Origin of the sequence: Maridesulfovibrio sp. (assembly GCF_963677005.1) — a bacterium.
GTDB lineage: Bacteria > Desulfobacterota > Desulfovibrionia > Desulfovibrionales > Desulfovibrionaceae > Maridesulfovibrio.
In genome coordinates this window covers 1-230,686 of the sequence record NZ_OY781616.1, presented here as the reverse complement: position 1 = coordinate 230,686, position 230,686 = coordinate 1, and the positions used below count along the sequence as shown (strand labels likewise).

Annotated in this window: 197 protein-coding genes, 9 tRNA genes and 2 pseudogenes (1 of these 208 cut by a window edge); 94 read left to right on the top strand and 114 right to left on the bottom strand. The window is 51.0% G+C overall.

The features are described 5' to 3' along the window. The 11 genes from rplA to ACKU4E_RS00990 all read right to left on the bottom strand — a co-directional run. Positions 1–5: the beginning of a 50S ribosomal protein L1 gene (rplA, locus tag ACKU4E_RS01040; RefSeq protein WP_320169234.1), read on the bottom strand. The gene continues 700 nt to the left of window position 1, outside the view; only the first 5 of its 705 coding nucleotides appear in the window; the start codon lies at positions 3–5; the stop codon falls past the left edge of the window. 16 nt (positions 6–21) lie between these two features. Beyond that, complete coding sequence (rplK, locus tag ACKU4E_RS01035; RefSeq protein ID WP_320169233.1) at positions 22–447, bottom strand: 50S ribosomal protein L11; 426 nt, start codon at positions 445–447, stop codon at positions 22–24. 74 nt (positions 448–521) lie between these two features. After that, positions 522–1,082: a transcription termination/antitermination protein NusG gene (gene nusG, locus ACKU4E_RS01030; RefSeq protein ID WP_320169232.1), complete on the bottom strand. Its 561-nt coding sequence runs from the start codon at positions 1,080–1,082 to the stop codon at positions 522–524. A gap of 24 nt (positions 1,083–1,106) precedes the next feature. Continuing rightward, a complete protein-coding gene (secE, locus tag ACKU4E_RS01025) occupies positions 1,107–1,361 on the bottom strand; it encodes a preprotein translocase subunit SecE (protein ID WP_320169231.1) in 255 nt (84 codons plus the stop codon). Between the two features lie 20 nt (positions 1,362–1,381). After that, positions 1,382–1,458: transfer RNA gene (locus ACKU4E_RS01020), tRNA-Trp, on the bottom strand. Positions 1,459–1,473: 15 nt separating this feature from the next. After that, complete coding sequence (gene rpmG / locus ACKU4E_RS01015) at positions 1,474–1,623, bottom strand: 50S ribosomal protein L33 (protein WP_320169230.1); 150 nt, start codon at positions 1,621–1,623, stop codon at positions 1,474–1,476. 3 nt (positions 1,624–1,626) lie between these two features. Further along, the gene (tuf, locus tag ACKU4E_RS01010; protein ID WP_320169229.1) at positions 1,627–2,820 is read right to left on the bottom strand and encodes an elongation factor Tu; all 1,194 of its coding nucleotides are present in this window, start codon (positions 2,818–2,820) and stop codon (positions 1,627–1,629) included. Positions 2,821–2,892: 72 nt separating this feature from the next. After that, positions 2,893–2,968: transfer RNA gene (locus ACKU4E_RS01005), tRNA-Thr, on the bottom strand. Between the two features lie 39 nt (positions 2,969–3,007). Beyond that, positions 3,008–3,083: transfer RNA gene (locus ACKU4E_RS01000), tRNA-Gly, on the bottom strand. 60 nt (positions 3,084–3,143) lie between these two features. Beyond that, positions 3,144–3,228: transfer RNA gene (locus ACKU4E_RS00995), tRNA-Tyr, on the bottom strand. A 26-nt stretch (positions 3,229–3,254) separates the two neighbouring features. Next, positions 3,255–3,330, bottom strand: a tRNA-Thr gene (locus tag ACKU4E_RS00990). Between the two features lie 308 nt (positions 3,331–3,638). Here ACKU4E_RS00990 and ACKU4E_RS00985 point away from each other — a divergent pair. The 3 genes from ACKU4E_RS00985 to ACKU4E_RS00975 all read left to right on the top strand — a co-directional run bounded on the left by ACKU4E_RS00985 (position 3,639) and on the right by ACKU4E_RS00975 (position 7,453). Next, complete coding sequence (locus tag ACKU4E_RS00985) at positions 3,639–4,610, top strand: tRNA-dihydrouridine synthase family protein (RefSeq protein WP_320169228.1); 972 nt, start codon at positions 3,639–3,641, stop codon at positions 4,608–4,610. A 102-nt stretch (positions 4,611–4,712) separates the two neighbouring features. Continuing rightward, positions 4,713–5,663 carry a chemotaxis protein gene (locus ACKU4E_RS00980; protein WP_320169227.1) on the top strand — a complete coding sequence of 317 codons (951 nt, stop codon included), beginning with the start codon at positions 4,713–4,715 and terminating at the stop codon, positions 5,661–5,663. Positions 5,664–5,680: 17 nt separating this feature from the next. Next, positions 5,681–7,453, top strand: coding sequence for a chloride channel protein (locus tag ACKU4E_RS00975; RefSeq protein ID WP_320169226.1), 1,773 nt, complete (start codon positions 5,681–5,683; stop codon positions 7,451–7,453). Positions 7,454–7,664: 211 nt separating this feature from the next. On the opposite strand, the gene ACKU4E_RS00970 is transcribed toward ACKU4E_RS00975, so the two are convergent. From ACKU4E_RS00970 to ACKU4E_RS00955, 4 genes are all read right to left on the bottom strand, one after another. Next, a complete protein-coding gene (locus ACKU4E_RS00970) occupies positions 7,665–8,888 on the bottom strand; it encodes an EAL domain-containing protein (RefSeq protein WP_320169225.1) in 1,224 nt (407 codons plus the stop codon). Between the two features lie 153 nt (positions 8,889–9,041). Beyond that, positions 9,042–10,049, bottom strand: a complete 1,008-nt coding sequence (hypE, locus tag ACKU4E_RS00965; protein WP_320169224.1) for a hydrogenase expression/formation protein HypE — start codon at positions 10,047–10,049, stop codon at positions 9,042–9,044. A gap of 2 nt (positions 10,050–10,051) precedes the next feature. Then, on the bottom strand, positions 10,052–11,146 hold the full coding sequence (hypD, locus tag ACKU4E_RS00960; RefSeq protein WP_320169223.1) for a hydrogenase formation protein HypD: 1,095 nt from the start codon (positions 11,144–11,146) through the stop codon (positions 10,052–10,054). A 412-nt stretch (positions 11,147–11,558) separates the two neighbouring features. Further along, positions 11,559–11,924 carry a response regulator gene (locus tag ACKU4E_RS00955; RefSeq protein WP_320169222.1) on the bottom strand — a complete coding sequence of 122 codons (366 nt, stop codon included), beginning with the start codon at positions 11,922–11,924 and terminating at the stop codon, positions 11,559–11,561. Positions 11,925–12,099: 175 nt separating this feature from the next. Here ACKU4E_RS00955 and ACKU4E_RS00950 point away from each other — a divergent pair, with 175 nt between their 5' ends. Further along, a complete protein-coding gene (locus ACKU4E_RS00950) occupies positions 12,100–13,050 on the top strand; it encodes a chemotaxis protein (protein WP_320169221.1) in 951 nt (316 codons plus the stop codon). 62 nt (positions 13,051–13,112) lie between these two features. Further along, positions 13,113–13,439, top strand: a complete 327-nt coding sequence (locus ACKU4E_RS00945) for a hypothetical protein (protein WP_320169220.1) — start codon at positions 13,113–13,115, stop codon at positions 13,437–13,439. Positions 13,440–13,607: 168 nt separating this feature from the next. On the opposite strand, the gene ACKU4E_RS00940 is transcribed toward ACKU4E_RS00945, so the two are convergent. The 5 genes from ACKU4E_RS00940 to ACKU4E_RS00920 form a co-directional block, all read right to left on the bottom strand. Then, positions 13,608–13,817, bottom strand: a complete 210-nt coding sequence (locus tag ACKU4E_RS00940; protein ID WP_320169219.1) for a cold shock domain-containing protein — start codon at positions 13,815–13,817, stop codon at positions 13,608–13,610. Positions 13,818–13,852: 35 nt separating this feature from the next. Beyond that, entirely contained in the window at positions 13,853–14,071 is a 219-nt protein-coding gene (gene infA, locus ACKU4E_RS00935) for a translation initiation factor IF-1 (RefSeq protein ID WP_320169218.1), read from the bottom strand. A gap of 209 nt (positions 14,072–14,280) precedes the next feature. Continuing rightward, on the bottom strand, positions 14,281–15,879 hold the full coding sequence (gene hflX / locus ACKU4E_RS00930) for a GTPase HflX (RefSeq protein WP_407944121.1): 1,599 nt from the start codon (positions 15,877–15,879) through the stop codon (positions 14,281–14,283). A gap of 178 nt (positions 15,880–16,057) precedes the next feature. Next, a complete protein-coding gene (locus ACKU4E_RS00925; protein WP_320169216.1) occupies positions 16,058–16,657 on the bottom strand; it encodes an IMP cyclohydrolase in 600 nt (199 codons plus the stop codon). Positions 16,658–16,833: 176 nt separating this feature from the next. After that, on the bottom strand, positions 16,834–17,388 hold the full coding sequence (locus tag ACKU4E_RS00920) for a tetratricopeptide repeat protein (protein WP_320169215.1): 555 nt from the start codon (positions 17,386–17,388) through the stop codon (positions 16,834–16,836). Between the two features lie 315 nt (positions 17,389–17,703). Here ACKU4E_RS00920 and flgB point away from each other — a divergent pair, with 315 nt between their 5' ends. From flgB to ACKU4E_RS00880, 8 genes are all read left to right on the top strand, one after another. Continuing rightward, a complete protein-coding gene (flgB, locus tag ACKU4E_RS00915; protein WP_320169214.1) occupies positions 17,704–18,114 on the top strand; it encodes a flagellar basal body rod protein FlgB in 411 nt (136 codons plus the stop codon). Beyond that, a complete protein-coding gene (gene flgC / locus ACKU4E_RS00910) occupies positions 18,114–18,554 on the top strand; it encodes a flagellar basal body rod protein FlgC (RefSeq protein WP_320169213.1) in 441 nt (146 codons plus the stop codon). The genes flgB and flgC overlap by 1 nt, the downstream gene beginning before the upstream one ends. Positions 18,555–18,596: 42 nt before the next feature. After that, on the top strand, positions 18,597–18,923 hold the full coding sequence (gene fliE / locus ACKU4E_RS00905) for a flagellar hook-basal body complex protein FliE (protein WP_320169212.1): 327 nt from the start codon (positions 18,597–18,599) through the stop codon (positions 18,921–18,923). Positions 18,924–19,381: 458 nt separating this feature from the next. Continuing rightward, positions 19,382–20,986 (top strand): flagellar basal-body MS-ring/collar protein FliF, encoded by a 1,605-nt coding sequence (gene fliF / locus ACKU4E_RS00900; protein ID WP_320169211.1) that lies wholly within the window; start codon positions 19,382–19,384, stop codon positions 20,984–20,986. 1 nt (position 20,987) lies between these two features. After that, positions 20,988–21,989 (top strand): flagellar motor switch protein FliG, encoded by a 1,002-nt coding sequence (gene fliG, locus ACKU4E_RS00895; RefSeq protein WP_320169210.1) that lies wholly within the window; start codon positions 20,988–20,990, stop codon positions 21,987–21,989. Next, positions 21,976–22,716 (top strand): FliH/SctL family protein, encoded by a 741-nt coding sequence (locus ACKU4E_RS00890; protein ID WP_320169209.1) that lies wholly within the window; start codon positions 21,976–21,978, stop codon positions 22,714–22,716. The genes fliG and ACKU4E_RS00890 overlap by 14 nt, the downstream gene beginning before the upstream one ends. Before the next feature lie 2 nt (positions 22,717–22,718). After that, the gene (locus tag ACKU4E_RS00885; protein WP_320169208.1) at positions 22,719–24,032 is read left to right on the top strand and encodes a FliI/YscN family ATPase; all 1,314 of its coding nucleotides are present in this window, start codon (positions 22,719–22,721) and stop codon (positions 24,030–24,032) included. Positions 24,033–24,443: 411 nt separating this feature from the next. Next, positions 24,444–25,301 carry a transporter substrate-binding domain-containing protein gene (locus ACKU4E_RS00880; protein WP_320169207.1) on the top strand — a complete coding sequence of 286 codons (858 nt, stop codon included), beginning with the start codon at positions 24,444–24,446 and terminating at the stop codon, positions 25,299–25,301. Between the two features lie 75 nt (positions 25,302–25,376). Here the strand turns inward: ACKU4E_RS00880 and ACKU4E_RS00875 are convergent, their stop codons facing one another. From ACKU4E_RS00875 to ACKU4E_RS00860, 4 genes are all read right to left on the bottom strand, one after another. Next, a complete protein-coding gene (locus ACKU4E_RS00875; RefSeq protein WP_320169206.1) occupies positions 25,377–26,570 on the bottom strand; it encodes a SpoIIE family protein phosphatase in 1,194 nt (397 codons plus the stop codon). A gap of 116 nt (positions 26,571–26,686) precedes the next feature. Beyond that, entirely contained in the window at positions 26,687–26,914 is a 228-nt protein-coding gene (locus ACKU4E_RS00870) for a hypothetical protein (protein WP_320169205.1), read from the bottom strand. 527 nt (positions 26,915–27,441) lie between these two features. Continuing rightward, positions 27,442–28,284: a ThiF family adenylyltransferase gene (locus ACKU4E_RS00865; protein ID WP_320169204.1), complete on the bottom strand. Its 843-nt coding sequence runs from the start codon at positions 28,282–28,284 to the stop codon at positions 27,442–27,444. Positions 28,285–28,287: 3 nt separating this feature from the next. Further along, a complete protein-coding gene (locus tag ACKU4E_RS00860) occupies positions 28,288–28,512 on the bottom strand; it encodes a MoaD/ThiS family protein (protein ID WP_320169203.1) in 225 nt (74 codons plus the stop codon). A gap of 98 nt (positions 28,513–28,610) precedes the next feature. Here ACKU4E_RS00860 and cysQ point away from each other — a divergent pair, with 98 nt between their 5' ends. Together cysQ and ACKU4E_RS00850 are read left to right on the top strand one after the other, a co-directional pair. Next, entirely contained in the window at positions 28,611–29,366 is a 756-nt protein-coding gene (cysQ, locus tag ACKU4E_RS00855; protein WP_320169202.1) for a 3'(2'),5'-bisphosphate nucleotidase CysQ, read from the top strand. 14 nt (positions 29,367–29,380) lie between these two features. Then, the gene (locus ACKU4E_RS00850) at positions 29,381–29,647 is read left to right on the top strand and encodes a hypothetical protein (RefSeq protein WP_320169201.1); all 267 of its coding nucleotides are present in this window, start codon (positions 29,381–29,383) and stop codon (positions 29,645–29,647) included. A gap of 34 nt (positions 29,648–29,681) precedes the next feature. On the opposite strand, the gene hypF is transcribed toward ACKU4E_RS00850, so the two are convergent. The 4 genes from hypF to ACKU4E_RS00830 form a co-directional block, all read right to left on the bottom strand. Further along, positions 29,682–32,018 carry a carbamoyltransferase HypF gene (gene hypF / locus ACKU4E_RS00845; protein ID WP_320169200.1) on the bottom strand — a complete coding sequence of 779 codons (2,337 nt, stop codon included), beginning with the start codon at positions 32,016–32,018 and terminating at the stop codon, positions 29,682–29,684. A 172-nt stretch (positions 32,019–32,190) separates the two neighbouring features. Next, positions 32,191–33,135 (bottom strand): DUF362 domain-containing protein, encoded by a 945-nt coding sequence (locus ACKU4E_RS00840; RefSeq protein ID WP_320169199.1) that lies wholly within the window; start codon positions 33,133–33,135, stop codon positions 32,191–32,193. Then, the gene (locus tag ACKU4E_RS00835) at positions 33,135–34,637 is read right to left on the bottom strand and encodes a hypothetical protein (protein ID WP_320169198.1); all 1,503 of its coding nucleotides are present in this window, start codon (positions 34,635–34,637) and stop codon (positions 33,135–33,137) included. The genes ACKU4E_RS00840 and ACKU4E_RS00835 overlap by 1 nt, the downstream gene beginning before the upstream one ends. Then, positions 34,634–36,085, bottom strand: a complete 1,452-nt coding sequence (locus ACKU4E_RS00830) for a TSUP family transporter (RefSeq protein ID WP_320169197.1) — start codon at positions 36,083–36,085, stop codon at positions 34,634–34,636. The genes ACKU4E_RS00835 and ACKU4E_RS00830 overlap by 4 nt, the downstream gene beginning before the upstream one ends. A 225-nt stretch (positions 36,086–36,310) precedes the next feature. Here ACKU4E_RS00830 and ACKU4E_RS00825 point away from each other — a divergent pair, with 225 nt between their 5' ends. After that, complete coding sequence (locus ACKU4E_RS00825) at positions 36,311–37,813, top strand: ATP-binding cassette domain-containing protein (RefSeq protein WP_320169196.1); 1,503 nt, start codon at positions 36,311–36,313, stop codon at positions 37,811–37,813. 150 nt (positions 37,814–37,963) lie between these two features. Here the strand turns inward: ACKU4E_RS00825 and ACKU4E_RS00820 are convergent, their stop codons facing one another. The 8 genes from ACKU4E_RS00820 to ACKU4E_RS00785 all read right to left on the bottom strand — a co-directional run bounded on the left by ACKU4E_RS00820 (position 37,964) and on the right by ACKU4E_RS00785 (position 46,677). Beyond that, complete coding sequence (locus tag ACKU4E_RS00820) at positions 37,964–38,392, bottom strand: response regulator (protein WP_320169195.1); 429 nt, start codon at positions 38,390–38,392, stop codon at positions 37,964–37,966. 40 nt (positions 38,393–38,432) lie between these two features. Beyond that, entirely contained in the window at positions 38,433–39,062 is a 630-nt protein-coding gene (locus ACKU4E_RS00815; protein WP_320169194.1) for a sensor histidine kinase, read from the bottom strand. Between the two features lie 18 nt (positions 39,063–39,080). Then, positions 39,081–39,437, bottom strand: coding sequence for a response regulator (locus ACKU4E_RS00810; protein WP_320169193.1), 357 nt, complete (start codon positions 39,435–39,437; stop codon positions 39,081–39,083). Positions 39,438–39,440: 3 nt separating this feature from the next. Next, a complete protein-coding gene (locus ACKU4E_RS00805; protein ID WP_320169192.1) occupies positions 39,441–41,177 on the bottom strand; it encodes an ATP-binding protein in 1,737 nt (578 codons plus the stop codon). Between the two features lie 25 nt (positions 41,178–41,202). Beyond that, the gene (locus ACKU4E_RS00800; RefSeq protein WP_320169191.1) at positions 41,203–42,417 is read right to left on the bottom strand and encodes a response regulator; all 1,215 of its coding nucleotides are present in this window, start codon (positions 42,415–42,417) and stop codon (positions 41,203–41,205) included. Between the two features lie 12 nt (positions 42,418–42,429). After that, positions 42,430–44,565, bottom strand: a complete 2,136-nt coding sequence (locus ACKU4E_RS00795; protein WP_320169190.1) for a SulP family inorganic anion transporter — start codon at positions 44,563–44,565, stop codon at positions 42,430–42,432. 9 nt (positions 44,566–44,574) lie between these two features. Continuing rightward, complete coding sequence (locus ACKU4E_RS00790) at positions 44,575–45,168, bottom strand: TetR/AcrR family transcriptional regulator (protein ID WP_320169189.1); 594 nt, start codon at positions 45,166–45,168, stop codon at positions 44,575–44,577. A gap of 369 nt (positions 45,169–45,537) precedes the next feature. Further along, positions 45,538–46,677, bottom strand: coding sequence for an aminotransferase class V-fold PLP-dependent enzyme (locus ACKU4E_RS00785; RefSeq protein ID WP_320169188.1), 1,140 nt, complete (start codon positions 46,675–46,677; stop codon positions 45,538–45,540). 460 nt (positions 46,678–47,137) lie between these two features. On the opposite strand from ACKU4E_RS00785, the pseudogene ACKU4E_RS00780 reads away from it, so the two are divergent. The 3 genes and pseudogenes from ACKU4E_RS00780 to mltG all read left to right on the top strand — a co-directional run bounded on the left by ACKU4E_RS00780 (position 47,138) and on the right by mltG (position 52,142). After that, a pseudogene (locus ACKU4E_RS00780) lies at positions 47,138–50,687 on the top strand (FAD-binding and (Fe-S)-binding domain-containing protein). A gap of 1 nt (position 50,688) precedes the next feature. Then, positions 50,689–51,096 carry a Holliday junction resolvase RuvX gene (ruvX, locus tag ACKU4E_RS00775; RefSeq protein WP_320169187.1) on the top strand — a complete coding sequence of 136 codons (408 nt, stop codon included), beginning with the start codon at positions 50,689–50,691 and terminating at the stop codon, positions 51,094–51,096. Further along, the gene (gene mltG, locus ACKU4E_RS00770; protein ID WP_320169186.1) at positions 51,078–52,142 is read left to right on the top strand and encodes an endolytic transglycosylase MltG; all 1,065 of its coding nucleotides are present in this window, start codon (positions 51,078–51,080) and stop codon (positions 52,140–52,142) included. The genes ruvX and mltG overlap by 19 nt, the downstream gene beginning before the upstream one ends. Before the next feature lie 24 nt (positions 52,143–52,166). Here the strand turns inward: mltG and ACKU4E_RS00765 are convergent, their stop codons facing one another. Further along, entirely contained in the window at positions 52,167–52,703 is a 537-nt protein-coding gene (locus ACKU4E_RS00765) for a hypothetical protein (protein WP_320169185.1), read from the bottom strand. A 158-nt stretch (positions 52,704–52,861) separates the two neighbouring features. After that, positions 52,862–53,338 carry a ferritin family protein gene (locus ACKU4E_RS00760; RefSeq protein WP_320169184.1) on the bottom strand — a complete coding sequence of 159 codons (477 nt, stop codon included), beginning with the start codon at positions 53,336–53,338 and terminating at the stop codon, positions 52,862–52,864. Positions 53,339–53,677: 339 nt separating this feature from the next. Between ACKU4E_RS00760 and ACKU4E_RS00755 the strand changes: the two genes are divergently transcribed. From ACKU4E_RS00755 to ACKU4E_RS00720, 8 genes are all read left to right on the top strand, one after another. Then, complete coding sequence (locus ACKU4E_RS00755; protein ID WP_320169183.1) at positions 53,678–55,303, top strand: aminotransferase class I/II-fold pyridoxal phosphate-dependent enzyme; 1,626 nt, start codon at positions 53,678–53,680, stop codon at positions 55,301–55,303. An 11-nt stretch (positions 55,304–55,314) separates the two neighbouring features. Then, on the top strand, positions 55,315–55,629 hold the full coding sequence (locus ACKU4E_RS00750; RefSeq protein ID WP_320169182.1) for a hypothetical protein: 315 nt from the start codon (positions 55,315–55,317) through the stop codon (positions 55,627–55,629). A gap of 138 nt (positions 55,630–55,767) precedes the next feature. Then, positions 55,768–57,834 carry a methyl-accepting chemotaxis protein gene (locus ACKU4E_RS00745; RefSeq protein WP_320169181.1) on the top strand — a complete coding sequence of 689 codons (2,067 nt, stop codon included), beginning with the start codon at positions 55,768–55,770 and terminating at the stop codon, positions 57,832–57,834. 656 nt (positions 57,835–58,490) lie between these two features. Beyond that, positions 58,491–59,672 (top strand): ABC transporter substrate-binding protein, encoded by a 1,182-nt coding sequence (locus ACKU4E_RS00740; RefSeq protein ID WP_320169180.1) that lies wholly within the window; start codon positions 58,491–58,493, stop codon positions 59,670–59,672. Between the two features lie 186 nt (positions 59,673–59,858). Continuing rightward, positions 59,859–60,767, top strand: coding sequence for a branched-chain amino acid ABC transporter permease (locus ACKU4E_RS00735; protein ID WP_320169179.1), 909 nt, complete (start codon positions 59,859–59,861; stop codon positions 60,765–60,767). Positions 60,768–60,782: 15 nt separating this feature from the next. Next, the gene (locus ACKU4E_RS00730) at positions 60,783–61,859 is read left to right on the top strand and encodes a branched-chain amino acid ABC transporter permease (RefSeq protein WP_320169178.1); all 1,077 of its coding nucleotides are present in this window, start codon (positions 60,783–60,785) and stop codon (positions 61,857–61,859) included. 26 nt (positions 61,860–61,885) lie between these two features. Then, positions 61,886–62,653: an ABC transporter ATP-binding protein gene (locus tag ACKU4E_RS00725; protein WP_320169177.1), complete on the top strand. Its 768-nt coding sequence runs from the start codon at positions 61,886–61,888 to the stop codon at positions 62,651–62,653. Continuing rightward, positions 62,650–63,384, top strand: a complete 735-nt coding sequence (locus ACKU4E_RS00720) for an ABC transporter ATP-binding protein (protein WP_320169176.1) — start codon at positions 62,650–62,652, stop codon at positions 63,382–63,384. The genes ACKU4E_RS00725 and ACKU4E_RS00720 overlap by 4 nt, the downstream gene beginning before the upstream one ends. A gap of 449 nt (positions 63,385–63,833) precedes the next feature. On the opposite strand, the gene ACKU4E_RS00715 is transcribed toward ACKU4E_RS00720, so the two are convergent. The 5 genes from ACKU4E_RS00715 to ACKU4E_RS00695 form a co-directional block, all read right to left on the bottom strand. Next, a complete protein-coding gene (locus tag ACKU4E_RS00715; protein WP_320169175.1) occupies positions 63,834–64,646 on the bottom strand; it encodes a 4Fe-4S binding protein in 813 nt (270 codons plus the stop codon). Positions 64,647–64,931: 285 nt separating this feature from the next. Next, a complete protein-coding gene (gene hcp / locus ACKU4E_RS00710) occupies positions 64,932–66,533 on the bottom strand; it encodes a hydroxylamine reductase (RefSeq protein WP_320169174.1) in 1,602 nt (533 codons plus the stop codon). Between the two features lie 111 nt (positions 66,534–66,644). Then, on the bottom strand, positions 66,645–66,836 hold the full coding sequence (locus tag ACKU4E_RS00705) for a ferredoxin (RefSeq protein ID WP_320169173.1): 192 nt from the start codon (positions 66,834–66,836) through the stop codon (positions 66,645–66,647). Positions 66,837–67,000: 164 nt separating this feature from the next. Continuing rightward, positions 67,001–68,305, bottom strand: coding sequence for a 4Fe-4S binding protein (locus tag ACKU4E_RS00700; protein WP_320169172.1), 1,305 nt, complete (start codon positions 68,303–68,305; stop codon positions 67,001–67,003). Positions 68,306–68,452: 147 nt separating this feature from the next. After that, the gene (locus tag ACKU4E_RS00695) at positions 68,453–69,076 is read right to left on the bottom strand and encodes a 4Fe-4S binding protein (protein ID WP_320169171.1); all 624 of its coding nucleotides are present in this window, start codon (positions 69,074–69,076) and stop codon (positions 68,453–68,455) included. Between the two features lie 113 nt (positions 69,077–69,189). Between ACKU4E_RS00695 and ACKU4E_RS00690 the strand changes: the two genes are divergently transcribed. Continuing rightward, positions 69,190–69,870 carry a Crp/Fnr family transcriptional regulator gene (locus ACKU4E_RS00690; RefSeq protein ID WP_320169170.1) on the top strand — a complete coding sequence of 227 codons (681 nt, stop codon included), beginning with the start codon at positions 69,190–69,192 and terminating at the stop codon, positions 69,868–69,870. Here the strand turns inward: ACKU4E_RS00690 and ACKU4E_RS00685 are convergent. Continuing rightward, complete coding sequence (locus ACKU4E_RS00685; RefSeq protein WP_320169169.1) at positions 69,865–70,455, bottom strand: methyltransferase domain-containing protein; 591 nt, start codon at positions 70,453–70,455, stop codon at positions 69,865–69,867. The two genes, ACKU4E_RS00690 and ACKU4E_RS00685, sit on opposite strands and share 6 nt — an antisense overlap. A gap of 101 nt (positions 70,456–70,556) precedes the next feature. Here ACKU4E_RS00685 and ACKU4E_RS00680 point away from each other — a divergent pair, with 101 nt between their 5' ends. Beyond that, a complete protein-coding gene (locus tag ACKU4E_RS00680; protein ID WP_320169168.1) occupies positions 70,557–71,447 on the top strand; it encodes an SPOR domain-containing protein in 891 nt (296 codons plus the stop codon). A 71-nt stretch (positions 71,448–71,518) separates the two neighbouring features. Here the strand turns inward: ACKU4E_RS00680 and ACKU4E_RS00675 are convergent, their stop codons facing one another. The 5 genes from ACKU4E_RS00675 to ACKU4E_RS00655 all read right to left on the bottom strand — a co-directional run bounded on the left by ACKU4E_RS00675 (position 71,519) and on the right by ACKU4E_RS00655 (position 78,557). Then, positions 71,519–72,502: a chemotaxis protein gene (locus ACKU4E_RS00675; protein ID WP_320169167.1), complete on the bottom strand. Its 984-nt coding sequence runs from the start codon at positions 72,500–72,502 to the stop codon at positions 71,519–71,521. Positions 72,503–72,638: 136 nt separating this feature from the next. Then, complete coding sequence (locus ACKU4E_RS00670; RefSeq protein ID WP_320169166.1) at positions 72,639–74,036, bottom strand: tetratricopeptide repeat protein; 1,398 nt, start codon at positions 74,034–74,036, stop codon at positions 72,639–72,641. Next, complete coding sequence (locus ACKU4E_RS00665) at positions 74,033–75,328, bottom strand: HlyD family type I secretion periplasmic adaptor subunit (protein WP_320169165.1); 1,296 nt, start codon at positions 75,326–75,328, stop codon at positions 74,033–74,035. Before ACKU4E_RS00665 ends, ACKU4E_RS00670 begins: the two co-directional genes overlap by 4 nt. Beyond that, on the bottom strand, positions 75,325–77,025 hold the full coding sequence (locus ACKU4E_RS00660) for an ATP-binding cassette domain-containing protein (RefSeq protein WP_320169164.1): 1,701 nt from the start codon (positions 77,023–77,025) through the stop codon (positions 75,325–75,327). The genes ACKU4E_RS00665 and ACKU4E_RS00660 overlap by 4 nt, the downstream gene beginning before the upstream one ends. 248 nt (positions 77,026–77,273) lie before the next feature. Then, positions 77,274–78,557: a TolC family protein gene (locus ACKU4E_RS00655; RefSeq protein WP_320169163.1), complete on the bottom strand. Its 1,284-nt coding sequence runs from the start codon at positions 78,555–78,557 to the stop codon at positions 77,274–77,276. A gap of 245 nt (positions 78,558–78,802) precedes the next feature. On the opposite strand from ACKU4E_RS00655, the gene ACKU4E_RS00650 reads away from it, so the two are divergent. From ACKU4E_RS00650 to ACKU4E_RS00640, 3 genes are all read left to right on the top strand, one after another. Continuing rightward, the gene (locus ACKU4E_RS00650) at positions 78,803–81,163 is read left to right on the top strand and encodes an adenylate/guanylate cyclase domain-containing protein (RefSeq protein ID WP_320169162.1); all 2,361 of its coding nucleotides are present in this window, start codon (positions 78,803–78,805) and stop codon (positions 81,161–81,163) included. Between the two features lie 105 nt (positions 81,164–81,268). Further along, positions 81,269–82,510: an ATP-binding protein gene (locus ACKU4E_RS00645; protein ID WP_320169161.1), complete on the top strand. Its 1,242-nt coding sequence runs from the start codon at positions 81,269–81,271 to the stop codon at positions 82,508–82,510. After that, on the top strand, positions 82,503–82,919 hold the full coding sequence (locus ACKU4E_RS00640) for a hypothetical protein (protein ID WP_320169160.1): 417 nt from the start codon (positions 82,503–82,505) through the stop codon (positions 82,917–82,919). The genes ACKU4E_RS00645 and ACKU4E_RS00640 overlap by 8 nt, the downstream gene beginning before the upstream one ends. Positions 82,920–83,127: 208 nt before the next feature. On the opposite strand, the gene ACKU4E_RS00635 is transcribed toward ACKU4E_RS00640, so the two are convergent. Then, positions 83,128–85,422: a cysteine synthase gene (locus ACKU4E_RS00635; RefSeq protein WP_320169159.1), complete on the bottom strand. Its 2,295-nt coding sequence runs from the start codon at positions 85,420–85,422 to the stop codon at positions 83,128–83,130. Positions 85,423–85,605: 183 nt separating this feature from the next. Between ACKU4E_RS00635 and ACKU4E_RS00630 the strand changes: the two genes are divergently transcribed. Further along, positions 85,606–87,369, top strand: coding sequence for a 6-hydroxymethylpterin diphosphokinase MptE-like protein (locus tag ACKU4E_RS00630; RefSeq protein ID WP_320169158.1), 1,764 nt, complete (start codon positions 85,606–85,608; stop codon positions 87,367–87,369). Between the two features lie 346 nt (positions 87,370–87,715). Here the strand turns inward: ACKU4E_RS00630 and ACKU4E_RS00625 are convergent, their stop codons facing one another. Beyond that, positions 87,716–89,365 carry an NAD+ synthase gene (locus ACKU4E_RS00625; protein WP_320169157.1) on the bottom strand — a complete coding sequence of 550 codons (1,650 nt, stop codon included), beginning with the start codon at positions 89,363–89,365 and terminating at the stop codon, positions 87,716–87,718. 256 nt (positions 89,366–89,621) lie between these two features. Between ACKU4E_RS00625 and ACKU4E_RS00620 the strand changes: the two genes are divergently transcribed. Continuing rightward, positions 89,622–92,396 (top strand): response regulator, encoded by a 2,775-nt coding sequence (locus tag ACKU4E_RS00620; RefSeq protein WP_320169156.1) that lies wholly within the window; start codon positions 89,622–89,624, stop codon positions 92,394–92,396. 117 nt (positions 92,397–92,513) lie between these two features. Next, entirely contained in the window at positions 92,514–92,855 is a 342-nt protein-coding gene (locus ACKU4E_RS00615; protein ID WP_320169155.1) for a hypothetical protein, read from the top strand. 25 nt (positions 92,856–92,880) lie between these two features. Here ACKU4E_RS00615 and ACKU4E_RS00610 read toward each other — a convergent pair whose 3' ends face one another. The 4 genes from ACKU4E_RS00610 to ACKU4E_RS00595 form a co-directional block, all read right to left on the bottom strand. Then, on the bottom strand, positions 92,881–94,101 hold the full coding sequence (locus ACKU4E_RS00610) for a response regulator (protein ID WP_320169154.1): 1,221 nt from the start codon (positions 94,099–94,101) through the stop codon (positions 92,881–92,883). Positions 94,102–94,267: 166 nt separating this feature from the next. Then, the gene (locus ACKU4E_RS00605; protein ID WP_320169153.1) at positions 94,268–95,905 is read right to left on the bottom strand and encodes a glycosyltransferase family 39 protein; all 1,638 of its coding nucleotides are present in this window, start codon (positions 95,903–95,905) and stop codon (positions 94,268–94,270) included. A 4-nt stretch (positions 95,906–95,909) separates the two neighbouring features. Then, positions 95,910–96,536: a phosphatase PAP2 family protein gene (locus tag ACKU4E_RS00600; RefSeq protein WP_320169152.1), complete on the bottom strand. Its 627-nt coding sequence runs from the start codon at positions 96,534–96,536 to the stop codon at positions 95,910–95,912. 3 nt (positions 96,537–96,539) lie between these two features. Then, positions 96,540–96,767, bottom strand: coding sequence for a hypothetical protein (locus tag ACKU4E_RS00595; protein ID WP_320169151.1), 228 nt, complete (start codon positions 96,765–96,767; stop codon positions 96,540–96,542). A gap of 197 nt (positions 96,768–96,964) precedes the next feature. Between ACKU4E_RS00595 and ACKU4E_RS00590 the strand changes: the two genes are divergently transcribed. The 8 genes from ACKU4E_RS00590 (at position 96,965) to rho (ending at position 104,236) form a co-directional block, all read left to right on the top strand. Beyond that, positions 96,965–98,413, top strand: coding sequence for a DegQ family serine endoprotease (locus ACKU4E_RS00590; protein WP_320169150.1), 1,449 nt, complete (start codon positions 96,965–96,967; stop codon positions 98,411–98,413). A 128-nt stretch (positions 98,414–98,541) separates the two neighbouring features. After that, positions 98,542–99,420: a 4-(cytidine 5'-diphospho)-2-C-methyl-D-erythritol kinase gene (ispE, locus tag ACKU4E_RS00585; protein WP_320169149.1), complete on the top strand. Its 879-nt coding sequence runs from the start codon at positions 98,542–98,544 to the stop codon at positions 99,418–99,420. A 30-nt stretch (positions 99,421–99,450) separates the two neighbouring features. Continuing rightward, positions 99,451–99,526: transfer RNA gene (locus ACKU4E_RS00580), tRNA-Gln, on the top strand. A gap of 42 nt (positions 99,527–99,568) precedes the next feature. After that, entirely contained in the window at positions 99,569–100,510 is a 942-nt protein-coding gene (locus tag ACKU4E_RS00575; protein ID WP_320169148.1) for a ribose-phosphate pyrophosphokinase, read from the top strand. 67 nt (positions 100,511–100,577) lie between these two features. Further along, on the top strand, positions 100,578–101,165 hold the full coding sequence (locus tag ACKU4E_RS00570; RefSeq protein ID WP_320169147.1) for a 50S ribosomal protein L25: 588 nt from the start codon (positions 100,578–100,580) through the stop codon (positions 101,163–101,165). A gap of 109 nt (positions 101,166–101,274) precedes the next feature. Beyond that, positions 101,275–101,892, top strand: a complete 618-nt coding sequence (pth, locus tag ACKU4E_RS00565) for an aminoacyl-tRNA hydrolase (protein WP_320169146.1) — start codon at positions 101,275–101,277, stop codon at positions 101,890–101,892. 218 nt (positions 101,893–102,110) lie between these two features. Then, a complete protein-coding gene (locus tag ACKU4E_RS00560; RefSeq protein ID WP_320169145.1) occupies positions 102,111–102,626 on the top strand; it encodes a CarD family transcriptional regulator in 516 nt (171 codons plus the stop codon). Positions 102,627–102,961: 335 nt separating this feature from the next. Next, on the top strand, positions 102,962–104,236 hold the full coding sequence (gene rho, locus ACKU4E_RS00555) for a transcription termination factor Rho (RefSeq protein ID WP_320169144.1): 1,275 nt from the start codon (positions 102,962–102,964) through the stop codon (positions 104,234–104,236). Positions 104,237–104,489: 253 nt separating this feature from the next. Here rho and ACKU4E_RS00550 read toward each other — a convergent pair whose 3' ends face one another. After that, complete coding sequence (locus ACKU4E_RS00550; RefSeq protein ID WP_320169143.1) at positions 104,490–105,452, bottom strand: alpha/beta hydrolase; 963 nt, start codon at positions 105,450–105,452, stop codon at positions 104,490–104,492. A gap of 202 nt (positions 105,453–105,654) precedes the next feature. On the opposite strand from ACKU4E_RS00550, the gene ACKU4E_RS00545 reads away from it, so the two are divergent. The 7 genes from ACKU4E_RS00545 (at position 105,655) to ACKU4E_RS00515 (ending at position 115,151) form a co-directional block, all read left to right on the top strand. Beyond that, a complete protein-coding gene (locus tag ACKU4E_RS00545) occupies positions 105,655–107,112 on the top strand; it encodes a M48 family metalloprotease (RefSeq protein ID WP_320169142.1) in 1,458 nt (485 codons plus the stop codon). Positions 107,113–107,374: 262 nt separating this feature from the next. Continuing rightward, entirely contained in the window at positions 107,375–108,361 is a 987-nt protein-coding gene (locus ACKU4E_RS00540) for a bifunctional riboflavin kinase/FAD synthetase (RefSeq protein ID WP_320169141.1), read from the top strand. After that, entirely contained in the window at positions 108,358–110,172 is a 1,815-nt protein-coding gene (locus tag ACKU4E_RS00535) for a chloride channel protein (RefSeq protein ID WP_320169140.1), read from the top strand. Before ACKU4E_RS00540 ends, ACKU4E_RS00535 begins: the two co-directional genes overlap by 4 nt. Positions 110,173–110,426: 254 nt before the next feature. Continuing rightward, positions 110,427–110,966: an ATP-dependent protease subunit HslV gene (gene hslV / locus ACKU4E_RS00530; protein ID WP_320169139.1), complete on the top strand. Its 540-nt coding sequence runs from the start codon at positions 110,427–110,429 to the stop codon at positions 110,964–110,966. Positions 110,967–110,984: 18 nt separating this feature from the next. Then, complete coding sequence (gene hslU, locus ACKU4E_RS00525; protein WP_320169138.1) at positions 110,985–112,355, top strand: ATP-dependent protease ATPase subunit HslU; 1,371 nt, start codon at positions 110,985–110,987, stop codon at positions 112,353–112,355. Between the two features lie 185 nt (positions 112,356–112,540). Next, entirely contained in the window at positions 112,541–113,266 is a 726-nt protein-coding gene (locus ACKU4E_RS00520) for a tetratricopeptide repeat protein (protein ID WP_320169137.1), read from the top strand. 292 nt (positions 113,267–113,558) lie between these two features. Then, positions 113,559–115,151, top strand: coding sequence for a flagellar hook-basal body complex protein (locus tag ACKU4E_RS00515; protein ID WP_320169136.1), 1,593 nt, complete (start codon positions 113,559–113,561; stop codon positions 115,149–115,151). 176 nt (positions 115,152–115,327) lie between these two features. Here the strand turns inward: ACKU4E_RS00515 and ACKU4E_RS00510 are convergent, their stop codons facing one another. The 3 genes from ACKU4E_RS00510 to ACKU4E_RS00500 are packed head-to-tail and all read right to left on the bottom strand — an operon-like array spanning position 115,328 to position 117,090. Then, on the bottom strand, positions 115,328–115,477 hold the full coding sequence (locus tag ACKU4E_RS00510; protein WP_320169135.1) for a hypothetical protein: 150 nt from the start codon (positions 115,475–115,477) through the stop codon (positions 115,328–115,330). 33 nt (positions 115,478–115,510) lie between these two features. Continuing rightward, positions 115,511–116,704 (bottom strand): SO_0444 family Cu/Zn efflux transporter, encoded by a 1,194-nt coding sequence (locus ACKU4E_RS00505; protein WP_320169134.1) that lies wholly within the window; start codon positions 116,702–116,704, stop codon positions 115,511–115,513. A 2-nt stretch (positions 116,705–116,706) separates the two neighbouring features. Next, the gene (locus ACKU4E_RS00500) at positions 116,707–117,090 is read right to left on the bottom strand and encodes a metalloregulator ArsR/SmtB family transcription factor (RefSeq protein ID WP_320169133.1); all 384 of its coding nucleotides are present in this window, start codon (positions 117,088–117,090) and stop codon (positions 116,707–116,709) included. A 205-nt stretch (positions 117,091–117,295) separates the two neighbouring features. Here ACKU4E_RS00500 and ACKU4E_RS00495 point away from each other — a divergent pair, with 205 nt between their 5' ends. Next, on the top strand, positions 117,296–117,601 hold the full coding sequence (locus ACKU4E_RS00495; RefSeq protein ID WP_320169132.1) for an Hpt domain-containing protein: 306 nt from the start codon (positions 117,296–117,298) through the stop codon (positions 117,599–117,601). A gap of 52 nt (positions 117,602–117,653) precedes the next feature. Here ACKU4E_RS00495 and ACKU4E_RS00490 read toward each other — a convergent pair whose 3' ends face one another. From ACKU4E_RS00490 to ACKU4E_RS00470, 5 genes are all read right to left on the bottom strand, one after another. Further along, on the bottom strand, positions 117,654–118,319 hold the full coding sequence (locus tag ACKU4E_RS00490; protein WP_320169131.1) for a putative molybdenum carrier protein: 666 nt from the start codon (positions 118,317–118,319) through the stop codon (positions 117,654–117,656). A 14-nt stretch (positions 118,320–118,333) separates the two neighbouring features. Further along, positions 118,334–120,838 carry an ATP-binding protein gene (locus ACKU4E_RS00485; RefSeq protein WP_320169130.1) on the bottom strand — a complete coding sequence of 835 codons (2,505 nt, stop codon included), beginning with the start codon at positions 120,836–120,838 and terminating at the stop codon, positions 118,334–118,336. Further along, positions 120,835–122,079 (bottom strand): ABC transporter substrate-binding protein, encoded by a 1,245-nt coding sequence (locus tag ACKU4E_RS00480; protein WP_320169129.1) that lies wholly within the window; start codon positions 122,077–122,079, stop codon positions 120,835–120,837. The genes ACKU4E_RS00485 and ACKU4E_RS00480 overlap by 4 nt, the downstream gene beginning before the upstream one ends. Before the next feature lie 99 nt (positions 122,080–122,178). Beyond that, positions 122,179–123,837 carry an HD domain-containing phosphohydrolase gene (locus ACKU4E_RS00475; protein WP_320169128.1) on the bottom strand — a complete coding sequence of 553 codons (1,659 nt, stop codon included), beginning with the start codon at positions 123,835–123,837 and terminating at the stop codon, positions 122,179–122,181. Positions 123,838–123,956: 119 nt separating this feature from the next. After that, positions 123,957–124,343, bottom strand: a complete 387-nt coding sequence (locus ACKU4E_RS00470) for a response regulator (RefSeq protein WP_320169127.1) — start codon at positions 124,341–124,343, stop codon at positions 123,957–123,959. Between the two features lie 232 nt (positions 124,344–124,575). On the opposite strand from ACKU4E_RS00470, the gene ACKU4E_RS00465 reads away from it, so the two are divergent. The 4 genes from ACKU4E_RS00465 to ACKU4E_RS00450 are packed head-to-tail and all read left to right on the top strand — an operon-like array spanning position 124,576 to position 129,631. Next, entirely contained in the window at positions 124,576–125,637 is a 1,062-nt protein-coding gene (locus ACKU4E_RS00465) for a hypothetical protein (protein ID WP_320169126.1), read from the top strand. 9 nt (positions 125,638–125,646) lie between these two features. Then, on the top strand, positions 125,647–126,852 hold the full coding sequence (locus ACKU4E_RS00460; protein WP_320169125.1) for an ABC transporter substrate-binding protein: 1,206 nt from the start codon (positions 125,647–125,649) through the stop codon (positions 126,850–126,852). Further along, positions 126,849–128,885: an ATP-binding protein gene (locus ACKU4E_RS00455; RefSeq protein ID WP_320169124.1), complete on the top strand. Its 2,037-nt coding sequence runs from the start codon at positions 126,849–126,851 to the stop codon at positions 128,883–128,885. The genes ACKU4E_RS00460 and ACKU4E_RS00455 overlap by 4 nt, the downstream gene beginning before the upstream one ends. 23 nt (positions 128,886–128,908) lie before the next feature. Further along, complete coding sequence (locus ACKU4E_RS00450; RefSeq protein ID WP_320169123.1) at positions 128,909–129,631, top strand: response regulator; 723 nt, start codon at positions 128,909–128,911, stop codon at positions 129,629–129,631. Between the two features lie 56 nt (positions 129,632–129,687). On the opposite strand, the gene ACKU4E_RS00445 is transcribed toward ACKU4E_RS00450, so the two are convergent. Genes ACKU4E_RS00445 through ACKU4E_RS00435 form a run of 3 tightly spaced genes read right to left on the bottom strand, consistent with a single transcriptional unit; the run spans position 129,688 to position 131,831 of the window. Continuing rightward, positions 129,688–130,707, bottom strand: coding sequence for a glycosyltransferase family 2 protein (locus tag ACKU4E_RS00445; RefSeq protein WP_320169122.1), 1,020 nt, complete (start codon positions 130,705–130,707; stop codon positions 129,688–129,690). After that, positions 130,704–131,627, bottom strand: a complete 924-nt coding sequence (locus ACKU4E_RS00440; protein ID WP_320169121.1) for an ATP-binding protein — start codon at positions 131,625–131,627, stop codon at positions 130,704–130,706. Before ACKU4E_RS00440 ends, ACKU4E_RS00445 begins: the two co-directional genes overlap by 4 nt. Before the next feature lie 6 nt (positions 131,628–131,633). Further along, positions 131,634–131,831 (bottom strand): hypothetical protein, encoded by a 198-nt coding sequence (locus tag ACKU4E_RS00435; protein WP_320169120.1) that lies wholly within the window; start codon positions 131,829–131,831, stop codon positions 131,634–131,636. A gap of 402 nt (positions 131,832–132,233) precedes the next feature. Between ACKU4E_RS00435 and ACKU4E_RS00430 the strand changes: the two genes are divergently transcribed. From ACKU4E_RS00430 to trpS, 4 genes are all read left to right on the top strand, one after another. Beyond that, on the top strand, positions 132,234–132,593 hold the full coding sequence (locus tag ACKU4E_RS00430; RefSeq protein WP_320169119.1) for a response regulator: 360 nt from the start codon (positions 132,234–132,236) through the stop codon (positions 132,591–132,593). 151 nt (positions 132,594–132,744) lie between these two features. Then, positions 132,745–132,821: transfer RNA gene (locus tag ACKU4E_RS00425), tRNA-Trp, on the top strand. Positions 132,822–132,855: 34 nt separating this feature from the next. Continuing rightward, complete coding sequence (locus ACKU4E_RS00420; RefSeq protein ID WP_320169118.1) at positions 132,856–133,494, top strand: site-2 protease family protein; 639 nt, start codon at positions 132,856–132,858, stop codon at positions 133,492–133,494. Positions 133,495–133,516: 22 nt separating this feature from the next. Next, the gene (gene trpS, locus ACKU4E_RS00415) at positions 133,517–134,512 is read left to right on the top strand and encodes a tryptophan--tRNA ligase (RefSeq protein ID WP_320169117.1); all 996 of its coding nucleotides are present in this window, start codon (positions 133,517–133,519) and stop codon (positions 134,510–134,512) included. 210 nt (positions 134,513–134,722) lie between these two features. On the opposite strand, the gene ACKU4E_RS00410 is transcribed toward trpS, so the two are convergent. The 3 genes from ACKU4E_RS00410 to ACKU4E_RS00400 are packed head-to-tail and all read right to left on the bottom strand — an operon-like array spanning position 134,723 to position 137,293. Beyond that, positions 134,723–135,487: an aminotransferase class IV gene (locus ACKU4E_RS00410; protein WP_320169116.1), complete on the bottom strand. Its 765-nt coding sequence runs from the start codon at positions 135,485–135,487 to the stop codon at positions 134,723–134,725. Further along, on the bottom strand, positions 135,484–136,767 hold the full coding sequence (locus ACKU4E_RS00405; protein WP_320169115.1) for an anthranilate synthase component I family protein: 1,284 nt from the start codon (positions 136,765–136,767) through the stop codon (positions 135,484–135,486). The genes ACKU4E_RS00410 and ACKU4E_RS00405 overlap by 4 nt, the downstream gene beginning before the upstream one ends. Continuing rightward, on the bottom strand, positions 136,733–137,293 hold the full coding sequence (locus ACKU4E_RS00400; protein ID WP_320169114.1) for an aminodeoxychorismate/anthranilate synthase component II: 561 nt from the start codon (positions 137,291–137,293) through the stop codon (positions 136,733–136,735). Before ACKU4E_RS00400 ends, ACKU4E_RS00405 begins: the two co-directional genes overlap by 35 nt. Positions 137,294–137,588: 295 nt before the next feature. Between ACKU4E_RS00400 and ACKU4E_RS00395 the strand changes: the two genes are divergently transcribed. Further along, entirely contained in the window at positions 137,589–138,749 is a 1,161-nt protein-coding gene (locus ACKU4E_RS00395) for a pyridoxal phosphate-dependent aminotransferase (protein ID WP_320169113.1), read from the top strand. 398 nt (positions 138,750–139,147) lie between these two features. On the opposite strand, the gene ACKU4E_RS00390 is transcribed toward ACKU4E_RS00395, so the two are convergent. Then, positions 139,148–142,264: an efflux RND transporter permease subunit gene (locus ACKU4E_RS00390; protein ID WP_320169112.1), complete on the bottom strand. Its 3,117-nt coding sequence runs from the start codon at positions 142,262–142,264 to the stop codon at positions 139,148–139,150. Between the two features lie 21 nt (positions 142,265–142,285). After that, positions 142,286–143,344: an efflux RND transporter periplasmic adaptor subunit gene (locus ACKU4E_RS00385; RefSeq protein ID WP_320169111.1), complete on the bottom strand. Its 1,059-nt coding sequence runs from the start codon at positions 143,342–143,344 to the stop codon at positions 142,286–142,288. Between the two features lie 147 nt (positions 143,345–143,491). Here ACKU4E_RS00385 and ACKU4E_RS00380 point away from each other — a divergent pair, with 147 nt between their 5' ends. Further along, the gene (locus tag ACKU4E_RS00380; protein ID WP_320169110.1) at positions 143,492–143,971 is read left to right on the top strand and encodes a hypothetical protein; all 480 of its coding nucleotides are present in this window, start codon (positions 143,492–143,494) and stop codon (positions 143,969–143,971) included. Positions 143,972–144,120: 149 nt separating this feature from the next. On the opposite strand, the gene icd is transcribed toward ACKU4E_RS00380, so the two are convergent. Continuing rightward, on the bottom strand, positions 144,121–145,263 hold the full coding sequence (gene icd, locus ACKU4E_RS00375) for an NADP-dependent isocitrate dehydrogenase (protein ID WP_320169109.1): 1,143 nt from the start codon (positions 145,261–145,263) through the stop codon (positions 144,121–144,123). Between the two features lie 606 nt (positions 145,264–145,869). Next, the gene (locus ACKU4E_RS00370) at positions 145,870–146,754 is read right to left on the bottom strand and encodes a flagellin (protein WP_320169108.1); all 885 of its coding nucleotides are present in this window, start codon (positions 146,752–146,754) and stop codon (positions 145,870–145,872) included. A gap of 823 nt (positions 146,755–147,577) precedes the next feature. Here ACKU4E_RS00370 and ACKU4E_RS00365 point away from each other — a divergent pair. Then, on the top strand, positions 147,578–150,145 hold the full coding sequence (locus tag ACKU4E_RS00365) for a PAS domain S-box protein (protein ID WP_320169107.1): 2,568 nt from the start codon (positions 147,578–147,580) through the stop codon (positions 150,143–150,145). A 25-nt stretch (positions 150,146–150,170) separates the two neighbouring features. Here ACKU4E_RS00365 and ACKU4E_RS00360 read toward each other — a convergent pair whose 3' ends face one another. Then, a complete protein-coding gene (locus ACKU4E_RS00360; protein ID WP_320169106.1) occupies positions 150,171–151,295 on the bottom strand; it encodes a glycoside hydrolase family 3 protein in 1,125 nt (374 codons plus the stop codon). A 164-nt stretch (positions 151,296–151,459) separates the two neighbouring features. Between ACKU4E_RS00360 and ACKU4E_RS00355 the strand changes: the two genes are divergently transcribed. The 6 genes from ACKU4E_RS00355 (at position 151,460) to ACKU4E_RS00330 (ending at position 159,248) form a co-directional block, all read left to right on the top strand. Then, a complete protein-coding gene (locus ACKU4E_RS00355) occupies positions 151,460–152,077 on the top strand; it encodes a D-sedoheptulose 7-phosphate isomerase (protein ID WP_320169105.1) in 618 nt (205 codons plus the stop codon). A gap of 32 nt (positions 152,078–152,109) precedes the next feature. After that, a complete protein-coding gene (locus ACKU4E_RS00350; RefSeq protein ID WP_320169104.1) occupies positions 152,110–152,517 on the top strand; it encodes a response regulator in 408 nt (135 codons plus the stop codon). Between the two features lie 8 nt (positions 152,518–152,525). Further along, complete coding sequence (locus ACKU4E_RS00345) at positions 152,526–153,149, top strand: LysE family translocator (protein ID WP_320169103.1); 624 nt, start codon at positions 152,526–152,528, stop codon at positions 153,147–153,149. Between the two features lie 569 nt (positions 153,150–153,718). Next, entirely contained in the window at positions 153,719–154,099 is a 381-nt protein-coding gene (locus ACKU4E_RS00340; protein ID WP_320169102.1) for a hypothetical protein, read from the top strand. Positions 154,100–154,226: 127 nt separating this feature from the next. Then, on the top strand, positions 154,227–156,635 hold the full coding sequence (locus ACKU4E_RS00335) for a Cache 3/Cache 2 fusion domain-containing protein (protein WP_320169101.1): 2,409 nt from the start codon (positions 154,227–154,229) through the stop codon (positions 156,633–156,635). 348 nt (positions 156,636–156,983) lie between these two features. Next, positions 156,984–159,248, top strand: a complete 2,265-nt coding sequence (locus ACKU4E_RS00330) for a cache domain-containing protein (protein WP_320169100.1) — start codon at positions 156,984–156,986, stop codon at positions 159,246–159,248. A gap of 141 nt (positions 159,249–159,389) precedes the next feature. Here ACKU4E_RS00330 and aroC read toward each other — a convergent pair whose 3' ends face one another. Next, the gene (aroC, locus tag ACKU4E_RS00325) at positions 159,390–160,442 is read right to left on the bottom strand and encodes a chorismate synthase (protein WP_320169099.1); all 1,053 of its coding nucleotides are present in this window, start codon (positions 160,440–160,442) and stop codon (positions 159,390–159,392) included. Continuing rightward, a complete protein-coding gene (gene aroL, locus ACKU4E_RS00320; RefSeq protein WP_320169098.1) occupies positions 160,443–160,970 on the bottom strand; it encodes a shikimate kinase AroL in 528 nt (175 codons plus the stop codon). A 293-nt stretch (positions 160,971–161,263) separates the two neighbouring features. Here aroL and ACKU4E_RS00315 point away from each other — a divergent pair, with 293 nt between their 5' ends. Both ACKU4E_RS00315 and ACKU4E_RS00310 read left to right on the top strand, forming a co-directional pair. Next, positions 161,264–163,780: a mechanosensitive ion channel domain-containing protein gene (locus tag ACKU4E_RS00315; protein ID WP_320169097.1), complete on the top strand. Its 2,517-nt coding sequence runs from the start codon at positions 161,264–161,266 to the stop codon at positions 163,778–163,780. A 59-nt stretch (positions 163,781–163,839) separates the two neighbouring features. Continuing rightward, entirely contained in the window at positions 163,840–164,340 is a 501-nt protein-coding gene (locus ACKU4E_RS00310; RefSeq protein WP_320169096.1) for a hypothetical protein, read from the top strand. 178 nt (positions 164,341–164,518) lie between these two features. Here ACKU4E_RS00310 and ACKU4E_RS00305 read toward each other — a convergent pair whose 3' ends face one another. Genes ACKU4E_RS00305 through ACKU4E_RS00295 form a run of 3 tightly spaced genes read right to left on the bottom strand, consistent with a single transcriptional unit; the run spans position 164,519 to position 168,153 of the window. Next, on the bottom strand, positions 164,519–165,124 hold the full coding sequence (locus tag ACKU4E_RS00305; protein WP_320169095.1) for a hypothetical protein: 606 nt from the start codon (positions 165,122–165,124) through the stop codon (positions 164,519–164,521). A gap of 33 nt (positions 165,125–165,157) precedes the next feature. Beyond that, complete coding sequence (locus ACKU4E_RS00300) at positions 165,158–165,655, bottom strand: cyclic nucleotide-binding domain-containing protein (RefSeq protein ID WP_320169094.1); 498 nt, start codon at positions 165,653–165,655, stop codon at positions 165,158–165,160. 2 nt (positions 165,656–165,657) lie between these two features. Continuing rightward, entirely contained in the window at positions 165,658–168,153 is a 2,496-nt protein-coding gene (locus ACKU4E_RS00295) for an ABC transporter ATP-binding protein/permease (protein WP_320169093.1), read from the bottom strand. 284 nt (positions 168,154–168,437) lie between these two features. Here ACKU4E_RS00295 and ACKU4E_RS00290 point away from each other — a divergent pair, with 284 nt between their 5' ends. The 4 genes from ACKU4E_RS00290 to ACKU4E_RS00275 all read left to right on the top strand — a co-directional run bounded on the left by ACKU4E_RS00290 (position 168,438) and on the right by ACKU4E_RS00275 (position 171,342). Beyond that, the gene (locus ACKU4E_RS00290; protein ID WP_320169092.1) at positions 168,438–168,878 is read left to right on the top strand and encodes an ATP-binding protein; all 441 of its coding nucleotides are present in this window, start codon (positions 168,438–168,440) and stop codon (positions 168,876–168,878) included. A gap of 115 nt (positions 168,879–168,993) precedes the next feature. Continuing rightward, on the top strand, positions 168,994–169,332 hold the full coding sequence (locus ACKU4E_RS00285) for an STAS domain-containing protein (protein ID WP_320169091.1): 339 nt from the start codon (positions 168,994–168,996) through the stop codon (positions 169,330–169,332). A 121-nt stretch (positions 169,333–169,453) separates the two neighbouring features. After that, the gene (locus ACKU4E_RS00280) at positions 169,454–170,785 is read left to right on the top strand and encodes an APC family permease (protein ID WP_320169090.1); all 1,332 of its coding nucleotides are present in this window, start codon (positions 169,454–169,456) and stop codon (positions 170,783–170,785) included. 137 nt (positions 170,786–170,922) lie between these two features. After that, positions 170,923–171,342, top strand: a complete 420-nt coding sequence (locus tag ACKU4E_RS00275) for a hypothetical protein (RefSeq protein ID WP_320169089.1) — start codon at positions 170,923–170,925, stop codon at positions 171,340–171,342. Positions 171,343–171,429: 87 nt separating this feature from the next. Here ACKU4E_RS00275 and ACKU4E_RS00270 read toward each other — a convergent pair whose 3' ends face one another. Further along, on the bottom strand, positions 171,430–173,589 hold the full coding sequence (locus ACKU4E_RS00270; protein WP_320169088.1) for a PAS domain S-box protein: 2,160 nt from the start codon (positions 173,587–173,589) through the stop codon (positions 171,430–171,432). 128 nt (positions 173,590–173,717) lie between these two features. Then, complete coding sequence (locus ACKU4E_RS00265) at positions 173,718–174,755, bottom strand: DUF1786 domain-containing protein (protein WP_320169087.1); 1,038 nt, start codon at positions 174,753–174,755, stop codon at positions 173,718–173,720. 131 nt (positions 174,756–174,886) lie between these two features. Between ACKU4E_RS00265 and ACKU4E_RS00260 the strand changes: the two genes are divergently transcribed. Further along, positions 174,887–175,702 carry an alpha/beta fold hydrolase gene (locus ACKU4E_RS00260; protein ID WP_320169086.1) on the top strand — a complete coding sequence of 272 codons (816 nt, stop codon included), beginning with the start codon at positions 174,887–174,889 and terminating at the stop codon, positions 175,700–175,702. A gap of 291 nt (positions 175,703–175,993) precedes the next feature. On the opposite strand, the gene qrcD is transcribed toward ACKU4E_RS00260, so the two are convergent. From qrcD to rfbC, 5 genes are all read right to left on the bottom strand, one after another. Continuing rightward, positions 175,994–177,226: a menaquinone reductase integral membrane subunit QrcD gene (gene qrcD / locus ACKU4E_RS00255; RefSeq protein WP_320169085.1), complete on the bottom strand. Its 1,233-nt coding sequence runs from the start codon at positions 177,224–177,226 to the stop codon at positions 175,994–175,996. A gap of 14 nt (positions 177,227–177,240) precedes the next feature. Beyond that, positions 177,241–177,999 (bottom strand): menaquinone reductase iron-sulfur cluster-binding subunit QrcC, encoded by a 759-nt coding sequence (gene qrcC / locus ACKU4E_RS00250; protein WP_320169084.1) that lies wholly within the window; start codon positions 177,997–177,999, stop codon positions 177,241–177,243. A 17-nt stretch (positions 178,000–178,016) separates the two neighbouring features. Further along, positions 178,017–180,095, bottom strand: coding sequence for a menaquinone reductase molybdopterin-binding-like subunit QrcB (qrcB, locus tag ACKU4E_RS00245; protein WP_320169083.1), 2,079 nt, complete (start codon positions 180,093–180,095; stop codon positions 178,017–178,019). A gap of 13 nt (positions 180,096–180,108) precedes the next feature. After that, entirely contained in the window at positions 180,109–180,660 is a 552-nt protein-coding gene (qrcA, locus tag ACKU4E_RS00240; protein WP_320169082.1) for a menaquinone reductase multiheme cytochrome c subunit QrcA, read from the bottom strand. 191 nt (positions 180,661–180,851) lie between these two features. Beyond that, positions 180,852–181,403 (bottom strand): dTDP-4-dehydrorhamnose 3,5-epimerase, encoded by a 552-nt coding sequence (gene rfbC, locus ACKU4E_RS00235; protein ID WP_320169081.1) that lies wholly within the window; start codon positions 181,401–181,403, stop codon positions 180,852–180,854. A gap of 259 nt (positions 181,404–181,662) precedes the next feature. Between rfbC and ACKU4E_RS00230 the strand changes: the two genes are divergently transcribed. From ACKU4E_RS00230 to ACKU4E_RS00220, 3 genes are all read left to right on the top strand, one after another. Continuing rightward, positions 181,663–182,223, top strand: coding sequence for a CvpA family protein (locus tag ACKU4E_RS00230; protein ID WP_320169080.1), 561 nt, complete (start codon positions 181,663–181,665; stop codon positions 182,221–182,223). Then, positions 182,224–182,988: a nucleoside triphosphate pyrophosphohydrolase gene (mazG, locus tag ACKU4E_RS00225; RefSeq protein WP_320169079.1), complete on the top strand. Its 765-nt coding sequence runs from the start codon at positions 182,224–182,226 to the stop codon at positions 182,986–182,988. 188 nt (positions 182,989–183,176) lie between these two features. Beyond that, positions 183,177–183,386: a hypothetical protein gene (locus ACKU4E_RS00220; RefSeq protein WP_320169078.1), complete on the top strand. Its 210-nt coding sequence runs from the start codon at positions 183,177–183,179 to the stop codon at positions 183,384–183,386. Positions 183,387–183,448: 62 nt separating this feature from the next. On the opposite strand, the gene ACKU4E_RS00215 is transcribed toward ACKU4E_RS00220, so the two are convergent. The 3 genes from ACKU4E_RS00215 to ACKU4E_RS00205 all read right to left on the bottom strand — a co-directional run bounded on the left by ACKU4E_RS00215 (position 183,449) and on the right by ACKU4E_RS00205 (position 185,962). Further along, entirely contained in the window at positions 183,449–184,414 is a 966-nt protein-coding gene (locus ACKU4E_RS00215) for a glycosyltransferase family 9 protein (protein ID WP_320169077.1), read from the bottom strand. A gap of 148 nt (positions 184,415–184,562) precedes the next feature. Then, complete coding sequence (locus ACKU4E_RS00210) at positions 184,563–185,486, bottom strand: stomatin-like protein (protein ID WP_320169076.1); 924 nt, start codon at positions 185,484–185,486, stop codon at positions 184,563–184,565. After that, positions 185,486–185,962: an NfeD family protein gene (locus tag ACKU4E_RS00205; RefSeq protein ID WP_320169075.1), complete on the bottom strand. Its 477-nt coding sequence runs from the start codon at positions 185,960–185,962 to the stop codon at positions 185,486–185,488. Before ACKU4E_RS00205 ends, ACKU4E_RS00210 begins: the two co-directional genes overlap by 1 nt. Before the next feature lie 384 nt (positions 185,963–186,346). Here ACKU4E_RS00205 and ACKU4E_RS00200 point away from each other — a divergent pair, with 384 nt between their 5' ends. The 3 genes from ACKU4E_RS00200 to ACKU4E_RS00190 all read left to right on the top strand — a co-directional run bounded on the left by ACKU4E_RS00200 (position 186,347) and on the right by ACKU4E_RS00190 (position 189,274). After that, a complete protein-coding gene (locus tag ACKU4E_RS00200; RefSeq protein WP_320169074.1) occupies positions 186,347–186,817 on the top strand; it encodes a hypothetical protein in 471 nt (156 codons plus the stop codon). 247 nt (positions 186,818–187,064) lie between these two features. Further along, on the top strand, positions 187,065–187,370 hold the full coding sequence (locus tag ACKU4E_RS00195) for a hypothetical protein (RefSeq protein ID WP_320169073.1): 306 nt from the start codon (positions 187,065–187,067) through the stop codon (positions 187,368–187,370). Between the two features lie 575 nt (positions 187,371–187,945). Beyond that, positions 187,946–189,274, top strand: a complete 1,329-nt coding sequence (locus ACKU4E_RS00190; protein ID WP_320169072.1) for an MFS transporter — start codon at positions 187,946–187,948, stop codon at positions 189,272–189,274. Between the two features lie 111 nt (positions 189,275–189,385). Here the strand turns inward: ACKU4E_RS00190 and ACKU4E_RS00185 are convergent, their stop codons facing one another. Continuing rightward, the gene (locus ACKU4E_RS00185) at positions 189,386–192,238 is read right to left on the bottom strand and encodes a WG repeat-containing protein (protein ID WP_320169071.1); all 2,853 of its coding nucleotides are present in this window, start codon (positions 192,236–192,238) and stop codon (positions 189,386–189,388) included. A 42-nt stretch (positions 192,239–192,280) separates the two neighbouring features. Continuing rightward, complete coding sequence (locus ACKU4E_RS00180; protein WP_320169070.1) at positions 192,281–193,483, bottom strand: hypothetical protein; 1,203 nt, start codon at positions 193,481–193,483, stop codon at positions 192,281–192,283. Positions 193,484–193,908: 425 nt separating this feature from the next. Here ACKU4E_RS00180 and ACKU4E_RS00175 point away from each other — a divergent pair, with 425 nt between their 5' ends. Next, a complete protein-coding gene (locus tag ACKU4E_RS00175) occupies positions 193,909–194,814 on the top strand; it encodes a hypothetical protein (RefSeq protein ID WP_320169069.1) in 906 nt (301 codons plus the stop codon). Between the two features lie 326 nt (positions 194,815–195,140). Here the strand turns inward: ACKU4E_RS00175 and ACKU4E_RS00170 are convergent, their stop codons facing one another. The 10 genes from ACKU4E_RS00170 to ACKU4E_RS00125 all read right to left on the bottom strand — a co-directional run bounded on the left by ACKU4E_RS00170 (position 195,141) and on the right by ACKU4E_RS00125 (position 206,779). Next, entirely contained in the window at positions 195,141–196,427 is a 1,287-nt protein-coding gene (locus ACKU4E_RS00170; protein ID WP_320169068.1) for a phosphatidylserine decarboxylase family protein, read from the bottom strand. Between the two features lie 461 nt (positions 196,428–196,888). Continuing rightward, a tRNA-Ser gene (locus tag ACKU4E_RS00165) sits at positions 196,889–196,980 on the bottom strand. Between the two features lie 144 nt (positions 196,981–197,124). Continuing rightward, on the bottom strand, positions 197,125–197,781 hold the full coding sequence (locus ACKU4E_RS00160; protein WP_320169067.1) for a response regulator transcription factor: 657 nt from the start codon (positions 197,779–197,781) through the stop codon (positions 197,125–197,127). 408 nt (positions 197,782–198,189) lie between these two features. Further along, positions 198,190–198,284: transfer RNA gene (locus ACKU4E_RS00155), tRNA-Ser, on the bottom strand. Positions 198,285–198,384: 100 nt separating this feature from the next. Continuing rightward, a complete protein-coding gene (gene der, locus ACKU4E_RS00150) occupies positions 198,385–199,737 on the bottom strand; it encodes a ribosome biogenesis GTPase Der (RefSeq protein WP_320169066.1) in 1,353 nt (450 codons plus the stop codon). A 169-nt stretch (positions 199,738–199,906) separates the two neighbouring features. Next, entirely contained in the window at positions 199,907–200,947 is a 1,041-nt protein-coding gene (mtnA, locus tag ACKU4E_RS00145) for an S-methyl-5-thioribose-1-phosphate isomerase (protein ID WP_320169065.1), read from the bottom strand. 18 nt (positions 200,948–200,965) lie between these two features. Beyond that, positions 200,966–202,411 (bottom strand): Asp-tRNA(Asn)/Glu-tRNA(Gln) amidotransferase subunit GatB, encoded by a 1,446-nt coding sequence (gatB, locus tag ACKU4E_RS00140; RefSeq protein WP_320169064.1) that lies wholly within the window; start codon positions 202,409–202,411, stop codon positions 200,966–200,968. A gap of 353 nt (positions 202,412–202,764) precedes the next feature. Beyond that, positions 202,765–204,045, bottom strand: coding sequence for an MltA domain-containing protein (locus ACKU4E_RS00135; protein WP_320169063.1), 1,281 nt, complete (start codon positions 204,043–204,045; stop codon positions 202,765–202,767). Positions 204,046–204,175: 130 nt separating this feature from the next. After that, entirely contained in the window at positions 204,176–205,921 is a 1,746-nt protein-coding gene (locus ACKU4E_RS00130) for an ARMT1-like domain-containing protein (RefSeq protein ID WP_320169062.1), read from the bottom strand. A gap of 6 nt (positions 205,922–205,927) precedes the next feature. Next, on the bottom strand, positions 205,928–206,779 hold the full coding sequence (locus ACKU4E_RS00125; RefSeq protein WP_320169061.1) for an NAD(+)/NADH kinase: 852 nt from the start codon (positions 206,777–206,779) through the stop codon (positions 205,928–205,930). Positions 206,780–207,011: 232 nt separating this feature from the next. Between ACKU4E_RS00125 and ACKU4E_RS00120 the strand changes: the two genes are divergently transcribed. Both ACKU4E_RS00120 and flgM read left to right on the top strand, forming a co-directional pair. After that, positions 207,012–207,428, top strand: coding sequence for a DVU0524 family FlgM-associated protein (locus tag ACKU4E_RS00120; protein WP_320169060.1), 417 nt, complete (start codon positions 207,012–207,014; stop codon positions 207,426–207,428). Between the two features lie 85 nt (positions 207,429–207,513). After that, positions 207,514–207,813: a flagellar biosynthesis anti-sigma factor FlgM gene (flgM, locus tag ACKU4E_RS00115; RefSeq protein ID WP_320169059.1), complete on the top strand. Its 300-nt coding sequence runs from the start codon at positions 207,514–207,516 to the stop codon at positions 207,811–207,813. Between the two features lie 92 nt (positions 207,814–207,905). Here flgM and fliW read toward each other — a convergent pair whose 3' ends face one another. The 12 genes from fliW to ACKU4E_RS00055 form a co-directional block, all read right to left on the bottom strand. Next, positions 207,906–208,355: a flagellar assembly protein FliW gene (gene fliW, locus ACKU4E_RS00110; RefSeq protein ID WP_320169058.1), complete on the bottom strand. Its 450-nt coding sequence runs from the start codon at positions 208,353–208,355 to the stop codon at positions 207,906–207,908. Then, a complete protein-coding gene (csrA, locus tag ACKU4E_RS00105) occupies positions 208,331–208,570 on the bottom strand; it encodes a carbon storage regulator CsrA (RefSeq protein WP_320169057.1) in 240 nt (79 codons plus the stop codon). The genes fliW and csrA overlap by 25 nt, the downstream gene beginning before the upstream one ends. 144 nt (positions 208,571–208,714) lie before the next feature. Continuing rightward, a complete protein-coding gene (gene flgL / locus ACKU4E_RS00100) occupies positions 208,715–210,271 on the bottom strand; it encodes a flagellar hook-associated protein FlgL (RefSeq protein ID WP_320169056.1) in 1,557 nt (518 codons plus the stop codon). Between the two features lie 37 nt (positions 210,272–210,308). After that, positions 210,309–212,441, bottom strand: a complete 2,133-nt coding sequence (gene flgK / locus ACKU4E_RS00095; protein ID WP_320169055.1) for a flagellar hook-associated protein FlgK — start codon at positions 212,439–212,441, stop codon at positions 210,309–210,311. Next, a complete protein-coding gene (locus ACKU4E_RS00090) occupies positions 212,441–212,920 on the bottom strand; it encodes a flagellar export chaperone FlgN (protein ID WP_320169054.1) in 480 nt (159 codons plus the stop codon). The genes flgK and ACKU4E_RS00090 overlap by 1 nt, the downstream gene beginning before the upstream one ends. Positions 212,921–212,999: 79 nt before the next feature. Beyond that, positions 213,000–213,737, bottom strand: coding sequence for a rod-binding protein (locus ACKU4E_RS00085; RefSeq protein WP_320169053.1), 738 nt, complete (start codon positions 213,735–213,737; stop codon positions 213,000–213,002). 1 nt (position 213,738) lies between these two features. Continuing rightward, entirely contained in the window at positions 213,739–214,872 is a 1,134-nt protein-coding gene (locus tag ACKU4E_RS00080; protein WP_320169052.1) for a flagellar basal body P-ring protein FlgI, read from the bottom strand. A 209-nt stretch (positions 214,873–215,081) separates the two neighbouring features. Next, positions 215,082–215,780 carry a flagellar basal body L-ring protein FlgH gene (locus ACKU4E_RS00075; protein ID WP_320169051.1) on the bottom strand — a complete coding sequence of 233 codons (699 nt, stop codon included), beginning with the start codon at positions 215,778–215,780 and terminating at the stop codon, positions 215,082–215,084. A gap of 20 nt (positions 215,781–215,800) precedes the next feature. After that, entirely contained in the window at positions 215,801–216,805 is a 1,005-nt protein-coding gene (gene flgA, locus ACKU4E_RS00070; RefSeq protein ID WP_320169050.1) for a flagellar basal body P-ring formation chaperone FlgA, read from the bottom strand. Between the two features lie 194 nt (positions 216,806–216,999). Next, positions 217,000–217,782 (bottom strand): flagellar basal-body rod protein FlgG, encoded by a 783-nt coding sequence (flgG, locus tag ACKU4E_RS00065; protein ID WP_320169049.1) that lies wholly within the window; start codon positions 217,780–217,782, stop codon positions 217,000–217,002. A gap of 19 nt (positions 217,783–217,801) precedes the next feature. Next, positions 217,802–218,566 carry a flagellar basal-body rod protein FlgF gene (gene flgF, locus ACKU4E_RS00060; protein WP_320169048.1) on the bottom strand — a complete coding sequence of 255 codons (765 nt, stop codon included), beginning with the start codon at positions 218,564–218,566 and terminating at the stop codon, positions 217,802–217,804. Between the two features lie 163 nt (positions 218,567–218,729). Then, positions 218,730–219,002, bottom strand: a complete 273-nt coding sequence (locus ACKU4E_RS00055; protein ID WP_320169047.1) for a hypothetical protein — start codon at positions 219,000–219,002, stop codon at positions 218,730–218,732. Between the two features lie 456 nt (positions 219,003–219,458). On the opposite strand from ACKU4E_RS00055, the gene rimP reads away from it, so the two are divergent. From rimP to pnp, 10 genes and pseudogenes are all read left to right on the top strand, one after another. Next, positions 219,459–219,926: a ribosome maturation factor RimP gene (rimP, locus tag ACKU4E_RS00050; protein ID WP_320169046.1), complete on the top strand. Its 468-nt coding sequence runs from the start codon at positions 219,459–219,461 to the stop codon at positions 219,924–219,926. 69 nt (positions 219,927–219,995) lie between these two features. Then, positions 219,996–221,369, top strand: coding sequence for a transcription termination factor NusA (gene nusA, locus ACKU4E_RS00045; RefSeq protein WP_320169045.1), 1,374 nt, complete (start codon positions 219,996–219,998; stop codon positions 221,367–221,369). Positions 221,370–221,381: 12 nt separating this feature from the next. Further along, entirely contained in the window at positions 221,382–221,621 is a 240-nt protein-coding gene (locus tag ACKU4E_RS00040) for a DUF448 domain-containing protein (protein WP_320169044.1), read from the top strand. A 6-nt stretch (positions 221,622–221,627) separates the two neighbouring features. Next, positions 221,628–224,456 (top strand): translation initiation factor IF-2, encoded by a 2,829-nt coding sequence (gene infB / locus ACKU4E_RS00035; RefSeq protein WP_320169043.1) that lies wholly within the window; start codon positions 221,628–221,630, stop codon positions 224,454–224,456. Between the two features lie 51 nt (positions 224,457–224,507). Then, positions 224,508–224,795, top strand: a complete 288-nt coding sequence (locus ACKU4E_RS00030; protein ID WP_320169042.1) for a DUF503 domain-containing protein — start codon at positions 224,508–224,510, stop codon at positions 224,793–224,795. A 295-nt stretch (positions 224,796–225,090) separates the two neighbouring features. Beyond that, the gene (rbfA, locus tag ACKU4E_RS00025) at positions 225,091–225,444 is read left to right on the top strand and encodes a 30S ribosome-binding factor RbfA (RefSeq protein WP_320169041.1); all 354 of its coding nucleotides are present in this window, start codon (positions 225,091–225,093) and stop codon (positions 225,442–225,444) included. Further along, complete coding sequence (locus ACKU4E_RS00020) at positions 225,407–226,372, top strand: bifunctional oligoribonuclease/PAP phosphatase NrnA (protein ID WP_320169040.1); 966 nt, start codon at positions 225,407–225,409, stop codon at positions 226,370–226,372. Before rbfA ends, ACKU4E_RS00020 begins: the two co-directional genes overlap by 38 nt. 85 nt (positions 226,373–226,457) lie before the next feature. Next, positions 226,458–227,393 (top strand): tRNA pseudouridine(55) synthase TruB, encoded by a 936-nt coding sequence (gene truB / locus ACKU4E_RS00015; protein ID WP_320169039.1) that lies wholly within the window; start codon positions 226,458–226,460, stop codon positions 227,391–227,393. Positions 227,394–227,466: 73 nt separating this feature from the next. Further along, positions 227,467–227,736: a 30S ribosomal protein S15 gene (gene rpsO / locus ACKU4E_RS00010; protein WP_320169038.1), complete on the top strand. Its 270-nt coding sequence runs from the start codon at positions 227,467–227,469 to the stop codon at positions 227,734–227,736. A gap of 294 nt (positions 227,737–228,030) precedes the next feature. After that, positions 228,031–230,278, top strand: a pseudogene (gene pnp, locus ACKU4E_RS00005) (polyribonucleotide nucleotidyltransferase). The last annotated feature ends 408 nt before the right edge of the window (positions 230,279–230,686 follow it).

The following is a 230,686-nucleotide window of genomic DNA, read 5'->3' as shown; positions in this document are numbered from 1 at the left end:
GGCATGATCTTTACCCCTTACCTACTCTGTGACATCAATGCCCATGCTGCGGGCCGTTCCCATGATGGATTTCATGGCCGCGTCAGTATCGGCAGCGGTCAGGTCAGGAGCCTTGAGCTCGGCGATTTCCTTCACCTGAGCCATGGTCACTTTACCGACCTTGTTCTTGTTGGGTTCGCCGGAACCTTTCTGCAGCTTTGCAGCCTTGAGCAGAAGAGTGGAAGCCGGCGGAGTCTTGGTAATGAAGGAGAAGGATCTGTCCTGATAAACAGTAATGACCACCGGAATGATCATGCCCTTCTGGTCCTGCGTTTTAGCGTTGAACGCTTTGCAGAACTCCATTATATTTACACCGTGCTGACCGAGAGCCGGACCGACCGGAGGGGACGGATTGGCTGCGCCAGCCGGGATCTGAAGCTTAATTTTGCCTATTTCTTTCTTGGCCATCGCTTTATGTCCTATCTAAAATTCCAGTGATGAAATTCACTGTCGGAAATGAATATGCAGCAGTGCGGTCAGGACTACCCTTTGGTAACCTGAACAAAGTCAAGTTCCACCGGGGTCTGGCGGCCGAAAATGGAGACTGACACCCGAAGCTTGCCTTTGTCGTAGTTGACATCCTCAACAACGCCGTTGAAACCGCTGAACGGTCCGTCTATGACCCGGACTTCATCGCCACGGTCAAAGTTGAACTTCGGTCTCGGCTGTTCCTGACGATCTTCCATCAGGCTCAGGATTTTAGCTGCCTCACTGTCGCGCATAGGAGTCGGGCGGTTCTTGCCACCGATGAATCCGGTAACGCGGGGTATGGACTGGATAAGATGCCATGATTCATCTTCCATGACCATTTTGATCATGACATAACCCGGATAAAATTTCCGGGTGGATGTTCTCTTCTCCCCTTTGACCAGCTCGACTACTTTTTCCGTAGGAACGACTACTTCCTCAATCAGTCCTTTGTCCTGACCGGTTCGCATCATTTCACGGACAGTCTGCTCAACCCGCTGTTCAAACCCGGAATAGGTATGAACAATGTACCAACGGGCCTTCCTTCCCTGAGGTTTTTCAGCGTCTGTGCTCATGGGCTCTTCCTTTAATACGGGTTATTAAGACAGGATGACTTCAACAAGTTTGCTGAGTCCCATGTCAACAACACCCAGAAAAAGCGACATGACTACGACAAGGACCAAGACGGCGGTACAGGTCTGTATGGTCTCTTTCTGAGTAGGCCACACGACCTTCTTAATCTCGACCTTCGACTGTTCCAGGAATTCGGAAAACTCTTTGATTTTTCCGCTTATCCCGCTCGGTTCAGCCTTGGCCTGCTGAGCTCCCGCACCTTTATTTTTTTTCTTGGCCATATTGATTCCCATAAATGAAGTGGCAGGCCAGGAGGGATTCGAACCCCCAGCATCCGGTTTTGGAGACCGGCGTTCTAGCCGTTGGAACTACTGGCCTGCTTTTTATAGAATACTACTTGGTTTCTCTGTGAACAGTATGCTTCTTATCGAAAGGGCAATACTTTTTCAGTTCGATACGACCGGTAGTGTTCTTTTTGTTCTTCATAGTCGAATAGTTACGACGCTTACACTCGGTGCACTGCATCTGAATTTTGACACGCATGTCTTACTCCAGAATTTCAGTAACAACTCCTGCACCAACGGTACGTCCACCTTCGCGGATAGCGAAGCGGAGACCCGGATCCATGGCGATGGGGTTGATCATTTCAACGTTGAAGGTTGCGTTATCGCCGGGCATTACCATTTCAACGCCTTCATCCAGAGTTACAACACCGGTGATATCAGTGGTGCGGAAGTAGAACTGGGGACGATAGCCGGAGAAGAAGGGAGTGTGACGTCCACCTTCATCTTTGGACAGAACGTATACTTCAGCTTTGAACTTGGTGTGCGGTTTGATGGAACCGGGAGCAGCGAGAACCTGTCCGCGCTCAACTTCGTCACGCTTGGTGCCGCGCAGGAGGATACCTACGTTGTCACCAGCCTGACCCTGGTCGAGAAGCTTACGGAACATTTCAACGCCGGTGCAGGTGGTTTTGGCGGTATCGCGGATACCGACGATTTCAACTTCTTCACCGACTTTGATTACGCCGCGTTCTACACGACCGGTAACAACAGTACCGCGACCGGAGATGGAGAATACGTCTTCGATAGGCATAAGGAAAGGTTTGTCGATGTCGCGCTCGGGTTCTTCGATGTAGGAGTCGCAGGCAGCCAGGAGCTCAAGGATGGGCTTTGCTGCTTCTTCGTCTGCGCTTTCGCATTCGAGAGCCTTGAGGGCGGAACCCTGGATAACGGGAAGATCGTCACCGGGGAATTCGTAGTTGGAGAGAAGTTCACGAACTTCCATTTCAACGAGTTCGAGAAGTTCTTCGTCGTCAACCATGTCGCACTTGTTCAGGAATACAACGATTCCGGGAACACCAACCTGACGAGCGAGCAGGATGTGCTCACGAGTCTGAGGCATGGGACCGTCGGTAGCGGCAACAACGAGGATTGCGCCGTCCATCTGAGCAGCACCGGTGATCATGTTTTTGATGTAGTCGGCGTGACCAGGGCAGTCAACGTGTGCGTAGTGACGTTTTTCGGTTTCGTATTCTACGTGAGCGGTAGCGATGGTGATACCGCGTTCTTTTTCTTCAGGAGCCTTGTCGATTTCGTCGAAGGCAACGTATTCGCCGTTACCGGCGAGACCGGCAATCTTGGTGATGGCGGCAGTCAGAGTGGTTTTACCGTGGTCGATGTGACCGATGGTACCGATATTAACATGAGGCTTACCGCGTTCGAATTTAGCCTTACCCATGATAAATCCCCCTAAATTACTTAAGTTTAGGTTTTCTGATTAAGCGTTTGAAGGTCATACTACACAAATGTATGGAGCCCACGACCGGACTTGAACCGGTGACCTCTTCCTTACCAAGGAAGTGCTCTACCGACTGAGCTACGTGGGCATCCTTATTAAACGCGCAGGAAGGACTAGGGTAAGTAATTGGAGCGGGAAACGGGATTCGAACCCGCAACCCTCAGCTTGGAAGGCTGATGCTCTAGCCGTTGAGCTATTCCCGCACCCTATGTCCGTAGTTAAACAGCAGGGTTACCTGCCTCCTACAGCGCGAATATCTAAAGTGGTGGTGGGGGGAGGATTCGAACCTCCGAAGGCGCTGCCGACAGATTTACAGTCTGTTCCCTTTGGCCACTCGGGAACCCCACCACTATATTTACTAACTAACTTTTTGCTGGAGCTGGCGATGGGACTTGAACCCGCAACCTGCTGATTACAAATCAGCTGCTCTACCAATTGAGCTACGCCAGCCCTTGTGAGCGAATCTTTCTACAGGTTCCGTTTTCAAATTGCAAGAATTATTTTTACTTTTTTCAATCTAATTCCTGCCGAAAAACTTCGTGAATCCCGTCTTTCGCTGAAGCAACGAAGCGGGGTTTATATGGAAAACGACTTACAAGTCAACACCTTTTTTCATTTTTTTTCAATTTTTTGAAACAATCTTTGCCGCCGAGAGGCATCAGAGCAGGCATTCTTTGACTTTATGCCTTTTTGGGCTTACTTCATCCTCCCCGGCCATACCCGGACCCAATAACTATAGAGATCTCAGGTACGATAGAATGAGTTTATTACCAATAAGCCCGGACAGCCCCTGGCTGGCCCCCCTTGCCGGATATTCCGACCTCCCCTTCCGCATGCTCTGCCGCAGGCGGGGTTGCGCAACCGCCTGCACCGAAATGGTCAGCATCAAGGGCCTCAAATACGATGGCAAAGGGACGAAAGCCCTGCTGGCAACCTGTGATGAAGACAATCCGCTCGTAGTTCAGTTGTTCGGTGGCGAGCCGCAGGATTATTTCTTAACTATGCCTCAACTGGTGGATGAGGGCTACTCTTTTTTTGATTTGAATGCGGGGTGCCCGGTTAAAAAGGTTCTGAAAACCGGCGGCGGGTCCGCGCTGCATCTCGACCCCGACAGACTGGTTGCAACAGCGCAGGCCATGGTTGCCGTAGCCGGAGAAGGCCGAGTCGGGGTAAAAATCCGCTTGGGATTCATGAACGGCGAAGACAACTTTCTGGAAATAGCCAAAAGGCTGGAGGATATCGGTGCAGCCTGGATCACCATGCACCCCAGATATGGAAAACAGATGTTTTCCGGCACTGCGGACTGGTCCAAGCTTGCGGAATTAAAACGCAATATCTCGATCCCGGTTATCGGAAGTGGTGACCTTTTCACTGCGGAAGCTGCAATCGAATGCATCAGGCAGACCGGAATTGACGGCATCATGTTCGCCCGAGGAGCTCTGTACGACCCGGCAATATTCTCCCGATACCTGAAACTGCTGGGCAACCCGTCATGTGTCGATCTGCCGCCTTTTGATCTCGGCAAAACAATGGAAGAACATATCCTGATGACCAGAGAGTTCGACGGCAGCAACCGTTCTTTCAGGAAAATTCGCTCCATACTGCCCCGCTACGCCAAAGGCATGGACGGCATCCGGGCCATACGCTCCGAACTGACCGCATGTCAAAACTGGGACGAACTGCTGGACAAGGCCCGCAACGTATCAAAGCTGACCATGAACCGCTGCTGAAACTTTTATTAATTTCCCGGCTGTTATTGACGATAAGCTCTCTTCCCGCTTATCATGATAGCGGTAACCGGAATTTTCATACAGACACCTACGGAGAAACTTATGGCCCAGACCGACATTTTACTTGAGGCAGGCACCAACGAACTGGAAATAGTCGAGTTCTGGCTTGAAGAGGAACCCCGCGAGGAAGATGAAGGACAAAATTACCGGGGTTTTTACGGTGTCAATGTCGCCAAGGTTCTTGAAATCATCAGGATGCCGGAAAAAGTGACCAAACTTCCCAAGGTGGCTCACCCGGCCATTATGGGAACCTTCAACCTGCGCAACAAGGTCATTCCGCTGGTCGACCTCAGCCACTGGCTGAAAAAGCCGCGTGTGGAAAGCGAACCTCCCAAGGTAATTGTTACCGAATTCAACAACGTATGCTCCGCTTTCCTTGTTTCGGGAGTAACCAGAATCCACCGCATAAGCTGGGAAAAGGTTGAGGCTCCCTCAGCTTACGTCTCCACTCTTTCGGAAGACTCGATTACCGGTGTCGTCAAATTTGATGACCGTATTTCACTTATCCTCGACCTAGAAAAAATCGTTGCCGAACTGAATCCGCAGCTTGGACTCCAGCTTGACGACAGCATCGACTGGGGCGATTCCGTAGGATACAAGGCCATCATTGCAGACGATTCCACACTCATCCGGGAAATGCTCCATGAGACAATGACCAGAGCAAAATTTTCTGTAGAGCTTGCCAACACCGGCCGTGAGTGCTTTGAAAAACTGCTCGCGCTTAAACGCCGGTCCATTGAAGAGGAAAGACCCATCACCGACTACGTCAACGTTGTCATTTCAGACATTGAGATGCCGGTCATGGACGGGCACAACCTCACCGTGCGCATCAAGGCCGATCCGGTCCTGCAGCAGCTGCCGGTTATCCTTTTCTCCTCCATCATCACCGACAAGCTGCGCCATAAGGGTGAATCCGTAGGCGCAGATGATCAGATATCCAAGCCGGAAGTAACGGAACTGGCTCAAAGGGCCATCGCCCTGATCGAAAGATAGCCGGTCCGGGGCTGCCAATGGTTGCCACATCTTCGGAAAAAAATTCGATTCATCATGAACCCGCGATAAATCCGCGGGTTCAGTACGTTCTGCTCATGTTCTTTTCCGTGGCAATCGGAGTTGCCGCCGCCATGGGCGCTTTCGTTTTCCGCTGGCTGATTGAACAGTTCCAGACCCTGTTCTGGGCCGAAGGGAGCACCTTTCTGGACAGAGTCGGAGATTCTCCCTGGTGGCTGGTGCTGTTGCTGCCCTGCCTGGGTGGACTCGCGGCGGGCGTGATCATCAACCGCTGGGCTCCGGAAGCAAAAGGTCCGGGTGTTCCTGAGGTAATAAAGGCCATAGCGGTTCGCGGCGGGGTAATCCGCCACCGGATCACGTTTCTCAAGGCTCTGGTAACCAGCCTGCTCATCGGCTGCGGGGCCTCGGTGGGCCGCGAAGGACCGGTGGTCCAGATTGGAGCATCCCTCGGTTCCTCTGCTGCGCGCCTCTTCCGTCTGGACCGCTCCATGCTGCCGGTCTGCGTCGCCTCCGGAGCCGCTGCCGGAATATCCGCCACATTCAACGCCCCGCTTACAGGCACCCTTTTCGCCATCGAGATACTACTGCTGGACACGGAAATGTCCTACGTCAGCCACATCATAGTCTCCTCCATCACCGCTTCGGCCCTATCCAAATTTTTCTGGGGAGATTTCCCCACCTTTGATGCGCCGAAATTCATTTTCAGCAACTTCGGAGAACTGATTATATTTTTCATTTTGGGCATCATGTCCGGGCTGGTTTCTCTCGCATTTGTCCACATGATCAGGTTCATGGAAAATATTTTCATGCGCATCCCGGTTCCGGAATGGGTGAAACCCGGTATTGGAGGACTTCTGCTGGGAATTCTCGGTTTGCAGGTTCCCGGAATTCTGGGCGTAGGCTACGAAGTGGTGGATATGGGAATGGAAGGCGTGCTTCCGCTTGAACTGGCCGTTATCATACTGATCTGCAAAATGACGGCAACATCGCTGTGCATAGGGTCCGGCATGAGCGGAGGCATATTTGCCCCTTCGCTGGTCCTTGGCGCAGCCCTTGGCGTGTCCGTAAGCTCGACCATGAATATGATCTTTCCTCAACTGGCCCTTACACACGGGCAGTACGCGCTGGTAGGGATGGGCACCGTAGTGGCGGGTACGACACTGGCCCCGATCACCGCCGTCCTTACAGTGTTCGAGTTGACCTATTCCTATAAAATCATCCTGCCGATGATGGTGGGCTGCATTACAAGTGCTTTGGTGGTCCGCCTGCTCAAAGGCTATTCCGTGTACGAAGCCAAGCTGTTGCGGCAGGGCATCAACATTCTGCGCGGCCATGACGAATCCGTGCTGGTAAATGTCTCGGTAGACGAGGTCATGGACACCGAATTTGATTACCTGCACACCAGTGATCATCTGGAAAAGGCTGCGTCCATGGTAACCGACTCCCCTTTCCCCCATTTTCCGGTACTTGACGATGACGGCCGAGTAGCCGGGATACTCACGCTTAGAGACATGCGTTCCTGGCTAAAGGGAAATCACGACACAGGAGGAGCTCCGGCCATAGTCGATACCCTGATGGTCCGCACAGTTGTTTCGGTGAACACAGACTCCAACCTCAAGGAGACCCTGATGCTTTTCGAAAGGACCGGGGTATCTTTCGTTCCGGTCATTAAAAGTGATGGAAAAATCGCAGGGATAATAAAGTCCCGTGAGGCTTTCAGGATATTCAGGGAAAAAAGATATAAAAACAGAATCCTGTCATCCAGTCTTTAAGATATATGATTATTGCCTCAGATCCGCATAACTTTTGTTAAAGTAGTAATTTTCAAGCAACCATTATAAATCATCAGGGTTTCCAAAGGGGATTATCCCCTTTGGCTGCCAGCGGCGAAACCAAATTATCAAAAGCGCGAAGCGCATCAAATTAATCCTCTTAACTGCCTTTTAGCGGAGCAAAAGAAAGAGCTCCGTTAAGGAAAGACAATCACCGGAGCTTATCAACATACTCCACAACCAGTATTGCTCCCCTGCGCCCGCCCTGATAAAAAAATCCGGCAAGATACCGAACAGGTTCCCGGCTGTAGGCACTGATGCTTCTGCATCCGGCCACTTTTTCAAACCCAGAATTCAGGTACATGTAATAATCTTCATGGCTGTGATCGCTGCCCTCTGACGAAGGCTCAATATATCGGCCGATGAAGTCTGCTTCCTGCCCAAGCACTCGTTTACTTATCTGCTTCCCGGCTCCGTTAAGGACAAAAGCCGAAACCAGCCCCGGAGTTTTCCGAGCCAGATCGTCCAGCATCCAGTTCGTACCCCCGGAATCCTCCTGCTGCAACCGGGTCATGGCTCCTTTGAGAACCTGATGAAAATCCCTGAATTTTTCCTGCGATCCCCGAATATTTCTGGCCCTGAAGCTCCTGTAAAACCCGTTTATCCGGGAAACCTTATCCTGAAAAGATTCCTGCTCACCGTCTTCGCTACGGCTGTCGCTGTAGAGATAGCCCTGCTGCAGGACAATTCCCGCCTGCGCCAGAGCCAGAGCCTCGGCTTCGGTTTCAACCCCTTTTGCAATGGCTATCGCTCCGGTTTCCCGAAGAATCAGAGCGGCCCCTCTCGCCTGATCGAACTTATGCTTCGAACTGTCCACGCCTTCGTAATAACTACGCCCCAATTTGGCGAAATCCGGCTGCAATCTCAATAGGAGCTCCCGGCTCTGAAGACTTCCATCCACGTTGTCCAGAGAAATCCTGAATCCCTGAGCGGATAACTCGCGTATAAGCTTTGCCGGAGCGCTTTTCTTCAACTGCGAAACATCGAATTCAAAAACAATAATCCGGGGATTTAAATCAAAATCGGTTATCAGCGTGGATGGAGTGACTTCTTCGGCACCGTATGCGCTGCTGTTCACGTTCAGAAAAAGAAGCATTTCCGGATAGCGTTCATTAATGGGAAGAAAAGATTCCAGACTTTTTTTCAGGCAAAGGTTCTCCACTCGCTGCTGCGCGGCAAGCGGGAGCAGGTCATTGAAAAGATATCCGGGACCGGCGACAGTCCTGCCTTCACGGTCCACTCCGCGGGAAAACGCCTCAAAACCCACAACATTCCTTGATTCCAACGAAATCAAGGGTTGAAAGTAGACGGCAATACCTTCCTCGGTGACAACCCGGCTCACCGCCTCTATACATTCTTTCAGTTTGGGGTCCACGCTTTACTCCATATGTTATTTCTGCCTCAAGTTATCTTCATGCTATAACAACATTCATGCTGCCGACAAGTCCCCGGTATATTTACACAGCAAAAAAAAGCGGCTTTTCCCGCACAGGAAAAGCCGCAGTAAAATACTTTTATTTTATGTAGATCAACAGATTCTGGGCAATTGCTCACCCTCAAGCATGTTCAGCAGTCTCTTTCCGCCAAGGGGAGTAACCAGAACAACTTTGCCAGGATTTGTCTCGGTAATCACTCCAACCTGACAGGCATCACGGCCCAGTTCATCTGCGTGCATGATATTGAGAGCCATGTCGGCATATTTCTGCGGCAGAATGCACAGAAATTTTCCTTCGTTGGCCAGATACAGCGGATCAAGACCAAGAAAGGAACATCCGCCTGCGACTTCGGGTCTGACCGGGATTGCGGACTCTTCCAGCTCACAGCAGACATTCGATGACGCAGTAATTTCATTAAGGGTCGTAGCCAGCCCTCCACGGGTCGGATCACGCAGAACATGAATTTCCGGGACCTCCTGCACCAGTTTTACCAACAGGTGATTCAGTGCCGCGCTGTCGCTTTTTACATTGGACTCAAGAGAGAGTCCTTCGCGTGTTCCAAGAATAGTCAGTCCGTGGTCCCCCATGGTTCCGCTGACCAGAACGACATCTCCGGGAGCGGCCCTGTCTCCTGCCGGAGCAGGATCGGCAATTATCTCCCCGATGCCGGTCGTATTGATAAAAATCTTGTCGACCATGCCCCGTGGCACAACCTTGGTATCGCCGGTCACAATGTAAACCCCGGCGTGACTGCAGGCAGCTCCCATGGAAGATACTATGCGTTCAAGGTCATCCATGGGCAGCCCTTCTTCTATAATATATGCACAGGTCATATACCTGGGTATGGCGCCGAGCATAGCGACATCGTTCACCGTTCCATGTACGGCAAGCGATCCGATGTCTCCGCCGGGAAAAAATATCGGGTCCACGGTGAAACTGTCGGTGCTGACGGATATTTTCCCGCTCAGCTGCAGGCTGGCGGCATCATTCAGACGATCCAGTTCCGGGTTTGCAAAATGTTTGAGAAAAAGTTCGGAAATAAGCCTCTGGGAAGCTCTTCCGCCAGAGCCGTAATCAAGTAAAACCTTATTTGTGGACATATCTAATCTACTTTGTATTTGAAGTAAGCGGCACAGCTGCCTTCAGTTGAAACCATACACGGACCGACGGGTTTGGCAGGAGTACATGCCTTGCCGAACAAAGGACATTTGTCCGGAGTCATCTTGCCCTTCAGGACATCCCCGCACCGGCATCCGGGCAGTGGAGCACATTCACCGATATTCAGATCGAAAATCTTCTTGGCATCGAAATCAGAAAATTCATCACGGAACTCAAGGCCGCTTCCGGAAATGGAACCGATACCTCTCCAGAGCGCGTCCGCCGGTTCAAAGACCTGATACATAATTTCCACGGCCTTGGGATTACCGTTTTCCGAAACAGCGCGAATATACTGATTGACCGGTTTCGGATTTTCTTCACGGGCGGAGCGAACCATAAGCAGCAGTCCCTGAAGAATATCGACCGGATCAAAACCGGTCACCACAGCGGGCTTGCCGTACTTTTCACCTATGAAATCATATGGATGAACCCCGATCACTGTTGAGACATGACCGGGCAGTATGAATCCGTCGATTTTTGTTTCCGGATCGGAAATCAGAACTTCCAGTGCAGGAGGAACAAGCTTGTGAAAAGACAGCACCTTGAAATTCTTCAATCCCTGCTGTCGGGCCATAAGCACCGTCCCGGCAATCGTCGGTGCCGTTGTCTCGAATCCAACACCCAGAAAAACAACCGTGCTGTCCGGATTTTTTCGGGCAATATCCAGAGCATCAAACGGGGAGTATATGATTTCCACCCTTGCCCCGTCAGCCTGTGCATTTTTCAGGCAATGTCCCTTGTCACCGGGGACCTTGATCAGGTCGCCGAAAGTGGCGACAATCACATTCTCCCTGCCCGCAAGATCAAGAAAGGCATTGACTTCCGACTCGTGTGTCACGCAGACCGGGCAGCCCGGACCGCTGAGATGAACAATCTCTTCGGGCAGTACGGAATGGAGTCCGCTGCGGAAAATGGCGACCGTGTGGGTTCCGCAGACCTCCATAAATCGTATCTCTCCGTCAAGTTCGTCACGGAGCCGCCCGAGCAGTTCCCTGCACAACTCGGGATCTTTGAATTTATCCAGAATCTCAAACGACAAAACGCACCCCCAGAATTTACGTTTTCAAAAAAATCAACTTCAACGGCAGGCAGGCCACCAGCCAGTGAGGCTTTCCCGAACAGTGGTCCCGCATAGCCTGCAACGAAAACAGCTTATTGCATCCGGGCAAAATATCACCCTATTTTCAAGCGGCTCCTGTTTTCATTATACTCATTCTCGTCTGCTAACAACCCATGGGACCCTGATATTTTCAAGACATAAAAAAGGCCCCGCAATATTGCGGAGCCTTATATACAATGCAAATAGCAATAGTCTTTTCAACTCTTGAGACAGCCTGCATTCACGGTAAGCACCAGAAAAACCCTGTGGCATTCCATGTCGGGCACAGACATTCTTTCAGCAACTCTTCAGTCACGAAGATAGCGGCAGTCTCTATTTCCTCTCATAAACGCTATTTGAGACAGCGCTGAATGACCTCTTCAAACTCGGCCTTGTCTATTGGTTTCGGGAGAAAATAAGTGGCTCCCAGAGCCAGCAGATTCGAAATATCCGAAACACCGACGACCGCGGACATAATGACGATAGGCAGTTTCATGAATTGCGAATCTCCCCGCAATGTCTGCACCAACTGCCTTCCATCCATTTCCGGCATCATTATATCAGTTATCAACACGTCAAAGTCATTTTCGGCTTTCAAAGCTTCATATGCATGCTTCCCGTGAGGGCTGACAAAAGGTATATGTCCCATGTCCCCAACGAAACGTGCTGCGAGTTTCTGAGATATCTTGTCATCCTCAGCGATCAGAATTTTATACATTAATCAGATGCCTCCTTCATTAGTAACAAATTAAACAACTGGTCCAAAATTGTAAAGTAATAATAGCTACCGCTTCAGGCTCAAATTTTATGGACCTGCCCTTTGGAATGTAGTAATTTGAGGAAATAAAATTAAGTAAACCGCAAGTTGCGAACAAATGACAGGAGCCGCTGTTATGGCAAAAAATGAAATCCTGCTGGAAACCGGAACCAACGAGCTGGAAATTCTGGAATTCTACATAGACATACCCGAATCAGCAGACGGTCCCGAGGCCAGGTGCCATTTCGGAGTAAACGTGGCCAAGGTCATGCAGGTTATCGAAAGCCCGCAACTTAATCATCCGGAATCAGCCGAACACCCCTGCTTCATGGGCACCATTCCCCTGCGCAACCATATTCTTCCTGTTCTGGACCTTGCCGTATGGCTGGGCATGGAACGCAAACCCAACAAGTATGACATTGTCATAGTGACCGAATTCAGCCAGACCGTTTCCGGCTTCCAGGTAAGCGGGGTAACGGAGATACACAGGGTCGGCTGGCAGCAGGTGCTTTCCCCGGACAAATTCATGAGCAGCTTTGACGAAAGCTGCATAGTCGGCATTGTCGAGCGCGAAGACAGATTCATACAGCTGCTTGATCTGGAATCAATACTCGCCGACCTTGACCCGACTCTGGGCGGGGACTTTGCAGCCCCGACCATGGTCGCATCGGAAGCTTACGCGGCTTTGGTCTGCGACGACTCCCCCACCATCCGGGCCATGCTGGAACAGATTCTGGAAAAATCCAACTTCCGCCATTCAATAGTCCACAACGGCGAAGAAGCCAGAAAAGCACTGCAACAGGTCAAAATGGCTTCCCAACAGGAAGGAAGACCGATAACGGATTACGTGGAAATAGTAATTTCAGATATTGAGATGCCCCTTATGGATGGATTCAGCCTGACAAAATGGATCAGGGAAGACCGTGAACTGAAGAAGCTTCCGGTGATCCTGTACTCATCCATAATTACTAAGGAATTGCGCCATAAGGGAGAATCCGTGGGAGCGGACGAACAGGTTTCCAAGCCGGACCTGCACCTGCTCCCGGAAAAAGCCATCAGACTGATTGAAAACAGGAAAAATGCTTAGACCGCCAATGCAGCATGTCTACGCCATCCATGCGATGCCTGAAGAACTGAAACGGAGGAATAATGGAAGATGTGAGAGTGTACGGGGATGTCAGCGGATTGTCCGAACAGGACTTCGAAGACATAAGGCTTGAACTCCCGTTTGAAAAAATCGTCTATAAAGACAAAATCCTGAATGTAGATTACGAAGGACACTATATAGACATAGAGGATTTTCTTGAAGAACTGGTCAAAAGACTGCCGCCGGAAGGTTGGGCCAAGGTCGACTTCATAGACCATGTAGACTGGAAACTGACCCGATATGAAATTATTGATAATAAACTTACCGAACGCGAAGTGAATGTGGATGCGGTGCTTGAACCGACCAAGAACGAAGCGGGCCAGAGATAACCAGCGATCAGATTAACTGTCACGAATCCTGATTGAGCGCATGGCGTAGACTTAACCTGATTGCAAAAGCATGAAACAAAAAAACCGGCACGGCTGCTTAAGCACCGTACCGGTTTTCAATATTTCAACATTTGAACGGCTAAGCCGTAAACCTTTTACGCCGGATCATCAGTAACTGACTATTCGCACATCAATTGCCTTGGGGGCGCTGTCGGCGTCAACAACATCAAAAACAACCTTTTCGCCCACATTCAGGGTTTTGAACCCGTCGCGGATCACTTCGGCATAATGCACGTATATATCGCGCCCGGCTTCGTCAACAATGAAGCCGAATCCCTTAATGTCGTTGAACCAGCTCACCACACCTTTTGAACTCATATGCCCCCCGGCTGCGCTGCCGGATATCCGGATAATTATTTCATGCGGAAAGTTATGCGCCCCCTGGTAAGGTCGTACGGCGAGAGTTCCACCTTGACCTTGTCTCCGGGCAAAATACGAATGTAATGTTTGCGCATCTTGCCGGAAATATGTCCCAGAATCACGTGTCCGTTTTCCAGTTCCACGCGAAACATGGCATTGGGCAGGGCTTCCTGCACAACACCTTCCACTTCAATGGCTTCTTCCTTGGCCATGTCTTCCTCCGAATACCCGTATAGATAAATTTTACCGCCCGGCAGGCCGGCTCGGTAACAAAGCCTGTTTACAAACTAAAAGTCATCAAGGCAATACGGAAAAAGCGGTTTGTATAAAATATATATGCAAACCTGCCGCCAAAATAAAGCAAAAAAAGCATTACACTATGTTAAAGGTATAAAACAACAACGGATAATGCGGACCTGCATCAATCGGGAACCCGGTCCAGCCTTTCAAGAACAGTCATAATCTCCTGCACCAGCCGATCAAGCGAGCAACGCTTTACGGCACTGGCAGGGATACCCTGCGGATAGGTATTAGACATCAGCTCGCGCTGCTCATCATCAAGCCGGTCCCATTTGTTGAGCACCAGAATTCGCTCGACTTCGTGAAGGTCCATATCTTCAAGAATACGCTCCACAGCGGCGATGTGTTCCTCCACCTCTGGGTGTGACGCATCACAGACATGCAAAAGGACATCGGCAGCCTCAAGCTCCTCAAGCGTCGCCCTGAAGGCCTCTTTGAGTTCCTTTGGGAGTTGGCGAATAAATCCGACCGTGTCGGTCAAAATCAATTCCTGCTCCCGCGGAAAGCGGATGCGCCTGCTTGTCGGATCGAGCGTGGCGAAGAGCTTGTCTTCCGCAATAACCCCGCTGTTGGTCAGGGTATTGAGCAGGGTGGATTTTCCCGCATTGGTATAGCCCACAAGCGAGACAACCGGGACTCCGGCACTGGCACGTCTTTCACGGGTGAATCCACGATGTCTGCTGACTTTTTTCAGTTCATCGCCGAGCTTGGTCAGTTTGTCCTTGATGCGGCGGCGGTCTATTTCAAGCTTGGTTTCACCGGGCCCACGTCCGCCGATACCGCCCATAAGCCTGGACATGGCCCTGTTCTTTCCAACCAGTCTGGGCATGGTGTACTTAAGCTGAGCCATTTCCACCTGCAGCTTTCCGGCTCTGGTGGTGGCGTGCTGGGCAAATATATCCAGAATGAGCTGGGTGCGGTCAATAATCTTGCGTTCGGTCAGCTTTGCGAGGTTGCGCATCTGGGCGGCAGAAAGTTCCTGGTCAAAAAGAATGACTTCGGCATCGGCCTGCAGGGCGATGACCTCCAGTTCGGCAAGCTTGCCCTTACCCATGATGAACTTGGGGTTGAGCGCCCTTATGCGCTGCACCAGCCTCCCCTCGACTTTGAGTCCTGCGGTATCGGCAAGGTCTTCCAGTTCATCAAGGGACCTTTCCTGAACCGGTTTCGGGTCCTGAGAGACACTGACCACTATGGCCCGTTCACGCTTGTCGGTTGTATCGCGGGTTCTGTCCGCACGGCGGAATTCGTCTTCCAGCGCCTTGATCTGGGCGGGCAGGTCCATGTCGGACCGGTCCCAGCGAACGGGGGGCAACTGCTCATACGGTTTGCTGCCGGCTCCGGGAGGGAGAAGATATGCGTACTGAACAAAATCAGGTTCGCCATGGGGCTCTGCGGCAAGGACGGTCACACTGTCCAGACGCAGAAAGACCATATCCATGAGGTCTTCCTCGGAAAGATTTTCCCCTGAAATATGAGTGTGCAGGAGCCGAAGCCCCCTCAGCCGCCCTTCCGCCTGGCGAGCTCTGGGAAGTTCAGGAATATAGATGGAACCGGGATCACCGATCAGGATCATTTCCGGACGGCCCTGCCGGTTTATAAGCAGCCCGATCTGGCGGCCGATCTCATGACTGAGGAAAGACAGTTCACGGGCCTGTTCGTTGGAAAAACCGCACGGGTCGCTGTACCGGCGGTCCGCAAGCCTGTTGATGCGTTTGATTTCACTGGGTTTGAGGCCCTGTGTGTTTCCTTTCGCTTTAAGAGCTATGGCTGAATCTTCCTTGTACTGAATTTTAAAAAGCTTCGTGCTGTCGGCAATTGTGCCCGACATCTGATTCCAAAGCACTGCAACAAAAAACAAAGCGGACAGTCGAAAATTTGACTGTCCGCCGTTACAATCAGGCGTCGTGTTCCGCCAGATATTTGGCTATCATGGAATCGTATTCCGAAACCATGGCAAACGTTTCGGCGGCTAAATCCTTTCTCAGGTGCAGAGAAATTTTCCCGTCGTTCTTTTTCATGTCTTCTATAATACGGGGGTAGTGCACCGGACTGGGAACAACCAGAACAGAATGAAAATTCTTGGCCGAAGCGCGAAGCATTGTGGGCCCGCCGATGTCGATCTGTTCGACAGCGTGCTTCAGGTCCTGACCTTCGCTTACAGCCTGGGCAAAATTATACAGGTTTACACAGACCATGTCGATCGTCTTGATTCCGTGTTTTTCAAGAGTCGACAGGTGTTCCGGATTATCTTTGTCCGCCAGCAGTCCTCCGTGAACATTCGGGTGCAGCGTCTTGACCCGGCCTCCCATAATTTCAGGGAACCCGGTTATTTCGCTTACAGATTTAACATCCAGACCGGCTTCGAGAAGCATTTTTCTCGTTCCGCCGGTGCTGATAAGTTCAACGCCGAAACAGGCCAGTTCTGACGCAAATTCGGCAAGGCCGGATTTATCGGTAACGCTCAAAATCCCGCGCTTGATAGGTAACATATCCATGGCACATCTCCAGAAAGAAGTTTTTTGTGGAGTTGTGCCGGATTTACCGGCCAATTGCAAGCGTTCGGCTCCCTCATTCTCCGCATAGAAAGAGCTTTTCTATCAGCCCCTGTTCCCGACCATACGGAAACAGGGGCTGCCGGAGGTAGAGTCAATTCATACAACGGAACCGGCCGCTAGATCTGGTCCAGCAGTTCCTTTGCCGATTCGTTGGAAGGATCCATTTCGAGAATCATCTCAAGCTGCTCTACGGCCTTTTCCTTTTCGTCCATGCAGATGTAAAGACCTGCGAGAGAATAGCGGACTTCATGCTTTTCCGGAGAGATTTCGAGAAATCTTTCCAGATAGGGAGCTGCTTCGGCAACTTTTTCGCATTCGTGTCCGATGCGGATGATTCCAAACAGGGCAACCATATTGCCCGGATTGAGGCTGAGTGCCTCGGAAAAATTTGTGAACGCTTCTTCCTGACGGGAGGTTTCCATCTGGATCAAGCCCATTCCGGCATGGCTCTTGTCAGTGACTTCAACAGAGTGTGCCTTTTCGTACAGACTCATGGCATCATCATACTCGCCCCTCTGCACCGCAATGGTAGCAAGCCCGATGTACGGATCGGGATGCACGCCGTTGGATCCGGCAGCCTTCTTGTAATAGTCTTCAGCCTTGTCCAGTTCGCCCATGAACAGATAACACTCGCCCAATTCCTTGTTAATTTCGTAATCCAGGTGACTCATAATATCCTCCGGTAATTTTAGCCGCCGGACTCTGACAGCGGCATTTTTTTCGGCTTCAATCAGCCTGCCGAAACACAAGCAACTTATGTGCCAAACGCCAAAACCTTTGTGGACATCTTCAAATTAAAACCACACCCGGCAACCGACCGGAATCTGACACCTCACTATAAATTTAGGCTCTACCATAAAAATACACCAATTATTTCAGACAATTACAAACTTGGAACACCTTTTGCTTAACCAAGATCACAACATTTTCAACACAGGTTCCCGACCAGGTACAACACCGGGAATTTTTTGCAGGAGGATATATAAATGAAAGGACTTTTCGAAGGACACATTGATTTGACAGCAAAGGTTCTGGACCTGAGACTGCAGCGTCAGAATCTCGTCTCCTCCAACCTGGCCAACATCAACACCCCTGGATACAAGGAAAAAAGACTTGAGTTCGAAGGAGAACTGCAAAAAGCCCTTGGGCTTGATGCAAAAGGCAAAATGACCAAGACCAGCAAAATGCACATCCCCACAGCATTTGATTCAAGTACATTCAAAGGAGACGTCCTCTCCAACTTCGAACCCAGGGTTGTACACGGGGAAAACTCGGTGGACCTGGATAAGGAAATGGTAACCATGGCTAAAAACACTCTGGAATATAATGCCCTGACTCAGGTCATAAGCAAAAACTTCCAGGGCATGACCAGAATCATCCAGAGCGGAGCAAGATAATGAACTTCATGACAGCACTTGAAATAGGCGCGTCAGGGCTGAAGGCCCAGAGGGAATATCTGAACGTCGTTTCAATGAACATGGCCAACTCCAGGACAACTCGGACCGAAGACGGCGGACCGTATCGCCGCAAGAGTGTCTCCATGGAATCGACCCCCCTGCTCTCTCCTTTCGATTCGGTAATGAACCAGGAGATGAACAAGCAGCTCAGGGGTGTAACCGTAAGGGGAATCGTATCCGACAGCAGGCCGTTCAAGGAAGTGTACGAGCCTAACCATCCTGATGCGGACAAAAACGGGATCGTCCGCTACCCCGACATCAACGTGGTTGAAGAAATGGTCAACATGATCACCATAAGCAAATCATACGAGGCCAATGCTCAGGCTGTGGAATCAGCCAAGAACATGTTCAACAGGGCCGTAAGAATAGGCATGAACTAGGGCTGACGGAAGATCGGCAGCAAATACGCAAGGAGAACACAGATGGCCATCAGAAATGTAGCAATGCAGGCATACACAAACGCCCTCCAGACCCAGAAGCAGTTCGAAAAGAAATTCGACAAGACTATGAACATGGATAAGGCTGAGCCGAATTCCTTTTCGGAAACCCTGTCCAGTTCATTAAAGAGTGTAAACGACCTGGAAACCGAAAAGAGATCCATGATTCAGGATTTCGCATCCGGCAAGAACCAGAACGTTCACGAACTGATGATCTCCCTGCAGAAGGCAAGTGTTGCCATGACCATGACCAGCACAGTGCGCTCCAAAGTTATGACCGCCTATCAGGAAGTCCTCAAGATGCCCTTCTAGTATCGGGATGCAGTTAAACAACTAAACTGGAAGCCTATACGGCCCTGCTCCGTATTGCTGCCGGACGTCCGTACCGGAGCGCAGAACCTCTATGCAAACCTGTGTCCGAAAACACGGCAGGGCCCCTGAACCCACTGCAGTTATGAATAAGCTGTCGGTAGAAAATGCCCCCCCTTTTGCCGGGGGACTCAGTCCTGTCCGGAGTACAGTTCCGGACATCTCTGCTTTTCATTTTTACGGCCCGGACACCCCTGCTCCGGTCATACGTCAAAAAAATGAACGGATTACAATGATCCGTTCCCGCCGCCCCAATCCCTGAAGATCATTTTTTTGTCACTCATCCCTACAACTTCCTCACACCCCCTTTCGCCACACACACAACACACTTAAATAAATAGAGAAATGCCAGTTGGACCACATATTGCTTTTACTTCTGAAAAATCGTCAGGAGTAATAATATGCCCGATTTCATCTCCGAATATCTGAATAAATTCAAAGGATTCTGGTCCAACCGTACAGTTTCACAGAGGATTCTCATCGGCGGGCTCGCAGCCACCGTTGTAATCGCATTTATCCTCATGGTGTTCTGGCTTAACCGGACCGAGTATCGAGTTCTTTACACCAAGCTCTACCCGGAAGACGCTTCCCGCGTAGTTTCCATGCTGCAGTCCACCAAGGAACCCTACAAGATTCAGGACAACGGTTCCACTATTCTGGTCCCTGCGGACAAGGTTTACGACCTGCGGCTCAAAATAGCCGGGGAAGGAGCCCTTCACGGACAGGGAATAGGGTATGAAATTTTCGACCAGGTCCAGATCGGGCAGACTGACTTTATCCAGCGCATAAACTACCAGCGCGCCCTGCAGGGTGAACTGGCCAGGACCATCAGCGAATTTCCGCAGGTTGAAAGAGCCCGCGTGCATCTGGTTCTCCCGGCCAAGTCACTTTTCATCGAAGAACAGGCCGAACCTTCCGCTTCCGTAGTGTTGAAGCTCAAGGAAGGTGACAAGCTCACCGACAAGCAGATCAAGGGTGTTCTGAACCTCGTGGTCATGTCTGTTGAAGGGCTGAAGCCTTCCGCAGTCACCATCACCGACATGCACGGGCAGGTGCTCTATCAGCCCGAGGATGACGGAGGACTGGGGCTGAACATCACCAACAGCCAGCTTGAATACAAGTCCGGTCTTGAAGCAAAGATAGAACAGCGCATCCAGCGCCTGCTTACTCCCATCGTCGGCCCGGACAAGGTCATTGCCAAGGTCAACGCCGAACTGGATTTCAGACAGCGCACTATCAAGCAGGAAACCTACGACCCTGACGGTCAGGTTGCCAGATCCGAACAGACCAGCGAAGAAACCACCCGCGGAACCGCCAACGTTGACGGCGGCGTTCCCGAAGCAAACTTCCGCGGCGACGGATTTACCGGCACAGCCACAACCCAGGATTCAAACCGCGAAACCCGCACCACAAACTATGAAATCAACAAGGAAGAACAGCAGATCATAGTCCCGGTCGGAGAAGTGAAGAGAATCACTGTTGCGGTCATCGTTGACGGCACCTATCAGAAGAATCCCGACACCGGAGAAGTAACCTACGTACCTCGCTCCGCAGAAGAAATGCAGCGTATCCGCGAACTGGTGCGCAATGCGGTGGGCTATGATGAAGTACGCGGCGACTCTCTTGAAGTCTCGAACATGTCCTTCGGCATGCAGGATCTCTTCGGCGACGAAGGCCTCATGCGCACAATGCTTGAATACGCACAGCGCCTCGGCAAGCCGTTCCTCAACGGACTGCTTATCTTCCTCTTCCTGGTCCTGGTCGTCCGCCCCGTGGTCATGGCCCTGATCAAGCCTCGTGTGGCAGAAGAGGACATTGACGAAGTCGCAGGACTGCCCGAAGCAGGAGAAAGACTTGCACTTGACGAAAGTGATCTTGACGAAGAGGCTCTTGATACGGCACGTAAGCTTGAGAACGCCAAAGCTCAGGCACTGCAACTTTCAGAAAAGAACATGGACCAGGCCGTGCAGGTGCTGAAGAGCTGGCTGAAGCAGGAGGCAGCATAAATTGTCAACGCCGTTCAACGGGAATCAGAAAACCGCCATCGTACTTCTTGCCCTCGGGGACAAGTTTACGGCTGAATCCTTCAAGCGCATGAGCCGTCAGGAAATTGCAGATGTGTCCAGGGCCATGCTCGAGATGGATTCAGTCCCCAAGGAGCAGGTGCTTGAAGTGCTCAAGGAGTTCAACGAAACTCTGGCTTACGGTGCGGAACTTCTCATGGGTGGGGCGGATCAGGTCAAAAGGCTGCTCAGCAAATCTCTTGACGAAGAAACAGCCAAGTTCATTCTGGACAAACTGGACCTCGAAAGCGGCCCGGCCCCGTTCCAGGAACTGCAGAACGTCAGCCCCAAGATACTCGCACAGATTCTCAGGAACGAACATCCCCAGACACTGGCACTGATCATCGGGCACCTGCACCCGGACCAGGCCGCAGACCTAATCTCCAACCTGCCCGGCGGAGTAAGGGCCGAAGTCCTCATGAGGCTGGCCAGACTTGAAGCCGTGGCCGAGGAGATGCTCATGGAAGTGGACCGCGTGCTGCAGAGCCAGCTTATCGCCATGGGCGGCAAGGAAGGCAAGAAGGTCGGCGGCGTACCGGCAGTAGCGGAAATCCTCAACGCGGTGGACCGCTCCACCGAGGAAGAAGTCCTTTCCGAAATCGAGGAAGAATCCACCCAGATGGCCGAAGAAATCAGGAACCTCATGTTCGTCTTCGAAGACATCAAGGGCCTCGACGACCGGGCCATCCGCGAACTGCTCAAGGAAGTTTCCAACGAGGAACTCACAACGGCTCTCAAGGGTGCTTCCGACGACCTGCAGGAACTTTTCTTCAAGAACATGTCCGAGCGTGCTTCGAACATGATCAGGGAAGATCTGGAAATTATGGGACCGGTAAAACTTTCCGATGTGGAATCGGCCCAGCAGAATATTGTAAAGAACATCCGTCGCCTCGAAGACGAGGGCCGGATCATGATCAGCAGAGGATCGGGAGATGTCTTTGTCTAAGTCTGAAAATGACGGCAAGTTTTACACCGGCCGGGTCATCATGGGTCTTGATTCCAATAACAAGACTCAGGAGATGACTATTCAGGAAATGGAAGGCAAGAAAAAGCCTACATGGAACGAAGACACGGACAAGGAATATTTTGAACGGGTCAAGGTCAAGGCCCAGAACATGGCCAAGGAGATAATTTCCAAGGCCATGGCCGAAGCGGAAGGAATCAGGGCCAACGCACAGGCGGAAGGTTATGCTGCCGGGCAGCAGCAGGCCGCCCAGGATGCCGAGCAGCACATGATCGCCTTCAGCGGCAACCTTGCGCAGACGCTGGCCGCCATTCAGGAACAGTCCCGCAACGTGGTTCTGGCCCAGACAACAGACGCGGTTCAGCTTGTATTCATGGTCATAGAAAAAACGCTGGGAGTGGAAATGGAAAGCCGCAGGCAGGAAATTCTCCACGCCCTGCTAGACGAAGCCATTTCACGGATAGATTCCCTTACCCAGCTGGTAATCAAAATTTCCCCCGCTGATGCAGACATCATCGGGCCGCTGCTTGAACAGGCTGCGGCAGAGCATCCGGACCTTTCCAAATGGAGAATCAAGCCGGACCCGTCCATTGACAACGGTGGGGTCATTGTAGAAGCGGAAGACGCGGTGGTGGACAACACCATCACCTCTCGCTGGGAAGGTGTGCAGGAAATTCTCGGCCAACTGACCGGAACAACCGGAGAATAGCCATGGCGGACATGAAAGGCTGCACCACACTGCTAAATGACATAGATCCCTGCCGCAGCTTCGGCAAAGTAAGCAAGGTCGTAGGCCTTATTGCCGAAGGGCGTGGCATCAGGGCACCTTTGGGCTCGGTATGTCATCTCATGCCCGAAGACTCCGACACACCCATCGCAGCCGAGGTTGTCGGCTTCAGGGACGGTTCCTGTCTGTTCATGCCTTACGGAGAACTGCACGGCATAAGCCCCGGAAGCCTGATCAGGAACTCGCAGACTCCCCCCAAAATACCGGTGGGCATGAGCCTGCTCGGCAGGGCCGTTGATGCCTTCGGCGAACCCATCGACGGCAAGGGACCGATCATCCCGGAAAGCTACAACCCTCTGCACCGCGACCCTCCCAACCCGCTGGAACGCCCGCGCATCAACGAACCGCTTGATGTCGGGGTAAAAGCCATCAACAGCCTGCTGACGCTGGGCAAAGGTCAGCGCATGGGCATCATGGCCGGTTCCGGAGTCGGAAAATCGACACTGCTGTCCATGATGGCCCGCTATACGGTGGCGGATGTAAACGTAATCGGCCTTATCGGCGAACGCGGGCGCGAAGTTGTGGAGTTCATGGAACGCGACCTGGGCCCGGAAGGACTGGCCCGTTCCGTGCTGGTCATCGCCACTTCGGATAAAAGTCCGCTTATCCGCATGCGCGCCGCGTATACAGCCACAGCCATAGCAGAATATTTCCGCGACCTCGGGCAGGACGTACTCCTGATGATGGACTCCGTGACCCGATTCGCCATGGCCGGCCGCGAGGTAGGTCTTGCCGCAGGCGAGCCTCCGACCAGAGGCGGCTACACCCCTTCGGTCTTCGCCCAGCTTCCCAAGCTGCTGGAACGTGCCGGGAAGAACCCAGCCGGATCGATAACCGGGATATACACGGTTCTGGTTGACGGTGACGATTTTACGGAACCGATTGCCGATGCGGTGCGCTCCATTCTTGACGGGCACATAGTCCTGACCCGTGACCTTGCTGACCAGGGTCACTACCCCTGCATAGACGTTCTCAAAAGCGTCAGCAGGGTTCGCAGTGATATTGTTCAGCCGGATGTGGTCGCAGCAGGCCGCAAGGTTCTCGGGCAACTGGCCACGTTCCGTAAGGTTGAGGATATGGTCAACATCGGCGCCTACCAGTCAGGAGCCAACAAGAACATTGATTCGGCCATAAAAATGGTCCCGGCCATCAACGGATTTCTGCAGCAGGTCATTGAAGAGCGAAAAAGCCTTGATGAAAGTTTCACCCTCCTGAAGCAACTGGCTGCGTCCGGCTAAAACAGCAGTGCAGGGCAGACCCGGCTCGGTCAACTCACTCCATTGCAATACCCTTTTTCAAAGACCTCTACGGTCTCATGTATTCATTTTTCAAATAGATACTTCCTGCAAAAAGATATAAATGTATGATTGTCTGAACTCTTTATCTTTAACAGAATAAAACATATAACTATCTTCGAAAAACAGGTTCTACCCAGAAAACAGTTTCATACGACTTCTAGAGCATGCCACCTGTAAAAGCCACGCTGATATCAAGACCGACCAGTCTCAGCATTGAACGGTTTTGTTTGCACACAAGGCGTTAAAGACTTCATGCTTGAAAAATCTGTCAACGGTTCTAACCTGTTTACTGTTTTAACAGAGCAGAAAACTGCGTATAATTCCGGGAAACGGCCCCGGCAGGACACAATCGTGCTGAATCTTGTTTATAAATTGATTATCGCAATACTCCTACTCGCCACGGCGATACCAGCCCCTGCTGTTTCCTCTCCACTAGTCATAACGCATTCATCAGGAATGCCCCCGCTTTCATTCATCAACAGCAACGGAGATGCGGACGGCATCATCATTGACCTGTGGAAAGAGTGGTCAAAACATTCAGGGATTGAGGTTTCATTTGATTTAAAAGACTGGCCTGGAGTCCTGTCGGCTGCAATAACCGGACAGGCTGATATCATCGGCGGACTGTTCTATTCAAAAGAGCGCGCAGAGAAACTTGTGTATGGAGATTACCTGTTTCACATGAAAGGGGCTCTTTTCGCCTCAAAAAAAATCATCGAAAAAAACGGACTGAACATGCAGGAAACTGTATGCGGTGTTCTCAAGGGCGGATACGGAAAAGACTTCATGCAGAAGGTATATCCCTACACCCCCCTGATGATTTTCAATTCAATTGAAGACATGTTCAAACTGGTTGCCGAAGGTAGGCTCAAAACTTTTGTCGTAGACCTGCCGGTAGGGGCATACCAACTGAATCACCTCGGATTGGACGACTCTTTCGAATGTATCAGGGAAATGTATACTCGTGAGCTCTATCCCGCCTCGGGATACTCGAAAAGCGGACTGATCAAAACGATCAACAAATACATGGCCGCAATTCCGAAAAAAGAAAAAGAGTACATAATTGAGAAATGGCTTAACCGCCCGGAAAAATATTTCCCGGAAGCCGGGATGCTGATTGTTATTTCTTTTTTTCTGATTACTGCCCTTGCCGCACTGAACAGATTGAAGAACACACCATATTTCCCGGAAGACGGGGAAAGAAGCTGATCCGTATTATTGAAAACAGTTCCGCCTGGCAGCGCGCAAGTGAATAAGTAATGTAAATATGATCCGGCAGAACGGCTAACTCTTGCCCACACTGCGCCAGTCAATCAGCATTGCGGTTACGTCATCGTCAAAAACGGGACGCACTCCTGTATTCTGTTCAAGGATATCCTCAATTGAATCAAGACATAGAGCATCTTTTTTCATCAGACCTTCAATTATCTCGACAAAGGGATCAAGACTGAAAAAATCCGCCCCCATTCTCCACTCGTAGCATCCGTCAGTAAACAGGAATAATTTCAACGACTCGGAAAAGCGACACTCGGCAAGAGAACAGTCAACCGGGAAAAAACCGAATGGAGGAACCATTGCATAAAGAGGTTCTTCAAGTTTCCCGTCAATCATTATCAGTCCCGGACAGTGTCCGGCACTCAGATAACGCATTACGCCTTTATTGAAATCAATATCCGCGGCAAAAAGGGTCACGAAGTAACTGTCCTTGCCGATAAGATCCTGCAGGTGGCAGTTGATCTGCTGCAATGTGCTGCCGAGCTCACTCTGTGCCGACCCATCGGCCTTGAACAGAGTCCTTACTATGGCCATTATGAAGGCTGCCTGCGGTCCGTGCCCGGAGACATCCGCCACTATGACCCGGATGACTCCGTCCCCGAGGCCAAATATATCATAATAGTCTCCGCTGGCCCGCCCGGACGGACGATAAAGGCTTTTGAGTTCCAGCCCGTCAATTACCGGGACAGTAGTAGGGAGAAGCTTGTCCTGCAACCTGGCAACAAGCCGCACTTCATCGTCAATAATATCATACGCCCTTTGCAGGCGGGCATTGGCGGTCTGCAACTGTCTGGTAAGCATTACCTGGCGTATGGCGACCCCCACCCTGGCCTTGAGCTCCACAACATGAAAAGGTTTGGTCAGATAATCGTTGGCCCCGCTGTTAAGAGCCCTGGCTTTTATCTCCTGCTCGTCCTGCCCGGTAAGAACAATTATGATAACTTCCTGATCCCCTATTTCATTGCGGATTTTATCGATAACAGAAAAGCCGTCCATTCTCGGCATGATGAGATCAAGCAGAATTACACACGGTCTTGTTTCCTCATACCGGACAAAACACTCCACTCCGTCAGAGGCTGTAACAACGCTGTAGTCGTCTTCCAGAACTCTGGTAAGGAAGTTTCTCATGGTTGCCGAATCATCAACAACCAGTATTCTGGGTGTCCCGCAAGACTCGTTTTTGTCCTGTTTCTCAATACTCACAGCTCGACCTCCGTTCAACGCGGGGAGCAACCCGCAACGAAACACATTCTATTAAAACCACATGTCTACATAACACAGTCTCCAGGAATTCTACAGTATAATCAGCACGCTCATTATCATTTTAGCGCATTTCCAGTCATCCGATTATCTTCTCCGCAAAGATTCCAGCAGGACTCCGCCATCCGCCTGGAACGCAAACGGACAAGTCTTACCAGATAGGAAACACCGCATGCATCAATTTCTCTACCTTCCGACTCATGGCACTCAATAGATTTTTCGATAAATTTCAAAGCAGCAGAAACACTGTTAAGCTCTGCAACTATTGATTCAAGGTCTCTTTTCATACGTGTCTCCGATTTTAAAACAAGATAAGCTATTCGCATAAACCAAAAATTATACACTAGCACGGAGTTTGTCTAGTAAATTATGATAATTTGCCAACAGTTTCGCCTATTTGCGAACTTTCAAACATTAAAATATTTTTAAAAGTTTTATCTTAAAACATTTACTTTTAGTAAAATAATAATTTTTACAAGGCAAAAAAACAAAATAACACATAAAGTCAGAAATCTTTCTATTCAAAATCATTATTGTATAGAACAAAAAACAACTATTAAAACAATATAAGCACACAACAAACAATCAATACGCTGAAAACAACTTACAAACAATTGCTGTTATGACCATAAAATCAATTTCATCTTTAACTTATTCAGTTTTGAATTTAAATTCTGCATCGATCCAATGTACCAAAGAGATACACACAAAAAAAAGATCGAAGATGATAGCAACCATCTCCGACCTTATCTGCAATAAGATTATCTCAACTTAGAAGTATACCTGAAAACAGCCCCTAAGCAGCATGGACTGCTCAAAATGAAACAAGTTCAAAATAAAACCCGGCCAGATCAAACATCAAAGCCTTTCCGGACAGCCCCGATTCCCTGCCCAGCAGAATCTTCAATACTTCTCCGCTTTGAATCCCAACTGCCGTGAATATTGCCGGAGCCTGGGTTCCGGAAACCTCTTCAAGCCCATCCGCATTCCCGAAAAAGTCGGCAGGAGAAATTCCCCCGGGAAGAACAGTGGACACGATGCCTGCCCAGCCGGCGACAGAAGCGGTCACCATCGGAATACCGTTTCTTGAGCACGCCTCCTTGAGCTCTGTACGATGAGCAAGTCCGCCCAGACAATCCACTACAACCTGTGAACCCGAAATAAATGAATCGAAATCCTCACCCTCAATAAATTCCGAGCGGACATCAAAAAACACCGACGGATTAATTTCCCTGACCATATCGAAAGCAGCTTCGCCTTTTTTTATGCCCAGTGTATTTTCCGATGCAAGACGCTGTCTGTTCAGATTGGACGGTTCAAAAAAATCCCCGTCACACCCCATAATGCGTCCCACTCCGGCCCGCACCAGAGATTCCAGCAGATGCCCGCCAAGCCCGCCGAGCCCGACTATGGCAACTTCCGATTCAAAAAGTATTTTCTGTTCTTCGGGGCTGAAGGTGGTCATGTTCCTGGCGTACCTTTCCGGCACAGCCCCCTTGTCAAAAGCTATCTGCTCAACAAAACGGCGGTCCATGCCAAGCTTGCGGGAAATATCACGGCATAGTTCATGGGGAGCAATTTTTATGATTTTCTTTCCATACTCCTTTTCAACAAACCCGCCGGACATCATCTCTGAAACGCGGTCTTCGACCCTCACAAATCACCCCCCTGTAATGGGTGGAAAAAGTTTAACAAAGTCTCCGTCTGTCAGTAAATGATCCGAAGCAACCCTCTGGTCCCCTATAAAAAACATGGCGACCTCATCCCCAGCTATGCCCAGTTGTGCCGGAATATCTCCGACACGTGCTCCTGCAGGCAGATCAATGAACTCTCCGACTGATCCGGGCGGGAGGAGATAACCGAAACATGCAATTCTGATTTTCATCACCTGTTTGTAAACTCCGGTTCATTCCAAGTCAAAATATACGATTTTTCCATCTGCCTTTGGTGACAGATTTACAAAGGTCTGTTAAATGCGTCCTCATGAAAGCAATGCTTGAAAACCTTTCGCATATCGCCCGCGAGGCCGGGGCTGAAATAATGCGCGTAAAAAACAGAGGCTACGAAATCAACAGGAAAGATGATGAATCTCCTGTCACCGAGGCGGATCTGGCTTCCAATAAAATAATCACGCACCGTCTGGCCGAGATGTATCCGGACATCCCCATCCTTTCCGAAGAGGGATCAAAGATTCCTTATGAGGAAAGAAGCGCGTGGACAGAATTCTTCCTTGTGGACCCGCTGGACGGGACCAAGGAATTCATCAAGGATAACGGCGAATTCTGCGTCTGCATAGCGCTGATGCAAAAAAACCGTCCGGTTCTCGGCATTGTATATGCCCCTGTTCAGGACACATTGTACGCAGGAAGCGAGGAAGACGGTGCCTTTGTAAGTCGCAAGAGCGAGGTCCCCGCGAGAATAAAAACCAGCCGACCGGAACAGGGTTGTGGATTGATTGTTGTGGGCAGCCGTTCGCATCCGTCACCGGATCTGGGCGCGTATCTGGCCGAAATGAACGTTGAAAAAATGGTCCCTGCAGGCAGCGCGATAAAATTCTGCATGGTTGCGGAAGGCAAAGCCCATATGTATCCGAGATTCAACCCGACCATGGAGTGGGACACTGCGGCCGGACAGGCCATAGTCGAAGCTGCAGGCGGTTCCATGACCGCAATGGACGGATCGGAATTTACCTATAACAAGAAGAATCTGAGAAACGGCGGATTCCTGGTCAAAGCCTGATAAGGAAAAAAACAATGCGCACCATAATTCTTTTATTTCTGCTCATTTTTGCTGGATGCACGTCATACTACAATCCCAGTCTGCCTGTTGATGTGGATCGTGGCGAACAGTTCAAGAAAGACCGCACCGCCTGCCGCGAACGCTCAAAGAAGGAAGCGGCGTCCGAACCGCGCAACGACTGGCAGTTCCTCAAGACCTACGACAAGCAGCAGCGGGAACTGTCGGACGAAGCCAAAGCGTTTGAGCGCTGCATGAATGGAAAAGGATGGATAAAAAAATAACCGGCAAAAAAATCCGGACCTACCGGAACCCCGCTTAATTCTTCAGCAGAAACTGTCCGTAAACGGCCTGTCCCAATGATATGCAGCCGTCGTTGGGCGGAAGGACACGGTGGACCAGCGGTTTCAGCCCCCTTTCAACCAGAACCTGCGGAAGTTCGATGGCGATGGTCAGATTCTGCATGACTCCGCCGCTCAGGCCGACACTTTTTACGCCGGTCCTCCCGGCAGCAAGGCAGGCGCAATCAGCAAGCCCGTTTATCAGCCCCCGGTGAAACCTGCGGCTGATGACACCCGGACAAACACCTTTCACCTTATCTTCATAAACCTGCCGAAACAGGGCCGCCGTGTCTATCTCGAAAGGCTCAGCAGTGTCTCTCACCGGGCAGCAATACGCCCCTATCTCACTCATGTCCTGAACTTTTTCCAGCAGAATGGCAGCCTGCCCTTCATACGTAATAGCCTGGCACAGGCCCAGAAGAGCGGAAACAGCATCGAAAAGACGTCCGCAACTGCTGGTCTGCGGGCAGTTGATGTTCCTTTCAAGGATCTGATCCAGCATCTTAAGCCCCGGCCTGAAAGACTCGGGAACCGGCACCTGTGTCCGGTCAAGGCCGAAATCACAGGCCGCGGCATAGGCTATGCGCCAGGGCTCGTACACGGAAGCTTCGCCGCCGGGAAGACGCAGAAGTGAAAAACGGGCCAGCCGCCGGTGTTCCAGTTTTACGGGGTCCACATAGAGGCATTCCCCGCCCCATATCGTGCGGTCCTCTCCCAGACCGGTGCCGTCCAGAGCTAACCCCAATGCGGGACCGCTATGTCTGTTTTCGGCCAGAACCGAATAAATATGGGCGTAGTGATGCTGCAGGGCAACCACCTTCAACGATTCAGAAAGGGAAATTTCCTCCGCCAGTGAGGTGGTCAGATAATCAGGATGCAGGTCGCGCACGATCAGTTCCGGTTCCACCTTGAGGATGGACTGGAGATGCAGCCGGATTTCCTTCCAGAACTCTGCTGTTTCCAGATTCTGCATATCCCCGATATGCTGACTGGTGAAGGCCTGATCTCCCTTGGTGAGGCAAAGGGTATTCTTCAGTTCCGGTCCGGTTCCAAGCACGCAGGGCCCTTTTTCTGCCAGAAAAACGGGAGAAGGGGTGTAACCGCGTGCCCGGCGCATGAACACAGTGCGGAACTGCTCGTCCCCGCTGAATTCCGGCACCGAACGGGCCACTGAATCATCCACCCTTATAAGGATGTCCCGGTTGTGGAAAAGAAAAAAATCGGCAATATCCGGCAGCCTTCTCAGTGCTTCCCGGTTGCCGATACAGATGGGCGCCGAACTCATGTTCCCGGAAGTCATTACCAGAGCGGACACACGGTCAGGGCACAATTCGGAAAAATATTTCAGCAGGACATGGTGCAACGGCGTATACGGAACCATCAGCCCGATAAAATCCGTATCGGGAGCTGTTTCCGGGGCAAGCGGACAGTCCAGCAGTTTCGGGGCCAGCACTATCGGCCTCTGCAGCCCTTCGAGCAGTTCAATATCGTTGCCGCTCAGACGTGCTATCCTTTCGGCTGCACAGACATCTTTGACCATGACGGCCAAAGGTTTATCCGGCCTGTTCTTGCGTTCACGCAGGGTCCGCACCGCGCTTGAATCTGTGGCGTCACAGACCAGATGAAAACCACCAAGCCCTTTAACCGCAACGACATTGCCTTCCGCCAGCAGTCCGGCCAGTTCTCTGAGTGCTGTATCCGGCCCTGCCGCCCTGTTGCCCTTGTTATCGGTAAGCCATATTTCAGGGCCGCATTCCGGGCAGGCATTGGGCTGGGCATGAAAACGGCGGTCGAGCGGATTTTCGTATTCATCCCGGCATTCGGAGCAGAGGGGAAAACAGGCCATGGAGGTTACCGGGCGGTCGTAGGGAATGGATCTGGTTATGGTGTAGCGGGGACCGCAGTTGGTGCAATTGGTAAACGGATATTCATACCGGCGGTTGCCGGGGTCATTCATGTCGCTGAAACAGTCCGGGCAGGTTGCCACATCCGGGCTTATCAGCACGCAATGCCCTTCCCCGGTCTTCGAAGCCAGAATGCAGAACTGCTCCTCCCCCTCAACCTCACTCATATCTTCCTTTTCAAGGGAAACGATATGCGCGAGCCTTGGCAGATCGCGATGAAAGCTTATTTCAAATCCGTCCAGATCAGTCTGCGTTCCCTGAATCTCAATGCGCACACCCTCGGGGCTGTTAAGCACAGTGCCGGACAACCCGTGTTCTATTGCGGTTCTGTACACGAATGGCCGGAATCCGACGCCCTGAACCTGCCCGGTGACAATCAGAAGTCTGCGAAATTTTCTGCTGGAATTCATTATTACATCTGATGCGCTTCGCGCTTTTGATAAATGGATTTCGCCTCTGGCAGCCAAAGGAGATAATCCCCTTTGGAATCCCTAATAATTTAAATTTATTACTTTGAAAGTTACTACTGTGATCAAGCTTTTGCGGAACTGAAGCAATAACCATATCAAACTATGGCGTTAATCAGCCTTTGTTTAAATTGAATCTGCTGAGCAGGCTTTTTATTCTGCCCCTGACAAACCGGACCGACTCGAATTCCATGGGACTCAGTTTTTCCGGAAGCACGAAATCCTTGGTGTCGAAATTATCCGGCGGCTCAAGTACATATTTTAAATGATCCGGATGGTAACCAAAAATTTTCTGCCGGGCGCATTCCTTCCAGAGCAGCACCCGCTTGGGACTTACCCCGAGAAGCATGTAAAGAGCAGTATCCAGACCATACTGATTCGGAGCACCGGCCAGAAGATTCATGGTGTAGGGTTTGCCGCTAACAGGCCCGGTCACATGCATGGGGTACACGGCATCCATTAAATTGAAGGCCACCGGCATTGCCCTGTTCACCTCAATGACCATCTTTTCCATCCAGCCCGGATGTTCTCCGAAACGGGTATGGGCATAAGCCTTGCGGAACCCTACCACGGTGCCGAAAAGATTCTTGACTGCCCCGGTCAGCAGAAACTGCTCATGGGCCTTGAACTTGGGCACATTTATAATCATATCGGTTTCAAGGGCATCGCGGGAAATGCCTATTGTCTCACCGAAAGAAAGCTTCAGGGGCACCGGACGGCCGAGCCCTCTGGGCTTTATCCCCATACGCTCAAGACCAGATGTCATACCGATTGCCTTTGAAACCTGCGCTGCAGAACCGTATCCCGGAGAATCAGCAACCGTAATCAGCGCCCCGCAGTCCTTGAGGTAACGGCAAAGAGACACGGTGACATTCGGATGAGTGCAGGCCAGAGGGTTCTTTGACGAAACAAGATTCGGCTTAACCAGAACCTTTGTTCCGGCAGGGACCTTGAAACCGCACTCGTCCATTATCAGAGATACGGCTGTATCCATTATAGTGGATTCGTATTCAAGAATGCGGAAGAAGGCTACGGGAATTTTCCTGCGCTTTTTATTCATCAACGTTTATCCTCTGGTTCGGCTTTCTCTCTCCCCGGATCTGCCGCCCTTTTTTCAACCCTTGATTTTGCTGCCCCGGTTGCCCCATTCCTACCGGAATCATTGCCGGAAACACGTTTTCCCTTACCGGGTGTTACTGTTTTGCCGTCAGTTTGTGAAGTACCGGAACCACTCTTTTTCACTGGCTTAACATTTTGTTTAGTCACCGGACGCTTTTTTGCCCCTTCCCGATGTTCGGCAGCAGGAACCGAACCTGATGACGGTTTTCCGGCCTTCGCACCTCCGGTCTTTGCGTTTACGATCTTTGCGTTTACGGTCTTTGAATTTTCAGTTGTTGCGCTCCCGGTCATCGGGGCAACCTTCGCCCGCCTCGGCTTGTCTGCTGCAGACCTTGCATCCGCCGAAGTCTTGGGCTTTTGCCCTGTGCGGTTCTTCCCTTCTGAAGCTCCGGTTTTTTGCCCCCCTTCCGGACGAGTCCGGGCAGGATCACCTGTTCCCGGCTTCCGAACCTTTTTTTTCGCGCTCTTTTTCTTTTGCGCTTCCACTCCCTGCCCGGGAATTTCCTTTCCTGCTCTTTTCTTACGCTCCGGCACTTCAGCCGCAGACTTTTTCTTTTCCGGAGATTTCGCCCGCATGGCTTCTTTGTTGGTCCTGCCGCTGCTCCTGACCTCCATCATCTCTTCAACCTGCTTTCGGGCCGCGGCAGCTTTTGCTTCCTCAAGCTTTTTCTTTCTCCGGGCCAGTATTTCCTTCTTTTTTTTCAAAACAGCCTTTTCCTTGTCGGAAAGCTCGCGTCCCAGAGCAACCCGCATCTGATGCATAAAACCTTCCGAGACAAGAGTCCCGAAAAACATATAGTTTGAAATATCCCAAAGAACGGCAAAAAGCAGAATCCCGACAGTACCGGTTATCAGAACAACAAATCCCGAAATACCGCTCAAGGGCAGGGCTTCACGCAGGTTGTAAGCGGGAATGAGAAGCTTGTCGCGGATTTCCTGAACCAGTGTCTCCTGTTTTTTCAATTTTTGGGACGCCATGGAGATCGCCAGTTGCTTGAGGATGCGGTCCAGCATGTACATGGATTGCAGGGGCGGCATGGAGTAACGCCGTTGCAGTTCGTCAAATCTGTTCATGTACAAAAGCCGGATATCTTCAATAAAATACTTGAGGGTGTAACCGAAATCTCCCTGAATATTTATGGAAGTATCCCGCGGAGTGACTGTAAGCTTGTTCGCCAGAAATATGGCTGTGGCGGCACGAGCCTGATCCATGTCACGAAAATCCAGATCGGCAGAAAAATTCCTGCCCAGATATGCATCATTCTTCCCTTCCAGTTCCGCAAAAGGAGGTTTCAAACCCTTGCGCAGGGAATTGAAAGAAGATTCCATGGCCTGAAAACCGTTCCTGCCGTCAAAAACGGGCAGATGCATGCAGGCAACAATCACTAGGCTTGCCGTGAAAAGAAAAACCGAAACAGCAAGATTTCTCTGTGAGAAGGTCATTTCTTTTCCTCCTTCTTTTCCGGTTCGACCGGAGGGGTCAAAGACTGCGCTATCCCCCTGGCAAAACAGAAAAGGAACCACCCGCAGAAAGTCGCCGCCCCGATCAAAAGAATCCAGTTGCCGCTCTGCTCTAGAGCCCCGGCCAATCCCGAGGGTAAACCGGCACCGGCCTTGTTCAGCAGTCCGGGAAGGGCCAGCACCCTGTTGAGCATAACGGAAATAACCAGCAGGGAGGCAAGTCCCTTGGCCTGATAGGGAAGAATATGCTGCAGGGCCTTGCTGCCTAAGTGCACACCGGTGGAAGTCCCGAAAACAAGGCCGGTAATGCAGTAGATATTAATAAATCCGTCAAGGCCGTAAGTGCTCATGCTCAGCGCACCGCATGATACGGCCAGCCTTGCGAGGTCGGTTCCGGCAACCAGTGCCGCCACGCATCCGAATCCTTTTGTCAGAAGCGTGAAGCTCAGCACCACGCCTCCCGATCCGGTCAGGGCCATGAAAAAACCACCGACAACGGACATCAGCATTACCGGTATGGCCGGGATTCGTTCATATTTACTGTCATCCGCATGATCAAGATCGGCAGCACCGGAATCCCTGCCGCCGGATAACGCTTTTTCGAGGTCATCCTGCTCGTCCCGAACTGTTCCGGGAAATCTGACATAAGGAGGAAATTTGAGTGTGCGCATGGTTCTGGCTATCGGCCATGGTTCTTCGTCCGGGTACTGTTCGTCTTCAAACTGCGTTTCTTCCTTTACCCCCTTCTCCGGCTGTTTCTCCTTTTCGGCAGCTTCCGAGTCCGAGCCTTCCGCGATCCCTTTTTCATCCGGTGCGGAGTTATCGATACGGATGGCGGCCCGGCCATCCTGCTCCTCCTTTTCCTTCCGAAGCTGTTCAAGTGCGTATTCCCTTGCTGCTTCACGAAATTCCGGCACAAGAATAAAGGAATAAACCACGAGCCAAAGCACAATCATGGATGAAATGAAAACATCGCTCCCGGCAGGATCAGCCAGAAAAACGGTCTTGCTCACGCTGTACCCGGCCAGCCCTCCGATCATCGTTCCCGCTGTCAGGATTACGGCCGTCACGTAATTTATGCTTCTTCTGATTCCCAGACGGATAGACTGGATAAAGCTGAATATGAACAGCCTGAAAATCTCCGAACCGATTGCGTATATCCCGGAAATACCGGTGCTCATCAAAGCCGGAACAACTATCAACCCTCCCCCGGCTCCGATAGAAGCACTCAGAAGTCCGGCAGCAAGCCCCACTACGGCAGAAAACCAGAAACCCGGTTCTCCACTGTCGGGCAGAACATATGGGTTGTTCACGTTTCCGATCAGATTGGGAACCCGTGCAAGATCGGCTGCCCCGGAGATATCCGGCAGAAAAAGAACCGCTGCAACTAAAAGTAGGACGGACAGAAAAAGGCCGGATGATGTCTTCATGTTATCCCTGCCTGATTGATTAATTATTTTATTTACATATAAGAACAAAACTTTTTTTAATCAACCGGATCGGCAGTCGGACCATTTTCTTCTCCAATATCTACCGGAGGTTCCGATCTCCGAGCTTCTTGCGCTTGCTGTTGTTAAGTAGTAGTGGTTTCATCCTTAAGGGCAAAAAAGCAATTCTATTCAATACGTTTCGATATGTTATGAAGTGGGGTGATAATGAGCGAGTTACTGGTTTCCATGAAGAATGTTTCACTGACCCTTGAACGCGGCCCGGTACTTGAGGGAATAGACTGGGAAATACGAAAGGGCGAACACTGGGCAGTGCTCGGCTCCAACGGGGCGGGCAAAACAACCCTGATGATGATCCTGGCCGGTGAAGTGTGGCCGGACGATGATACCAAGCGTGAATTTTATATTGAAGGTGAAAAGACATGCAGCCCCATTGAACCGCTGGAACGGTACCGCATGATTTCGCCCGAGCATCAGGATATTTTTCAGAAGCTGTCCTGGGATGTCAGCGGAGAGGAAGTAGTCCTCGCCGGCAAGGACAACACCCCGTTTCTCTATCGCCTGGCAGATGAAGAGGAATACGAACAGGTTCGCGACTTCATGCTGTCTCTGGGCATGATTGACCTTGCCAAACGCAGCATGGTCAAGATGTCCCGTGGGGAGGCCCGCAAGGTACTGATCGCCCGCGCCCTCATGGCCGAACCGGAAATCCTCATTCTGGACGAATTCCTTGAAGGTGTTGATCAGCAGTCGCGAGAGCAGATCATCCGGGCTATAGACTCGGCCGCAGCTTCCGGGACCACTGTAATCTGTTCCGCTCATCGCAAGGAAGAGCTGCCCTCCTGCGTAAACAAAACCCTTTATATCCGTGAAGGCCGTATCGATCATTGCGAAAACGGTTCCGGAGAAGATATAGCCTGCGCTGCAGACATTCTGCAGGACAGAGTCGTCCCGGAGATCAACCGCATCACTCCGGGGAAAATACTTTTCAAGCTTGATGATGCCAGTGTTGTTTTTCTCGGCAAGACCGTACTGCACAACATAGACTGGACCATGCGCGGAGGCGAAAACTGGGCCGTGCTCGGAAGAAACGGTGCCGGGAAATCAACCCTGCTGCGCCTGCTTTACGGTGACGCAGCAGCCTACGCGGCGGAAGAAGGCATGCAGCGTCTGCCCGAACTGGGAGATTGTCTGCGCTCGGTGCGCGGAAGCATGGGCATGGTTTCTGCTTCCATGCAGGCATCCTTCGGGGAAACAGTGGGCAGGCCGATTCCGATTTTCGATGTGGTCATGTCCGGCTTTTTTGCTTCCGCCGGTTTTCTTGATGAAATAAGTGACGATATGCGGAAAAAGACTTGGGAGTGGCTGAAATTTTTCGGCATCGAAGATCTGGCCCAGCGCTCTACGGAACAGGTTTCCTATGGGCAGTTGCGCAAGGCGTTCATCGCAAGGGCTCTTATATCCGGACCGGACGTACTGCTGCTTGACGAACCGCTGGCCGGAGTGGATGCCCTGTCTCGTGTGGAAATATACAACCTGCTTGAAAGTCTGGCAAAGGCCGGGGTCTGCATGGTCTATGTTACCCACCATCAGGAAGAACTGATTCCCTCAATTTCACATGTACTCGAAATTACCGATGGGAAAATATCCTTCCGCGGGAGCAAGGAAGACTTCCTTACGCTTGAGCGGGAAGATTCAATTAATAATTAAGCACAGATTCCTTTGCGCACATTAATCAGAACAAAAATTTATAGCCAATCAAAATACAAAGCCCCTGCCGGATCACTTCCGGCAGGGGCTTTAATGTTTCAAGCAACAGCGCCTTACAAAGAGGCAAAGCACTGACATACAGCTTTATGCCTACCAGCCTTTCTGGGTGATAATTTCCTTGACTTTCTGCTCGGTCTTTTCTTCCACCAGAATCATTTTCTTGGCCTGGGCTTTCTTGATCTTGTCGGTCAGGACATTAATATCGGCAGGTTTTTCAACAAAATCCATAGCGCCGAGTTTCATGGCTTCAATGCCTTTCTCCACTGTTGCGTGACCGCTGAGGAGAATTACCTGCATTTCCGGTTTGGATTTGCGTATATGCTTAAGTGCTTCAATGCCGTCCATGCCGGGCATCTGCAGGTCAAGCACGATTGCATCATAAGATTCACTGTCAACTTTATCCAGTGCTTCCTGGGGATTGGTGCATGCGGTTACGTCCATACCACGCAGTTCCATACGTTCGGCCAGACCTTCTACAAATTCTTTTTCATCATCAACGAGAAGTACTTTTTCTGCCATGATTTCTCTCCACCTGCATCATTGTGCATTTTAAAAGTAGTTAAAATATAATTGATAAGACTTTTTCCTGCGGGGTGTATTTCAGCGACGCCCCCGCGTTTTCGGCGATATCTTTCAGTCCGTCAAGCACTTCGGCGGGTATTTCTTCGACCAGCCCGGCAATTTCGACACTCCCGGTCCCGTCCGAACCTGCGGCAGCAACCGAAAGTCCTTCGTCCTTTCCGGCGCAGTCCATGCAATTTTCCAGGCAGCGGGCAATCAGCATCTGTATGACAAAGGGATCACCTTTGCCCATGACCGGTCCGCTTTCCGCCAGAGTTACCGTGACGCATTTTCTGGAAGCCATCCGGGTAAGAAGCGAAATCACCAGCGCGGCGAGTTCGCTGTAATTCACTTCACACTCGGCTTTATCTACGCTGTGGGCGAACCGATTCATGTTCTTGATGATAGTATCCCCACGGCGGACCTGATTCTGAATCTTCCCGGCCACCCTGCCCAGTCTTTCAGGATCAAGCTCCATTCCCTGCGCCGCCATGAGTGAAAAATCATGCAGCAGCCCGGCGTCTTCATTTATTATGGCGAGAACATTCTTTAAATCATGAGAAATGGCGGCGCTTATCTGGCCGAAAAACACCAGATTTTCACGCTCTTCCGCTCTGGTTGATTCCATGGGAATCCTCCTTGACATTTACTCGCATTCCAATGCCTGATTTATCTTTGCGACAAGATCTTCAATCTTGACCGGCTTGACCAGATAGCACGCGGCTTCCGAAGCTCCGGCAATGTAATCTTCCTCCGAACCGTGCCCGGATACAAAAATATACTTCATTTCCGGCTTCAGTTCACGAAGAATCCTGCGCAGCTCAAGTCCGCTCATGCGCGGCATTTTCACATCCAGTACCGCCAGATCATAATCATTCTGTTCCACTTTCTGAACGGCTTCCTCACCGGAACAGGCCCAATCGGCCTCAAATCCCCTGAATGAAAGACGCTCGGCAAGTGCCGAAACTAGCTCGGATTCATCGTCTACCAATAAAATTCTCATATCCTAGCTGTCTCCGTTTTTCGGAACGGCAGGCAGGGTAAAACTGAACTCGGTTCCCTTGCCCAGTTCGCTTTTGACGCTCATTTCACCACCGAGATCCTGCACCAGTCCGTAGGTGATGGAGAGGCCAAGCCCTGTCCCGCCCGACTGTTTTTTGGTTGAGTAAAACGGTTCAAAAATCCTTTTAAGATCTGCCGGAGGAATTCCGCATCCGCTGTCCTTTACCGTGAAGAGGAGATGATCCCGAGATTCCCTGGAGACTCGGATCAGTAACGACCCGTTGTCCTTCATAGCCTGAAAGGAATTATTGATCAGGTTAAGCAGAATCTGCTCCAGCTTTCCGCGGTCGGTTACAATCTCGTAAATGCCTTCATCAACTTCAACACTTACTTCAATGGACCGGTATTCCGCTTCCTTGCCCATGAAACTCAGCACGGTATCAATGACCTTGCGCGGATAAACGGGTCTGAACTCCATATCGGTCCGGCGCGAAAAACCGAGCAGCCGTTTGGTTATGCGCCCGCATCTTTCCACCGACTGCAAAACCGAATCCACCAGCCCGACCACTCGTTCGTCAGCATCATATTTCTGACTGAAGGTAAACAGGTCCTTCAGCAATCCGGCCTTTTCGTTGATTATAGCCAGCGGGTTGTTGATTTCGTGTGCCACCCCGGCAGCCAGCCTGCCGATGGAAGCCATACGGTTATGGTGTTCCATCTGCTGCAGCGCCTTGGAGCGGGTCTTGTCGGCGATATAAACCCGTCCGACCAGATACGAAGCCACGGCCCACATAACGACAAGGATGACCGCTATACTTATTGTGGTAAACCAGATCACGGTATCGCGGGAGCTTCTCCACGCTCCCATGAATTCCTTCTGCGTTTTGACAAAGAGCAGAATGAACGGAGTGTTCTCGATATAGGCATAGCCGGCCATGGCCGGGCCGCCGTCGCGGTAAGTGATTTCCTCTACTTTCGTACGAAAGGACTCTTCGGGAAGATCGAAGCTTACGCGCGAAAAAACATCCCCGTTCCAGCGCGACGGAGTCTGGATCACTCCATCGCGGTTGACGAGAAAGGCGTCCTCTCCGGGGGAAAGGTCCAAGCTGGAGAATATCCCGTTGAACTGCTTTGTATCGAGAGTGGCCCGCAGGATATTGAAACGCTTTCCTTCAGCATCAATGAAATGCTTCAGGGCGATGACCAGATGCGGACTGTCCCGGAAGCCCAGAAAAACTTCGCTGACGTAAACCCCCTGATCAACCGTCTGCCGAAACCAGTCCTGACCGGCGTATTCGCGGCCTTCCAGATTATACGGCCCGGCATAGGCAACCTGCTTGCCTTCCATGTCGATAACGCCCAGATCTATAAACCCTCCGAAACTGTCCTTGAGGGCACGAAGCATCCCGGCCAGACAGTCCCTGTCGTCGAAGGAGCGGAAATTATCCAGTTCAACAAGTAATTGCAGAGCTGATTTCCGCTCCTCGACAAAATAGGAAACCGCCCGGCGGGTATTGGACGCAGTCCGTGCCGCCCTCAGCGTGTTTTCGGATTTTATTGCACCCCGGGTCACACTGAAGTCGATGGATGCCATTATGAGAATGGGCACAAGAGAAACAAAAACCAGAATAGCCAGACACATCAACCAGATATGCTTGTAATTGAACAACCGTTTATACGGACCGGCCGCCTGTGCTTCAGCGTCCAGAAATTCCGGTTTGAATATTCCTCTTATCGACATACCCTTGCTCCGGGATATTTATTGATTAAGAGTTGCGTGCCTTGGCGTAGGCGTCCTTGAGCGTGGCACTGAGAACTTCTATGTCCACAGGCTTGTTCAGGTAAGCGAACGCACCGAGCTCCATACATATCCTGCGGTCATTGTCTGAACCGTGACCGGTGAGGATGATAACCTCGATCCCGGGTCTTTCGGCCTTGACCCTGCGCAGGACCTCAATGCCGTCAATTCCGGGCATCTTGAGGTCAAGGATCATTACTTCGGGTTCATCTTCCTTGACAACACTAAGCGCGGACTCGCCATCATAAACAACTGCGGAACCGAGATCACGCAGCAGCAGCCTTTCGGAAAGAGTCTGCACAAACTCGCGCTCGTCATCTACAAGCAGGACTCTCGACGGCAGTTCAAAATCCATGCGACGGTAGATATCAGCATCATAGTAATCCTTACCGAATTCGATTTCCACCTTTTCCACACCTTCAAGAGGCTCGGCTATTTCACGCAGATCCTTTTCCAGTCTGTCGACCATGAGCACTTTCTTGTTTATGGCAAGGATGACGACCCCGCCGGAAGCGCGGACGTCAACGTTATGTCCCTTGGACACGAGCACGCATGAAGTCCTGGCTGCAAGCAGAAAATCCTGCACAGCCTGCCGGGAAGCATCAGTCTCACTGACTGCCGCATTGCCCAGTTGCTCCTTGATAAGTGTTACGGATTCGTCCACGCCGGTCTTATCCACGGGTATAACCATGTCGTAAAGCCCCGGTGACCATGGATCTTTATTACCGGTCAGGTCACGTACCCAGGAAGCGGCTTCCTCATCGCTCTGATGAATGGCCTTGACCGCATCCTTCTCGGCAAGACCGCTTTCCCTCAGGGCAACGGAAGACCTTCTAGGCAGATCATCAATAAGACAAACTTTGAGTATATGACTTATCTCCTGAGAAAGAAGATGAGTTACCAGTCCGGAAACCAGAAGGGCTTCACCCGCAGCAAGTCTCTGGGCAAGAGCCAGGCGCAACCAGGCTACTGCGCGCTCCTTTTCACGGCTGAATTTATTGAATATGGAAGTCTTGGGAGAAAAAGCCTTGGATATGGACTTTTCACTCATCCCGCTCAGGGCGGCTGCATCAGTCACCAGATCAGCGTCGGAAACAAGCTTGATCCCGGAATCATCCATCATCCTTTTAATGACAGCATCCTTCTGGCAGAACAATCCGCTGAATATAAACAGATCAGACATAATACACCTCCACTAAACATTACCGTTGATACGACAGTAGGTTGTGAGCGGACAATCGCTTTCGGTCCCGTCGGCATGAGCTACGGCATGGGTTCTGCACAGAGCGTCATCGGTATCACTGTAGACGTGATCCTTACCGATTTTTTCAAGCAGATGGGTGCGTTCAAGCACAGCCATAACGGTTTCGTTCACACCTGAAAACGATATGTCCCGCCCGCCGCTGCGAACAGTATCCACGATGAGTGAAAGAGCTTCTTCGCCGGAAGCGTCAATGTCGTTTATCCCGTTGCAGACCAGAATCAGATGCCTGAGCTTGGGCATGTTAAGCAGACGGTCAGTGATCTGATCTTCAAGGAAACTTGCGTTGGCAAAGAAGAGCGGACCGTCAAAACGTACCACAGCGATATGATCGCACTCACGGAGTCCGTGGATGCTGGCATCACGCAGAACGGAATCTTCTCCCTTGGAGAGAGCCGCCACGTTGGGGCGCATGCTCTTGTAAAGAAAAACACCGAGGGAAAGAGCCACACCGATCATGATACCCTTATCAAGATGCGGAGCAAATGACAGAGTGGCGACAAAAGAGATCACGGAAATGGCGCCATCGTATTTCTGCGCCTTCCATGCGTGGATGAAACCGGATGCGTTGATCAGCCCGATAACAGCCATCATGATAACTGCAGCCAGAACGGCCTGCGGCAGATGGTAGAGCAGCGGGGTGAAGAACAACAGCGTAACGGCGACAATACCGGAAGTGAACACGCTGGAAAGCCCGGTGACAGCACCGGCCTGGAGGTTGACCGCAGACCTGGAGAAAGACCCGGATGCGGGGTATGCGGAACAGCATGCACCTAAAACGTTGGCAAGACCCTGACCGATAAGTTCCTGGTTGGGATCAAGCCTCTGCCCGGTTTTTGCTGCCATGGCCTTTGCAATGGAAATGGCTTCCATGAAACCGAGCAGTGAGATGATGACCGCAAACGGCAGCAGCTTCAGTATGACTTTCAAGTCCATTGCAGGTACGGCCAGCGGAGGGAAACCGGAAGGAACATTCCCGACAACTGCACCGCCGCCCATCATCCTGAGGGATTCTGTGCTCAAAGGCTTATTGCCGACTTTGATGCGCCAGGTGCGTCCGTCATCTTTCATCCCTGCGGGAACTTTACCCTGCGGGAAGAAAACAATGGAGCCGTCGGACTGCTCCACTCCGCTGAAAAGCATGGAACGCAGTTCAGCGCGGTATTCATGCGATTTGTGTTTAAGCAGATTGACCTGATAGTTGAGCACCTGCAGGTCGTGTTCGGCATCAAAATAACCGATCCTGTTCTTTTCGGCCTTGGCCTTGTCTTCAAGAGCCGCAAGCTGTGTGCGTTTGAAAGCAAGTTCTTCAATGCCGTTCACGGACTTGTTGAATTCGCCAATGACTTCAACAGCACGCGCATCCTGGATAGCGGATACATTTACAGCGGTATCATGGTTGAAACCGATTGCCCATGAAAGCACGGTGGTAATCACAACCGCGCAGAGAACATTCGGAATTTTGGGGTTGATTTTCTTGAGCCCGACCATGATGGCGAAAGCAAGTATGCCCATTCCCAATGACGGGAAATGAGTATAATGGACAGCCGCCTTTACGACCCGCACGATGGTTTCGTACTGCAGGTCGGCCTTGTCCACATAGACGCCGAACATCTTGGAAAGCTGGGAAGAGGCAATAATTATTGCTGCCGCGTTGGTGAAGCCGTTGACAACCGGGTGGGAAAGAAAGTTGACAACAAGGCCCAACCGCAACACACCGAGCAGAAACTGGAAAACCCCTACAAGCAGGGCCAGAAGCAGGGCGTAAGCTATGTACCCTTCACTTCCGGCAGTAGCCAGCGGTTCCAGGGAAGCTGCGGTCATAAGCGAAACAACCGCAACCGGCCCGGTGGCCAGTTGCCGGCTGGAGCCGAAAAGAGCTGCAACCATGGGAGGAAGCAGGGAGGCGTAAAGGCCGTAGTAAGCAGGCATGCCCGCGAGCTGCGCATACGCCATGGACTGGGGGATAAGAACAAGCGCAACGGTAAGACCGGAAATTATATCCGCTCTGAAAGCCGCTCCACTGTACTTTTTGAACCAGCCCATAAAAGGGAAAATTCTGGTAAGCATTAAACACCCCTATTCAGGTTTCAACATTCTGCGGATAGACTCGATCAAGTCATTGAACAGCGCCCCCGCATCGTAGAGATTAAAATTTTTGAATCTCACTAAACCATCAACCATCGTGAAAATGATGAGTGCACTCTTTCTCGGATTCACCCCGCCAATGGAACCGTCCTCCAACCCTCTTTGTATGGCCTGCTCGAAAAGAAGGACCAGACAGTTGTAGATTTCTTCCAGGTGTTCCCGAAATTCAGGTCTGCTTTCAGCAAACTGGTAAAGAAAAAGCCGGTGCAACAAAAGAAACTGATGTTCCATCCGTCCTGCAAGAAGAAGGTAGAATGCCACCACCTCTTCCATCATTTCTACACCGGTTCCCGGGGCATGATTTTCCATGTGATCGGAAAACTCCACCAGAATCCTCTCCTTGGTGATTTCAAGGATACTCAGCAGAAGCTGCTCCTTGCTTTTGAAATGATAGAATATTGTACCCTCTGCCGCCCCGGTTATGGTGGACAGTTCCTGCATGGAAGTGTCCGCAAAGCCCTTGTTGGCAAAAAGCATGGTGGCAGCCTCCAGTATCGCCGCCTTCTTCTTAGACATCTTGGTCATCCTTTCTCCTCTTGCTCCTAAAAACCGACTGAGCACTCAGTCGGAATAGAAATTAATCCGAATCAATATTTGTTGTCAACCCGTCACTTATTTCACAAACAAGTCACAATAAAACTATAATATACTGTAATAACTTTATTTTATAAAAACATTATCCACAAAATCAATTTGCGATTTTTTTCACATAAATCAGACACAAGACAAAACTGAGTCTAAGCTCAGTTTTTATCCAACGATTTTACACCCATACAGGCTCAAAAACTGAGTGTTCACCACAAAAAATATTTTCACCTTTTTTCATAAAAAAAATAGGGCCTGAATCCATACACCGGATTCAGGCCCCGAATAAGCAGAAATTAAATGGCGGAACTAGGAAAAGCTGCCGAGAACGCTGCCGAGCACGCCCAGATACTCTTCAAGCATGGCAGGCATTATATCTCCCATGTGCCCGACTCTGAAAATCGGAGAGTCTCCGACTTCCGCAAGTTCCTTGTTGATCTTGCCGTAACCGGGATCAAACAGATACCCGTGTTCGCGCATCAATTCCTTGACCTCCTTCAAACGGTCAATTGTCATATGTGCGGGCGTTTTGAAGGAGGTCATGGTCGGGGAACGGTAACCTTCCTGAGCGAACAGCTCATAGCCGTCCATGGTCCCGGCCCATTTGACAGCTATATCACGCATCTTCTCGTGGCGCTGAAAACGGGCCTGAACTGTTTCTTCATTGACGATGTAATCCAGCTGCACACACATCTGGTTTACCAGAGTTCCGTTCGGCGTGGTCAGAGTCTGTTTCAATCTGGCTTTGCTCATCTGTGCGATGATGTCGGTAGTGTAGCCCCTGTTTGCGACCTTCTCGGCTTTTTCCAGGGCTTCGTCACACAGGAATACAATGCCGAACCCGGCAGGAAGGCCCAATGATTTCTGGGTAGAGGTACAATACATAAGCGGTTTTGCTTCATCTATAAAAGAAGGAGCACCACCGAAAATAGACACCCCGTCTATGATCGGCTGAGCGCCGTGCGCACGGATGATTTCGCAGATTGCGACAACATCGTTCTCCACTCCTGTCGATGTTTCGTTGTGCGTGAAGGTGACAACATCAGGCCGGTGTTCTTTCATGGCTTCTTCAAGCACTTCCGGATCAATAGTTTTTCCGTAAGGAAACCGCAGTTGCATGGCCTTCTTGCCGTTGACAACAGCCAGTTTATGAAAAAGATCGCCGAATGCCCCAACGGAAACGTTGAGTACGGTATCCGAATCGGAAACAAGAGAACGGACTGAGGCCTCAAGGGCGTTGGTACCGGAACCATTGAAAATGACGGGAGTATATCCTTCAGGATTTCCGGCAATGGTCAGAAGGTTTTCCATGATCGGCACGAAACGCTTTGAGTTTTCCGCGTCCCTGTGTCCGAATTCCGGCAGAAGTCCGGCCTGGCGAACCTCATCGCGCAAAAGTATGGGTCCGGTAATAAAAAGCTTAAGCTCAGCAAAATCCTCACCGATCATTTTCTTGACCTCTCTATTTCTTGTTATCGACACTGTAGGCTTGTAGATTTCGTAATACGAAAATATTTCCGGGAAAAGGCTTTATGTGGAAAAAACGGGAGCAGAAATAATCCGTCAGTTGGGCCTTTTATGTCAAGCACTAAACACTCTGCCCCTTTACAATCTCCGACACCATCATTATATGATACGAGGTCTGCTGCGATCTTGGGAAACTTCACAAGGCCCATAACCGCAACAGATTTGTCCTGAAAATCCGACGCATCGAAAGCAGGAACCAAGCCTGCCGGCCGAGCGCAAAGAAAGGTCGGGATATCTCCGGATTTCGAGTTCGGGGAAAGCCGGACAAGCTGACAGCAAAATAGATACTTGATTTTCATCAGCACGGCCACTATATTGCCATTTTTTCTTCACAGGGGCTGTTCTGCTCCTCATAAAACATAAACATTCCAGGTAAGACATTATGCCTCAGTTAGGCCCACATATTTCCATTCCCGCCGAAGCACTCCTTTCGCGAGTACTTGGCCTTGATCCGTTTGAATTCAAAGGCTGGCCGGAAGACGTTCGCAAACTTTCCGAAAGCATTGCCGCAGAACTCTTCCTCGTGCGCTACAACCCGTTCATTGATCCGGAACTGGTGCGCAAATCGGTTTCCCGGACACTCACCCTGGCCCGCCCGACCCTTTCCGGCGAATATCCCCAGCGCCTCAGCCGTGCTGTGGAAAATTTCTGGCTGAAACAGGATGCCGACAAAGAATTCAAGGAAAGATTCATCGAGAAGATGAAAGAAATCCTGCCCGAACACTGTATCGGACTTGATCCGCATACTCTGGTCCAGTCGGCCACAGACGCAACAGACCTGCGCATAGAGCTGCCCATCGCAGTACTTTTTCCGGAAACAACGGACCAGATAAGAGCTATTGTACGTCTGGCCAACGAAATGCAGTTCGGACTCATCCCCCGAGGCGGAGGAACCGGAGCAACCGGGGGAGCCATCCCCGCTCTGGACCGAACTGCCGTCCTCTCGCTCGGCAGATTCAAAAAAAATACTCAGTGTCGACACCCAGTCGATGATCCTTTGTGCCCAGGCCGGGGTTATCACCCTGGATGCCATCAAGGCTGCCGAGAAAAAAGGTGTGCTGTTCACTGTTGACCCGGCCTCCAAGGCGGGCTCTTCCCTTGGCGGGAACATATCGGAAAACTCCGGTGGCCCCTACGCTTTCGAATACGGCTGCACAATCGACAATATAATCAGCTACAAGATGGTAACCCCCAAAGGCGATCTGATTGAAATCAGACGCAAGGACCATCCGGGTCACAAGATCTTTGCCGGAGAAACAGCCATCTTCGAAATATTCAATTCCAAAGGACAGCTCATCGACAGCATAGAGCTGACTTCGGACGAAATCCGCACAGCCGGACTCGGCAAGGACGTTACCAACAAATATCTCGGAGGACTCCCCGGAGTTCAGAAGGAAGGCGTGGACGGGATCATAACCGAAACCTGCTTCGCACTTTACCCGAAACCGAGCAAAACGCGTGTGCTCTGCCTTGAATTCTTCGGCCGCTCCATGCGCAACGCCATGCTCGTCATCAAGGACGTGGTAGCACTGCGTGATACCATTCGCGAGGAAGGAGACCTGGTCAAGATTTCGGCTCTTGAAGAGTTCGGGCCCAAATACGTGCAGGCCATCAAATACAGCAAGAAATCGGAAAAATATGAAGGCGAGCCCATTTCCGTGCTGATCCTGCAGTTGGATTCGGATGATGAACACGCCCTGCAGAGCGCTGTTGACACCATCATGTCCATTGCTCAGCCCTACGACGGTGTTGATATTTTTGCCGCCCGCGATGCCAAGGAAGCGGAACTGTTCTGGGAAGACCGTCACAAGCTTTCGGCAATAGCCAAGCGTACTTCCGGTTTCAAGGTCAACGAGGATATCGTTATTCCGCTTGAGGTCATACCGGTATTTTCCGACTTTCTTGAGGACCTCAACCTCATCTATCTTGCAAAGATATACCGCCGTTCTCTGCTGGCGGTAAAGGAACTTCCGGGATTTCCCATTGAAGAACCGAAGGTGGAACTGGCCCTGGAGCGGACCACCAACATTCTCAAAGGCAAAATCTCCGGTAATGACATGAGCGACCAGGAACTGGAAGGACAGGTCCGCTACCTTTTTCAGGAACTGCGCGATGAATTCCCCAAACTTGATTCCAGTATATCCGAAATATACAAAAATCTTCATGACCGCCGCATTGTCATAGCCAACCACATGCATGCGGGCGACGGCAACTGCCACGTGAACATACCGGTCAACTCAAATGATCAGGACATGCTGCACAGCGCGCACGAAGCTGTTGATGATGTCTTCAAGAAAGTTCTGGAACTCAAAGGCGAGGTTTCCGGAGAACACGGAATAGGCATCACCAAAATAGATTACCTGTCCGAGGCCAAGATCAAGGCTATCCGCGAGTACAAGCTCAAAGTGGACCCGCTCAACATCCTGAACCCCGGCAAGCTCACCCGCAGGGACCTTCCTTCCCCGGCGTACACGTTCTCGTTCAACAGGCTCATCAATGACCTGAACAAGACCGCCATCAAGGACAAGGAACACCTGATGGAACTGTTGCGCCACATCCAGACCTGCACCCGTTGCGGAAAATGCAAGCAGGTCTGCCCCATGTATTTCCCGGAACGGGGACTCATGTACCACCCGCGCAACAAGAACATAGCTCTGGGCGCGCTCATTGAGGCAATCTACTATTCGCAGGTACAGCGCGGCGAACCTTCCCCCGACCTGCTGACCAAGCTCAGAAAGCTGATGGAACACTGTACCGCGTGCGGCCGCTGCACCTCGGTCTGTCCCATCAAGATCGATTCGGCCGGTGCGGCTCTGCAGATACGCTCCTTCCTCGAATACAAGGGAACCGGCGGACACCCGGTAAAAAGCGCTGTCCTCGGTTTCATTGCCAAGGACCCGCACAAGAGACTGCCCAGAGCGGCTAAGTTTCTCTCCCTTTCGGCAGGCTTCCAGTCCAAGGCTGTGGGGCTCATTCCCGGACACTGGCGCAGACGCATGGAATCTCCCATGCTGCACAGCCCTACTCCGGCAATGGACTTCAAGAACCTTCACGAGACCATCGGACTGGACGATGAATCCATGTTCATGCAGAACACTCCGGCAGCGGATACCGTATATTATTTCCCCGGTTGCGGCGCCTCGCTGTTCTCCAAGGACATCGGCATGGCCACGCTCTACCTGCTGCTCAAGTCCGGCATAAACGTGATCATGCCCTCCAAGCACCTGTGCTGCGGCTACCCGCTGCTGTCCAGCGGCTGCGTTGAGGCATACAACACAAACCGCCACCGCAACATAAGCGATATCCAGTACCGCATCGCCAAGGCATCCATTGCCGGTATGAAGGTTTCCACCCTGCTGACCGCCTGCGGAACATGCAGGGAGTCTCTGGAATCCTACGATTTCAGGGAACTCGGATACGAACTCAAACGCAAGGATGCCGTGCAGTACCTGCTGGCCAATCCCGGCAACCTTGATTTCAAATCGGCGACAGCGGCGCAGGAAGTGATTTACCACGCATCCTGCCATACTGAATGGACCGATGTAGCAAAATCCAAGGCACCGGAAATTTATCGCCAGGCCATAGCCGATACTCTGAGCAGCAACGTAACCCTTTCTCCGGGATGCTGCGGAGAGTCGGGACTCGGTTCCATAACCAGCCCTGAGATCTACAACAAACTGCGTGACCGCAAAGGTATGCAACTGAAAAAAGATCTCCAGGAACACGACAAGAACACCCCCATACTGGTGGGCTGTCCATCGTGCAAGGTGGGGATCAAGCGCAATGTGCACGCCCTGAAAAAACAGAACCGTGTACTGCACACTGTAGAGTACATGGCAGAAGTCATCGGCGGTCCCAAATGGCGCAAGGAGTTGAAAAAACAGCTGGAAAAAGCCACTCGGCAGGACGAGATGGTAATCATTCAGGGCTGATATGAAAGCACTCGGAATAGATTTCGGGACAAAGCGCATCGGGTTGGCCATTACGGACCCGGAAGGCATGTTCGCCTTTCCCCTGAAAGTGCTGGAACGCACTACAAGGGATGCGATGTTCTCGGAACTGCTTGAAATAATAAATGCAGAGAAGGTCGGTGACATCGTCATCGGCCTTCCTCTTTCTCTGGACGGCGAGGACACACTGACTACCAGGCAGGTTCGCAACTTTGCGGCATCATTGGAAAGAAGAGTAAAACAGCCCATACATCTCGTTGATGAAAGGCTCAGTTCGATTGCAGCGGAAGAAGAACTCAGGGAGGCCGGACTGTGGGACAGAAAAAGGAAAAAAAACCTGGACAGCCAGGCAGCAAAAATAATTCTGGAAACATGGCTCGCCCAAGCATAGTGCTGCGCTTTGTACTGCCAACCCTTGCAGTCATATGCATGGCGCTCATGTTTGTGGGCGGCTGGTTCATGTACAGGAACTGGAGCTTCCTGAACCTGCCCCCGGAAATCGAGGGCCGTGAAATTCTTTTCTCCATCGAACCGGGCGAATCCCTTTGGACCGTTTCCGGCGGGCTGGCCAAGGCCGGACTTATCTCCGATGCCAAAAGATTTCGCCAGTACGCACAGGAACTGGGCAAGGAAAACAAAATTCGCGCCGGAGAATTCAGTCTCTGGTCCAACATGACCGCACCGGAAGTCCTGGACACTCTGACCACAACCTCCGGTATCCTGCACAAATTCTCGGTACGCGAAGGGCTCACATGGTGGGCAACCGCACAGGCTGCCGAAAACTCCAAACTCACAACCTATCAGGAATTCAAAAAAGCCGTCTTCGATCCCGAACTGCTGGCCGAATACAACATCCCCGCCAAAAATGCGGAAGGTTACCTCTTCCCGGAAACCTACATGATTACCAGACCGAAATCGGATTCCGGCAGAACAATGGTGGAGACCATGCTCAAGGAATTCCGTAAGGCTGCCGACAAGGCCTGGAACGGCAAACCTCCCTCCCCGAAAGAAATTCACAGGACTATTATTCTGGCATCTCTGGTTGAAAAGGAAACCGGCGATGCCTCGGAAAGAAACAGGATTGCCGGGGTATTCGCAAACAGGCTGAAAAAAGGCTATCTGCTACAGTGCGATCCCACAATCATTTACGGACTGGGCGAAACATTTGACGGGAATCTCCGTAAGAAACATCTCGGAGACAAATCCAACCCGTACAACTCATATCAGCATCGCGGGCTGCCTCCCGGACCGATCTGCTCGCCGGGGCTGGATTCAATCAAAGCGGCCATCACTCCGGAGAAACACTCCTATCTCTATTTTGTTGCCAAAGGCGACGGGTCACACTATTTCAGCAAATCGCTCAAGGAACACAACGAAGCCGTACGGAAATATCAGCTGCACAGAAACCGCGCAACCTACCGATCCTACAACCAGTAAAACGGCGCAAGGACGATATACAGACTAGAATTTGCCGAGGATAAAATCGGTAATCGCGGCAATGGCTGATTTTCTGACCGTGCTCTTTGACTCTTCATCGTCCCACCACTGCAGGTCGCTGAACTCAAGGGGAAGCCGCAGGGTGAGGAACGGGAGAAAAAACCTTACCACATTCTCCCGCGAGGCCCCCTTGGCTGTATCAAAATGGAAAAAGACCTCGCCGATGAACCATGAGCGGTCTTTCTGGGTTTTCGGTTCTGTCGGCTTTACGAACATGAAATCTGGATCGGTTTCGGAATCAAGCTCGCTGTCGTGAAATCTGGCGAAAAGATCAAGAACCTGCTTGCGCACGACCTTGTCTCCATATACGTCCACGATAAAGGTAAATTTGAGAAACCCGCTTTCCGGCGTAAGGTTGTGCCGCGAAATCTTGAGCACTCCGTCTTTTCGGTTCGATTCATCATCATTCAGAAAAAGGTCAAAGGCGCAGAAGCCGATAAAATTTTCAGCTTCGCGCAGTTCTTCCAGTTGCTGTTCTATTGCAGCACTGCTCTCGTTCATGGTCAATATCCTGCTGGTTGATCAGTTGCACCGGCATTCTGCGATACCATTTTGTGCGCACTCCAACAAGTTAAACAAATTACAAAAGAAGAGCCCCCTTCATAAGCATGAAGAGGGCCCGGACATTGCTGATTCGGAATCAGTCTCACTGCAATCGACTAACTCCTGATTTTTTCGGCAAGCATGCGCAGATGTCCGCGTTCTTCATCAATACAGGCTTCCACTATTTCACGCTCGGCTTCGGGGACCATGGTCTTAAGCTCGGTGAAAAGCAGAATCGTGTCCTTTTCAAAACGCATGGCGGCGCGCACGGCATCCTCGAAGGTGAAGCTTTCGTCTTTGAATGCCGCTGTATAGTCGAAGTTGAATACATCATGAGAATCCACCAGGGCCATCACGTACTGGGTATATTCCTCATAATCGCTTCCCGGAGGAATTTCGATATTGCCCAGACGGTCGCGCATTCCTCTGAAGAACACTTCATGTTTGGATTCTTCTTCGGCGAAGTAGTCAAAAAATTCCTTGGCGCCCGGATCCTTGGCCTCATCCGCTGCAAGCAGGTAAAAAGCCTGGCCCTTCTGCTCAATTCGCATTGCCAGCTCAACTACTTCATTTGCATTGAAAAAAGTTACCATTTTAACTCCTCATGGATTTTTATCTATTTATAGGGATTTTTCAGCCTGATTTTGTCATGAAAATCAGTCTAATCTCTGCAAACAGACGGTCATCTGCCGTAATATGAATCACCCAGGCCAAAAGCGCAACCAGATTCATTCATATATTTACAAAAGAAAGATTTTGAATTTTTCTAATTCAGTATATAAAAACATTATGGATTTAATGAATGAAAAAATGCAAAAAGGGACGAAACAACCGGTTGGTTGATAAACTCAACCCTATTTATTCGAACAGAGAAACAGACCGGCAGACAAGACAGGACGAATATGTCCGTCCAAAACGCAAAGGGGAAAAGAATGACTGTGGAAATACATGAAGATCCGGCCCTGCAACACTTTGTTGAACAATCCCTCGACAAGCTGGACCAGATAGAAACGGCACTCATGAAGCTGGAAAACAGCAGGTCCTCCTCTCCGGTCATCGTGGCGCAGGTTTACGGTATACTCGTTTCTCTCAAGGAAAGTGCCGCGCTACTGGAACTGACCAAAATAAGCGAAGTGGCCGGGGCTATCGGCCATATACTGGACCGGCTGTACAAAAACGAACTCGAGATTGATTCGGAACTCCTCAACATCATAATTGACTCATTCGACAAGCTCACTGAAATGGTCAGCAACGCAACTCTGAGCAATGATTACGATGTGAGAATTGTAACCCTTGCGCTGGAAGAAATAGGTAAACAGAATATGACCAGAACACCGCCAGTTGCTCCGGAATCAGTAGCGGATCAGAAACAGCCTGAACCGGAGTCAGCGCCTGCACCTGCCCCTGAACAGAAGGAAACAGTATCGCCTGTTTCTACACCTCAGGAGGCTGCGGTCTCCGAAATCAGGGAGGATCCGGAAGCTGAACAGTTTCAGGAAAAACCGCAAAGTGAACACAGCCTGCAGGCAGCAAAATTCCGCAAACTGTTCAGGATAAAAAAAGAAATAGATCTGGCCAGCAATGCCAACCCCCTTGGGGTATCAATGGCCGTATCAAATACTATAATGAACATGGCCTCCAACAGCAGCGCCATGGAAGCAAACTCCACGGACGGGCTGAAATTCAGCCTTGCAAAGCGGCATGACGTGGGGGAAGAATCCATAGTGATTGCCAGTTCATCGGTGGAACTGCTGGATCTCACTCTTAGACTGACCGTAAGCCCCGGCATAGACCATGTGCTGAGCTATGAACACGGACTGAACGAATACAGCAGAGTGGCCGCGCTGTGCGGGGTGGAACTTCTGCGCCTGCCTCGTGGCCGCAACTTCTCCCCGCCGCTTGATCAGCTTGTGACCACAGCCAACGGGAACACCGCCGCCGTTATAATAACCAATCCGGACATCCCTTCCGGATACGGAGTCCCGGCCGAGGAGTTGGCAACCATGGCCAATCTGCTCCCCGAACGCACCTTGCTTATCGTGGATGAAAAATACGTTGAATTCGCCTGGCCGGAAGACGACTATTCCATGGTCAACTTTCTGGACAAGGCACCCAATCTGGTCATCCTGCGCAGTTTCTCGTGGTCATTCGGGCTGAAAGGAGTCGGCTTGGGGTATGCGCTGATGAGTCCCGAACGGGCAAAAATTCTGGAAGATTCAAGACTGCCGGTACCGGTCAGCCCCCTGAATCTGGGCGCAGGACAGGCCGCCATCAACCACAGCGAATTCTACTACTCCACCATTGACCTGATCATCAGGGGCCGGGAAAGAGTCCAAAAGGGATTGGAAGAACTCGGCTGCACAGTCTACCCCAGCCAGGGTAACTTCATAATGTTCAGCAGCCCGATACCGGCGCAGAATCTGCATGACATCCTCCAGGAATACGGGTTCAGGCTCAGCACTCTTGAAACTTTCGGCCTTCCGGACCTGCTCAAGGTTTCAATAGGCAACAACTCAACCAACCGCATGTTTCTCTCGGCAATGAAAAACATCTTATAAGAGGCAAAAAAATGAAAAGAATTTCCTTACTCGCAATATTGTTGATAATTCTCTCCGGCTGTGCAGGCCGGACAACAAGCATGCAGGATGTCAGGTCCTTCTGTCGCTCCATAAGCACCAGCGAGGAATGCGACGGTCAGGAAGCCATCTGCGCGGAATATTCCGAAGTAACGCTCAAAAGCTATGCTTCTGCCAAGGAATGCCGCCAGGGTTGTGAAAGCGTTCGTCAGAAATCGGCCCTGAACGAAGAACAGCAGACCTGTCTGCAGCTTTTCCAAAGCGTCGAAGGCAAATGCAATGAATTCTGCGATGACAACTACCAATAAATCCGAAGCTGGTTTCAGCCGGGTTGCAAGAGCATTAAGTCTGTCGTAATAGCGATAAAAAAGTATCGGCAGTGTTCCATTCCACGGTTCACTGCCGATACTGATACATATTAACCAACTTTCACAAGGTCTTCATCCATGCTTAAACGGTTGACGGTCGGACAAAAAATATTTTTCAGTTTTCTCGTGGTATTCATCCTTTTCGGGTTTGCATCCATTGAGTCTTTGGGAGCCCTTAAAAAATCCTCATCCGGATTCACTGGGTACAGCCAGTTCGCGCAGGATTCCAACCAGCTTGGAGAAATCCAGGCCCGGCTGCTTGAAGGCCAGTCCTACGTCAAGGATTACATAATTACCGGAAACAACAAGTACCTTAAGAAATACTCGGAAAACAACAAACGTCTGCAGCCGCTTTTCAAAAATGCCGAAGCAGCGGTAACTTCTGCCGCCAGACTGGCAATGCTTAGCGACATCAAGAGACTTTCCAGCGACTACGATTCCAGTTTTGCAGAAGTCGTCAGCACACAGCAGGAAAGGACGGATGTTTCCGACACCAGACTTATCCCTGACGGGGACCTGATGGAGCAGACATTCGAAAGAATCATAGACGGTATAGGCGGGAAAAGCGGCAATGCGGAAGCATTGTACTGGTGTGCAAAAGGAGTCCGCAATCTTATACTGGGCAGGCTTTATGCGGCAAAATATTTAGAGTCCAGTCTGGAATCCCATGCCAAGAGAACGCTTGACGAGATGGAAAAACTCAAAGCAGCAACAGAAAGCCTCTCCCCGCTGCTGACAAAGAAAAATTACGAATATCTGGAATCAATCAAGCAGGCATGCGCATCATATATAAACGCCCTGAATCGGGTTGTTGTCGCAACCGAGAAGAGAGACAGACTCATAAGCTCGGAACTTGATGTAATAGGCCCGAAAATGGCTGCCCTTGTTGAACAGGCCAAGCAATCGGTAATTTCCGATCAGGACAAGCTCGGTCCCACTCTGCAGGCGCGTAATGCCAGTGCCATTTCCAACACATATATTCTGGGCGCAATTGTGGTAATCCTTGGATTATGCGCGGTATTTTTCATAGCCAGAGACATCACAAAACCGCTGAAGCGAGTTGTGGACGCAGCTTACAGGATAGCAGGCGGAGACATGAGCATAACCATGGGCGAAACCCAGCGCGCAGATGAACTCGGAGACCTGTCCAAGGCGTTCGGCAAAATGACGGAATCCCTTAACGAGATGTCTTCCGCCATGGAAAGAGTTGCCGACTCAGACCTGACCGTATCAATCAAGCCGAAATCGGATAAGGACACCATAGGCAAATCTCTGGCGGCCATGGTTGAAAACCTCAAAAGTGACAACGTAAAAATACATGAAGCGGTACGCATCCTTTCAACATCCCTAAGCCAGATTTCCGCCGCTTCCGCAGAACTCACCGCCAGTGCAGCGGAAACGGCCAGCGCTGTGGCGGAAACAAACGCTACCGTGGAAGAGGTAAAGCAGACGGCCCACCTCTCCAGCGAAAAATCACGGCAGGTTGCCGATGTGGCCAGGAAGGCGGTTACGACATCACAGCACGGCAAACAGTCAGCTGAGGACGCTGCTTCGGGCATGAAGAACATACGCAACCAGATGGATACCATCGCCCAGTCAATTGTAAGGCTTTCCGAGCAGTCGCAGCACATCGGTGATATTATATATGTTGTCAACGACATCGCAGATCAGTCCAACATCCTTGCTGTAAACGCATCAATAGAAGCTTCCAAGGCAGGAGAAGAAGGACGAGGATTCACAGTGGTGGCGCGGGAGATCAGAAACCTTTCCGATCAATCCAAACATTCCGTATCGCAGATACAGTCCATTCTCGCAGACATTCAGAAGGCAACCAGCTCCGCGGTAATGATCACCGAGGAAGGAGGTAAGGCGGTTGAAGCAGGAGCCAAACTCTCCTCCCAAACGGGCGAGGCCATCCTGAACTTGAGTTCCGTGATAAACCAGTCCGCACAGTCTTCCGCGCAGATCGCAGCATCAAGCCAGGAGCAGCTTGCGGGTATGGATCAGGTTGCCGTAGCCCTTTCCTCCATAAAACAGGCCGGAGAGCAGAATCTTGAAAGTTCCCGGCAACTGGAAGAAGCGGTCAAGGACCTCGACCGTCAGGCAAGATCACTGCGCGATATGATGGAACGATTCAAGCTTTAACAGAATCATAAATATGATGGAAAAAGCCCCCGGTATTTTACATGCCGGGGGCTTTTTCCGTTTGGCGCAATTGCCGAATATATTTCAGCAGATCGGCCCAATGAGCTGCTAAACTGAACACATATTCAGTGATCCACGAACACCACATGTAAATTTATACTATTATTTCAAACAGATAACCATTTCAAATACAACCAAACCATCGAAACACCCCACCACCGGGCCTTCCCGCAACACGAACCTCTCTTTCAAAGAGTATAAAAATAGCGTTTTGCAAAATTTACACCTTGTTTTTTAAAGCAAATCAAAAAAACGGTCTATTTTTTACAATTTTTACATTTTTATACTGAATAACAGAACAAACATAGCCATATCAGTCACTACCTTTCACCGCCGAAAGCAGCATAAACAAGATATCAAACTGATTTTACTGAAAAAAGAATCAAAATCAGAAAAAACCTATATTATAGCATAGATAAACGAAGTATTACCACCCTCTTCCGACGACTATAGTGTAAAGCCTTAAAATTAAAGAATATAGTTTGGAATTTAAGTTTTTTTGCAAAAATGTCTTTTTAAATTCTCCGTTTTGCGATAATTTTCATCATTCAATAACGAAATCGGAACTTCTTAATGAACACCTCAGGAGGTAAACAATGAAAAATGTACTTTTCAGGTCTCTATTGGTCCTCATGGTCCTCGGCCTGGCCGCGGTCATGATTACCGGCTGCTCTAAAAAGGAAGAAAAAATCAAAATCGGCTTCAACATTCCCCTTACCGGTGACATCCCCAAAGTAGGCGAATCGTCCAAAAACGCCGCAGAAATGCTGCTGGCAGACATCAACGGTCAGGGCGGCCTTGAAGTCGGCGGCAAAAAAATTCCCCTTGAATTTTTCTACGAAGACAACGAATCCAAAGCTGAATCCGCTGTCAACGCAGCACTCAAGCTGATCGAACAGGACGGCGTTGTGGCTATCGTAGGCCCCAACTCCTCCAAGCAGGCTGTTCCCGCAGGCGGAACCTGCAACGACAACCGCACTCCCATGGTTTCTCCCTGGTCCACCAACCCCGACACCACCAAGGACCGTCCCTGGGTTTTCCGTGCTGCTTTCCTCGACCCCTTCCAGGGTCCTGTTGCCGTGAACTTCGCTTCCAAGCAGTTCAAGGCAACCAAGGCTGCAGTTCTCTTTGATATTTCCAACGACTACTCCAAGGGTCTTGCTGAAATCTTCAAAGATGTATTCGACAAGAAATTCGGTGACGGCGCTGTTGTTGCTTTCGAATCCCACGGCACCAAAGACCAGGATTTCTCCGCACAGCTGACCAAGATCATCAACTCCAATCCCGATTTCATCTTCGTACCTGACAACTACAACCAGGTTGCCCTGATTGTTAAACAGGCTCGTGACCTCGGCTGGAAAGGCCCCTTCATGGGTTCCGACGCATGGGGTTCTTCCGAACTCATGAAGCTTTGCGGCGATGACTGCAAAGGCCAGTACTTCTCCACCCACTACGCCGCTGCCGGTGCCAAGGGTGCAACCAAGGAATTCATCGATCGTTACAAAGCCAAATTCGGCGAAACTCCCGATGACGTAGCCGCCCTTACCTGGGACGCAGCCCGTCTGGTTCTCCAGGCCATCCAGGATGCAGGCTCCTACAATTCCGATGTCAAGGCTGAACGCAAAGCCATCCGTGACGCTCTGAGCTCCATCAAGGAATTCGCCGGTATCACCGGTTCCATGAAGTTCGACGAACAGGGTGACCCCATCAAATGCGCTGTTGTTGTACGCATCGACGAAAACGGTGAATTCGTATTCTCCGAATCCGTCTGCCCTTAGTTCATTAAAGATAACGGGACAGCGGGACATCAGTCCCGCTGTCCCGGCTTTTATGCTGGAGACGGGCTGTTGCCCGAAAATTCCATGACTTCCGATGCCCCCGTCAATTAGTATTAGTAGACGGACAATTTCCAAAAAACGAAAAAACCAGTGCCGGTTTTTTAGAAAAAAAAGGGATGACCGACAGTGGATATCCTCATCCAGAACCTGCTTAACGCCCTGCAGTGGGGCAGCTTTTACGCGCTCATTGCTCTGGGTTACACACTTGTTTACGGTGTACTGCTCCTGATTAACTTCGCCCACGGAGATATCTTCATGGTCGGAGCCTACATCGCATTTTTTGTCGCCACATTTTTTCTCGGATTTCTGGACCTCGCCCCCTGGATGGTGCTCGCACTGACAGTGCCGCTGACCATGATACTGACAGCCGGGGTCGGGGTAACCATAGAGAGGATCGCCTACCGTCCCCTGCGCCGCAAAGGAGCCCACCGTCTCTACGTGGTCATCACGGCCCTCATGTGCGGCCTGATCCTTGAAAACGGCAACCTCGCCATGCTGGGCGCAAGCCGCAAGAAATTTCCGGAGCTGCTCGACAAAGTCGTTTACACCTTCGGAAACATTTCCGTAACCAACCTCAAAATAATAGTTATTTTCGCTGCCATCGCAGTTTTTCTGCTCCTTCAGTTCATCGTTACCAGGACCAAAATCGGCATGGCCATGCGCGGAATATCCTATGATAAATTTGCCATTCCGCTCATGGGCATTCCCATTGATAACGTGATCGTGTTCACCTTCGTGCTCGGTTCGGGTATGGCCGGGCTGGCAGGACTTCTTTTTGCCATGTCCTACCCCATCCTTGAGCCTTACATGGGTGCACTCATCGGTTGGAAAGCCTTCATCGCGGCTGTTGTCGGCGGGATCGGTGATATACGCGGAGCATTTATCGGCGGTTTTCTGCTCGGCTTCATTGAAGTCGGTGTTGTGGCGGTGTTCCCGTCTACCTTCAGAGACCTGTTCGCCTTTTCCATTCTGCTAGTCATCCTCTGGGTGAAGCCGACCGGAATATTCGGCGTTGCCAAGACAACCAAGATTTAAGGCGGAATAACCACAATGCAGAAATACAGTTTCAATATCGGTTTATGGTCCATGGCAGCCATAGTGGTGCTCCTGTCTCAGGGCGGCGCGCTTGACTTGTATATACAGTCAGTAATCATGTTCATAGGCATCAACATCATCCTTTCTTCCAGCCTGAACGTAGTCAACGGCTACATGGGAGAATTTTCCTGCGGGCACGCAGGATTCATGTGTATCGGAGCCTATGTTTCATCACTGCTGAGTGTCGTTTTTTTCGCTCAGAATAAAATCTTCGGCGCTCCTCTGCTGCCGCCGGACCTTGCCCCGCTAGGCTTCCCCATCATAGTCATTATATCCGGACTGATTTCGGCTGTAGCCGGACTTATTGTAGCCATCCCGTCATTCAAGACCAGGGGAGACTATCTAGCCATTATCACCATCGCAGCCAACTATATGGTCATTTCCGCCATAGAAAACATGGATGTGATCGGCGGCCCACGCGGATTCATGGGAATGAAACGGGTGGTAAACGCCATGACGGATGTGGCAGACATCCCCTGGATGATGATCTGGGTAATCCTCGGTACATTCGCAAGCATCTGGATGATAAGAAGATTTGTATCTTCCACATACGGAAAAGGCATAATGGCCATCTGCCAGGACGAAGTTGCCGCTGAAATCATGAGTGTTGATACCAACAAGATGAAGATGGCCGCTTTCATGCTTTCTTCCGGACTGGCCGGTGTAGGCGGAGCACTCTTTGCTCACGTACTCGGCTACGTCAACCCGCAGTCCTTCAACATTATGAAGTCCACTGAATGTCTGGTCATGGTTTATCTCGGCGGCATGGGCTCGCTGGGCGGATCTATCATTTCAGCCGTATTCTTCACTGTAATGCTTGAACTGCTGCGCTTCATCATTCCGGCCATTGATACCGGCATGCATCTCATACACCTGCTTCCGGATACCTACCATCTGAGCCAGGTATGGAAATGGGTGCTCATCCCGCTGACTCTGATCCTGCTCATGCAGTTCAGGCCTGAAGGAATCATGGGCAACAAGGAACTGCCCGACCTGTTCCCGCGGCTTAAGAAATTCTACAAATTCAAGTAGCTCAACCCGCGAGATAAGGAGATAAAATGTCACTCTTGAACATAGACGGACTTACACAGAGATTCGGTGGCCTGCAGGCTGTATCCGATTTCAATATCGAGCTTGAAGAACGATCCCTTACCGGGTTGATCGGCCCCAACGGGGCGGGTAAAACCACCATCTTCAACCTCATTTCCGGATTCTACCAGCCCACGGAAGGGACCATAACCTTCAACGGCACCCCCACCAGAGGGCTGAAACCGCATCAGGTTACGGCACTGGGCGTTGCCCGTACATTCCAGAACATCAGGCTCTGGCACGATATGACCGTTATGGACAACATCCGTATCGCCCAGCATTACCGCATGGGTTACGGGTTCTTTGACGCCGTACTCAGGTCAAAGAACTACTTCCTCCGGGAAAAGGAAATCGAACGTATTTCCACCGAACTGCTGGAATTCATGGACCTGAAACAATTCGCCGATGAACTGCCCACCAACCTGCCCTACGGACTTCAGAGGCGCGTGGAAATTGCCCGCGCCATGTCCATACAGCCCAAGCTGCTGCTCCTTGACGAACCCGCGGCAGGGCTCAACTCCTCGGACGTTGAAGGTCTTATCAAGCTGGTCAAATGGATTCACGATGAATTCGACATCACCATCCTGATGATCGAACATCAGATGAAAGTCGTCATGACTCTCTGCAAGTGGATCAAATGTATTGATTTCGGCGCCACAATTGCCGAAGGAACACCTGAAGATATCCAGTCCAGCGAGACTGTTATCAAAGCCTATCTGGGAGATGATTCGATTTGAACACCTTACTTGAAGTCAAAGATCTCCGCGTCAAATATGGAAATATCGAAGCGCTTCACGGCGTTTCTTTCGATGTCAACGAAGGCGAAATCGTCACCCTCATCGGCGCAAACGGTGCGGGCAAGACCACCACGCTGCTGTCCATCAGCCGCCTTCCTCCGCCGGAAGCACCCAAAGTCATCTCCGGCGACATCAGCTGGAAAGGCGAATCCATCCTCGACATGGCCCCGCACAAGGTCATTTCCGACCTGCACCTGGCCCTCGTCCCGGAAGGACGTCACATTTTCGGCAACCTCACTGTTGAGGAAAACCTCAAGCTGGCCACCTATGCCCGAAAGGATTCCATCAAGGACGTTCACGCTGACTACGACCGCGTATTCGCCCTTTTCCCGCGCCTTGCCGAACGCCGCAAGCAGCGCAGTGAATCCCTTTCCGGTGGTGAACAGCAGATGCTGGCCGTCGGTCGTGCGCTCATGTCCAAATGCAACTTCATCATGCTCGACGAACCCTCCATGGGTCTCGCTCCGCTTTTGATGTACGACATGTTCCGCACCCTGAAACAGCTCAATCAGGAAGGCTTGACCATCCTGCTCATTGAGCAGAACGCAAACCTCGCGCTCAAATTCGCCCATCGCGGATATGTGCTGGATACCGGCGAAATCGTGGCTCAGGGGACTTCCGACAAACTAATGGATGACCCCGAAGTCAAAAAGGCCTACCTCGGCGGCTAATTGCCGAGGATGCTTTAGTATACCTCGGTATGCCTCAGGCGGCCCCTTCGGGGAGCCTCCCGGCGGGCGCCTTCAGCGGGACCAAAGAAACTTTTTGAAAAAAGTTTCTCTGGACTCTTCAAAAACTTTTGATCGGGCTCCGCCTCTTCGTAAGATAAAAAAATAATTACACAAAAGAAGGCCCGCAATATCTGACGATATTGCGGGCCTTCTTTTGTGGGACAATATTAGAAAATGTTGTGTCAGGCTATATTCTGCTATGGTTATTGCCTTTGACCTGCAACATTTTAATTAAAATGGCTAACTTAAATGCAGCCACTTTATACAATCAGGGATTCAAAAGGGTCGCGGACCCTTTGGCCGCCGGCGGCGAAATAAAATTATCAAAAGCGCGAAGCGCATCAAATTTAATGCCTTAAATGCCTTTTAAAAGAGCATCAAATAAAATCCTATAAAGGCACAGGCTGATCAAGGGAGGTCCGAGCCTTGATTTCGCCGGTGCGTTTGACCACTATTTTCTCTACAGGAATATCAGCACTCGCGTTTTTAAGGGCGGTTGCCACTATCCTGCTGAAATTGGAACAGCAGGGAACTTCCATCTCCATCACGGTAACGGATTTGACGCCGCTAACGCTGAAAATCTCGGTCAGCCGCTGCACGTAGAACTGCACATCATCAAACTTGGGGCATCCCATGAGCACCTTTTTGCCGGGCAGAAAATTCTGATGATAGCCGGGCAGAGATACCGCCACGCAATCTGCGGTCAGAAGCAGATCCGCGCCCTTTAAAAAAGGAGCATCGGCCGGTACAAGACGTATCTGGATGGGCCAATGGGTCAGTTGCGAAGGTCCGGCATCGGTCTCCATGCCTGTGGGCACATTGGCCTGCCCGCAGGGAGTTGCTTCCGGCGCAAAGGATTCAATCCGCGAACCGGCACAGCCGCCCTTCGGCCTGGCTTTCGAGTCAGTCAGTCTCAGGCTCTCAGGTGAGGGCATGTGGTCGGGTACATCTCGCCCCTGCTCGGTGAGCAGTTCAGTCACGGCCTCGGGATCAAAATCATCGGCCACAACTTCCCGCACAGTCAACGCGCCGGTGGGACACTCGCCAAGACATGCACCAAGGCCGTCACAATACCTTTCGGCAAGCAGCCGGGCCTTGCCGTCAATAATCTGCAATGCGCCCTCTGCACAGCCGGGTACACACTGGCCGCAGCCGTTGCACAATTCCTCGTCAATATGGATCAACTTTCTTGTAACTTTCATATATCTACCCTCCGCAACATGCAGCCCTTTACCTCGGTATACCGAAGGGTTCTGTGTCGGTCATATCAAGGAGTTAAAAAATTAAATAACTATGTTCATGAATTAATGGATGACAATTTGTCATACAATCGGCGAAGCCTTGATGAAAGGTTTTGGGATTCTTAAACCCTTTTGCAAAAGGGTTTAAGGCCCCCGGCAGGCCTAACAGTCGCTTAACGAAAAGCTTTGCTTTGAGTTTTAGCGATCTGTTGAGAGCAGAGATGCCGCCGGGGGCATACTCCGTTCCTAGCCGAGGATTGCCTTCAGGTCTTCTTCGGGCGTGCTGATGGGCATGATGTTGAAATTTTCAACAAGGAAGTTCAGCACATTAGGGGTCACGAATGCCGGGAGGCTGGGTCCGAGCCGGATATCCTTGATACCTAGATGCAGCAGGGTCAGCAGGATGGAAACAGCCTTCTGCTCGTACCAGGAAAGGATCAGCGACAGCGGCAGGTCGTTGACACCGCATTCGAACGCATTAGCGAGCGCGACAGCTATCTGGATTGCGGAATAGGCATCGTTGCACTGCCCGATATCAAGCAGACGGGGAATGCCGCCGATATCGCCGAGCTTCTTGTCGAAAAACCGGAACTTTCCGCAGGCCAAAGTCAGGATGATGGTATCCTTGGGAGCCTGTTCAACAAATTCGGTATAGTAGTTTCTGCCGGGCTTGGCTCCGTCACATCCTCCGACGAGGAAGAAGTGCTTGATGGCGCCTGACTTTACGCCTTCGATAACCTTGTCGGCAACGCCGAGAACGGTATTGCGTGCGAATCCGCAAAGGACGGAACCCTTGTCGGAATCCTCGGCAAAGCCGGGAAGTTCGCCGGCCTTCTTGATCACAGCACTGAAATCGCCGTTGGCAACGTGGGTTACGCCGGGCCAGCCGACAAGACCGGTGGTAAAAATGTTGCCCTTGTAGCTTTCAACCGGCTTCTGGATACAGTTGGTGGTCATGAGAATGGCACCGGGGAACTCGGCGAATTCCTTGGCCTGATTCTGCCATGCGGTCCCGTAATGGCCGTGGAAATGCGCGAACTTCTTGAGTTCCGGATAGCCGTGACAGGGCAGCATTTCGCCATGGGTGTAAATGTTGATGCCGGTTCCTTCAGTCTGTTCCAGCAGTTGGCGCAAATCCTTGAGGTCATGCCCGGAGACTAGAATGGCCTTGCCCGCCTTAGCACCGAGCGGAACTTCGGTGGGCACGGGATGCCCGTATGCTCCGGTATTACCGGCATCAAGCAGTTCCATGGCCTTGAGGTTCATTTCTCCGCACTTCAACACCAGAGCAACCAGTTCTTCAAGACCGAGAGCCTGGGGAACCGCAGCAAGGGCTTCATGGATAAAAGCGTACAGGCCTTCATCTTCCTGCCCGAGAATGGCAGCGTGATCGGTATAAGCGGCAACACCCTTGAGACCGTAAACTAGAATCTGCTTGAGTGAACGCAGGTCTTCGTTGGAATCAAAACCGGTAACCGGGAAGGATTCACCAAGCTTGCCGAGTTCCGCAGCAGTCCCGGAAACGGAGGTGAAGGAACCGCTATCCGCACCGACCTTTGCAGCCAGTTCGTCACGGGCGGCAGCCACGTTTCCTATAACCGGCACAAACCGCTCGTCATCAAAATTCACGTTGGTCAAGGTGGAGAAAACGGCTTCCGAGGTAAGCCTGTTCACATTTCCCGGCACCACTAAGCCGTTCTGCCGGGCAGCGATTGCCACGGTTCCGAGTTCGATAAGAACCTGGATCAGAAGATCCTGTATGGCGGAAACTTCGTTGGACTTGCCGCAAACACCCTTTACGGTGCATCCTTGGCCCTTGGCTGTCTGTTCACACTGGTTGCAAAACATCTGGTTACTCCTTTTCAGGTTAATTTTTTCCCATTCGTTGAGTGCAGAATAGGCAACATCCCCGAACAAATGTTTGACCCAGGTCAAAACCAATAATTTTTTTTGATTTATTTAATCTTCCCAGAAGATGCAGTTTACAGGACACATTTCCATGGCGGATTCTATCTTCGCTTCTTCCGCACCTTCAGGATTATGCACCTGGGCAAGATCGCCGGGTCCCATTGAAAAAACATCCGGACATTCCTCAACACAGGCTTCGCATCCTATACAGAGATCAACATCAACAGCTACAGTACGACTCATAATTTTCTCCTTTTGTTATTAAAAATCCGACAGTTCAAATCTGAATTTAGCACAGTTAAAACAACAGTAAAACATTTTTTGAATAACCGCTGCATAGCTCCGTGGCGGAAAAAAGGCCGGACAGACTTACGGATACGGGCCGCGAAACATATCCTTTTGAAAGATCAGATACGGGCAACTCCCATGAAAAGGGCATGCAGGGCAATCACGAGTACGAGAAAAACATTGCGCGATAATGCCGGAGACAGGAACGGAAGCTTATAATGTATGCTTGAGGAAGGACAGACCGACAGGCAGTCTCCGCAGAGAGTGCAGGATATGCCGGGACGCCCGGACTCGATGTCCTGCCTGCTGAGCGCGGAATACCGGCAGACGCGACTGCACTTGAAACATTTGCAGCAATCCTCGGCAATTCTCATCCGCCATGGAGAAATCCTGCCCAGAAGGTTGGATACAATACCCATGGGGCAAAAGGCGGTGCAATGGACCATCATGCCCATCCGGCGGGAGAAATAAAGCATGATGAAAATCCCTGCCAGACCGAATCCTGCCGCCCACCAAAGGGCCGCAAATCCAGGCACCCCGGCCCGGCGCATGAACCACGCGGCGGACAAAACTGCCGCGAGAAGGACCATCCGCAACCAGATCAGTTTTCGGGGAAAACTCGACGAAGGCTTTTTATGCCCGACCCGACTGCAACGGTCGTCCCACGCGCCGATGTAGCACAGATGGCTGCACCAGGCCGGGCCGACCAGAAGAACAGAAACGGTAAACAGTATCGGCATGAAAAAACCGCTTCCCCGGTAAACAGGCCCGGCGGCAATGAGTGCCGGAACCGGAAGATGCAGCCTGCCGGTCATCAGAAACTGCTCCAATCCGGACAGGCCAAGCCCCAGTTGAACAAAAAAGACTGCCGAGAAAATTACCCAGATCACAGGACGGGTCCGGACGGCTCCGTCTGGAGAAAACATCCGTCCGCCGACCCATGAACCGTAAAGTGCGAGCAGGAAAATTTCCGCACGTCCCCATCCGGGAAAAAATCTGTCGGCCAGCACAATGGGGAAAGGGACCCTGGCGCGTGTAATCTCCAGCAAAAGGGCCGTCAGTAAAAATACAGCAGCTCTGAAAGCGCCCTGCTCGATGTTGCCGTCAAACCTTTCCCTGCCTGCCGGTGAAAGGCAGTAGGCGGCAGAAAATAGGCTCAAAGCGAAAAGCATACCCATAATGAACGCCAGCCTGACCCACGGTCCACCCACTGCAACCCTCAATCCGATGAGCGAACTCCCCCACTGCAGCCAGACCACGGCACCGCAGGCCAGAAGGACCGACGACACATATCCGACCCATCTATCACGAAAAAGCGCGAGGCATGCCGCCCCGGTCATAAATACAGCCAGCCCCCAGTCGCCGCCGCGCACGGCATGGGCCGCCAGCAAAATGTAGGAAAGGACAATACAGATAATACCCACAGCTTCTCCCTGCACGGGTTTTTAAATCAATACTGCACGAGGATATCCGTTGAAGTCCGCACATCTTCCCGGAAACAGCTGCGGTTGTTCCGCACAGGCGGAACCGGACGGACGCAGGCAAGCTGTGGAATTTCTGAATAAAACAGCTTACTCCTCAAGCAGTTTTTCATAGCCCAAGCGGTCCATTATCCGTCCGAATCTCTCGCCGTCCTCGTAGTTCTCCATCCAGAGGTTGAGCGCCTTGGCGATAATCGCCAGCGCTTCATCGCTTGTATACACTCCGGGAAGCTCTGTACCAAGACCGGGATGTCTTCCGAGACGCCCACCGGCAAGAACCCTCCACCCGTTACGGGCGCAGGAGATTACTTCCGTTGGACATGAACTCACGCAATAGCCGCAAACCAGACATTTTTCACGGGTTATGACGATACGATCCCCATCAAAATCCATGGCCTTATCCGGGCAGGCGCGCACGCATTCCTCGCAATGGATGCAATTCTCATGGTCCACAACCGGAACACAGGCTCTGATAAGCCCGATATCCGAAATATGAGGACGCGAACATCCATTCGGACAGGCAGAACCATTCACAGTGAACATTTTATGCCGGTTTATATTTTCGCCGAAACGGTTTTTCAAAAAATCGGTCCATCCGGTTTCCTCGACAACTTTTTCAATCCGATCGGCAAAATCTTCGGCAACAAACAGGGCAAAGCGACATTCTCCACCCTCTATCCCCCTGCAAATATTTACTGACGCTGTATTACTCATGACAAAGTTCTCCTGCTCATGTTATCAGGCTGTTAGTTTTATACGTAAAAATCGGATTTTTACCTGACTTAAGTCATTTCACCAATCAATAAGTATTATAAATAGAAGTTGTAATGAAAAAGACACATGACCTGGGAAAAATCAACCTGCTCTCCGGGCTAGCGGAAGAACAGCTCGCCCACCTTGAGGCCATAGCCATCACCAGAGAATTTGCAAAAGGTGAACAGATATTCGTCTCCGGTGAAGTTGCAAAGGGCTTTTACAGTGTGGAGGCAGGAAAGGTGAAAATCTATCGGGACTCGCTTGCGGGCAAGGAGCAGATCATCCATGTCTTCGGTCCGGGAGAAATATTCGGTGAGGTGCCTGTTTTTCAGGGAAGCAGATTTCCGGCAAGCGCGGTAACGCTGGCTCAATCCTCTCTGCTCTACTTTTCCCGCGATAAATTCGAAGATGTAATCCGCAAGGAACCGGAACTGGCCATGTCCATGCTGGCCCTTTTGTCCGGCAGACTCCGGCAGATGGTCAATCATGTAGCGGCACTGAGCCTTGCAGAAGTTCCCGGCAGGCTGGCCAGCTACCTGCTGCTGCTTAAATCAACCCAGAATTCGAATGTGCTGGAACTTGATCTTCCAAAAGGACAGATTGCGGCATACCTCGGAACTATTCAGGAAACGCTCTCCCGCATATTCAAGAAAATGAGTGAGCAGGGGCTGATACGTGTGGACAGAAAAAAGGTTGAAATACTTGATGAAAAAGCTCTTGAACTCATTGCAAGCGGCGAAGAGCAGCTATAGCTTGCGCAGGATGAATTCAATGCAGCTTTCGCAGACGGTGGTTCTGGTCTGATCTATTTTTCTTTCCGCCAGACCTGCACGAAAAAAATCGCGAACCACTTCCAGCTTTTCAAGATAGACCTGATCACCGAAACCGGTCACCAGATCAAGTACATTAACAGATCTCGGCGACCATGATCTCGTTTTATACACAGCGAAGGTCCACTTGTGCGCCCGGTTGTAATTGCTGGGCCAGATTCCCTGCTCATACATATCCTCATCCGGGACCGTTATCACAAGATACCCCCCCGGCCGGACGATGCGAATCCAGTTTTTCATGGCGATATTCACATCCTCAAGGTCTTCAAGACAATGGCTGGAGTGCAGAAAGTCATAGGACGAGTCCTCCACTCCTTGCATCAACATGGCATCGCCGTCCACTTTATCCCAGGTGCGGCACGACCTCATGCGGGCAAAAACACCGGCATATTGTCCCAGAGGATCAGGGCCGCCACCGATGTCTATTCCGTCACCGGCAAAATAACGGGTATGAAACTGCCCTAGATTATAACGCCTTTTTGCCGCCTTGCTCTGTTCTTTTGCCATAGGATACCGAAAACCGTTTCACTTAATATATTTACAAGCACCGACCAACAATTTATAAATAAGATCCATAAAGAATATTCCAAAAGGACTTGTACTCTTAAATGCGCCATCTATACAGAACTTTTGCATTGGTTACAATAGCATTACTGACAGTACTGCATATCCAAACCCCGGTTCATGCCGGAAACATAAAGATTCTGGGCAAAGGTCTATATCAGTTGATTCCTTCCGAGACCTATGGAAGCAATGACGTCTTACGCCTGAAAGACTATGCCCACCTGGAAGAAACCGTGGATATCGAAGCTGTGGCCGGAGCTTCCTTCGGATTCGAATTCGTTATGGACGGAGAAGATCCGGTCACAACGGTGCTGCGCATAAAACACCCGAAACTGCTGTCCTCCACCGGACTCGGCTATTCCACTTATGACACCCTGCCGGTGATACTTCGCCCGGGTAAAAAGAATTTCGCAGGCTGGAATTTTACAAGCGAACAGGAACTGCAACCCGGTAAATGGATATTCGAGTTCGACCTGCCGAACAGCCCGGCCTGTGAATTCACCGTCATCCCGGTTGAAGACCTTGTTTATGAAGGCAACAGGCTCAAAGGAGTGGAAGAAGTCGCAAGTGTACCGGCAATCAATGTTCCGGTGACGAACAATGCCACGGAAGGGAACGCGGACCTGCCCTACGGTGGAATACTGACCAGATATCTTGTACGTGCCGGAATTTTTCCCGAACTGGCCGAGGCGAAAAAAGGTGCGAATACAGTCAGGGAACGCGGCTACGAACCGTTCATTTTTGTCAGGGAAAAACCGGGGCGCTCCTACTGGTACTATCTGTTTGTCAAAATGTTTGACTCACGTGCGGAGGCGGTTGATTTCGCTACCAAGTACAGGCAGAAATTCCGGCGCAAAGCCGTTGCCCAGAAGATTCAGATCAGACTCGCTCCCATGGGACAGAATCATACCGAAGCGGGTATCTCAGGCAACTGACATCCTGTTTGGGCACCGCTTCCGGACCGCCGTTGGCAGGGAACATCCCCACAATTTCAGAATGATATCAATCAGCTACTTTCGACGTCAAGCCGCGCCTGCTTGACCAGAGACGCGATCTGAGGCTTTGAATACTGCCTGTCCGCGCCTACGGAAACACCCTTATGGAGCAGGTCTTCGGTGATGAGTGAGGAAAAGAGATAAACTGTCAGATCTCGCAGGTAGGGATTTTCTTTGATTCTGCGGGTTACGGCATGGCCGTCCATTCCGGGCATTTCTATATCCGAGACAACAAGCTGCACAAAATCGGTTACCGGGCGCCCTGTTTTCTCGACCATTGAAGAAATCTTTTCAAGAGCCGCCCACAGCTCCAGTCCGTTGGCATATGCTTCCACCTCAAACCCGCCGCGTTCAAGCGAATTCTTGACCAGATTACGCATGGAGCGGGAATCATCGGCGCAGATGGCGGTATATGTCTTTTCTTCCGCCTCTTCCACTTCGGCCACAATGGAGCTGTCCCCGGACGGGTTTATGTCATCAAGTGCCTGCTCAAAATCAAGAATCTGCATGATCCGGTCAGGATCAGTCAGCTTTACCGTTCCGATAATGGTCCCCTCTGCGAACCCGGCCATGCTGCCCTGCAGGGATTCCAGTTCGCTCCAGCTTATGCGATGAATCCTGTTCACACCGGAAACCAGAAAAGCGCACACGAGGTCATTGAATTCAGTGACCAATACCATACGGTTCTCTCCGCGGACCTGATCCATCCGCAGCCATCCGCTGAGGTCAATAAGCGGCGTGACGGTTCCCATGAATTCAAACATGCCCAGCACTAAAGGATTAGCGGAGTCTCCGCCGCCCCCGGCATTCAGTTTACCTGATCTATGACCGGAAAAATTCTTGAGATCGGATTCCTTGATTATCTTCTTGACCTTGGCAACGTTGATACCGAATGACCCGCGCTTGAGCTTGTCTCCGATCCCTTCGTCAAGATATAATTCCAGCAGTTCTACTTCATTGGTGCCTGCTTTAAGCAGGATCTTGCTTCCCGTCATTTACACAGTCCCCAGATCAAAAAGGTGCCATGAAAAACAGCCCTGAAGGGCCTCGCAAATAACTGCGCAAAATTCAGACCGCATCTACATAACGAACCATATCACTGACTATGAGGATAACCAACGTAAAGGACAATTATATTTCTTTTCTAAGTCTTTTAAGCATGGAATCAAAAACATCATCCCATTTACCGGGTGTTTTCTGCCGGAACAGGGTCATGCTGGGATACCATGGCGAGTCGGTCCGACTGCGCATCCAGCGCCAGTCGGGATTATACGGCACCGCCACCCAGACAGGCAGCCCCAAAGCACCGGCAAGGTGGGCAACTGCAGTGTCCACCGTAATGACAAGATCAAGCTGCAGCATAACCTTGGCGGTATCCGCAAAATCCTCGCACCCGCCGGCCAGTTCCCGGACCAGCATACCGCAGGAGTGCTTTTCACGCTGGCCCGATTCCGGTCCTTTCTGAAGCGAGTAAAGGGTAACTCCCGGAACACGGGAAAAGGAAAGGAATGGCTCTATCCCTATGGAACGGTTGTGATCATTCTTATGTGTAGGTTTCCCGGCCCAGGCAATGCCCACCTTCTTAACGGTTCCAGCAGGGACATGCACCGGGAACCCGGCCTGAGAGGGAGGTTTTATGTACGGACATTCTGAAGGGATTGAATCAATTTCGTGCTTCATTATCCGTGGAAGACTCATCAGCGGAGCCTGCACATCGAATTCAGGCAGCGGATCACCGGCACTGAGAATCTGCTCAAGACCGTCCAACCCTTTGAGCAGGCTTTTCAGCTCCGACTGACATTCAAGGATAACCCGTCCTCCGGCCCGTGCGACTTCCGAAACATAACGACAGAAATTAAGGGTATCACCGAAGCCCTGCTCCGTGTAAAGATAGATTCGGCTTCCTTCAAGCGGAGTCCCGTCCCACAAAGGCTGCCGGAAATGCCTCTCCCGGAGTTCCTCGCGCTGCCAGCGGTACTCGTACCCCTCAAACCCGTTCAGAAAATCGCCCTTGGAAAGCAGAGCCAGAGCCCGATCCCAATTGATGTTCACGCTTCCGGGCTTGTGTTTCAGGCAGAAGTCGAAAAGTTTTATGGACTCGTCGAGCCTGCCCATATCCTGCAGCACCAGCGCCAGATTGTAGTAGGCATCGATAAATTTACGGTCCAGTTCCACGGCCTTGCGGTGACAGGCTACAGATTCCTTGAGCCGTCCGACTCTCCTCAGGACGTTGCCCAGATTGCTCCAGCTTCCCGGAGCATCAGGATTCACCGCAATGGACCGGCGGTAGCACATTTCCGAAGCCTTGAGCTTATCCTGAGAACGCAACGCAACCCCGAGATTGGTCAGAATCACAGGGTTGTCCGGCGCGATGCTGAGCGCCATTGAATAAAGATTGACCGCCTCATCATAGCGCCCTGCGGAATGGTGCCTGACCGCCTGCTCAAAAGCGCGCCGCGCATCCGGAGGCAGTTGCTCTATCCACGATGATTTACTCTCCTCAAGTTTGTCAGCCGCCTTTTCTTTCATCGTTCCCTCATGGCGTAACTCATCGACCCCATAAACGGTTCCAGAATATATTCAAGAACAGTACGTGTTCCGATATGAATTCCGGCTATTACCTGTATTCCGGGGAAGAGCTTGTAAAAATTGCCTTCGTGTTCAAAATAGTCCTTATCCGTTTCTATCAGAACCCGGTAAAATGTCTGGCCCCGGTCCGTTGCGTAGGCATCCGGGCTTATATTGATAACCTTGCCGTCAAGATTGCCGAACCGGGAAGCATCGCGGGAAGCCAGTTTGACCACGGCTTTCTGGCCGTCCTTTACATACCCGACGTCGCTTATGGGCAGCCGGGCCTCGATGACCAGCTTGTCGCCGCCGGGCACAATATCCATTACGGTCATGCCCGGACGGACCACACCGCCTACGCTGACCACGTAAAGAGTCTTGACCACACCGTCCACAGGCGAACGTATGACCGTGCGTTTCAGGTTGTCCTTGAACTTGCGCAGTCGCTGAGTGAATTCCTCCAGTTCCCTGCGGTCTTCCTGAAGCTCTTCCCGCACCGAGGCGTAATAGGAGTTGGTAATTTCTTGAATGTCGGCCTTGGCCTGTATAAGAGCCGATCTGGCCTTGGCCATCTTTGCGTTGTCCTCTTCTATGGAACCCTTAAGTCTGGATTCCTCCTTGAGAAAACCAAGGTGCTTGTATCTGGAAGTCAACCCGTCCTTCAACAATCCGGCGCTTATGGCGATCTGCTCGCGGAGCAGCTTGAGGCTTTCACGCGCATTGCGCTGCCGGGAGGAAATCTGTCTTATATCCTGTTCCCGCTGTACTATCTTCTCGCGCTCGGATTCAAGATCGCTGGCAAGGCGGGCCTTTCTGGTCTGGAAAAGAGACTTTGAACGGGCCACAAGGTCCGGGTAGGTTTTTACAAGATCTTCAGGGTAGGCGGGTTCTTCCAGCCCCTTGTCCTCCGCCTCAAGTCTGGCAATGTTGACCCGCAGGGAAGTTACCCGCACATCCAGTTCTTCCACGCTGGAATCGCTGGCTGTGGCTTCCAGTTCTATAAGATCCTGCCCCTTGGTGACCTTGTCTCCCTCCCGGACACTTATCTTCCTTATTATTCCGCCTTCCAGATGCTGTACGGGCTTAACCCTTGAACTGGGAATAACTTCTCCCTGAGCCTGACTGACTATATCAAGCCGGAACAGACAGGCCCAGGCGAGAAAAGCGGCACACATGGCCACGCACAGAAACAGAAACATATGGTGAGCAGCCCGAACCTCTCCGGGATACCTTTCGTTTTTATCAATGCTCATTGGACCTCCGCACTGCTGTCATCGGCCTCTTCGGGCTTGCTGTCCGCCACAGCAGTATAGGAAACTTCCGGTCTGGGCTTGGAACTCAGATCGATGATTATATCCGCCCGCTGCATGATACGCATGTCCTGAGTGACTATAATCAGCGTTTTCTGGGCCTTGATCATACTTTGAATGACCATGTCCATAATCCGCAGCCCTTCCATGTCGAACCCTTCTGCCGGTTCATCAAGAACAGCCACAGGTCCGCGAACAGCAAGAGCTCTGGCAAGAGCCAGTCGGCGTCTTATTCCCACAGCCAGTTCAGCCCCGCCGTTGACGACATCCGCCTCCAATCCCTTTACGCTGGTATCCAGATACCTTTTAAGCCCGGCTGCCTCGACAATACGGCGAACCCGCTCTTCATCAATTCCGGGAGCATTGAAACAGATATTTTCCTTGATTGTGGCATTCAGAAATGTGGGCTCCTGCGGCAGATACATTATCTGTGTTCTCCACCACGGCGCAGCAAGTTGGCGTATATCCACGCCCCCGGCCAGAATCTGCCCCCGGCCCGGATCAAGCAGACCGAGGAGCAGGCGGACCAGAGTTGTCTTTCCGGAACCGTTATGCCCGGTTATTACGACCACATTACCGGCCTTTATGTCCGCATCCAGCCCCTCGAACAACGGGCTGGTGGACCCCGGATACGCGAAACCGAGATCCTTCATCTCAATCTCTCCGCGATAACTGCTGAGAGCCGTCCCGGTTTCCGTTTCAAGCGGCTGACGCATGAACTCCTTCAATGACTGCATCATGGTGGTTGCCTGACTTATCATTACTCTGGATTTCATGAAGGAAGCTGAAACGGAAAGAGCCTTTCCCGAGAGAATTGAAACACCTATAAGCCCGCCGGTGCTGAGCGTTCCGGCTACAACCTCATGAGCCCCTACGGCATAGACCATGATGCGCAGCAGGGATGCAAGGGTCTGCAGCATGGCCTGCCCTCTGGTGCCGCTGTGCACCATGTTGCTTTTGATGGTCTGAATCTTCTCCATCTGCACACGGAACAGGTTGGAAAGGAATTCCTTTCCTCCGAACGCCCGCACAGTATCGGCACCGGAAATGGCATTGGCAAGGTTGCCGCGATGAATAACGGATTCGTTGCGCATGGCATCGGTGAGAAGTTTTCCGCGGCGCAGATTCAGCCAGCCGGAAAGCAGCGTGCAGAATACTGCCAGAATGGTGATTATCGCCAGCATCGGGCTCAGAAAGAAAACCGCCCCGACATACAGGATGAAAAAAGGCATATCCAGCACCGAGCAGAGAACTGATGCGTCATATCCGGACTGAACAGTCTGAATCCCGCCGATAATCTCCTGCACTCTGGCCGGGGGAATCCTGCCGAGAGTTGTCATTCTGGCGCGGGCCAGACAGCTGAGCACAGCCTCGGACAGCATCATGTCCGGTCGCACATTGACCGCCGAGGCCAGTTTTATGCGCACAAGGGTGAAGGCGTGGTTAAGCACGGTAGCGATGAGAACACCGGTAGTCAGTGTAATCAGGGTTCCGTCAAAGCCGTACCCCACATAGCGGTTCAAAACCTGAATAACGAAAATGGACGAGGCAAGGGAAAGGATATTGATGAAAAACGAGGCCAATGAAATCTCAAACGCAAGGAAGGGGTGCAGCGACAGTCTGCGCAGCAATTCTCTCATCAGTAAATCCTTATGCGGCCTTTAATCGAACCTTCCGGATCAGGTGAAACGGACTCGTCCGATCGGAAACCGGACAGAAAACACGTCTTGTTCACCTAAGGAAGGTCCCGAAAACGATTCTGTGTCAAACTCCCGGGTCAAGATATATCCGCAGTCCACGACCACGGTATTCAAAGTCACAAAAAAGAAAATTCCATGGGCTTTCACGCATGGAATTTCATAAAAATTACATACAGGACCTGCTGCCGTTACTCGAATATATCAAGGTTCATTACCCCCATCTGATAAAGCAGAACATAAGCGGAAATAATATTATCGATGTCCGCTGCAACGCTGGCACTGGTTGCTGTGGAGTAATCCCGCTCACCAACCAGTATGTCCAGAAGCTCGACCTGCTCACCGGTTTCACGCTTCTTCTTGATAAGATCAAGAAATTCTGCAGTGATATTGGCCTGAGTGCGATAAAGCTCGGCATTCTTGCGCAGAGTCATAAGTTCCAGCCAGGCGTTGCGGACATTTTCCTCAACTGTTCGCTTGGTATCGAGATACTGCTTGCGCACTGAGCGAAGGTTTGCCTTGGCGGACTGAGTGCCTTCATATTCACTCAGACCGGTAAATCCGGAATAACTGACCTGAAAAGTAGCCTTGTTCTCTGTCCGGACACCGCTCGCGCCCTGATCCTGTTCCCTTCTCTTGCCTTCAAGCACGAATTCAAAACGCGGAAACAGGGTTGATTCCTGCACAGTGACATCCTCGCCCATGCGTTCCTGCGCGAACTTGAGCTGCGTAAGGACCGGGTTCTGGTTGTCGGCCTGAGAGATGGCGTCATCAAGAGTTCCGGGCATGAACCGGGCAGGCATGGGAACCGGCACCATCTTGGTGATTTCTTCCATTGCCACAGGATAGCCGAAAACAGCCTTGAACCGGTTTCTGGCAATCTGCAAAGCCCTTTCCTGGGTTACACGGTAGGACATGGCTCCCGCCAACTGGGCCTTGATCTGCAATTCCTTGTACGAAAGACCGGCCCCGCGTTTGACAAGAGTCTCCTCCATCCCGGAAAGACGCTTCATGCTTTCTTCGGACTGGATGGCGTACTTCAGGGTCTCGCGGGCACGGATGAGTCCCATGTAGGCGCGGACACCTTCGGTGATCAGCTGCTGCCGCACACTGTCCAGCACGGCCTTGCTTTCGTTAAGCGCGGCCTTGGCACTGTCGATGGACCCTGTTGCACCGCCGAAATCATACAAAAGCTGCGTTGCCGAAACAGACGCTTCGTTGCGGTACTTGTTGGTTCCTCCACCGGGCTTGTCTATCTCTTCGCGACCACCCTCTACAGAAACATCAAATGCAGGAGTCCAGCCGGACCAGCGTTGCGAAACAACATGCTCGGCAGACTCGACATTAGCCTCGGCAGCTTTGATGCGGTCATGCGTTGCCAGCAGATCCCTGATAATCTTCAGAAGGTACGGCCTGCCGTCGACCTGATTCGGATTCATGGCGGACATACCTTCGGACATGGCAGGTTGTGCCAAAACACTCCCCGCCGAACCGCCCACCATTAAGACCGTCAGGACAACTGCAAGTAAACGGAACAAAGCCACCCCATAACCCCCAGATTTAACAGACATTATTAAAAATCGTCTCTAAGAACGCAAAAATTTCAATATAAACAATTCAATACATACCTAAATTGAATTGAAAAATCCAGACGAATAATACATTATCAGTCGGTAGTTTCCAGCAAAACTTAACACTTTTCGAGGAGGGCGGTCAAAGAATGCTGCGAAAATTAAAAAAAATAATCAGCTCCGACACTGTTTTTCTTCTGGTGACCGGACTTTCGATATCAATATTCGTTGCCTCCCTGTACATTTTCCAGCCCTCCATCCTGCAATTTGTGGACTACAAAATATACGACCAGTTCGTACGCAGCAGTCCTGTGGGGACAAAAACAAATGTTCCCGCAATTGTGGACATTGACGATGAAAGCCTTGCTGAACTTGGTCAGTGGCCCTGGCCGCGATACCGCATGGCCCTGCTGCTGGCCAAAATCCAGCAGGCAGGTGCTCTGGCTACAGGTCTTGATATTCTCATAGGAGAACCGGACCGGACTTCTCCGGCTACAATTCAGAAAAGCCTGAAAAACGAACTCGGAGTCGCGGTAGATTTTCAGGGTCTTCCGGCCGGGCTAATGGATAACGACAAAGTTCTGGCCGACGTGCTCCATCAGGGCCGTTATGTACTTGGTTTTTATTTTGATTTCATAGAAGAGGAAAAGGAGCCCACGGTAAATTCCCAGCCGTGCATGGTCAAACCGCTGCCGATTGCGCAGATCAAAAGCCCCGGCTCCCCTCCGGTAAAGGATCTGACCCTGAGAGCCCTGGGCGCTATCTGCCCGCTTCCGATTCTGGCCAAGGCCTCTCCGGTATGCGGTTTCTATAACTCAATCACAGACTATGACGGTGTAGTGCGCAGGGTTCCCCTGATCATCAGTTGGAACGGCAAGCAGTACCCCAGTCTGGCCCTGGCAACCCTGATGAAGGCTATGGGACGCAGGAACGTAATAGTCAAGACAACCCCTGCCGGTTTCGAATCCATCCGGCTGGGCAAAACAACCATACCCGTGGACGCCAAAGGACAGATGATGGTCCGCTACCGTGGGGGCATGGAAGAATTCCCCTACTACAGCGCAAAAGACGTACTGAGTGGCAAAGTCGGTGAAAAGGAACTCAAGGGCAAGATTATTTTCATGGGGACCTCGGCTGCAGGTTTGCGCGATCTGCGGGTAACGCCTTTCGCAGCTGACTATCCGGGCGTGGAAGTGCACGCCACCATTGTAGACGATATTCTGACAAAGGACTTCATCATCAAACCGGACTGGGCCCCCGGGCTGGAACTGCTGCTGGTGCTCTGCGCCGGGATAGCAGCCACCCTGCTGCTCACCTGGACCCGGTCACTGTGGATGACCCTCCCGATTGTAGGCATGGGCGTGGCTATTGTCTGGGGCTCCCTTTATATTTTCAGGACCTACAACGCCTACCTGACACCGATGTATTCGCTGATTGTTCTGGCCCTGAACTTCACCATGCTGACCCTGATCAAATTCTGGCGTGAGGAAGGACAAAAGAAATTCCTGCAGGCGACCTTCTCGTCATATCTGGCGCCGGAACTTATCGATGAAATGTTCTCCAACCGCGAAATGCCCGAACTCGGCGGCGAAGCCAGGGAAATAACCGCCTACTTCACCGACATCCAGAGTTTTTCAACCTTCTCCGAAAAACTCACCGCAACGCAGCTGGTTGAGCTTCTCAATGAATACCTATCGGTAATGACCGATATTCTGATCGAGGAACGCGGAACACTGGACAAATACGAGGGAGACGCCATCATCGCCTTTTTCGGAGCGCCTATGGATGTGCCGGACAATGCCCTGCGCGCCTGCCGTGTGGCGGTCAGGATGCAGAACGCAAACAACGAACTGCGCGATAAGTGGAGCAAGGAAGTACAGCTTCCGGACGAACCGGACCGCAACACCAAGGGCTTCCCGGAGGAACAATGGGCCAAGGGCGAAAAATGGCCCAAGGTAGTGCACAACATGCGCACCAGAATAGGGGTCAACTCCGGCGAAATAGTTGTAGGAAACATGGGTTCATCCATGCGCATGAACTACACCATGATGGGGGACTCGGTTAACCTTGCCGCCCGTCTGGAAGAAGGCGCCAAGCAGTTCGGCATTTTCAATGCGGTCAGCCATTTCACACTGGAAAAGGAAGTGGAATACGAAGGAAAAACCTGCAAGGTAATGGACCTCGTGGAAGCGCGGCTGATCGACAACATCCAGGTCGTCGGAAAGAACGAGCCGGTCCGCATTTACGAACTGGTGGCCATGAAAGGCGATCTGACCGAAAAGGAACAGAAGCTCTTCGAACTGTTTGCCAAGGCCCGCGAAGAATACGTTGCCACCAACTGGGACCGGGCCATTGAACTCTATACCGAAGCCAACAAATACGAACGGTTCTCGGACACCAAATTCACGCCCTGCGAAGTCTTCATAAAACGTGCGCAGGAACATAAGCTCAACCCGCCTGTCCCGGAAGGAGAGGTATGGGACGGGGTTTACCGGATGACTAAAAAATAGAATTCGTTGCTAACGCACATATACCTGTCTGGTGAAAATTATCCGTGAATATTGACAATTCACGGATAATGGAGAACTTGACGGGTATAACTTTGCGAGGAAAATATGAAATTACTGATTGAGAATTTTTACAATATCAAACAGGCCGAACTGGACTTCAAGAGATTCAATATACTGATAGGCCCTCAGGCAGCCGGAAAAAGTTTGATTGCGAAGGTTCTTTATTTTCTAAATGAAAGCATACTTACTAATCACCTTACACACTCTACAAGTACTGAGCAGATATCTCAGGATACTTTCAATTTATTTCACTCCATCTTCGAGACAAAAACGCTGCAGAAAAATTTTTCCATTAATATCTTTGCGACGAACAACTATTCGTACTCTTTTAATCAGGATGGACTAAGCACACCGAAAAACGACCCGATTAAAGAAATAATAAACAAAAATTATACTTCTCTGGAAAAAGAAATACTGGACGGAATAAAAAAAACTGTTTCCGGACTGAAAAGAATAGATATCAACAGTAAGGAATTGGAAGAGGACCCACTTTATCAAAAACTTTATCAGGATTTCCTGACAACCCTTGCAGACAGCACAAATTACCTTCCAACCAAAAAACATCTTTTCATTCCGGCATCAAGGGCATTGGTTAATATACTCCAAGATAATTCCTTTTGGGTAACAAATGAGGGAGTTGACATCATACTAAGCCGTTTTGGCAAAAGATATTTCAGTAATTTAAAAACATTAACTGCCAAAAACAATTTTTCATGCCCTGAACTTCAGGATTTGATCAAAGGAGAAGTACAACACACAACCAGTGGTTATTCAATCACCAACACAGAACATCAGGTAAGTCTTCATAATGCATCATCAGGCCAACAGGCAATTGTCCCGTTATTAATAGCCCTGCATGAGTCCGCTATTCCTTACCAAGACAGATATATCGAAGAACCGGAAGCACACATCTTCCCTGACGCGCAGCACAGCCTTATTAAGTACATCGCAAAAACACATAATCAAACAAAAGGTCAGATGACCATAACCACCCACAGCCCATACATCCTCACTGCCGTAAACAACCTGATTTACGCCGGAACAGTTGGCAAGCAGAGTGCGGAGAAAGCTGCAAAAGTCCGTAACATAATCCCCGAAAACCAGTGGCTTAATGCAGAGGATGTTGCTGCTTATATGGTTGAGGCCGACGGTACAGTCAGATCAATCATGGACAAGGACACTGGACTGATTGATGCGGACAGTATTGACGATGTATCAGGAAAAATTGGCACAGAATTCGATCAGCTTCTGGACATTGAGTACGAAGAAGGGGCGGCAAATGGTTAGGGATTGTTCGCAGACCTTTTCCAAGAAAATACATGTACTCCAAGACCGGAAAACAGGTTCAAAAGCTTCCGTAAAGATTGACAACAAAAACGAAGAAGAATTCACAGTCATAGAGTTCGACGGATGTTTAATACTTAACAAAACAGCCTGCGATTATGTGGTAACACACAAAACAAAGGTTATATATGTCGAACTGAAAGGGTCAGACATTCGTAAGGCGCACACACAAATAGTTATTGCAGTTGACCATTACAAGAAAGCACACGGCGGACTCAGCAAAACCGGCATAATAGCTTTCACTGGAAATCCTAAGGAAAGCACATATATTCAAATCCAGAAAGTGAAACTGAGAAAAAGCCACCAGCTAAAAATGATCTGTACGCGTTCGCCAGTAACCCACCAGATTTAATACCAAAATAAACACTCCCCCTGCCGCACCGAACGACAGGGGGAGTGTTTATTTGTATCCGCAGGCACTACCAATCAGCAGCACATAATAAATCTATTTTCAACAGATCCATCAGGGAGTCCAGAGGGGCTTAGCCCTTCCGCTCCCGCTGAAGGCGCTCTCGGAGAGCCTCCGGAGGCCAAACGCCCCTGCGAGCTCTCCAATATCCCTACTTGACCCGGAAAATCCGTGCCCCCTCGGCGCTGTCTTCCACATTGAATCCGGCGGCAAGCAGCTTGTCCCGCAATGCATCGGCTGTGGCGAAATCCTTTTTGGCACGGGCGAGCTCCCGCTGCTCCAGCATATCCTTGACCTCTTCGGGCAGGGACGTGAATGGCAGCGGCAGCGCATCGTGATCCAGAATACCGAGGATATCATCCACTTCAAGCAGCTGATCCAGACAGAACCGGGCCTCGCGTGCAGCCAGCTTCCCGGCGCTGAGTTGCGAGTTTATGGCCTTGGTAAAACTGAACAGTATGGGCCAGAAACGGTGCAGCTTGAGGTTATCGTTAAGTGCTTGGGAAAGCCCGCTCTTGAGGGTGAAAACCTCCTGATCAATATCCTCGGAAACTTCCCCGGAATCCCCGGCCAACACACTCAGACCGGCTGCAAGTTCCTGCACCCGCTGCTGGTTCTTGACCCACATGGAAACGGCCTGATCGCTGCACACCAGCGGCTTCTTGTAAGACGAGGACAGCATCCACATACGCACGGCCATGGGTTGACCGGCCTTTTCTATCAGTTCATCCACGCAGGGCAGTACCGGCCCGCCCGGCAGCACCGGCTGGGCCACCATCCAGACCTGCGGGGAAACCCCGGCCCCGGCCCAGATTGCACGCAGATTTTCAAGATGCGGAAAGCGGTGAATCTCTCCGGCCAGCATCAGGCTCACTCCGGGCAGTCCTTCAAGAGCGGTTACGGCCTGCTGCATGAACCAGCTGGGGCGCACGTTGCCCCATTCGGTTTCAATGATATCGCCGAGTTTGAGGTCCTGCAATGTGGCTCTTTTGAGCAGGGTGAAATCGCGCGGATTCTCCTTGACGTAATCATCCATGTCCACGGTCTTGCCAAGGCTGACCTTGTCTATGTCCATGTTGGACATCTGGCCGTAGCCCTTGTCGCGGGAGATATCGAAATAAACTGAACGCAGTTTTTCATAAGCCAGTCCGTGGGCCAGCAGTGTCCGGCACAGTTCCACGGCACGGTCAACGGAATCGGAGGCGCGGGCGAAGCGCATGCTTTCGCGCACGCCAAGCAGATGCGCGGCCTTGCTTACGGCTGTTGTCACCTCGCGGGAAAAACTGTTGCGGTCCACTCCCCGCTCACGGGAAACCGCAAGGGTCTGGTCTTCCAGATCGGCCAACCCGACAAGGGCCGAAACCTTGGTTCCCTCCCGCTCCAGATGTCTGGCCAGCACATCCAGAAGAACTATGCGTCTGAACGCTTCAGGGTCATAAGGGTTGTCAAAGGACGGCCCCATGGTGAAAAGCCCTGTTTCGGATTCGGAAAGGGACAGCACTTTGTCGCCACCGGTGCACTGGTCGAAAATCTTCGGCCCCCGCAATACCTGCGGACGGAACAGCGGAGTGGAAAGATAGCGTTCACCGCCGTCAGGAAAAATGGTCACTACCAGCCCGTCGTTGAGGTCTGCAGCCACCTGGGCGGCACCGGCCATGGCCGCACCGGAACTCATGCCGACGAAGACCCCTTCCTCTTTGGCAAGCCTGCGGCAGGCATCAAAGGCGTCATTATCCTGCACACGGATGATGCGGTCGAGCTTCTGCTTGTCGTAGATTCCGGGAGGATAGGACTCCTGCATATTTTTCAAGCCCTGAATCTTGTGTCCGGGACCGGGCTCAACCGCTACCATCTGGATATCCCGGTTAAGTTCCTTGAGCCGCTTGGTGATGCCCATGACCGTGCCGGTTGTTCCGAGGCAGGCCACCACATGGGTGACTTTCCCTTCGGTCTGATCCCATATTTCCTGTCCGGTGCCGTAATAATGAGCGTCTATGGAGGCCTCGTTGTTGTACTGGTCCATCAGCAGGTACTTGTCCGGCTCTTCACGATAATAACGATAGGCCAGCTCAATCGCCCCGTCCGTGGCAAGATGGCCCGGAGTAAGCATTATTTCAGCTCCGTAGGCACGCATGATCATCTTGCGCTCCTCGGAAGCCGTTTCAGGCATGATCAGCATCAGCTTGTAGCCCTTCACCGCACAGGCCATGGCCAGCCCGATTCCGGTATTGCCGGAGGTTGCCTCAATAATGACTTTATCCGGAGTCAGTTCCCCGGACTCCTCGGCTTTGCGGATCATGGCCCCTGCAGCGCGGTCTTTGATGGACCCGCCGGGATTCATTGACTCCAGTTTAGCCAGAATCTTGACGTTTTTATTGGGATTAAGTCCACGAATCTCAACAAGCGGAGTTCCGCCGACCAGTTCCAAAATATCTTTAGCAAACATTTTATCATTCCTTTCAAATAGTTATCTTAAAAAAATCAGAACAGGACAACGTCCTTTTATCGTTGGCAACAAATTTGCAAACGAGGCAGAAGAAAGCTGGAAACAAAATGGACAGCCGGGGAAGGAATGAACCCGGCCCGTAATGAATCTAATGAATACAACAGTCTGCCAAGGACGGAACCAATGTCAGCTTATCCTTTTCTTAAAGACAACATCGAAGCGTTAGCAACATACAACCCGCCCTTTTACTCCTGGCTGAGCAGTCAGGAGATTGACGAAGAGCAACTCAAGGGTTCACTCTTCAAAAACAGATGGAATATTCTCGACTGGAAGATGGAAAACGGCAAGGGCATATTCGAAACCCTCATGCCGAACCTCGTCTACAAGGGTTGGAAGGTTACCGAAAAGGCTGACACAAGTGCGACATTCATTGTCGGCTGCAACGTGGGATACGGTTTGAACCACGTGCTGATGAGCACCCCTGACACCCACAAGGTAATTGTATCCGAGCCCAATCCCGAACTGCTCCTGGCCTGCCTCGGACAGACCGATTACAGGCCGTTTATGGAAAGCGGCAAGCTCCATTTCTGCACAGTCGATGAAAACTCACTGATGAGTATCATTAAAGAACTCGACCTTCAATTCGTATACGGCAAAATTTATCTGCGGCTTGACCTGCCCAGCCAGCAGATCGGACCGGAGTATGCCCGCTGGGCCGCAACCATCAGAAACAGAATGGAATCTTTCAGCGTTGAGATGACCACTCTGCGGTTGAAGCAGGACGTCATGGTCGGCAACGAACTGGACAATTTTTCGCGCACGGTGAACGATGGCTCCATCACCCCGCTCAAGGGGGCGGGTAAGGGACTCGGAGCAGTAGTACTCGGCGCCGGTCCTTCGCTGGCCGAATTCGGACCGGAACTGGCAAAAAATCCGGGGCAGGTTATCTACACAACCTCGCTTCAGGGACTTCCGGCAGTTCAAAAAACCGGCATCAAGCCGCATTTCTGCATCGGTATCGACTACAACGCCTCCATGGGCCGAGTTTACGGACAGCTGGATAAGGAATGGGCCAAGGATATTCCGCTCATCTACTCCACCAAGCTGGACCACAAGGTTCTTTCCGAATACCCCGGACCGACCATCCCCATGTGGACCATGGGCGGTCTCGGAACTTTCGCCCTTAACAACCACGAAGAGATATTCGATGCCGGAAGTAACGTCAGCGTTACCCTGGCAAGATTTCTGGACTGGTGCGGATTCGAACACATCCTGCTGGTCGGCCAGGACTTCGCCTGGAAAGGCAGACATTCTCATGCCGAAGGGCACCAGAACGCCAATGCCAATTACAACAAGAGCATCCTTGTTGATTTAAAGAATGCCGAGGGAGAAGACATAACCTCCACCGTTCAGTACCTGTCCTCCAAGCGTGAGATGGAGGACGACATAAAGAAGCTGAACGCAGGAATTTTCAACCTGTACGGCGGCGGAGCGGAAATCATCGGAGCGCCCAACGTGGACATGCACAAGGTGCACATGGAAGGGCTCCTTGCTTCGGTTCCGGGCCGCATGGACTATTTCATGACCGCCATGAACATGGCCCGCACTCCCAGAAAAATTCCGCGTTTTGAGCCGCGAAGCCCGCGCTGGACAGCCTCCCTCAACCGAGTAACCAAGCGACTGGAAAAGCTTTTCCGCAAGCATGCAAAAAACCAGAAGGAAATCCATAAGGCCCTGCACGAAGTGTATTTCTTCATCCGTCAGGACCCGCTCTACCTGCCCTACCTGTACAACGAAATTCTCGATATCGCGGGTCTGGCAAGAGCGCGCTCAAGCTACGAGCCGAAGGATTTTCCACACTACAAGAGAATCATCAAAAAAACGCTCAAAAAAATCCGCCACATGGACCGCTGTCTGTGTCTTGACGAAAACAGACAGGCTGCCTGAAAAGCGGATTCCACAAACAAAGAAAATTAACGTGTTTCCATCATCAGTATCCCCCCCGCCGAAACTGCCCATCGGCGGGGGGGATCGAATTTGATGCGCTTCGCGCTTTTGCTTATCTGATTTCACCGCCGACGGCCAAAGGCCCAATAGCCCTTAGGCGAGAAGTTCGCTTCGAGTCTTAGGAATATGGAGAGCAGAGATGGATCATCACCTTTGGAATCCCTAATCATTTCATGAATGGTTTCGAGATTCCTGCTCTAGCCATTAGGCTAGGCAATATTCCCGGCGGGAACAAAGAGAGCAACAATAGTCCCTTAGGCTACACACTCTACTTCAGGTATTACGCTCACCCGGTAAAGCGGCAGGCTATGGGCATTCTCCAACCGGTGCCAAAAGCTCGTGATGTGATCTTAAGTCCCGGAGCGGCCTGTTTGCGCTTGAACTCGGATATCTTGATCAACCGCAGCACATAACGCACGGTTTCCGGGTGGAAGCCGGTTTCTGCGATGATCTCGCTCTCAGCCAGATGACGCTCCACACGCAACTCGATGATGCGGTCCAGAATATCATACGGCGGCAGGGAGTCCTCATCCTTCTGTCCGGGCCGCAGTTCTGCGGACGGCGGTTTTGTAATTATCGAAGGAGGAATGATCTCTCCCCGGCCCTGTTCGTTGAGCCAGCGGCAGATTCGGAAGACAAGGGTCTTGTACAGGTCGGATATGACGGCCAGCCCTCCGGCCATGTCCCCGTAAATAGTACAGTAGCCGACTGCCAGCTCGCTCTTGTTCCCGGTCGTCACCAGCAGGGCTCCCATCTTGTTGGAGATGGCCATCACCAGATTGCCGCGAATGCGGGACTGGATATTTTCCTCGGTGACATTCTCGGGAAGCCCTTCAAAGGTGGGCGCCAGAGCCTGTTCGAATTCCTTCATCAGGTTATTTATGGGGATGGTCACGGAATGGATACCGATGTTTTCAACAAGGGCAAGGGAATCATCCACGCTGCCTTTGCTGGAATACGGCGAGGGCATAAGAACTCCGGTTACATTTTCAGGCCCCAGAGCTTCTGCGGCCACGGCTGCGGTCAGGGCGGAATCTATGCCCCCGGAAAGCCCAAGCACTACCTTGGAAAATCCGGTCTTGGAAAGGTAATTGTTCAATCCCAGAACCATGGCCCGCCATGCTTCGGATTCCTCGCAGAAATCGTCTTCGGCCACGGTCCCGCCGGAACCGTCGGTTTCAACCACAACCACGTCCTCGGAAAATCCGTTACCGCGTGCGGCAAGTCTGCCGTCCGCGTAAAAAACACAGCTTCTGCCGTCAAAAACCAGATCATCGTTCCCGCCGACCTGATTGGCGTACATGACCGGCATTTTATATTTGGTGGCAATGTCCGCAAGAAGCTTCTCCCGCTCGCCCTGCTTGCCCACATTGAACGGGGAAGCGGAAAGGTTGAGCAGGACATCCGCGCCTTTCTCCACAATGTCCGGTATGGGATTACCGCCGTAGCGTTTATGCGCGCAGCCTTCGCGATCGTTCCAGACATCCTCGCAGATGGTCACGCCGAAACGGACGCCCTTGAAATCAAAGTAATTTACTGTATCCGCAGGTTCGAAATAACGCTGTTCATCAAAAACGTCATATGTGGGCAGGAGCCATTTATAAAAGACTTCCGTCTCGACTCCTTTCCTTATAAGCCAGGCGGCATTCCGCAACGGGTTCCCGGCATATTCGCGATTAAGGTCCACCCCGCCGGCAAGCAGGGCGACTCCTTCGGGCATGCTGCGGGAAATCTCATCCACCGCATCCCGGCAGCGGGACACAAAATCAGCATTCAGCAGCAGATCCCGAGGCGGATATCCGGTAATCGCCAGTTCGGATGTCACACAGAGTTCCGCTCCGAGTCCGGCAGCTTTGTTCACTCCGTCCAGAATAAGGCTAATGTTACCCTCAATGTCCCCTACGGTCAGATTCAGCTGTAACAGTGCTATTTTCATCGTTTTATGTCCTTCCTCAAATTTATGCTCGGCTCTAAGTAACGTCTGCAGGAAAGCTTGTCCATAAATTAGCTGCCGGCTTTCAGGCGGTGTTTAACAGCCCAGTCGCCTTAAGGGATAAGACCCCGGACTTGCGGAAAGACCGCACGGCAGCCGACTCATCAAAAGTTATGTTGCAACAAATATGCTGCAATGCTAGAAAGTTGTCTACATCCGTAGAGTGCCCCTCTACGCTAATCCCTTATCCTTATTGAACATGAGACCATTCAACCCGGAAAGAGTCCAGACCAGGATCGGCCTGCTGATTATATTCATTTCACTCATTACTTTCGTAATATCGGGTGCATATGATTATACCTCCATGCGCGGCGAGATGCTGCGGGAATTGAACGAAAAGGCCGACGGACTGGTGGAAAGACTGTCCGAGTCACTCATCACCCCGCTCTGGAACGTTGACCAGGCGGCCATAAATCGAATTATCCTTTCGGAAATGATTGATAAAAGGATTGAGGCGATACTGGTAACCGAGGATAACGGCAAAAACGTTTTTTCAGGCAAAACCCGTGACCGCGAATGGAACATAATAGACTTCGACAACTGGCCCACCGGAAGACTGATCAAGCGCAAAGCCGAAATATCAATCATGGGGCAGCCCATAGGCGCGGTGGAAGTTTTCCTGACTCCGAAATTCATTCAGGACGAACTGTACCAGTCCCTTCTGAAGTCCCTGATGCGCACCGTGCTGCTGGTTGTGCTGCTGATGGTGACACTGTTTGTTACCATGCACCGCATACTGATCTCACCGATCATCAGACTCACCCAGACCGCAAAGCAGATTTCCGTGGACAAGAACTACAGCGCCAGGGTCAATTTCAAATCACAGGGTGAAATGAAAACCCTGCTGGACAACTTTAACAACATGCTGCAGCAGATTGAAGAGCAGGACCAGAAACTCAAGGAATACAGCGGACAGCTGCAGGAAAAAATACACCAGAGCAACAAGAACCTGGAAAACAGCTACCGGGAGCTGAAGGAGATCAACCGGGAACTGGAACAGGCCAGAGACGCGGCAGAAGCAGCCTCCCAGTCAAAAAGCCAGTTTATGGCCAACGTCAGCCACGAAATAAGAACCCCGATGAATGCAATCATCGGCATGGCGGACCTTACCCTCTCCACCGACCTTACTTCCAAGCAAAGAGAATTCCTCAAAATCATAGTCAGTTCAGGACGGGTCCTGCTCAGACTCATTAACGACATCCTCGACTTTTCCAAGATGGAGGCCGACAGGTTAAGTCTTGAGGAGGTCAACTTCAACCTGCATCGGCTGGTCCATGATGTTTCGGATCTTTTCGTTGACCAGATGGTCGATTCTCAGACAGAACTGGCCATAGACATCCATCCGGATGTTCCCAAGCGCGTAATTGCAGACCCCTTAAGGCTGCGGCAGGTTCTTATCAATTTGACCGCCAATGCCTTCAAATTCACAAACAAGGGCGAAATAACCATCACCGTCTCCGCAACTGAAATTGCACCGGGAAAATCGGAAATTATGTTTGCGGTAAAGGACACCGGGATCGGCATATCCGAGGACATCCAGCCCTATCTTTTCGAGCCGTTCAGACAGGCGGACGGGTCTACAACCCGTAAATACGGCGGCACAGGGCTCGGATTGACCATTTCCAGAGGGATTGTAGAACTTATGGGGGGAAATATCTGGGTGCGCAGCAGTCCCGGCAAGGGCAGCACTTTTTATTTCTCCATAGTCCCGGAAGTGGCTCCGGACACATCTTCAAATGATTTTTCACTGCCTGAAGAACTGCAGGGCGCAGAAGTTCTTGTCGTTGATGACAATCTGGCTGTAAGAAGCGTTCTTTCCCGCTACCTCAGGCAATTCGGATTTTCCCCGGTTTCTGCAGCATCGGGAGAGGATGCACTTGACCTCTTGGCAAGCGGCTCCGAACACCATTTCAGAATGGCGCTGGTAGACCTCAAGCTCCCCGGTATGGGCGGAGACGAAGTCTGCAAGGCTATCAGGAAAAATTTTTCACGGGAGGAACTGCCCATTCTCATGATCACGTCCACGGATGTGGACGCGGCTCTGGCAAAAGCCGACCAGGCCGGCATTAACAGGCTCATGACCAAACCCCTGCGGCAGGAGCCTCTCTTTGACTCCATAATGAACACATTCGGGTACGAAGTGCGCAAAGACTTTTTCCATGAATCGCACCGCCAACCGACCGCAGAATTCAGCGGCTTCAGGATTCTTCTGGTGGAGGACAACCCCATCAACAGACAGGTTGCTGAACAGATTCTTGCACCGACCGGAGTTGATATGAAAAGTGCCTCCAACGGCAGCAAAGCCGTATCCATGATACAAAAGGAGACATTCGACCTTGTGCTCATGGACATCCAGATGCCGGAGATGGACGGATACCAGGCAACAGAAATAATCCGGACCCAGATGGGGCTTACTAACCTACCGATCATCGCCATGACCGCACACGCAATGCGCGGGGACAAGGAAAAATGCCTGACAGCCGGAATGAACGACTATCTTTCCAAACCCATCGATAAAGAACAGCTGATAAGCACCCTGCGCCGATTTTTAGTTAAGGCCGAAAAACAGACCGAGAAAAAACACGAAAGCAGCAATCCGCCACCTGCGGCAATACCGCAAACCAATAGTGCAGCAATATTAGACCTGGACGATGCTCTGGAACGCATAGGCGGAGACATGGATATACTGATTAAGATCGTCGGCAACTTCAAAGAATACAACACGGATTTCTGCGCCGAAACGGATGAGATGATAAACAGCGGCAAGCTCAAGGAAGCCGGAGAAAAAGCACATACTCTGAAAGGCTCTGCGGCCAATATTTCCGCTGCAGCATTGTCGGCAGCAGCGCTGGAACTGGAAAGAGCCTGTAAATCGGATTCAGAGGAAGCTGCGCGAACGGCGCTGACCCGTACAGCGGAACAGATGGGACTACTTTTCCGGAAAATCCGTGACTTGAGGAAAAAACACAGCTGAAAAAGCGGCAGATAGATTTTGTGGGCAACAGGCAGCTAATCTACTTGAAACAGTTTTTGAAATAAGGCAGAAGTTCATCGACAGTGTGCTTGTTAACAAACTGAAAAGGAAAGAATTATGGCCCTCATGTTCGGTTCTCCAAACCGCAAGGACCGCAGGTCGGTGGAAGACGCCAAGAAAGACCAGCGGCTGGATATGGCCCGCAATCTCTACCTTGGCGGCAGAGTAAAAATAGTAACGACTGAAAACGTGCCCAACCGCGAGGTGGTGGGAACTTTCGGACTGATAGTCTGCAGAAGTTACAACTTCGACAATGCTTTTTACGGACTGATTGCCCAGGCCGTGGACGCCAATGCGGATGCCATACTCGGATACCGCGAATCGGTCTCCTTCCACCCGGAAGGGGATAAATTCTACTCCTGCTACGGCACAGCCGTGCGACTTAAAAAAATAAAGTAGTTGCCGAATGACAGCCCGGTCCGGATCAATCTGTTCCGGGCAGTTGCTCAAGGTGTTCCGCGCAGACACTGAGCCAGCCGACCAGACTGGGTGAAAAACCGTGAATCTCCAGCCACCTGGCATCAAGAAGGTGCGGAGCGCATTTTTGACAAGGGAACCGCAGTTCATGGTCAAAAGTATTTGCCACATGCACAGCAACCGCAGGGCTTAAATCCGTGCTGCCCAGCTTTGACAAATCGTGATGGCAGTACACCGCCTCTACCACATCCTCGTTGAATCCCCATATGGCCAGCAGATAGGCCCCTACCTCGGCATGGGTAAACCCGAGGATGTCCTTTTCCGCATCCTGTATGGAAACAGCATCCTCGCGCACCAGACCGAGGATCATCCGATATTCGTCAGGATATGATGTGGCAAGCACCAGCTTCCCTATATCGTGCAGGAATCCGGCAAGAAAAGTATTTTCGCACAACTCGTTACAGGCGTCCTCCGACCTGACAATGGCCCTGCCGAGCAATCCTGTATACTGGCAGTGCTCACCGAGTTCCGCAATGGAAAAATCCAATCCCTTTAAATCCGCTGAATTGAACATGGACAAGCCCATGACAATACCTTTGAGCGCGTCCAGCCCCAGCAGCGTTACAGCCTGTTCCGGATTGGTCACCTTTGAAAACAGGCCGAAAACCGGAGAATTTACGATTTTCAGAAGACCGGCGCTCATGCTCATGTCTTCGCCTATTATCCTGCCTAGTTCACCGATGAAGACGTCTTCCTTTCTGAGGGCTTTTTCCAGCCGGAAATAAAGATCGGGCAGGGACGGCAGCTCATCTATGGAAGCAATGGCTTTGGCAGCACGCTCGTTGAGAAAAATATTTTTGAGCCGCATGCTTTTCTTGATTTTACTCAAGAACTCCGAAGGAACATACGGCTTGGAAATGAACTGATGCGCGGAATTGATATACTGGAGAAAATTTTCGGCCTGCACTTCGGCGGAAGTAATAAACCTGATTGAGCCGGGCTGACGGGATTTTATCTCGTGCAGGAGTTCTCCATCTGCGAACCCTTCCATATGCAATTCGGTTGCAACGATATCAAAAGGACGAGTCATGAGTTGATCCATGACCTCTTCGGCATTGCTGGCAAAGCAGACTTTCCAGCGTTTCTGTAACGGCTCGATCAACTTTTCCAGCAATTGCAACTGAGCCTTGTCTTCGTCGACAAAAAGTATGTTTTTCGACCTGCCCATCCGGCCCTCCTTCTACTTCCTGATCATATGGCTATCCAACCCGGTACCGGGGCTTTTAATACACTCTATCATGGTGCAATACTTTTTAAAATCTAAATCAGCATAAAAAACAAATAGAAAATCCGTCCCAAACCTGGAACGGATTTTCCCGTATTTCATTAAAAGATCATTTCTTGATCAGCACATAGGGCCGGTCGGAAATGAACTGTTCATTTATAACCCTTATCCCGTCAGGCTTGTCTTTCCATTTGTCATAATATTTTTTCTGCATGACCAGAATTACATCATCCTTCTGGTTCAGGAGTGAGTTTATCTCATCCATGTCACTTGTTTCATGAATATCCGTTCCGGCGTAATAGGAAAAGATGCCGGAATAAATTTTGTGGGCCAGCGGATAACTACCCTGCTCCACATAGTGTTTCATCATTTCACCAGTCTGGCGCGGGCTCATAACCGGATCGAGTGACGGCAGAGTGTAAAGGGCCAGCGGCTGGAGCCACAGGACCATAACAACTGCCATGAGCAACAGTCCTCTTTTCGCGCCGGAATTCCTGAGCGCCAGCATTCCGAGGCCGCCCACTCCCATAATCAGCACAGTGAAAGACAAACCGCGCAGGGCTGAATCAAATGGGAAGAAGGCTTCCGCAAAAGGCGCCGCAACTGCGAGCACCAGATAGACAACGGCAACACCGATCCACATCCGGGCGGAATTGATGGCCGGAGGATTCCCTCCTTCACCCAGCAGCCCTCGTGCAGTAAGCACGGCCAGAGGCGCAAACAGCGGCAGGATATAGATAAGAACCTTGATACTGAGACACGAAAGCAGCACAAAACCGCTGATGAACATGATCCATGCCCAGTCGCGGCCGTCAGTTGCATCATCGTTGCGTGCGGCCAAAAAAGCCGCAAGAGAATCTGTGCAGAACAGTTTTTTGAACGGCAGAGCGAAAATGGCCGTGGTCCATGGCAGCCACGCCAGCGGGAAGGCTATCAGATAATACTGGAACGGCTCTTCATGGTGAAACGAGCTTACCGCACGCTGATAAATCTGCTTGTAGAAAATATTATGGATAAAAGAGGTTCCATCCACAATCATAGCTCCGACCACCCAGGCCGCAAGGATAGCCAGCAGTACGGCGAATCCTTTTGCCAGTCCTTTGTCGCGCAACAGGAAGAACCTTTTCTTCCAGCCTAGAAAACAGACAGCTGTCAAAATCGGAAAGATGAGGCCGAGCGGCCCCTTGGTCAATGTGGCGACTCCCATCAGGGCAAAAGCGGCAATAAACCACCGCGCAGTGCTCCGGCTATGAAAACCTTTGTATAAGCATATGTTTGCCCAGATTATAAAGCTGGCGAACAGCAGGTCCATTCTGGAATAATGTGCAATGCCTGCAAAAAAAATATTCGTGAGCAGGACCAGACCGCTTGCAAGAACGGTTTTCTTTCCGCACCCAAGAGTTTTCGCAAGAGCCAGCGTAGAAACAAGAAAGATTGCCGCGGAAACAGCCGATCCCAGGAAGAAGACGGAAGGTCCGTCTGCAGGGGTCAGGTTATCGATAAGCGACAGAAACCAGAAATATACCGGAGGCTTGTCCGGGTATGGAACCCCGTTCAGATACATGACCAGCCAGTGCCCGGCATCCTTCATCTGGTGGTAGACGTTGGCATAGCGGACCTCATCCGAAAACCACAGGGAACGGTAGTCCATGGTGAACACGGATTGCAGGAACAGGAGGAAGAGAACGGAAAGCCAGGGGCTGCTTTCCAGAATGTCCCATGCAAGGGACTTTTTTTCATGACGCATTTAATCAATCCTCTCGGGAGAAAAGGTGAATGGCGAACCCTGCCACGGAACCGAGCATCCAGCCGCAGAACACATCGCTGGGATGGTGCCAGCTCAGATATATCCGGCTGAAAGCCACCGCGGCGGCAAATATCCCCAAAATCAGGGTAAGCAGAAACTGCCTGTATCTCAAAACAAGGGGCAGCGCAGCCCCGTAAATTTCCGTAGTATGTCCGGAAGGCAGCGAATGGTATGCCCCCCTGCCGGAAAAAGGTTCAAAGAGGGGGCCCTCGCCGGGGCGCGGTCTTCCGATGGCTATTTTCATGAACCGGACCAGCAGCAGACTTATCGACAACTGTACAACTAGATATACAAGCGCAAATCGCAGGCGTGATGAATATTTCCTGCGCTGTCTTATCCCGGTGATCAGAAACCAGAGATATACTGGATAAAAAAGCGCATTCCCCCAATCCGTGATCAGAAGAGCCGTTTTCCTGATGTCCGGGTGAGCGTGCGCATGAGCCTTGAACCAGAGCATCACTTCTGTTTCATTCGCAAAATGATACCGGATCACCGCCAGAATCAGCAGCAACGGCAGGGAACCCAGAATGTAGTGGCACAACGCGGCGTGCCTGTTGAGGAATGCGGACAAGGGCTAATCCTCTCCGTCTTCCGCAGGACTTTCCGGCGTAACATCGTCCGGGTACGGATCTGCGGTAAAACGCTTCCACGTTTCCCTGTCAGCACCGATTTCCGCAAGGACTTCAGAAAGTTTCTTGCCTTCCTTTTTCCAGTACTTGTAGCTGTGATCAGGACAGGAAAAGGGAATGACCAGAGTCCCGTCTTCCATAAAATACGGCTTGTCGTTGTTTTCGTTACTCATGGGCACGGTTTACACTTCGCAGGCAAGGTGTTCAAGCCCATCCTGCCTGTTTTTCATTTTCCATCCGCCCCGGAATCTTTTCCCGGCTGAATTTAAAGCTCATTTCCTCCGGTCCTATTTACATTTGAAAAAAGAGTACTATACTTCATCTCATTGCCGCCTGCCCCGTTTTCCGGGCGGCAGTTTGAGGAGGTTAAATGAAATCAAAAAACTATCTTGGATTACTTACTCTCATTGCAATTCTCGCATTACCGGCCTTCGCCTTTGCGGACGGCCTGCCTTCCTTTGTGGATCTGGCGAAAAAATGCGGTCCGGCTGTCGTAAACATAAATACTGTAAAAACAGTTGAAGTTGATAACTCCATGGAAAATTTTTTCCAGTTTCACGGCAACGGACAAAACGGACTCAACCCCTTTGAGGAATTCTTCAAACAGTTCAATAACAGAGGGCGCGGGAACCACCCCAAACAAAAACGCAAGACCGGTTCACTCGGTTCCGGATTCATCATTTCCGATGACGGCTATATAGTGACCAACAACCATGTCGTGGCATCTGCCGACGAAATCAAGGTCAAGCTCCAGAACGACGGCAGGGATTATACTGCCAAACTTATCGGCCGTGACAAGGAAACAGACCTCGCCCTGCTGAAGATTGAAGCGGACAAGAAACTTCCCCATCTGGACTTCGCCGACTCCGAAAAGGCCCAGGTAGGAGAATGGGTGCTGGCCATAGGCAACCCCTTCGGTCTCGGACACACCGTAACCAAGGGTATCATCAGCGCCAAGGGACGCATCATCGGTGCTGGTCCGTTCGATAACTTCATCCAGACCGATGCAAGCATCAACCCCGGAAACTCCGGCGGACCGCTCATCGATATGAATGGAAAGGTTGTCGGCATCAACACCGCCATAATCGCCAGCGGACAGGGGATCGGCTTCGCCATCCCCAGCAACATGGCCAAAAACGTCATCACCCAGCTCAAGAACGACCACAAGGTCAGCCGCGGCTGGCTCGGCGTGACCATACAGGACTCGGATGAAAACACGGCCAAGGCTCTGGGGCTGCAGAAGAAGACCGGCGCACTGGTCAACTCCGTCAACCCCGGCGACCCCGCAGACAAGGGCGGAATGAAGGTCGGTGATGTAATCCTCACAGTGGACGGCCAGAAGATAGATGATACCAACGACCTGCTGCGCACAGTTGCCGCACTGCCTCCGGGCAAGAAGGTGACTGTAGAAGTATGGCGTCAGGGAAGCACCAAAAAGCTGAGCATCACCCTCGGCGACCGCAACGGAAAAACCGTGGTAGCCAAGGCTGAACAGGCCTCTCCCAAGGGAAGAGAAGAAAGCATCGACGACCTAGGACTGGTTGTGCGCAGGATCAACCGTGAAGCCGAAGCACAGTCACTGGGACTGGACAGTCCCATGGGCCTGCTGGTCATAGAAGTGGGACAGGATTCCCCGGCTGAAAACGCCGCCATCGCAGTTGGCGACGTCATCCTTGAAGCCAACCAGCACAAGGTAAATTCGGTCAAGGAACTGCAGAGCATAATCAACACACAGGGCAAGAAGCGCGGTCTGGTCATGCTGCTGATCAAGCGGCAGGGAACCAACATCTTCCGCACCATAGAACTGAAGGATAAATAGTCTCCTATCCGGTTTGTTGCCCCCGAAAACAATCCCGTTCCGGATATATCCGGGACGGGATTCATCATAATAAAAAGCGGGCTATTTTCACTCTTCCTAACGGAATCTCTTTAGGTTAAACACGGACCATGGACAACAAAACTATAACACTGACAGCCCCGGCAAAGGTTAATCTCTACCTGAAAATAGTGCGCAGACGGGAAGACGGATATCACGAACTGGATACCCTGTTCCTGCCTTTTCCGGCACTGTTCGATACTCTTGAAATAACGGAGACCGGAAAAAGCTGCACCATTAACTGTGCAGGATTCGACCTTCCGGCGGAAGAGAACCTTATCTACAAGGCCTGGGACAGATATGCATCGGCAACCGGGTTCCGTCCCGGACTCCACGTGGAGCTGATTAAAAGGACCCCCACCGGCGCGGGACTGGGAGGCGGAAGTTCCGATGCCGCCACCATGTTGAAATTTCTGAACACTCACCCGGAAAGCCCAGGTATGGATGCCGAAAAACTCAATGCCCTTGCCGCCGGACTTGGAGCGGACGTTCCGTTTTTTCTGCTGGACGGCCCGGCCTGGGCAAAAGGAATAGGAGAAATTCTGACTCCGTGCGAGGTTGATCTTTCCGGACTCACCGCTCTGCTGGCCTGCCCTGATGTCCACGTCAACACGGCGTGGGCCTACAAGGCATGGAGCAGCAGGGACAAAAAAGTCTGGGAACAAAAAATGGAATCCTTCCTCTTGACAACTTCCGTAAGCAGTAATAATAAAACGGCCTCCAAAACGAGGGTGACTTTATTAAATGACTTTGAGAAAGTTGTCCTTCCCGAGTTTCCCGTGATACGGAAAACAAAGGAATACTTGCTGAAAAACGGAGCCTGCGGGGCTGTGATGAGCGGAAGCGGAGCAAGTGTTATTTCCTTTTTCAAAAACGGAAACGACGCCGAAAAAGCCGCTGCCGGATTAAAAGCTGCCGGAACAGTCTCAGTTCTTCACACATTTTCATAATTGAAAGTAAATTTTTAAATAATCAAGTGCAGGGATGTCGCCAAGTTGGTAAGGCAACGGGTTTTGGTCCCGTCACTCGCGGGTTCGAATCCTGCCATCCCTGCCAAATTCTTTTCCTGTCCCCGAGTGGTCAAGGTGGAGACCGACAATGAACGGTGAACTCAAGATTATCAGCGGCTCGTCAAATCCGGCACTTTCGGAAGCAATCTGTGACCATCTCGGCAGCAAACTTACGCCCTGCCTGCGCGAGAAATTCAGTGATGGCGAAATCCGCATTGAAATTCAGGACAACGTCCGCGGCTGTGACGTCTTTGTAGTCCAGTCGACCTGCGATCCTGTCAACTTTCATTTCATGGAACTCTGTCTCATGCTCGACGCGCTCAAGAGAGCCAGCGCCAGACGCGTAACCGCAGTTGTTCCCTACTACGGGTACGCAAGGCAGGACCGCAAGGTTTCCCCGCGCGCACCCATCAGCGCCAAGCTCTGTGCCGACTGCCTTACCGTAGCCGGAATGCAGCGTCTGGTAACCATCGACCTGCACGCAGGCCAGATCCAGGGATTCTTCAACCTTCCCGTGGACAACATCTACGCCGCGCCTGTTCTGCTTGAAGAACTGCGTACCCGCGACGAAGAAATGGTAATGGTTTCCCCTGATGCAGGCGGAACCGAACGCGCCAGAGCCTATGCCAAGCATCTCAATGCAGGGCTGGCCATCGTGGACAAACGCCGCGATGCCCCGAACCAGGCAAGAGCCATGCACGTCATCGGCGAAGTCAAGAACAAGACCTGCGTGGTCATGGATGACATGATCGACACCGCAGGCACCATTTGCCAGGCAGCCAAGGTTCTCATGGAACACGGCGCAAAAGACGTAATCGCCTGCGCAACTCATCCGGTACTTTCCGGACCGGCCATGGACAGACTGGCTGCGGCTCCCTTCTCCGAAGTGATCGTGACCAACACCCTGCCCGTACCCGAAGCGAAATTCGCAAAATGCGACAAGATCAAAGTAAAATCCGTCGCCGGGATTCTGGCAAAATGCATTCATAATGTGCATACCGAATCTTCCGTAAGCGTACTTTTCGTTTAAAACAGCCTATTCCCACCCTCTGCCGGTCTTTTTGAGCGGCAGCAGGTTAACACATAAGGAGATAACCATGTCTGAGAAAGCTACCATCAAAGCGGAACTTCGTACCGAAACCGGTAAGTCCGCCAACCGCAAGCTTCGCAGCAAGGGTCTGGTTCCCGCCGTTTTCTACACCCAGAAAGGCGAAAACATGATCCTGACCGTCAATGAAAACGAATTCGCGAAAATGTTCCGTCAGACCGGAACCACCCGCGTATTCAGCCTGGAAGTCGACGGCAAAGCCTATGACACCCTGGCCTGGAAAGTTCAGAAGGACCCTGTTCGCCCCCGTGTGAACCACATCGACTTTCTCGGTGTAACCCCCGGCAGTGCCATCAAGCTCGATGTTCCTGTCGTAACCACAGGTAGAGCCCCCGGTGTAAAACTGGGTGGTCGTATCGCCGTTTACCGCAGCAAACTCACCGTTGCCTGCACCGCGGAAACCCTTCCCGCATCCATCTCCGTTGATGTCAGCAGCCTCAATGTAGGCGACACTGTTTTCGTCAATGAAATTGATCTCGGCGAAGGTGCATCCGTTGTTTTCGATAACAACTTCGCTCTCGTTCGCTGTGCCGCCGGTCGCGGTGCCGCAAAAGATGAGGAAGAAGACAAAGAATAGCCTTTCGATACATACGTGTATTCAGGCCCCGGAGTTTCCGGGGCCTTTGTCATTTTTTGAGCCTGTGGAATAATTTTCAGGCACCCAGCTTTTCAGAAAAGGTTTCACAATGGATTATAAGGCACTCATAGTCGGACTTGGCAATCCCGGCCCCGAATATGCATTGACCAGACACAACATCGGCTTCATCGCCGTGGACGCTCTGGAGGAAACTGCTTCTTCCCGCAAAAGCATGCGCCACAAAAAGCTGGAGCTATCCGGCGATTATGAACTTTTCTCCGCAGCCATAGCCGGCAGCAACGTGCTGATTGCAAAACCGCTGACATACATGAATCTCAGCGGCAAGGCGGTTGCGGCCATCTGCGGTAAATTTTCCATTCCCGTAGGAAGTGTAATCGTCATCCACGACGAACTGGACCTCCCTGCGGGAAAAATGAAATTCAAGAAAGGCGGAGGCAACAACGGACACAGAGGGCTGGAATCCATCCAGCAGTCCATGGGGTCTCCTGATTTCTTCAGGGTGCGGATAGGAATAGGCAGGCCGGAATTTTCATCGCAGGTCAAAGATTATGTTCTGGAAGAGTTTTCACCCGGTGAACTGAATATAGCAAAACAGATGGCTGCCGCCGTCACAAAGGGTCTCGACCTTTATTTCAGACGCGGACAGGGTACAGCGACGCAATTCATGCACACGTTTGCGCCGGAAACAAATGAAAAGCAGCCATAGACTATTTTTTACATTTCGGTTACACTTTTTCAACACAATAATTCCCCGGACAAAAAGTACACTAAATCAGGGGTTCAAAAAAATGGATAGGAAATCCTCCGCAACAGCATTCGGAACATCCGTTCGTACTTAATGCGCCAACATTTGAACGGAATGCCCGCCGGAAACCATAATTCCATTTTTGTGTGCATTTCTTTTGTAAATCCAAGGAGCCATGAGTGTTTGAGTTAGACCAACTGGTTGTCTACCCTTCACAGGGAGTAGGCAAAGTAGAACGTATTGAAAGTCAGGAAATAGGCGGAGCAACTGCCGAATTTTATATTGTCCGCATTTTGAGCAATAATGTAACGCTCATGGTCCCGGTCATGAACGCCAAAAACGTCGGACTCAGGGCGGTCTGCGACAAGGATGCGGGACTGAAAATTTTTGAATGCCTCAAAGACAGATCTGACTTCACCGGATACACTGGCCAGAACTGGAACAGACGCTACCGCGAATACTCCGAAAAACTGAAAAGCGGCGACCTGCAGGACGTAGCTTATGTTCTCAAGGAACTCTTCCTCATAGGTCGGGACAAGGAACTCTCCTTTGGGGAAAGAAGACTTTTGGAACAGGCTATGGGACTGGTTTCCATGGAACTTTCATTTGCACTCGACCTTGATCAGGAAGAAATAAAGGACGAGATCAACGAACTTTTCAGTGATGTGCTTGAAAAACAGGAAACTGAATCCTGAAAAACACGATCAAACAGCTTGTCATAAACGATTCTTTCAGTTAATGCCCTAGAAGTTGCAGCCGCAGGAATGCTCATTTTACGTTTTTTCGAATGTATTGCATGCAAAACCTGAATTTCGGACTGCCGCAGGGCGATACGTGAATCATGGACAAAAGTTGATTTTTATAATTCGCGCATTAAAACTGCCACTCACTTGGGAAACAAATCCAATACAATACACACATTGATTTTACGCTGAAGCAAACTGCCGCGTGCAGAATCGTTGCGAGCTGTACGGATTTTTTTTTGCAGTTAAAATTCGATATTTTTAACATTTAACTCCGGTTATACAGTATGGGCCAAGACAAAAAGACAAACAACCTGAACCTGACTGAACTGAAACTGAAGAACATGTCAGATCTCATGGATCTGGCTGCAAAGTTTAAAGTTGAAAACCCCAGCGGAATGCGCAAGCAGGAATTGATCTTCGCCCTGCTTCAGGGCTGCGCTTCGCAAAACGGCCAGATATACGGCGAAGGGGTTCTGGAAGTTCTCCCCGACGGTTTCGGCTTTCTGCGTTCACCAACCTACAGCTACATGCCCGGACCGGATGACATCTACGTATCTCCGTCCCAGATACGAAGATTCGGTCTCAGAAAGGGCGACATCATTTCCGGACAGATTCGCCCCCCCAAAGAAGGCGAACGTTATTTCGCCCTGCTCAGGGTAAATGAAATCGGGCTTGAGCCTCCCGAGCATTCGCGTAATCTGGTCCTTTTCGACAACCTCACTCCCATCTACCCGGACAGCCGTTTCAGAATGGAAAACGGCCCGACAAATTTCAGTTCAAGAGTAATAGATATTCTCTCCCCCATCGGACGGGGACAGCGTGCTCTGCTCGTGGCCCCTCCCCGCACCGGGAAAACCATGATGCTCCAGAACATAGCCAACTCCATCAACGCCAATCATCCTGATGTAGACCTCATCGTACTCCTGATTGACGAACGTCCGGAAGAAGTCACCGACATGGCCCGTACAGTCAAGGCCGAAGTCGTCAGCTCCACTTTCGATGAACCTCCGCAGCGCCATGTGCAGGTTACCGAAATGGTCCTCGAAAAGGCAAAACGCCTTGTTGAACGCAAACGTGACGTGGTTATCCTGCTTGACTCCATCACCAGACTCGGCAGAGCGTACAACGCCGTCACCCCTTCATCAGGACGCGTGCTTTCCGGCGGTCTGGACGCCAACGCCATGCAGCGTCCGAAACGCTTTTTCGGTGCGGCCCGCAACATAGAAGAAGGCGGAAGCCTGACCATAATTGCAACCGCCCTCATTGATACCGGCTCCCGCATGGACGAAGTCATCTTCGAAGAATTCAAGGGAACCGGCAACATGGACCTCTACCTTGACCGCAAGCTTGCCGAAAAAAGAGTTTTCCCGGCCATCGACATCAACCGCTCCGGAACACGCAAAGAAGAAATGCTGCTGGATCAGGACGTGCTCAACAAGGTCTGGATACTGCGCAAGCTCCTTGCCCCCATGAACACAATCGATTCCATGGAATTCCTGCTCGACAAGATGAAAGGAACCAAGAACAACGACGAATTCTTCGACATGATGGGCAAATAAAATCAGCCCGTCCGCACACTGAATTAGCGCCGAGAATTAAAACAGCAAGGCCGGAACCTGACTATCAGGTTCCGGCCTTGTTTATTAAATGTCTCCGGCGGCCCTGCCGGGAGCCTCAACCCCTTTAAAAGGATTTGAGAAAACCAAACTTTTCCAATAAGGCTTCGCCACGTTGAATGGCAGACCGCATTAAAATTATATCGCTGCAAGGCTACGTCGAACAATACAGACGGGTTAAATTTCTAAAAACAACTCAGATATGTTTGGCCCAGTCCAGCACGAACCTTTGCGCCGCCAAGGCATCCGCGGAGGTCCAGAAACCTATATGGGACGCCTCCTCTATCCACAGAAGTTGCGATCCCGGAACCTCTTTGTGCGCATATTCTGCATCGCGTGGAGGAACATCGTTATCCTGCCGACCATGCACGATGAGAAACGGGCATTGCACGGAAGACAGGGGAAGTCTTTCAATCGCCGCTCCCATGGTTATATCGTTTTTCGCACCGACCTTGCGTTCTCCGAACCGACTGCACATGGTTTCCATCATAGCACTCACAAAAGCGAATTTATTTTCATCGCCCATTATCTCCTTGACCCGCAATCCTATGGCATGACCGTCCAGCGTGCTTTCAGTCTGCAGAAACTCCTTTATTACCTGAGCCGGAAAATGCTTGAAAAAAAAGCCCATGAGCCATTGTCCCGGACTGCTCAGGTATACCCACTCCTCCAGATGGCTTATTTCGGCAACCTTTGTGTAGTGCATAGAGATGGCATCAATGGATAACAATCCCCTGACCCGGTCAGGATGCCTGATTGCCAATTGACTTGCCGCCGGACCACCACCGGAAACTCCGACCGAAATTACATCCTCGATGTTCAGAGCCTCAAGCAAGGCATACATGAAATCACCCTGTTCTTCGGCTGTCCGGCCCAGTTCAACTGAAGAGCCAAGATATCCGGGTCTTGAAGGGGCTATGACCCTGAAACCGCTTTTACGAAAAAGTTCCCCGATAACAAGACCCTGATCATATCCGCCCGGTCCGCCGTGAGAAACCAGAACCACCGGCCCCTCTCCTCTTTCGGAATATTCTACCGAGCCGATTGCAGTCTCCGCTGTAACAGGAGGCTCCGCAAGGCATGAACTCAAATCTTCAGGGGTTACCCGCAATTTCTGGTCAAGGATTTCGGCTAGTTCACTTGAAGACAACACCGTCATACCCAACCTCCCGGTTTATGATTTATTTTGCTGTTTTCCCGTCCGGCGTAACCGCATCGGGGTTTACAACCACACAGACAGAACTTACCATTCTCAGGAACAAAGAGTAATGGATTAGACTGTGCGGAAAACACGGACAGGACCTTTTGAAGCCTGCGGGCTTCTGTCATTACTCATATGAAACAAAACCATACTACACCCTATGCTTTTCAGAAACAAAATTAATACACAGGCCGTTGCAGGCCTCATTATCTTCTTCGTAATGCTCTGCCTTACCCCGCAAGCCATGGCGTCCTCCATCTTCGGTGATTTCACGGTGCGGGATGAAATTGAACTGGGTAAGGAATTCGATAAGATGGTTCACCAGCGGATGCCTCTGGTTCTTGATCCGCAGATAACCGACTACGTCAAGAAACTGGTCGCAAGGGTTGCCCACCAGATGCCTCCGCAGCCTTTTCCCATAACCGCGGCAGTCATCCAAAACAATTCCATGAACGCCTTCGCCGTTCCCGGTGGATACATTTACATCTACACCGGGCTCATCCTGAATCTGAAACACGAATCGGAACTGGCCGCTGTTATCGGCCACGAACTTGCCCACGTATCGCTGCGCCACGTTGCCCGGCGCATGGAGCAGATGAAACTGATCAATATCGCCAGTGCTCTGGGAACCCTGGCAGGCATGCTCATCGGCATGTCCGGGGGAGAGAATGCAGGCAATCTGGGAACCGCACTGGCTGTCGGTTCCATGGGCGGAGCCCAGAGTGCGTATCTGTCCTACACTCAGGCAAACGAACGCGAGGCCGACCATCTCGGCATGAACTACCTCATCGCGGCAGGCTTCAACCCCGAAGGTATGGTGGACAGCTTCAAGATTATGAAACAAAGGCAGTGGTACGTCAGCAACAACAACATACCCACCTATCTTTCCACTCACCCCGGACTTGATACCCGTATAGACTATCTGAAAGAACGATTTCAGCGCATGCCGCCGGAGTATTTCAAACGCCGCGATGATGATGCACAATTTCTCAAGACCCAGACCCTTATCAGGGCACGTATGACAGATGCTGAAGTCGCGCTGGCATACTACAAAAACATACCTGCAGAAAAACGTACCTGTCTGGACAATCTCGGTATGGGAATTGTCCTGTCGCGCATGAAGAAAAATCAGGACGCTGCAAAATACTTTGAAAAAGCTCACAACCAATGTCCCGGTGATACTCTGATCCTGAGGGAAGAAGGAAGATTCTACTTCACCATAGGCAATATGGACAAAGCTTCCCCGCTGCTGCGTGAAGCCTATCTGCGCGATCCGCGGGACGCCATGACCCTGTTTTTTCTGGCCAGAATCGAAGGAGTGCGCAAAAACTACAAGCAGGCCATACTGACCATGCGTAAGGTGGCCGAGATGGTCCCCCACGATCAGGAAATACACTACCACCTCGGGCGCATGCTAGGAGAATCCGGAAACTATTTCGAAGCACACGTGCAGCTGGCCTATGCGGACCTGTACGGGAACAATCCCAAACAGGCAAAATTTCACCTTCAAAAGGCCGAAGGACTGGCCCGCACAGCAGAGCAGAAAGAAATTCTGGTCAAACTGCAAAAGGCCGTAAATCCGGACCAGGACAAGGGTCCCGGCAACGCTCCGGGGTAATGGATTCATCTCCGTTAATTAAATCGGAACACTCACCCGCTTACCGGCATCAGCCCATCTTACATGCTTGTAGTTTGTAAAAACATGAGCTAGTGTACTCCTTTTCCGGTATGCAAAACAGTTCGGTTCCGATCTGTCCGTCAAACAACCGCAAAGTGAGAAACTCCGGCCTTCCGGCCAAGGTTGCGCCCCGACACAGCACAGATTACCGAAATACGATGGATCAACACTTTCAGTTGAAAGAACGAAAATACCTCCACTAATGATCATCTCAAGAAAAATAGAAGAAATACCCCGGCCTGAGAACGGCACATGCGTCACCATAGGAAATTTCGACGGCGTCCACAAAGGACACCAAAAGCTGATCTGCAGCACCTGCCAGAAAGCCAAGGCCAACGGGCTGCAAAGTGTTGTAGTAACTTTTGACCCGCACCCTCTGCGGGTTCTGGTCAACAGCAAAACCCCTCCGTTCATAACCCTTACTTCCCAGAAACTGGAGCTTATCGCCCAGCATGGCCCGGATATTATTCTGGCCCTGAACTTCACCAGGGAAATTGCGGCACTCTCCCCCGATGAATTCATAAAACGGTTTCTTATCGATCCGCTGAATATGAAGGAAATGGTGGTGGGTTACGATTACGCCATGGGAAAAGGACGCAGCGGAAACTACGCGGTTCTGGCTGAACTCGGGAAGAAATACGGATACGGCGTGGAGCGCCTTGATCCGGTCATCATCGAGGACGCAGTAGTAAGCTCATCCAGAATCAGGGATCTGGTGCAGGAAGGCAATGTCTGGGATGTCCGCCCCCTGCTGGGCAGATTCTACCAGGTACGCGGAGAGGTTGTGCACGGCATGAACCGGGGCGGGCGTCTGCTCGGATTCCCGACCGCAAATATCAAGCTTGAAGACGAACTTTTCCCCCAGAAGGGAGTCTACGCCATACGGGTCGAAGTGGACGGCAAGGTCCTGCCCGGCGTGGCCAATATCGGCAAGAACCCCACTTTCGGAAACGAAGCCCTTTCAGTAGAAGCCCATATTCTGGACTTTTCCCACGATATATACGGCAAGCAGATCAGGGTTCACTTCATCCAGCGCATCCGCGCGGAACGCAAGTTCAGCGGGCTGGACGAACTAAAAGAACGCATAAAAATTGATATTCAGCTTGCCAGGTCAATACTGTCCTATCCTGAGTCACAAGTGCGCCCAGGTCTGCACCTGTCGGAATCAGGAACCGGAGCCTGTCAATGAGTCCTTTGTTAAAGCTTAAAATGTGGACCGAACTGGTCCGCTCATACCGTAACATCAGTGCCTTCAGATGGCTCCTCCTGGGAGTTCTGGTCGGTGCTCTTTCCGGTATCATCGCAGTGGCCTTCTTCGCTGCTGTGGAATTCGGCAAATATATTTTTCTCAACCAGCTTGCGGGACTTTCCCTGCCCGCCCCGGAAGGGGAGGAGCTTTTTCACGGAGTTCCCGGACCGCTGCGCGAATGGACCATCCCCATCTGCACCACCGCCGTCGGCCTGATAACCGGCTGGCTGGTCAACCGCTATATTCCAGAAACCGTTTCCGGCGGAACAGACGGAACCGACTCCACCATAAAATGCTTTCATCAGGGCGGCGGACTTATGCGCCCGCTCATCCCCATAATCAAGGGGATCACCTCCGTGTTCACCATCGCCACAGGCGGCAGCGCAGGGCGCGAAGGCCCTATCACCCAGATGGGTGCTGGAATCGGTTCATGGATGGCCCAGAAGCTCAAGCTTTCCACCAAGGAACGGCGCATAATGCTTCTGGCCGGAGCAGCGGGCGGACTCGGAGCCATTTTCAGAGCCCCACTCGGCGGAGCACTGACCGCCATTGAAGTTATTTACCGCGAAGACTTTGAATCCGAAGCGATTCTGCCCTCGGTCATCTCTTCCGTTGTATCATACTCGCTGTTCACTCTCTTTTACGGTTCCGAACCTATTTTCGGTATTCCGCGCTTCGTGTTTCACGATCCCAGAGAACTGATCTTCTACATCGTGCTTGCACTGGTCTGCACTTTGTCCGGCTGGCTGTACATCCGCACGTTCAGATTCATCAAATATTCGGTTTTCTTCACGATCAAGGACAAACTCGGCCTCATGTGGGCAACAGGAATCGGCGGTATGGTCATGGGAGTGATGGGAATGTTCTTCCCCCAACTCCTTACCGGAGGATACGGATGGCTTGAAATGGCCATCATGGGCCAGCTGCCGCTGATGATGATGGTTGCCATCGTAATCGGCAAGACCATTGCCACCTCCACCACCATCGGCTCCGGAATGTCGGGTGGTATGTTCGCCCCGGCTCTTTTTGTAGGCGGAATGAGCGGAGGCATAGTCGGACAGCTCGCAGGACAGTACTACCCGGACATTGTCACCCAGCCCGGCGGATACGTACTGGTAGGCATGGCCGCATTTTTCGCAGGAGTTGCCAAGGCCCCGATCGGACCGCTCATCATGGTCTGCGAACTCACTCAGGGTTACGGCCTGCTGGCGCCGCTGATGCTGGCCTCGGCACTCTGCATTGTGCTTGGCAGAAGTTTCTCTCTTTACGAGCATCAGGTTGAAAGCAAGTTCGAATCACCTGCTCACATCGAGGACAAGACAATCAACATCCTCGAAGGCCTGCAGGTTGAAACCCACTACAAGCCCGGCCGCGTAACCACCCTCGAAGAAGGGACAACCCTCAAGGCTCTGACCGACATCATTGCCAATACCAATGAGTTATACTTTCCGGTCAAAAACTATGAGGGCGTAATCACCGGCATATTGACCATTCAGAACGTCAGGAACCACCTTTTCAACCCGGATCTGTTCGACCTGATCCTCACCAAGGATCTGGCCACCAAACCGGCCACCCTGCGCCGTGACGATGACCTTTACACCGCCCTGCTCAAATTCGTAGATACAGACTACGGGCAGATACCTGTTGTCAGCGATGACGACCCGAACAGAATAATCGGAATCCTGAACAGGGAAAACGTTTTCCGGGCCTACGCAAAGTCCATCAAGGAACTCCGGGAGACTGCCGCGTAAATCCGGCACAATTTCAGATTACCAACAAAAATACGCCCTCCCGGATCAATTGATCGGGAGGGCGTTTCCCATTTCTCATCAAACAGATATCCGTTTCCCCCTTGCCATCTCCCTCACAGGACTTATGTTCAGGGCAATTTGTTTTTTTCCTCATGGATTCAGTAAGGAACCATCCCTCCGGCACCTGGGAAAAAGCAGCACAGTCAATCAGCGCGCAGCGCATCATATGGAAATAGATGAATCAGGAGAAGAAAATGGAACTCAGAGGAACAACCATTCTGGCCGTCAAAGATGATAACGGCACCGCCATGATCGGCGACGGACAGGTCACCATGGGCCAGGCCGTTGTGATGAAGCATTCCGCCGTAAAGGTGCGCACACTGTACCACGACAAGGTCATGGCCGGGTTTGCCGGAGCCACTGCAGATGCTTTCACGCTGTTTGAACGGTTTGAGAAGAAACTCCAGACCTACGCCGGAAATCTCGTCCGCTCCGCAGTTGAAATGGCCACCGACTGGCGCACCGACAAATACCTGCGCAAGCTCGAAGCAATGATAATGGTGGCAGACGCCGAACACATACTGATCATAAGCGGAAACGGCGATGTGATAGAACCTGACGACGGTGTGGCTGCCATCGGTTCAGGCGGATCCTACGCCCTTTCCGCCGCCCGTGCGCTTATGCGCAACACGGATATGCCTGCCAGTGAAATAGCCAGTAAATCCATGGAAATTGCCAGCGAAATATGTGTTTATACCAACAGCAACTTCGTTCTTAAAACCCTTGAAAAATAACTCCGCAAAGGCCGCACAATGAGCAATCTTACCCCCAGAGAAATCGTATCGGAACTGGACAAATACATCATCGGTCAGGCCGATGCAAAACGCATGGTCGCAATAGCCATGCGCAACCGCTGGCGCAGACAGCAGCTCCCGCCCGAACTCCGTGATGAAATCGCCCCGAAAAACATTATCATGATGGGCCCCACCGGCGTTGGCAAGACGGAGATAGCCCGGCGCCTCGCCAAACTTTCGGGATGCCCTTTCTTCAAGGTGGAAGCTACCAAATTCACAGAGGTCGGCTATGTGGGCCGCGATGTTGAATCCATGGTCCGCGACCTCATGGAGATCGGAGTGAATCTCGTCCGCAAGGAAGAGATGGACAAGGTCAAAGTCAAAGCGGAAAAGAATGCGGAAGAAGCCCTGCTGGACCTGCTGCTGCCCTCTTCGAAAAATCCGAACCAGGGTATGGGTTTCTTCGGCTCCTCCAACCAGCCGCAAGAAGAAAAACCAGCCATTGACAATTCGTCCACTCGCGAAAAATTCCGCAAAATGTGGCGTGACGGAAAGCTGGATGACCGCGAAGTCGATATCGAAGTCACCGTTCAGGGCGGCGGCGTTGAAATAATGTCCATGCCCGGTATGGAAGACATGGGCATGCAGGTTTCCGATATGATCGGAAAAATGTTTCCCGGCAAAAAGAAAACCCGCAAAGTCCACCTGCGCGAAGCATATGAAATCCTCATCCAGCAGGAATCGGACAAACTCATCGATATGGATAATGTCGCTGAACTCGCCCGTGAACGTGTAGAACAGACCGGAATCCTTTTCCTCGACGAAATAGACAAGATCGCCGGAAAACAGGAAGGCGGAAGCTCCACAGACGTCTCCCGCGAGGGCGTGCAGCGCGACCTGCTTCCTGTTGTGGAAGGCTGCGTGGTCAACACCAAGTACGGCATGGTCAAGACAGACCACATCCTTTTCATCTCCGCAGGGGCATTCCACTACTCCAAGCCTTCGGACCTCATTCCCGAACTCCAGGGCCGCTTCCCGCTGCGCGTTGAACTCTCCTCTCTGGATAAGGATGACTTCTACCGAATCCTCACCGAACCGCAGAATGCCCTGACTGTACAGTACAAGGCCCTGCTTGAGACCGAAAAGCTGACGATCGACTTCAGCCGTGAGGCATTGGAAGAAGTAGCCGGCAACGCACAAAAGATAAATGATGAAACCGAAAACATCGGTGCCAGACGCCTCTACACCATCATGGAAAGGATTCTGTCCGACCTCTCTTTCGAGGCTCCGGACCGCTCCGGTGAAACGATTCTCATTGACCGCGAATACGTAAAGGAAAAACTCACCGACGTGGTGGAAGACCGCGACCTTTCCAGATACATTCTTTAGTCCGCCCGGGCGTCAGAACTCTTCAAGCGGGAGATTCTTATGAATCTCCCGCTTTTTCAATCGATTATCGAGTACGCCCATTTTTGAAATTATGCTGGACAGACCAACCTGCGGCAGCTTAAGTTCGAAAATAACGCAGCACCGGAAAAGAACTTTGGAATAAAATGGACACCACACCTTCATCAATGCCCAGAATCAGAGGCACTTTCTCAACAAAAATAGTTCAGGAGATCGGGACGGGGACAACCAAACGCAAGGTGATCCAGTCCTTTCTCTACTTTGCTGAAGAAAACGAGAAAGGCGAGATAGAACTGCGTGCTCTTAACGAGAACGATGTTCCGTCCGGGGAAGTCCAGATTATCACCAAAGAAGAACTTCTGGAATCATTCACGCCCGAACTTGAACTTTATATAACCAAAGTATTTCCGGCCATAAAAGAACTCAACAAGACCCTTGCAAAAGCAGACCGCCAGCGCCAGCTGGGGAACACATTCACTGCTGAAATGGAATACGGCAAGGCGCTCAATATTGACGAGGAAAACATAAGGGCCAACTTCGGCATCGGGCTTTGCTACCTCTCAAGGCAGGAAGACGAAAAGGCCACGGATATTTTCAAGCGGCTGGTAAAACTTGATGCCGCCTTTGAGAAGCAGCACAAGCACCTGTTTAATGATTTCGGCATCTCGCTGCGCAAAAACAGAATGTTTGAAGAAGCTGTAGAGTTCTACAGCAGAGCGATCGGCCTTACGGATAATGACGACAACCTTTTTTTCAACATTGCCCGCAGCCTATACGAAGAAGGCAAACGCAAAGACGCGATGAAATACGTAGACAAATGTCTGGCCCTGAACCCGGAGTCCACACCGGCCCGTAAGTTGAAAAAACATCTTGAGAAGAAAATCAACGTCTGAACCGAAGATCGGACCAAATTCCCATGGCAGCCGACTGCTCCGCACAAATCAAGTGCTGCTGCCTTAAGACGCACTGAATTTTATTCCTCTTTTTCCTTCCGGCGAAGGAAACCGGGGACTTTTTTTCCTCCCTTGTTCTTAACTTTTCATTACATTTCCTTGAGATAAGCTTACTGTAACTTTAGGCACGACCTTTGCTTACATTGAACTGAGCGGATTTTAATTCCCGCTATACGGTCAGCATGATCCTCGTAAATATGAGTCAACTTCAGGATCATTCAAGGAGTTTCCCATGGCTTTCAGTTCAATGTACACCGGCGCGGCAGGCCTAAAGGCGCACGGAACGCTGATGCAGCAGATCAGCGCCAACCTCGCCAATGTGAGCACCACTGCCTACAAAAGCGGCGATACCTTTCTGGAAACCCTGAACAGCCAGAGCAAGGTCGGATCCATTTCCGGAGTAGTGGCTGCCGGGGGATCCAATACGGTTGGCCAGATCGGACATGGCGCCAGAGTTTCAGCCACAAGGATAAATTTCGAAGAAGGGTCTTTCGAGAAGACCAGCAGCAGTACTGACCTCGCCATCGGCGGTCAGGGATTCTTCCGTGTCGCAACTCCGGCAGGCAATAAGGACCTATACACCCGCGCCGGTAATTTCATATTCGATAAAAACGGACAACTCGTGGATGCCCACGGCAATATACTCCAGGGATATCCTATCGATAACGACGGAAACATCGGGACCACATCCGGAAACATCGCCCTGCCGATGAAGACTGAAAAGAATGCTTCCGGGCAGGATGTACTGGTGGTCAAGTCGGACCCGAAGGCCACAACGGATGTTTCAATCAGAACAAACCTTGATTCCGGGTCAGTGGACAATTCCGAGACTGAAGGCTCCCCGTTCTTCTCGCTCATGCAGGCATGGGACGGTACAAGCGATGTCCCGCTTGATTCAGAGCAGTACGCATACAACACATCCATAAAAGTGTATGACAAGAACGGGAATACCCACGATCTGGTGGTTTATTATGACAAGGTCGTCAACGATGGTGATCCTTCCGACAAGATGTACTGGGAATATATTGTAACAGTTCCTCCGGGAAGCGACGGTCGTGCGGCGACAGAAGCCACCTCAGCGGCCGGCCTGCTCATGACCGGAACGCTCACCTTTTCCGGGGACGGCACTCTGCTCAACCAGAGCGCATACACCCTTGCGGACGGTGCATCCGACCCCAAGGACCTCAACAACTGGACCACAGCGGCCATGAACAGCAACGGGTTGCCGATCATGAACGCCACATTCAAGGGTATCGACGGAGAGACCAGCGAACAGACCCTCTCCCTGAACATGGGCATCCAGTCCTCAACCGATACGTGGACACTTCCGGGAACCACTGCAGCCAGCGTGGGCAGTAACGCCTCCAATCTGGCCGTGATGGACAGCGGAAGGATCAATGCGCTCAGTACCACCGCCTACTATGGTTCTTCATCCACCATAAGCCAGTCGCAGAACGGATTCGGCGAAGGCTATCTGCAGAATGTGGATTTCGATTCCGACGGCATTATGACCGCGCATTTCTCCAATGGACTCAGTCAGGGACTGTATCAGGTCAACCTTTACAATTTCAAAAGCGAATTCGGGCTCAGACGAGAAGGCTCCAACTATTTCAGCTCAACCCCGGCATCAGGGGAGGCCATAGAAGGAGTCGGCGGAAAGAACGGCATGGGTTCAGTGGTAGGCAGCAATCTTGAAACATCCAATGTGGATCTTGCAGAAGAATTTGCTCATATGATACTGACTCAGCGCGGATATCAGGCCAACTCAAAGACAATCACCACTACCGACCAGTTGATCAACACAACTCTCGGAGTTAAGAAGTAACCGTGCCGGCAGGCTGGGCCCCGCTTAAGAAAACTTTATTATACTGCACACATGAAAAACTGCTTAGACCCGATTTGAGTCTAAGCAGTTTTCGCATTCAAGAAACAGGCTGAATTCTATCCGCAGCCTGCTCCAAACCTCAGTTGCTGCATGGACATTGTGAGAAATCAAAAAAATCAGTTATCGTCCATTTCCCGCGATTCTTTCTCCGAATTACGGCGGATGATATCTTCCAGACCTTCGCGAGATTTCTTCCTGACCATATGAAAAACAGCAAAAATAATCACCAGCATTACAATGGCAGCTTCAACACCTTCTCCGGTCACGGATTCCTCCTTGGTTGAACCGTTGGAACAGAATTAGTGGGAATGCCCGGACACTCCTTCACCCTTAATCAAAGCCGTTACCTTGGGAACTACTATCAAGGCAAGCAGAATGAGTACGCAAAGTGTATAGAGTATACCATGTTCATCCGCTGCATTGCCCTGCACCCATCCGGTTATGCCCAGTCCGAGCAGGTGGTAAAGCCAGTTGACCAACACTCCTAAGAACAGGGAACACCCTATTATTGCTCCTAAATATATGAATGCGGATCTCTTTCCAAGCAGCCGGGCCACAACCGTGAAAGAAGCTGCGTTGGTTGCAGGTCCGGCCAGCAGGAAAACCAGAGCGGCACCGGGAGACAGTCCCTTGAGAGCCAGAGCAGCGGCTATCGGAGTGGAAGCGGTGGCGCAGACATAAAGCGGAACCGAGGCGACAAGCATGATCACCATGGAAAAAATTCCGTCACCCAGATTATTCTCGATAAACCCGTCCGGAATCAGATAGCTGAACGCACCGGCCAAAATAACTCCCCCCAGAAACCATAAACCGATATCCTGAAGTAAATCCCCGAAGGAATACTTCATACCTGCAATCAGTCTGGACAGGATATTTCCGTCTGGCTTCCCGGAATTTCCGGAGCAACCGCATCCTGAGCATGAGCAGCCGCTTTCAATCGGGTCATCACCCGCACCTGTTTCCGAACATGATCCGGAGCATTCTCCCCCGTGATCATGACCATGATCGTGGCCGATATGTCCGCCATCAAAATTGTGCAGCACCGGTGCTGGAATAAGCGGCTTGGTGCTTTCAGCACCATTCTTCTCATTCCTGTCCACCAGTATTCCGGCCACCACTGCCGTAAAAAAAGCTGCAAAGGGGCGAATAACCGCCATGACCGGATCAAGCAGAGCATAGGTCACGGCAATGGAATCCACACCCGTTTCCGGAGTTGAGATAAGGAAGGATGTGGTGGCACCCTTGCCTGCTCCCTGTTGGCGCAGCTGTGCTGCGGCGGGAATTACTCCGCAGCTGCAAAGGGGGATGGGTACGCCGAGAATAGACGCTTTCAGCACGTCTGAGGTATTACCTGACCCGAGGTTCCTGCTGATGAATTCCGGGCCCACAAATGTCTTGAGCAGCCCGGCTATAATAAAACCGAAAAGCATGAAAGGAGCCGACTGCAGCAGCACCTCCCAGGACTCGCCGGCTATTCCTGTCAGAATATCCATACTTAATCTTCCTTTTCCGGCGGACAACCCGATCCCTGCATGTGATCAAGTGCCGTCCGCATTATGGTTTCAACATGACTGTCGCTGAGGCGGTATATGGCCCTGCGGCCGGACTTTTCATACCGGACCATTCTTGCGGTCCGCAGCAGTCTTAGCTGGTGGGAGACTGCCGAGTGGCTCATGCCGAGAATCTCGGCCAGATCGCATACACACAACTCTCTTATGGAAAGCGCGTGTAATATGGTTATCCGCACCGGATCACCCATCAGCTTGAATACAGCCGCAAGTTCCTCCAGCATCTCTTTCGGGCAGCATTCTTTCCTTACCGCCCCGACAGAATCAAAATCGGGATTGTGCCCGTCACAACAGGCTGCCTCAACAGTCATACCGACCTCACATGTTTATATATGAACAACTGTTCATATATTAAACTGAAGAATGAGGAAGTCAAGCCCCTTCAGACTGGGGAAAACCGACCGTTGCGAAAATGCAAATAAATAATTCCGTGACAGTACTCTTTTATTTTAACTAAAGTGAGTTGGTATAAAAAAGATCACGCACTGTGTGGTCAGCGTATAGGGAGATATTTTTTTGGAAGACAGAAAAAAGGCTGTAATAATAGCTTCAGACCTGATTGATCTTGCCCCGGTGCTCATGAAATCACTCTGGAAGGATCTGGATAAAATGAAACTTTCACTTCTGGAGGATGATTTTACCGAGGTCCGGGAATGCGCTCATTCATCACGCGGGGCGGCTTTGACCTTCGGCTATACGCAGTATGCTGAAAAAATGATTCTGGTCCGCAATGCTACGGAGCAGAAAGACGCAAAAGAATTGCAAAAGATATGTGCGGAATTGGAAGAAATGTTAAATGAGGTTGTTTTTCAGACAGACTGATTTTCGCACAGCCTGACTATACGACTTGATCTTCCCGGCATACGCCAACCGGCTAATCACAGCCTTCTTTTTTCATCTCGGAGAACAGGCTGATCAGAAATTTTCTGGTGCGTGCAGATATACCCGGACACCCGCTTTCCCGTGGACCGGCAACGTTAAGCACTCTTATTTTCGCGGCCCCTATCCAGGCCGCTACGGTTTCAGCGGCACACCCGGAATCAGGATCAACAACTGCTACCGGCCTTCCGTGCTGCTTAGCCAGCCGTATAGTAAGTTCCGTTCCCTTTGATTTGCAGTTTCCGGGAAAAACCAGTGTTCCATCTGAATCCAAAACATTCTGCCCGGTGCGCTTCCAGTAGTGGGGATCGTCCATTTCCTGCATATTGTAGCAGGCAGGGATAACTCCGTCCTCGGCCTTCCTTCCGGCCGGGCACCAGCCACGATGCGGAATACCCAAGGCTATGGCCGCGTCCAGAGCTCCGCGATCCACACCGGTCTGCCCGCCGGAAACTATGGTAAACCCTTCCGGAAGCAGGGTGTCGGCCTGTGCGAACACTCGTTCACGGCAGTCCTGCGTTGACCCGCAATTGGGACACCGTACAACATCCATGCTGGAAATAAGTGCCGGAATCACTTCAAAAGTATCAAGCGGTCCGGTCCACATGCATTTTTCACAGGACCTGAATCTACCGACTCCGTATCTGGCTGCGTCTTCCATGAGAAGAACTTCTATCAGTTTTCTGGTAAAATAACAATCTGTACATCAGGAGTTTGTGACAACCGGTTCAGGTCCAGCCCGGAACTGAGTTCCGCAGTAATGAAAATTGTGCCCTTGAAACCGGAAGAAACCCTGGTCCACAATTCCGCAGGCGGACAATAATTGATCTTGCCCGGACATATGACCAGCAGGCTTTCCACCGGATTTGTCTCCTCCTGTCCAAGAACCATGCAGGGATCACTCATAATAAGATCTTCCTGCAGAAGGCCGTGAATCGTTTCCACCAGCCTCTTCTCGTCGATGGGCTTTATCAGCGCGGCATCTCCACCGGCTTTCTGGCCCTCCGCTAGAGCACTGATCACAATTACCGGAATGTGGCGGGTGGAAGGATCGCTGCGCAGTGCTCTGATGGCCTGATCCCCGTTCATGATCGGCATTTTCAGGTCCATGGTTATCAGCTGCGGCATGCGGAGTTTGGCCGTCTCAACGGCTTCCTGTCCGTCCAGAACAGTGAGAACTCTATATCCTTCTTCCTCCAGCACCTGGGAAAGAAACTCGTTAAGAGCAGGATCATCATCAGCGACCATGATAAGGGGGCTGTCGGGACTGCCGGGCTTAGAAATGCTGCGATCCTGCCGGGCTACAGCAACCTGAGCCGGAGCCGGTTCACCGGGGGAATCCGCAGCCAGAGTGAAATGAAAGGAACTGCCCTCACCAAGCTTACTGTCCACCCAGATACGCCCCATATGGTGCTCAACGATCTGTTTGCAGATCGGCAGCCCCAGTCCGGTTCCCTTGGGCTTTCCGGTAAGAGTATCCCCCGCCTGTTTAAAACGTTCGAATATTTTCTTCTGGTCCTCGGGAGAAATACCGGACCCGGTATCACTTACGCTGATCAGGACTTCATTTTCATGGGCCCTCGCAGTGCAGGTGATGGTTCCCGATTCCGTAAATTTTACTGCGTTGGAAATAAGGTTGACCAGCACCTGCAGAATTCTGTCCCTGTCGCCGCTGATTGTCGGAAAACCTTCCTCCATATCAACAGCCATTTCAATTCCCTTGGGCTGCCATAGCGGTGTTGTGGTCTGTATAGATGTTGCTATGAGTTCGCCCATTTCGACCGGTCCTTTCTTCCAGTCTATTTTGCCGGACTCCATCTTGGCGATATCAAGCACATCGTTGATAAGATCGGTCAGCCGCTGGCCTTCGGAAACAATTATCCCGATATTGTCACGAACCTGATCTACGGCCCGCCGGGTCTTCTGGTCCGGGGCTTCGCAAAGGGGGAAAACATTTTTTTCAAGTTTTTTTCTGATGATCTTGGCAAACCCAAGAATGGAGGTCATCGGGGTCCGCAACTCGTGTGAAACAGTGGAAATAAAATCCGTCTTGAGATTATCCACTTCCTTTTCATAAGTTATGTCGCGCACAAGAATTACAGCCCCAAGACATATATTGAAGCTGTCTTCGGACTCCCATTTGTGGATGGGTGTTGCCACGGCCTTTACCGTGCGGCGCCCCTGCAAAGCAATTTCGGATGAGTATATCTCATGCTCGCAGCTGCGCACCAGCCTGTACAGATCATTCATTTCCTCGGAAAAGAAATTCTTTATATCCTTCCCCTTGAGCTCCTGTCCGGACAGACCGAACAGGTCCGACAAAGCCGGGTTGGTAAGAGTGATCCTGCCCTTGGCATCGACAACCAGCAATCCGTCAGCCAGATTATCGATAATAACTTCCATATAGGTAAGCGTGTCCTGCAATTCTCCGGTAGCATTGCTCACAGCGCGCTCAAGACCGGCAATAAGGGTGGTCAGTTCTTCGGCCATGTTCTTCATGGTTCCGGCCAGCAGCCCGATTTCATCATTTGAGGAAATCTCTATATCGGCAGTGAAATCGTGGGCAGAAAGCTTCTTTGCGTACTCGGTCAGATCGTAGAGCGGTTCGGATATTTTCTTGACCATCAGGTAAAGGATGAAAACACTGCCCCAGAAAATGAAAAACATCACCACCTGTAATTTGGCAATTGCTATCCAGACATACTTGTTGATTATATCCTTATCCATTCCCACATGAACGTAGCCGGCCATCCCGGCAAGTATGGGTTTGGTGATATCGATTACACTTCCGAATCCCGGAATCTCAAGCTGCCTTATGGCCGTGTCCTCGGGATGGATATTTCCGGTTTCCAGAATTGCAGGCACACGGGGCACAAAGGTATGACAGATGATATCTCCGTTGGAATCCTGAACGTACACATAGGCAGCCCCATCACTGTCCCTGAACTGATCGATCATGGCCTGCAGAGTTGAGGAATCCCGGTTCAGGAGAATCTCAACGCTGGAACTGGCGATACTTCCGGCAATAGCCTTTCCCTTGCTGATGTATTCGTCAACCATGTGGTTGTACAGGGTAAGTGCCGACATAAGCGACATGGAACACGAAATGACCCCGAACAAAATAAAGTTCAGAAGCATGGTTTTCTGAAAAATCTTGGACATGCGCATTTTGATCGTCATTTGCTCCACCTGCTCCAGTCACTCATGGGGACGAATTTACCGTCCGAGACTGTCATGTAGTAGACTTCGTCAAGTCCCTGATGCTTTCCCCGTCCGAAACTGACTTCAGTGCCAACACCTATATCCAGCTTGCGTACCGACAGAGTGGCCGCATAAATATTGCCGTTGTACTGGTGCAGACACAGTCTTTTCAGGATTTCGGTCATAACCTTGGCGTTCAAAAATCCTTCAAAGCTGATAAAACTGAATTTGAGCGGATCGTAATCTTTTCCAAATCCCTCAGGGGGCGCAGGCGGATTCTCGGTCATTGCCTTACGATACTCCACAACGGCAGGCAGGGTTGTGTCCTCGTAGCTGGGAACTGTCTGGGTGTTGATCAGATTTCCGGTATAGCTATGCCCGGTCTTTTTTTCTTCGCGCAGCAGCAGCTTGAGCATATTCTCACTGCCTACAAAAGAAAGGTTGCAGATGGGCACATCAAGACCCTTGTCCCGTGCATCCCGGATAAACGCAGCACAGGCTTCATAGGCACCGATGGCTATAATCGCGTCCGGCTGCGCCGTGGCAAGAATCTCGACCTGTTCCTTCATGGAATCGGCAAAAGACGTTCCGCGCCTGTATGTTGCCTCACCGGCCAGCTTCAGCCCCTTTTCGGAAAGAGCCTTGCGCACACCGTCCCAGCCGCTGCGGCCGTACGCGTCCGCCTGATACAGAACGGCAATGCGGTTACGCCCGACCATGTACAGGTTATGGACAAGCCCCCATGTTTCCTGACGATAGGAAGCACGCAGGTTGAAAACGAATTCCTCATAGGGAAACTCGCGCTGAGGCTGCGCCCCGGTAAACGGGAAGTACAGGCAGACTGATTTTCTGGAATTGAAATGCTTGATGACCGGGAGGACGCGGGTGACTGTGGGAGTACCCACGTAATTGAACAGACAGGTTACGTCATCCTGTTCAACCAGTTTTATGGTGTTGCGGATGGCCGGAAGCGGGTTGTACCCGTCATCATAATACTGAATAATTATCTTATGGCCGTTGACCCCGCCCTGAGCATTGATCTTATCGAAATATGCCTGCGATCCCCGGTAGAGCTCTATTCCCAGTCCCTTGCTCGGCCCGGTAAACGCGGCGGACATGCCCAGTATGAAATTTTTACTGTTTTCAGCCTGTGCAGGCAGGCAGAGCTGAAGAAAAAAAAGACACATCCAGGCCAGAATATTCAGACGAACCAGATACATACCGGAAACCCCGGGGGTTTGCAGCCGAAAATGACGGTCTCCCCGGATGAATGGGGCTGAAAAACCCCGTCCGCCGGCAAATATCCGGTATCTTCCCGGCTAGTTCAAATTACTCCGAGGAATCTTGCAGAACCTCGGCGATACCGGGCGGTCAAGATCAATGGAGTCCGCCCCGCTTTCTATTTCCGAAATATTTTCAATGAACAGGCTGACCAGGTCCTTATCCAGCTTACCTTCATCCGCTTCCCATGATAAAATTTCAAGGGCCTTGGATTGCGGGGTGGCAGGTTTATAGTGTCTTTCCTGCGTAATGGCATCGTAGATGTCGACGATTGCCAGAATGCGGCTCTGGATCAGTATTTCATCACCTTTTATTCCACGGGGATATCCCGACCCGTCCAACCTCTCATGATGCTGTCCGATAATGGTCAGCAATTGCGAAAGATCGTCCTGAAAGGGAATGTGCTCCAGTATGCGCTGGCTTTCTTCCGGATGCCGTTCTATCTCCATCCGCTCTTCGGAAGTCAGGTTGCCCTTTTTAACCAGCAGGCATTTGCGTTCATCCGGCTGAATCATATGCACTGTAGAGCCGTTTACCTTGAATTCCAGATTGCTCATATGGTCCACGAATTCAAGATCATCCTGGGCCGGACAGAGAGATATATTGATTTTTTTGATCCTCTTGTAATTCTCTTCCCATTCCTGCTTGTGGTGGATTCCGAAAAGTTTCAAGCGCATTCCGATTACATCAAGCATTGATTTCGGCAGTCTGGTTTTCTTGGTAAGAACCTCTTCCTTGATTCCGATCTTGCCGATGTCGTGAAGGATGCCGGAGTAAAAAATTTCGCGCAGCTGTTCATCGCTGAAGGTTACACCTGCAAACGGACCGTTGCTCATGGAAACCTGACTGGCAAACGATACAGCCAGATGGGCAACCCTGTCCGAATGACCGGCCGTAAAAGGGTCTCTGGCATCAATAGCCTCGGCCAGGGCCTTGAGCAGCGCATCCATCAGAACCCTGATTGATTCGAAATTATACGCATTGCTGATGGAAATTCCGGCGACGGATGCCAGAGTGGAAACATGCTTGAGATGGGCTGCATTGAAAGCGTTTACACACGGAGAAAGCAGGATGAGAACTCCCTCGCAGACGCTTGGAGAGGGAATGGGCATTATGAGCAGGGAGCGGACATTCTCCGGCAGTCCATAACCGCAACGGGAGTCCTGAGTCACATCGTTAATTATCTCCCCGCGCAGGCTGGATATGACATCTTCAAACAGAGAATTCTTGACCAGCAGCTTGAACAGCCCTTCTTCAAAAAAACCGAAGCTGTCAAATACGCTGAACCCGCCTTCCTCAGGCAGATAGATTACACCCATTTCCGCAGGCAGAGACGAATTGCGGCATTCGTTGGAAAGGGCCCGGATAACATCTTTCAGGCGCAGGGAATTGTTCAGTTCCACAATGGAACGGTGCAGCAGCGCCAGCTCCCTGTACTTGGCAAGAGTCTCCTCGCCGATGCGTTTGCGCGCTGATTCGGACTCTATATAATTGGAGATAGAAAAGGCCAGCATTTCCAGAACAGCCTTGAAACGCTCGGCTTCTGCAGCGGATATTTCATCCGGCTCGTCAACATAGACCCCGATGGACATATCCTCGTCTGAGGGGTTCTTTACCGGCACAAGGATCTGTGCCGAAACTTTTTCACTGTGCGGACCGAAGCTGAACAGAAGCTGTGCGTCTATATAGACGCACAAAACCGCACCCGCTGGCAGCAGCGGCGCGGCTTTTTGGAAAAAACCCTTCAGCTTCTTGGGTTTTATTATTTTTTTCAGCCGGATCTCCGGCTTAATGCCCTCGTTCATCGGCTGTATGATCAATCTTCGAGTTTGAGTATGGATTTGGCAACGTCAAGAATCTCGTCCGGATCGAAAGGTTTGGTCATATACCTTTCAGCACCCAGCTCAAGCCCGTGTTTTCTATCGACCTCCTGCCCCTTCGCTGTCAGCAGAATTATTTTGACCTCGGCCAGCCTTTCATCCTCCCGGACAGCCTGGCACACTTCATACCCGTTCATATAAGGCATCATTATATCCAGAAAAACAAGTTCAGGACACTCTTCTCGGATACAGTCGAGACCTTCTTCACCGTTTTCAGCGGTCAGAAGTTCCACACCATAATCATCCTCCAGCTCCTCCAGAGTCTGTTCAAGAAGCATCCTGATGTGAACTTCGTCATCCACAACTAGAATTTTTCCGGGCATGTTCTCTCCTTTTGTTGCCAAACTGTGACCATATTTACATATTGTAATCAAACTCGGCAAGAGGTAGCTTACGGAAAAACAAATTAATTGAATAAATGTCCGTTGATTATTAAGATCAGGGCATTAGCAGAAGGATCGGAAGCCTTTTTTTACATTTGCCGAATGTAACGAAACAGGACCGAAGACTTCGGGTCTGAAACCTGCGCGAACAGAATAAAAAAATACATTTAATATGATTCAGGCGAAAGTAGACTCACGGTTTCTTGGAACCATACAGAACACATTTTACGGATTGCCTCCCCTTCCGCAGCCCGTAAAGATCTTCTTTTCGCTTATTCTTCTCGGCGTAGTATGTCTGATAGCCAGATATTATATAAGAAAATACGGTCTGATCATGCTCGCAAAAGCCTATCTGCAGGTAAAATTTTACGAGCTTGCCGATAAACTTAAAAAAAAGACCGAGCAACAAGAGGAAGAGCAGTCCGAGGACAAAAATGAACCCAGCAGACAGTGGAGAGGAACGACTGACCGGGATATTCTGGACAGACTGGTCATGACCGGGGCCAAGACGGATATTCTGGGAGAAAGGTCGGGACAGAGGACTCTGGCTGCTATTGCTACGGTGAGCGGGACGGAAGGAATAGACGTTGTTGTATCCTTCAAGGATATGGTTACCCCGGAACTGCTTACTCCCGGCGAAAAGGTAAAATGCATTTTTGATGAAATGGCGCTCGGCTCCAAAAAGGTTAACGCATTTGTCGGAAATATAAAAAGCTGCACAGAAGACAGAGGCGCAGTTATAACCAGAACATCCTCCTTCGGATTCATCCGCCGCAGAGTTTTCGCCCGCAGAAAGGTTTCGGATCAGCGGTTCATCAAGATAAAGATATGGCGCGTTGAGCATGATGATTATGATGTGGATGACATTCTGGACAATGCTGAAGCGGATATATTGATAGACAACCGCAAGGACCTGCCTCCCCGTTCCAACAAACCCCATGTGGTGGACATTTCCAAGGGCGGACTGGCACTCATAGGGTCCGTTCGGGAAGGAATAAATTCAATTTCACGCAACGACAGGGTAATCATCTGCATGCTCATATACATGCCTGCCCGCAGAACTTTCCAGCCGCACCTCATTTATGCCGAAGTCAGGGCCGCAAGGACAGCCGGACTCGGGCTGACCCGTATGAGCTTTCAGTTTCTGCGCAGTCTGAAAATACCGCCGCGCAAGCGCAGCACCCTTTTCAAGGGACAGGCGGTCATGGCCATGAACCTGGCCAATCCGGAATAAAGGTTGCCGATGAAAAAGATTCTGCTTCTGACTGCCCTGCTGCTTCTTGCCGCATGCGAAAGATCAGTCACAGTCAAAATGCACGAAGAAAAAAATCCCGGAGTATACTCCGACCGGATAGTTCTCGGGTCGTGTCTGGCCCTTAAAGGTCATGCCAGTTACCTGGGAACGCAGACCCTCCACGGAGCACTCGCCTACATCAATCACGTCAACGATCAGGGCGGAGTCCATGGCAGAAAGATAGAAGTGGTAGCCTACGATGATTCCTACGATCCGCCGCAATGCCTGATAAACACGCAGAAACTGATCATCGCCGACAAGATTTTCGCCCTGTTCTGCTACGTGGGGACTCCGACCACAGTTAAGATCCTGCCGCTGGTGGAAGACGCCGGCATTCCCCTGCTCGGCATGTTCACCGGTGCAAACGCCCTGCGCAAGCCTTTCAACAGGTATGTAATCAACATCCGTCCTTCATACTATCAGGAAACCCGGGAAGCAGTGCGGCATATGGTCAAGGACCTGAACATAACCCGCATCGCGGTTTTCTATCAGTATGACGCTTTCGGATTCGACGGTCTTACCGGCACCGAACTGGCCTTGAAGGAATTCGGGCTGGAACCTGTTGCCCGTGGATCATACACCAGAGGTTCACTTGAAGTTCAGGAGGGGGTCCAGAGAATCAGAAACTCCGGGGCACAGGCTGTCTTCATGATCGGCACCAGCGGGCCATGCATCAAGTTTCTGAAATCCCTGAACAGCGAAGGAATGCACCCCGTCTTTTACACGGTCTCATTCATAGGCGCCCGCCAGTTTGCCCAGGACCTCGGAAACGACAATTCGACTGTCATCATGTCACAGGTTGTACCTCCGTTCAGCGAAGACCACGATCTTTCCCATTCGGAGGCGGCGAGCTACATCAGGCTAATGAAACAGTATTATCCGGACGAAACCCCGAACCTTGTCGGACTGGAAGGATTTTTCAACGCCCGCATAATGGTAGAGGGACTGAGACGCAGCGGACGGGCCCTGACCCGCGAAAAATTCATCACCGCCGTTGAAACAATGGACAATTACGAAATTGCACCGGGCATAACGGTTTCGTACGGAGAACAGGACCATCAGGGAATGGACAAGGTTTACTTCACCAGTTACCGGAACGGCAGGTTTGAACTGATCAGGAACTGGGAAGCCCTGAAAGGGAGGATCGGTCAGTGATCTCCACGAAACTTGCGGACCGTTTCTCCGGGCTGAGCCTCAAAAACAAGATTTTCTTTTCCACACTAGGGGTAATTCTGATCATCAGCGCCATAATAGCCCTTCTGGCCCGCTGGATTCTGGTTTCATCCCTGACCAAGGAGCTGGAACTGCGCGGGGTGGCCATCGCCTACTCCATAGCGGAACGCGGTGCGGGATACATCCTTGACCGCAATTACCCGAAACTGCTCAGCCTCTCGTTTGAGGAAGCCAAGCTCAGGGAAAGGCAGCACCTGATCACCTATATTTTCGTACTCGGCAAGGACGGCAAGGTGCTCTGCCACACCTTTACAAAACCGTTTCCGGAAAATCTGGACATTGCCAACCCTATTCCGGAAGGTCAGGACAAATCCGTGCGGCTGATCGATCTGGGGACAACATCCGCGTATGACATCGCGGTCCCGATCCGGGAAGGCTTGTACCGCATCGGTACCGTCCATGTGGGACTGAACAAGATACACATCGACCAGCTTGTCTCGACCCTGCGCTTCACTTTTCTGGGATTCATATCCTTTGTGGTCATCATCATATTCATAATAAGTCACCGGCTGGCGGAATACATAACAAAACCGGTAAGCAGACTTACCCGGCTCTCGGACGAACTTTCAAAAGGAAACTTCAACTTCACACTTGATGATCTGGCAGACGGAGCTCCGGGCGACATATCCAGTTGCCCGGCATACCATGATACGGATTTTCCCTGCTGGCATTTCGATCTCTCCAGCCAGCAGCAGGACAACGGTATCGAAGGCGGCAAAAAACTCCAGCAATGCAGGAACTGCCACTTCTATTCCAAGAGAAAAGGCGATGAAGTGGTACAACTGGCGGACAGTTTCCGCAACATGGTCTGGTCCATAAAACTATACCGCCGCAGGCTTCGGGAATCGGAAGAAAAATACAAATCCCTGTTCGACAGCGGGCCGGACCCGGTGCTGGTCGTTTCCTGTGCCGATTTCAGGATAATAGACGCAAACCCCAGAGTAACGGAATTGTACGGATACTCAAGGGATGAACTGATCGGTGAAAAATTCCTCAAACTCGGCCCGGAATCGAACAAGGAATGCATCAGCGCATTTGCCGAGGAATACGGGGGGCCATCAGGCTGCATCTACTACCCCAAGATTCTGCATTTGAAAAAAAACGGCGTTCCGGTTTATGTCAATATGCACGCCTGCCCCATAACGTACAGAAGCAAGCCTTCGATCATTGTGGCTGTAAACGACATCACGGAAATAATCGAAAAGGACGCCCAGCTTGTGCAGGCCGCAAAGATGAAATCTTTAGGCGAAATGTCAGCCGGGGTTGCGCACGAGGTAAACCAGCCCCTTAACGCCATAAAAATGGGCAGCGAATACCTTGCCTTCATGGCCGAACAGGGACGGGACCTGCCTGCGGCCCAGCTTCAGGAAGTAGCCCGCGAAGTAAGCGCACAGGTGGACAGAGCCGCTGAAATCATAAGCGCCCTGAGGGCATTCGGCCGCAAGTCCGGACTGAAGACGGAAAAAGTGGACATAAATGATCCAGTGCGTAGCGTGCTTACTCTGGTGACCCGCCAGTTCGAACTGCAGAACATAACCTTTGAAATGGACCTGGCGGAAAATCTACCGCGAATTGTGGCTCAGGATAACCGTCTGCAGCAGGTTTTCTTCAACCTGGTGAACAATGCGCGCGATGCCATTACCGAAAAACGGGAATCATCGGACGTTGAGGGTGAAGACTTCATCCGGGTGAGCACCTACCGGGACGGAGACTATGTGGTTATCAAGGTCGCGGATACCGGAGCCGGCATTACGGATGAAGTCCGCAACAAGATATTCGAACCTTTTTTCAGTACCAAAGAAGTAGGATATGGCATGGGTTTGGGGCTGGCCATAACTTATGGCATTGTCCGCGACTATAAGGGAAGCATCAAAATAGTCAGCGAAAAGGATCACGGCGCGGCATTCATAATTGCTTTTCCAGCCGCAAAATACGAAAGTGACGATCAGGCGTAAACAGATAAAACACAGGGGCCATTGTGAGCAGAATACTTGTTATAGACGATGAAAAAGCGACTTTGAACATGTTCAAGATGCTGCTTACCGCTTACGGACACGAGGTGATCACTGCCGAGGACGGAGAAAGCGGTATCGACCTGTTCGGGTCCGAACAGCCGGAACTGGTCATGACCGACATCAAGATGCCCGGAATTGACGGGCTGGAAGTTCTGGGCAGGATCAAGGAAATGTCCCCGGACGCGGAAGTCATCGTAATAACCGGTCACGGAGACATGGATCTGGCCATCAAAGCCCTGAACCTTGATGCCACAGACTTTCTTAACAAGCCTGTAAAACGGGAGGACCTGGAAAAAGCACTGCAGCTTTCACAGGACCGCCGTGAATTCGCCCACAAAAAAAAAGACGACATTTCGTTGCAGAAGGAAAACGGCCTGTCCGTAATCAGAATCACCGGTAGCCTTACTTCAAAGTCCGAAGGGCTGCTGCAGGATACCTTTGATGAGGCCCTGACCACAACCCGGAACAACCTGCTGCTGGTCTTTCAGGAAAAAGCATCCATAAACGGAGCCGCAATGGACTCCCTGTACAACGCAGTTGAAAAGGCCCGCTTAAAAGGACTGAACGTATTCATAGCCGGGCTGTCGGACAATTTCCGCGCCGTGCTCGATTCAATGGGCATAAGCCAGATGGCCGCCATTCATACAACGGAAGGGGAAGCCCGGAACGCCCTGCCCCAGCAATAAACAAAACGGTAGCAGGTCACGGTAGAGCTATAAATATATGTAAGGATTAAAATCGATTAGGACACAAGCAGATAGTCACGACCCATGGAGTAGCCGCGTTCTTCCAGAAATTCGGAAATCTCGTCTCTGGCTCCCCGGCTGGCCACATATGAAAGCAGAAAAACGCTGCCAGCAGAAGGAAGCTCATCCCGGTGCAGCACCCTGCAGCCATGAATGACATGCCCGACCTTGCGCGGGTCCACATCCACATAGAAGGCCGTTTCCGTCCCCATTTCCTCCAGTATTTCATAGCGCTTGCGGGAAGTTCGCCCGGACCCGATAATGCCGACCTTAGGGCATGCTCCGAAATTATGCTTCAGCCAGCGGAACAGAAAGCTGCTTTTGATGCGGTAAAACGCATCCACATCGTACTTGGGATGGTTGCGTGAAAGCCTATCAGGCGGATCGTTCCACACAAGCAGTTCCTCATCCACCTTGCGCATCCGCACCCCGGCTTCCAGCCAACGCAACACCAGTTCGTAATCCTCAGGGAAATCACCTTCCCGAAACATACCGTGTTCACACAGCAGTTCCCTGCGCATCATTATCGACGGGTTGGCGAAAGGAAATTCCACAAAGCGGTTCAGATATATTTCATCCGGCTCCACAAGGGAATTTATCCAGTCCACATAATGGGCGTAGCCGGCGCACTGTTCCCTATCGCCCCCGAAACCAACCCTGCATGCCGTAAGTCCGACTTCGGGATTATCATCCAGCATGCGGACCTGATCGGCGATGCGGTCCGGCATGGAAAAATCATCAGCGTCCATGCGGGCCACATACCGGCCGGAAGATGCGGCTATGGCGGCATTGGCGGCGCCGACAACCCCTTGATGTTCAAGCAGAACTGGCTTGACGCGCCTGTCTTCTGCCGCATACTTCATAAGCACATCCGCAGTGGCATCCGTGGACCCGTCATCCACGGCCACAAGTTCCAGATCCTCGAAAGACTGATCCAGGATACTCTCGACCGCAGCAGCCACGCTCTCCTCGCAATTGTAGCAGGGCATGGTCACGGAAACCATGGGAGTGCTCATTTCCCCTCTTCCTCCAGAGACTTGCGCAACTGCTCCTTTATCCGGCAGACGTTGCAGACTCCGGCGGAAGTGGGGCATCCGCACTCGGTGCACGGTTTGACCGCATCACCTTTTTCACTGGCTGCGATGGCGGCGAAAGCAGGCCGTCCGCGGTCAAGAAAACCTTTGTAAAAGGCCCTTTTGGAGCCGGGACTGCGCAGCTCCAGATCACGCCAGAGCAGCTTATGGCCGGTAAAGCTTGCTCCCGAACTGTAGGGGCACGGCAGGTGATGATAGGGAATTCCCGCCAGAAAGGAAAAGTTGGCCGATTCAAACTCGCTTACCCGGAACAAAGGTTTGACCTTCTTGGCAAAGCCGTTTTCAGCAGGCAGCAGCGGTCCCTGATCGGACAGGTACGCCTGATCCCAACGCAGGGTATTGGCGAAAAGGCGGGCAACCTCGTCATCGAGATTGTGTCCGGTGGCAAGTGCTGTGAAGCCTTCTTCCAAGGCGACCTTGTTGAAATAATGCCGCTTGAATTTACCGCAGATGGAGCATATCGGACGGCGGATGTGCTTCTTGATAAGCGGCATGGGCACGCCTTCCCTTTCCAGCTCGACCACCCGCAGGGGGTAGCCCTTTTCGCTGCAGAAATCCTCCACAACAGCCCGTGCCATCCTTGAGGAATCGGAAATACCAAGGTCCACATGCAGACCGGTAACATTATAGCCCAGTTCCGCCAGAGCATACATGAGCCCCAGAGAGTCTTTTCCCCCGGAGAGAGCGACCAGCACCCGGTCATCAGGTTCCAGCAGCTTGCGCCTGCGGATACCTACAGCCACCTGGTTGAGGAAAAATCTTAAAAAATGTTCCTTGCAGAACGCCGTATTATGGCTCGGCAGCGAGACAACCGCCTCGCCCTTGCATACCTTGCACTTCATCGTTGCCTACCCGACTGAAATCACTTTTCTTATGGTTATAACATCGCCTTTCGCAATACGCAGGTCCTGGGTCAGCAGACAGCCGTCCCGTATGACCAGCGCATCGGTCTGATGAAGCCCCAGTTTATTAAGGAGCTGAAGGACTGTGTTTATGGAAGGAAACTCCATAACCTTGTCCTCCGGCTCAAGTCTGACGGTTACCATGAACAGACTCCTTGATTCTTATATTTCCGGATGCCGGAAAGAGAGGGTGTAGCCTGTACTACTCCTTTCATCAAGCTTTTCAGACTCCGGCGAAGGGATATTTATCAGCTATTTACCCTGCATCAGAGATAAATCCTGACTTTTTTCAATTATGACAAGAAAATTCCGCATTTCTGTGCTATGCTGAAACATAAACAGGCAATACCTTTTTTACAAGGCTGCGGCGGACATGTTCAAGGAAAAACATCAGTAAGTACAACATGCGGATTTAAAAGGGAGTTCACGAAAAAAAACACTATTCACCAATTAAAATGAATCAAAAAAAATCCTATAAATGTTGACCGGAAGTTGCTTGTTGCCCTAATATAAATAATGAGAATCACGCCTTCCAAGGAGTTGCATATGACTCAGCAGACAATTTTAGTTGTAGACGATGAAAAACATATAAGGATGCTGTACAGGGAAGAACTTGAAGCCGGAGGTTACCGGGTTGCAACCTCAGACGGATCGGAAGATATCCTGACTGTAATCGGCAGGGAAAAACCTGATCTGGTAATTCTGGACATAAAACTCGGCATCGACCGGTCCGGGCTGGACCTGCTGCAGGAAATACGTCAGGAAGACCAGAGCCTGCCCGTAATCCTGAGCACCGCCTACGACAGCTTCAAGCATGACATGAAATCAATTGCCGCAGACCACTATGTAGTCAAGTCGGTTGATCTCAGTGAACTCAAAGCCAAGGTCAAGGAGGCACTGGGCTGACACTGTTTACTTACGGCAGTCGGTTTTAAACGGTTATCCAGATATTTTCGGAGCCTGTTCACAACAGGCTCCTTTTTTTCTTGCCAAGCAGGATTACCCGTGATAGCACCCACTTGGCTTTGGCGCACAGAAGCCGTAAGCCAATAAATGCAGGCCAGTAGTTCCAACGGCTAGAACGTCGGTCTCCAAAACCGAATGCTGGGGGTTCGAATCCCTCCTGGCCTGCCATTTATCACTTCTAAATAGAGTACACGCAGAACCAATGTTCGATATAGCCGGTACAATCAGAGAAATAAGTATCCTTGCCGTTCCGTTCCTTCTGGCAATCACCTGTCACGAAGCCGCCCACGGATACGCAGCCTATCTGCTCGGCGATCCCACAGCCAAAATGGCCGGACGCCTTACACTCAATCCCCTTCGCCATCTTGATCCGCTAGGAACCCTTGCGCTGATCCTTACCCGCATGATCGGGTGGGCCAAACCGGTTCCGGTCGATCCCAGATATTTCAAGAATCCCCAACGGGACATGATGCTTGTATCCATTGCAGGCCCGGCCGCCAACATGCTGCTGGCAATAATGTTCGCGGTTGTTCTCAACGTACTTCTGGGGTTGGATATACGGGGTTATTCGGAAACCACCCTTACAATTCTTGAACCCACCGCCATTATAAGCAAAGCCGGTGTCATAATTAATCTGGCCTTGTGTTTTTTCAATCTTTTGCCTATCCCTCCTCTTGACGGCAGCAAAATAATCGCCGGATTTCTGCCCCGTGAGACAGCATATAAATTCATGTCTTTCAGGTACGGATTCATAATAGTAATTGTCCTGGCCATGCTGGGACTGCTTGGAAAAACAATTTCTCCGGCAATCAGTTTTTTCTACAACCTGCTGATTTTCTAATCATCAAAAAGCGCAGTTTAAAATGACACAGACAAACAATCGCATCGTTTCAGGCATGAGGCCCACCGGACGTCTGCACCTCGGTCACTATTTCGGAGTACTGGTCAACTGGGTAAGAATCCAGGAAGACCATGAATGCTATTTCTTCGTTGCCGACTGGCACGCCATGACCAGCGAATACTCCGATCCGAGAAAAATAAGCGGCTTCGTCCCGGAACTGGTCAAAGACTGGGTTGCGGCAGGACTTGATCCGGAAAAATGCGTAATCTTCCACCAGTCGCAGGTAAAGGAACATGCGGAACTGCACCTGATCCTTTCCATGCTCACCCCGCTCGGATGGCTGGAACGCAACCCCACATACAAGGAACTGCGTCAGGAACTCATCCAGAAGGAACTGAACACCTACGGCTTTCTTGGCTACCCCGTGCTCATGGCATCGGACATCCTCATGTACCGTCCGACAATGGTTCCGGTAGGACAGGACCAGCTGCCGCATCTTGAACTTGCCCGCGAAATAGCCCGCCGCTTCAATTTCCTCAACGGCGAATACTTCCCCGAACCGCAGGCCATGCTCACCGAAGACGCAAAACTTCCCGGTCTGGACGGCAGAAAAATGTCCAAGAGCTACAACAACGGCATTTTCCTCGGCGAACCCATCGAAGAAGTCCGCCCCAAAGTCATGTCCATGCTCACCGACCAAAACAGACTCAGGAAATCCGATCCGGGCAATCCTGAAATATGCAACCTCTACCCCTACCACAAGCTCCTTACCGATGCTGAAAAGTGTGCGGAGATAGAAGAAGGCTGCAAAAACGCCTCCTGGGGCTGCGTGGACTGCAAAAAACTGCTGGCCGAAAAAATGGGCGAATTCCTTGAACCCATGCAGGAACGCCGCAGAAAAATGGACGAAAACCCCGATATAGTCTGGCAGATACTTGCCGAAGGCACCGCCAAAGCACGTGCCAAAGCTGCAAGCAACATGGCCGAAATACGCGAAAAAATAGGCTTCAACTACTAAGCCCTTTCTTTATATTTGCCTCCGGCGGCCGGGGAAGGGGAACTTTTGCAAAAGTTCCCCTTCCCCGGACCCCATCCCCTCAAAACCTTTCCATATCGCTTCGCGCCCTTGTAGGGATTCCAAAGGGTCGCGGACCCTTTGGCCGTCGGAGACGAAATCAAACCATCAAAAGCGCGAAGCGCATCAAATGCTGTCTCTCTAATAAACTAACTAAAATTCAAGAATATGTGCGGTCAATTTTCGTGCGGTTACCCGGTCTTCTTTGAACCGGACTTTTCCGATTGCCGTAACCGGGATCATGCCGCCAAGAGAATTCAGGGCGTAGACATGATCGTATTTTTCTATTGAATCCAGATTGATTACCGTGGGCTTGATTTCAAGAACTCCGGCAGCAACATCCCTTGCCGTTCCGGGCAGTTTGTACGGTGTATCCGGTTCATAATATTCTCCGGCCCTGCTGAACAGCAATGAAGCCACCGAAGACTCCAACACATTGGATTCGAAATCTGTTAGCAGAGCATCGTCGAATCCGCTGTCTTTTGCCGTTTGCCATGCTTGAAGATAAAAGATTCTGTTCATGGTTTTGTGGCGCATCAGGTTGGAAAGGAATATTTCCTTTGAAGGGATGAGCTTCCAGCGGCGATCTGCAGAGAATTCAAAGGGTACTGCCGTTATGATCGGGCAGGCTCTGCCGTTTTCCACCGGATAAAAGACATTGATACGGGAAAATACACCTGCAAGTGAATTGGCTTCGATTACTTCAAGAATGGCTTCCGCATAGTCCACAGTCTCTTCAGCGACCTTGAACTCGGCCAGACTACGGCGTACTCGATCTATGTGCAGGTCCAGATGACATATTTTATGTCCGTTCCAGCAGATTGTTTCGAAAAAGCCGTATCCCGAACGAAAGGCGGGTTGTGAAATATCCAGACAGGCCGCGCCTTCCTCAATCCTGCCCTTGCTGTAATAAATCATCGCATCTCCGGGTCCAAAAATTTTCCGGCCTTGGCCAGTGTTTCCAGATACTCCGCCTCCGGGTCGGAATCAATGACGATTCCGCTCCCCGCCCAATAGGTAAACCTGCCCGCCTTCTGATCGTGCACCGCGGTTCTTATGACGATTGATGCGACCATGTTTGCAGGATCGTTTATGAACACGATGCTGCCGCAATAGATTCCGCGCGAGTGCGGTTCAAGGGAATCTATCAACTGCATGGAACTCTTTTTCGGGCACCCGGTGATTGAGCCGCCCGGAAAGGCATCAAGAAACAGGTCCACGCAATCCCTGCCCTGCTCCAGTTCGCCGCGCACACGGCTGAACATCTGCAGCATGTTGTCCACTGCGAAAACGGATTTGTGATCCTCGACCTTGACCGATCCGCACCTGCAGTTTGCGGAAATATCGTTGCGCACAAGGTCCACGATCATGGAAAGTTCCGCATCCTCCTTGGGCGATGAAGTCAACTTCTGCACCAGCTCTTCGGAATATTTGTCGAAACTCAGGGTGCCCTTGATCGGCTCGGAAGTGACTACACCGTCTTCTACCCGCAGAAAAAGTTCCGGTGACGTGGATATTATCACCCGTTCCCCGCTGCGCAGCAAGGCGTAGTACGGTGCGGGATAGCGTCTGTTCAGATCGAAAAACCATTCTGCGGGATCAGTCTTTCCTGCCGGAAATGTAAATTCGGTGGTCAGATTAAGTTGGTAGGTGAGCCCGTTTCTAATATGTTCAAGGGTCTGTGAAACCCCTTTCATATACGCCGGGCCGTCCAGAGAAAAGTGTAATGAATCACCGTGGAAATCCGGGCCTTCGGCAGAATACGGCCGACCGGCGAATTCGGTTGCAGCTCCACTCAATCCGGAAAAGTATTCATCCCCATAAAGAATCTCAAGAGAACCAGTGACCGCGTCATGCATCAGCACCGCCGCGTATTTCTTCAGGTGCGCGTACGGATAGTCTGGTTTCTTGCTGATTTCCACGCCGCGCAAAGCCATACCGCATTCGTAACTGACGTATCCGATTGTCGGGCGGCTGTCCGCAAACGCGAAGGTCTTGATCTGCCCGCTGATCTCATTGGCAGGACAGCCGAATTGCAGAACAAGCTCATCCTGCGGCCCGATGCAGATGTAGCTTTTAGCCGAGCCCGGCTGGTCCTCAGCCCCAAGAAGGACATCCGCCCCATGTTCAGAAGCAAAATATGCGGCAATCTGCCGGAACTCGTCAAAGCTGACGGGATTTGAAAAATTCAAGAGCATAGCGGATAAACACTCCGGGTTCTTCCGTTAAAAAAGATTCTGGATGAAACTGATAGCCAAGCAACGGCAGCGACTCATGCACCACTGCCATGGGCACTCCCTCTTCTGTTGCGGCGATAACACTAAGCCCATTGCCCACCTCGGCACAGAACAATGAATGGTAACGGGCAACCGCAAGCTCTCGGCCGTTGAAACTGATTTTCTCGGCTCGGCCGTGGAAACATCCGGCAAGGCGATCAGTTCTGCCGCCGCATAACTCGTTGATTATCTGCATGCCGAGACACACGCCCAGCACAGGCCTGCCGCAACGGATAATCCTGTCGTATCCCGGATAGTCCGCCGGGGTTCCGGGACCGGGTGAAATTACCAGCAGGTCATAATGACCGAAAGAGGTGCAGACATCAGCCTGACCGGCAGCCTCCGCGTACGGGCAGATATCTACGGTGGCCCCGCCTATGGTAACCGCAAGCAGGTGTTTGAGGTTGTTGGTGAAACTGTCGTTATTGTCGATGAGAAGAATGTTCATGCCAAGCCTTTGAGCAGGGTTTGTGAAGAACTTTGGGTACTTCAACGGCAAAAGAAGTACAAGCATGATATCCGGCATACAGCTATGACTATTGCACTTGTGAAACTTAAATTGTATATATTCGGTGCGTTTCGCCACTTCATATATTGAAACGTCATTGCAATATCCGGCCTGGGGCCGCGAAACCCCGCAAAAAATCAAATTAAAGCATAGAATCCCGGTTGCTGACGCTTCGGTCGAAACTGACTGTTTCTGCCGTGCCGGAAGCCTCATTTTAAATTTCAGGAGAACTGTGATGGAATGTATTTCAAAACGGGCCTGTGAGATCACCCCGTTTCTGGTCATGGATATATTGGAAAAAGCCCAGCAGATGGAACGTGAGGGCCGCAGCATAATTCACATGGAAATAGGCGAGCCGGATTTTGATACCCCCGAGTGCATAAAAAAGGCCTGCTGTGCCGCACTGGACAAGGGCGAAACCCATTACACCCACAGCCTAGGCATACCGGAACTGCGTAATGCCATCAGCAAATATTTTCACGAGACCTACGGTGTGGAAGTCGATCCCGGCAGAATCATCGTTACTCAGGGAACATCTCCGGCCATGCTGCTGCTCTTCACCTTTCTGCTTGAAAGCGGCGACAACGTCATCCTCTCGGACCCCTGCTACGCCTGCTACAGTAATTTCATAACCTTTGCCGGTTCAGAACCGAACATGGTCCGGACCTACGAGGAGGACGGCTTTCAGTTCCGCCCCAGTGAAATTGAGAAGGCCGTCAATGACCGCACCAAGGCCATTCTCATAAACTCCCCGTCCAACCCCACCGGGACCCTGCTTTCCCCCGAACGTATGAAAAGAATCGCCGACATGGGGCCATGGATCATTTCGGACGAAATCTATCACGGGCTGGTTTACGGAGAAAAGGAACACACCATTCTGGAATACACCGACCACGCATTCGTGCTGAACGGCTTCTCCAAACTGTTCGCCATGACCGGATGGCGCCTCGGCTACATAATTGCCCCGGAAAAATACGTGCGCCCCATGCAGAAGCTCTGCCAGAACTTTTTCATCTCCGCCAACACCATGGCCCAGTGGGCCGGGGTGGCGGCTCTGACCGAAGCATGGGACGATGTGAACCGCATAAAGGATATTTACGACCAGCGCCGCAGATTCCTGATCAAAAGGCTGCGCGAAATAGGCTTCGACATCAAGGTGGAACCGACCGGAGCCTTCTACGTTCTGGTCAACATGAAACATCTTGCGCAGAAATTTGACGGCAGTTCACTGAAGCTGGCCTTCGACATGCTTGAAAAGGCCGGTATCGGCGTGACCCCCGGAATAGATTTCGGGCCCGGCGCAGAAGGATACATCCGCCTTTCCTATGCGAACTCCATGGAAAATATCGCCGAGGGTTTGAACAGGCTGGAAAAATACGTTCGGGAAAATGAATAGGAAACGTAAATTTGTTGCGCTTCGCGCTTTTGACAATTTGATTTCGCCGCCGGCGGCCAAAGGGGATAATCCCCTTTGGAATCCCTACTAGTTTAAATAATTCTCTAAAAACTGTCTCGTAACTCAATCATCTTGTGAAGATTAAACAATAATCATACCAAATATAACTATAACAATTTGTCACTCAAAACGGCGAAGCCTCGCTAAAAAAATTCGGATCCTTAAACCCTTTTCAAAGGGTTTGAGGCCCCCGGCAGGCCTTACAGTCGCTTAACGAAAAGCTTTGCTTTGAGTTTTAGCGATCTGTTGAGAGCAGAGATGCCGTCGGAGACAAAAACCCCCGACAGAACATGAGTTCTGTCGGGGGTTATTTTTTATCTTTCAAGCTACGGGCAGAATCAGGATTCAGCCTCTTTGCCGCCGATCTTCTCCATCTTGATGAAGAACATAAGCAACGCGGGGATCATGAACACGGTAAATACCGTGGAGAGAGCCAGCCCGCCGAGCACTACCGCTCCGAGTCCGCGATAAAGTTCCGAACCGGGTCCGGGAGCTATTGCCAGCGGCAGCATACCGAAAACGGATGTGGTCGCGGACATATAGATCGGACGCAGACGTGACCGGGTTGCCTCAAGCACGGCTTCGCGGTGTTCCATGCCTTCGTTGCGCACGTTGTTCAGCGACTGGTGCACAATGAGAATGGCGTTGTTTACAACAACCCCGATGAGAATAACGAAACCGAGCATGGTCAGAACGTCCAGCGGCTGGGGAGCTATGAATATATTTTCAAGCTTGAGCCCCAGAAATCCACCCGCGCCTGCCAGCGGAACTGTCAGCAGGATGATGAACGGGTAGATGAAGTTGCCGAACAGGGCCGCCATGAGCAGGTAAGTAATGACCACCGCCAGCAGGAAGTTCCACTGCATGGCTTCACGGGTCTGAGTCAGCTTATCCGCAGCACCGGACATACGTACGTTAACTTCCTTCAACAGCCCCATTTCCCGGACTTTGGGAATAAGCTGATTTTCGACAATATCCATGGCCTGTTCCAGCGGCATTGTCTTGGGCGGAGTGATCTGAAGTGTGACTGTTCTCTGTCTCTCAAGGTGGCGTATCTGGGTGATACCGTAGGTCCTCTCAAGATGAGACAGGGAGGAAACGGGCACGGCCCAACCCTGCGGAGTCGCCACAAGGGAGTTATAGAGATCTTCCGGAGTACTTATGTGCCTGCCGGAAGCCATCAGCTTGAGATCAATCTTCTTTTTGCCTTCTTCCTTGTAATCCCCTATCTTGCGGCCGTCCATGAGCACGTCAAGGGCTTCCCCTATCTCCTGGCTGGACATTCCTGCGGCGCGCAGACGGTCACGGTCCGGGACTATACGTACTTCCGGGTAAAGCATTTCAAGGGACGGAATAGGCCGAACCTGCGCTCCGGGGATGGCCTGACGGGCCATGCCGAACATTGTTCCGGCCGCGGCCATCATCTTATTGAGATCTGTCCCGCTGAAATCCACTGCGACCATACGGCCTTTACCAAGACCGGATTCGAAGATGGACGCCTGAATGCTCACCCCGAACATTCCCGGAATGGAGTTCATAATCCGGTTGAACAGGGGGATAAGAGCGGCAGGACGTTCTTCATCGCCGGCAATGGCACCAAAAAGGTTGATGGAGGAAGCCGAAACATAAAACAACTGATCCACTGTCGGGAATCCGTCTTTTTCCTGCTCCATATAAGGCTTCACTTCACCGGCAATATATTCCCCGATGGAATCTCGTTCCTCGTAGGAAAGGCCCGGCGGCGGAATAAGAATCGAGAGGATCAGGTTACGGTTACCCTGCGGCAGGTATTCCATTTTCGGAAAAAACGAAACAACCAGCAATGCCGAGGCAACAACCAGAATGAGCACAGTGACTATACGGCTGAACCAGTTCCGAATGGCAAGGTCCAGCAATCCCATGATCCAGTTCGATGCCTTGGCCCCTATTACGGTTATGACGTTGTGGCGTTCCTTCTTCTCACGCTTTGAAAAGGAGTAGAACTGCTTGGCCAGCATGGGAATAACCGAAATCGACACGAACAGGGACAGAGAAATCGCGCAGGTTACTGCAATTGCGATATCCTTGAACAGCTGTCCGGCCTCTTCCTCGATGAATACTACGGGCAGAAAAACTGCCACGGTTGTAAGGGTTGATGCGAGAACAGCCCCCCACACTTCGCTTGCCCCGTCATAGGCTGCCCTGTAGGGAGGCTTGCCCAGCCCTCTGTGCCGGTCGATATTTTCGAGAACAACAATTGCGTTGTCCACAAGCATCCCGACGGCAAAAGATATACCGGACATACTTACGATGTTCAGAGTACGCCCCAAACCGCCGAAGACAATGAACGAGCCGACAACAGAAATGGGTATGGCAATGGCAACAATAATTGTTGCGGAAAAGGACTGCAGGAAAATCAGCAGAACAACGACCGCCAGTGCGCCGCCCAGAAGGATATTCTGCTTGACCAGATCAATGGCCCCGTTGATGTAGGGAGCCTGATCGTAAACCCAGTCAAGATATACACCGTTACGGGCGAGGAGTCCGCTGTTCAGTTCATCAACAACCGCGCGGACCTCTTTGGTTACATCAAGTACGTTTGCCCCCGGTTCAGGCTTGATACCAACGGCCATGCCGGGAACACCGTTATGCAGCATTGCGGTCTCGGCCTTTTCAAAGCCCGGAACCACTTTACCCACATCGGCAATTGTAACGCGCTGCTGACCGGAAGAGGTTATAACGACATCCTCAATATCCTTGGGGCTGTGAAATTCAGCTGTTGTGCGGATTCGGTAATCGCGCCGCCCCACTCCAAGGTTACCTGCGGAAACGTTGGCGTTCTCGCTTCTGAGCACATCTATGACCTTGGCAATGGTCAGATTATACGCTGCCAGCTTTTCCGGGGAAATAATGACGTGCATTTCATTTTCGGTTCCGCCGCCCATGAAAAGGTCGGCTACGCCGTCAACACGCTCCAGATACTGGCGCACATCGTTTTCAAAGAATGTGGCGTACTCGTCAATGCTGTGCTTGTTGTCCGGCAGAGTCCTCAGGATCATCCATATGATGGGAGAAGTTGCCGCACCGGTTGCGGAAATAACAGGACGGTCAGATGCCGAGGGGTATGTTTTGACCTCGTTGAGCTTGTTGGAAACCCTGAGCAGGGCATCGTCAATGTTGGTCCCGATCTTGAAACGCAGTGAAATCCGGCCGAAACTGTTGAAGCATTCGGATTCCATTTCCACAAGACCGGTGACCCCTTTGAGAACCTTTTCCTGCTCCTCGATGATATCTCGTTCGATTTCATACGGGGTGGCGCCGGTCCATGTTGTTTCAACCGTTATTTCCGGCTCGGTTACAGACGGAGAAAGCTGGTAGGGAAGCCCGGACAGCGCCAGTCCCCCGAAAAGGACCAGCAGAATGACCCCCACCAGTATCGAAACCGGCTTTTCTATCGAGAATTTAATAAAATCCATTAGTTGCTCCGGACGGGAGTCCTACTTGTTGTCGATCACCACCGGCTGGCCGGGCTGGAGTCTTTCATTACCTTTAATAACTATATCCATTCCATCACCCAGTCCCTTGCCACGTACCCCGGCATTCATGCCTTTGAATCCGATAACCTGAACAGGTATAGGCTTGGCCTTGCCGTCAACAACCGCTATGACCATGGTAACTCCGCGCAGGGTTATCACCGCATCGCGGGGGACGACAACAGTTTCGCTTGCCAGCCCGGAGGGCAGGGCCACTCTGGCTTCCATCCCCTGAGCCAGGGCTTCATCACCCTGTATCCTGATCTTCACAGGAAAGGTTCGGCTGGCCACGTCTCCGCGGGGAATAACGGCAAAGACCTTGCCCTTATGCTCCTTACCGCCGACACTTATCCCCACCTCAAGACCCGGTTTCACAACCTGAGCGACATCCTGCGGAACATTGACCACAACGTCATAACTCGTGTTCATGCCCAGCTTGGCTACTTCCGCGCCAACGGAAAGCCACTCACCCAGATAGACGTTTCGTTTGACCACGACTCCGGCAAAAGGAGCACGGATGGTTTTCTTGCTGAGCTGTATCTGCAGCCTGTGCAGCTTGGCCTGACTGGAAGCAAGCTCACTTTCCATGGCAATGGCCTTGAACCGCTTGGAGTCGTATTCGCCTTCATGCACGGACCCGCTCTTGAAAAGCTGGGTAATGCGCTGATCGTCACGCTTGGCCAGGTCGTAATTGGCCTTGGCCTCGGCATAAGCGGCTCTGGCGGCCTTGATTTCCGTGTTCAGCAGATCTGAACTGAGCCGTACGAGTACATCGCCCTTCCTGACGATATCGCCCTCTTCCACTGCCACGCTGACGATTTTCCCACTCACCTCGGAAGCAACATCCGACACCTCGGAAAAATATACAGTGCCGATGTAATCAGACTGCGGGGCAACCTGCCCGGCTTGCGACCTGCTCGTGACAACATGCGCGGGAGGAATTTTTGAAGCCCCCTTTTCAGCAGCATAAGCAGGAATGGAAACCAGCAGCAGGGCCAGTAAAAAAAGTATAATTCTACGCATAAACCTTCTCCAATACGAATAATAATCCTTCGGGAGGGATCACTTTACGTAAGTTCACCATTTAGTCAACACTGTTCACCATGCTCCCCTTACCATAAACAGCCACCCGCTCAATCATCAAAAAGTATGATTGTATGCTAAAAATCATTGAGAAAAGCACCGGTTGCATCACGCAGGACTGAATATAAATTTATAATTCCATTTAACAGGTCCCCGCTGATAAAATTTTTACAAATAATTTATGTTTGCCCGGGCACAAAAAGCCGGCGTCAGCAAGCGAGCATTATGAAAAAAATAAATTACGGATTCTGGTTAATTTTACTTGTATTTATGATGTCACCTGCGGGAGATGCAGCAGCAATGACTATAAACAACAAATGCGGCTTTCCGGTGGCAGGCTCACTAAAAGTAGCCGGGAGCAACGTAAATGTAGCCCAGTTCAGGCTTGCGCCCGGAGAAAAAATCCGACTTTTGAAAGGGTTCGGAAAAATAAAAACAGTAATGCACATGACCCCGGATGTCAGAGATATGGATAAGCTGGAAATCTCCAAAACCGAAATTGACAACCCGGACAGTTATATCGAACTGAAACAGGGAAAAAAAGGAATTCGGGTCAAAATTTACTGAATGTAACAATTAATAAAAAGTCAAAGCCCTCTCTCCGGAGCATCCGGGGAGAGGGCTTTTTATTTTCAATGCGGCAGGATCAGTACGGCAGGATTTACCGAACTAAGCCTGCTCCACTCAAGGCTGCGGAACATTCCGCAGGCATAAAATTACAGGTTGGAAAGAATAATTTCACCGAACTCCTTGCAGCCGACCTGCGTGGAACCGCTGATCTGGCCGGCGAGGTCCACGGTGACCTTCTTGGCGGCAAGAGTCTTCTCGACCGCATCCTTAACCAGGTCCGCAGCTTTTTCCATGCCGTTGTTTTCCAGCAGCATTGCGCCGGAAAGAAGGATGCTGCCGGGGTTGGCCAGATCTTTGCCGGCAATGGTCGGAGCGGTGCCGTGAGTGGCCTCGTAAATAGCCAGTTTAGCACCCATGTTAACGCCCGGAGCAAGTCCGAGTCCGCCGACCTGTGCTGCAAGAGCATCGGAAAGATAGTCACCGTTGAGGTTGGTGGTGGCTACAACGCTGTACTGTTCAGGACGCATGAGCAGTTCCTGGAACATGGCATCCGCGATGCGGTCGTTTATAACAACCTTTCCGTCTGCGTCCTCTCCGTCCTTGACAACCTTTCCGGCATATTCCTGCTCGGCAAGATCGTAACCCCACTGGCGGAAACCGCCTTCGGTGAATTTCATGATGTTGCCCTTGTGGACAAGGGTTACGGATTTACGGCCCTGCGCAATGGCGTAATCAATGGCGCTGCGAACAAGACGCTTGGATCCTGCCGGGGTAATGGGCTTGATGCCTACACCGGCGGAAGAATCAATCTTGGCACCCATCTCGTCAACGAGGAATTCAATTACCTTGCGGGCTTCTGCGGATTCGGAACTCCATTCGATACCGGCATAGACATCCTCGGTATTTTCACGGAAGACTACGATATCAACGAGGTCCGGACGTTTAACAGGAGATTCGATGCCCTGAAAATAACGGATCGGACGGATGCAGGCATAAAGATCAAATACCTGACGCAGAGTAACGTTCAGCGAACGGATACCTTTTCCTACCGGAGTCTGCAGGGGGCCCTTGATGGCCAACTGGGCACCGGCCAGAGCTTCCATGGTTGCCTTAGGCAGATATTCTCCGGTCTCCTTGTACGCTTTCTCACCTGCGAGAAGTTCCTTCCATTCTATTTTCTTTTCGCCGTAGGCTTTTTCGATAGCGGCATCAAGAATCGGACGGGCAGCGCCCCACACTTCAGGACCAATACCGTCACCTTCAATAAAATATACGGTTTTCATAGCCAAAATGATCTCCTTTTTTATGGATGCGGCTCCGGTTACACACAGCCGCATAGTGGATAAGCAGATGACCCCTCGGATTATGCGGAGAGCCACGCCTGAACCGGACTGGTGCAAATCGGCAGACAGACCGCACCGGACATGAAAGCAACACAATGAATTCCGCTTGAATGCAAAATTATTCGGGAATACCCGGCAAGAAAAATCAAGGCAGTTTCAAGGAAGTTGCGCCAGCCGCGCATAACGCGGCAGTTCGCCCGCCTTACCCGGAAAGAAATACAGCATAAAGGAAGTGAACATGGGAACCGGACAGTCGAACCAACTCCGGAAAACCGGATTCAGAGCGGCTTTATATTTCAAATGTGCAAAAAAGTAAAGTTATACGCCCTGTTCCATGATGTGCGCAGATATTTCTGAGAACTGAACAAAATTAAAATTATCAATCCTGAAGCACGTGTAAAAAAGCATGTTATTCATAGTGACACTTAAAATTTAGAATACCGTTTCACGTTCAGACTGACGACTCGGTTCTTTATGAGGGGGACTTAAAAGGGAAAAGGGAGGCCCGAAATTTTCGGACCTCCCTTTCTGAGCTGTATCCGCTCACCCGTGTTAACCACCGATGAGCTGCATTGCCATCCTGGGCATACCGTTTGCCTGGGAGAGCATGGCCACTGCGGACTGAGTAAGAATCTGGTTCCTGGTGAACTCGGTCATTTCAGTCGCAACGTCCACATCGGAAATACGAGATTCCGAAGCCTGAACGTTTTCAGCCTGGATTGAGAGGTTGGTAATGGTGTTTTCCAGTCTGTTCTGGAGAGCACCGAGGTTGGCGCGGATCTTATCCTTGGAGATGATTGCATTCTGCAACTTGTCCAGAGCTTCCTGCGCCAGAGCCTGCGTGGAAACTGAGTTTCCTGCGGCCACACCTATACCGAAAGCCGAAGCGGTCGAGGTGTCGATGGAGATGTAGTAGTAGTCTTCCGCGGAATCGTTACCGGTACCGAAATGGATCTTTACGGGGCCGGTTGAGGTCAGTCCGGTTCCATCATGAGTGCTGGTGGCGCCGGACATGTTGCCGTTAAGCAGGTGGATTCCGTTGAAGTCCGTGGCGTTGGCGATACGGGTAATTTCTGAAGCCATGGCCTGATATTCAGAGTCGATAATAAGGCGCTGGTCAGAGTTGTAAGTACCGGTTGCTGCCTGTGTTGCCAGTTCCTTCATGCGGATAAGCTTTTCATCGATGACCCCGAGAGCTCCATCAGCAGTCTGGATCATGGAGATGGCATCGTTTGCGTTGCGGATACCCTGGTTCAGGGACTTGATATCAGCGCGCATGAGTTCGCGAATTGCGAGCCCGGCTGCATCGTCCGCTGCAGTGCCGACACGCAGTCCCGAGGAAAGACGTCTGGTTGATACACCAAGGTTGCCGTATGATTCCTGCAGGTTGCGGCTAGCATTCATTGCCATCAAGTTGTGATTGATTACGAGCGACATAATAATTCCTCCTTGAATTATATGAAAAATTCGCCTGAGCGGTTCCGTCCGCTCCGACCTTGTTACTGGTTAAACTGGACTGATAATAAAATTTCGGTTTTTCCCGCCTAATTCATAAAACACCCTCCGGAACAGTTAGACTAGCGGCCTGCGGCCGATGAGCCCGGAAAACCGTTGTCCTTTCTTGAGCGCTGAAGCATACCTGCATAAACCCGCGCAGATGTACTCTCCTGCGATAAACGCGAATACCCTTTGCGGGTCCGCGACTCTGACAGGCTAACCTTTTGGTAGGAAACGGTTCTCACATGTCCCTTGTGGGAAATTTCTCAATGCGATCCGTCAGGGACCGCACCTTACCAACCTCCGAGAACCATCTTCCAGGTCAAATGCCTTTTGCTGCTCAAAAAAAGTCTTCGTAATCTCCGGACATCCCCCTTGTTGAATAAATTCTGATTCTATCTGCCGGGTACGATGCAACGGATATGCCTGTTTTCTGGGCGGCGTTTATTTATTTATGAAAATTTTAGGTAAGATGTTGTTTAGACAGAATTTTTAATTCTAAATACTTATTAATGTTTTCTAAACATTACGAAGACAGCCCTAAAAGAGGAAAGTTCTGCCCCCTGCCGGACGGCAAAAGATTCCGCCAGGCAAAATGCTTCGAAAAGAGAATGTGCGGGTTGTGGTGTCATTCACGGATTTCACAAAGTTATTATCAATATAATTATTTACATAATAATTGTTCATAAATACTCTTGCATTGATACATCCGCGGCTGCTTTCACAAAGATATTTTTATAATTCCCGCCTACCATACGTAAAAATGAAGACCAGAAGCATTTACAAACTGAATAACCGCATCAGAAATTACATCTGCCTGTTTGTCGGTATTTTCATAGCAAGCTCATTGCTTGCCGCAGTTCTTTTTTTCTGGTCCCTTGCCAGTGAAGCCAAGGAAAAAGCCGAAACATGGACCAACTACTTTACTGACAGAATGCTTTTTCTGGAAAGCGCAGCAACCTCGCAGACCACCTTTGAACATGGTCTTGTCTCGGTTTTAAAAATTTCACCTGCCGGTAAGATTCTGGACAGCCACCCTTTCCCTGCAGAAATAAAATCAATCCGTGGTTCCGATCTGTACACTGACATAAGCAGGCTGCATCCGGGAGATACAAGAATCCTGAAAGCTCCAGTCCCGGGCGAGAATACGCTGGAAAGAATATACCTTGTAAAAAGGATGGACAGTTGCTTCATCCTTGCCGAAATTCCCTACGCCACACTCCTGCCCAGCGGACCGCAGAAACTTGCATTATGCATCAGGACTCTTTCCGGGGACTGCATATACAAAAGTCAAAAAAGATGTTCCCTGCACAAAACCAATATATCCGGGCTCAGTTTTTCCGGTATGCATGCATTTGCAGCCGCCCGGACCGGCACGGAAGAATTCGGCGGCCTGACAGTAACCGTGGCTCAGGACATCTCGGTGGAATTCTATTCCGGAATACTTCTCATAACCCTGACTCTCAGCTGCCTGGCCATTTTCATTAAGCGCTCCGCCTACCTGACCTGGGATCTGGCAAACAATGAAAAGGATTTTGAAAAAATCGGTGAACTGATGGGACGGGTCTCGGAGAACCCGGCCAAGAATATGAACAGCCTTTCCGCAATTGAATACAAGGCTGAAAAAATCCGATCCGTGGACTGGCAGGCGGAAGCAGACAGCATGGCGTTCACCGAGAACAAGGACTACATAATCGCCACAGCTTCGTTTGCCCGCAACATCCTGATCCTACTGGATAACATGTCCGAACACTCACGGGAACTCTCCAGGTCCAGAAAGCGGTACATGGATCTGGTTCAGCTTGCGCGCAGTATTATCCTCAGAATGGACAGGGAAGGTAATTGCACTTTTTTCAATGAATACGCACAGAGTTTTTTCGGATTCACGGAAAAGGAGATGCTCGGAAACAACATTGTGGGAACGATCATCCCTAAAACGGAAAGAGGTGATTCGGAACTGGAAAAACTGATTGATTATCTGCTGAAATATCCTGAAAACATGCCGACCAGTACCAATCTCAATATACGTAAGGATGGAAGCTCGGCATGGATTTTCTGGACCAATACACCCGTATTCGACAATCAGGGACGGCTGACAGAAGTTCTTTCAGTAGGAATTGATGTGACGGAGCAGAAGCAGGCCGAAGAAGAGCTTGAAAAAACCAGAAACTATATCCGCGATATCATCGACTCAATGCCGTCAGTTATCATCGGACTGAATGCAAGCGGGCGCATAACCCATTTTAATTCCGCAGCGCTGCCACTGGCGGTAATGTCGGTTGAAATGATTGAAGGAGCGGAAGTAGGGGAAGCCTTTCCGGACATAGCCAGATACGAGGAACGGATTAAAGGGGCTATTAGAACAGGAGTTGCCGAGACCGGAATAAGGACAGAAGACGTGCTTCGCCCCGGAACATTCCAGGAGATAATCATTTATCCGCTCACCGGAGGAGCCGGGGGAGCGGTCATACGCATTGATGACATAACTGAACGCGTCCGCATGGACGAAATGATGATCCAGACTGAAAAAATGATGTCCATCGGCGGGCTGGCCGCAGGCATGGCCCATGAAATAAACAACCCGCTTGGCGGAATTCTGCAGGGCATACAGAATATAGTCCGCCGCCTTTCACCTGACCTTCCCGCCAATATTAAAGCCGCCGACAAAGCAGGCTGCAGAATGGATGCAATTGAAACATATATGGAAGACCGTAAAATTTTCAGGACCCTGGAAGGCATTACCGACTCAGGAGTCCGGGCAGCTGAGATAGTTTCAGGAATGTTGGAGTTCAGCAGAAAAAGCGATTCACGCAAGGCTCCGGGTGATCTGCGCCTGATAATGGACAAGGCGGAAGTATTGGCCGCTCAGGACTATGACCTTAAAAAGAGTTATGATTTCAAAAGCATAAAAATAACAAAAAAATATGCCGAAGATCTCAATATGGTAAAATGCACCGCTACTGAAATAGAACAGGTTTTCCTCAACCTGCTGCGCAATTCAGCTCAGGCCATGGCGGAATGGAAAGAAATGGAATGCATACCGGAAGTAACCGTAGAAATGCGCAATCAGGGCAGAATGGTTATCTGCTCTGTTTCCGACAACGGCCCGGGCATGAACGAAAAGACCTGCAAGAGAATTTTTGAGCCGTTCTATACGACCAAAGCGCCGGGTTCCGGAACCGGGCTCGGTCTTTCAGTTTCCTACTTCATTATTACCAGTAATCATCTGGGAAAATTTCAGGTCCGCTCAACTCCGGGCCAGGGTACGGCGTTCACCATCACACTTCCGGCATTGCTCATGTCCGGGACAGCTATCCAGCCGAAAGGCTGATAACACAGCAATCAAACTACGACAGCTAATCAGACAGCTGCATACGTTTCTTGACCCGCATTATACGTTCATACGACCTGCGGATACGTCTTTCGGAAATTCTGCCCTCATGAACAAGTTCTCTGATTGTGTCCACGGCCCTTATACCCGGATTGGGCTCGTACGTAAGATTGTTGCCGAGCAGAATTATATCCGCACCGGCATTCACGGCCTTTAGAACAGCTTCCTTGAAGCCGTAAATATTGCTGATGGCCCCCATGCCCATATCATCCGTTATCACTATGGAATCGAACCCCATGTCCCCGCGCAGCAGATCGCTTATTACTCTGTGGGAAAGGGTGGCGGGGTTGTCGGGATCAAGTTCGGCATTGAATATATGGGCTGTCATCACCATATCAGTTCTGCCGTCACGAATAAGTTTTTCAAAAGGCAAAAGCTCTTCCCTGCTCCAGGTTCCGGTAACGTCCGTAAAACCTTTATGGCTGTCCCCTTCAGAACTTCCGTGGCCGGGAAAATGTTTGATGCAGGAAAGGACACCCTCCGAATGCAACCCTTTGATAAATGCCTCTGCTAAAACAGCCACCGTTTCAGGATCATTGGAAAAACTGCGCTGCAGACCCGCAATAACCGGATTGCCAGGGTTGCGGTTAACATCAACTACCGGCGCGAAATCAAGATTCAGTCCTTCTTCTTTCATGGTCCGCCCGATAAGCTTTCCGGAGCGGAAAGCGGCCCCGGGATCGCCGCTGTTTCCTATTTCGGCGGCTGACATGGTAGCAGGAAAACCGTTCTCCGGAGACAAACGGGAAATTCTCCCGCCTTCCTGATCCACGGCGATAAAAAGCGGAATTTCGGCATAGCCCTGCAAGGAAGCGGTCAAAGCCTTCAACTGAGCGGGGTCGGCAATATTGCGCACGGGGCTGCTCAAAACACAATCCTTACTGAAAAGGATCACCCCGCCTACACCGGCCCTGATATCATCGGCAACGGGGCTGCCGGGACCGGCATCCAGCCCCCTGAATCCGACCATGACCATCTGGCCTATCATCCTATCCAGTTCGTCGGTGTCGGAAACGTTCCCGTTCGCGTGCAGCGAGCAGCCAGCAACCAGAAGAACCGTGACAAGTAGCAGGAAAGCCAATCTCTTCATTTTATTATTCTCCGTAAAAAATCAGGATGCCGAATCAGAAGAAAAACGTTATATTGATCATCCCGGTCATTGGCAAGCAGGCATACCGATATTGCCACCCGCATTGATTTGCTATACACGTGGTTTGCCGAGTTCGTAACGCACACCTACTACAAGGAAAGAATATGTCGGAATCAGCACTGCAAAAGGTAATTGAACACGCCAGAGCCGGACTTGAAGTCAGAGAGGCTTTTTTTGCGCAGTATTCGCAACTTGTTGTTGATGTATCCAGAGCCATGGCCGTGCGTCTGGCGCAGGGTTCCAAAATACTGTTCTGCGGCAACGGCGGCAGCGCGGCAGACTGCCAGCACCTGGCTGCGGAACTTGTAAACAGGTTCAAGCTGGAACGCCCGCCGCTGCCCGGCATTGCCCTGACCACAGACACATCAATACTCACAGCCATCGGCAATGACTATTCCTATGAAATGGTCTTTGAGAAGCAGGTTCAGGCCCTCGGCGCTCCGGGTGATGTCCTGATAGGAATAAGCACTTCCGGAAGCAGCCCGAACGTAATAAGCGCGCTCAAGGAAGCAAAACGCAAGAACATGGTAACAGTAGGCATGACCGGACTGAGCGCCGGAGAAATGCTACCGATCTGTGACCACATCATAAGTGTACCCAGCCGGGACACGGCAATCATTCAGGAAGTACACATAGCCGTCGGGCACCTTTTCTGCCACCTGATCGACCATTTTCTGTTTGAAGCCGTCACCGAACTGGAACCGTACCTGACATCGGAATAAACGGCTATCAACGGACAGGAGAGTCATAACTCATGAAAATACTGGTAGTTGAAGACAGCAATACCAGCAGAATGTATCTCCGGGAAATCCTCCGGGACGTCACCGGCAGGGACACGGAAATAGACTGTGCAGCCAGCGGCGAAGAAGCTCTTGAAAAATACGAACAGGGCCGACTGGCCGGAAAGAGCTATAATCTCATTTTCATGGACATAATCCTTCCTGGAATGGACGGCTTGCAGGCGCTTGAGAAAATCAGGGATATCGAACAGCGCAACAAACTCTCCGAAGAAGAAAAGACCAAGGCAATAGTGACTACAGCGCTGGACGATGATGCCAAAGCCACCAGGGCTTTTTTTCAGTGCGAAGCCATTTCCTACATTACAAAACCTATCACTATAGAAAAGATCAGAAGCGAACTGGACAAATTCGGATTGATCTAGAGGTTGAAATGGACGGACTCACTCTTGCGTTCATACCTGTGGCTGCCGTTCTTACCGTAACTCCGGGGGCAGACACCATGCTGGTAGTCAACAACACCCTGACCAGATCAACCGCTGACGGCATATGCACAGTTGCCGGAATAAACGCGGGGCTGATAGTTCACGCGCTTGCCTCCGCCTTCGGGCTGTCAGTAATACTCATGCATTCCGCCACGGCATTTGAAGCTGTAAAGCTGGCCGGAGCACTATACATCATCTATCTGGGCATACAGTCCCTGCGGTCCAGCCGCTCGCCGGTGATCGAAGACGCTTCTTTCGCAAAAGGCAGCAAGGGAATCACAGCATCGGTACGCGAAGGCTTCCTGACCAATGTACTGAACCCGAAAGTAGCCGTATTCTACCTTGCCCTGCTCCCGCAGTTCATTTCGCCGGGCGAAGATATCCTGCATAAATCACTCCTGCTCATGCTTATTCATGTCTGTCTGGGAATCACATGGTTCTGCATCGTTGTTTTTTCTCTGGGCAGAATGCGTCACCTTATCTCCGGTCCAAAATTCAGAAAAAGGCTGGAAGCTGTTTCCGGCATTATTTTCATTGCCCTCGGTCTGCGCATGGCACTGGACCGGAGCTGATTGAATCGAAAAGTCCAAGAACATCTTCGCTCACAATACCAGCCCCATAAATACTCTTTGCGTAAGACAAGAGTGTCTTTTCCGATTTGTGTTATGTTACTTGTCAGCAACAAAAACATGAATATTCCATTACAAATTGCAACATAAACCTGCAGCCCAATGAGCAGCCAATAGTTTGGTACATACTTATCCAGCATGTTCACTGCATTGGTAAAACAAACCAGCACAATTCTTCAGCATAAGCTCTGCTGATTCTATCCGACAACAATGGATAATACGTATTTTATTCCTCCCATCGCAAAACTCGACAAACAATCCTCTGCATATTTTAAATATCATTTAAAACATCTTGTTACAGAATGCGTAAGCAGCCTGCGTAAAAAGTAGGTACCCCTAAGCAAAAACACAAAAATTCTTTTTAATTCAAGCAAGATATAAGAATAAGCATAATATCATTGACTTTATTTTTTCAAGAACATCCGTTTCTTGCACCCTTCCAGTACTGATGTTATTGTGCTCCCATGCCATTATTTTACCCTATTTCTCTTTCTTCAACCAGAAATAGAATAATGCATCTTGCAGCATGTGCTGTACTTCTAGCACTGTTTCTTGTCCCTTATGACGATATAAGGACGGAGCGGATTCGCGCATTCGGTGAAAAATCCGCTGTAGGAACGGTAATCGGCAAACAGCGCCATGCTGAAAATTCCGGTTCGCCCGGAAGCAGTATTACGGACTACCTGATCCGTTACAGGTTTGTTGACCCGTCCGGCCTCCCGAGAAACAGGGAAGCCCGTGTTGATGAGGACTTCTGGAAGGAAATTGTGCCTGGGGATAGTGTAGTAGTACATTTCGCGAAGGCGGCACCGAGGGTATCCCGTGTCGAGCATGAGGTGGAAAGCAGCGTGGTCAGGTTTCTGGCCAGGTTTTCAAGAGCGGATGTACCTTGACCCGTTAAAGCTCTTTAAGGAGCCGGAAGATTAAGGCTCTTTAAATTATTTGAATTATTCCGCAGACCCTCTTGGGAAACAGGTGACGCGCGGATAATACAACGTAAACACGGACCAGGAGTTGTCTATGTTCAGGAAGTTGTCTTTCCAGGCGAAACTGATGAGCGGGGCGGTCTGCATCATATTGTCGACCATCATTCTCATGACTGGAATCAACCTTTATAAAGTGGAAAATTCTCTGTACGACCTCGGGAATACTTCCATGAAATCAATCGCCCAGAGCGTGCATTCCGTAATGGAAATGCAGAACAATATACTGCTCGACAAGGTTAAATCCGATATTGATATTCTGGATAAGAAGATTTTTTCAATGGGATTCCCCAAGCTCAACAAAAGAGCTCCCATCACAACAACGATTACCAATCAGGTCACCAGGCAGACCGAGACAATAACCATACCGTCCCTTGAATTCGGGGGGCTGGCCATTAACGGCAAATTCGACATTGTTGACGATCTCCAGAAAAGTGTCGGCGGTACAGCCACAATATTCGAGGTTCTTCCTGACAAGCTTTTACGTGTTTCCACTAACGTATTGAATAGTGATGGAAACAGGGCTGTGGGAACGTACATCCCGAGCAGCAGCCAGGTATACAAATCCGTAATGGCAGGAAAAACCTTTTTCGGCATGGCGTACGTAGTGAACGGATGGTACATCACCGCCTACAGACCGCTTAAAGACCTTCGCGGCAACATAGTAAGCGTAATCTTCGTGGGCCGCAAAATACTCACCCCGGAATTCAAAGCTTCCGTGCTTTCCTCAAATGTCGGTGGTAAGGGATATGCAACCATATTCAGCCACAACGGAGAAACCCTGCTCCACCCCACTCTGACAGGGAAAAGCATGAAAGACGCCCATTTTTGGCCGCTGTTCGAAAAGACCAAAGAAGGCTCCGTCGAATACGAATACGAGGGAGACAGCAAGACCGCCTACATCACCTACTTTGAACCATGGAACTGGTCTTTTGCCTTTATAATGAACAAAAAAGACATGGCCCACGGAGTGGACAGAGAGATATTCATCGCCAACGTGGTTATCGCAGTTGTTACCATGATCATTTCGGTCTTTGTCATGCTGCTTCTACTCAGGACAACAACCAAACCTCTGCTGCAACTCTCCAACTTCACTGCAAAAGTGGCTGACGGAGATTACGAAACAGACCTTGAATATTATGCCAATGACGTCATCGGGCAGACCATAGACTCTGTCAAAAACATGGTCGCGGAACTCAAGAACAAACTTGGATTTTCCGGCGGCCTGCTCAATGGACTCCCGCAGCCGTGCATAGTGGTCGATCTTGACCGGAAGATAACCTTTGTAAACAAACACCTGCTGGATGAATTCGGATTTTCCGGCACACCGGAAAGCCATCTCGGACAGAATATCAACGCGCTGATCAGTGACACTGCCATAACAGGTACAACTGAAAACTGCATCCGTGAGGACAGAGAATTCACAAACATTGAAGTGACCGGAAAGACATCGTCCGGAGCGACATTCTATGCAGTTATCGATGTAACCCCCCTTCATGACCTGGACAACAAGCTCATCGGAGCGTTCATGATCATGAATGACGTAACCGCCATGAAGGAAAACGAAAAGGCAGTAACGGCTCAGCGCGACACAATTGCCGCCACTGCCCGGCAGGCCGATGACATTTCCGACCAGCTCTCCTCCGCCGCGGATGAACTTTCCGCACAGGTGGAAGAATCCCGCAGAGGTGCGGAAGTCCAGCAGCAGCGCGCCAGTGAAACTGCAACAGCCATGGAACAGATGAACTCGACTGTCATGGAAGTCGCCCGCAGCGCCGGTGAGGCCTCTGAAAATGCCAAGACAACCAGAGAAAAAGCCGTTGAAGGACAGGATCTGGTCGGCAAGGTGGTCAATTCCATCAAAGCCCTTGAAGCCAACTCCGAAGAACTCAGGGGCAGCATGGAAGAACTCGGAGCACAGACCGACTCCATAGGTCAGGTCATGAACGTGATTACCGATATCGCCGATCAGACAAACCTGCTGGCCCTGAACGCAGCCATTGAGGCCGCCCGTGCAGGTGAAGCTGGACGAGGTTTCGCCGTTGTAGCTGACGAGGTGCGTAAACTGGCAGAAAAAACCATGGACGCCACCAAGGAAGTCGGCCAGGCAATCACATCAATCCAGAACAGCACAAAGGCCAATATTTCAGCCACTGAAACCGCAGTTGAATCCATCGTTGAATCAACTGATCTGGCCTCAAGATCAGGAGAGGCCCTGGACGAAATCGTTCAGATGGTTGAAATATCTGCAGACCAGATTCACGGGATTGCAACAGCTGCTGAACAGCAGTCCGCTACAAGTGAGCAGATAAGCAGGGCTACCGAAGAAATAAACGTGATTTCAGCGGAATCAGCTGAAACCACCATACAGTCGGCACAGGCTATTGCCGAGGTTGCCAAACTGGCTTCCCAGATCAAAAAACTGATCCGCGACATGCAGTCCTGAACATAGACAATTTATCTGTAAGGACAGCCCCCCGGATCAACAGCAGATCACTGAACAATATCTCCTAAAAACACAAAGAGTCCGGAACCGTAATTAGTTAGCTCATTACGGTTCCGGACTCTTTCGCGTGGTAAGCGGCAGAACAGACATCACTCTTTCTCAAACTAAATTCATTACAAAATTTTTTTTCCTACCCGTTAATCTGAATTATTGATAAATACTTTTTTTAAGTGATTTATTTGCTAACTGGATATATCATTATAAATGACAACTCAGGTACTAACAAAACATTAAATTTGATCCGCCGATATGGACCTAAATTTCTACCCGGAACCAGGGAGGTACATCATGTCAAAAATTTCGCCTCTGCATTCTGTAGCAGTGAAAACAACTCTACTCATAGTCGTGGCCCTGAGTCTTGAAGGATTGTTTTTTTCACTGTTTACAAACCACAGTCTGGAGAAATTCATTGAATCCAGTTCGGCGGAATATCGTGTCGAGATTGAAAACGGGGAAAAGAGCAAGCTGCACGATTCTGTCGAACTGGCATACGGGGTAATCAAATCCTACTATGATCGCTCTCAGAACCTTGAAGCTCTCAAAGAACAGGAAGCTGCAAATCTCAAACGGATAATCGATACTGTGACCACGCAGGTTAATTCCATATATCAGAGGTTCGACGGAATACTGCCGCCGGAAGTGATAAGGGAAAGGATCAAGGCCGTAGTCGAAGACGCGAAATATGACGGCAACAACTACATCTGGATTCACGACATGAATAACAGGATGGTGGTCCACCCGAACAAATCCCTTGTGGGCAAGGATCTGTCCGGCTTGAAGGACCCCGCGGGAACCCTTGTAATCGCCCAGATGACCGATCTGGTCAAAAAGAAAGGTGAAGGGACGGCCTCCTACCTCTGGCCGCGTCCGGGAGAAAAAAAGGCCAAGCAGAAAATTTCCTACGTAAAACTCATCCCTGAACTGGGCTGGGTTGTAGGGACAGGCTCATGGGTGGAAGACATTACCGCCCAGATGAAGCAGGAAGCCCTTGCTCAGATAGCCAAAATGCGCCTTGGGGATGACAAGTATTTCTGGATCAATGATTACGGTCCGCGCATGGTTATGCATCCTTTGAAACCCGGACTGAATGGTAAAGACATATCCTCTGTTAAGGACAGCAAGGGGAAGAACCTGTTTGTTGAAATGGTAGACGAGGTCAAGAACAACAACGGAGAAGGCTTTGTCAAATACTGGTGGGACAATCCTGCCACCGGTAAGGAAGCTCCGAAAATTTCTTTCGTCAAGGAATTCAAACCCTGGGGCTGGATCATTGGAATGGGAGTCTACGTGGACAACATAGACACCGTAGTTACCCGCCAGCGGGATTCATTTGATGCGGCAATCAGCAGTATTGAAATGGACACAACCATCTTTGACCTGATCTTCATAGTTATTGCTGCCGCAATATGTATTCTGGTTATCCGCCAGGGCCTGAACAAACCATTGGCTAATCTGGTTGATTTTTCATCCAGAATTGCAACAGGAGACCTGGAAAGCAGCCTGTCCGGAAAGTTCAAAGGAGAGATGGAAACCCTGAAGGTATCCCTTGAACACATGGTCCGGACTCTCAAGAACAAAATTGCCGAGGCAAACAAGCTGAGCGAACAAAGCAGGCAGGAGACATTAAAGGCTCAGGAAGCAAGTGAAGAAGCGCAAAAAGCAAAGGATGAAGCGGAAAGAGCAAAGGTTAAGGGCATGCACGAAGCAGCGGACCTGCTTGAAGGGCTTGTAAGCGACCTTTCAACCGCGTTCAGTGAGCTTTCAGCCCTGGTGCAGGAAGTGACCCATGGCACAGAAAACCAGCAGCAGCGTGTATCCGAAACCGCCGTGGCCATGGAAGAGATGAATGCAACTGTCATGGAAGTTGCGCGAAGTGCGGCTCAGGCAGCTGAAAGTGCGGATCTGACCAGGAAGAACGCCGAAGACGGTTCCGAGATTATGGACAAGTCGGTGGAAGCTATCCTGACTATAAATTCCCAGACAACCGAACTGCAGACCAACATGAACGAGCTCGGCACTCAGGCCGAGGCTATCGGCAGCGTCATGAACGTCATTACCGATATCGCCGACCAGACCAACCTGCTGGCCCTCAATGCCGCAATTGAAGCAGCCAGAGCAGGGGAAGCCGGACGAGGATTTGCGGTTGTCGCCGACGAAGTCCGCAAGCTGGCTGAAAAGACCATGGACGCGACAAGGGAAGTAGGGGAAGCAATAAACAATATCCAGAGAGGAACGGCAGGGAACATAGATCGAGTGAAGAATGTCGGCATAGCCATGGACAAGGCTTCCGACTTCGCCAATGAATCGAAAAATTCTCTGGGGCAGATAATTGAAAACGTGGCTTCCACATCGGACCAGGTCCGCTCAATCGCCACAGCTTCCGAACAGCAGTCACACACCAGTGACGAAATCAACCGGGCCGTGGACGATATAAAACTGGTGTCCGGCGATACGGCTGAAGGAATGACTCAGGCCAGTCTGGCCATAGACGAACTTGCCAAACTGTCCCTGGACCTGCAGGAACTGATAACCAAACTCAGGGACACCGAATAATCCGACATAAGAAACTCCCGGTTCCCACGAACCGGGAGTTTTTTCTTTAAAGACAGCAGACCTCGCTTTCGCAAGTGTCAGCTGTCGGCATCAACTGGAAAAATGTAAATGCATCCGGTCAGAAGAACAAGCCTGACCACGCTACCCCATTCTGCGTTGCAGCAGGACAAAATCAGCCACAGTCAGCATGACCATTGCCTTAAGCACCGGAACAATACGCGGAATGGCACAGATGTCATGCCTGCCCCCCACTCTTATCTCCGTGGCATTGCCTTCCCTGTCTACAGTACGCTGAGGTTTGCTGATGGACGGGATCGGTTTGACATAGGCACGGGCAATAATATCCTGTCCACTGGAAATTCCCCCCAGAACACCGCCGGCATTGTTGGACAGAAAACCACTATCATCCATGAAATCATTGTTCTCGCTGCCGAGGGAATCCGCAGCCATGAATCCGGAGCCTATTTCAACCCCCTTGACCGCTCCCACAGACATGAGAGCATACGAAAGGCGGGCGTCCAGCTTATCAAAAACAGGTTCCCCCAGTCCGGCAGGAACGTTGCGGACACGGACCTCCACAACTCCGCCGAGAGTATCTCCCTGCGAACGAACTTCCTTTATACGCTCTTCCCATTCAATCACGACCTCCGGGTCGGCTGAAAAAAACGGCAGTTCATGCGCTCTTTCGGGGCAGATCACCGCTCCTCCGATCCCGCCGATTCTAGCGGTATAGGCCTGACATTCAATGCCCAGCTTGCGCAGAAATTCCTGCGCGACCGCACCGGCCGCCACACGGGAGACGGTTTCCCTTCCGGATGCGCGGCCCCCGCCGCGATAATCCCTGAACCCGTATTTGGCGTCAAAAGTAAGGTCTGCATGACCGGGCCGATAGACGTTCATTATTTCGGAATAATCTCTGGAACGCTGGTTGGTATTCTCTATATGAAAACCGATCGGAGTCCCCGTGGTCCTGCCTTCAAACACCCCGGAAAGCAGCTTAACCCGGTCGGCCTCCTTGCGGGCTGTGCCGGCAATACCGTTTCCGGGCTTACGCCTGTCGAGTTCCAGCTGGATGATTTCCTCGTCAAGCTCTATACCTGCAGGACAGCCGTCAATGACTCCGCCCAGACCGGGGCCGTGCGATTCGCCATAGGTTGTAACTCTGAAAATGCTCCCGAATGTATTACCGCTCATCTACTTATCTCCTCTGTCAAATGACTCAAAGTGCGTGCTTATCTGATCGCAAACATCGTCAACCGGGGCCGCCCCGTCGGCAACAAGGGATGAACAGGAGACGTACAGAGACTCTCTGGCCTCAAGGACTTCCCTGATCTCTTCGGTCAGAGGCTTGCCGGTAAGCGACGGCCGCTGGCCGTGTTTCGGATCGACCATGAGGCGGGCTGCCAAAACTTCTTCATCGGCCTTGATGTAGACCGTATATCCCGCCATCAGCACTTCCCGATTCTCTTCACGCAGCACTATTCCCCCGCCGCAGGAAATAACAGCGTCATCTCCGGCTGCAAGGTCGGCAAGAACGGCTGCTTCCAGATCCCTGAATGCGTCCCATCCGTTCTTTTCAACATACCGGGCAATTTCGCAACCGGCCCGCTCCACAATCAGAATATCGCTGTCGTAAAATTCCCGTTTCATCTTTTGGGCCAGGGCTCGTCCGGCAGTGGTTTTGCCGCAGGCCCTGGGGCCGATCAGAAAAATATTTGGCACATCGTCTCCTGTTGCTCGGAGTGAAAATATGTTTTGTTTTTCAAGTACATTTAGTAAAAGGAAATCAGTTTTCGATAAGCAGATAACAGCACGATTACATACTGTACGGGATTTTCCGGAAACATTCGATGCTGGCAGGAACTGGTCGAGAAACCGAAAACAAGAATAGAAAAAGCACACGTGCCGGACTTAGATCAGACGGACGGCCCGCTAACGAAACAGGCCGGACGGTAACCTGCGGCCAGCCCAATAAAGCGGATTTGCCTCCCGTTTGTCAAGCACAGGAGAAAACCATGAGCAAAATCATGTTCAAATTAATTGCATGCGTACTGACCGTTTCGGCATTACTTACTTTTACTCCTGCGGCAAAGGCCGAAACGACCACTGAAACATGGATGAACATGGTCCAAAGCCTTGCAGAAGACATAGACGAACAGCAAAAGCTCGTTGAAGACCTCTCCCGATATGCGCCGGAAATGATCAGGCACTTCGATGCCAGAATGCTCACAGCACAGAACAGGCTCGACCAGCTCAAGGTCCTTCGGGGGCTGGCAAAGCGGACACCATGGTCCTACCGCACAGTCCTTATGCAGCTTGACGATGTACGTGCTTACGTGCTGCGAGCCAAAACGGAACTTTTGATCGAAAAAAACCGGCTGAAAAAAATCAAAAAGGATTTTGACGTACTTTCCGGAATTCATTTCAAAAGCAGACTTACCGACGACAGGTTGAAACTGCTGCTTGAAAAGACGAAAGAAAAATACATAGAGGTACGTGAAAACGCTGCGGAACTGAAAAAGAATCTGGATTCTGCTCTGGCCCGTTCCGATGAACTTCTTGCCAACACAGAATCAAACAGGGAAGCGACCTCTGGATACTACGCCCAGTCACTCCGGGACTACTATTTTGAGCCCGGACTCAGCCTGCTTTCATCCACATCCTGGCCGGATATCAAATACTCCTTTGACGACTGGAAACATAATTATGCCAAATTCTACCACCCCCTGATCGTATGGGTCCACTGGGGAGATTTTCTTACATACCTTGCCATCATAACCATCGGCCTGTGGCTGTTCCTGCGCCAAGGGGTAAAGCGCCTGCTCAGACGCCCTGCTTTCGGTGATCATGGCCTCTCCTGCTACAATTTCGGGCTGATCATGATCTCGCTTGGTATCGGCATGTACATCGCCCGCTCGGTGACCCTTTTTACCTCCAACCAGATAACCGGGCTGCTCTGGTCTGAAGCCATCACACTGGGGATCATAACCTGCGCCCGCAATTTTCTCTGGGCCAGAGAAAAAACAAAACCCACTCCGCTGATATACAGCCCCATGTTCACACTATGGTGTCTGATGACCGCCGGGGACTTCATGCACATAATGACCCTGCCCATGGACTGCATAGGGGTGGTATGGTTTTTCCTGAGCCTTGCCGGATTCGCATTCATGCAGATCAACCGGCATAAATTCAGACTCGGCATAACCAGATCCACATCCAAAGCCAACAGGACTGTCCTCGCCGCAGGATGCTTGATTTCTCTCTTCGGCTTCGGCACACAGGCGATGATTCTTACCCAGCTGTGGTTCATGCTGCTGATTACCCTGCAGATCTGCTCGGCGCTGAAAATGATCATGGTCACAGATCGGATTCCGGAAGCTATTCCAGCCGTGCCCGCTTCTGAAGAGGAGCAGGAAAAGCCGGATGAAGAACAACTGCTCAAACAGGAAGAATCGCGGCAGCAGGCCAGAAGGTACAACCAGATGGTCCAGTTGTTCTACCCTCTTTCCGTATCCATCATAATTTTCCTTTTCCTGTGCTGGACAACAGCCTACATGGGCGGGATTCCGTTTGCCCATTTCGTATTCAGGCATATGGATGTCAACATTGCCGGCGCAGACATATCCCTCAAGAGCCTGTTCTACATCATGATCCTGTTTTTCTCTTCCAGGCTGGTACTGTTCTGGCTCAAGAGTTTTGTTACCAACACCTCCATAGGCGGACGCAAGATAGAATCATCGCTGGCCCACACATTTTCAACCATCGGGTCCTATATTGTCTGGGTGGTCTTCCTGCTTTCATCTTTCTTCCTCATGGGCATCCCCATGTCGGCCCTCACCTGGATAGCCAGCGGCCTTTCCATCGGAATAGGTTTCGGACTCAAGGATATTGTAAGCAACTTCGTCAGCGGGCTGATCATACTTTTCGGCGGGTCCATCAAAAAGGGAGATACGCTGCAGTACAAAAAGATGATCGGTAAAGTCGTGGACGTATCCATCCGCAACACCACAATAAAGACACTGGACAACAGCATGATAATCATCCCCAATTCCAGTTTTCTCAAAGGGGAGATCATCAACCTGAACTATCAGGATACCCGCATCAGGGTAACTTTACCGCTCACTCTTGTTCCCGGATCGAAAATAAAGAAAGCCACCAAAATCATAATGAAGGTGGTACGGAAACACCCCAGAGTACTCTCAGAACCGGAACCGGAAGTTTTCTTCAAAAGATTCGGGACATTCGGACTTGATTTTGAAATTTATTTCTGGGTAAACTGCTTCGAAGATCAATACCGGACTGAATCCGAGATCATGAACGAACTGGACGAAAAATTCCAGGGAAAGAAAATTAAAGTCGCTTTCAGGACAATCAAGACCAAATACAAGCCACTTGGAGACGAAGCAGCGCAAATTGCAGCCCAACGCGAAGCCCTGAAGGAAAAACGCAGGCTTTACGGCAAGTGCTTCCGTTCGGCGGCACTGCGCAAGCACCGCACACTTAATAAAATAGAGTTGGATACACCGGAGTAGGAACATACAAACGGGCTTACCAAAATCAGGTTGCTCAAAAACATATTAAGAGAGGTCTTATGCGTATTTTGCCAATCATCCTTTTTTTATTGTTTACGGCCATTCCCGTGCACGCCTCCAAGTGCGAGGACAATTTTCTAACAGCACGGAAATATTTTTCCAAAGCCCTTACACTCATTAATAACGAGGAATATGGCAAAGCATATTACCCCGCCCGTTCCGCAATTTCATATTTCCAAAAGGCCGAACGCTACTGCGACTCCCGTAATGCGCAGAGTGCAAGAAAACAAAGACAGTCGCTGCAGGAAGTCTTGCCTGAACTCAAGGTACAGGCGGAGATGGATACAGCAGATCGGTTTGCTGCAGAAGGTTACAAGCTGCAAAGAAGCAAAAAATATGCACAATCCGCTAAGGCTTTTGATGAGGCAGCAAAGCACTTTGCTAAGGTCTTGGAAGATTTAGACGAAAAAGAGACAAGACGACGAGGTCTGATGAAGGCCAGAATGACCAATGCTCAATTAGAAGCCTTAAAATCCCGCAAATGGATGGAGGACAATTAGGATCGCCGCTACCCCGAATAAACTGGAAACACTCTCGGTTGACTTGACTCTGTCTAATACTCACTAATAATTAAACTTTAAAAATAAATTCTAATAATGCACTCAAATCAAGTCCTGGCCTGAACCAGAAAAAACTCCCGTAAAAGGGAGTTTTTTCTGGTTCAGGTAATTTTATTGTCTAGTAAGGTAGAAACCACTGCAATCCCTGCATCTTGGCGGGAATGGGTTTTTCCTCCTGCTCGTCGTTAATCTTATCCCAGCATTCCCTTTCCTCTGCGATCCATGAAGGCCGGGACAAACGGATGGAGTTGCCGTCGTTTATCGAATCATCGTCCCCGCTGAAATGCTGCAGGATCAGGCTGATGTTGCCGTACTCATCGTTTAGCGACCACTTCCAGACCTTCAAAGTCCCGAACGGGTTGCCGCGCCAGTCGTTGGGCTTGCCGAACCGTTTTTCGATCTTTGAATAAATCTTGTTGAAAAAGTCCATACTGCCGTCCGCATACTTCATCTTCATGCGCAGTATGATATCCTTTCGTTTGCAGTTGCCGACCACGACATATCCGCCCCGGTAGCCTTCCATGTCCCGCACAGCTATTCGCTTGATGTACTCTTCCTGCCACGGAGAGGCGACAGAATCCATATCAAGCAGTGAATGAACGGAAGAAATGTTGTTTCCGATCGTTATGCCGGCAATGGACTCCGGAGCATTCTGCGATGCCATGGCAATTGAAGAAACAAGAAGCATGGCGACAATAACGGAAGCTAAAAATACTCTTTTCATCAAATTATCCTGTATTGCAATTAAACGTCCGCACTAGATGAGTGTGAGCCCTATCCCCGTACTGCATCCGGAGCATCCGCTGTTAAAATTGGCTATGAATCGCTCTTCCCAGTTACTGATCATATCCACCGTGGCCTTGAGAAACTTGCGGCTGATCTCGGGATACTGTTCCTGGGCTTTTTTGAATTTGTCGCTGGTCAGCCTTATGCAGACGCAGTCCGATATGGTTTTAAGGGTGAAAAGACGTTTGGAATCGCCTATGAGGGAAAGCGCCCCCACAAAATCACCGGCCTTGAAAGACTGCACCCTTGTGTTGCGGATATCCAGATATGCTTCCATTTCCCCGCTTATGATGTAGTAGGCCGAACGGTCCACATCTCCGCTGACAAAGACATCATCCCCGGCCGGAAACTTCTCACGGACACAAAGATAAGCGATCAGTTTCTGGGCTTCAAGTTCCAAACCTGAAAAATAGGGTATTTCCCTCATTATCTCCAAATTTTCCTGATATTCACTCGTTTCTGCTGCCATGACTAATGTGCTCCGTGTACAAGTTCATAAAGGAGGCCTTTCCTGGCCATAAGTTCTTCATACGGACCGACTTCCATAAGCTTACCGGCCTTCATCACCGCCACCTTGTCATAATTCTTGATCGTATCAAGCCTGTGGATGACAGAGATAAGGGTGGATTTGCCTTTCCATTTCGTTTCAAGGAGTCCCTGAATACGGTTCTGGGACCTGTTGTCCAGAGCGGAAGTGGCTTCGTCCATAATCATGATGGGCGGATTCTTGAGGAAAGTACGGGCGATGGCCAGCTTCTGACGTTGTCCGCCGGAAAGCTTGTCCCCTTTTGTGCCGACCTCGAACTCCATGCCGAGTTCCACCACGGTTTCAAGCAGGTCTTCTTCGATCAGCAACTGGATCATGGACTGGTTGATGGTGTCCTGAACCTTGGGGTGATCGGTCTTGGGCTTTCCGAAAAGGATGTTATCCAGAATGGTCTGCGAGGGGATGAACTCGCTCATCTGGAAAAAGCTGAACTTCTCGGGACATTCCTCGCTGACCTTGGAATTGAACATCTTGCGCCCATCGAGAATGAGTCCCCTGAGCACGGCAGGGAGAGCCACGATTTTGTGTTTTCCCGGAACAAATCCCAGCGCCAGAAGCAGAATCATCTGCCGATCACGCCCATCAAGTTCCTGAAGAGTCTTGTTTTCACTGCGCGAAACAATCTGTTTGTATTCCTCAAACTCTTCCGACGGAATGGGGCTCTGCTCGAAAAAAACCTCGTCCGGGGGAAGATTGCCCAGAATATCGACAGTCTGCCTTGCAAGCTCCCGTCCCAGACTCAGCAGCGGAGTCTCAAGCTGCGCCTCTCTGAGAAAATTCAGAAAATACTCATTGCTGACAAGTTCACGCCCGGCAAAGGAACCGTCATTGGCATGCCCGAAGGTTATGTTGCCGGCAACGTTTGAATATTCCAGATATTCGCCCTCGCGGTAGAATTCCACGTGTTCGGCCAGCCTGTCGCCGAAATCGGAATGGAAGTTTTTACGCACACGCACCAGACGCTCTGAAAGCTCGGCTTCCTTATCCGGATCAAGGAGGCTGTTCAGGCCGAACCGTAGAACATCAACGAATATTCCGGCCTGCTGGATAGCTTCAATCATATTGTCCCGGGTCGGCATCCTGGATTCCGCTTCAGGGTCTCCCTCAAGCACGGCCGCACAGGAGTAGAGCAGGTTATCCTTGATGGAGCCTGCAAAAATGAAGGGAGACTGAGCCACAATACCGACATTATGAACCATGTCGGCCTTGGTCAGGTTATCCACTTCGTAGCCGTCGATCTTAACGGACCCTCCGGTGTACTTGTACAACTGCGATACGCATTGAGCCAGTGTACTCTTTCCACTGCCGGAAAAACCGACCAGAGCCATCTGTTCCCCGGGTTTGAGATGCATATTTATCTGCTTGAGCAGCCGGACATTACCTGAAACGGTAAAACCGAGATTCTGTACTTCAATATCCCCCTTGAGGACAACCGGTTCGCGACCTTCCGGCTCAAGCTCGAATTCCGGTTTGCAATCAAAATATTCCATTACCCGGTCGTAACGCACCGAGGCGTCGTTATGTACCTGGTAAAAATCCATCAATTCCTTCCATGGATCGTAAATTTTTTCATATGCCGAAAGGAAGGCGACAAGGGCACCGAGGTCGAAACGGCCCTGAATGGCAAGATAACCACCAACAATGAACAAAAGGAAAGGTCCGAGAGCCTGAAAAAAATTGTTCAGAACCTTGATGCCCTGTTTATAGAGAATCCAGGTGATTCTTATTTTGAAAAGCCTGTCAACGAAGTTGCCGTATTTCCGATTTTCAATGCGGTAGGAGCCGTTCCCGTGAATCTCATGGATACCGGAAATGGTTTCATTTATAAGGCTGCTGAGATTTCTGGTGGTGTCCACCCTTTTCTTGTTGGCCTTGTTGGATTTCCTCTGGAGCTTGGGGACAAGATAGAGAACAAACGGATACAGAGCGATGGAAATGCCGGCCATAATCGGATTCAGGAAAAACATGTATCCGGCAAAAGCGATCAGGGTCAGCAGGTTGGTCACCGGAACGGCCACGGACTGCCCGACGTACTCCCCTGCCGGAGCAAGCTCGGTTACAAGTGAAGAAACCACCATCCCGGGGTTGGCCTTGCGGAAGTAGCCAAGCGGCAGGGTAAGGATATGGGCGTACAATTCCTTGCGCATGGCAGCCAGCGATTCCTGGCCGATATACGTCTGCAGCACTGTTATGAGGTACTTCAGCAGACTGGCCGAAACAACCGAAGCAATGTAAAATCCGCAATACATGAAAAGCAGATCAACCTTGCGCATGCTTATGGCCTGGTTGATGATCTTCTTCTGCATTTCAAGTGGGACCAGCCGGACTCCCACAGTGAAGAAAATGACAACCAGCAGTATAAGCTGCAATTTAAGGTTGCTGTTCTTCACCCAGTAGGTAAGAGGGCGTTTGGTGATCATCAAAAACTCCTGTTTGTTCACTATATGCAAAAGCCTTCGGCCTTGCTTACATAATACGACAGCATACGATTGTGTTCACATTGAAATACCGTGTACAAAAACAAAAGCACATTGAACACAGTACACCGGTTTAAGGAAATGTAAAAGATCGTATCGTATTAAAGTCAAAGTAAGTTTCAAAAATTTATTACCTTTTTGTTGACGCAGCGACAAGGGTTTTCTAACTTGAGAGTGGTTAAATCGCATATATGTCCACAATTGAGAAAACAGGGGATAAGGTCTTGGTGACTAGACAGGAAGCGCAGGGCGAAGACTGTGTCGTATCTCAATTTTCGCTGAAATCGGATATTTCCGAATTGAAAGTGCTTGCCGAAAGAATTGAATGCTTCGGCGAGGAGAACAGTATCTCCCCCAAAACGGTGTTTGAGCTCAATCTTGTGCTGGACGAACTTTTCACCAATCTTGTGAATTACGGCTGCCACCGGGAGTCCCACAGTTTCGATATAACGATTCTGTTGTCCGGAGGAATACTGCGTATATACATTGAGGATGACGGAAAGCAGTTCAACCCGCTCAGGATGGCGGAACCGGAAATCTCATGCGACTGCATGGAACGCAAAATAGGCGGGCTGGGGATTCATTTCATGCGTAAGATGATGGATGAAGTTGAATATGCATGGGAAAACGGAAAGAACAAATTGAAGTTGACCAAAAATATTCAATAGTTTTATGCTGACTGCGTAAAGGCAGTCCGCAAAACTGAATTACATATCTTAAATTATTTCGCGGAAGCAGCTCAAAGCAGCCGCAAAAGAAACCGGGTTGATTACGGAGGAGACAATGGGCCTGGAAGTTGGTGAAATAAAAAATGACGGAATAATTACATTCGAACTCAAAGGACGCCTTGATTCAAATACATCAAATGATTTTGAAGAAAGGCTGCTCGGCTCCATACAGAACGGGGAAAGCAGGATAATCCTTGATTTTGAAGATCTTGAATACATTTCCAGTGCAGGGCTGCGTGTTCTGCTCAAGGCGGCAAGAGAACTCAAGGGCGGAGACGGCAAGCTGATGCTCTGCGAACTCAAGGACTACATCAGGGAAGTATTCGACCTTTCCGGGTTCGTGTCTTTCCTGCCCATATACAGTACGCGGGCGGAATGTGTTGCCGCTCTCTAACTGAGAACGCCGTCAGGCCCGTCAGACGGGCTTATCTGAATATAATACCGGCTTCCTGTCCGTATTCTGCGGGCAGGAAGTTTTTTTCATAATAACCGATCGGTACAATGGAGGGTTGTATATGAGCGGTCTTTTTACTTCACTGGCAGTCATGTTGTCCCCCACGGGGCTTGCCGCAGCGGGGAACGGAGCCGGAGCAGGCGGTGTTGCATTCATGGCCGCTCTGGCTGTTGCGGCTTTTGCTTCCTTCTTTACTGCCGCAGGGATGGAAAATCTGGGCAGCGGCAAAATCAGGGCCACACCTGTGGACGGATTCGTTTTCGGCTTTCTGGATTCAGCAAGGCTGTTCACCATTACCCTCCTGGCAGCCTCATGGCTGGGCATGGCCGGAAATACCGTGAGCGAAATCTTCGCACCATGGATGCCCGCTCAGGCTGCCGGATTCATTCTTCTCGGACTTACGGTAATAAGCTGTTTTATCGCTGACGAAAACGGCGCGGACGTGTTCACCTTCTGCCTGACCATTGGCGTGTGCGCCTTCATCTATGTCATGGTCATGTCTGTTCAGCCTGCGGATTCAGGAGCGGGCTACCCCACAACTATTCCGGCCCTTTTTCCGACAGCACTCCCGGAAAATCTTTCCACTTCAGGTATGGCCGGATGGCTGCAGATCATATTTCTGGCGGCGTTCGCTTTTGCCGGATTCGAGATGCCTACGGCTTTTGAAAACAAGGCAGCACGGGTCATCCCTGCGGTTCTGCTGGCACTGATTGCCTTTATCCTTTTCTGCTGGTCGGCACTGCTTATCGTACCTGCCGGGGAACTGGCCGAGAGCAGCACGCCGTATCTGCTGGTGGCTGGAAGCGGTCTTGGAGAACTGGGTAAATACCTAACCGGCGGAGCAGTCGTGCTGGCAACAGTGGCCGCACTGCTCGGTTTCTACATGCTGGCCGGAAAACGGCTGGAATCAATTCTGGCTGAAGACTATCAGATGCACGCCACCAAAGGTGCTGCTGTAGTCCTTGCTGTAGCTGTCGGCTTATTATTCGGCACAGAGTTTGAGGCGGAAACGACATACGAAACCATGCTTGCGGCAGGATTGTGTTTCTGGTTCGGAACCTATGTGCTTACGGACCTGCTTCACATGTCCGGAAAAATGCGCACGGGCAGGAAAATTTCCGCTTTGATCACGGATATTCCCGGATTGCTGCTCCATACCGGCGCAGCAGCCTTCTGCATCATGAGCATTGAACTTCACGCCCTTTTTTATTATGCGTTGGGCGGTCTGGCTGTAGCCGGGATTATTTTCGGGCTGGGAACCGGAATCTGTTACAGACCGGCACCGGAAATTACCGATGAATCAGAATTCGATGAATATGATCAGACGTTGGATTCAGAAGAAACCGCTCCGGAAAGTGAAGACGAATCTCTCAATATAGTAGATTACAGATAGCCGGTGCAGCAGAGCTAAAAACTGCAGACAATGCTCAGTCGGCCTCAATGGCAGTTTCGGACATTGAGCGTCCGACAATTCGACAAAATACACAAAAGGTGAACCGGCCTGACGCCGGAATGAGGAAGGAGAATATAATGGATAACGGTTATGCGGAGAGTATTGCCTCCGACATCATGCAGATGCTTGAATCAGCCAGGGAAAGCGGCCTGAACATGAACAGCGGCTTTCAGAATGACGCTTTCAAGGCGGAACATTTTTCTTTCGGATACCTCTTTTATCCCCGCGAAATGCTTCTGCAGGTCCCGCATCTGCCGCAATCTGTGCGCAAAAAAGTTAAAAAATCAAATATACTCGGTCTCGTTGATGTGGAAGGCAAAAAGGTAGGCATCCATCTGGTCTGCTCCCTTGCCAAGGGATTCGACGACATCGAATCGGCAGAAGACATTCTGGCCGGAATCAACGGCAAGGAACTGATGGATTTCAAGGAACAGATCGCCGGAATACTTCACAAGGACCTTGTAGGGAACATCGAAGATAAAAATACCGAAGAGTAATGCCGCAACCGGCAACACTGATTTTCGTTATGAAATGCCTCCGGCAGCCCTGCCGGGGGCATCAGCCGCTTCACCAATGGGACAATATCAATCCCTGTGCATGGGGATGAGCCTGCCGATGACCCGCACAAGCTCGTCAATTTTTACAGGCTTGGACGAATAAGCATCCATCCCGCTGTTTAGAAATTTTTCCCGGTCTCCTTCCATGGCATAGGCGGTCAAAGCCACAATGGGGATATCATTTCCGGATTCCCGTATAATTCTGGTAGCCTGCAATCCATCCATTTCCGGCATCTGTACATCCATGAGAATCACATCAAATTGTTCTCCGGATTCAAGCATACTGAGCACCTCAAGACCGTTTTCGGCAGTTTCCACCTGAAAACCTTCCTCGGTCAGGAAATGAGAAATATACAGCTGGTTTGTGGCATTATCTTCGGCCAGCAGGATGCGTGCCCCGGTCTTCCTGATCTCGCCTGTTCCGTCCTTGGAGGAGTCCTTTTCGTGAAGGCATTCACCGGCACTGGACTTAAGCCGGACCGTAAACTTGAATTCGGTTCCCCAACCTTCCCTGCTGTTGAAGGTTATGTGTCCGCCCATCATCTCCACAAGCTGTCTGGAAATTGCCAGCCCCAACCCGCTGCCCGGATGACGTTTCGAATACCCTGCATTCAGTTGGACAAAGCTTTCAAAAAGTTTCCCGGACTTATCCTCCGAAATACCTATCCCGGTATCCTTGACCCGGAATTCCAGTATGGCGCCGTCCTCATAGCTGCCTGCGTGATCAACCGAAATTTCCACGTAACCTTTTTCCGTAAACTTGATCGCATTACCGACGAGGTTGATTATTACCTGCCCGAGCCGATATTCATCACCGCAGTAGCAGCGCGAGACATGGTCGCTTATATTCGAACGCAACTCGATACCCTTTTCTTCAGCCTGCACCCGAAGAACTGAAAGCTGCTTTTCAAGCATATCGTGCAGATTGAAATCTTCAGGCCGAAGCTCCATCTTCCTGGCTTCGATCTTGGAAATATCCAGTATGTCGTTGATGATATGCAGCAGGGACTCGGCAGCCTTCTTGACGGTGACAAGGTAGCCTTTCTGCTCATCCGAAAGGTCCGTGTTGAGTGTCATCTCGCTCATACCTATAATCGCGCTGATCGGGGTTCGTATCTCATGGCTCATATTGGCCAGAAATTCGCTTTTGGCTCTGCTGGCCTCTTCCGCGGCGTCACGAGCCTCGCACAATTCGACCTCGCCGCGTTTCTGCTCGGTTATATCCTGCCCTACGGCCAGAACTCCGAGGGCGTCGCCCTTGGCATCAAGCAGGCGCGAATACGACCATTGCACCAGTCTCTCCTCACTATCGTCAACCAGGACCGGATTCTCCTGCAAACGCAGCGGCGTACCGGAAAGAACAGAACCGAACTGCCTTGTACATTCCGCCCACAAGCGTTCAGGGACAAAAAGTTCAAAATAATTCCTTCCGAGTACTTCATGACGGGTACGGCCGAAAAGCTCCTCGGCCATACGGTTGAACTCCAGAATCTTCTTGTCCGGTGAAAGGAGAATAATCACGCTTTCGGCAGTCTTGACCAGTGACCGGAAACGATAGGCGCTTTCCTTCAGCGCCTCCTCCACCTTCTTTCTGGTGGTGATGTCCTCCACAGTTGCCACGACCTTATTTATGGAACCGTCCCGCGAAAAAAGCGGTGAGGCATTGACGGACAGCAGAACACGGCGACCATCAGCCCAATGAATCGCGTGCCGGATGTCGAGGACGGCATTTCGTATCTTCATAACCCGGTTGAAAGCCAGACGTTCCTCGGGAAATGGGGTGCCGTCATGGGAACTTATCTGCCAGACCGGATCGTTGTGCCGCCTGCCGATGATCTCGGTTCTGTTCACTCCGTGAACCCTTGCCGCCTGATCATTGGCAAAAATTACTCTGCCGTCACGGTCTATAACCAGAATTCCCATGGGACTGGTTTCCATGATGCTGCCCATGAGGTCGCGTTCCCGCTGCAGTTCCTTCTCCACCTTTTTTCGTTTATCTATATTGAGATAAAGAAAGGCGATAAAAGCGAGCAGTACGGAAATTATAATCCCGGCACCGATGACCAGAATACGATCGAGATTACCCGACCCCAGTTCTGTCAGAGTATGTGAAAGCCACCCCTCAGCCAGGAAATCAGTACAACCGGGCTGGGCAAGCAGCGTAATAAACAAGATGGCACGCAACATATTTAATCGGGTATGGTTTCTGATACGGTAAAAGAATACCGCCTTCATTTTCTAACAACTGTTATACCGATATACTTAATAAAGAGTCAGAGCAAGAGGGTATGTAATAATATCCGGTACAACTGAAGTCATGAGCGTTCACGAAGCTCAAGCCCCTTTATCAGCCCGAAACATCCGGCAAGCATCATATCCCCGCCGGGAGATGGGAATTCTACCGGAAAACCACGCAGCAGAGACCTTTTCGGCCCCATGACATACGTCGGAGCAAATCCACCGGCCTCTTCCGGAAGATCAAGTGTCATGCAACCATGACCCCAGTCATCAAACACAGTCTGGAAATCCAGCTGTCCGGCCCTGAACAGCCGGGAATCCTCCCATAACTTTTCAGGCGTCATGTTCCCGGTATGATGCTCGTAGACACCGAACACGGCACCCTTGTACAGCAGAAACGAAATGGTATGGCTGTTGCCTACGTTGATCAGACAGATGCCCTCGCGATGGCTCCGCTCAAGAATCTCGTCAACAAAAAGGCAGCCCAGCACAGCAGCGGCACCGGTATCGGCTACAGGACCTCCGCCTATGGATTTCTGCAGTTCTGCCATGCGGGTAAATTCTTCAGGCACTTCATCAAAAAGCAGGCTCTCGGGTCTTCCGGCGTTATCCAGCAGCAGTTTTTTCCACAGATTAAACCGCCCTATCCTGTTGCTCTTGCCCGGATGGTAGCCGTGATCCTGCACCGATGCGGTAACAAGATCGGGATACTCCAGACCTGCGGCGGCAAGGAAGCAACTCCACCAGCCGGGGTCAAAATCGCACAAATGGACCGGCACGCAACCGGAGGGCAGTGATTCGCGCAGCATTATCCCCTGCTTCTCGACTCTGGCAAGGTCGTCACCCAGCGCGAGAGCTGCCTGCGGGTGCGCATAAACCTTTAACCCGGCATCCATATGCGGAAATACGGCCCGGGCAAACCCGCCGCCCATGTTCTTCCCGGTCAGGTAGATATCCGCCCCACGGGCAGTCAACTGACGGATCTTTTCACCAACCACCCTTGCGGGCGAAGGAAGCACGAATTTAAAACAGTTTTCAATCTCCACGCCCTCAATATGGTAAAGGACGTCCTGAGTTCCGCTGCCGATATCAAGGCTAAGTATTTTCCGGCTCAATTTGATTAACTCCGCTGAATTTGAAAATATTGAAATATGTTGCAGACTGAGACAATTTACGTCAATTGAAAATAGTATTCCAGATTTCGGACAGAATGCCGATCAACCGATAACAACAGACAGGTATGCGTATGTTTTATTTGATCCTGGCAGTAGCCGTAATTTTTCTATTGCCCTCCGTACTGATTCTTTTCGCAGCTTTTATCAACCGGGAAAGCAGCCGGAAACGCCCCTTTGCAGCTGTTGCGCTCGATCTGCTGCAAGCCGCCGTTTCAGCGGGAACAAGCCTGCTGATTGCAGTCGTCACCCGCCCATTCGCATTTCTGAACAATATTCCACTGCTCCACAAAACAGAAGATAACCGGCCAATCCTGATGGTGCACGGACTGTATCACAACAGAACCGCCTGGCTGGTCATGAAACACAGACTGAATTTCATGGGATTCGGCAATATGCACACATGGCAGTACAACAGTTTTACCACCTCTTATCCTGAGCTTGTCCTTGAACTTCGCAAGGAAATAGTCAGGCTTTATGAAGCAACCGGCAGCGAAGAAAAAATCACTCTGGTCGGGCACTCGCTTGGTGGTCTGCTTATTTCAGAAGCATCAGCTGATCCACAAATTAAAAAGATGGTGCGCGGTCTGGTTACCATGGGAACTCCCTTTGGCGGAAGTGTGCTTGGAAGTATTGCAATCGGAAGGCTTGGCCGCAGTCTGTACCCGGACAGTTCACTCTTTAAGGGCAGAGAAAAGATCACCTTTCCGGATATTGGCAAAACCGCGCTGCATTCCTCGACGGACGAAATGGTGCTGCCATGGGGCAATCTGATTCCCGGTGAAGGAAACTGGAAAGTTATAAACTGCGGTCCCATGGGACATGTCGGCATGCTCTACAGCCGCAAGACTACGCTCACGGCAGCGGAAGTCATCAGAGGAATGAGATGATCTGATGCGCTTCGCGCTTTTGGTGAAAGGATTTTGCCGCTGGCAGCCAAAGGGGATAATCCCCTTTGGAATCCCTAATTAAAGTTGCTGCATTGAAAGACGAATCAAAATCAAAAATTATGTGCTAAGGTGTTAACCATATTTCTTATGATTTCTCTAGTGGATAAATCCGACAATCAAAAGCGCGAAGCGCATCAAATACAGTGTGTTAAATGCATTTGAAGCCCGCCGCATAAGAAAGCCCCGCATCCGGACGGATGCGGGGCTTTCACATTTTAAAGCAAACGGATGCTACTTCTGATTCAGCTTAACTTCCTGAGGGAAGACAGGCAGATAGCGGTAGCAAAGGCTGAGGACGAGTGCACCGTAGGCGCAGATCATCAGGGATGTTGCCCACTCTGCCCAGTTGGGGGCATAAGTGTGCCAGGAGTCGAAAGGCATTACCGGTATGGCAATGGTCTGAACGGTGAAGACGTAACGGTTGATGGTTATGCCGATGCAGTCCAGAATTGCTGCTGTGTACAGCAGACCGGGGTTTCTCTTGATAGCGGGCGAAATCAGCATCAGTGCGGGCACAACACCGCAGACGATAATTTCAGTCCAGAGCAGCCACTGTCCGTAGATATTACCGTAGAACATCTGTTCAAAGGTAAGGCCTACGGAAGGCAGGTAACCTACAGCCCAGGCCCAGGTGTCGATGATCTTGAAGAACATGTACACGCAAAGCATGGTACCGGCGATTTTACCCATCAGGGCTTTGACCTTGTATTCCACCAGTTTCTTACCGGTCATCTTTTCGATGAGGGTGCAGACCAGCACTGTGAATACAGGACCGGAACCTACTGCGGAAAGAACGAAGAGGAAGAATGTCCAGGGCCAGATGAAGAAACCTTCACGGAAAGCATAAGGACGACCGAACATTACCCCGTACATACCACCGAGAGAACCCTGGTGGAAAGTGGACAGGAAAGTTCCGATTCCGGCAAACAGAGCCATATTCACGTGCAGGTGATGGGCAAAGTGGTGCAGGAAGGGAATCTTGTTCAGCTGCTTCTGCTCCAGGACCAGCGGGATGAACTCGATGATCAGAACGGTGCAGTAGCAGGTAATACAGAAGATAACTTCTGTGAGCATGGAGTGCACGTTGGGGTGCCAGTAACCGAACCATGCGCGGATGGGCTGCCCGATGTCCATGGTCAGAATGAGCATGGCGCCGGAGTAGCACAGGAATCCGAGTATAACGGCCAGGTTGATGATGTTTTTCAACTGGTCGATTTTAAGTATGTATCTCAGGAAGCCGGTGAAAAACGCACCAGCTCCGAGGGCAATAACGGCAAGGTCAAAGGTAATCCAGAGACCGAATCCGAAGTAGTTGTCGAGGCCGGTCACGCCGATGCCGTAATAGAAGATATTGACGGCAGCATATACGCCCCAGAGCAGGACGGCGGTAACAATGCCCAACCAAAGCAGGAATTTGGGCAGTCCGCAGCGTGTTACGCCTTCGGGGAAGAGATTGCTATCCATGGTAAACCTCCCTCCTAGTGCTTTTCGTTAGCTACGTGGTTATCACTCTGCTCCCGTACCCAATCGCGTCTGCTGATGTAGTACACCTGCGGTTCCATGCCGATGGACTCAAGAATGCGGAACGCATTGGGGTCTTTGATCAGCTCGTGTACCTTGTGCTCGGGATTCAGGGAATCGCCGAAGGAGATGGCACCGGTGGGGCAACCTTCCAGACATGCGGGCTGGTACCAGCCGTCGGGAAGTTTGCCGGGGTCCATGCCTTCATTACGGGCACGCTGACGGGCGTTCAGCAGTCTTGAGTGACAGAAGTTGCACTTTTCGACAACGCCGCGGGGACGGGTGGAAGTAGAGGGAGACAGTGCCTTGTCCATACCTCCGGGCCATACGGGATCAAACCATCCGAAATAGCGAGCGTGGTAGGGGCAGGCGGCCATGCAGTACCTGCATCCGATGCAGCGGGGGTAGATCTGGCTGACGATACCGCCGTCCTCGTCCTTCGCGGTTGCGACAACAGGACAGACGGGAACACAGGCAGGATGACCGCACTGCATGCAGGGTCTGGGCAGGTAGGCAACTTCCCTTTCGGGGAATTCCTTGCCGTTATTGAGTTCGTAAACAAGCATCCAGGTAAGGGTTTTCAGCTTGTCGGAACCCTCTTTCATGGGAGCAATGTTGTTTTCAGCCTGGCAGGATACCATGCAGGCACCGCAGCCGGTACATTTGTCAACATCGACCACCATGGTCCATTTATTTGTTAATTCAATATGTTGCATAACAAGAATCCCCTGAATTAAACTGCTGCGATACTCACGGTAGAACTGGTCCAGACGGAAAGTCCCGTGCCGGGTTCAGTTTCAACCTTGAGAACTTTGCAGATGTTGTCGCCTTTTCCGCGTGAGTATTCGTCCCATGCGGTATGGCCGAATCCGAGCGGTGCGGCAATAACATTGTCCATCACGCCTTCATTGATACGGATTCTTGCCACGCACTCACCGCCGGCTCCGGAGAGCTTGACCAGAGCGCCTTCGGACAGTTTGCGTCCCTTGGCGGTCTTGGAATTGACCTGAACCAGCATGTACTTGCCCTTGAGCTCGAACTCGCTGATCAGTGCAACGTTAAGCGGAGGAAGAGCCATCTTCGCGGAGCCGATCAGGAGCTTGGAATACGGAGCAATTGCGATTTCTTCGCCCTTAGGCATTACAACTGCCTTGGAAAGGACGGAAGCAGCAAAATTCAAGGAACCTGATTCAGTTGCATCGGAGACATAAGCTGCGCCGCCGACCAGGGCATCCCAGTCTGCTCCGGCCTTCTCGGCCTTGGACTGGAACACAGCGTCTGCGGATTCGTATCCGAGATCGACACCCAGAGTGGAAGCCGCTGCGAGAATTACGTCAACAGTGGCTTTGCTGTTGTAGATCGGCTCTGCAACAGGAGCACAGGCACAGAGCATGGCGGAACCGAGACCATAAGGAGTCTGGGCATCGTCAAAACGTTCATAACCTGTGGGGTTGGGCATGATCAGATCGGCAACGGATGCCGTTTCGTCCATAAAGGTGCTGAAGCTGACCAGGAAAGGAATCTTTCCCATTGCAGCAGCCAGAGCATCAGTCTGGGGCATTGCGTATACCGGGTTGGCTTCGTGAACCAGCATCACTTCGGGTGCTTCGGTCTTTCCGGCAGCAATACCTGCAAGATAACCGGCGAAATCACGGGCAGCCAGTTCCGAACGATCCGGAGCAGCTTCAACCGCTTTGGGCAGGTTGGGCAGAACCTTCATCCCGCCGTCCTTGTTCACGCGGCCGAGCAGGATGTTCAGTGCTGATGCGGCGATAACATCTGCTGCACCGGCACCGCTTCCGAATTCCGAACCGGCGGCGACAACAGGAGCGGACGCCTTCATGAGTTCAGCGGCAATGGCTGCCATATCCGGACCGGCAACACCGATAACTTTTTCTACTTTATCAGGGGTGAATCTGGACATCACCAGAGTCTTGAAATCGTCAAAATCGGCAACAGAAGCGGAAGCACCGGCCTTGAGCATGTGATATGCCAGACCGAGGCAGAAAATAGCGCCGGTTCCGGGTTTTACCGGAATCCACTTGTCGCAGGCTGCTGCAGTATTGTTGAGATAGGATCCGGCATAGAAAAATCTGGTTTTGATTTTCCCGCCGGTGGGACGGCTTTCTGAAAACACACACTGGTTTCTTACAACCGGTCCCCAGGAATCCAGAGCATCGGCACCTACAAAAAGTACCACATCGGCCTTGTCCAGGTCATACCCCAGTTGACCGGAACCGCCCATGCTTGCAAGAGCAACGGCTGCGCCCTGTTCTTCGCCGGGCATCAGGTAACAGTCATCGCTACCCATGCCTGCGGCAAAGCCGGAAAGAACTTCGCAGGCAGTTCCGGTTGCGTCACCGGATACAACAGCGAGTTTGCCTTTCTTTCCCTTAACGGCAGCCAGTTTTTCGGAAAGTATCTTTTCGGCCTCTTCCCAGGAAACGGATTCATATTTTCCATCTTCGGCCTTCTTCATGGGGCCGTTGACGCGGGAAGGGCTGTACATGAGCTGCGGGCCGCCGGCACTGATGGGATCAACGCCGCCCTTGCTCATTTCGTTTTCATCATTGCCTTTGGTCAGGTAAGGGCTTCCACCTACGGATTTGACAATCTCCGCACAGGGGGAAGGCCCGAACTTGCACAGCGAGGCCTGCTCCGTGATGGCACCGTATTTGAGCCTTGGAATCCAGGGCCAGTTCTGCGACCAGATCGATGCATCATCGAGAGATTTCCATATAACAGGGGTGAAGAGAGAACCCACTACACCGCCTGTCACCACTTGAATAAAAGTTCTGCGATCAATACCCATTGCAGTCCCTCACTTACTTATGGCAGACGTAACATGCGTTGCTGGTACCAACTTCCGCATGACAGCGTTCACACTGCCACATCTTCATGGTCTGCTTGCTGTAACCGCTTATTCTGTTTTCGTAATACGTCGGCAGCGTGTCGCTGTTGCCTACGTCGGGATGGCAATCAGTACACTCGAAGCCTTGGTGGGCCATGTGCGAAAAGTAAACGTTGTCGGGCTGATACTGATATACCAGCCAGGGAACCTCAACACCCTTCTGCAGGTATTCGGTTACGTAGACATTCTCGGCTTCACTTTCACCGAGAACATCCTCGTGACATTCAGCACACTTTTCATTGGAAGGAAGGCCTGCAAAGGATCCGTCTTCCATAAACAAGTGACATGACTCACAGTCCATGCCCTCACCTTCAACATGAACCTTGTGGCTGAAATCGACCGGCTGAGTCTTCTGACTGTAGATAATCTGTGGGAAAACCCACCAACCGATGATCAGGCTCGCAAGGACACCGATGAAGAAAGGGAGAACTCCTCCACACTGCTTCGATGTTCTTTTTTCCTCCATAACCTCGCCCCACTACTCCTTAAGTTTTGTGAAACATAAACAACCAATTAACGCCATTTCTTCTAAAATAGAGAATCTTTCCATGTCAAGAGAATATGAAACTTTTCACAATCGCCCGCCATGGGAAAAAACCCTGTTTCGTAAACCAAAGGGGTACGCAAAACGTCATTGCCCGCCTTGCGCAGATCAATCTAAAAATCAAACGGAGAGTCAAACCCGGACAAAGGTGGAAGAGCTAGGTCCTTGTCGGAAAGAACCGGCTCTTTCGCCTTCCACCCGATCGCAAGATCAGGATCGTCCCAACGGATTCCGGCCTCGCAGTCCGGAGCGTAAGGTGCATCGACCTTGTACATGAATTCATTCTCATCGGTAAGTGTTTCATACCCGTGGGCAAAGCCTTTCGGTATAAAAAGCCTGCGGAAATTGGCCGCTGACAATTCTATAGAAAACGACTTAAGATAAGTTGGCGATCCCTTTCGCAAATCCACCGCCACATCGTTTACAGCCCCTCTGGTGACCCATACCAGCTTGGCCTGAGCATACGGCGGAAGTTGCAGATGAAGTCCCCTTATCACACCTACCCCGGAAGAATATGAGTGGTTGTCCTGCACAAAATCAACGGGCAGCCCGTTTCTTTCGAAAACAACGCGGTTGAAACTTTCAAGAAAAAAACCGCGTTTATCCCGGTACACAGTGGGTTCAATAACCCATAATCCGGGAAATTCCGTTTCGAACAATTCCATTCATATTCCTCCTGCCAGGATCACATCCGCTGCCTGACACTAATCTCGTCCCCCAAAATTAAATGAGAATTACCTGAGATCATTCAATCGCACAACCTCATTTTTCACTTGGATGTAATATTTTTTATTAATTTTAAGGCTCTTCCCGATATTCACATTTCTCTCGCGGTCTGATACGCTCCACGCAATTTAATTGAGGAAAAATTACCCCAATCGGGATATTGATCTTTTTTTCACAAATATTCACACGGATTTTTCAATGCAAGCAGCAGGAATAGCACTCAACTCTCTGGATATAATACTTATTGTCATCGCGGCAGCCCTGATTTTCAGAGGCCTGCTCCGCGGCATCGTCCGAGAGGCGATATCTGTTTTTTCCCTGATTCTTGGATTTTATCTGGCCGCAAAATACCATCAGGAACTTGCCCCGTATTTCGCCAACATTTTTGACGGCCCAGGAGCTGTAAAAGCTTTCAGCTATCTTTCCATTATCGTTGCGACCATGATTGTCGCCTTCATTATCGGCGTGATCATCAAAAAAATCCTGACCGTAAGCATGCTGAGTTGGGCTGATCAGGTACTTGGCGGCATACTGGGTCTTGTGGAAGCGGTGATAATCGGAGGAATCCTGATCGTAATACTGAACAGCTTCACTCCGAACTCGGAATTCCTCACCAAATCGCAACTGGCTCCCAGAGTAATGTCCACAGCAAGTTTTTTCATCAGCTTCGCACCGGACGATGTGCTGGATTCCCTTGATATAAAATCCATGTTCCCCGATCAGTCGGAACTGGCAAACCACACGAGCGACACAATTTAAATGAGTACCGATTCTTTTGAAAAACTGAAAGACGTCATATCTACACTGACCGGTCCCGAAGGCTGCCCCTGGGACATGAAACAGACTCCCGAATCCCTTTGTGACTATGTAATTGAAGAAGCATTTGAACTGGTCGAGGCGATCCGTTCCGGGGACATTCATGAATCCATGGAAGAACTCGGCGATGTAATGTTTCTCCTTTTGTTCATAGCAAACCGCTATGAGAAGGATGGAAAATTCACTCTCGCAGAAGCAATTGATTCTTCTTCCGCTAAAATGATTCGCCGTCATCCGCACGTTTTTGCAGACTGCAAGGTGGAAAATCAGGACGAACTGCTGCGTAACTGGGAAAAGATCAAACGTACGGAGAAAGACGAGTCCGAAAAGATTTTCGACTCTCTGCCCAAGGGCTTGCCGCCTCTTCTGAAATCCTACCGCATCAACGCCAAGGCCGCTCGCAGCGGTTTTACCCACGAGAGCGACGAGCAGTGCCTTGAACAGCTTGAAAGTGAATGGAAGGAGTGGACAGACGCTCTTGCCGCAGGTGATGCGGACGCCATTGACGAGGAATTCGGCGACTATCTCTTCACCCTTGTTGAACTTGGGCGTCGCAAAGGGATCAAGGCCAACAGCGCGCTTGACCGCACCAACAACAAGTTTCTGGAACGTTTTTCAAAAATGGAAGACATCATCCGCGCAGACGGCAAGGAAATAACCGAAATGAAACTCGGCGAACTCAACGAGTTGTGGAACCGGGTTAAATAATTTCCGCTTACATAACAGATGAAAGCCCCGCATTTTTTTGAATGCGGGGCTTTTTTTAATTAATTCAAAGCATTTCACAAGTTCCATGTGAATTAATTTTTCTTAATCCAACTATAAAGTTATTTATGTTTCCGCCGATTTTACTGATAGGCGTGTAAAATGCCCTTTTTACAACAGGAGGGCTGTTTATGGACATATCAGGAATCAGCCAGGCGGCCACCGCCATTGACACGGCTACGGAAAAACAACTGTTCGGAGCTCAGGTAGTAACCAAGACACTGGACTACATGAATTCCTCACAGTCGGGATCTTCATCAAATAGCGATTATGATTTTCAGAAAAGTGTTCTCGGCGCCGCGTACTCCGGTGTGGGAACCATCACAAACATAAAAACCTGATTCAAGGGCAGCAGACACGCCAGACGAAAACCCGGTTTACTAAACCGGGTTTTTTATTACAACTACATGGAAAAAAGCCACTCCAAGGATTCGTCAAGCCCGTCAGCCACGAATTCCTCCTTGAGAACGACACGGCACTGTTCCGGGTATAGAGGCGACCACTTGATAAATTCATCCGGACCGTTTGAGTAAACCACAACTCGCGGCTTCTGCCATATGGCGGCCATGTGTCCCGGAGAGGAATCGTTACCCATGAACCATCCGCACCCGGCAATAAGCTCGGATAAAAATGCGGTGCTGCCTTCCAGATGAAATATATTTTGCCCGCTGATTGCCTCCCGGACCTTTTCCCGCTCAAAAGGGGCACAGACAACCACCACCGGCCTACTCGCTGCAACCTTTGCGGCCACACCGGCCCAATGCTCCAGCGACCATTTAAGCCCGCCGGAAGTCTTTCCCGCCGGATGCAGGACAACATAACTGCCGGGCTCTATTCCGCACTCTTTCAAAGAGGCTGCAACCTCTTTCCGGGCTTCAGGATCATGGTGAAGTTCAGGTTCGGAAAGGGCTACCTCCCTGCCGAGAACATTGCTCATGAAGAAGCTTCTGTTCTCCAGAACATGGACCCCTTTTTTATCCTGAAAAATCCTGTTCAGAAACTGAAACGAACCTTTGAGATTGTTACCGCTCCTCATCTTTACGCCGCTAAGCATGGCGAGAAGTTCGTTGCGCACCCCGGAACGGAAATGAATTGAGACATCATATTTTTCCCTGCGCCACTCCCTGATCAACTCCCACTGCCGGGCAAGAGGATCAAGCTTACGGTCAAAAATCGAAACCTTGTCGATAAGCGGGTTTGCCCGCACCAGCTCCGCACTCCCCTTATCTACAACCATTGTGACAAAGGCATCCGGATAAATTTCCTTCAATTTTTTAACAGCAGCAAGAACGTAAAGGGTATGTCCAAGAACTCCATTTGAAAAAAGCAGCCATTTTCCTCCGGACCCCGAAAGAACCAACTTCTCCATCGTAATTTTAATCCTTCCAAAATGTTAAGTGAACTGCCCTCTCCACGACAAACAGTCCACGAAGATCCCCGACTACAGCCGAAAGGATTAATTCAAGTAACCACGTATTATTTCAACCGGATTCAACCGGTACCCGCATTAGCGGAATCTATTTCCTGACTTTTTCAAAAGCACTCATTGCCGTAGCAACCATGGAAGCAACATCCCCTGTGGCTGCAGGCAATATCAGAGTTGTGGATTCCCTGGCAAGGCTCTCAAAAGCCTCAACATATTTTTCGGCAACCCGCAGTGACGCGGCATTATACCCTCCGGGAAGATCCATGGATTCACCCACGGTCTGCAGTGCCTTGGCCGTTGCATCGGCCACCATGGTTATGGCCTCTGCCTTACCCATGGCCTCGTTCATCAATCTTTCGCGTACACCTTCACTCTTCAAGACTTCATCCCGTTTGGCGGCCTCGGCCTTATTGATGATGGCCTGCTTTTCCCCCTCACTCCGGGCAATATCGGCACGCTTCTGCCGTTCAGCTATCATCTGGGTTTCCATGGCTGCCTTCACGCTTTCGGGAGGAGTGATATCCTTGATCTCGTAACGCAGAACCTTGACGCCCCAAGACGCGGCCGCATCATCTATGGCCTCCACAACCTGTGCGTTGATGGTTTCCCGCTCTTCGAAGGTCTTATCAAGGGCCAACTTACCTATGCAGGATCTCAAAGCGGTCTGCGCAAGCTGCGATGCTGCAAAACGATAATTCTCTATGCCATAGGCTGCAGCTTTCGAGTCCTGAACCTGTATAAAGATAAGCCCGTCCACCACAACACCAACGTTATCACTGGTTATGCAGCTCTGCGGGAGGGTATCCATGGCCTCTTCCTTGAGCGAAAATTCATAGGCGACTTTGTCCAGAAAAGGAAAAAGAAAATGGAATCCGGCACCAAGGCTTGCCCGGTACTTTCCGAGCCGTTCAACAATAACCTCGGTTTTCTGCGGGACTATCCGCACCGACTTGATGATAATTGCAACAATCAGAACAGCTAAAACTATGACAGCTATCAATCCGGGACTTATCATTATTTCCTACCTTGCTTTAAATTGCCGGTAACCAGAAAAGCGGTTCTCCCGCCATCTGCCCATGAAATGATCCTTACGGCATCCCCGGCCGAAATACTCTCTCCCGATTGAGCGACAGCGTTCCAGAATGACCCCCGGTACTTGATCTGTCCATACCCGGTGTCGGCAAAGTCCCTGCTGGCCTCGGCAAGAGCCCCGTCGGGAGAATCATCGTAACCGCCCGCTCCCTTGCCGGAACTCTGTCCCTGAAACCAATCCATGAACATTTTACGCAGCGCAACGAGGGAAATAATGGATGCGGCGCAGAAAACCGCAACCTGCAGAACAAGCGAATCCGCGACAAAGACAGATAACAACGCAGCCGAAAAACAGCCCAGACTGAAAAAAATGAGCACCATTCCCGGAGCAAGCAATTCAAGTCCTGCCAGCACCAGACCGGAGACAAGCCAGACCAGCCACATAGGATAATTTTCCACTCGCAACTCCTCGAAAGATAAAGGGGAACCGATCCAACCACGATTATTAGCAGGAGACGCTAAATCAGGCAATGCAAACTACACCGTACCTGGCTGTTTTTGCAAACAACTCAATCTCGCAACGTTTTCCTGTCTGCTCAGTAACAATCACTTCCCGAGCTGGAAACATGATCTTAAATCACTCTTCAGTCCACAAATTCCGGCCTGTTTTGTAAGCCATATTAAAATTTTTACACAGACTTAATAAAGAACGACTAACTTAATCAATTTATATGTGTGGATTTCCCCGGCATCAGTTATCAGCGGGAAAAGCTGTGTTATTCTCTCCTCATTTTGCCCTCTTGGGGAAAGATATTCCAGCCAACAACAAAAACGAGGTATAAGATGGGACTGAAACACATTACACTCATACTGGCCCTGGCGGTTCTGCTGGCGGGGTGTTCAAGTCATGAATACGGTGGCGGAAGATACGATTCCCAACAACGGCACAAGCAGGAAATAACCACCCCCGGTAAAAAACTGGTTGCGCTGAAAGAGCGGCTGAATCTCACCGATGAGCAGGTGCAGAAAATGAAGCCCGTTCTGGAGGAAGAATACCGACAGTTGAAATCACTTCAGAATGAAGGCGGAAATTTCAAGGATATCAGCAAAAAAAAATCGGACATTGATTGGGAAGTCTATAAGCAGCTCAACAAAATCCTGACGGAAAAACAGATGTACGACTATCTTAAATACGCTGAGGAGCAACGAAACAACCAGCGGCCGTCATTTTCCAACGGTCCCGGCGGAGGACCCGGAAGAGGCGGCATGCCCGGCGGAGGTCCTGGAGGCGGCCCCGGAGGTGGAATGTTCTAGTAATCCCCGGCCTTCGGTTAATGCCGGAGGCCGATTATACTCTGCAGCCAATCCGACGGCTTGCCTTCCTGTCCTAAATTGTCTGCATTCCGATCCGCAAAGACAGTTCGCACCCAACCGGAAACACGCTTGAAATCAACATCTTCGACGACACTCCCGGCCCGGCGCCGCAGGGGCTCTGCTTGCGCGCGATATAAATTTATGTAATGGGTAGTTTCTGGGAAAATAGAATAAAGTGAGTAGAAAAATGAAATTAAGATCGCTGGGTATAGTAAAAGATATTTTAGAGTCAATAGGATTGAACATCACACACTCGTACGATGATCTTGTCTTCGTTGAGCATAATCCTTTTATGATTCAGTTTGACGATGACAATCCAAGTTCCCTTAAAATATTCTTCAACGCCGATTGTGAAGCCGGAACGGTTCAAAAACTGGAGCAGGTTTTAACTACCGCCGCAGGCCAGAGGGATTTTTCCATTGTAAAAAGCGGCCGCTTTGAAATGAGTCAAAAGGAAGGCACAGAAGAAATTGAGATAAAATTTCTCGCCTAGCAATTCTTCCTGTTCATCACAGAGCACCCTGCCCCACTTCACTTAGCGGTCAATATAGATTGACCAGCTTGTAACGTGTGGTCTTTACTGATGGGTCTGCCGGGCAGTCCCGGAAGGATCTTGCAACCGATTTGTGCCGTGGAGCTATCTTCAATACCGGGCATGTTCCGCCAGATAAAAGCAGCAGTGAGTTGAAACAGTGGCTTGACTCCGTATGGCACCCTGTTTAATTTCCTGTTTGAAACCAGTCGCGCTTGAAGATCTCCGGACAACTGCGGTCCGGACCGCCCCTTCAAGATAGCGGCTGTTTATTTTTTTTACTGGATGCATGATCATCATTTCCTTACGGAACAATCAGGCCCTCTTACCCAAAACGCCTGACCACGTTCTTATAACATCCGCGCCAGCTTACACCTTAAGAGAACAGGCGCGCTTCCGGGATCGATAACGATCCTGTAAAATCGAATGCGCACACGCCGGTCCACATTTCCCGACTTACGCATATAATAAAATTGTATTTTTTTGCAGACCTTGTTCGGCAAGGTCCATGCGATGCATCATGGAGAATGCTATCAATGGGAAACAGTTCTGAGCAGCTAAGCGCTGAAGAGATTAAATCAGCTGGAAACACACGTTCTAACCTTGAAAATTCGGACCTTAAATCTGTTTTGGAACGGCAGACCCGCAACAGAAAACTTTTGATGGTTCTGGCTTTTTTCGCCTTATCCTTGAATCTGCGTGCCCCGATAACCTCACTCCCGCCCATCATTCAGGAATTGAGGACCGTCTTTCAAATCAATGCCGGGGTTGCCGGATTTTTAACCTCCATTCCGGTTCTCTGTTTCGGACTGCTGACTCCCATAGCCGGATTTCTCATGAAAAATGTTCGGTTGGAATCCACGGTTTTCTTTACCCTGGCTGGCATCGCTGTAGGGGCTGTTGTCCGTGCTTCCGGGGGGCTTGGCGCAGCCATCGCAGGCACGGTGCTAATCGGGATTTCATTGACTGTCGGCAATATATCCGGACTCATGATACTAGCGCGGGAATTTCCCCAGCGATTAAGCTTTTTTACCGGACTATATGTCTCCGGCATGTCCTGGGGGTCTATGGGAACCATGTCCTTGACCGCCCCTATGGCCCAAGCCATGGGCTGGCGAACGGCTCTTGCCGCACCGGCACTTCTGGCACTTGCAGCAATATTTCTGTGGATGGGGGTTCTTTTCTTTGACAAAAGGAAAACCAACACTCTGGAACAGCTGCATATGCAGGACAAATCCAAGGCCGAAACTATCGCAAACAGCGAACCGAAAACAAAACCCGCAAGATCATCTTCAGTTAACAGGAGGCCGCTGGTCTGGATTCTATCCGTGGCCTTCGCGGCGCATACTTTCATGTTTTACGGTTTTACAGCATGGATGCCGGTGTATCTGAAGCAATCCCTGCAAATGTCCGAAGCCACTGCCGGGGTGGCCTCTTCGCTATTTCAGATTCTGGGCCTGCTGGGTTGTTTCGGACTTCCGTTTCTGGTTTCAACCAAACGTTTTTCCCCCAGAGCACTGTTTCTGGTGGTAACCATGTCCTGGCTGGCAATGGTTATCGGATTTGCGATTATCCCATCACTCTGGATTATCTGGGTTATCTTTGGAGGAATTTCGAGTGGAGGAGGATTTACGGTCATTTTCAGCATGATCATGAATTCCGCTAAAAATCTGGACGAAAACAGAAGCATGTCCACGGTAGTCCAAACGGCAGGATACATCATTGCCTCGATCAGCCCTTTTGCACTCGGACATCTCCATGAAATATCCGGGAACTGGCAGAGTTCCATGGAAATGTTGTTCGCAGCATCAGTGGTAATGATCTGCTGCGGATTGGTTGCAACATCGGCTAAATGCTCCTCATAAGCTCTGCGTAATACCTGAAACAAAAGCAAAGCCGGCCTGGCGCTCCATGCGCCGGGCCGGCTTTATTTATCGTTGCGTTTCACCTTTTCAGGCAAACTTTTTCCACGTAATTTACTGTTTCATCCAAGCCTCGACATCATCCCGGAATTTATCCGGCTGAGAGGTGGATACCGAGTGCCCCGAATTCTCATAGTAGGGATAGAAAAGCTTTACGCTTTCCTTCGGAGTCGGGTACGGGGCAAGGGCTTTCGGCTGGTATGAAATCTCGAAAGTCCCGAGTTTTGAAGGCTTATCGGCGTCCTTACCTCGTTTATAGGTTATGCTGCTGACCACATCCTTATAAAGCTTCAGGCATTCGGGAATGGCCGGTGAGTAAATGACCGAATCATACTTTGCATCCGTCAAGAAGGTCTTTACCAGACTGATGTTTTCGAGAAACATCTTGCCGTAGCGGTCCGTCTTACCGGGGTTGATGCTGAACTGGAGGTTTTCAAGGGAGCCGGAATATGCAAGAAAGGTCATGACGTTCATTCCTATCATATACGCGTCATGACGACTCAATATCCCGAATTTGCTTGTCAAGCTCTGCCTGTTGCTAGCGGCTTCTTCTTGGCCCAACTCCTGCACGGCGTTTTGCTCTTGAGCATAGATAAGCATCTTGACCCGGTCATCGTGGTCCGGCGGCATGTATTCCTCAAGACCTGGTGACTTTGCAAACAGATCATCCCAAAAGCGTTTTTGAGTGGCTTCCCTATCTCCTTCCGCAACATATTCCGCTCCACCGTCATCCGTGGCGTTCCAATCAATATTCTGGCTTAACCATTTCTGCAGGAAGGGAAACTGCTTGAGAGCGTCTAAGCGTTCACTGGAGTACATTGGTTTAATGGCTGTGACATCGTACTGCAGAGCCGTGGACAATCCCTTGACGCTGGTCAGAGTCTTCATTGAGTACGCCTCAAGGTCATCAGACCACTTGTTGGGCTTGCTGACGTTGTAACGGTCGCGGCCGAAGTGCGAAACCCAGTACATGATAGCGCAGTTCTGGCTTTCACGATCCCAGCATGAGTAAGTACTCGGGTGCCAAATACTAAAGGGGTTATACTTGTTGAATTCGCCCTTGTGTCCGGTTTCCACTGCCAGATCCTGCATAAAGGAGTCGTTGTAACCGCCTTTGTGATAGAACATCTTGGCGGTAATATCGTCCTGGCTGGCTCCGGTGAGCTGGGGCTGAATGAGCACCTGTCTTTTAAACTGCCGGGCCACAACCTCCGGGGGTACTTCGTCTCCTCCCTTGTTCGGGTCCTTGTAGCCGATGCGGTCAAAGTGCTCTTTTATTTCTTTTACCAGCTCCGTGTCTTTGTAAATACGGCTTCCGTCCGCATAGTGTTCGTTAAAAAGCAGAAGGTTGAGCATGGTGGAAACGCGGGTACCGCCGTAGCTTTCACCTACGAGGACAATTTCGCATTTTTCATAATCCTTCTGTTCCTTGAGGACGCCCAGAATGGTCCGGATAATTTGGGCAGCATCAATAAACGGGTTGAAGTTACCTGATCCGAGAAGGGCTGTGTAGCGAAAATTCTTAGTTCTCGACTTTGGTGTGCTGAGATAGGAATACCCCGTCATGGACGCATCAATATAGAGAATGTTGCCTAGTTTGGTCCAGCTGTTGGGGTTTTTGCAGTACCCGGGACTGCCATCCGTCTGGTCATCACGCATCAGCGTGTATGGACCGGTGTTCATGGCGAACAGGTTGGTGGTGGTTGCTGCTCCGGGTCCTCCGTTGAGCATAACGAAGATAGGCTTTGTGGTCGGCTCCTTGTCCGCAGGGTGAAAGGAGTAGAACATACGAGCTTCGTCTGTAGTGAAATGGAGATAAATATCCTTTTCCTGAAAAAAGTATTTCACAGGGGGCAGGATAATGAAGCCCGCCTTGCTGCCTTCACGGTATTCACTTTTTTTCTCGCTGCCGGCTATAGCAACACTGCCACCGCCAGCAACTGCTTCAGCGGCAACTGCTCCGGAAGCTGCACCAAGGGCCAGAACACCTGTTAAGCTGTTGGCCGGCTTTCCTGAGTCATTAATATAAAAAGACTGCCCGTTTTTACCGGAAACCAGGGCCTTTCCATCGGTGAAGGCAAAGGCTTTTGCAAATTGAAAATCAATAACCGTGGCGCCTTCGCTGTTGATGTACCCCCATTCTCCGGCTTTCATAACGGCAGCCAGCCCCTCTTCGAATAAATCGGCTTCGTCATAGAGGAGGTTGATAATCATCATGCCTTTGGAATTGATATAGCCCCATTTGCCGTCATCATAAACAGCAGCCATTTTTTCGGAAAACTCCCCAGCGGCATCAAACTGGGGTGCAATGGCATATTCACCTTTGGTATTGATATAGCCGTAGCTGTCCTCCGCAGAATTTTCCGAGACAGGAGCCAGTCCGGATTCAAATTTTCCGGCATAGGCAAACCGGGGATTTATTACAAATGTCCCCTTTTTATCTATATACCCCCAGAATTTTCCAAGCCTTACGGCAGCCAGCCCCTGGCTGAAAGGTTTGGCCTCCGCAAACTGGAAGGGGATGACTGTCTGGTGCGCGGTGCTTATAAATCCCCATCTGCCGTTTTCTTCGGCCGGGATCAGGCCCTGGGAAAGTTCACCCATGGCTTCGTAATGGGGAATAATAACATACTGACCTTTCTCATCAATGCAGCCCCATTTCTTGTCAAACTTTACCGCAGCTACGCCATCGGCAAAGTCGAGAACTTCATTGAACTGCGGGGTTATGACAACGGCACCGTTCTTATCCACATAGCCCCATTTTGAATTTACACGGACAGCAGCCAGGCCGTCACTGTATCCCCGCATATCCGTAATACTCTGAGTTTCTACAGTAGCAGGTTTCTTTGCCGAGCATGCACCAAGCATCATCAGCAACATTAACAGCCAACACAATTTCCACCTCATTTCAAACCTCCTTTATCACACTTCACAAACGTATAATTTATTTCAACACTTATTAACCCGCCGCAAAATCAGCACAAATGCCACCCCCAGCACGAAAGAGAGTATCAAAAGTCCTGCAATATACATGGCGAGTTGCTGTTCATGACGGCACAACAAATCATCGATTTCCTCTACCGCCTTTACCTTTTTTATTTTTTCGGCCTGCTCCAAAATCCGGTCAAACCTTCCCAGCAGGACATTCAAATCCCTGGTCACTCCGGATAGGGACTCAATGCTGCCGGCAACCTTATCCAGACCTGAAAGCTCATCAGGATCGCGCGGTTCAGGGCTTTCCGTCATGCGCTCCAATGATTCAAACATCAGCCTCAGGTCACGGGCTGCTGCCGCCGACTGGAAGCTGATCTGTTTTAACGCCTCCTGCTGTTTTGAAAAATCGACAAAGAGCAGCTGTCGCTCTTCAGCCAATAACTTTTTGCTTTTTTTGAAAAAACTATCCTGAAATTTATTTAAATCAGGCATCTTCTTCAGCGCATCACCGATATCCTGAATCCCCTTCACGCCGACGCCCAAATCCGCGATCAAATGCGCCACTTCAGGCTGCGCGAAAATCTCGGAGCCCATAAGAGTGCCGTACCACTGCATAAACATAGGCAGCCGTTTGAGAAGAAACATCCCCCTTTCGGCCAGGATTCTGCTTTCATGCAACTCTCGGGTCGCTTCATTGATCGGAGCCAGCAGACCGCTTCCCGAAACAGCCTTGTCCAGCGTATCCTTCATTCTGGACGGGGCAAAATCCTGAAACCGGATAAAGGCAACGTACTCTTCATCGGGATGGTTCTTTCTCCAGATACGTATAAGTTCGCGGACATCGGATAACTGCCTGGGCAAAAAGACCTTTCTACCTATATTCCAGATTTCCTCCTCCAGTTCACGCAACGAATCAAGAATATCGCGTGCGTTTGACTGTCCTACCATTTTCTGTATCCGCGGATCACCCCAGACTATGGTCTGGAGGCTTACCATGGTCATCATGTCCAGCAAGCCGGCCTTGGGGTTGGCCTGACATGCATTCGTGATGGCACCCATCGGGTAGTAGACCTTCACCCGTTCAAAATATAGCCTCACAAAAGAAGAATTCGCAGGTCTGGCAAGAACCTCGTCACAGCATTCCATTATCTCGTTCATATAGGTATCGGAAAATGCCATCAACAGCCCCATCAGTTCCTGTGAGCTGATTTTCTTCACAGGAGTCCCCTGGCTGGACGTCGGCTCCTTGCTGTGCCTTGTCCCCGCCTCTGCAGAAGCAGAAACCAAAAGGATGAAACAGACACAAAAGACAAAATACTTCAGAAAAAAAATAACTGAAGCACCTCCGTCTGCAACGATGCATGATATAGGAGAGGTTGTTTTGTTCTGCATGGGTTCCAATTAATATAACCAGAAGTTGAAACATACATACCAATCCGTATGCCGTAAGAGCGGCAAAACAAATCCGGTATTGCCATATCCCCCAGCCAAGGCTTAAAAATCAGGTGGCTTGTTTAATTTCACAACATAACTTAAAATAAGATTCTAGCTTTTACAATTAGTTCCGAATTAAAATCATTCACAAAACCATAAATAAAATCACCAGCTTCAGACACGCCTCGGAGAATATTGAATTTAAATTTATGAACAGGCTGATTATAACGCTTATCGTCCTCTTGTGGGCAACACCTTCACTCGCGACCGAATCCGGATTATCCTTCACTAAAGGGTATCTTTTTGCCGCCCCCTCGACTCATGCTGAGGACCTGCACTTGGAAACCGATGTCAGCTACGTCGCCGAAGCCCAATTTTCTGACGACATGGGGAGTGTCAGTGTTATACGCACTCGGATAAAGGCAAGCTATTCCATTTTTGAACTATCGTACGGATTGTCGCATTTCACTTGGGAGAATGAAGAACAAATCCCGATCTTCGGCAACGAAATGGAAAACATAAGAGATCCGTTCGACAATCTTCACGACATTACGCTTGAGGCACACCTGCTTAACAACAGGTTCCACAAGGACTGGCTATACTGGCTGGACGGTACTGCCACTGCCGCATACGAATATGATTTTCCCGGTGCATTAGGAGCGGGGTTTCAGGGAGGAGTGGCCTACGATATCTGGCACGGCTGGATGTTGGGATTCGGAGCCAAGGCTGTCGCCATAAACCCCATAAGCAACGATCTCTTCGGGGATGTGGAGTTCGGGGCAATACTTTCAATGTCACATGATGCTTTCATGGACACTCTTGAACTGCTTGGTCTGGATTTCGGAGGGAGCGACACACCTCACACCTTCGGTGTAAGCTTTGCCTTGTCCAGTGCTGAAAAAGTCTACAAATCGGAAGGATACATAGAAGTTATAAGGTCCAAGGCAGGAGTCTACCTTGACTACTCTCCGATAGAACAGCTTACCTTCTCCATCGGCCCCGAATATTATTATGATTGTATGTACAGCTTCTACACAAACAGTGGAAAACTCATTTCAAAGCACAAGTTAAGCAACGCCTTGGGTGGATTTGTACGGTTTATGTGGATGTTCTAAGCTTTCGAACAATAAGCATTGCCATTTCACTACCTAACCTGAAGACTCTGATCACACGCCATCTTCCCTGAAAAGACAATACATTTCCTCGCATATCACTTTGTCTCGGCAGCGATAAAAATAAAAAAGAAGTACCGCATAATTGCCGGCAGATGTTTAACGCAACATCCTGCGAACAATTACACAGTACTTCCAATGAATGTACCAAGACTTATCTAAAAAATATAACCAAGTAAGTTAACCGAAAAATCTTCCCCCTTAGAACGGCGCAAGTCGCAGTATAGAATTTTGGCTGCGTCGCCTAATGGTCTAGATTCAGTAAGGCACTACTTCTTGCCCTTTACCACGGCCAATTTTGACAGAAGGGGAATGTTCTTGGCGTTAACACTTGGAGTTTGTCCGCGCAGATCGAATTCTACGTTCACACCGGGGCGAAACATAAGCACGTGGGTGGATCCGCCAAAGTGAAACATTCCCAGTTGCTCGCCCTTTCTAACATGCTGCCCTTCATAAACCGTGATCTCATTGGATGAGACGTCACCCATACCGACAAAAAGGATGCCCATAAGGCCTATATCCGGGTTGTCGGCTTGGATGAACACCAAAGCACGGGCCGCGGTCTGAGCGATGTAGCCCTGGCAATTGTCCTGTGTTTCCGGATCAAATCCGTCAACCAGTGCAGCAGCGTAGTAGCTTCCATCCACAAGCTTGGTCTTTACAATTGTTCCGCTCACAGGGCTGTGCCAGCGATGGTAGTTGAATGCGCTCAGGAAGGCCTGGTAAAATGTTCCACCCACAAATTGTTCTGCCAGCGGGTCGCCGTCAAACATGTGATAAATGGAGTAGGGTTCGCCCTTGATCCAGAATTTATCCCTGAGCTTTACATCTTTAGCCAGCCGATACGGAGCTGATTCACACGCGTTGACGATGACAGCGTCATTGTCCGGTGATGCCACAGGGCGCAGCCCTTTACGGAACAGGCGGGTGAAAAAATCATCCCACGAGGCAAAACCATGGTACGGCTTGCTCGGATCGCAGACAAAATTTTTATCAAAATCGGGCATGACCTTCAGAGCCTGCGGGCTGAACCATCCTCCGGGCTTGTCGGTCAAGACATACCGGGAGTCCGGTGAAGCAAGGAAGACCTCCCATTGTTTTAAAATCTTTTTCAGCTGCCGGTTTACCCGTTTGTCCAGAAAGGCTTCTGTTCCTGCCGGAGTTCCCATGGGCCATGCCAGCATAGCGTTAATCGGAGTTCCGGCCATGATGGTGTCGTTGAATTCAGGCGCACTGGTCAGGATACAGTTCAGAGCATTCAGCATCTGCCGGTAGCTGCGAATCTGGACGTTTCCGGCAGGATCCTTCAGATACGGCGGTTTATTCGGGATCTGATTGAACATCTCCATGAACAGCATATAAAGATGGGGATCGTTTTCGATTAAATCCTTGAATTCCTGAATTACGGGCATCAAAGGTATATTCGCGTCCGCACCGATCTTGTAGCACTGCCTGCCGTCAGAGGGGGAGCGCAAAGAATCCGCATACGCAATTGACTGAACCGAACTCATAATAACCATTAAAAAGAAAAAGATGAAAACCCGTTTCCATTTCATGGGTACACTCTCCTATTTAACTTTTATCGTGATATTTTTGCACTTACATCGATCATGAGCCATTCGTAATCAGGATCATCCGAACATTCACTCCCAACCCCCTTTTCCCCGCAAGCGAGAAAGGATTCAAAGGTATCCGTCCACCCTGCAAACGTATAGGAATATAGTGCAATGAAACACCAGTTCACAATCCCCAACGAGTACATTGATGCAAATTGGAGGTCTGCACAGTCCTCGCAGCCTGAAAAATCCTATTTCAAAAGATCCGTTACACCCCAGATCACAAATCCAAGCCCACGATGCAGCAAGTGGTATAAAAAGAATAGTATAAATTGGTTTATAGCATTTTTTATACGCGTACAAACTGCGGCTGGAGACATATCACTCAGATGGGGACGGAAACAAAAAAGCCCTGCGATGCAGGGCTTTTGAACAGCATTGGACTGCTGTGGATTATCGTATGGCGGAGAGGGAGGGATTCGAACCCCCGGAAGGCGCAAACCTTCAACGGTTTTCAAGACCGCCGCGTTCAACCGGACTCTGCCACCTCTCCAATTTTGGAAACAAGAACTTTGCCGAACTTGCCCCGGAAGTCAACATTTTTCTGCAAGAAAATTAAAAATTTGTGCGTGTGTTTGGCCGAAAAACCATGGGCGGCACGTGAACCATGGATTTACGAACAGTTCCGCCCCAAATCTCAGATAAAAATATCCTTGGCTTTCAGTTCTTCACCGAAAGCCCTGAGCTCCGCCAAAGAACTGAGACCGAGCTTCTTCATCATATTGGAACGATGCTTTTCAACGGTCTTGATGCTGATGATCAAAAGTTCCGCTATTTCACGATTCTTATACCCGGCAAGCACCTGTTTCAGCACTTCCCTCTCCCGGTTGGTCAGCAGTTCCAGACGCTCATCACTGCCGCCGCGCTTTCGGTGCAGGAATCCCCTTGCCACCTCTCCGGAAATATCGGGGGCAAGATAGACATTCCCCTTCATAACCGTTCTGATGGCAATCATCAGTTCTTCACTGGAAGACGTCTTCAGCACATATCCGCAGGCGCCTGCATCAAGGGCTGAAAAAATATGTTCGGCTTCAACATGAGCAGTAAGGGCCAGTATCTTGGTCTTGCCGATTCCTGCAAGCTCCTGAATGGCCTGTGTTCCACTCTTAACGGGCATGGACAGATCCATAAGCACCACATCAGGGTTCAGCCGCCTGCACAGACGCACAGCCTCCTCACCATTTTCAGCCATGCCGAGTACGTTTATCCCCGGCTGGGATTTCAAAATGGTCTTCAGCCCTTCCCTGACCAAGGCGTGGTCATCAGCTATCACTACACCGATAAGATTTGTCATGCGCCTCCGGAAGTAAAAATTACAGGTCGATCAAATCCGGAAAGAAACGATCATTTTCGATTCTTTCAATATTTGTTTCAGGATTGATCAGGACCAGTACATCTCCATAATCATCCATGTTTTTTAACCCTTAACAGAAAATGGATACCCCAATCAACTACTTACAGAGGCATATTGATCTGTTGTAAAGAGGTATAAAACTACGGGTAACTCCACATGAAACTGCGTACAAAATATTCAAATGCACACATGGGTTTTGGCAAAACAAAATTCTGTCATCGCAAAAGACGCCGGCATGCCCCAAAAGCCTCCCCCCATCCTCTACCTCTGACAAATCAGGTGCAACCGACAGGGATAACCTGGCAAAAAAAAAGGCAGTCGCATCAACGACTGCCCATTACTTTCATCTGGCGGAGAGGGAGGGATTCGAACCCTCGATAGAGTTTTACGCCCTATACTCGCTTAGCAGGCGAGCGCCTTCAGCCTAGCTCGGCCACCTCTCCGTATACTTCCCAAGGAGATAAATCCGCTTCACTCACTCAGGAAGCGTTTAAATATATTTACCCCGCATGATTGTCAACATGTATTTCAGCATTTTTTTAATTATTTATGAACAATGTCATCTTTCTTGCGGAAGGTCGAACGGAAGACAATATTAAGAGGGGCAATCTTCACATTCAGTATCTTGCGCAGCTTGTTTTCCAGAAAACGATGATAGGAAGCCTTGATCAGCTTCTCATCGTTGATGAAAAATACAAACGTTGGCGGTTCCTCGTCTGCCTGGGTCATGTACTTGAACTTGGCCCTCTTGCGCTTAACCACCGGAGGCTGATGTTTTTCGATCACCTCTTTCATGATCCTGTTCAGTTCACCGGTGGAAACTCGTAAGGAACATTCCTTCTTGAGCCGGGTTGCCAGCTCCAGAATACCGCCGAGACCGGACTTGGATACACAGGAAGTATAAACAACCGGGACATGCCCGGCAATGCGAAGCGCACGTTCGAATCCTTCGCGCAGAGCGGTCCGCTCTCCCTTGGAAACAAGGTCCACCTTGTTGACCGCAATTATGAACGGGATAGCCTCTTTGACAAGATAGTCTATGAGCCGCTTATCCTGCTTGGTGATTCCTCCAAGCGCATCCACAACCATGATGGTCACATCGGCACGGGCGCTGCTTCGCAGGGCTCGCACAACGCTGAACCGCTCTATGGTATCGGTGATGTTCGTCCGGCGGCGTACTCCGGCGGTATCCACGAACGTATAGAGTTTGCCGCTGCTCTCAAAAGTAACGTCCACACTGTCACGGGTGGTTCCGGCGATATCGCTTACGATTACCCGCTCTTCCCCGGTAAGGGCATTAACCATGGAGGACTTCCCGGCATTGGGCCGCCCCAACATGGCAATCTTGAGCCCCTTGGCCTCCTCGTCCCTTTCCTCGGGGACAATGCCTGTCTCGCGGGCCATGGCGGCGACCTTTTCACGCAGTTCAAACAGGTTGAAACCATGCTCGGCGGAAACAGGCATGATCTCATAGCCCAGAACATGAAATTCCGCTGTGGCCTGCGCTTCAAGCTCAGGACCGTCCACCTTGTTAACCAGCAGAAGCACAGGCTTGTTGCTCTGGCGGATATAACCGGCAACCTGCTCGTCCAGCGGGGTCAGCCCGATTCTTCCGTCTACGACGAGGATCAGTGCATGAGCCTCTTCTATGGCCTCGCGGGCCTGTTCAAAAATATCGCCCTGAAATTCACCGGAATTATTGTCGCTCTCCATAACCAGACCGCCGGTATCGATGAGCGCGTAGCTCACCCCGTCGTACTGGCCTTCGGCGTAAATACGGTCCCGGGTAATTCCGGGCATGTCGTGGGTCAGAGCCCTTTTCTTCCGCAACAATCTATTGAAAAGTGTGGACTTCCCGACATTTGGGCGCCCTACAAGAGCTATAGTTGGCAGCATGTCAGCCTCCAGAAATAGGAACGGTCATTCGCTACCTATACTCCATAACGAACACCGGATATATCAAAAAAAGCGGGAAGATTTACGCTTCCCGCTCATTAAACATCTCAAACCGGGCCTATGACACAATGCATACGGCTCTGTAAAGTCTTTCCTTCACTGACGGGTTTTATTCCTCCGCGAACAATTTGCGGATCGCTTCGTCATACGGAGCCCTCAACACACCCTTTTCGGTAATGATTCCGGCTATGAGTTCATTGGGGGTGGGGTCGAAAGCGAAGTTGAACACATCAACACCTTCCGGGGTAATGCGATGTCCGCCCACGTGGGTTACCTCGGTGGGAGTGCGGTCTTCAATGGGCACATCGTCACCGGTGGGGGTTTCCGGGTCTATAGTGTAGACCGGGGCGGCCACGTAAAAAGGAATCCCGAATTCACGGGCCAGCAGCGCAACGCCGAATGTCCCGATCTTGTTTACTGCGTCGCCGTTTGCGGCAATGCGGTCCGCTCCGACTACGACCTTCTGGACCAGTCCCTTTTTCATCAGCAGGGCGCAGGCGTTATCACAGGCCACCTTTACTGGAATGCCGTCACGATGCAGTTCGTATGCGGTAAGACGCGCACCCTGAAGAAAGGGACGGGTTTCGTTGGCGATGACCGAGACCTTCTTGCCCTGATCAACCGCACCGCGGATGACTCCGAGAGCGGTTCCATACCCTGCCGTGGCAAGCGCCCCGGCATTGCAGTGGGTCATGATGGTATCGCCGTCGTCCATGAGTTCTCCGCCGAACCTGCCGATATCCTCACACATACGGATATCATCGGCATGAATTTCCTTGGCCCGTTTCAGCCAGACGGCACAAAGTTCTTCAAGGGAAATATCCCCGGATTCATCCCGGACGCGCTTCATTTCGCGCACTGCCCAGCGCAGGTTGACCGCTGTGGGGCGGGCGTTCTCGATCTTGTCGAGATTCTTTTCCAGTTCGGCCTTCCAGTTATCGCTGCCGGAAACTTCACGGGCGGCCAGATAGCAGCCGTAAGCGGCAGTTACGCCGATGGCCGGAGCGCCGCGCACGACCATGACCACAAGGGCCTCGACGATATCGTCCGTTGTCTTGCAGTCAAACCAGTCCTCGCGGGTAGGCAGATAGCGCTGATCCAGCAGCACAAGGGCGTCTTTTTCCGGTGAAAACTGAATATGCTCTGTCATTTTATGAATCTCTTTTGGTTAGGAAAGTTTCTCAGCAATCATTTTGCTGACCATGCCGGGGTTGGCCTTACCTTTGGTCTCACGCATGATCTGGCCCATGAAGAAGCTCATCAGCTTCTTCTTACCGCCCTTGAATGCCTCAACCTCATCCGGGTTGTCGGCCAGAACCTTGTCCACCACGGCTTCAAGGGATGAAGAATCGGAAATCTGGACCAGTCCCTTATCCTTGACGTACTTTTCAGGGTCAAGGCCGTTTGCAAAGATGTCACCGAAGATATCCTTGCCGATCTTGATGCTGATCACATCCTTATCAACAAGCTTAATCAGCTTGGCCATCATCTCCGGCTTGAAGACGCAATCAGCAGCGCCCTTTCCGGACTGGTTGAGTTCGCGCAGGAAATCGCCCTTGATCCAGTTGACCACCTTCTTAGGGTCGTTGTGAAATTCGAGCACTGCCTCGAAATAATCGGCAACATCCTTTTCGGAACTGATCAGATCGGCATCATCGGAAGAAAGTCCCATTTCTTCAATGAACCGGGCCATGCGTCCGGCCGGAAGTTCCGGCAGGGAAGCTTCCCACTGAGCAAGCCAATCCTCTTCAATGACCAGCGGAACAAGGTCCGGATCGGGATAATAACGGTAATCGTGGGCCTCTTCCTTGCCGCGCATGGAATGGGTCGTACCCTTGTCGGCATCGAAAAGACGGGTTTCCTGAATCACCTTCTCACCGTCTTCAATTAGGTCTATCTGGCGGGCCACCTCATAACGGATGGCCTTGTGTATGTTACGGAACGAATTGATGTTCTTGAGTTCCGCACGGGTGCCGAATTCTTCCTGACCAACCGGGCGTACTGAAATGTTAGCGTCGCAACGGAAGGAACCTTCTTCAAGGTTGCCGTCGCATATACCCAGATAAAGAAGAATGGAACGCAATCCCTTGAGATAGGCCACGGCTTCGTCGGCACTGCGCATATCCGGCTCGCTGACGATCTCGATCAGGGGAACGCCGGTACGGTTGAGGTCTACGAAGCTGGCGTTTTCGGCAGCGGAATGAATGTTCTTGCCGGCGTCCTCTTCCATGTGGATACGGGTTATGCCGATCCGTTTGTTCAGGACATTTCCGCCATCATCTTCATAGGAAATATCAAGATGTCCGTGCTCGCAGATGGGCAGGTCGAACTGGGAAATCTGGTATCCTTTGGGCAGATCAGGATAAAAATAGTTCTTGCGGGCGAATATGGATTTCCGGTTGATGGTGCAATTGGTAGCCAGCCCCATCTTGGCAGCATATTCCATGACCTTTTCATTGAGAACAGGAAGAACTCCCGGCATGCCTGAACAGACTTCACAGACATTCTCGTTGGGGTCTTTGCCGAATTCGGTGGAGCAGCCGCAGAAGATCTTGGTCTTTGTCTTGAGCTGAGCGTGAACCTCAAGTCCTATAACTGTTTCGAATTGTACCATAATATACCGTTCCTTATAAGAATGCCTCTGCCGCCCCGAACGGGAACGGCGAAACTTTGGGAAGCATCGATTAATTTTCCATTTGATGCGCTTCGCGCTTTTAATAATTTGATTTCGCCGCCGGCGGCCAAAGGCCCATTAGACCTTAGACGAGAAGCCTCTTCGAGTCTTAGGGATATGGAGAGCAGAGATGGATAATCCCCTTTGGAATCCCTAACAGTTTAAAGTGGGTGCACTGAAAGTAGCCACTTAAATCAAAAATTTTGCGAAGATAAGTCAATAACCATATCAAAATATGGTCTTGGTCAACGTTTCCTTTAATTTACCCATTTCCGCATGAAAGCATAAAAACGTTACCTGCGTAATGCCGAACGGCTGATCAACAGGTAAACCGGCACATGATTCTTAAGATGATGCGCCGCGTATTTGTATTCGTTTCCTGTCCCGATGTAATAGTCAAGCCGGGCTCCGCGAATAGCTTTTCCGGTATCCTGAGCAAGCCCTACCCCGTTCACCCTGCGGGCAGGTCGGCCTTTAGAAGGATAGATATCTGTGCGAAAGGATACAATGGACCCCAAAGGCAACAACTGGGGATCGCTGGCAAGACTGACCTTGCCGTGCAAAGGCTTGCCCATTGCCCCCTGAGGCTGACCTCTGGTGATCTTGAAAAAGATGTAACTCTCGTTCTCGGCCATCAGATTCCACATCTCGCCGGGGTGCTTGAGCAGATAATCCTTGATTTTCTCTCTTGAGAGCTGATTTTTTTTCAAAATCCCCTTGCGATAAAGGATACTGCCCAGCCCGTGAAAGTCCAGTCCATTACTGCCGCTGAACACTGCCGTACGCAGACGCCCGTCCGGCAGCCTCAGCACTCCGCCTCCCTGAACATGCATATAAAAAAGATCAACAGGGTCTTTGAGCCATGCCACTTCAAGGCCTTTCCCGGCCAGCACCTTGTTTATATCGATATCACGGCGGGAATAGTACGGCAGAATCCGACCTTGTTCAACCCGGTAGGCCTTACGCAATTTTTCCGACCACGGATGGGTTTCCCCGGGACGCGCCTTACGCAGGTCCGGCGGCACACGGTAGACAGGATACTGATACTGGCCTTCCCGCTTGAGGCTGGCCTCTATAACCGGAGTATAATAACCGGTCATCTCGGCACCGGACTGCAATTCATACCAGACAAAATATTTCCCAAGCAACTCCGGATTTCGATCAAGCCGGGGCAGTAACCTTTCCAGATCTTCCAGTGACTTCCGCAACTGCCCCCAGGTCAGCCGGAGTTCCCTGCGCTGGAGGGCCAGCCCCCCTGCAGGATTGCGGCGGACATATTCAATGGACTTCCTGATCTGAGGCCCAAGGTCGCGCCAGGAATCCATATCCTGCGTCCGGGCCGAAAGCCTGCGTGCAGCCAGTTCCGCCGACTGCGAGGACATTTTTTCGAACCGGACCGGACCGGCGACAAATTCTCGACCAGGCTTCTTGCTGACCCAGACTTTGGTGCCGGTGCGTGGCTTGGCTGAACCTGCCCTTGAAGGCTGAGCCACCCTTGTTGCACAACCGCAGAACAGGAAAAGAGCGAGCAGCGCCAGAATCAGCAGTCTGTATAGTGAAAAATCAATTCTCATAAATATAATTATCGCCTCGATTCGGCTTACTCATTAAACACGTGGAAAACTCGATAATTCGGCACGTTCAGCCATATAAAGAAGTCGTACCCCGTACGGAATCTCCTCCGCACCCAAGCACCTTCCGGCTTTACGGCTCTATGACAACGTCACTGAACCGCCCGACTCCGTATTCACGCCTTCTGAGGAATTTATCCGAGCTGGGACCGATAATCTGCAATTCTCGATGCCTGCGCTGCACGTCCTGGGCGATATGCATTTCCTTGGTGCAGCCGGTGGAATATGTTGCATCCTTGCCCGCCCAGACAGGAGGGACTCTTTCGCCCATCAACTCGAAACTCTTTTCAATATCGGCGTAGGTCTGAAAACGCCAGACCGAAATAAATCCGCTGCGCTGAACCTTCTCCCACATGAACATGAGATCGTCAGCGTCCATGCCTTCTTCAAAATACTCCGCCGGGTTTATTATATAGGTATCGGCCAGACGGTCCCGCAGATAGCCGACAAAGGTATTCAGTACGCGGGTTGCGGTCTTTACCTGACCAGGAATGCTGCCCACAATGGCGCTATAGAACATAACCGCCTTACGCTGAGCACGGGCCTGCTGCATTTCACCGATAATTTCATCCGCCTTTGCAAGGATGTCGGCCTCTGTGAATTTATATGAATTAGAGGATTTGGCCTTGAACTCAAGCCGGAACTCCCCTTCCAGAGAACGGTAAACGCAGATCACATCGCGCGTGAACTGATGAGAATTCCCGATGAGCCTGCGCCTGTTGCCCCATCCCTTGGCCAGTACCAGATCAGATTCCTTCCAGGCACGGGCAAAGGTTACGCTGCAGCGGATAAGATTTAACCTCTCTCTGGTGCCATCGGAAATAACCACAAACGGATTCTGCCTCAGACTGGAAAGCAGGTCGTTCTTGGACATGCGGTTCTCGGAAATCATCAGTGCGCCCTTGAGCGCATCGGCAAGGACGGAATCATTTTCCCGGTCCCAGAATGTAGGGTCGTCAAAGCAGAACCCCTCACGCAGGGAGAGTATGACGCTGTGCCCCTGACGCAGAAGGGATTTTATTATGAGCAGGTCGACCGCCAGTCCGCCGGTTTCGTCCGGCAGGTACAATATTTTCAGCCCGGTACCGTTGGCGTGAAAAATATTGCGCACAGGTTCGAAATCAACCACATCCTGTGAATACAGCTGCGAATACCGGCTGTAATTGCAGGCCAGCAGTTCCCTGCTCCACTGATCAGGCAATGTAGCAAGCCGGAACAGCCGTTCAAGTTCAACCATATCCAGCTCAAAACGCATATCGGCAAGACATTCACAGTTCGGAACAGGGTACGGGCACGATTCGATGGCCCGCCGGAAAAATTCACTTTCGACAAATTCCATGCCCCGCCGGAAAAGCTCCTTCTTGCGGCCGATGTATGGATCATCAAGTCCGGAACGGCTCAGAAAAATAGTAATCATTCCCTTGAGCAGCCTCCAGGGAATCATGATTGAGGAGTCTATGGCCTGCTTGAATTTATGCCTGCACAGGTTGAGTATAAGCCTGCGCTGATAACGGTCGGGGACATGATTTCTGACCAGCTTTACCAGTTCCCTCCAGGCAAAGAGGTAGACATTGAGCAGATCGTCCTCAAGGCCGGGCGTAACCAGTCTCCTGAACTGCCAGTCCGAACAGGGCGCAAACACCTGATCGTCATCCAGGGCGACCATAAAACGCAGCTGTTCCGGAGAAGCGTTTTTAACCGGATCAATAAAACTTTCGAGATTGTTTGCGGTCATGAAATGGAGAAGCCATGCATCTCCTACAGGATCTTCTCCGTACCTGAGATCGTTGATTGACGTAAAATCCGGTAATACACTCACTTACACTTACTCCGTGAGAAAGCCCTTGCTTCTGAGTTTCTGAAAAAAGGTGTTGCTGTAAATTCTGGCGAGCATGAGTTCATTTCTGTGCTTCGTGACCGTCACCCGGTATCCGCTGTTAAGAGGATAAGGCACGCGTCCGTCCTCGGTAAGATAGACATCCCCGGAAGCTTCTACAATATCGATCACCAGCGGTTTTTCCGCAGGAAGGACCATAGGTCTTATACCATTCAGAAAAGGACAGACCGGGGTCACGCACATGACCGAAAGCTCGGGATGGACAAGTGGTCCGCCTGCTGAAACATTATATGCTGTCGATCCTGTGGAGGTGGATATGATGAGCCCGTCCGCGCGCAGATTTTTTATCCACTGACCTTTCTGCCCTATATCCATGGCTATTATGCGGGCGACCATGCCTCTGGAGATAACCAGATCATTGATGGCCACTCCACGGGCCACAATTCCGTTACCTCTTTGCACTTCATAATCAAAGACAGTGCGCATGGATATGTCCAGATCACTGCTGAAAAAGCGTTCCAGCGCGGTTTCCCAGTCTTCGGGCAGGACCTCCGCCAGAAAACCGACCCTGCCGTGGTTGATACCTAGTACCGGCACCTGCCAGTCCACGACATCCCCGGCCACGCTGATGAACGTGCCATCTCCGCCGAGCACCAGAACCAGCATACAGTTCTCCCGGAACCTGGAAACGTCAATTCGTGCAGGCGGAAGGGGGTGTTCGACAACAACGGAGCCGACACCACGCAGGCTTAGCCAGCGGGCGATATCCTCACCAAGTCTGGTAGCATCACTGCCACCCGACTTTGTTACTATAAGAACAGAACCTTGACTCTCAGACATAGAATACTCTCCTATTAGAAAGGGGCCCAAGATTCAACCGTTTGAGTCACCAAAAAATCAATGAAGATTTTTTAAGGATGGTATACATCTTTTATCGATTTCAACACCATGTTTTATCTGCTAAACATCAACTCGTTGTAAAGAATATCCTTTTTTTCATCATTTTTTATTTTTTACCCCTAAAGCTTATATGGGCTCCTGCCGATATGATACATAAGGAGGAATACGAGCAGTGACTCACACACCGGCTGAACTAAGAAATATGCTGCGAACCTACGGCAAGCAGCTGACAAGTGCCAAGAGACTGGCCCGATTCAGGCGCGCCCTGAAAAGGTCGGAGTCTATGGACACGGTCACTATTTCGCGTGAAGCAAGGCGTCGTGAGCTGGTGGAAAAAATTTCCCGGGAAATTATTGAAAACCTCATCGTCTCGGGTAATGAAAATCCGGTAGTGTCCGATATATTAGAACAGCTGGAGTTGGATTTCGGTGCACGCTATCTGTTCGAGTATCCGCTCGACGGAAGCGATGTTCAGATTCTGAAGGAAACCCCCGAGGGAGTCATTGACCTTCCCCGGGAGGATAAGGCTCAGGTCATGAACAGGCTATGGGAAATTACATTGGACAAGGTAGACCGGACAATGCTTTAACCGCTGGATATCAATTCCGACGGCAGGTATTGACCACACAACGTATAACTCCTGTAATCGTCAACTTGGAACCCCGGAGGGGATCATGAAGATTAACCAGTATAACACCACCCCCCTCAAGGCGTATTCTGAAAATGTTGCCAAGAGTGCTGCGGGAAAGGCTCAGTCACAGAGCCAGTCAGCGGCCCCCTCGCGCGACGTGGTCAATGTTTCCGCACAGGCCAAGCTTCTCGGCGCCGCACGGCAGACCGCCACGGAAAGCCCGGATACAAGGGAAGAAAAGGTCAGGGAACTGCGAGACCAGGTACGGGCAGGCACATACAAGCCGGACATCCGCAAGACGGCCTTGAATCTCGTACGCGAGGAAGTGGACTTTCTGAGTTAAAAAGTAAACCGGTGAAACCTTGCGGCTCCACCGGAAAACATTTGCTTTACATAAAAGATTTTAAAACACTGCACACCCGGCAGCGGTCTATCTTATGATTCATCGTTGGCCGGGCGGAAGTGTGCCGGATATTTGGAATCTATCTGCGGAACCTGCATGCCGCGCTTGGCCTCGGAATTGATCACAATGGGTCCGCCGAGGTTGAGGGTGGTCTCCTCCGGTCTTCCCTGAGGAATGGTAACCGTAACCAGCACTGCTACCTGTGCGGCGTTTTCGACCTGCAGAATTCTCTTTTCCGCCTCGCTCAGCCTGACTTCATAGTCATCCATGAAGCTGTACGGGTCTGCGACCAGCAATCCAAGTCCGGGATCTTCAAGGCTCTGCAGCAACAGGAAGGGAGAGTTTTCACTGAGCTGAATCAGAGCGAAATCCCTTTTTTCATCAAAGCCGATAAGCCCGCGGGAGAAGTAGATGATACCGTCTTCGGTGATTTCTCTTTCCCCGATCCGGGTTCTGATTATTTGTGTTCTTTCTTTTGCCATAACTCGGTCGCAGCAAGAAGATCCTGCTGTCTGTTTTCAAGCGCCAAACGGTTCTGTTCTTTGATCTTGAGGTAAACCTCTTCCCTGTAAACGGTAGTCTCGGCGGGTATTTCAAGGCCAAGCTTCACTTGCCGCCCCTGAACACTGAGCACCGTGATCTTTATGTTATCATCCAGGTATAGAGCTTCCCCCGGTCTCCGGGTCAGAATAAGCATATTTTAGATTGTGGTAGTCCTGTTGGATCGTTTCGCTTTACTTGAAAACATCCGCCACTGTGGAGAATATTTTCAGCACTGAGAATGTCTTAGCCCATGAACCTTCTGCGGGCAAGCACAAGCTGTCAACTTTATTCTAAATTTTTATACATAATTGAGCAGGTTCATCTTCATTATCATTGATGAACTCTTGAGGACCGCCTCGTAGACGATCTGCTGCTGCGAGAGCTGGGTCATGAGTTCGCCCACATCAACATCCTCTATGTGGGAGATACGCTCCTTCTCGTTCAACTCAAGGCTTGAAAGCACGTTATCCGCCACTGAAAGCCTGTTTTCCCTTCCGCCGACATCGGCCGCACGGGTCAGCAGATGCTGCTGCGAAAGCTGCAGACTTGCAAGGGCCTGCTGCACACCGGTCTGGTTGTTGGTCTCCAGAAACGCGACCAGATTACCCATTGTTTCAAACAGGTTGTTTGTGGATGACGCGTTGCTGCCGGTCAGCATGCTGTTGCTGCTGAAAACCGGACTGGCGGCCGAATCACCCGGTGCCCGGTATACACCGCCGAAAATATCCTTGCCCACGTCGTTTATGCGGACATACTCGTTTTCCTGAATCTGCAGATTAATCGCAGCCGAGTCCGGGCGGATCAGAAACTCGGCACCGGATGCCAGGGCGTTGCCGCCGTTGGAATGGATGGTCAGTGTTCCGCCGGGGATACTGAGAACCGCGTGGGATGCGATGCCGTCAGCACTCTTTACATTGCCGGAAGTCCAGGTGACCCCGCCGTCAAGGCTGTAGGAATAACTTATGTTCGAGGCCAGTGTGGTGGCCGAATCTATCCGGACAGTCACATCCTCGGTAAAAACGCCTTCGGCCTTGGTCAGCCCGCCTCCGAGAGGAGTATTCATGCCGGTAACGTTGACCGCGTCCTCGTCATCACCCATGTATCTGGCGGTTGGGCGCACCCACATCCAGGTTCCCGACGCATCGTTGGTGTTATCCGGGGAGTTGCCGGTCACAACCGTGCCGTTTTCAAGAGTCATGGTCACGCCATCGAAATCCAGCGTTCTGTCTCCGGCACTGAGTGTCTTTGTAGTAAAAGTGTCTCCACCGTCCTTGGAATAACGATAAGCCAGATCAGACACTCCGCCGACAGTCCCGGAATCTACAAACTGCACGACGATGGCCTTATCCGCATTACCGCTTATGGAGAAAGACCTGGACGAAACATTGGAATCATTCGAGGTCATCCAGAGAGTTTCTTCAAAAGCATTCTTGTCGACCTTATGTCCGGCGTAGATGCTCTTTCCTTCGTATTCCGTATTTGAAAGAGAAACCAGCTGCTGGAAAAGCTGACGGGCTTCGTAACTGATCTGTTCCCTGTTATCTTCACTGATTGTACCGGATGCGGCCTGCTCGGCCAGTTCCTTGGCACGGGTAACAATGGTGGAAACCTGCAGCAGGGTCGAATCGGAAAGGCTCAACCACCCCTTGGCAGTATCAACGTTGTCACGAAACTGCTTTACCGTGGCAAGAGTTTCACGATGATCAAGAATACGAGCCATACCTACCGGGTTATCAGAAGGACGGTTGACCTTTTTCTGGGTCTGCGCCTTGATATTGGTGTCCACCAGATCGGTAAGCGACCTGTTCATGTTCGACACGTAGGTATTGAAAAGCATTTGCTGTGATACTCTCATAACCGTTCTCCCTTTGCCTGTTCCATCAAAAACGACCCTAGTTCTTCAGTGAAAGCAGCGTCTGAAGCATCTGGTCCGCGGTGGTAATGAGCTTTGCCGCCGCAGTGTAGGAATGCTGATACTTGATCAGATTGCTCATTTCCTCATCGATATTCACGCCGGACACTTCCTGCTGCTTTTCATTAAGGTCCGAGGCGAGGGTCTGCTGAAAATTGAAGTTGAACTTGGCTGTGCCGGTATCCGCCCCGACCACGGCCACTGTCGAATCGTAGTACTCAACCAGAGTCTGGCTGGTAGTCCCGTCAAAGGCGGTAGTGATGTTGATATCCTTCTGCCCCATTTCCTTGATGCTGAGCGCGCTGGTGTTGTCACCGGAATTGGCTTCACCCGCACCGTTCACATGCCCGGCGTTGATGAAATTGACATCACCGTTGACCTTGCTGCTTATCTCTATGTCCGCCGCTTCGGAGCCGCTGAAATAAGTGTTCAATCCCAGCGCGGCATAAAGACCGGAGGTATCCGAACCCATCTGAAATTCGTACCCGCTGTTCGCGTTGATCTGCAGCTTGTGATTGACCACCGAAGCGGTAACGTAAGTGCCGAAAGTCCCGTTTACTGCGGTGACCACATCGTTCAGGGAATGCTTTGTCGGATCGAAAGCATCAACCTCCGGAGTGGAAGGATCAAAGTCTATGGGCCCGAAAGAAGCAGAAGAAGCGAGCTCGCCCGTGGTGGAATCATAAAAGTACATCATGCAGTTCCCGGATTCCAGACGGTCGCCGAACGGCAGTCCGGATGATCCGCTGCCGAGAGCGGTACCGTCGGCAGTTACGGCGTAGGTGCCTTCCATGCTGTTATGAGCTTCGAGTCCTGCACCCTGAGAATGGATACGGTTGGTCTGCCAGACAATCTCACTGGTCAGCGCGTCCATACGCTCCTTGTACCGCCCCACGTTGTTGTCGCGGAACGAAAAATATCCGGTAAGCGTTCCGCCGGTAAGCCTGCGGGTGTTGTCCTGTCCGGAAAAACTGATCTGCGGGGTGATGTTCTCCTTGGTGGAGGTGTTCCTGACCCAGTACAGAGCGCTCTTGGGCACTATGGTGAACTTGTCGCCGGCTGAAATATCCGTTGTGGGGGCCACATTGGAACTATCCTTGCTACCGAACCAGATCTTGATGTCATCGACCTGAATAGCTCCGTCCTCGGGACGGGCGGAAAAAAGCCTCGTGGAACCGTCATCGTTTTTGAGCCAGGTATTGCCGCCGTCAAGTGAAACCCGAAACTGAGCCGCCCCGGCACCAGAAGTTACCGACCCTGAAGTCACGGCTTCAACGGTGTATTCAAAATCGCTTGAACCGTCGAAATAAACAGTCCCGTCAAAATCGGATCCCGGACTCAGGTTGTTCTGGCTCTGCGGACCGTCATAGGACAGCATGAAATGCTGATCACCGTCCACCAGTGTCTGCCCGGCAGCGGTGGTGATGGTCATGTCACCCCGGCCGTTGTCTATGACCTTGGTATCCATGATTTTGGAAAGATCACGGATAAGGTTGGCCCTTTCATCATAGAGAGCGTTGGGGTTGTTCTGATTTTCAACCTGCTCCACATTGATCTGCCGGTTGATATCGGCGATGCGGGTCATGATATCGTTGGCGGAGGAAACATCCTGCTTGATGTAATCCTCGACCTGCTGCTGATAACGAACCATATCTTCCTGCATGGAATGCAGGGAGTTTACCAGATTGCGTGTATCGTTGAGCAACTGCTGGCGGGAAGCGGCATCATTGGCACGCTGGCTGAGATCCTGCCAGTCGTTGAAAAAAGTCGTCAGGCTAGAGTTCAGTCCGTAGCCGCTGGATTCATTGAAAAGCGACTCCACACTGCTCAGGGTATTGTACAGGGAATCCCAGCGTTCGCGCATGGTGGCCTTATCGTTATAGCTGTTTTCGACAAACTGGTCGAAATTGCGATAGATTTCTGCCGCGCGTACTCCGGTTCCGATCTGCCCGGGGTTCCAGTTGATACTGGTTCTTTCCTCAAGGCGGACATTACGACGGGAATAACCTTCGGTGTTGACATTGGAAATGTTGTCACCGGTTACCTGAATGGCCGACTGGGAAGCGTAGAGGGCTCCCGACCCGAGATTCAGAAGTGAATTGACGCCGGGCATCAGAGCCTCCCGTTAATGAGTGAAGCCTGCGGAGAAGGATTGGTGTACCGTCCCCTTGCGGAGTAGACATTCTGCTGCTTGGGGGTAATCTCCCGATGCAGAAAATCCAGCATCGATGAAGACTGTTCAAGCAGGGCTCTGGCCAACTGATGGTTTTTGGTCGCCTGGACAGCGCACTTCTGTTCCAGCTCATCCATACGGGCGAGAAGCTGCTCTATCTCGGCCCTCTGATCGTCTGCAATGGCCGGGAGAATCTCTCCAAGTCTGCAGGCCGAGGAGTCAATTTTTTGAATGAAATTTCTCAAGGAAAGCCGTTCAGAAGAAATCTGTCTCATAAGATCCTGAATTGTAAGCTCAATCCTGGTTACGTTCTGGGGATCCTTGTTCATAAGCAGGGAAAATTCTTCCTGGAGGAGTACGGAAAGCAGCATGACTGCCTTTGACTGTCTGCTGATATTTTCCTTTACGAGTCTGATCATTTCCTTATCCTCCATGCCTTAATACATTATGTTTATTTGATTTTTATATTCTGCTAATGTTTCTTGATAAAAACTCTGCCTATATACCTGCAAGTTTGTTGCCAATTTCTTCAGCAGTTACACCCTGAACATAAACTTTCTCGCTATGATCCATTTCTATCTGACGGGCGAGTTCCTCTATTCTGGCCATGGCCTCGGTCCGGCCTATCATCCCGGAACCGCTTGCGGATGATGCCTGTGAGGACTGTCCGCTCTTGTTCCCGGTTTTACGTTCCACCCGCATATTGAAAGAGAAATCCTCATCTTCCAGAGAGATGCCGGGCTTCGGCAGAGGAATGCCGGGAAGTCCGTTTGCAGATACGTTTTCATGCTTTTCCAGATGCTCGCCGGGGCGTGAACCGGTGCGGTCAACCTCATCAAGAGTCTTGAGGGCTGTAGAGTTACCGGTTCCCGGCAGGGTGGACTTGCTGGCATTGTCCAGCTTGGAACGCAGCTGCTTGTACAGCATGTCTCCGAGCCCTATTCCGCCGCCCTCTGCGAGCTTTTCGGAAAAATCCTTATCGAAAATGGCTGTGTACTGCTGCTCGTACTGACTGTTCAGATACCCTGATTTGGGTACGTTCTTGCGCATCTGCTGCCATATCTTGCCCATGAAGACCGCTTCGAACTTCTCGCATGCGTCACGCAGTTTCTTGTCCTTAGTCTGCCCGCCGGAAAGCTTGTCGGTCATGGAGGTCAGCTTGCGCTTGAACCCCTGGAGTTCCGTGGTTTCCGAATTGGCCCTTGCCGTTGCGGTGTCCATTGCGTTGTCCAGCATCTTAGATTACCTCCAGTTCGGCATGCAGCGCCCCGGCGACCTTCATGGTCCGCAGTATGGAAATAAGGTCACGTGGGGTGGCGCCTATGGCGTTGAGTCCGTCAACCAGTTCCTGCAGGGTCGCGCCTTCAACAAGCATCAGACGGTTGTTGTCTTCCTGAACCTGCAGATCCGTCTGCGGAGAAGCCACAGTCTCCGCTCCTTCAGGTGCGAACGGTCCGGGCTGGCTGACATCCGTGCTTTCAGCAACCACAACCTGCAGGTTGCCGTGGGCGATTGCCACCTTGGTCAGGCGGACATTGCGTCCGAGCACAACCGTTCCGGTTTTTTCGTCAACAACCACCTTGGCCTTGACGTCGGGTGAAATTTCAAGATCCTCAAGCGCGGCCATGAGGGGAACCATATTGCCCCGGAACTGATCCGGGATGCTCAGGTCTACAGTGGAAGCGTCAACAGCGCTGGCGTACGAACCGCCCACAACCCCGTTGATCCTCTTGACCACCTGCATGGTGGTTCCGAAGTCGGCAAGGCTCAAATTGATGGTTATTTTGCGCTGACGGTTGAAATCAAAAGGTACGGAGCGTTCTATTGTCGCCCCGGAAGGTATGCGGGCCACAGTGACAACGTTCTTTGATGCGGAAGCTGCTTCACCGGAAGTGGAGAAACCTCCGACGGTAAGTGCGCCCTGAGCCAGAGCGTAGACCTTGCCGTCAATCCCCTTGAGCGGAGTAAGCAGCAGCACGCCGCCGAAAAGACTCTTACTGTCACCTATGGAGGAAACCGTTACATCAAGCGGAGCACCGGGACGCGAAGAAACGGGCATCTTGGCGGTAACCATTACAGCCGCCACGTTTTTGGGCTTGATGGAGGAGCGGTCAACCTGCACGCCCATTTTTTCCAGCATGTTGATCATGGAAGTGATGGTGAATGCGGAGTTGGTTCCGTCACCGGTTCCCGAGAGACCGACAACCAGGCCGTACCCGACAAGGTCGTTGTCGCGCACGCCGCTGAAAGAGGAAATATCCTTGAGCCGCACTGCCCCGGCGGGCTGTGCCTGCATCAGAACAACGAACAGGAGCACTGCCGCTGCCGCAATCCCTGCCGTGAATCTGTTCATCCTGTTCGTGAAAATCATCCTTTCCTCCGTTGATCAGCTGTGACTCTTAAATAAAACTTACAAGTACCCTGTTATGCGCGGAACCTCGCGGGGCGCCCTGCCGGGGGCCTTAAACCCTTTTGCAAAAGGGTTTAAGAATCCCAAAACCATTTGTCTATGCTTCGCCACCTGAGGTGGCATTTCACCCTGAATACAGTCGGGCAACACTATTCGTTGTGTCAGACCGCCTAGAAAGGCCAGACGTTGTCGAGAATTCTGGAAAGCCATCCGGGCCTCTGCTTGTCTGCGAGTATGCCGCGCCCGTAGACTTCTATATGTGCGTCTGCCAGATAGCTGGACTGAACAGTGTTGCTCGGACCGATATCGCGCTGGCGCAGAAGGCCGCGCACAACCAGAACCTGAGTCTCGTCATTGATCCGGACCTGACGCGCACCCTCTACCTGCAGAACGTTACCCGGCAGAATTCTGACTACCCTGCACGCAACTGAAGCGGTCAGGGTCGACTCGTTCTTGGCTTCACCCGTGCTCTTGAACTTGTTGGACATGGACGAACCGATCAGAGGATCGTCGCCAGCGTTGCCTTTGAGATCAAAGGGATCAACCGCACCTGCCAGGCCGCCGTAAAAGTTGGTAACGCTAAGACTGGTGGTGTTCTCCTTCTCCGCCTTGGAGTTGGAGGTGTGCTTGCCGGAACTCGTTTCGGCAACGGTAACGACCACGATGTCTCCGATCCGGCGGGCCCGGTTGTCGTCGAAAAGATATTCGGAATCCGTTGCTTCAAACAGCGAACCGGGATTATTTGACGGCTCGGGATCATACTGCGCGGGAGGGGTCATCACCGGCATGGGGGTGGGGGCCTGCTTAGCGGGAGAACACCCGGCACACAGAGCCAAAACAATCAGAAATGCCAGCATTATTTTTTTCATTTTCCTTTCCTCCGCTCCTATTACCTTACCGTCACCGTCTGAGCGTTGACGACTGTTGCAGATATTTTACGCTGACTTTGCAAGTTGCGTACCGTTATTGTCTGACCTACCCCTCCGTCCTCAAGAGCCTCCACTGGAACACTCAGCTTGAGATGGGTACTTTTGTAGACCAGCGAAAGCTTGTCGCCCCTTGCCACAATCGGGGCCGGTTCAATGGAGGAACGCATAATGGGCTGGCCGGTGCCTACGGGAATCTTGATCCTCCACGGACCGCCCTTTCCATCCCAGGCCCGGTTACCAAGGTATGCCATGTTCTTGTTTTTCCAGGTAATAAGATCAGGGGTAACAATCTCCTTGCGGTTCAGAGGACGCACTGGACAGGGGACTGGTTTCCAGAGATCCACGAAAACAGAACCGGACAGCTGCCTCAGCACCTGTCCGTCCACGCTGACCACTTCCATCCGGAAACTGTTTGAACCCGGCTCGAGAGCTCGGGGGAGAGTCACTCTCAGGCTGTCCATTGCATCTCCGAAAAAAAGATGATCCGGAATCCGGAATTCCCTGAATTTGTAATTGCCGCCCATTCGTTCGGCCTGCGGAGTCAACACTTTGACAACCGCCCGCTGCAGTTCCGCCTCGGACATCACCTTGCCGCCGTACTGCATGGACAAGGTAGCGGGAACCATGCAGTTGCCTGCAAGTTCACCAAGATAGTGCTGCAGCAGCACCCGGAGCTTGGAGCGATTGACCGTGACCGGCTTGCGGCCCCTGGCAGGAGCATTCCAAAGTTCTACAGAGGCCAGATCGGCTTTGGTCTGCCGAGGCAGGTCACCGTAGAACTCGGCGATGTCACCGAGGGTAACCCTCGGCCCGTTGACGACCGCTGCGGATTTTATCTTTATTCGCCAGTTAGTATTCTGCTTTGAAGCGCAAACACCTTCAGCCGCATATACAGCCGAAAACGTCACGACCATAAGCAGCACTGTCATGCTGCGAAACCATCCGATAAAACCTGCCCTGATCATAATTAAAACCGTCCTGTCTTGATGCATGGTTCCGGTATTTCACCGGAGCGGTCCGAAACCCGGCCTGCACGGCGCGTTATTCGGAATATGGTCTCCTTAAATGAAACCTGCATATCTCCTGTATGTACTGAAAGCATTTGGCTGCCTACCATCCGGATTCGCACAAACAGCGCGAATCCCCTACTTAACTACCGTTATCTCTTAACGTTGATTGCAGTCTGAAGCATGGAGTCGGATGTGGTGATGGCTTTTGAGTTCGTTTCATAAGCCCTCTGACCGACAATGAGTCCGACCATTTCATCGACCAGTTCAACGTTCGAGCCTTCAAGGTAACCCTGGGCGATAGTCCCGAAGCGGTCATCACCGGGTGTTCCTTCAACTGGAGCCCCGGAGGCTTCGGTTTCCACATAGAGGTTCTTACCCACGGCATTGAGCCCGGCTTCGTTTATGAAGTCGTAAATGGGCACGTCCACGGCAGCCAGTTCCACACCGTTCTCATCCAGCGCGGCGAAATGACCTTCTTCAGAAACCACGAGGTTGACTGCCTCGGCCGGGACTATGAATTCAGGCTGCAGCGGATATCCGTTTGCGGTAACAACACGGCCTTCGCTGTCCAGCTTGAATGCGCCGGCGCGGGTGTATGCTTCTTCACCGTTGCGGTCTACCCGGAAAAATCCTTCGCCCTCAATTGCGAGGTCGAGCGGGTTACCGGTGCTTTCCAGCGATCCTTCACTGAAAAACTTGTGAATGCTGACCTCGCGCACGCCCATACCGACCTGCATCCCGGTGGGCATCTGGTTTCCGCCGGCGGTTGAAGAACCTGCGATCCGCATGGTCTGATACATGAGGTCTTCGAATTCGACCCTGCTTTTTTTGAATCCCTGTGTATTCACGTTGGCAAGGTTGTTGGAAAGAACGTCGATGTGGGTCTGCTGGGCGACCATTCCGGTGGCCGCAGTCCAGAGTGAACGCATCATAATTATATCCCCCTAAGGTTTAAGATGTCTTGCCGACCTGAGTTATGGCCTTCTGGTCGAGCTGATCTGTAGTGCTGATCATTTTCTGATACATTTCGAAGCTGCGCTGACACTCGATCATACTGACCATTTCATTGACAACTTCTACATTGGATTTTTCGATATAGCCTTGAACAATTTCACCTTCCGCCGGCATTTCTTCCCCTTCGAGCACAAAAAGGTTTTCGCCGTCCTTCTTGAGTCCTCTGGGATCGGCAGGCTGGACAAAGTCAAGACGGGCGATTTCCGCTCCATCGGCGGTTATCACCCCTTCTTCATCAATAACTACATTTGAACGAGCCGGGATTGTTACCGGACCTCCGTTGGCCATGACCGGATAGCCCTGCTCAGTGATCAGGACGCCATCCGCAGAAAGCGAGAACACGCCGTTTCTGGTGAGGTATTCACCGCCGTCCTTCTGGACTTTGAAAAAACCGTCCCCGCGAACGGCAAGGTCGAATGCGTTTCCGGTCTTCTGAAATGCCCCCTGAGACATGTCTATGACTTCTTCGGAAAGTCTGGGACGGGCCAGGATTTTCGGCTCCGGAAGCATACTTTTCTCCCGGATGAACGATTTGGCGTCTACAACATAATCGTGAGCAAACCGTTGAAAGGTGTCCTGAAAGGCACAGTTGTCGCGTTTGAAACCCGTGGTATTGACGTTCGCCAAATTATTGGCGCTGATATCAATCCTGTGTTCGTTGGACATTGCCCCGAAAAGTGAGCTGAATATACTGGATTGCATGTCTTTTTCTCCTGAAGGCAGTTGTTCTCTGCTTTACTTGCCTCAGAGAAATGCAAACAGCGGGCCAACAGAAGACACAGGCTTATAACCGGCAATAATAACAAAAAAATCCCGGCCAAACTTTCGTTTGACCGGGATTGAATCTGTTTGATGTCAGGAAGGATCAGACGGTATGAAAAATTATTCCTCCGACCCTTATCTCGGGAATGATTCCCTGAGTGGCGTCCAGTGCAGCAAACCCCATGGTGGCATCCTCCACCTCAAAATCAGTAGTGGCGTCCACGTTCCTTACTCCCTGAGTAGCCGGTAATGTTTCCACATGGCCGGCAGGTCCGGGAACGGTACTTCCCGCCGGTCCGGCGGAAAAAGAGGCTGCCGGGGCCGCCTGAACATGACCGGCCGGTCCGGCCACAATATTATCGGTTAAAACTGGCATATCCGCCTCCTGCAATAAAAGCTTGACCTGTACCTTATTAAGATAACACTCACACAGGACAAGTCAAATATACCTGTAAAAAGATGCCCCGTCAAAGATTGCTTCCGGGACCGCTCATCAAGAGACAAAGACATGACAGCACGTTCGCAAAGCAAATTTTCGTCACCCTGAGCAGGTATATTTTCACCAAAATCAGCCATAACACTTGACATCACGGGCCGATATGCCTAAGTTGCTGTCCTCGGTGCGGGTGTACCTCAGCGTTCCTGAAAGTACTGCATACTTGTCCAACCGGTACGCATTCCTACTGAAATTGATTTCAGGCAGACCTTTCTCATCCGCATCAGGCCTCAATTTGTAACCTTTTGTTGGGTTGTAAGAAGCTGAGGTGGGCCTTTTTCGGGTCCACTTTTTTTATTTTGGCCGCACAAAAGGTTGAAAAAACGGAGTTGAATTGTGGAACAAGGCTCTCTTGCACAAAAAATAAGCGCACTGGTGGAACCCACCATCGAAGCCATGGGACTGACCCTCTGGGGAATTGAAGTGACTTCCGCCAACCGCCCTGCACTCATCATTTATATAGATGGAGAGGACGGGGTGACGATAGACCAGTGTGCAGAAGTAAGCAGAGACGTCGGTCTCATACTTGAAGTCGAAGACGTTATCAGCAGCGCCTACGTGCTTGAAGTTTCGTCTCCGGGACTTGAAAGAAAATTTTTCAAACCGGAACAGTTGTCCGGTTATGTCGGGAAAAAGATTGATTTAGGCCTGGTATTCCCCATGGACGGCCGCAAGAAATTCAGGGGAATCCTTGAATCTACCGACGAGGAAGGTCTTTCCCTGAAGCTGGAAGACCAGGAAGACCCCATCAGTATTGAATGGGACAGAATCAAAAAAGCAAAACTCGTTCACGAGTTTAAATAAAAATCATCAGGCAGTCATTCGGCTTGCCGGCACTGCTGCCGCGAATTTGTGCCGAAGCGGAGGAGCGATATGGGTTCTGAACTCAAAAAAGCGATTGACCAGATCAGCAAGGACCGCGGGATCGATAGAGACCTGCTCATTGATACCCTTGAAGAAGCGGTACGTTCTTCAGTGGCCCGCAAGTACGGCGACGCCATGGACATCGAAGTCAACTACAACGAAGAAGCCGGTGAGATCGAAGTATACCAGTTCAAGGTTGTAGCCGCCGAAGTGGAAGACGAGATCAGCGAAATCACCCTTGAGGAAGCACAGGCTCACGACCCCAACGTTCAGCTCGACGATGAAATGGGCTTCAAGCTCAAGGTCGAGGATCTGGGAAGAATCGCGGCCCAGTCTGCCAAACAGGTCATCATCCAGCGTATGCGCGATGCCGAACAGGAAATCATCTACGATGAATTCAAAGGCCGTCTGCACGAAATCGTCAGCGGCATAATCCAGCGCCGCGACCGTACCGGCTGGATCATCAACCTCGGAAGGACTGAAGCCGTTCTCCCCAAAGGCGAGCAGATTCCCCGCGAAAGATACAAACGCGGCGACAGGGTTCAGGCCTTCATCATTGATGTACAGAAGGAATCCAGAGGACCGCAGGTTACGGTTTCCCGCTCACATCCTGACTACATGACCGCACTTTTCAAACGGGAAGTCCCGGAAGTTGACGATGCAACGGTAAAAATCATGGGTGTTGCCCGCGATCCGGGCCTGCGTGCCAAGGTAGCGGTAAACTCCACTGATCGTGATGTCGATCCGGTAGGAGCCTGCGTAGGCATCCGTGGTTCGCGCATCCAGAACATTGTTCAGGAACTGCGCGGCGAACGCATCGACATCGTCGTCTGGAGCCCGGATATCGCCAAGTATGCCCAGAACGCCCTTTCCCCGGCCGTAATCACCAGAATCACCGTTGATGAAGAGGAAAAAACTCTTGAAGTAGTGGTTCCCGATGACCAGCTTACAATAGCTATCGGACGCAAGGGACAAAACGTAAAACTGGCTTCAAGGCTGCTCGGCTGGAAGATTGATGTATTTACCGAATCCCGTTACGGAGAGATGAACGCGGCAAGCAAGGGCATGGACCAGCTCGCAAGCGTTGCCGAAATTCCTGTAGAGAATTTCATTTCCGCAGGTTTCGAGACAATAGGACAGATAGCAAACGCATCCGAGGAAATACTCATGTCGATTTCCGGCATGACTCCTTCCAAGGTTTCAGACATAAAGTCGGCCATTATGCTTCTCGGCATAAGCGATGAAGAGCCGGAGGAAACTGCTTCCGGGGAAGCGGAAGCTCCTGCGGAACAATCCGAAGCCGAAGAGGCTGCGGATTATGAAGAGCCGGCAGAAGAAGAACTGAACGAATCCGGTGAAGAAAACCCGGAAGCTGATAAATAAAGGTAGTTGCATTTGACCGGAAAGGACAGCAGCGATAAGCACGTGCCTACCCGCTCGTGTGTGATCTGCAGGCAACGTTTTGCCAAGGAAGAACTGTTCAGGTTCGTCGCCGGCAAGGGGGCTTCCGGCGATGAACTGGTTCCGGATGACGCAAAGGACATGCAGGGCCGCGGATACTATGTCTGCGGCAATGAAAAGTGCCTTGAAAGATTAAAATTTTTTCGGCCACGGAAGAAGAAATTCAGGGGGTAGCATCATATGGCATCAAAGATCAAAGTAAAGGAACTGGCCGCCGAACTCGGGGTCAACACCAAAGACATACTTCAGAAGCTCCGCGAGATGGGGGTACAGGCCAAAAGCACTGTAGCCGATATCGACATTGAGCAGGCTGATAAGATTCGGACTGAACTGTCCGGAAAATCCGGAAAAGTTGAAAGACGTGAAGTTCAGCCGGGTGTAATCGTGCGTCGCCGCAAAGGCGGACGCGGAAAAACAAAAGCTGAACAGAAGGAAGAAGCCCCGGCTAAGGAAAAAGAAGAATCCAAGGATCCTTCTAAGCCTGCTTCCGACAATGAAAATGCTCCTGCAGCAGACAAAAAGGAAAAAAAGGGCCGCACCAAATCGCCTGCCAAGGCCGAAAAGCCTCTTGTAAAAATAATCAGGCCCGAGGATCTGGAAAAACAAAAGGAAGAAGCTGCCCCCGAAAAAGAAGAACCCGCAACTGAGCCCAAAGCGGAAACACCCCCTTCTGCTGAGCCCGCCGAAGAAAAAGCCCCTGCTACCCCGACAGAAGAACCGGTTGAAAAGATCAGCGATGAGAAAAAGACCGGTCCGAAGCACGAAGCTGCCGAGCCTGCTCAAGAAGCAAAGTCAGTAGAAGCTGATTCCAAGAAGAAAAAACGTAAAAAGAAAAAAGAGGCGGAAGCCCCTAAAGTTAAAATTATTTCAAGGCCTGATCCCAACCTTGAAGCTGCCCGCCGTGCAGCCCAGGGCCCGGCCAACAGGCGCGCAGCGGACAATAATGCAGATGCAGGTTCGGATAGACGCGGCCCCGCCCGCCCGTCCGGAGGACGCCCCTTTGCAGGAAGAAACGCCGGCCCCAGAACCGGAGACAGCGGAAGACCGGTTCCCGGAGCACCGCAGCCCGGCAGTGATCAGAGCAAAAAGAAAAAATTCAAAAAAGACAGAAGAGTTGTCGAGTTCGGAAAAGAATTCCGAGGAAACGATAACGAGAAAGAACTCGAAAGCAAATTCCGCGGCAAGAAAAAAGGCAAAAAGGGCAAACGCCCCGAGCCGCAGCCTGCACAGCAGAAACCGCTCAAGGCGGCCAAGCGCAAAATCAAGTTCAACGAAGCCATACGCCTTTCGGATATGGCTCACCAGATGGGAATCAAATCTCAGGAACTGATCAAAGCCCTGTTCGGAATGGGTGTGATGGCAACCATCAACCAGTCCCTCGACCTTGATACCGCTACGCTGCTGGCAGCTGAATTCGAATATGAAATTGAAAACGTATCCTACTCTGAAGAAGAGCTGCTCATCCCGGTCACTGAGGTTGATGATGAAAAGGATATGACTCCGCGTCCTCCCATCGTTACCATTATGGGTCATGTCGACCATGGTAAGACTTCACTGCTTGATGCCATCCGCCACAGTGCGGTTACCGACGGTGAAGCAGGCGGTATAACACAGCATATCGGCGCATACCACGTTTCGACTTCTCGTGGGGAAATCGTATTTCTCGATACTCCCGGTCACGAAGCGTTTACCACCATGCGTATGCGCGGCGCACAGGTAACAGACATTGTTATCCTTGTTGTCGCCGCCGATGACGGTGTAATGGACCAGACCCGTGAAGCAATCAGCCACTCAAAGGCTGCCGGGGTTCCCATTGTAGTTGCCGTCAACAAAATGGACAAGGAAGGAGCCAATCCCGAAAGAGTCCAGCGCGAACTGGCCGATTACGGTCTGGTTCCCGAAGACTGGGGCGGTGACACAATGTTCGTACCGGTTTCCGCAAAGCAGAAAACCGGGCTGGATAACCTGCTTGAAATGGTTCAGCTTCAGGCGGAAGTCCTTGAACTCAAGGCCAACCCGAACAAGCCCGCACGCGGTAACATTGTTGAAGCAAAGCTCGACAAGGGACGCGGCCCCGTCGGTACCGTCCTCATTCAGGAAGGCACCATCAATCAGGGCGATCCTTTTGTCTGCGGACTCTATCACGGTCGCGTCCGTGCCATGTTCGATGACCGCGGCAAAAAGATCAAAAGCGCTGGTCCGGCATTCCCGGTGGAAATCCAGGGTTTTGACGGAATTCCCGAAGCCGGCGACGAATTCATCTGCGTAGCCGATGACAAAATCGCCCGCCGCATTGCTCAGGAACGCAAGCTCAAGCACCGCGAACGCGAGCTGGCAGGCAAGTCCAAGGTTACCCTTGAGTCCTTCCTCGCATCCAAGCCGGATCAGGAAGTACAGACCCTCAACGTTGTCCTCAAGGCCGACGTACAGGGTTCGCTTGAAGCCATCAACGAAGCTCTCGCCAAGCTGGCTACCGATGAAATCAAGGTTGATGTCATCCACGGCGGCGCAGGTGCCATCACAGAATCCGATATTCTGCTGGCATCCGCATCACAGGCCATCATCATCGGCTTCAACGTAAGACCGACGATGAAGATTAAAGAAGTCGCGGAGCGGGAAGAAGTGGAAATCCGCTTCTACGACATCATCTACAAGCTTGTGGGTGAAATCAAGGACGCCATGGGCGGAATGCTCTCTCCGGACATCAAGGAAGAGTACCTCGGCCAGGCGGAAGTCCGCCAGACATTCTCCGTACCCAAAGTCGGGGTCATCGCGGGAAGTATGGTTGTGGACGGCAAGCTGACCAGAAACTCTCAGGTAAGGCTGCTGCGTGACGGTGTTGTTATCTACACCGGAACCCTGACCTCCCTGAAACGCTTCAAGGACGACGCCAAGGAAGTGGCCAAAGGCTACGAATGCGGTGTGGGCCTTGAAAAGTACAATGACATAAAGGAAGGCGACGTAATCGAAGCTTTCGAAGTCATTGAGGTCGCAAGAACTCTCGAATAAAATGAAATTATCAGGGGCGGAAAATTTCCGCCCCTGTTCAAAATACTGATTATGATCATAGGCGTACTGTCACTGGAATTCAGGCTGCACGGCAACAGGTCGCTCAAGGGAAAAAGAAAAATATCCCTGAGCCTGAAGCAGAAACTGCGCAACAAGTTCAACCTGGCCGTTTCCGAAGTGGAGGCCATGGACTCACATGAAAAACTTGTGCTCGCAGCCGTGACCGTTGCCAACGATACGCGCAAAGTGGAAAGCAGACTGTCCAAGACTCTGGCAATGGTAGAGGCCATAAGCCCGGCGGAACTGGTGCACTGCGAAACCGAAATTTTCAGCTCCTGACCTCAGTCCGGGAGATTTCTGCATAGAATTACTGGTCCTTGACATTTTTTTGCAACGAGCCTTTTTCTTTTGCTCAGCATGGGATATATGCATCAGACTGAATTTTGATGCGCTTAGCACTTTTGATAATTTGATTTCGCCTCTGGCAGCCAAAGGGAATAATCCCCTTTGGAATCCCTAATGGCTACAATTTTTGGGATTACCGCCCTGCTTTCAAAAGAGTCAAGGCTACAGCAATTAATTATACAAACAGCCCCAAGCGCCAAATTTCTTTATTAAATACAGGTAAACAGAAATGAAAACATCAACATCCCGCCGCTCGGTAAAAATGGGCGATCAGATCATGCGCGAAATAGCCACCATGCTGGTGGAGGAAATCGCCGATCCTCGTCTTGAACTGGTCACCATCAGCGGAGTCCGGATGAACAAGGACAACAAGATCGCCGAGGTCATGTTCACCATGTCCGGTGACAAGGAAAAAATCGAAGCTGCCATCACCGGCCTTGAAAAAGCCAAGGGTTTTATCCGCAGCAAACTCAGCAAACGTATCCGTGTGCGCCAGATTCCGGAACTGAGGTTCATTCACGACAATTTTCTAGAGGAGATGGTCTATGGAAGCAAGGTTGAAAGAGATCTGCCGGATAATTAGGGAAGAAGACGATTTCCTGGTAGCTGCACATTTCAATCCGGACGGCGATGCGCTCGGGTCTACTGTTGCCCTGGGCTTCATTCTAGAAAAGCTCGGAAAACGCTACAGGTTGTACAACCAGAGCGGAATGCCTGCAGCCATGCAGTGGCTTGCAACCCCGGCCCCCATTCTCACCGAAATCCCCAAAGGATTTGACGGGTGGTATATTATTCTTGACTGCGGAGATGCTCCGCGCATGGGCGAAGTGCTTATGAACGCCCTTGACCCGGAAAAATCCATCAACATAGACCACCACATGGGCAACTCTGGTTTTGCGGCAGTAAACTGGGTGGATACCAACCGTCCCGCAGTGGGTGAGATGATCACCCTGATTGCCCGTGAGCTCAAGATTTCACTTTCCGGCAGGCTCGGCGAAGCCATATATCTTTCCATTGCAACGGATACAGGTTTTTTTACCTACAACAACACCAGGCCGGAAACTCTGGAAATAATAGCTGATATTCTGCGCTACGGTCTGGACCTCGGCGAATTCGTGCCCAAAATCCGCAACCAGTGGACAATGCAGCGCATCAATCTCTGGACCATCGCCCTGAGCAAGATTGAACTGTATCACGACGACCAGACGGCACTCATTTTCATACCTCAGGAAATGCTGGATGCTGCAGGGGCAACCGGAGCAGACTGCGAAGGACTGGTAAGTTTCATACTCCGCATACGCGGGGTCCGTGTAGCCGTGCTCATCCGTGAAGACAGCCCCATGCGTTACAAATTCAGCCTGCGTTCCCAGTCCGGTGACAATGTGCAGGCTATTGCCACTCTCTTCGGAGGAGGCGGGCACAAAAACGCCAGCGGCGGACTCATAGAAAACACACCGGATACTGTGCGCGAAAGACTTATTTCAGCCATCGGCAACCGGGTGATGCAATAAGCCAGAATTTCCAACCGCCCGAATACGCGCAACTGCCGCAAAAAAACCGGGATAAAACGGGCCGTGGCCCTTCGAAGAATAAAATATGGGAAGAAAGCCTAAAATCAGTCCGTTCCAGAAGCACGGCGTCCTTGTCCTCAACAAACCGTCAGGCCCCACCTCGACTGACTGCCTGAACTCCATCAAACGCGAGCTCAAGCAGTACAAGATAGGACACGCCGGAACTCTGGACCCGCTGGCCGAAGGAGTTCTGCTGGTCATGCTCGGGCAGGCCACAAAACTCGGGCCTTATCTGACAGGACATGATAAGGTCTACACCGGAAGTCTAATTATAGGCAGAAGTACGGATACATACGATATTCAAGGCAGCACTACTTTCACCGGCGATACTTCCGGAATTACGGAAAAAATGGTGGAAAATGAAATTTTGGCATGGAATGACTTGACTAGTCAGGAAGTTCCGGCCTATTCGGCTGCAAAGCATAATGGCAAACCGCTATATGAACTTGCTCGAAAAGGCGAGGAAACCCCCGTCAAAATAAAGAGCATTGAAATTTTTGACGCAGAACCGCTGGAAGTGAATCTGCCGAAGGCCCGTTTCCGGGTTGGGTGCTCTGCCGGCACCTACATACGCTCCCTGGTCCACAGCTTGGGGTCGCGGCTCGGATGCGGCGCGGTAATGGAATCACTTAGGCGCGAAGAAAGCCGTCCATACAGGTTAAGCGATGCGCACAATCTGGATGAGGTGCTTGCCGATCCCGAAGGGTTCGAAGCACGAGTAATCCCTCTTGCGGACGCCCTGCCCCACTGGCACAGGTTCACGGTTGCAGAAACCATGGCCGCAGCCATAATGAACGGGGCCAGGATACCGGTAGAGGAAGTGTGCACTCCGGACCTGTCCATCTTCGAAGGAGAAAGGGCGATGTTCCTTAAAACCTCCGGCGAAGCACTGGCTCTCATGGAGACCAGGCAGGTGGACGGAAAACTCTTATGGGTAATTCTTCGCGGCCTGTGGGGCTGATTCCCCGCGGGAAACTCAGACTTCCGGCACAAACAACATACTCGCGCATTGCGACGCGAAGGAGGATAGCGCTGTGGTAATGACTGCTGAAGACAAGGCAAAAGTAATCGAAGAATACCAGACCAAACCCGGTGACACCGGTTCCCCTGAAGTACAGGTCGCTCTTCTTACTGCAAGAATTCTGTACCTGACCGACCACTTCAAGACTCACAAGAAGGACTTCCACTCCCGCACCGGCCTGCTGAAACTCGTCGGCCAGCGCAGGAACATCCTGAAATACCTGAAGGCAAAAGACATTCAGCGTTATCGTGATCTTATCGCAAGACTTGGTCTGCGCAAATAAGCAGTTTCAGGGGAGGGTTCGCCCTCCCCTTCTTTTTATATAGAACAGACACTTTTGTGTTCCCATCCGGCTTTACATCAGCTAGATGGTAGTTAGTTTTTATCAAATAATGTAAAAAAAGTACGCCGGACTGCCGTTCAGCCCGGCACGGAAAGGAATCCGTGCTATCCAGACGGATTTTTAGTTGGCTGAGGAAGGGGTCCATTCCCGTAAAATGGAATCCTCCCTTAGCCGGCTGGAAAATTCGGACAGCACAGGATTCAGTCATTGCAACTCATCAAATGAGGAATCCAAATGTTAATACCTTTTGAAAAAACCGCTGTCACCGGCAAGGTCGGCAGTCTGGACATCACACTTGAAACCGGCCGCATGGCCAACCAGACCAACGGTACGGTCTGGATTCAGTCCGGTGGTACCGTGGTACTGGTTACCGCCGTATCCATGCCGGTCGACGGCCCCAGGGACTTCTTTCCCCTGACCTGCAACTACCTTGAAAAGACCTACGCAGCCGGACGCATTCCCGGAGGATATTTCCGCCGTGAAGTAGGCCGTCCTTCGGACAGGGAAACTCTGGTTTCCAGGCTGATGGACCGCCCCATCCGTCCTATGTTCCCCAAGTCCTTCTGCAACGAAGTGCAGGTCATCGCAACCGTGCTTTCCGCCGATGCCTACACCAATCCTGATGTGCTGGCCATGACCGGAGCTTCCGCAGCCCTGCACATTTCCGACATGCCCTTCAACGGACCTGTGGCCGCTGCCCGTATCGGCATGGTCAACAATGAATTCGTGCTCTACCCCACTTACAAGGGTATTGCCGAAGAAAGCGAACTGAACCTTGTCTTCGCCGCTACCCGCGACGCAGTGATCATGGTTGAGGGAAGCTCCAAATTCCTGGCTGAAAACACCATTGCCGAAGCTCTTGAATGGGGACACGAACAGCTCGGACCCATGTTCGACCTGCAGGATGAACTGCGCTCCAAGGTCGGCCGTCCCAAGATGGAAGTTGTAGAACCCGTAAAAGACGAGGAAATCATTACTCTCGTCTCGGAAAATTTCGCAGCTGAACTGGACAAGGCCCTGACCATTCCCGGAAAACTGGACCGCAAGGCAGCCAAATCCGAAGTAAAGGCCAAGGCTGTTGAAATGGTTACCGAAAAATATCCCGAAGAGCCGGAAAAAGCCAAAGCCGTCGGTGATGTCATGGCCGATCTCGAAAAGAAGATTGTCCGCAAACGCATTGTTGAGCAGGGCGTGCGCATTGACGGTCGCGACCTGACCACTGTCCGCAAGCTCTCCATGGAAGTAAGCAATCTGCCCATGACCCATGGTTCCGCTCTTTTCCGCCGCGGTGAAACTTCCGCGCTTGCCATCTGCACACTCGGTTCAACCCGCGATGAACAGCGCTACGAAACCCTCACCGGTGAAGATACCAAACGGTTCATGCTGCACTACAACTTCCCCCCGTACTGCGTGGGTGAAGCCAAATTCCTGCGTGCACCTTCGCGCCGTGAAATCGGCCACGGAACACTGGCAGAACGCGCCCTGCGCCCGGTACTGCCTTCCTCCGACGACTTTCCCTTCACCATGCGCGTGGTCTCCGAAGTAATGGACTCCAACGGTTCCTCCTCCATGGCTACCGTATGCGGCACCACCCTGTCCCTCATGGACGCAGGTGTACCCCATCAGCGCACCCGTGGCAGGTAATCGCTATGGGGCTCTGCAAGGAAGGGGACGACTACTTCGTACTTACCGACATTCTCGGTGACGAAGACGCCCTCGGCGATATGGACTTCAAAGTAGCCGGTACCACCGAAGGCGTCACCGCCATCCAGATGGATATCAAAATAAGCGGCATTCCCGCTGAGGTTCTGCGCAAGGCACTGGCTCAGGCCAAGGAAGCCCGTCAGCTTATTCTCAACGACATGAAGGAAGTAATGCCCGCACCCAGGTCCGAGCTTTCCGTACACGCCCCGCAGATGGATGTACTGCACATCAACCCTGAAAAAATCAGGGATCTCATCGGACCCGGCGGTAAAAACATCAAGGCTATCACTGCTGAAACCAACGCGGATATCGACATCGAAGATTCCGGAAAGGTTTCCATCTTCGCCCCCACCCTCGAATCCCTCAACAAAACCAGGGAAATGGTCCAGTACTACGACCAGCAGGCTGAAGTGGGCAAGAACTATGTAGGTACCGTCAAAAAGATCCTTGAAATCGGCGCTATCGTCGAAATCCTGCCCGGTCTTGAAGGACTGCTGCATATCTCCCAGTTGGATGTTGAACGCATCGCCGAAGTAACCGATGTCGTACAGCTCGGCCAGGAAATCACTGTCAAGGTTGTCGAAGTCCAGCCCAACGGCCGCATCCGGCTGTCCCGCAAGGCATGGCTCATGGAACAGGCCGGACAGGAAGTTGACCTTGAAAATTCAAGATGGGCGCAGATCGTTCCGGAGGACGCCGTGACAACGGACGCCGCGATGGTGGACGTCGCGACGGCGGGCGCCGCGATGGCGGACGTGACGGCGGACGCCGCAGGTAGGACTTTATGCGCTTCGTCTGACAAAATGTCATTGATACAAAAATCCCCGGAAACAATGTTTCCGGGGATTTTTTTGGCAAATCTATATTTTAAAAAATTCAGTTCTTAAACAGATCACCTGACAATTTCCATTACCTCCGGCGAAGCCCGTTAAAAAGTTTTGAAGGGGATGGGGTCTGGGAAGGGGAAACTTTTTCAAAAGTTTCCCCTTCCCCAGCCGCCGGAGGCATTCCAAAAAGATTCTACAGCACCGTATACCAGCGCCAGAATTGGTCGGCGTAAAGCGTGGTCACCATTGATCCTAGGGCCAGAAAGGGGCCGAATGGAATCATGGAACCGTATTCACGATTCCTATCAACGGCCATCATAACCAGCCCGGCGCAAAGGCCGCTGAAGGCGGATACGGTT

Coding starts and splice junctions, on each gene's coding strand:
- hcp (WP_320169174.1), bottom strand. CDS start 66,533: ATGTTTTGCAACCAGTGTGAACAGACAGCCAAGGGCCAAGGATGCACC.
- ACKU4E_RS00275 (WP_320169089.1), top strand. CDS start 170,923: ATGGATAACGGTTATGCGGAGAGTATTGCCTCCGACATCATGCAGATG.
- ACKU4E_RS00515 (WP_320169136.1), top strand. CDS start 113,559: ATGGCTTTCAGTTCAATGTACACCGGCGCGGCAGGCCTAAAGGCGCAC.
- ACKU4E_RS00230 (WP_320169080.1), top strand. CDS start 181,663: ATGCAAGCAGCAGGAATAGCACTCAACTCTCTGGATATAATACTTATT.
- ACKU4E_RS00385 (WP_320169111.1), bottom strand. CDS start 143,344: ATGCGTAGAATTATACTTTTTTTACTGGCCCTGCTGCTGGTTTCCATT.
- ACKU4E_RS00310 (WP_320169096.1), top strand. CDS start 163,840: ATGCGTATTTTGCCAATCATCCTTTTTTTATTGTTTACGGCCATTCCC.
- hypE (WP_320169224.1), bottom strand. CDS start 10,049: ATGTCCACAAATAAGGTTTTACTTGATTACGGCTCTGGCGGAAGAGCT.
- ACKU4E_RS00920 (WP_320169215.1), bottom strand. CDS start 17,388: ATGAGTCACCTGGATTACGAAATTAACAAGGAATTGGGCGAGTGTTAT.
- ACKU4E_RS00705 (WP_320169173.1), bottom strand. CDS start 66,836: ATGAGTCGTACTGTAGCTGTTGATGTTGATCTCTGTATAGGATGCGAA.
- fliW (WP_320169058.1), bottom strand. CDS start 208,355: ATGGCAAAAGAAAGAACACAAATAATCAGAACCCGGATCGGGGAAAGA.
- ACKU4E_RS00885 (WP_320169208.1), top strand. CDS start 22,719: ATGGCGGACATGAAAGGCTGCACCACACTGCTAAATGACATAGATCCC.
- ACKU4E_RS00670 (WP_320169166.1), bottom strand. CDS start 74,036: ATGAAAGAAAAGGCGGCTGACAAACTTGAGGAGAGTAAATCATCGTGG.
- fliF (WP_320169211.1), top strand. CDS start 19,382: ATGCCCGATTTCATCTCCGAATATCTGAATAAATTCAAAGGATTCTGG.
- ACKU4E_RS00840 (WP_320169199.1), bottom strand. CDS start 33,135: ATGAATAAAAAGCGCAGGAAAATTCCCGTAGCCTTCTTCCGCATTCTT.
- ACKU4E_RS00795 (WP_320169190.1), bottom strand. CDS start 44,565: ATGCTTACCAGAATTTTCCCTTTTATGGGCTGGTTCAAAAAGTACAGT.
- ACKU4E_RS00260 (WP_320169086.1), top strand. CDS start 174,887: ATGTTTTATTTGATCCTGGCAGTAGCCGTAATTTTTCTATTGCCCTCC.
- ACKU4E_RS00420 (WP_320169118.1), top strand. CDS start 132,856: ATGTTCGATATAGCCGGTACAATCAGAGAAATAAGTATCCTTGCCGTT.
- ACKU4E_RS00055 (WP_320169047.1), bottom strand. CDS start 219,002: ATGCCAGTTTTAACCGATAATATTGTGGCCGGACCGGCCGGTCATGTT.
- ACKU4E_RS00975 (WP_320169226.1), top strand. CDS start 5,681: ATGGTTGCCACATCTTCGGAAAAAAATTCGATTCATCATGAACCCGCG.
- ACKU4E_RS00610 (WP_320169154.1), bottom strand. CDS start 94,101: ATGGGCAGGTCGAAAAACATACTTTTTGTCGACGAAGACAAGGCTCAG.
- ACKU4E_RS00950 (WP_320169221.1), top strand. CDS start 12,100: ATGGCAAAAAATGAAATCCTGCTGGAAACCGGAACCAACGAGCTGGAA.
- ACKU4E_RS00345 (WP_320169103.1), top strand. CDS start 152,526: ATGGACGGACTCACTCTTGCGTTCATACCTGTGGCTGCCGTTCTTACC.
- ACKU4E_RS00805 (WP_320169192.1), bottom strand. CDS start 41,177: ATGTCGATAAGAGGAATATTCAAACCGGAATTTCTGGACGCTGAAGCA.
- ACKU4E_RS00850 (WP_320169201.1), top strand. CDS start 29,381: ATGCGCACCATAATTCTTTTATTTCTGCTCATTTTTGCTGGATGCACG.
- qrcC (WP_320169084.1), bottom strand. CDS start 177,999: ATGCAACATATTGAATTAACAAATAAATGGACCATGGTGGTCGATGTT.
- ACKU4E_RS00360 (WP_320169106.1), bottom strand. CDS start 151,295: ATGAAGAGATTGGCTTTCCTGCTACTTGTCACGGTTCTTCTGGTTGCT.
- flgK (WP_320169055.1), bottom strand. CDS start 212,441: ATGCCCGGCGTCAATTCACTTCTGAATCTCGGGTCGGGAGCCCTCTAC.
- ACKU4E_RS00980 (WP_320169227.1), top strand. CDS start 4,713: ATGGCCCAGACCGACATTTTACTTGAGGCAGGCACCAACGAACTGGAA.
- ACKU4E_RS00755 (WP_320169183.1), top strand. CDS start 53,678: ATGACTGTGGAAATACATGAAGATCCGGCCCTGCAACACTTTGTTGAA.
- ACKU4E_RS00820 (WP_320169195.1), bottom strand. CDS start 38,392: ATGGCAGAAAAAGTACTTCTCGTTGATGATGAAAAAGAATTTGTAGAA.
- ACKU4E_RS00615 (WP_320169155.1), top strand. CDS start 92,514: ATGGCCCTCATGTTCGGTTCTCCAAACCGCAAGGACCGCAGGTCGGTG.
- ACKU4E_RS00540 (WP_320169141.1), top strand. CDS start 107,375: ATGATCATCTCAAGAAAAATAGAAGAAATACCCCGGCCTGAGAACGGC.
- ACKU4E_RS00135 (WP_320169063.1), bottom strand. CDS start 204,045: ATGAGAATTGATTTTTCACTATACAGACTGCTGATTCTGGCGCTGCTC.
- ACKU4E_RS00740 (WP_320169180.1), top strand. CDS start 58,491: ATGAAAAATGTACTTTTCAGGTCTCTATTGGTCCTCATGGTCCTCGGC.
- ACKU4E_RS00480 (WP_320169129.1), bottom strand. CDS start 122,079: ATGTATCTGGTTCGTCTGAATATTCTGGCCTGGATGTGTCTTTTTTTT.
- cysQ (WP_320169202.1), top strand. CDS start 28,611: ATGAAAGCAATGCTTGAAAACCTTTCGCATATCGCCCGCGAGGCCGGG.
- ACKU4E_RS00535 (WP_320169140.1), top strand. CDS start 108,358: ATGAGTCCTTTGTTAAAGCTTAAAATGTGGACCGAACTGGTCCGCTCA.
- ACKU4E_RS00125 (WP_320169061.1), bottom strand. CDS start 206,779: ATGTCTGAGAGTCAAGGTTCTGTTCTTATAGTAACAAAGTCGGGTGGC.
- infA (WP_320169218.1), bottom strand. CDS start 14,071: ATGGCCAAGGAAGAAGCCATTGAAGTGGAAGGTGTTGTGCAGGAAGCC.
- ACKU4E_RS00030 (WP_320169042.1), top strand. CDS start 224,508: ATGATCATAGGCGTACTGTCACTGGAATTCAGGCTGCACGGCAACAGG.
- nusA (WP_320169045.1), top strand. CDS start 219,996: ATGGGTTCTGAACTCAAAAAAGCGATTGACCAGATCAGCAAGGACCGC.
- ACKU4E_RS00685 (WP_320169169.1), bottom strand. CDS start 70,455: ATGGCAAAAGAACAGAGCAAGGCGGCAAAAAGGCGTTATAATCTAGGG.
- ACKU4E_RS00270 (WP_320169088.1), bottom strand. CDS start 173,589: ATGTTGCGTGCCATCTTGTTTATTACGCTGCTTGCCCAGCCCGGTTGT.
- rfbC (WP_320169081.1), bottom strand. CDS start 181,403: ATGGAATTGTTCGAAACGGAATTTCCCGGATTATGGGTTATTGAACCC.
- ACKU4E_RS00945 (WP_320169220.1), top strand. CDS start 13,113: ATGGAAGATGTGAGAGTGTACGGGGATGTCAGCGGATTGTCCGAACAG.
- ACKU4E_RS00695 (WP_320169171.1), bottom strand. CDS start 69,076: ATGAGTAATACAGCGTCAGTAAATATTTGCAGGGGGATAGAGGGTGGA.
- fliE (WP_320169212.1), top strand. CDS start 18,597: ATGGCCATCAGAAATGTAGCAATGCAGGCATACACAAACGCCCTCCAG.
- ACKU4E_RS00445 (WP_320169122.1), bottom strand. CDS start 130,707: ATGAGCACTCCCATGGTTTCCGTGACCATGCCCTGCTACAATTGCGAG.
- ACKU4E_RS00185 (WP_320169071.1), bottom strand. CDS start 192,238: ATGAGGTGGAAATTGTGTTGGCTGTTAATGTTGCTGATGATGCTTGGT.
- ACKU4E_RS00985 (WP_320169228.1), top strand. CDS start 3,639: ATGAGTTTATTACCAATAAGCCCGGACAGCCCCTGGCTGGCCCCCCTT.
- ACKU4E_RS00630 (WP_320169158.1), top strand. CDS start 85,606: ATGTCAGCTTATCCTTTTCTTAAAGACAACATCGAAGCGTTAGCAACA.
- ACKU4E_RS00080 (WP_320169052.1), bottom strand. CDS start 214,872: ATGATTTTCACGAACAGGATGAACAGATTCACGGCAGGGATTGCGGCA.
- hslU (WP_320169138.1), top strand. CDS start 110,985: ATGAGCAATCTTACCCCCAGAGAAATCGTATCGGAACTGGACAAATAC.
- ACKU4E_RS00745 (WP_320169181.1), top strand. CDS start 55,768: ATGCTTAAACGGTTGACGGTCGGACAAAAAATATTTTTCAGTTTTCTC.
- ispE (WP_320169149.1), top strand. CDS start 98,542: ATGGACAACAAAACTATAACACTGACAGCCCCGGCAAAGGTTAATCTC.
- mazG (WP_320169079.1), top strand. CDS start 182,224: ATGAGTACCGATTCTTTTGAAAAACTGAAAGACGTCATATCTACACTG.
- rbfA (WP_320169041.1), top strand. CDS start 225,091: ATGAAAACATCAACATCCCGCCGCTCGGTAAAAATGGGCGATCAGATC.
- ACKU4E_RS00635 (WP_320169159.1), bottom strand. CDS start 85,422: ATGTTTGCTAAAGATATTTTGGAACTGGTCGGCGGAACTCCGCTTGTT.
- ACKU4E_RS00940 (WP_320169219.1), bottom strand. CDS start 13,817: ATGAGTTCAAAAGGTGTGGTGAGCTGGTTCAACGACATTAAGGGATTC.
- flgL (WP_320169056.1), bottom strand. CDS start 210,271: ATGAGAGTATCACAGCAAATGCTTTTCAATACCTACGTGTCGAACATG.
- ACKU4E_RS00210 (WP_320169076.1), bottom strand. CDS start 185,486: ATGATAAGTCCCGGATTGATAGCTGTCATAGTTTTAGCTGTTCTGATT.
- ACKU4E_RS00815 (WP_320169194.1), bottom strand. CDS start 39,062: ATGGAATCAACCAGAGCGGAAGAGCGTGAAAATCTGGTGTTTTTCGGC.
- ACKU4E_RS00470 (WP_320169127.1), bottom strand. CDS start 124,343: ATGCCCGGAAAAATTCTAGTTGTGGATGACGAAGTTCACATCAGGATG.
- ACKU4E_RS00890 (WP_320169209.1), top strand. CDS start 21,976: ATGTCTTTGTCTAAGTCTGAAAATGACGGCAAGTTTTACACCGGCCGG.
- ACKU4E_RS00090 (WP_320169054.1), bottom strand. CDS start 212,920: ATGATCAGACTCGTAAAGGAAAATATCAGCAGACAGTCAAAGGCAGTC.
- ACKU4E_RS00430 (WP_320169119.1), top strand. CDS start 132,234: ATGACTCAGCAGACAATTTTAGTTGTAGACGATGAAAAACATATAAGG.
- ACKU4E_RS00335 (WP_320169101.1), top strand. CDS start 154,227: ATGTTCAGGAAGTTGTCTTTCCAGGCGAAACTGATGAGCGGGGCGGTC.
- infB (WP_320169043.1), top strand. CDS start 221,628: ATGGCATCAAAGATCAAAGTAAAGGAACTGGCCGCCGAACTCGGGGTC.
- ACKU4E_RS00810 (WP_320169193.1), bottom strand. CDS start 39,437: ATGAGAATTTTATTGGTAGACGATGAATCCGAGCTAGTTTCGGCACTT.
- ACKU4E_RS00280 (WP_320169090.1), top strand. CDS start 169,454: ATGAGCGGTCTTTTTACTTCACTGGCAGTCATGTTGTCCCCCACGGGG.
- ACKU4E_RS00490 (WP_320169131.1), bottom strand. CDS start 118,319: ATGGAAGACGCAGCCAGATACGGAGTCGGTAGATTCAGGTCCTGTGAA.
- ACKU4E_RS00730 (WP_320169178.1), top strand. CDS start 60,783: ATGCAGAAATACAGTTTCAATATCGGTTTATGGTCCATGGCAGCCATA.
- ACKU4E_RS00765 (WP_320169185.1), bottom strand. CDS start 52,703: ATGAACGAGAGCAGTGCTGCAATAGAACAGCAACTGGAAGAACTGCGC.
- ACKU4E_RS00725 (WP_320169177.1), top strand. CDS start 61,886: ATGTCACTCTTGAACATAGACGGACTTACACAGAGATTCGGTGGCCTG.
- ACKU4E_RS00645 (WP_320169161.1), top strand. CDS start 81,269: ATGAAATTACTGATTGAGAATTTTTACAATATCAAACAGGCCGAACTG.
- aroC (WP_320169099.1), bottom strand. CDS start 160,442: ATGAGCGGTAATACATTCGGGAGCATTTTCAGAGTTACAACCTATGGC.
- ACKU4E_RS00680 (WP_320169168.1), top strand. CDS start 70,557: ATGCGCCATCTATACAGAACTTTTGCATTGGTTACAATAGCATTACTG.
- ACKU4E_RS00350 (WP_320169104.1), top strand. CDS start 152,110: ATGAAAATACTGGTAGTTGAAGACAGCAATACCAGCAGAATGTATCTC.
- ACKU4E_RS00200 (WP_320169074.1), top strand. CDS start 186,347: ATGGGACTGAAACACATTACACTCATACTGGCCCTGGCGGTTCTGCTG.
- ACKU4E_RS00825 (WP_320169196.1), top strand. CDS start 36,311: ATGAGCGAGTTACTGGTTTCCATGAAGAATGTTTCACTGACCCTTGAA.
- flgB (WP_320169214.1), top strand. CDS start 17,704: ATGAAAGGACTTTTCGAAGGACACATTGATTTGACAGCAAAGGTTCTG.
- ACKU4E_RS00465 (WP_320169126.1), top strand. CDS start 124,576: ATGATTCAGGCGAAAGTAGACTCACGGTTTCTTGGAACCATACAGAAC.
- ACKU4E_RS00595 (WP_320169151.1), bottom strand. CDS start 96,767: ATGAGTAACGAAAACAACGACAAGCCGTATTTTATGGAAGACGGGACT.
- der (WP_320169066.1), bottom strand. CDS start 199,737: ATGCTGCCAACTATAGCTCTTGTAGGGCGCCCAAATGTCGGGAAGTCC.
- nusG (WP_320169232.1), bottom strand. CDS start 1,082: ATGAGCACAGACGCTGAAAAACCTCAGGGAAGGAAGGCCCGTTGGTAC.
- ACKU4E_RS00665 (WP_320169165.1), bottom strand. CDS start 75,328: ATGAGCATTGATAAAAACGAAAGGTATCCCGGAGAGGTTCGGGCTGCT.
- mtnA (WP_320169065.1), bottom strand. CDS start 200,947: ATGACAGAGCATATTCAGTTTTCACCGGAAAAAGACGCCCTTGTGCTG.
- ACKU4E_RS00195 (WP_320169073.1), top strand. CDS start 187,065: ATGAAATTAAGATCGCTGGGTATAGTAAAAGATATTTTAGAGTCAATA.
- ACKU4E_RS00760 (WP_320169184.1), bottom strand. CDS start 53,338: ATGGTAACTTTTTTCAATGCAAATGAAGTAGTTGAGCTGGCAATGCGA.
- ACKU4E_RS00295 (WP_320169093.1), bottom strand. CDS start 168,153: ATGATCACCAAACGCCCTCTTACCTACTGGGTGAAGAACAGCAACCTT.
- tuf (WP_320169229.1), bottom strand. CDS start 2,820: ATGGGTAAGGCTAAATTCGAACGCGGTAAGCCTCATGTTAATATCGGT.
- ACKU4E_RS00460 (WP_320169125.1), top strand. CDS start 125,647: ATGAAAAAGATTCTGCTTCTGACTGCCCTGCTGCTTCTTGCCGCATGC.
- ACKU4E_RS00715 (WP_320169175.1), bottom strand. CDS start 64,646: ATGAAAGTTACAAGAAAGTTGATCCATATTGACGAGGAATTGTGCAAC.
- flgG (WP_320169049.1), bottom strand. CDS start 217,782: ATGATGCGTTCACTCTGGACTGCGGCCACCGGAATGGTCGCCCAGCAG.
- ACKU4E_RS00570 (WP_320169147.1), top strand. CDS start 100,578: ATGTCTGAGAAAGCTACCATCAAAGCGGAACTTCGTACCGAAACCGGT.
- ACKU4E_RS00020 (WP_320169040.1), top strand. CDS start 225,407: ATGGAAGCAAGGTTGAAAGAGATCTGCCGGATAATTAGGGAAGAAGAC.
- ACKU4E_RS00870 (WP_320169205.1), bottom strand. CDS start 26,914: ATGAAAAGAGACCTTGAATCAATAGTTGCAGAGCTTAACAGTGTTTCT.
- qrcD (WP_320169085.1), bottom strand. CDS start 177,226: ATGGATAGCAATCTCTTCCCCGAAGGCGTAACACGCTGCGGACTGCCC.
- ACKU4E_RS00500 (WP_320169133.1), bottom strand. CDS start 117,090: ATGACTGTTGAGGCAGCCTGTTGTGACGGGCACAATCCCGATTTTGAT.
- ACKU4E_RS00625 (WP_320169157.1), bottom strand. CDS start 89,365: ATGAAAATAGCACTGTTACAGCTGAATCTGACCGTAGGGGACATTGAG.
- rplK (WP_320169233.1), bottom strand. CDS start 447: ATGGCCAAGAAAGAAATAGGCAAAATTAAGCTTCAGATCCCGGCTGGC.
- rpmG (WP_320169230.1), bottom strand. CDS start 1,623: ATGCGTGTCAAAATTCAGATGCAGTGCACCGAGTGTAAGCGTCGTAAC.
- ACKU4E_RS00215 (WP_320169077.1), bottom strand. CDS start 184,414: ATGGAGAAGTTGGTTCTTTCGGGGTCCGGAGGAAAATGGCTGCTTTTT.
- ACKU4E_RS00085 (WP_320169053.1), bottom strand. CDS start 213,737: ATGCTGGACAACGCAATGGACACCGCAACGGCAAGGGCCAATTCGGAA.
- ACKU4E_RS00660 (WP_320169164.1), bottom strand. CDS start 77,025: ATGAGAGAATTGCTGCGCAGACTGTCGCTGCACCCCTTCCTTGCGTTT.
- rho (WP_320169144.1), top strand. CDS start 102,962: ATGGGCCAAGACAAAAAGACAAACAACCTGAACCTGACTGAACTGAAA.
- pth (WP_320169146.1), top strand. CDS start 101,275: ATGGATTATAAGGCACTCATAGTCGGACTTGGCAATCCCGGCCCCGAA.
- ACKU4E_RS00285 (WP_320169091.1), top strand. CDS start 168,994: ATGGGCCTGGAAGTTGGTGAAATAAAAAATGACGGAATAATTACATTC.
- ACKU4E_RS00170 (WP_320169068.1), bottom strand. CDS start 196,427: ATGAAATGGAAACGGGTTTTCATCTTTTTCTTTTTAATGGTTATTATG.
- trpS (WP_320169117.1), top strand. CDS start 133,517: ATGACACAGACAAACAATCGCATCGTTTCAGGCATGAGGCCCACCGGA.
- ACKU4E_RS00390 (WP_320169112.1), bottom strand. CDS start 142,264: ATGGATTTTATTAAATTCTCGATAGAAAAGCCGGTTTCGATACTGGTG.
- ACKU4E_RS00650 (WP_320169162.1), top strand. CDS start 78,803: ATGCTGCGAAAATTAAAAAAAATAATCAGCTCCGACACTGTTTTTCTT.
- ACKU4E_RS00315 (WP_320169097.1), top strand. CDS start 161,264: ATGAGCAAAATCATGTTCAAATTAATTGCATGCGTACTGACCGTTTCG.
- ACKU4E_RS00605 (WP_320169153.1), bottom strand. CDS start 95,905: ATGCGTCATGAAAAAAAGTCCCTTGCATGGGACATTCTGGAAAGCAGC.
- ACKU4E_RS00405 (WP_320169115.1), bottom strand. CDS start 136,767: ATGCTCTTGAATTTTTCAAATCCCGTCAGCTTTGACGAGTTCCGGCAG.
- ruvX (WP_320169187.1), top strand. CDS start 50,689: ATGAAAGCACTCGGAATAGATTTCGGGACAAAGCGCATCGGGTTGGCC.
- qrcA (WP_320169082.1), bottom strand. CDS start 180,660: ATGGAGGAAAAAAGAACATCGAAGCAGTGTGGAGGAGTTCTCCCTTTC.
- ACKU4E_RS00590 (WP_320169150.1), top strand. CDS start 96,965: ATGAAATCAAAAAACTATCTTGGATTACTTACTCTCATTGCAATTCTC.
- qrcB (WP_320169083.1), bottom strand. CDS start 180,095: ATGGGTATTGATCGCAGAACTTTTATTCAAGTGGTGACAGGCGGTGTA.
- mltG (WP_320169186.1), top strand. CDS start 51,078: ATGGCTCGCCCAAGCATAGTGCTGCGCTTTGTACTGCCAACCCTTGCA.
- ACKU4E_RS00160 (WP_320169067.1), bottom strand. CDS start 197,781: ATGACAAATCTTATCGGTGTAGTGATAGCTGATGACCACGCCTTGGTC.
- ACKU4E_RS00330 (WP_320169100.1), top strand. CDS start 156,984: ATGTCAAAAATTTCGCCTCTGCATTCTGTAGCAGTGAAAACAACTCTA.
- ACKU4E_RS00545 (WP_320169142.1), top strand. CDS start 105,655: ATGCTTTTCAGAAACAAAATTAATACACAGGCCGTTGCAGGCCTCATT.
- gatB (WP_320169064.1), bottom strand. CDS start 202,411: ATGGTACAATTCGAAACAGTTATAGGACTTGAGGTTCACGCTCAGCTC.
- ACKU4E_RS00075 (WP_320169051.1), bottom strand. CDS start 215,780: ATGAAAAAAATAATGCTGGCATTTCTGATTGTTTTGGCTCTGTGTGCC.
- ACKU4E_RS00830 (WP_320169197.1), bottom strand. CDS start 36,085: ATGAAGACATCATCCGGCCTTTTTCTGTCCGTCCTACTTTTAGTTGCA.
- ACKU4E_RS00175 (WP_320169069.1), top strand. CDS start 193,909: ATGAACAGGCTGATTATAACGCTTATCGTCCTCTTGTGGGCAACACCT.
- truB (WP_320169039.1), top strand. CDS start 226,458: ATGGGAAGAAAGCCTAAAATCAGTCCGTTCCAGAAGCACGGCGTCCTT.
- ACKU4E_RS00505 (WP_320169134.1), bottom strand. CDS start 116,704: ATGGATATTCTGACAGGAATAGCCGGCGAGTCCTGGGAGGTGCTGCTG.
- ACKU4E_RS00955 (WP_320169222.1), bottom strand. CDS start 11,924: ATGTATAAAATTCTGATCGCTGAGGATGACAAGATATCTCAGAAACTC.
- ACKU4E_RS00440 (WP_320169121.1), bottom strand. CDS start 131,627: ATGAAGTGCAAGGTATGCAAGGGCGAGGCGGTTGTCTCGCTGCCGAGC.
- csrA (WP_320169057.1), bottom strand. CDS start 208,570: ATGCTTATTCTGACCCGGAGACCGGGGGAAGCTCTATACCTGGATGAT.
- ACKU4E_RS00220 (WP_320169078.1), top strand. CDS start 183,177: ATGGACATATCAGGAATCAGCCAGGCGGCCACCGCCATTGACACGGCT.
- ACKU4E_RS00550 (WP_320169143.1), bottom strand. CDS start 105,452: ATGACGGTGTTGTCTTCAAGTGAACTAGCCGAAATCCTTGACCAGAAA.
- flgA (WP_320169050.1), bottom strand. CDS start 216,805: ATGATCAGGGCAGGTTTTATCGGATGGTTTCGCAGCATGACAGTGCTG.
- ACKU4E_RS00410 (WP_320169116.1), bottom strand. CDS start 135,487: ATGATTTATTACAGCAAGGGCAGGATTGAGGAAGGCGCGGCCTGTCTG.
- flgC (WP_320169213.1), top strand. CDS start 18,114: ATGAACTTCATGACAGCACTTGAAATAGGCGCGTCAGGGCTGAAGGCC.
- ACKU4E_RS00190 (WP_320169072.1), top strand. CDS start 187,946: ATGGGAAACAGTTCTGAGCAGCTAAGCGCTGAAGAGATTAAATCAGCT.
- ACKU4E_RS00620 (WP_320169156.1), top strand. CDS start 89,622: ATGAGACCATTCAACCCGGAAAGAGTCCAGACCAGGATCGGCCTGCTG.
- ACKU4E_RS00835 (WP_320169198.1), bottom strand. CDS start 34,637: ATGACCTTCTCACAGAGAAATCTTGCTGTTTCGGTTTTTCTTTTCACG.
- ACKU4E_RS00750 (WP_320169182.1), top strand. CDS start 55,315: ATGAAAAGAATTTCCTTACTCGCAATATTGTTGATAATTCTCTCCGGC.
- hypF (WP_320169200.1), bottom strand. CDS start 32,018: ATGAATTCCAGCAGAAAATTTCGCAGACTTCTGATTGTCACCGGGCAG.
- ACKU4E_RS00300 (WP_320169094.1), bottom strand. CDS start 165,655: ATGGCAGCAGAAACGAGTGAATATCAGGAAAATTTGGAGATAATGAGG.
- ACKU4E_RS00785 (WP_320169188.1), bottom strand. CDS start 46,677: ATGATCGGTGAGGATTTTGCTGAGCTTAAGCTTTTTATTACCGGACCC.
- ACKU4E_RS00860 (WP_320169203.1), bottom strand. CDS start 28,512: ATGAAAATCAGAATTGCATGTTTCGGTTATCTCCTCCCGCCCGGATCA.
- ACKU4E_RS00520 (WP_320169137.1), top strand. CDS start 112,541: ATGCCCAGAATCAGAGGCACTTTCTCAACAAAAATAGTTCAGGAGATC.
- ACKU4E_RS00340 (WP_320169102.1), top strand. CDS start 153,719: ATGCATCTTGCAGCATGTGCTGTACTTCTAGCACTGTTTCTTGTCCCT.
- hslV (WP_320169139.1), top strand. CDS start 110,427: ATGGAACTCAGAGGAACAACCATTCTGGCCGTCAAAGATGATAACGGC.
- ACKU4E_RS00305 (WP_320169095.1), bottom strand. CDS start 165,124: ATGAAAAGAGTATTTTTAGCTTCCGTTATTGTCGCCATGCTTCTTGTT.
- ACKU4E_RS00575 (WP_320169148.1), top strand. CDS start 99,569: ATGAACGGTGAACTCAAGATTATCAGCGGCTCGTCAAATCCGGCACTT.
- flgM (WP_320169059.1), top strand. CDS start 207,514: ATGAAGATTAACCAGTATAACACCACCCCCCTCAAGGCGTATTCTGAA.
- ACKU4E_RS00690 (WP_320169170.1), top strand. CDS start 69,190: ATGAAAAAGACACATGACCTGGGAAAAATCAACCTGCTCTCCGGGCTA.
- ACKU4E_RS00925 (WP_320169216.1), bottom strand. CDS start 16,657: ATGGATATGTTACCTATCAAGCGCGGGATTTTGAGCGTTACCGATAAA.
- ACKU4E_RS00485 (WP_320169130.1), bottom strand. CDS start 120,838: ATGACGATCAAAATGCGCATGTCCAAGATTTTTCAGAAAACCATGCTT.
- ACKU4E_RS00400 (WP_320169114.1), bottom strand. CDS start 137,293: ATGAACATTCTTCTCATCGACAATAACGACAGTTTCACCAACAACCTC.
- ACKU4E_RS00435 (WP_320169120.1), bottom strand. CDS start 131,831: ATGGTAACCGTCAGACTTGAGCCGGAGGACAAGGTTATGGAGTTTCCT.
- ACKU4E_RS00800 (WP_320169191.1), bottom strand. CDS start 42,417: ATGTCTGATCTGTTTATATTCAGCGGATTGTTCTGCCAGAAGGATGCT.
- ACKU4E_RS00790 (WP_320169189.1), bottom strand. CDS start 45,168: ATGACCAAGATGTCTAAGAAGAAGGCGGCGATACTGGAGGCTGCCACC.
- ACKU4E_RS00640 (WP_320169160.1), top strand. CDS start 82,503: ATGGTTAGGGATTGTTCGCAGACCTTTTCCAAGAAAATACATGTACTC.
- secE (WP_320169231.1), bottom strand. CDS start 1,361: ATGGCCAAGAAAAAAAATAAAGGTGCGGGAGCTCAGCAGGCCAAGGCT.
- ACKU4E_RS00675 (WP_320169167.1), bottom strand. CDS start 72,502: ATGACGGGAAGCAAGATCCTGCTTAAAGCAGGCACCAATGAAGTAGAA.
- ACKU4E_RS00395 (WP_320169113.1), top strand. CDS start 137,589: ATGGAATGTATTTCAAAACGGGCCTGTGAGATCACCCCGTTTCTGGTC.
- ACKU4E_RS00365 (WP_320169107.1), top strand. CDS start 147,578: ATGAAGACCAGAAGCATTTACAAACTGAATAACCGCATCAGAAATTAC.
- flgF (WP_320169048.1), bottom strand. CDS start 218,566: ATGCAATCCAGTATATTCAGCTCACTTTTCGGGGCAATGTCCAACGAA.
- ACKU4E_RS00370 (WP_320169108.1), bottom strand. CDS start 146,754: ATGTCGCTCGTAATCAATCACAACTTGATGGCAATGAATGCTAGCCGC.
- ACKU4E_RS00355 (WP_320169105.1), top strand. CDS start 151,460: ATGTCGGAATCAGCACTGCAAAAGGTAATTGAACACGCCAGAGCCGGA.